The organism is Methylobacterium sp. J-118 (genome assembly GCF_057836565.1).
This window is the reverse complement of record NZ_JBYQFA010000001.1, coordinates 3,337,323-3,562,489: the sequence shown is the minus strand read 5'-3', so window position 1 is coordinate 3,562,489 and position 225,167 is coordinate 3,337,323. Positions and strand designations below refer to the sequence as shown.

Annotated in this window: 211 protein-coding genes, 4 tRNA genes and 1 pseudogene (2 of these 216 cut by a window edge); 98 read left to right on the top strand and 118 right to left on the bottom strand. The window is 69.4% G+C overall.

The window, feature by feature from the left end:
• The 8 genes and pseudogenes from AC3IF3_RS17155 to AC3IF3_RS17120 form a co-directional block, all read left to right on the top strand.
• Positions 1–1,082, top strand: partial view of an MFS transporter gene (locus AC3IF3_RS17155; RefSeq protein ID WP_489229646.1) — the 3' portion only. The gene continues 247 nt to the left of window position 1, outside the view; 1,082 of the gene's 1,329 nt are visible here — the last part of the coding sequence; the start codon falls outside the window, past its left edge; it ends in the stop codon at positions 1,080–1,082.
• Between the two features lie 11 nt (positions 1,083–1,093).
• Positions 1,094–2,194, top strand: coding sequence for a four-carbon acid sugar kinase family protein (locus AC3IF3_RS17150; protein WP_489229645.1), 1,101 nt, complete (start codon positions 1,094–1,096; stop codon positions 2,192–2,194).
• Entirely contained in the window at positions 2,191–3,219 is a 1,029-nt protein-coding gene (pdxA, locus tag AC3IF3_RS17145) for a 4-hydroxythreonine-4-phosphate dehydrogenase PdxA (RefSeq protein WP_489229644.1), read from the top strand. The genes AC3IF3_RS17150 and pdxA overlap by 4 nt, the downstream gene beginning before the upstream one ends.
• An 8-nt stretch (positions 3,220–3,227) precedes the next feature.
• Positions 3,228–4,355, top strand: coding sequence for an iron-containing alcohol dehydrogenase (locus AC3IF3_RS17140; protein WP_489229643.1), 1,128 nt, complete (start codon positions 3,228–3,230; stop codon positions 4,353–4,355).
• Between the two features lie 11 nt (positions 4,356–4,366).
• Positions 4,367–5,263, top strand: coding sequence for a dihydrodipicolinate synthase family protein (locus AC3IF3_RS17135; protein ID WP_489229642.1), 897 nt, complete (start codon positions 4,367–4,369; stop codon positions 5,261–5,263).
• A gap of 206 nt (positions 5,264–5,469) precedes the next feature.
• Positions 5,470–5,763, top strand: a complete 294-nt coding sequence (gene tnpB, locus AC3IF3_RS17130; RefSeq protein WP_489229641.1) for an IS66 family insertion sequence element accessory protein TnpB — start codon at positions 5,470–5,472, stop codon at positions 5,761–5,763.
• A gap of 106 nt (positions 5,764–5,869) precedes the next feature.
• Positions 5,870–6,229, top strand: a complete 360-nt coding sequence (locus AC3IF3_RS17125; protein WP_489229640.1) for a transposase domain-containing protein — start codon at positions 5,870–5,872, stop codon at positions 6,227–6,229.
• A pseudogene (locus tag AC3IF3_RS17120) lies at positions 6,217–6,417 on the top strand (IS66 family transposase); the annotation flags it as partial. The gene AC3IF3_RS17125 and the pseudogene AC3IF3_RS17120, both read left to right, overlap by 13 nt.
• 167 nt (positions 6,418–6,584) lie before the next feature.
• Here the strand turns inward: AC3IF3_RS17120 and AC3IF3_RS17115 are convergent.
• On the bottom strand, positions 6,585–8,807 hold the full coding sequence (locus AC3IF3_RS17115) for a xanthine dehydrogenase family protein molybdopterin-binding subunit (protein WP_489229639.1): 2,223 nt from the start codon (positions 8,805–8,807) through the stop codon (positions 6,585–6,587).
• 14 nt (positions 8,808–8,821) lie between these two features.
• Positions 8,822–9,292, bottom strand: coding sequence for a (2Fe-2S)-binding protein (locus AC3IF3_RS17110; RefSeq protein WP_243970214.1), 471 nt, complete (start codon positions 9,290–9,292; stop codon positions 8,822–8,824).
• 133 nt (positions 9,293–9,425) lie between these two features.
• Between AC3IF3_RS17110 and AC3IF3_RS17105 the strand changes: the two genes are divergently transcribed.
• The 3 genes from AC3IF3_RS17105 (at position 9,426) to AC3IF3_RS17095 (ending at position 12,396) form a co-directional block, all read left to right on the top strand.
• A complete protein-coding gene (locus AC3IF3_RS17105; protein ID WP_489229638.1) occupies positions 9,426–10,019 on the top strand; it encodes a hypothetical protein in 594 nt (197 codons plus the stop codon).
• Between the two features lie 332 nt (positions 10,020–10,351).
• Positions 10,352–11,017: a winged helix-turn-helix domain-containing protein gene (locus AC3IF3_RS17100; protein WP_489229637.1), complete on the top strand. Its 666-nt coding sequence runs from the start codon at positions 10,352–10,354 to the stop codon at positions 11,015–11,017.
• Positions 11,014–12,396, top strand: a complete 1,383-nt coding sequence (locus AC3IF3_RS17095; protein WP_489229636.1) for an ATP-binding protein — start codon at positions 11,014–11,016, stop codon at positions 12,394–12,396. Before AC3IF3_RS17100 ends, AC3IF3_RS17095 begins: the two co-directional genes overlap by 4 nt.
• Here AC3IF3_RS17095 and AC3IF3_RS17090 read toward each other — a convergent pair.
• Positions 12,380–12,730: a cytochrome c gene (locus AC3IF3_RS17090; RefSeq protein WP_489229635.1), complete on the bottom strand. Its 351-nt coding sequence runs from the start codon at positions 12,728–12,730 to the stop codon at positions 12,380–12,382. The two genes, AC3IF3_RS17095 and AC3IF3_RS17090, sit on opposite strands and share 17 nt — an antisense overlap.
• 15 nt (positions 12,731–12,745) lie before the next feature.
• On the bottom strand, positions 12,746–13,978 hold the full coding sequence (locus AC3IF3_RS17085) for a molybdopterin-dependent oxidoreductase (protein ID WP_489229634.1): 1,233 nt from the start codon (positions 13,976–13,978) through the stop codon (positions 12,746–12,748).
• 295 nt (positions 13,979–14,273) lie between these two features.
• On the opposite strand from AC3IF3_RS17085, the gene AC3IF3_RS17080 reads away from it, so the two are divergent.
• The gene (locus AC3IF3_RS17080) at positions 14,274–14,777 is read left to right on the top strand and encodes a hypothetical protein (protein WP_489229633.1); all 504 of its coding nucleotides are present in this window, start codon (positions 14,274–14,276) and stop codon (positions 14,775–14,777) included.
• Between the two features lie 84 nt (positions 14,778–14,861).
• On the opposite strand, the gene AC3IF3_RS17075 is transcribed toward AC3IF3_RS17080, so the two are convergent.
• Positions 14,862–15,758 (bottom strand): LysR family transcriptional regulator, encoded by an 897-nt coding sequence (locus tag AC3IF3_RS17075; RefSeq protein ID WP_489229632.1) that lies wholly within the window; start codon positions 15,756–15,758, stop codon positions 14,862–14,864.
• A gap of 118 nt (positions 15,759–15,876) precedes the next feature.
• Between AC3IF3_RS17075 and AC3IF3_RS17070 the strand changes: the two genes are divergently transcribed.
• The 5 genes from AC3IF3_RS17070 to atzF are packed head-to-tail and all read left to right on the top strand — an operon-like array spanning position 15,877 to position 21,227.
• Positions 15,877–16,827, top strand: coding sequence for an ABC transporter substrate-binding protein (locus tag AC3IF3_RS17070; protein ID WP_489229631.1), 951 nt, complete (start codon positions 15,877–15,879; stop codon positions 16,825–16,827).
• Positions 16,824–17,687 (top strand): ABC transporter permease, encoded by an 864-nt coding sequence (locus tag AC3IF3_RS17065; RefSeq protein ID WP_489229630.1) that lies wholly within the window; start codon positions 16,824–16,826, stop codon positions 17,685–17,687. Before AC3IF3_RS17070 ends, AC3IF3_RS17065 begins: the two co-directional genes overlap by 4 nt.
• Before the next feature lie 5 nt (positions 17,688–17,692).
• Positions 17,693–18,475: an ABC transporter ATP-binding protein gene (locus AC3IF3_RS17060; RefSeq protein ID WP_489229629.1), complete on the top strand. Its 783-nt coding sequence runs from the start codon at positions 17,693–17,695 to the stop codon at positions 18,473–18,475.
• The gene (locus AC3IF3_RS17055) at positions 18,475–19,389 is read left to right on the top strand and encodes a polysaccharide deacetylase family protein (protein ID WP_489229628.1); all 915 of its coding nucleotides are present in this window, start codon (positions 18,475–18,477) and stop codon (positions 19,387–19,389) included. The genes AC3IF3_RS17060 and AC3IF3_RS17055 overlap by 1 nt, the downstream gene beginning before the upstream one ends.
• Positions 19,390–19,421: 32 nt before the next feature.
• Positions 19,422–21,227, top strand: coding sequence for an allophanate hydrolase (gene atzF, locus AC3IF3_RS17050; RefSeq protein WP_489229627.1), 1,806 nt, complete (start codon positions 19,422–19,424; stop codon positions 21,225–21,227).
• A gap of 227 nt (positions 21,228–21,454) precedes the next feature.
• On the opposite strand, the gene AC3IF3_RS17045 is transcribed toward atzF, so the two are convergent.
• Entirely contained in the window at positions 21,455–22,420 is a 966-nt protein-coding gene (locus AC3IF3_RS17045; protein WP_489229626.1) for a GlxA family transcriptional regulator, read from the bottom strand.
• A 117-nt stretch (positions 22,421–22,537) separates the two neighbouring features.
• Here AC3IF3_RS17045 and AC3IF3_RS17040 point away from each other — a divergent pair, with 117 nt between their 5' ends.
• Positions 22,538–23,215 carry an HD domain-containing protein gene (locus AC3IF3_RS17040; RefSeq protein ID WP_489229625.1) on the top strand — a complete coding sequence of 226 codons (678 nt, stop codon included), beginning with the start codon at positions 22,538–22,540 and terminating at the stop codon, positions 23,213–23,215.
• 438 nt (positions 23,216–23,653) lie between these two features.
• Here the strand turns inward: AC3IF3_RS17040 and AC3IF3_RS17035 are convergent, their stop codons facing one another.
• The 9 genes from AC3IF3_RS17035 to AC3IF3_RS16995 form a co-directional block, all read right to left on the bottom strand.
• Positions 23,654–24,625 (bottom strand): transporter family protein, encoded by a 972-nt coding sequence (locus AC3IF3_RS17035; protein WP_489231321.1) that lies wholly within the window; start codon positions 24,623–24,625, stop codon positions 23,654–23,656.
• 603 nt (positions 24,626–25,228) lie between these two features.
• Entirely contained in the window at positions 25,229–26,497 is a 1,269-nt protein-coding gene (locus AC3IF3_RS17030; RefSeq protein WP_489229624.1) for an MSMEG_0569 family flavin-dependent oxidoreductase, read from the bottom strand.
• A 39-nt stretch (positions 26,498–26,536) separates the two neighbouring features.
• Positions 26,537–26,818, bottom strand: coding sequence for an MSMEG_0570 family nitrogen starvation response protein (locus AC3IF3_RS17025; protein ID WP_489229623.1), 282 nt, complete (start codon positions 26,816–26,818; stop codon positions 26,537–26,539).
• Positions 26,811–27,986, bottom strand: coding sequence for an MSMEG_0565 family glycosyltransferase (locus tag AC3IF3_RS17020; RefSeq protein WP_489229622.1), 1,176 nt, complete (start codon positions 27,984–27,986; stop codon positions 26,811–26,813). The genes AC3IF3_RS17025 and AC3IF3_RS17020 overlap by 8 nt, the downstream gene beginning before the upstream one ends.
• Entirely contained in the window at positions 27,983–28,978 is a 996-nt protein-coding gene (locus tag AC3IF3_RS17015) for a sll0787 family AIR synthase-like protein (RefSeq protein WP_489229621.1), read from the bottom strand. Before AC3IF3_RS17015 ends, AC3IF3_RS17020 begins: the two co-directional genes overlap by 4 nt.
• Positions 28,978–29,523, bottom strand: a complete 546-nt coding sequence (locus tag AC3IF3_RS17010) for an MSMEG_0567/Sll0786 family nitrogen starvation N-acetyltransferase (protein ID WP_489229620.1) — start codon at positions 29,521–29,523, stop codon at positions 28,978–28,980. The genes AC3IF3_RS17015 and AC3IF3_RS17010 overlap by 1 nt, the downstream gene beginning before the upstream one ends.
• Entirely contained in the window at positions 29,520–30,623 is a 1,104-nt protein-coding gene (locus AC3IF3_RS17005) for an MSMEG_0568 family radical SAM protein (protein WP_489231320.1), read from the bottom strand. Before AC3IF3_RS17005 ends, AC3IF3_RS17010 begins: the two co-directional genes overlap by 4 nt.
• Positions 30,577–31,653, bottom strand: coding sequence for a Nit6803 family nitrilase (locus AC3IF3_RS17000; RefSeq protein ID WP_489229619.1), 1,077 nt, complete (start codon positions 31,651–31,653; stop codon positions 30,577–30,579). The genes AC3IF3_RS17005 and AC3IF3_RS17000 overlap by 47 nt, the downstream gene beginning before the upstream one ends.
• Before the next feature lie 82 nt (positions 31,654–31,735).
• Entirely contained in the window at positions 31,736–32,218 is a 483-nt protein-coding gene (locus tag AC3IF3_RS16995; RefSeq protein ID WP_058191264.1) for an MSMEG_0572/Sll0783 family nitrogen starvation response protein, read from the bottom strand.
• 355 nt (positions 32,219–32,573) lie between these two features.
• Between AC3IF3_RS16995 and AC3IF3_RS16990 the strand changes: the two genes are divergently transcribed.
• Positions 32,574–34,013 (top strand): aminotransferase-like domain-containing protein, encoded by a 1,440-nt coding sequence (locus AC3IF3_RS16990; RefSeq protein WP_489229618.1) that lies wholly within the window; start codon positions 32,574–32,576, stop codon positions 34,011–34,013.
• A gap of 38 nt (positions 34,014–34,051) precedes the next feature.
• On the opposite strand, the gene AC3IF3_RS16985 is transcribed toward AC3IF3_RS16990, so the two are convergent.
• Positions 34,052–34,189, bottom strand: coding sequence for a hypothetical protein (locus AC3IF3_RS16985; protein ID WP_489229617.1), 138 nt, complete (start codon positions 34,187–34,189; stop codon positions 34,052–34,054).
• 288 nt (positions 34,190–34,477) lie between these two features.
• On the opposite strand from AC3IF3_RS16985, the gene AC3IF3_RS16980 reads away from it, so the two are divergent.
• Positions 34,478–34,552: transfer RNA gene (locus AC3IF3_RS16980), tRNA-Gly, on the top strand.
• Positions 34,553–34,689: 137 nt separating this feature from the next.
• Here the strand turns inward: AC3IF3_RS16980 and AC3IF3_RS16975 are convergent.
• From AC3IF3_RS16975 to AC3IF3_RS16950, 6 genes are read right to left on the bottom strand one after another with little or no spacing between them, the layout of a single operon-like run.
• A complete protein-coding gene (locus tag AC3IF3_RS16975; protein ID WP_243968560.1) occupies positions 34,690–35,652 on the bottom strand; it encodes an acetamidase/formamidase family protein in 963 nt (320 codons plus the stop codon).
• A 20-nt stretch (positions 35,653–35,672) separates the two neighbouring features.
• Complete coding sequence (gene urtE, locus AC3IF3_RS16970) at positions 35,673–36,386, bottom strand: urea ABC transporter ATP-binding subunit UrtE (RefSeq protein ID WP_489229616.1); 714 nt, start codon at positions 36,384–36,386, stop codon at positions 35,673–35,675.
• Complete coding sequence (locus AC3IF3_RS16965) at positions 36,383–37,093, bottom strand: ATP-binding cassette domain-containing protein (protein ID WP_489217341.1); 711 nt, start codon at positions 37,091–37,093, stop codon at positions 36,383–36,385. The genes urtE (AC3IF3_RS16970) and AC3IF3_RS16965 overlap by 4 nt, the downstream gene beginning before the upstream one ends.
• A complete protein-coding gene (gene urtC, locus AC3IF3_RS16960) occupies positions 37,090–38,184 on the bottom strand; it encodes an urea ABC transporter permease subunit UrtC (RefSeq protein ID WP_489229615.1) in 1,095 nt (364 codons plus the stop codon). Before urtC (AC3IF3_RS16960) ends, AC3IF3_RS16965 begins: the two co-directional genes overlap by 4 nt.
• The gene (gene urtB / locus AC3IF3_RS16955; RefSeq protein ID WP_489229614.1) at positions 38,181–39,809 is read right to left on the bottom strand and encodes an urea ABC transporter permease subunit UrtB; all 1,629 of its coding nucleotides are present in this window, start codon (positions 39,807–39,809) and stop codon (positions 38,181–38,183) included. The genes urtC (AC3IF3_RS16960) and urtB (AC3IF3_RS16955) overlap by 4 nt, the downstream gene beginning before the upstream one ends.
• Positions 39,802–41,028 (bottom strand): transporter substrate-binding protein, encoded by a 1,227-nt coding sequence (locus tag AC3IF3_RS16950; protein WP_489229613.1) that lies wholly within the window; start codon positions 41,026–41,028, stop codon positions 39,802–39,804. Before AC3IF3_RS16950 ends, urtB (AC3IF3_RS16955) begins: the two co-directional genes overlap by 8 nt.
• A gap of 453 nt (positions 41,029–41,481) precedes the next feature.
• Between AC3IF3_RS16950 and AC3IF3_RS16945 the strand changes: the two genes are divergently transcribed.
• Positions 41,482–42,765 carry a Zn-dependent hydrolase gene (locus AC3IF3_RS16945; protein WP_489229612.1) on the top strand — a complete coding sequence of 428 codons (1,284 nt, stop codon included), beginning with the start codon at positions 41,482–41,484 and terminating at the stop codon, positions 42,763–42,765.
• A gap of 65 nt (positions 42,766–42,830) precedes the next feature.
• Here the strand turns inward: AC3IF3_RS16945 and AC3IF3_RS16940 are convergent, their stop codons facing one another.
• From AC3IF3_RS16940 to AC3IF3_RS16900, 9 genes are all read right to left on the bottom strand, one after another.
• A complete protein-coding gene (locus AC3IF3_RS16940; protein ID WP_489229611.1) occupies positions 42,831–44,102 on the bottom strand; it encodes a cytochrome P450 in 1,272 nt (423 codons plus the stop codon).
• Between the two features lie 46 nt (positions 44,103–44,148).
• Positions 44,149–45,288 (bottom strand): helix-turn-helix transcriptional regulator, encoded by a 1,140-nt coding sequence (locus AC3IF3_RS16935; protein WP_489229610.1) that lies wholly within the window; start codon positions 45,286–45,288, stop codon positions 44,149–44,151.
• Positions 45,289–45,667: 379 nt separating this feature from the next.
• The gene (locus AC3IF3_RS16930; RefSeq protein WP_489229609.1) at positions 45,668–45,838 is read right to left on the bottom strand and encodes a hypothetical protein; all 171 of its coding nucleotides are present in this window, start codon (positions 45,836–45,838) and stop codon (positions 45,668–45,670) included.
• Positions 45,839–45,914: 76 nt separating this feature from the next.
• Positions 45,915–46,448: a hypothetical protein gene (locus tag AC3IF3_RS16925; RefSeq protein WP_243968579.1), complete on the bottom strand. Its 534-nt coding sequence runs from the start codon at positions 46,446–46,448 to the stop codon at positions 45,915–45,917.
• Between the two features lie 138 nt (positions 46,449–46,586).
• Positions 46,587–47,054 (bottom strand): hypothetical protein, encoded by a 468-nt coding sequence (locus AC3IF3_RS16920; RefSeq protein WP_489229608.1) that lies wholly within the window; start codon positions 47,052–47,054, stop codon positions 46,587–46,589.
• Between the two features lie 58 nt (positions 47,055–47,112).
• Positions 47,113–47,697, bottom strand: a complete 585-nt coding sequence (locus tag AC3IF3_RS16915) for a cell division protein DivIVA (protein WP_489229607.1) — start codon at positions 47,695–47,697, stop codon at positions 47,113–47,115.
• A gap of 642 nt (positions 47,698–48,339) precedes the next feature.
• Positions 48,340–51,492, bottom strand: a complete 3,153-nt coding sequence (locus AC3IF3_RS16910; protein WP_489229606.1) for an efflux RND transporter permease subunit — start codon at positions 51,490–51,492, stop codon at positions 48,340–48,342.
• Complete coding sequence (locus AC3IF3_RS16905; protein WP_489229605.1) at positions 51,485–52,591, bottom strand: efflux RND transporter periplasmic adaptor subunit; 1,107 nt, start codon at positions 52,589–52,591, stop codon at positions 51,485–51,487. Before AC3IF3_RS16905 ends, AC3IF3_RS16910 begins: the two co-directional genes overlap by 8 nt.
• A 443-nt stretch (positions 52,592–53,034) precedes the next feature.
• Positions 53,035–53,427: an exopolysaccharide production protein YjbE gene (locus tag AC3IF3_RS16900; protein ID WP_489217334.1), complete on the bottom strand. Its 393-nt coding sequence runs from the start codon at positions 53,425–53,427 to the stop codon at positions 53,035–53,037.
• Positions 53,428–53,730: 303 nt separating this feature from the next.
• Between AC3IF3_RS16900 and AC3IF3_RS16895 the strand changes: the two genes are divergently transcribed.
• The 4 genes from AC3IF3_RS16895 (at position 53,731) to AC3IF3_RS16880 (ending at position 57,127) form a co-directional block, all read left to right on the top strand.
• Positions 53,731–54,492: a 5-oxoprolinase subunit PxpA gene (locus AC3IF3_RS16895; RefSeq protein ID WP_489229604.1), complete on the top strand. Its 762-nt coding sequence runs from the start codon at positions 53,731–53,733 to the stop codon at positions 54,490–54,492.
• The gene (locus tag AC3IF3_RS16890) at positions 54,489–55,223 is read left to right on the top strand and encodes a 5-oxoprolinase subunit B family protein (protein WP_489229603.1); all 735 of its coding nucleotides are present in this window, start codon (positions 54,489–54,491) and stop codon (positions 55,221–55,223) included. Before AC3IF3_RS16895 ends, AC3IF3_RS16890 begins: the two co-directional genes overlap by 4 nt.
• Positions 55,223–56,239 carry a 5-oxoprolinase subunit C family protein gene (locus AC3IF3_RS16885; protein ID WP_489229602.1) on the top strand — a complete coding sequence of 339 codons (1,017 nt, stop codon included), beginning with the start codon at positions 55,223–55,225 and terminating at the stop codon, positions 56,237–56,239. The genes AC3IF3_RS16890 and AC3IF3_RS16885 overlap by 1 nt, the downstream gene beginning before the upstream one ends.
• 99 nt (positions 56,240–56,338) lie before the next feature.
• Positions 56,339–57,127 (top strand): aldolase, encoded by a 789-nt coding sequence (locus AC3IF3_RS16880; RefSeq protein ID WP_243968596.1) that lies wholly within the window; start codon positions 56,339–56,341, stop codon positions 57,125–57,127.
• Between the two features lie 7 nt (positions 57,128–57,134).
• On the opposite strand, the gene AC3IF3_RS16875 is transcribed toward AC3IF3_RS16880, so the two are convergent.
• Positions 57,135–58,349: a lytic murein transglycosylase gene (locus tag AC3IF3_RS16875; protein WP_489231319.1), complete on the bottom strand. Its 1,215-nt coding sequence runs from the start codon at positions 58,347–58,349 to the stop codon at positions 57,135–57,137.
• Positions 58,350–58,606: 257 nt separating this feature from the next.
• On the opposite strand from AC3IF3_RS16875, the gene AC3IF3_RS16870 reads away from it, so the two are divergent.
• The 3 genes from AC3IF3_RS16870 (at position 58,607) to AC3IF3_RS16860 (ending at position 60,825) form a co-directional block, all read left to right on the top strand.
• Positions 58,607–59,101, top strand: coding sequence for an SRPBCC family protein (locus tag AC3IF3_RS16870; RefSeq protein WP_489229601.1), 495 nt, complete (start codon positions 58,607–58,609; stop codon positions 59,099–59,101).
• Positions 59,102–59,196: 95 nt separating this feature from the next.
• The gene (gene pyk, locus AC3IF3_RS16865; RefSeq protein ID WP_243968600.1) at positions 59,197–60,609 is read left to right on the top strand and encodes a pyruvate kinase; all 1,413 of its coding nucleotides are present in this window, start codon (positions 59,197–59,199) and stop codon (positions 60,607–60,609) included.
• An 87-nt stretch (positions 60,610–60,696) separates the two neighbouring features.
• Positions 60,697–60,825, top strand: coding sequence for a TFIIS helical bundle-like domain containing protein (locus AC3IF3_RS16860; protein ID WP_243968602.1), 129 nt, complete (start codon positions 60,697–60,699; stop codon positions 60,823–60,825).
• A 114-nt stretch (positions 60,826–60,939) separates the two neighbouring features.
• Here AC3IF3_RS16860 and AC3IF3_RS16855 read toward each other — a convergent pair whose 3' ends face one another.
• Complete coding sequence (locus AC3IF3_RS16855; protein WP_243968604.1) at positions 60,940–62,127, bottom strand: patatin-like phospholipase family protein; 1,188 nt, start codon at positions 62,125–62,127, stop codon at positions 60,940–60,942.
• Between the two features lie 449 nt (positions 62,128–62,576).
• On the opposite strand from AC3IF3_RS16855, the gene AC3IF3_RS16850 reads away from it, so the two are divergent.
• Positions 62,577–63,116, top strand: a complete 540-nt coding sequence (locus AC3IF3_RS16850; RefSeq protein WP_243968638.1) for a GcrA family cell cycle regulator — start codon at positions 62,577–62,579, stop codon at positions 63,114–63,116.
• Positions 63,117–63,128: 12 nt separating this feature from the next.
• Here the strand turns inward: AC3IF3_RS16850 and AC3IF3_RS16845 are convergent, their stop codons facing one another.
• Positions 63,129–64,028 (bottom strand): TAXI family TRAP transporter solute-binding subunit, encoded by a 900-nt coding sequence (locus AC3IF3_RS16845; RefSeq protein ID WP_489229600.1) that lies wholly within the window; start codon positions 64,026–64,028, stop codon positions 63,129–63,131.
• Between the two features lie 323 nt (positions 64,029–64,351).
• On the opposite strand from AC3IF3_RS16845, the gene cysK reads away from it, so the two are divergent.
• The 5 genes from cysK to AC3IF3_RS16820 all read left to right on the top strand — a co-directional run bounded on the left by cysK (position 64,352) and on the right by AC3IF3_RS16820 (position 67,120).
• A complete protein-coding gene (gene cysK, locus AC3IF3_RS16840; RefSeq protein WP_489229599.1) occupies positions 64,352–65,326 on the top strand; it encodes a cysteine synthase A in 975 nt (324 codons plus the stop codon).
• 386 nt (positions 65,327–65,712) lie between these two features.
• Complete coding sequence (locus AC3IF3_RS16835) at positions 65,713–66,210, top strand: hypothetical protein (protein WP_489217325.1); 498 nt, start codon at positions 65,713–65,715, stop codon at positions 66,208–66,210.
• Positions 66,211–66,337: 127 nt separating this feature from the next.
• Positions 66,338–66,664, top strand: a complete 327-nt coding sequence (locus tag AC3IF3_RS16830; protein WP_243968612.1) for a hypothetical protein — start codon at positions 66,338–66,340, stop codon at positions 66,662–66,664.
• Positions 66,664–66,969, top strand: a complete 306-nt coding sequence (locus AC3IF3_RS16825) for a hypothetical protein (RefSeq protein WP_489229598.1) — start codon at positions 66,664–66,666, stop codon at positions 66,967–66,969. Before AC3IF3_RS16830 ends, AC3IF3_RS16825 begins: the two co-directional genes overlap by 1 nt.
• Positions 66,962–67,120, top strand: a complete 159-nt coding sequence (locus AC3IF3_RS16820) for a hypothetical protein (RefSeq protein ID WP_489229597.1) — start codon at positions 66,962–66,964, stop codon at positions 67,118–67,120. Before AC3IF3_RS16825 ends, AC3IF3_RS16820 begins: the two co-directional genes overlap by 8 nt.
• 88 nt (positions 67,121–67,208) lie before the next feature.
• On the opposite strand, the gene fabI is transcribed toward AC3IF3_RS16820, so the two are convergent.
• Entirely contained in the window at positions 67,209–68,033 is an 825-nt protein-coding gene (gene fabI / locus AC3IF3_RS16815; protein ID WP_489229596.1) for an enoyl-ACP reductase FabI, read from the bottom strand.
• A gap of 94 nt (positions 68,034–68,127) precedes the next feature.
• Positions 68,128–69,054, bottom strand: a complete 927-nt coding sequence (locus AC3IF3_RS16810; protein WP_489229595.1) for a DnaJ C-terminal domain-containing protein — start codon at positions 69,052–69,054, stop codon at positions 68,128–68,130.
• A gap of 218 nt (positions 69,055–69,272) precedes the next feature.
• Here AC3IF3_RS16810 and AC3IF3_RS16805 point away from each other — a divergent pair, with 218 nt between their 5' ends.
• The 4 genes from AC3IF3_RS16805 to AC3IF3_RS16790 are packed head-to-tail and all read left to right on the top strand — an operon-like array spanning position 69,273 to position 72,542.
• Complete coding sequence (locus AC3IF3_RS16805) at positions 69,273–69,656, top strand: VOC family protein (RefSeq protein ID WP_489229594.1); 384 nt, start codon at positions 69,273–69,275, stop codon at positions 69,654–69,656.
• Positions 69,656–70,720 (top strand): iron ABC transporter substrate-binding protein, encoded by a 1,065-nt coding sequence (locus AC3IF3_RS16800; protein WP_489229593.1) that lies wholly within the window; start codon positions 69,656–69,658, stop codon positions 70,718–70,720. Before AC3IF3_RS16805 ends, AC3IF3_RS16800 begins: the two co-directional genes overlap by 1 nt.
• On the top strand, positions 70,717–71,769 hold the full coding sequence (locus AC3IF3_RS16795) for a FecCD family ABC transporter permease (protein WP_489229592.1): 1,053 nt from the start codon (positions 70,717–70,719) through the stop codon (positions 71,767–71,769). The genes AC3IF3_RS16800 and AC3IF3_RS16795 overlap by 4 nt, the downstream gene beginning before the upstream one ends.
• Positions 71,766–72,542, top strand: coding sequence for an ABC transporter ATP-binding protein (locus AC3IF3_RS16790; protein ID WP_489229591.1), 777 nt, complete (start codon positions 71,766–71,768; stop codon positions 72,540–72,542). The genes AC3IF3_RS16795 and AC3IF3_RS16790 overlap by 4 nt, the downstream gene beginning before the upstream one ends.
• 89 nt (positions 72,543–72,631) lie before the next feature.
• Here AC3IF3_RS16790 and AC3IF3_RS16785 read toward each other — a convergent pair whose 3' ends face one another.
• Positions 72,632–73,462, bottom strand: coding sequence for a glycoside hydrolase family 25 protein (locus AC3IF3_RS16785; RefSeq protein WP_243968629.1), 831 nt, complete (start codon positions 73,460–73,462; stop codon positions 72,632–72,634).
• 256 nt (positions 73,463–73,718) lie between these two features.
• Between AC3IF3_RS16785 and AC3IF3_RS16780 the strand changes: the two genes are divergently transcribed.
• Positions 73,719–74,156 (top strand): DUF488 domain-containing protein, encoded by a 438-nt coding sequence (locus AC3IF3_RS16780; protein WP_489217316.1) that lies wholly within the window; start codon positions 73,719–73,721, stop codon positions 74,154–74,156.
• 138 nt (positions 74,157–74,294) lie between these two features.
• Here the strand turns inward: AC3IF3_RS16780 and AC3IF3_RS16775 are convergent, their stop codons facing one another.
• The 4 genes from AC3IF3_RS16775 to AC3IF3_RS16760 all read right to left on the bottom strand — a co-directional run bounded on the left by AC3IF3_RS16775 (position 74,295) and on the right by AC3IF3_RS16760 (position 79,322).
• Positions 74,295–74,684 carry a DUF6894 family protein gene (locus AC3IF3_RS16775; protein ID WP_489217315.1) on the bottom strand — a complete coding sequence of 130 codons (390 nt, stop codon included), beginning with the start codon at positions 74,682–74,684 and terminating at the stop codon, positions 74,295–74,297.
• A gap of 33 nt (positions 74,685–74,717) precedes the next feature.
• Positions 74,718–74,930 carry a hypothetical protein gene (locus tag AC3IF3_RS16770; protein ID WP_489229590.1) on the bottom strand — a complete coding sequence of 71 codons (213 nt, stop codon included), beginning with the start codon at positions 74,928–74,930 and terminating at the stop codon, positions 74,718–74,720.
• 113 nt (positions 74,931–75,043) lie between these two features.
• Complete coding sequence (locus tag AC3IF3_RS16765; RefSeq protein WP_489217314.1) at positions 75,044–75,961, bottom strand: response regulator; 918 nt, start codon at positions 75,959–75,961, stop codon at positions 75,044–75,046.
• Positions 75,954–79,322 carry an ATP-binding protein gene (locus tag AC3IF3_RS16760; protein WP_489229589.1) on the bottom strand — a complete coding sequence of 1,123 codons (3,369 nt, stop codon included), beginning with the start codon at positions 79,320–79,322 and terminating at the stop codon, positions 75,954–75,956. The genes AC3IF3_RS16765 and AC3IF3_RS16760 overlap by 8 nt, the downstream gene beginning before the upstream one ends.
• 233 nt (positions 79,323–79,555) lie before the next feature.
• Here AC3IF3_RS16760 and urtA point away from each other — a divergent pair, with 233 nt between their 5' ends.
• The 10 genes from urtA (at position 79,556) to AC3IF3_RS16710 (ending at position 89,354) form a co-directional block, all read left to right on the top strand.
• A complete protein-coding gene (urtA, locus tag AC3IF3_RS16755) occupies positions 79,556–80,824 on the top strand; it encodes an urea ABC transporter substrate-binding protein (RefSeq protein WP_243969332.1) in 1,269 nt (422 codons plus the stop codon).
• Between the two features lie 228 nt (positions 80,825–81,052).
• Positions 81,053–81,979: an urea ABC transporter permease subunit UrtB gene (gene urtB, locus AC3IF3_RS16750; RefSeq protein ID WP_243966582.1), complete on the top strand. Its 927-nt coding sequence runs from the start codon at positions 81,053–81,055 to the stop codon at positions 81,977–81,979.
• A 10-nt stretch (positions 81,980–81,989) separates the two neighbouring features.
• A complete protein-coding gene (gene urtC, locus AC3IF3_RS16745) occupies positions 81,990–83,162 on the top strand; it encodes an urea ABC transporter permease subunit UrtC (RefSeq protein WP_489229588.1) in 1,173 nt (390 codons plus the stop codon).
• A 7-nt stretch (positions 83,163–83,169) separates the two neighbouring features.
• Entirely contained in the window at positions 83,170–83,955 is a 786-nt protein-coding gene (gene urtD / locus AC3IF3_RS16740) for an urea ABC transporter ATP-binding protein UrtD (protein ID WP_243966584.1), read from the top strand.
• Positions 83,956–83,957: 2 nt separating this feature from the next.
• Complete coding sequence (gene urtE / locus AC3IF3_RS16735; protein WP_489229587.1) at positions 83,958–84,719, top strand: urea ABC transporter ATP-binding subunit UrtE; 762 nt, start codon at positions 83,958–83,960, stop codon at positions 84,717–84,719.
• A 10-nt stretch (positions 84,720–84,729) separates the two neighbouring features.
• Positions 84,730–85,749 carry an alpha/beta fold hydrolase gene (locus AC3IF3_RS16730; RefSeq protein WP_489229586.1) on the top strand — a complete coding sequence of 340 codons (1,020 nt, stop codon included), beginning with the start codon at positions 84,730–84,732 and terminating at the stop codon, positions 85,747–85,749.
• A 62-nt stretch (positions 85,750–85,811) separates the two neighbouring features.
• A complete protein-coding gene (gene fmdA / locus AC3IF3_RS16725) occupies positions 85,812–87,041 on the top strand; it encodes a formamidase (protein WP_243966587.1) in 1,230 nt (409 codons plus the stop codon).
• A gap of 99 nt (positions 87,042–87,140) precedes the next feature.
• On the top strand, positions 87,141–87,458 hold the full coding sequence (locus AC3IF3_RS16720; RefSeq protein WP_489229585.1) for an FmdB family zinc ribbon protein: 318 nt from the start codon (positions 87,141–87,143) through the stop codon (positions 87,456–87,458).
• Positions 87,459–87,671: 213 nt separating this feature from the next.
• On the top strand, positions 87,672–88,727 hold the full coding sequence (locus AC3IF3_RS16715; protein ID WP_489217308.1) for an aliphatic amidase: 1,056 nt from the start codon (positions 87,672–87,674) through the stop codon (positions 88,725–88,727).
• Positions 88,728–88,784: 57 nt separating this feature from the next.
• Positions 88,785–89,354, top strand: a complete 570-nt coding sequence (locus AC3IF3_RS16710) for a ClpP family protease (protein WP_489229584.1) — start codon at positions 88,785–88,787, stop codon at positions 89,352–89,354.
• A gap of 51 nt (positions 89,355–89,405) precedes the next feature.
• Here the strand turns inward: AC3IF3_RS16710 and AC3IF3_RS16705 are convergent, their stop codons facing one another.
• From AC3IF3_RS16705 to AC3IF3_RS16695, 3 genes are all read right to left on the bottom strand, one after another.
• On the bottom strand, positions 89,406–90,254 hold the full coding sequence (locus AC3IF3_RS16705; RefSeq protein ID WP_489229583.1) for an oxidoreductase: 849 nt from the start codon (positions 90,252–90,254) through the stop codon (positions 89,406–89,408).
• Positions 90,255–90,472: 218 nt separating this feature from the next.
• The gene (locus AC3IF3_RS16700; protein ID WP_489229582.1) at positions 90,473–91,414 is read right to left on the bottom strand and encodes a 2-hydroxyacid dehydrogenase; all 942 of its coding nucleotides are present in this window, start codon (positions 91,412–91,414) and stop codon (positions 90,473–90,475) included.
• Positions 91,415–91,521: 107 nt separating this feature from the next.
• A complete protein-coding gene (locus AC3IF3_RS16695; RefSeq protein WP_489217304.1) occupies positions 91,522–91,812 on the bottom strand; it encodes a hypothetical protein in 291 nt (96 codons plus the stop codon).
• A gap of 158 nt (positions 91,813–91,970) precedes the next feature.
• Between AC3IF3_RS16695 and AC3IF3_RS16690 the strand changes: the two genes are divergently transcribed.
• Positions 91,971–93,443, top strand: coding sequence for an MFS transporter (locus tag AC3IF3_RS16690; protein ID WP_489229581.1), 1,473 nt, complete (start codon positions 91,971–91,973; stop codon positions 93,441–93,443).
• Between the two features lie 81 nt (positions 93,444–93,524).
• On the opposite strand, the gene AC3IF3_RS16685 is transcribed toward AC3IF3_RS16690, so the two are convergent.
• The 5 genes from AC3IF3_RS16685 to otsB form a co-directional block, all read right to left on the bottom strand.
• Positions 93,525–93,911, bottom strand: a complete 387-nt coding sequence (locus AC3IF3_RS16685; RefSeq protein WP_489229580.1) for a type II toxin-antitoxin system VapC family toxin — start codon at positions 93,909–93,911, stop codon at positions 93,525–93,527.
• Positions 93,908–94,150, bottom strand: coding sequence for a type II toxin-antitoxin system Phd/YefM family antitoxin (locus AC3IF3_RS16680; RefSeq protein WP_489229579.1), 243 nt, complete (start codon positions 94,148–94,150; stop codon positions 93,908–93,910). The genes AC3IF3_RS16685 and AC3IF3_RS16680 overlap by 4 nt, the downstream gene beginning before the upstream one ends.
• 66 nt (positions 94,151–94,216) lie before the next feature.
• Entirely contained in the window at positions 94,217–95,224 is a 1,008-nt protein-coding gene (locus AC3IF3_RS16675) for a glucokinase (RefSeq protein ID WP_489229578.1), read from the bottom strand.
• 66 nt (positions 95,225–95,290) lie between these two features.
• Positions 95,291–95,740, bottom strand: coding sequence for a DUF4260 domain-containing protein (locus AC3IF3_RS16670; protein ID WP_489229577.1), 450 nt, complete (start codon positions 95,738–95,740; stop codon positions 95,291–95,293).
• Between the two features lie 81 nt (positions 95,741–95,821).
• Positions 95,822–96,565, bottom strand: coding sequence for a trehalose-phosphatase (gene otsB, locus AC3IF3_RS16665; protein WP_489229576.1), 744 nt, complete (start codon positions 96,563–96,565; stop codon positions 95,822–95,824).
• A 114-nt stretch (positions 96,566–96,679) separates the two neighbouring features.
• Between otsB and AC3IF3_RS16660 the strand changes: the two genes are divergently transcribed.
• A complete protein-coding gene (locus AC3IF3_RS16660; RefSeq protein ID WP_489229575.1) occupies positions 96,680–97,189 on the top strand; it encodes a DUF427 domain-containing protein in 510 nt (169 codons plus the stop codon).
• A gap of 97 nt (positions 97,190–97,286) precedes the next feature.
• Positions 97,287–98,510, top strand: a complete 1,224-nt coding sequence (locus AC3IF3_RS16655; protein WP_489217296.1) for a serine hydrolase domain-containing protein — start codon at positions 97,287–97,289, stop codon at positions 98,508–98,510.
• Between the two features lie 18 nt (positions 98,511–98,528).
• Here the strand turns inward: AC3IF3_RS16655 and AC3IF3_RS16650 are convergent, their stop codons facing one another.
• The 5 genes from AC3IF3_RS16650 to AC3IF3_RS16630 form a co-directional block, all read right to left on the bottom strand.
• A complete protein-coding gene (locus AC3IF3_RS16650; RefSeq protein WP_489217295.1) occupies positions 98,529–99,173 on the bottom strand; it encodes a DUF2147 domain-containing protein in 645 nt (214 codons plus the stop codon).
• 220 nt (positions 99,174–99,393) lie between these two features.
• Positions 99,394–99,924 carry a GNAT family N-acetyltransferase gene (locus AC3IF3_RS16645; protein ID WP_489229574.1) on the bottom strand — a complete coding sequence of 177 codons (531 nt, stop codon included), beginning with the start codon at positions 99,922–99,924 and terminating at the stop codon, positions 99,394–99,396.
• A gap of 130 nt (positions 99,925–100,054) precedes the next feature.
• Positions 100,055–100,255, bottom strand: coding sequence for a hypothetical protein (locus AC3IF3_RS16640; protein WP_243966603.1), 201 nt, complete (start codon positions 100,253–100,255; stop codon positions 100,055–100,057).
• Between the two features lie 99 nt (positions 100,256–100,354).
• The gene (locus AC3IF3_RS16635; RefSeq protein ID WP_489217293.1) at positions 100,355–101,458 is read right to left on the bottom strand and encodes a helix-turn-helix transcriptional regulator; all 1,104 of its coding nucleotides are present in this window, start codon (positions 101,456–101,458) and stop codon (positions 100,355–100,357) included.
• A 361-nt stretch (positions 101,459–101,819) separates the two neighbouring features.
• Entirely contained in the window at positions 101,820–103,133 is a 1,314-nt protein-coding gene (locus AC3IF3_RS16630; protein WP_489229573.1) for an MFS transporter, read from the bottom strand.
• A 181-nt stretch (positions 103,134–103,314) separates the two neighbouring features.
• Here AC3IF3_RS16630 and AC3IF3_RS16625 point away from each other — a divergent pair, with 181 nt between their 5' ends.
• Positions 103,315–104,466 (top strand): dimethylmenaquinone methyltransferase, encoded by a 1,152-nt coding sequence (locus tag AC3IF3_RS16625; protein WP_489229572.1) that lies wholly within the window; start codon positions 103,315–103,317, stop codon positions 104,464–104,466.
• Positions 104,467–104,509: 43 nt separating this feature from the next.
• Here the strand turns inward: AC3IF3_RS16625 and AC3IF3_RS16620 are convergent, their stop codons facing one another.
• The 10 genes from AC3IF3_RS16620 to AC3IF3_RS16575 form a co-directional block, all read right to left on the bottom strand.
• Complete coding sequence (locus AC3IF3_RS16620; RefSeq protein ID WP_489229571.1) at positions 104,510–104,707, bottom strand: DUF2283 domain-containing protein; 198 nt, start codon at positions 104,705–104,707, stop codon at positions 104,510–104,512.
• A gap of 266 nt (positions 104,708–104,973) precedes the next feature.
• Entirely contained in the window at positions 104,974–105,822 is an 849-nt protein-coding gene (lptB, locus tag AC3IF3_RS16615) for an LPS export ABC transporter ATP-binding protein (RefSeq protein WP_489229570.1), read from the bottom strand.
• Between the two features lie 8 nt (positions 105,823–105,830).
• A complete protein-coding gene (locus AC3IF3_RS16610; RefSeq protein WP_243966609.1) occupies positions 105,831–106,514 on the bottom strand; it encodes an LptA/OstA family protein in 684 nt (227 codons plus the stop codon).
• Positions 106,511–107,230, bottom strand: coding sequence for an LPS export ABC transporter periplasmic protein LptC (gene lptC / locus AC3IF3_RS16605; protein WP_243966610.1), 720 nt, complete (start codon positions 107,228–107,230; stop codon positions 106,511–106,513). The genes AC3IF3_RS16610 and lptC overlap by 4 nt, the downstream gene beginning before the upstream one ends.
• A 215-nt stretch (positions 107,231–107,445) precedes the next feature.
• A complete protein-coding gene (gene htpG, locus AC3IF3_RS16600; protein ID WP_489229569.1) occupies positions 107,446–109,278 on the bottom strand; it encodes a molecular chaperone HtpG in 1,833 nt (610 codons plus the stop codon).
• A 99-nt stretch (positions 109,279–109,377) separates the two neighbouring features.
• Complete coding sequence (locus AC3IF3_RS16595; protein ID WP_489217286.1) at positions 109,378–111,366, bottom strand: potassium transporter Kup; 1,989 nt, start codon at positions 111,364–111,366, stop codon at positions 109,378–109,380.
• Positions 111,367–111,529: 163 nt separating this feature from the next.
• Positions 111,530–112,402: a carboxylating nicotinate-nucleotide diphosphorylase gene (nadC, locus tag AC3IF3_RS16590; protein WP_489229568.1), complete on the bottom strand. Its 873-nt coding sequence runs from the start codon at positions 112,400–112,402 to the stop codon at positions 111,530–111,532.
• A complete protein-coding gene (locus tag AC3IF3_RS16585; RefSeq protein WP_489229567.1) occupies positions 112,399–113,922 on the bottom strand; it encodes an L-aspartate oxidase in 1,524 nt (507 codons plus the stop codon). The genes nadC and AC3IF3_RS16585 overlap by 4 nt, the downstream gene beginning before the upstream one ends.
• Positions 113,919–114,935, bottom strand: coding sequence for a quinolinate synthase NadA (gene nadA, locus AC3IF3_RS16580; RefSeq protein ID WP_489229566.1), 1,017 nt, complete (start codon positions 114,933–114,935; stop codon positions 113,919–113,921). The genes AC3IF3_RS16585 and nadA overlap by 4 nt, the downstream gene beginning before the upstream one ends.
• A gap of 137 nt (positions 114,936–115,072) precedes the next feature.
• Entirely contained in the window at positions 115,073–115,903 is an 831-nt protein-coding gene (locus AC3IF3_RS16575; RefSeq protein ID WP_489229565.1) for an aldo/keto reductase, read from the bottom strand.
• A 221-nt stretch (positions 115,904–116,124) separates the two neighbouring features.
• Between AC3IF3_RS16575 and paoA the strand changes: the two genes are divergently transcribed.
• The 4 genes from paoA to AC3IF3_RS16555 all read left to right on the top strand — a co-directional run bounded on the left by paoA (position 116,125) and on the right by AC3IF3_RS16555 (position 121,635).
• Entirely contained in the window at positions 116,125–116,775 is a 651-nt protein-coding gene (paoA, locus tag AC3IF3_RS16570) for an aldehyde dehydrogenase iron-sulfur subunit PaoA (RefSeq protein WP_243966998.1), read from the top strand.
• A 10-nt stretch (positions 116,776–116,785) separates the two neighbouring features.
• A complete protein-coding gene (locus AC3IF3_RS16565; protein ID WP_489229564.1) occupies positions 116,786–117,760 on the top strand; it encodes an FAD binding domain-containing protein in 975 nt (324 codons plus the stop codon).
• Positions 117,761–117,784: 24 nt separating this feature from the next.
• The gene (locus AC3IF3_RS16560) at positions 117,785–120,007 is read left to right on the top strand and encodes a molybdopterin cofactor-binding domain-containing protein (protein WP_489229563.1); all 2,223 of its coding nucleotides are present in this window, start codon (positions 117,785–117,787) and stop codon (positions 120,005–120,007) included.
• 86 nt (positions 120,008–120,093) lie between these two features.
• Entirely contained in the window at positions 120,094–121,635 is a 1,542-nt protein-coding gene (locus AC3IF3_RS16555; protein WP_489229562.1) for an acetate--CoA ligase, read from the top strand.
• A gap of 226 nt (positions 121,636–121,861) precedes the next feature.
• Here AC3IF3_RS16555 and mgtE read toward each other — a convergent pair whose 3' ends face one another.
• Positions 121,862–123,274, bottom strand: a complete 1,413-nt coding sequence (gene mgtE / locus AC3IF3_RS16550; RefSeq protein ID WP_489217279.1) for a magnesium transporter — start codon at positions 123,272–123,274, stop codon at positions 121,862–121,864.
• Between the two features lie 401 nt (positions 123,275–123,675).
• On the opposite strand from mgtE, the gene pqqA (AC3IF3_RS16545) reads away from it, so the two are divergent.
• Together pqqA (AC3IF3_RS16545) and pqqA (AC3IF3_RS16540) are read left to right on the top strand one after the other, a co-directional pair.
• Entirely contained in the window at positions 123,676–123,765 is a 90-nt protein-coding gene (gene pqqA, locus AC3IF3_RS16545) for a pyrroloquinoline quinone precursor peptide PqqA (protein ID WP_243966993.1), read from the top strand.
• Between the two features lie 81 nt (positions 123,766–123,846).
• Complete coding sequence (gene pqqA / locus AC3IF3_RS16540; RefSeq protein WP_243966993.1) at positions 123,847–123,936, top strand: pyrroloquinoline quinone precursor peptide PqqA; 90 nt, start codon at positions 123,847–123,849, stop codon at positions 123,934–123,936.
• Positions 123,937–124,093: 157 nt separating this feature from the next.
• On the opposite strand, the gene AC3IF3_RS16535 is transcribed toward pqqA (AC3IF3_RS16540), so the two are convergent.
• Both AC3IF3_RS16535 and AC3IF3_RS16530 read right to left on the bottom strand, forming a co-directional pair.
• Positions 124,094–125,341 (bottom strand): NupC/NupG family nucleoside CNT transporter, encoded by a 1,248-nt coding sequence (locus AC3IF3_RS16535; protein ID WP_489229561.1) that lies wholly within the window; start codon positions 125,339–125,341, stop codon positions 124,094–124,096.
• A gap of 57 nt (positions 125,342–125,398) precedes the next feature.
• Entirely contained in the window at positions 125,399–126,022 is a 624-nt protein-coding gene (locus tag AC3IF3_RS16530) for a TetR/AcrR family transcriptional regulator (protein ID WP_489229560.1), read from the bottom strand.
• A 126-nt stretch (positions 126,023–126,148) separates the two neighbouring features.
• Between AC3IF3_RS16530 and AC3IF3_RS16525 the strand changes: the two genes are divergently transcribed.
• Genes AC3IF3_RS16525 through AC3IF3_RS16515 form a run of 3 tightly spaced genes read left to right on the top strand, consistent with a single transcriptional unit; the run spans position 126,149 to position 129,382 of the window.
• Entirely contained in the window at positions 126,149–127,000 is an 852-nt protein-coding gene (locus AC3IF3_RS16525; RefSeq protein WP_489229559.1) for an SDR family NAD(P)-dependent oxidoreductase, read from the top strand.
• Position 127,001: 1 nt separating this feature from the next.
• Complete coding sequence (locus AC3IF3_RS16520; RefSeq protein ID WP_489229558.1) at positions 127,002–127,904, top strand: alpha/beta hydrolase; 903 nt, start codon at positions 127,002–127,004, stop codon at positions 127,902–127,904.
• Positions 127,901–129,382, top strand: coding sequence for a flavin-containing monooxygenase (locus tag AC3IF3_RS16515; RefSeq protein ID WP_489229557.1), 1,482 nt, complete (start codon positions 127,901–127,903; stop codon positions 129,380–129,382). The genes AC3IF3_RS16520 and AC3IF3_RS16515 overlap by 4 nt, the downstream gene beginning before the upstream one ends.
• Positions 129,383–129,398: 16 nt before the next feature.
• Here AC3IF3_RS16515 and AC3IF3_RS16510 read toward each other — a convergent pair whose 3' ends face one another.
• Positions 129,399–130,052 carry a protein-L-isoaspartate O-methyltransferase family protein gene (locus AC3IF3_RS16510; RefSeq protein WP_243966987.1) on the bottom strand — a complete coding sequence of 218 codons (654 nt, stop codon included), beginning with the start codon at positions 130,050–130,052 and terminating at the stop codon, positions 129,399–129,401.
• Positions 130,053–130,353: 301 nt separating this feature from the next.
• Here AC3IF3_RS16510 and AC3IF3_RS16505 point away from each other — a divergent pair, with 301 nt between their 5' ends.
• The 6 genes from AC3IF3_RS16505 to AC3IF3_RS16480 all read left to right on the top strand — a co-directional run bounded on the left by AC3IF3_RS16505 (position 130,354) and on the right by AC3IF3_RS16480 (position 136,665).
• A complete protein-coding gene (locus AC3IF3_RS16505) occupies positions 130,354–132,330 on the top strand; it encodes an alpha/beta hydrolase domain-containing protein (RefSeq protein ID WP_243966986.1) in 1,977 nt (658 codons plus the stop codon).
• A 135-nt stretch (positions 132,331–132,465) separates the two neighbouring features.
• A complete protein-coding gene (locus tag AC3IF3_RS16500; RefSeq protein ID WP_489229556.1) occupies positions 132,466–133,740 on the top strand; it encodes a PQQ-dependent sugar dehydrogenase in 1,275 nt (424 codons plus the stop codon).
• Between the two features lie 8 nt (positions 133,741–133,748).
• Positions 133,749–134,333 (top strand): c-type cytochrome, encoded by a 585-nt coding sequence (locus tag AC3IF3_RS16495; RefSeq protein ID WP_243966984.1) that lies wholly within the window; start codon positions 133,749–133,751, stop codon positions 134,331–134,333.
• Between the two features lie 125 nt (positions 134,334–134,458).
• On the top strand, positions 134,459–135,166 hold the full coding sequence (locus AC3IF3_RS16490) for a glutathione binding-like protein (protein ID WP_243966983.1): 708 nt from the start codon (positions 134,459–134,461) through the stop codon (positions 135,164–135,166).
• A gap of 9 nt (positions 135,167–135,175) precedes the next feature.
• Entirely contained in the window at positions 135,176–135,751 is a 576-nt protein-coding gene (locus AC3IF3_RS16485; RefSeq protein ID WP_243966981.1) for an NUDIX domain-containing protein, read from the top strand.
• Complete coding sequence (locus AC3IF3_RS16480; RefSeq protein WP_489229555.1) at positions 135,748–136,665, top strand: inositol monophosphatase family protein; 918 nt, start codon at positions 135,748–135,750, stop codon at positions 136,663–136,665. The genes AC3IF3_RS16485 and AC3IF3_RS16480 overlap by 4 nt, the downstream gene beginning before the upstream one ends.
• A 206-nt stretch (positions 136,666–136,871) precedes the next feature.
• Here AC3IF3_RS16480 and clpB read toward each other — a convergent pair whose 3' ends face one another.
• Positions 136,872–139,508 carry an ATP-dependent chaperone ClpB gene (gene clpB, locus AC3IF3_RS16475; RefSeq protein ID WP_243966979.1) on the bottom strand — a complete coding sequence of 879 codons (2,637 nt, stop codon included), beginning with the start codon at positions 139,506–139,508 and terminating at the stop codon, positions 136,872–136,874.
• Positions 139,509–139,707: 199 nt separating this feature from the next.
• On the opposite strand from clpB, the gene AC3IF3_RS16470 reads away from it, so the two are divergent.
• Positions 139,708–140,478 (top strand): MOSC domain-containing protein, encoded by a 771-nt coding sequence (locus tag AC3IF3_RS16470; RefSeq protein WP_489229554.1) that lies wholly within the window; start codon positions 139,708–139,710, stop codon positions 140,476–140,478.
• Positions 140,479–140,645: 167 nt separating this feature from the next.
• Positions 140,646–141,656: an NAD-dependent epimerase gene (locus AC3IF3_RS16465; protein ID WP_489229553.1), complete on the top strand. Its 1,011-nt coding sequence runs from the start codon at positions 140,646–140,648 to the stop codon at positions 141,654–141,656.
• A gap of 69 nt (positions 141,657–141,725) precedes the next feature.
• Here the strand turns inward: AC3IF3_RS16465 and AC3IF3_RS16460 are convergent, their stop codons facing one another.
• On the bottom strand, positions 141,726–142,481 hold the full coding sequence (locus tag AC3IF3_RS16460) for a collagen-like protein (RefSeq protein WP_489229552.1): 756 nt from the start codon (positions 142,479–142,481) through the stop codon (positions 141,726–141,728).
• 321 nt (positions 142,482–142,802) lie between these two features.
• A complete protein-coding gene (locus AC3IF3_RS16455; protein ID WP_489229551.1) occupies positions 142,803–144,716 on the bottom strand; it encodes a putative bifunctional diguanylate cyclase/phosphodiesterase in 1,914 nt (637 codons plus the stop codon).
• Between the two features lie 296 nt (positions 144,717–145,012).
• Here AC3IF3_RS16455 and AC3IF3_RS16450 point away from each other — a divergent pair, with 296 nt between their 5' ends.
• Together AC3IF3_RS16450 and AC3IF3_RS16445 are read left to right on the top strand one after the other, a co-directional pair.
• Positions 145,013–146,080 carry a spore photoproduct lyase family protein gene (locus AC3IF3_RS16450; protein WP_489229550.1) on the top strand — a complete coding sequence of 356 codons (1,068 nt, stop codon included), beginning with the start codon at positions 145,013–145,015 and terminating at the stop codon, positions 146,078–146,080.
• Positions 146,081–146,166: 86 nt separating this feature from the next.
• On the top strand, positions 146,167–146,625 hold the full coding sequence (locus tag AC3IF3_RS16445) for a nucleoside deaminase (protein ID WP_489229549.1): 459 nt from the start codon (positions 146,167–146,169) through the stop codon (positions 146,623–146,625).
• A 4-nt stretch (positions 146,626–146,629) separates the two neighbouring features.
• Here the strand turns inward: AC3IF3_RS16445 and AC3IF3_RS16440 are convergent, their stop codons facing one another.
• Both AC3IF3_RS16440 and AC3IF3_RS16435 read right to left on the bottom strand, forming a co-directional pair.
• Positions 146,630–146,953, bottom strand: coding sequence for an ETC complex I subunit (locus AC3IF3_RS16440; protein WP_243966971.1), 324 nt, complete (start codon positions 146,951–146,953; stop codon positions 146,630–146,632).
• 13 nt (positions 146,954–146,966) lie between these two features.
• Positions 146,967–147,043 (bottom strand) — tRNA-Pro (locus tag AC3IF3_RS16435).
• Between the two features lie 267 nt (positions 147,044–147,310).
• Between AC3IF3_RS16435 and AC3IF3_RS16430 the strand changes: the two genes are divergently transcribed.
• On the top strand, positions 147,311–147,535 hold the full coding sequence (locus tag AC3IF3_RS16430; RefSeq protein WP_489229548.1) for a hypothetical protein: 225 nt from the start codon (positions 147,311–147,313) through the stop codon (positions 147,533–147,535).
• Positions 147,536–147,700: 165 nt separating this feature from the next.
• On the opposite strand, the gene AC3IF3_RS16425 is transcribed toward AC3IF3_RS16430, so the two are convergent.
• On the bottom strand, positions 147,701–147,835 hold the full coding sequence (locus tag AC3IF3_RS16425; RefSeq protein ID WP_279598222.1) for a hypothetical protein: 135 nt from the start codon (positions 147,833–147,835) through the stop codon (positions 147,701–147,703).
• Between the two features lie 434 nt (positions 147,836–148,269).
• Here AC3IF3_RS16425 and AC3IF3_RS16420 point away from each other — a divergent pair, with 434 nt between their 5' ends.
• The 3 genes from AC3IF3_RS16420 (at position 148,270) to AC3IF3_RS16410 (ending at position 152,854) form a co-directional block, all read left to right on the top strand.
• Entirely contained in the window at positions 148,270–149,631 is a 1,362-nt protein-coding gene (locus tag AC3IF3_RS16420) for a polysaccharide biosynthesis/export family protein (RefSeq protein WP_489229547.1), read from the top strand.
• 474 nt (positions 149,632–150,105) lie between these two features.
• Positions 150,106–151,221, top strand: coding sequence for a glycosyltransferase (locus tag AC3IF3_RS16415; protein ID WP_489229546.1), 1,116 nt, complete (start codon positions 150,106–150,108; stop codon positions 151,219–151,221).
• A 463-nt stretch (positions 151,222–151,684) separates the two neighbouring features.
• Positions 151,685–152,854 carry a glycosyltransferase family 4 protein gene (locus AC3IF3_RS16410; protein WP_489229545.1) on the top strand — a complete coding sequence of 390 codons (1,170 nt, stop codon included), beginning with the start codon at positions 151,685–151,687 and terminating at the stop codon, positions 152,852–152,854.
• Between the two features lie 72 nt (positions 152,855–152,926).
• Here AC3IF3_RS16410 and AC3IF3_RS16405 read toward each other — a convergent pair.
• From AC3IF3_RS16405 to AC3IF3_RS16380, 6 genes are all read right to left on the bottom strand, one after another.
• Positions 152,927–153,002 (bottom strand) — tRNA-Val (locus AC3IF3_RS16405).
• Between the two features lie 545 nt (positions 153,003–153,547).
• Positions 153,548–155,974 (bottom strand): endopeptidase La, encoded by a 2,427-nt coding sequence (gene lon, locus AC3IF3_RS16400; RefSeq protein ID WP_243966965.1) that lies wholly within the window; start codon positions 155,972–155,974, stop codon positions 153,548–153,550.
• Positions 155,975–156,224: 250 nt separating this feature from the next.
• The gene (gene clpX / locus AC3IF3_RS16395) at positions 156,225–157,496 is read right to left on the bottom strand and encodes an ATP-dependent Clp protease ATP-binding subunit ClpX (protein ID WP_010684321.1); all 1,272 of its coding nucleotides are present in this window, start codon (positions 157,494–157,496) and stop codon (positions 156,225–156,227) included.
• Between the two features lie 185 nt (positions 157,497–157,681).
• Positions 157,682–158,308 carry an ATP-dependent Clp protease proteolytic subunit gene (locus AC3IF3_RS16390; RefSeq protein WP_243966964.1) on the bottom strand — a complete coding sequence of 209 codons (627 nt, stop codon included), beginning with the start codon at positions 158,306–158,308 and terminating at the stop codon, positions 157,682–157,684.
• 125 nt (positions 158,309–158,433) lie between these two features.
• Complete coding sequence (tig, locus tag AC3IF3_RS16385) at positions 158,434–159,831, bottom strand: trigger factor (protein WP_489229544.1); 1,398 nt, start codon at positions 159,829–159,831, stop codon at positions 158,434–158,436.
• Between the two features lie 138 nt (positions 159,832–159,969).
• Positions 159,970–160,054, bottom strand: a tRNA-Leu gene (locus tag AC3IF3_RS16380).
• 159 nt (positions 160,055–160,213) lie between these two features.
• Here AC3IF3_RS16380 and AC3IF3_RS16375 point away from each other — a divergent pair.
• On the top strand, positions 160,214–161,725 hold the full coding sequence (locus tag AC3IF3_RS16375; protein ID WP_489229543.1) for a multicopper oxidase family protein: 1,512 nt from the start codon (positions 160,214–160,216) through the stop codon (positions 161,723–161,725).
• Here the strand turns inward: AC3IF3_RS16375 and AC3IF3_RS16370 are convergent.
• Complete coding sequence (locus tag AC3IF3_RS16370; protein WP_489229542.1) at positions 161,718–163,223, bottom strand: NAD(P)H-hydrate dehydratase; 1,506 nt, start codon at positions 163,221–163,223, stop codon at positions 161,718–161,720. The two genes, AC3IF3_RS16375 and AC3IF3_RS16370, sit on opposite strands and share 8 nt — an antisense overlap.
• A gap of 194 nt (positions 163,224–163,417) precedes the next feature.
• Here AC3IF3_RS16370 and AC3IF3_RS16365 point away from each other — a divergent pair, with 194 nt between their 5' ends.
• Complete coding sequence (locus tag AC3IF3_RS16365; RefSeq protein WP_003600526.1) at positions 163,418–163,756, top strand: P-II family nitrogen regulator; 339 nt, start codon at positions 163,418–163,420, stop codon at positions 163,754–163,756.
• Between the two features lie 272 nt (positions 163,757–164,028).
• On the opposite strand, the gene AC3IF3_RS16360 is transcribed toward AC3IF3_RS16365, so the two are convergent.
• Positions 164,029–164,457: a cupin domain-containing protein gene (locus AC3IF3_RS16360; RefSeq protein WP_489231318.1), complete on the bottom strand. Its 429-nt coding sequence runs from the start codon at positions 164,455–164,457 to the stop codon at positions 164,029–164,031.
• Between the two features lie 87 nt (positions 164,458–164,544).
• Between AC3IF3_RS16360 and AC3IF3_RS16355 the strand changes: the two genes are divergently transcribed.
• Positions 164,545–165,168 carry a ribonuclease D gene (locus AC3IF3_RS16355; RefSeq protein ID WP_489229541.1) on the top strand — a complete coding sequence of 208 codons (624 nt, stop codon included), beginning with the start codon at positions 164,545–164,547 and terminating at the stop codon, positions 165,166–165,168.
• A 20-nt stretch (positions 165,169–165,188) separates the two neighbouring features.
• Here the strand turns inward: AC3IF3_RS16355 and AC3IF3_RS16350 are convergent, their stop codons facing one another.
• The 6 genes from AC3IF3_RS16350 to glnA all read right to left on the bottom strand — a co-directional run bounded on the left by AC3IF3_RS16350 (position 165,189) and on the right by glnA (position 169,131).
• Complete coding sequence (locus AC3IF3_RS16350) at positions 165,189–165,827, bottom strand: VOC family protein (RefSeq protein ID WP_489229540.1); 639 nt, start codon at positions 165,825–165,827, stop codon at positions 165,189–165,191.
• A 158-nt stretch (positions 165,828–165,985) separates the two neighbouring features.
• Entirely contained in the window at positions 165,986–166,204 is a 219-nt protein-coding gene (locus tag AC3IF3_RS16345; protein ID WP_489229539.1) for a hypothetical protein, read from the bottom strand.
• A gap of 94 nt (positions 166,205–166,298) precedes the next feature.
• The gene (locus AC3IF3_RS16340; protein ID WP_489229538.1) at positions 166,299–166,616 is read right to left on the bottom strand and encodes a hypothetical protein; all 318 of its coding nucleotides are present in this window, start codon (positions 166,614–166,616) and stop codon (positions 166,299–166,301) included.
• Between the two features lie 11 nt (positions 166,617–166,627).
• A complete protein-coding gene (locus AC3IF3_RS16335; RefSeq protein ID WP_489229537.1) occupies positions 166,628–166,903 on the bottom strand; it encodes a hypothetical protein in 276 nt (91 codons plus the stop codon).
• Position 166,904: 1 nt separating this feature from the next.
• Positions 166,905–167,561 carry an RNase A-like domain-containing protein gene (locus tag AC3IF3_RS16330; protein WP_489229536.1) on the bottom strand — a complete coding sequence of 219 codons (657 nt, stop codon included), beginning with the start codon at positions 167,559–167,561 and terminating at the stop codon, positions 166,905–166,907.
• Between the two features lie 160 nt (positions 167,562–167,721).
• Complete coding sequence (gene glnA, locus AC3IF3_RS16325; RefSeq protein WP_243966953.1) at positions 167,722–169,131, bottom strand: type I glutamate--ammonia ligase; 1,410 nt, start codon at positions 169,129–169,131, stop codon at positions 167,722–167,724.
• A 334-nt stretch (positions 169,132–169,465) separates the two neighbouring features.
• Between glnA and AC3IF3_RS16320 the strand changes: the two genes are divergently transcribed.
• The gene (locus AC3IF3_RS16320) at positions 169,466–170,500 is read left to right on the top strand and encodes a glutamine synthetase beta-grasp domain-containing protein (protein WP_243966952.1); all 1,035 of its coding nucleotides are present in this window, start codon (positions 169,466–169,468) and stop codon (positions 170,498–170,500) included.
• A gap of 61 nt (positions 170,501–170,561) precedes the next feature.
• On the opposite strand, the gene AC3IF3_RS16315 is transcribed toward AC3IF3_RS16320, so the two are convergent.
• Positions 170,562–170,741, bottom strand: coding sequence for a DUF2735 domain-containing protein (locus AC3IF3_RS16315; protein WP_243966951.1), 180 nt, complete (start codon positions 170,739–170,741; stop codon positions 170,562–170,564).
• 493 nt (positions 170,742–171,234) lie between these two features.
• The gene (gene yddG, locus AC3IF3_RS16310) at positions 171,235–172,182 is read right to left on the bottom strand and encodes an aromatic amino acid exporter YddG (RefSeq protein ID WP_489229535.1); all 948 of its coding nucleotides are present in this window, start codon (positions 172,180–172,182) and stop codon (positions 171,235–171,237) included.
• A 100-nt stretch (positions 172,183–172,282) separates the two neighbouring features.
• On the opposite strand from yddG, the gene AC3IF3_RS16305 reads away from it, so the two are divergent.
• Positions 172,283–173,509 (top strand): glycerophosphodiester phosphodiesterase family protein, encoded by a 1,227-nt coding sequence (locus tag AC3IF3_RS16305; RefSeq protein WP_489229534.1) that lies wholly within the window; start codon positions 172,283–172,285, stop codon positions 173,507–173,509.
• Between the two features lie 183 nt (positions 173,510–173,692).
• Here AC3IF3_RS16305 and AC3IF3_RS16300 read toward each other — a convergent pair whose 3' ends face one another.
• The 4 genes from AC3IF3_RS16300 to AC3IF3_RS16285 all read right to left on the bottom strand — a co-directional run bounded on the left by AC3IF3_RS16300 (position 173,693) and on the right by AC3IF3_RS16285 (position 177,384).
• Positions 173,693–173,932, bottom strand: coding sequence for a hypothetical protein (locus tag AC3IF3_RS16300; RefSeq protein ID WP_489217246.1), 240 nt, complete (start codon positions 173,930–173,932; stop codon positions 173,693–173,695).
• A 21-nt stretch (positions 173,933–173,953) separates the two neighbouring features.
• Entirely contained in the window at positions 173,954–174,379 is a 426-nt protein-coding gene (locus AC3IF3_RS16295) for a hypothetical protein (RefSeq protein ID WP_489229533.1), read from the bottom strand.
• A gap of 977 nt (positions 174,380–175,356) precedes the next feature.
• On the bottom strand, positions 175,357–176,085 hold the full coding sequence (phbB, locus tag AC3IF3_RS16290) for an acetoacetyl-CoA reductase (RefSeq protein ID WP_243966947.1): 729 nt from the start codon (positions 176,083–176,085) through the stop codon (positions 175,357–175,359).
• A gap of 114 nt (positions 176,086–176,199) precedes the next feature.
• A complete protein-coding gene (locus AC3IF3_RS16285) occupies positions 176,200–177,384 on the bottom strand; it encodes an acetyl-CoA C-acetyltransferase (RefSeq protein ID WP_489229532.1) in 1,185 nt (394 codons plus the stop codon).
• Between the two features lie 325 nt (positions 177,385–177,709).
• On the opposite strand from AC3IF3_RS16285, the gene phaR reads away from it, so the two are divergent.
• Positions 177,710–178,297, top strand: coding sequence for a polyhydroxyalkanoate synthesis repressor PhaR (phaR, locus tag AC3IF3_RS16280; RefSeq protein WP_489217243.1), 588 nt, complete (start codon positions 177,710–177,712; stop codon positions 178,295–178,297).
• 279 nt (positions 178,298–178,576) lie between these two features.
• Positions 178,577–178,708: a hypothetical protein gene (locus tag AC3IF3_RS16275; RefSeq protein ID WP_279598221.1), complete on the top strand. Its 132-nt coding sequence runs from the start codon at positions 178,577–178,579 to the stop codon at positions 178,706–178,708.
• A 17-nt stretch (positions 178,709–178,725) separates the two neighbouring features.
• Here the strand turns inward: AC3IF3_RS16275 and rpmF are convergent, their stop codons facing one another.
• A complete protein-coding gene (gene rpmF / locus AC3IF3_RS16270; protein WP_003601373.1) occupies positions 178,726–178,914 on the bottom strand; it encodes a 50S ribosomal protein L32 in 189 nt (62 codons plus the stop codon).
• 262 nt (positions 178,915–179,176) lie between these two features.
• On the opposite strand from rpmF, the gene AC3IF3_RS16265 reads away from it, so the two are divergent.
• Positions 179,177–179,542, top strand: coding sequence for a ComEA family DNA-binding protein (locus AC3IF3_RS16265; protein WP_243966942.1), 366 nt, complete (start codon positions 179,177–179,179; stop codon positions 179,540–179,542).
• A 95-nt stretch (positions 179,543–179,637) separates the two neighbouring features.
• Here AC3IF3_RS16265 and AC3IF3_RS16260 read toward each other — a convergent pair whose 3' ends face one another.
• Both AC3IF3_RS16260 and AC3IF3_RS16255 read right to left on the bottom strand, forming a co-directional pair.
• Entirely contained in the window at positions 179,638–180,258 is a 621-nt protein-coding gene (locus AC3IF3_RS16260) for a hypothetical protein (protein WP_489229531.1), read from the bottom strand.
• Entirely contained in the window at positions 180,255–180,584 is a 330-nt protein-coding gene (locus AC3IF3_RS16255) for a hypothetical protein (protein ID WP_489229530.1), read from the bottom strand. The genes AC3IF3_RS16260 and AC3IF3_RS16255 overlap by 4 nt, the downstream gene beginning before the upstream one ends.
• 116 nt (positions 180,585–180,700) lie before the next feature.
• Here AC3IF3_RS16255 and AC3IF3_RS16250 point away from each other — a divergent pair, with 116 nt between their 5' ends.
• The gene (locus tag AC3IF3_RS16250) at positions 180,701–183,580 is read left to right on the top strand and encodes a phosphoenolpyruvate carboxylase (RefSeq protein WP_489229529.1); all 2,880 of its coding nucleotides are present in this window, start codon (positions 180,701–180,703) and stop codon (positions 183,578–183,580) included.
• Between the two features lie 300 nt (positions 183,581–183,880).
• On the opposite strand, the gene AC3IF3_RS16245 is transcribed toward AC3IF3_RS16250, so the two are convergent.
• The 3 genes from AC3IF3_RS16245 to AC3IF3_RS16235 form a co-directional block, all read right to left on the bottom strand.
• Positions 183,881–186,043, bottom strand: coding sequence for a molybdopterin-containing oxidoreductase family protein (locus AC3IF3_RS16245; RefSeq protein WP_489229528.1), 2,163 nt, complete (start codon positions 186,041–186,043; stop codon positions 183,881–183,883).
• A gap of 221 nt (positions 186,044–186,264) precedes the next feature.
• Positions 186,265–186,714 carry an NfeD family protein gene (locus tag AC3IF3_RS16240; RefSeq protein WP_489229527.1) on the bottom strand — a complete coding sequence of 150 codons (450 nt, stop codon included), beginning with the start codon at positions 186,712–186,714 and terminating at the stop codon, positions 186,265–186,267.
• A gap of 5 nt (positions 186,715–186,719) precedes the next feature.
• Positions 186,720–187,697, bottom strand: coding sequence for an SPFH domain-containing protein (locus AC3IF3_RS16235; RefSeq protein WP_489229526.1), 978 nt, complete (start codon positions 187,695–187,697; stop codon positions 186,720–186,722).
• Between the two features lie 338 nt (positions 187,698–188,035).
• Here AC3IF3_RS16235 and AC3IF3_RS16230 point away from each other — a divergent pair, with 338 nt between their 5' ends.
• From AC3IF3_RS16230 to AC3IF3_RS16220, 3 genes are read left to right on the top strand one after another with little or no spacing between them, the layout of a single operon-like run.
• A complete protein-coding gene (locus tag AC3IF3_RS16230) occupies positions 188,036–189,130 on the top strand; it encodes a glycosyltransferase family 4 protein (protein ID WP_489229525.1) in 1,095 nt (364 codons plus the stop codon).
• 1 nt (position 189,131) lies between these two features.
• Positions 189,132–190,220 carry a glycosyltransferase family 2 protein gene (locus AC3IF3_RS16225; protein WP_489229524.1) on the top strand — a complete coding sequence of 363 codons (1,089 nt, stop codon included), beginning with the start codon at positions 189,132–189,134 and terminating at the stop codon, positions 190,218–190,220.
• A complete protein-coding gene (locus AC3IF3_RS16220) occupies positions 190,217–191,260 on the top strand; it encodes a glycosyltransferase (RefSeq protein ID WP_489229523.1) in 1,044 nt (347 codons plus the stop codon). The genes AC3IF3_RS16225 and AC3IF3_RS16220 overlap by 4 nt, the downstream gene beginning before the upstream one ends.
• Positions 191,261–191,446: 186 nt before the next feature.
• Here the strand turns inward: AC3IF3_RS16220 and AC3IF3_RS16215 are convergent, their stop codons facing one another.
• The gene (locus AC3IF3_RS16215) at positions 191,447–192,100 is read right to left on the bottom strand and encodes a GntR family transcriptional regulator (protein ID WP_489229522.1); all 654 of its coding nucleotides are present in this window, start codon (positions 192,098–192,100) and stop codon (positions 191,447–191,449) included.
• A gap of 115 nt (positions 192,101–192,215) precedes the next feature.
• On the opposite strand from AC3IF3_RS16215, the gene tcuA reads away from it, so the two are divergent.
• The 3 genes from tcuA (at position 192,216) to AC3IF3_RS16200 (ending at position 197,694) form a co-directional block, all read left to right on the top strand.
• Complete coding sequence (gene tcuA, locus AC3IF3_RS16210) at positions 192,216–193,712, top strand: FAD-dependent tricarballylate dehydrogenase TcuA (RefSeq protein ID WP_489229521.1); 1,497 nt, start codon at positions 192,216–192,218, stop codon at positions 193,710–193,712.
• A 219-nt stretch (positions 193,713–193,931) separates the two neighbouring features.
• Positions 193,932–197,099 carry a double-strand break repair protein AddB gene (gene addB, locus AC3IF3_RS16205; RefSeq protein WP_489229520.1) on the top strand — a complete coding sequence of 1,056 codons (3,168 nt, stop codon included), beginning with the start codon at positions 193,932–193,934 and terminating at the stop codon, positions 197,097–197,099.
• Positions 197,100–197,220: 121 nt separating this feature from the next.
• Positions 197,221–197,694 carry a bleomycin resistance protein gene (locus AC3IF3_RS16200; protein ID WP_489229519.1) on the top strand — a complete coding sequence of 158 codons (474 nt, stop codon included), beginning with the start codon at positions 197,221–197,223 and terminating at the stop codon, positions 197,692–197,694.
• A gap of 284 nt (positions 197,695–197,978) precedes the next feature.
• On the opposite strand, the gene AC3IF3_RS16195 is transcribed toward AC3IF3_RS16200, so the two are convergent.
• The 4 genes from AC3IF3_RS16195 to AC3IF3_RS16180 all read right to left on the bottom strand — a co-directional run bounded on the left by AC3IF3_RS16195 (position 197,979) and on the right by AC3IF3_RS16180 (position 202,519).
• Positions 197,979–199,208, bottom strand: coding sequence for an acyl-CoA dehydrogenase (locus tag AC3IF3_RS16195; protein WP_489229518.1), 1,230 nt, complete (start codon positions 199,206–199,208; stop codon positions 197,979–197,981).
• 108 nt (positions 199,209–199,316) lie between these two features.
• Positions 199,317–200,246, bottom strand: coding sequence for an AEC family transporter (locus tag AC3IF3_RS16190; RefSeq protein ID WP_489229517.1), 930 nt, complete (start codon positions 200,244–200,246; stop codon positions 199,317–199,319).
• Positions 200,247–200,372: 126 nt separating this feature from the next.
• Entirely contained in the window at positions 200,373–200,837 is a 465-nt protein-coding gene (locus AC3IF3_RS16185) for a hypothetical protein (RefSeq protein WP_489229516.1), read from the bottom strand.
• Between the two features lie 476 nt (positions 200,838–201,313).
• A complete protein-coding gene (locus AC3IF3_RS16180; protein WP_489229515.1) occupies positions 201,314–202,519 on the bottom strand; it encodes a trans-sulfuration enzyme family protein in 1,206 nt (401 codons plus the stop codon).
• A gap of 81 nt (positions 202,520–202,600) precedes the next feature.
• On the opposite strand from AC3IF3_RS16180, the gene AC3IF3_RS16175 reads away from it, so the two are divergent.
• Positions 202,601–203,119 (top strand): TspO/MBR family protein, encoded by a 519-nt coding sequence (locus AC3IF3_RS16175; protein ID WP_489229514.1) that lies wholly within the window; start codon positions 202,601–202,603, stop codon positions 203,117–203,119.
• A 151-nt stretch (positions 203,120–203,270) separates the two neighbouring features.
• Here AC3IF3_RS16175 and AC3IF3_RS16170 read toward each other — a convergent pair whose 3' ends face one another.
• The 5 genes from AC3IF3_RS16170 to AC3IF3_RS16150 form a co-directional block, all read right to left on the bottom strand.
• Positions 203,271–203,537 (bottom strand): DUF1640 domain-containing protein, encoded by a 267-nt coding sequence (locus AC3IF3_RS16170; protein ID WP_489229513.1) that lies wholly within the window; start codon positions 203,535–203,537, stop codon positions 203,271–203,273.
• 65 nt (positions 203,538–203,602) lie between these two features.
• Positions 203,603–204,115 (bottom strand): phosphate-starvation-inducible PsiE family protein, encoded by a 513-nt coding sequence (locus tag AC3IF3_RS16165; protein WP_409564782.1) that lies wholly within the window; start codon positions 204,113–204,115, stop codon positions 203,603–203,605.
• Between the two features lie 93 nt (positions 204,116–204,208).
• Positions 204,209–204,766 carry a DUF4337 domain-containing protein gene (locus AC3IF3_RS16160; RefSeq protein ID WP_489229512.1) on the bottom strand — a complete coding sequence of 186 codons (558 nt, stop codon included), beginning with the start codon at positions 204,764–204,766 and terminating at the stop codon, positions 204,209–204,211.
• 77 nt (positions 204,767–204,843) lie between these two features.
• Positions 204,844–207,984: an efflux RND transporter permease subunit gene (locus AC3IF3_RS16155; RefSeq protein WP_243966911.1), complete on the bottom strand. Its 3,141-nt coding sequence runs from the start codon at positions 207,982–207,984 to the stop codon at positions 204,844–204,846.
• Positions 207,985–207,992: 8 nt separating this feature from the next.
• Positions 207,993–209,210: an efflux RND transporter periplasmic adaptor subunit gene (locus AC3IF3_RS16150; protein ID WP_489229511.1), complete on the bottom strand. Its 1,218-nt coding sequence runs from the start codon at positions 209,208–209,210 to the stop codon at positions 207,993–207,995.
• Positions 209,211–209,475: 265 nt separating this feature from the next.
• Between AC3IF3_RS16150 and AC3IF3_RS16145 the strand changes: the two genes are divergently transcribed.
• Positions 209,476–209,658 carry a hypothetical protein gene (locus tag AC3IF3_RS16145; RefSeq protein ID WP_243966909.1) on the top strand — a complete coding sequence of 61 codons (183 nt, stop codon included), beginning with the start codon at positions 209,476–209,478 and terminating at the stop codon, positions 209,656–209,658.
• Positions 209,659–209,825: 167 nt separating this feature from the next.
• Here AC3IF3_RS16145 and AC3IF3_RS16140 read toward each other — a convergent pair whose 3' ends face one another.
• From AC3IF3_RS16140 to AC3IF3_RS16105, 8 genes are all read right to left on the bottom strand, one after another.
• Entirely contained in the window at positions 209,826–211,133 is a 1,308-nt protein-coding gene (locus AC3IF3_RS16140; RefSeq protein WP_489229510.1) for an MFS transporter, read from the bottom strand.
• 24 nt (positions 211,134–211,157) lie between these two features.
• The gene (locus tag AC3IF3_RS16135) at positions 211,158–212,540 is read right to left on the bottom strand and encodes a 2-hydroxycarboxylate transporter family protein (protein ID WP_489229509.1); all 1,383 of its coding nucleotides are present in this window, start codon (positions 212,538–212,540) and stop codon (positions 211,158–211,160) included.
• Between the two features lie 439 nt (positions 212,541–212,979).
• Positions 212,980–214,629 carry a porin gene (locus AC3IF3_RS16130; RefSeq protein ID WP_489229508.1) on the bottom strand — a complete coding sequence of 550 codons (1,650 nt, stop codon included), beginning with the start codon at positions 214,627–214,629 and terminating at the stop codon, positions 212,980–212,982.
• Positions 214,630–215,508: 879 nt separating this feature from the next.
• Positions 215,509–217,146, bottom strand: coding sequence for a porin (locus AC3IF3_RS16125; RefSeq protein ID WP_489229507.1), 1,638 nt, complete (start codon positions 217,144–217,146; stop codon positions 215,509–215,511).
• Between the two features lie 407 nt (positions 217,147–217,553).
• The gene (locus AC3IF3_RS16120) at positions 217,554–218,243 is read right to left on the bottom strand and encodes a metal ABC transporter permease (RefSeq protein WP_489229506.1); all 690 of its coding nucleotides are present in this window, start codon (positions 218,241–218,243) and stop codon (positions 217,554–217,556) included.
• Positions 218,244–218,355: 112 nt separating this feature from the next.
• Entirely contained in the window at positions 218,356–218,721 is a 366-nt protein-coding gene (locus tag AC3IF3_RS16115; RefSeq protein WP_489231317.1) for a winged helix-turn-helix domain-containing protein, read from the bottom strand.
• Complete coding sequence (locus AC3IF3_RS16110) at positions 218,718–219,314, bottom strand: HupE/UreJ family protein (protein ID WP_489217216.1); 597 nt, start codon at positions 219,312–219,314, stop codon at positions 218,718–218,720. Before AC3IF3_RS16110 ends, AC3IF3_RS16115 begins: the two co-directional genes overlap by 4 nt.
• A gap of 70 nt (positions 219,315–219,384) precedes the next feature.
• Positions 219,385–219,921: a pilus assembly protein PilZ gene (locus tag AC3IF3_RS16105; RefSeq protein WP_489229505.1), complete on the bottom strand. Its 537-nt coding sequence runs from the start codon at positions 219,919–219,921 to the stop codon at positions 219,385–219,387.
• A 379-nt stretch (positions 219,922–220,300) separates the two neighbouring features.
• Between AC3IF3_RS16105 and AC3IF3_RS16100 the strand changes: the two genes are divergently transcribed.
• From AC3IF3_RS16100 to AC3IF3_RS16080, 5 genes are all read left to right on the top strand, one after another.
• Positions 220,301–221,788, top strand: a complete 1,488-nt coding sequence (locus AC3IF3_RS16100; protein WP_489217214.1) for an ABC transporter substrate-binding protein — start codon at positions 220,301–220,303, stop codon at positions 221,786–221,788.
• Positions 221,788–222,732 carry an ABC transporter permease gene (locus AC3IF3_RS16095; RefSeq protein ID WP_489217213.1) on the top strand — a complete coding sequence of 315 codons (945 nt, stop codon included), beginning with the start codon at positions 221,788–221,790 and terminating at the stop codon, positions 222,730–222,732. Before AC3IF3_RS16100 ends, AC3IF3_RS16095 begins: the two co-directional genes overlap by 1 nt.
• A 241-nt stretch (positions 222,733–222,973) precedes the next feature.
• The gene (locus AC3IF3_RS16090) at positions 222,974–223,888 is read left to right on the top strand and encodes an ABC transporter permease (RefSeq protein WP_489229504.1); all 915 of its coding nucleotides are present in this window, start codon (positions 222,974–222,976) and stop codon (positions 223,886–223,888) included.
• Positions 223,885–224,901, top strand: coding sequence for an ABC transporter ATP-binding protein (locus AC3IF3_RS16085; protein WP_243973641.1), 1,017 nt, complete (start codon positions 223,885–223,887; stop codon positions 224,899–224,901). The genes AC3IF3_RS16090 and AC3IF3_RS16085 overlap by 4 nt, the downstream gene beginning before the upstream one ends.
• Positions 224,898–225,167 carry the start of an ABC transporter ATP-binding protein gene (locus AC3IF3_RS16080; protein WP_489229503.1) on the top strand. Its footprint extends 654 nt past the window's final position, so the window shows 270 of its 924 coding nt (coding positions 1–270); it begins with the start codon at positions 224,898–224,900; the stop codon falls past the right edge of the window. Before AC3IF3_RS16085 ends, AC3IF3_RS16080 begins: the two co-directional genes overlap by 4 nt.

Genomic DNA, 225,167 nt, shown 5'->3' with positions numbered 1-225,167 from the left:
ATACGGTGGCGACGCTGATCATGTCGGTCGCGACCTTGGCGACGGCGTTTGCGGGCGGCGTCGCCTCGCTCATCGCGTGCCGCATGGTGCTCGGGATCGGCGAGGCGTTCTGCTACCCGGTCAACGCCAAGGTGACCTCCCTGTGGTTCCGGCGCTCCGAGCGCGGGCTCGCCACCGGCATCTGGGCCTCGGGCTCGCGCGTCGGATCGGCGATGACCCTGCCGCTGGTGGCCTTCATCATCGCCAATTTCGGCTGGCGCGAAGCCTTCCTCGTCACCAGCGCCATCGGCCTCGTATGGATGGTGCTGTGGTACGTGCTCTACCGCGATCCAAGAAACCATTCCGCCGTCTCGGCCGAGCAGCTCGCCGTGCTGGAAGCCGATTACGCGGTGAAGGCCGGCGCCAAGAAGATCCGTTACGCCGAGCTGTTCCGCTACCGGACGATCTGGGGAATGATGATCGGGTTCTTCTGCCTGAACTTCGTCATCTACTTCTACACCACCTGGTTCCCGTCCTACCTCACGCAGTCCCGCGGCTTTTCCCTGACGAAGCTTGGCACGCTCGGGCTGGTGCCCGGCCTCGTGGCGATCCCGGCCGGCTGGCTCGGCGGCTACCTGTCCGACCGTCTGTTCAAGGCGGGCTGGAGCCTCACCGCCGCCCGCAAGACCTGCCTCGTCGGCGGCCTGCTCGCCTCCTCCGTGGTGGCCCTGGCTCCCCTCGTGCCGGGTGACGCGGCGGCCCTGACCCTGCTGGCGATCTCGTATTCCGGTCTCGCCTTCGCCGGCGCCAACATCTGGACGCTGCCGGGTGACGTCGCCCCGACCCCGGCCCATGTCGCCTCGATCTCCGGCATCCAGAACTTCGCCTCGAACCTCGCGGGCATCGCCATCACCACCTTCACAGGTGTGATGGTCTCGATCACCCAGGGCTCGTTCGTGGTGCCGCTGGCGGTGGCCGGGACGCTCAGCATCGTCGGCGCCTGCTCCTACCTGTTCATCGTCGGCGAGATCGCGCCTCTGAAGAGCCGGGAGGATGAGGCCGAGGGCTCCATCTTCGCCGCCGCCAGCCCCTCGAAGGCTTGAGGCAGGCTCCGATGCCGACCCTGCGGTTGATCGCCGACGACCTGACCGGGACCCTCGACACGGCGGCCGGCCTCACCGGCCTCTGTGGCACCATCCCGGTCGCGTGGCCGGAGATCCTACCGGATCGGGCATCGGGCTCGCTCGCCATCGATTCCGGGACGCGCGAGCGCGGAAAAGAAGAGGCGGTGTTGATCACGCGCGGGCTTCTGCCCCGCCTCGACGGGGCGGATATCGCCTTCAAGAAACTCGACAGCCTGATGCGTGGTCCCTGGGCGACGGAGTTGGCGGCCACGGTGCAGGCAGGCGGCTGGCGACGCTGCATCGTGGCGCCCGCCTTCCCCTACCAAGGCCGGGCGACGGTGGAAGGCCGACAGCAGATGCGGCGCGGCGAGGAGTGGGTCCCCGTCTCGACCGATATCGTGCAGATTCTGCGCGAGGCTGGTCTCCCCGCCCGCCGGGCCGCGGTCGCGGACGGGCCGGTGGCGGGCGTCGCCGTCTACGATGCGCGCACCGATGAAGACCTCGCAGCCATCGCGGCTCTGCCGGCGGACGGCTCCGTCCTGTGGTGCGGCAGCGGCGGGCTCGCCGCTGCCCTCGCCGGGAGGACGAAGCCAACCTGCGATGGCCGGCTGGAAGGCCCGGTCCTCGGGCTGTTCGGGTCCGACCGCGCGGAGACCGAGGCCCAACTCGCGGCCTGCGGGCCCCTCCGGCTCGTGCTCACCCACGGCGCGCCCCGTCGAGACCTCATCATCGACCGTCTGTCCCGCGACGGGGCGGTGATGGTGAGCCTCGACCTTTCCCCCGGCACGGCCCGCCGGGCAGCGGCAGGGCAGATCGCGGAGGCCTTCGCGAGATTGATCGACGAGCTCCCCCGGCCGGGGAGCCTCCTCGTCGCCGGGGGCGAGACGCTCAAGGCGCTCTGCCTCGCCCTGTCCGTCGAATGCCTCGACGTGACCGGGCAGATCGCACCCGGCCTCCCGCGCGCGACGCTCCGCGGCGGGCGATGGGACGGCCTGCCGGTCGTGTCGAAATCAGGCGCCTTCGGTGCGTCCGGAATCTGGCGCGACATCCTTTCCCAAAACGGCTTTCCGCACGACAGGAGCGGCACATGACCCCCCACCTCGCCATCACCATGGGCGATCCCGCGGGCATCGGCCCCGAGATCATCGTCAAGGCCGCGGCGCGTCTCAAGGACCGGATCGATTCCGGAGACTTGAAGCTCATGATCGTCGGCAGCGTCCCGGCCCTGCGCCGGGCGGAACAGTCGTTGGGCCTCCTGACGGAGCAAATCGCCGAAGTCTCCGAAACGGGTTCCTGGCCCGCCCTTTGTTGCCTCCAGGCCGACGAGGAGGGCGCACCCGTCGAGCCGGGCCAGCTCTCCGCCGATGGCGGTCGCTTCGCCTACAAGGCGATCGAGGCGGGTGTGCGTATGGCGCTGGCCGACAAGATCGGCGGCATCGTCACGGCGCCGCTCAACAAGGAGGCGCTGAACAAGGCTGGCTACCACTATGCCGGCCATACCGAGATGCTGGCGGAGCTGACCGGCGTGCGCGGCTCGGTGATGATGCTGGCCCACGGCAACATGCGTGTTTCGCACGTCACCACCCACGTCGCCCTGCAGGACGTGCCCAAGCGCCTGACGCCGGAGCGCCTGCGCCTCGTCATCGACCTCACTGACAAAGCCCTGAAGGGCCTGGGTATCACGAACCCGAAGATCGCCATCGCCGCGCTGAACCCCCATGCCGGCGAGGGCGGGCTGTTTGGGCGCGAGGATATCGACGTCAGCACGCCCATCATCGAAATGGCCAATGCCGACGGGCTGAACATCCACGGCCCGGTGCCGGGCGATACGGTGTTCGTGAAGCTGCGCGCCGGCCAATACGACGCGGTGGTCGCGATGTACCACGACCAGGGGCACATCCCGGTGAAGCTCCTGGGGTTCGAGATCGACCCGGCCACGGGCAAGTGGATGGACCTGTCGGGGGTGAACATCACCCTCGGGCTGCCGATCATCCGCACCTCGGTCGATCACGGCACCGCCTTCGACATCGCCGGCCAGGGGATCGCCAACGAGCGCAGCCTGATCGAGGCGATCGAGTATGCCGAGAAGCTCGCCGCCACCCGCCACGCGGCGTGAGGACCAGGATGAACATCGCCTCACCGATCGACCTCGTCCGGCCACAGGAGATCGTCTTCGGCGCGGGCACCCTGTCCCGCATCGCGCGCTTCCTCGCCGAGCGCGGCTGCCGCCGCCCGCTCGTGGTCGCCGATGCCTTCAACGCCGGCCGGGTGGACCTCCTCGGCCTGTCCGGCGAGGTCACCGTGTTCGGATCGGTGAAGCCCGAGCCAGATATCCCGAACCTCGACGCGGTCCTCGCCCTGGCGGAAGAAGTCCGGCCCGATTGCGTGATCGGCTTCGGCGGCGGTAGCGCCATGGATCTCGCCAAGCTCGTCGCGGTCCTGCCGGGCAGCGGCCAGACCCTGCGCGATGTGGTCGGCCCCGAGAAGGTGCTCGGCCGCCGGATCGGCCTCGTCCAAGTCCCGACCACCGCCGGCACCGGTAGCGAGGCGGGCACGCGCTCCCTGGTCACCGACCCGGAGGCGCAGGCCAAGCTCGCTGTGCAGAGCCGCTACATGCTCGCCGACCTCGCGGTGATCGACCCCGATCTCACGATGACCGTCCCGGCCGCCGTGACCGCCGCGACTGGCGTCGATGCCTTGGCCCATTGCGTCGAGGCCTTCACCAGCCGCAAGGCGCACCCGACCATCGATCTCTACGCCCTCGAAGGCGCGCGCCTTGTCGGCCGATACCTCCCGCAGGCGGTAGCCGACGGCTCCGACCGCGAGGCCCGAGCCGGGCTGGCGCTGGCCTCCCTGTACGGCGGGTTCTGCCTCGGGCCCGTGAACACCACCGCCGGCCACGCCGTGGCCTATCCGCTCGGCACCCGGCACCACGTCGCCCACGGACTCGCCTGCGCGGCGATCTTCCCGCACACGCTGGCGTTCAACGCGCCCGCCGTGCCGGAGAAGACCGCGCTCGTGCTGCAGGCGCTCGGTGCCCCGGCCAGCGCCGACGAGGCCGCCGTCCGCGAATACGCTACCCGCTTCTGCGCCGATCTCGGCGTGGAACTGCGCCTGTCGCGCATCGGCGTGCCGGAGGACGATCTGGATGCGATGGCAGGTGAGGCCCACGCCATCCGCAGGCTCCTCGATAACAACCCGCGGGACATGAGCCGCGCCGACATCCTTTCACTTTACCGCGCCGCTTACTGAAGGCTCCTGCGATGACTGCTCCCGCCCTTCATCCCCGCGGCGTGTTCTGCGCCGCCGCCACTCCGCTGACGGCCGATTACGCCCCAGATCACACACGCTTCGTGGCTCATGCCAAGCGGCTGATCGCGCAGGGCTGCGACGGCGTCGCCCTGCTCGGTACGACCGGGGAGGCGAACTCGTTCTCGCTGGCCCAGCGCCAGGCTCTGCTGGAGGCGACCGTCGAGGCCGGCGTCGCCCCGGACAAGCTGATGCCCGGCACAGGCGTCGCGGCGATCTCGGAGACGATCGAATTGACGAACCACGCCCTCTCGCTCGGCGTGAACACGGTCGTGATGCTACCGCCCTTCTACTACAAGGGCGTCACCGATGACGGGTTGTTCGCCGCCTACTCGGAGGTGATCGAACGGATCGGCGATGCGCGGCTTCGCGTCGTCCTCTACCACATCCCCCAAGTCTCGGGCGTGCCGATCTCCCACGACCTGATCGAGCGGCTGCGGGCGCGCTACCCGGAGACCGTTACCGGCATCAAGGATTCCTCCGGCGACATCGCCAACCACGTGGCGATGATCGAGCGGTTCCCTGGCTTCGCCGTGCTGACCGGCGCCGACCCGCTGTTGTTGCCGCTGCTGCCGAAGGGCGCCGCGGGCTGCATCACCGCAACGTCGAACCTCTGCGCGGCGGACCTCGCCTTCGTCTACCGGCACTATGCCGACCCCTCGCAGGCGGACGAGGTCGCCGCAGCGCAGGCCCGCGTGGTGACCGAGCGCGAGCGCACCGTCGGCCCCCGCCAGATGGCCGCGATCAAGGCACTCATCGCGCAGGCGACGGGCGAGGATGGCTGGCTGCGCCTGTGCCCGCCGCTCATGGCCCTCACCGCCGACCAGCACCGCGCGCTGCTCAGCGGCTGAGCGAGCGTAAGCGCTCGGTGACGGCTGCCTTGCGGGGATAAGGCGTGGATCTGGATAAAGGTGATGGCGCTGTATCGACCCTGTGTCTGGACCTATGGCGACCGGTTCTCACATCGTCGTCGCGGGAACGCGACGGACTTGGTCGCCCGAGCAGAAGCGCGCAATCCTCGCCGAGGCGGAGGGTCCGACGACGACGGCCTCAAAGCATGCGCAAGGGCTTCGACGGCTTGGCCAGCCCCGTGCGGGATCACCGCGCGCGTAATCCCTTCCCGGGACCGGCTTCCGTGTTCCGCGGGCGGCAGAGGCACCCGATCCAGGTGCTATCGCGGGACAGCCAGGGCCTTAGCCTGTTCGCCAAGCGCCCGGAGAGGGGTCGCCTCGTCTGGCCGGCGACGGCGGGGGCGGCCGCTGCGCTGACGCCAGCGCAGCTCGCGATGCTGCTGGAAGGCATCGGCTGGCGTGTCCCGGTGCGTGCGGACGGGCCCTGCCTCGCAGGCTGACGCTCGGGTGCCGGAACGGGCATGCGCGCCGGTCGGCACGGCGTGAGCTCTAGATCCTGGCTCACTCTCCGGTGACGTCGATACGCTCAAGCGCACGATCGTCGGCATGGCGCGGGAAGCTGTCCACGCCAACTCGCCGATCGAGGAGCTGCGCAGCGAACCCGCGCGTCACAAGCGTGTGCAGTTTGGCGTCTCGTCCGAGAAGCTGAAGGCACGCGTCGAGCACCCCGAACTCGCCACCGAGCCGTCGGAGGTCGACGCGGCCTCCCGCGCTAGGCCAGCCCGCGGTCCCCTGCCCGATCACCTGCCGCGCGAGAACGTGATTTATCCCGGCACCTGCGCCTGCCCGTCCTGCTGTGGGGTACTGCGTCGGATCAGTGAGGATGTGACGGAGACCCTCGATTACGTGCCCAGCCGCTTCAAGAGGGTCCGGCATGTGCGCGCGGCGTTCGCGTGCCCGCTCTGAGAAGGCATGGTGCAGGTGCCCCCGACCCGCATCATGTCAATGCCCGTGGGCGCGCCGGAGCCGGGCTGCTCGCCCATAGCGCGGTGGCGAAGTGCGATGATCGTCTGCCGCTCTACCGCCAGGCCGAGATCTACGTTCGTGACGGGGTGGACTTGGCCTCGTCGACCCGGTCGGGCTGGGTAGGGGCGACTGCCGCCGCCGGTCGACCTGCTTCGCCTGGACCTCCTGGCCGCCTCGGACGGGCTTCCTCGACCGGACGGCCACCAAGCCCAACGACGCTGGCCACGTCACTGGCGTGCGCTGTGCAATCTGACGGGCACGGCGATCCGTTTCAACGGCCGCGCCCGTCGGCCGGTCAGGCGCCCTGCAAGGCTGCCCGCACCTTGGCCGGCGTGAATGGCACGGACCGCACACGCACGCCGGTCGCATCGAAGACCGCGTTCGACACCGCAGCCGGCACGATGGCGGCGGACGGCTCACCGGCCCCCCATGGCTTCTCGGTCGGCCGGTCGATCAGGTCGATCACCACCTCGGGCACGTCCGGAAAGGTCAGGATCGGGTAGCTCGACCAGTCGAGGCTCGTCACGGCGCCGCGATCGAAGGTGACCTCCTCCATCAGCACCCGGCTGACTGTCTGGATGACGTTACCGTCGAGCTGGTTGCGCACGCCGTCCGGGTTGATGATCTGCCCGCAATCCTGGACCACGAAGAAGCGCGGCACCCGCACCTGCCCTGTGTTGCGATTGACCTCGACCTCGGCCACGCCGGCCACATAGGTGCGGTTGAGCTCGTACTTCACGTAGGAGATGCCACGGCCGCGCAGCACGTCGCCCGCGACGTCCTTCACCGGCGAGGGGCGGGCCTGCCACTTGGCGAGTTCCGCGACCCGCTTCAGCACCTCGATGCCGCGCGGGTCCTTGAGCGCACGCAGGCGGTAGTCCAGCGGATCGGCGCCGGCCGCCGCCGCGCATTCGTCGAGGAAGGCCTCGTTGGCGTAGGTGTTCTGCATACGCCCGGGGGTGCGGATCCAGGACGGCCGCAGCGGCGTCGAAGCCAGACGGTGGCAGACCGTGCGCACGTTCGGGAAGGCGTAGGGCAGCGCCGAGTTGCCGATGATGTTGCCCGGCGCCATCGTGGTCTCGTGCGGCAGGTCGGCCAGCGAGGCCGCCACCAACGGCACGTTGCCCGCGGCCCCTTCCGGAATGTGGAACTGCGAGGACCAGGCGGTGACGTTGCCCTGCTGGTCGAGCCCGGCCTTCAGGTCGATCAGGGTCGGCGGTCCCTTCGGATCCCAGCCGTGCTCGTCCGCGCGCGACCACTGGACCCGCACGGGGCGGCCGACCGCGCGGGCGAGGAGGACTGCGTCGCCGGCCGCATCCTCGTGGCCGTTGCGGCCGTAGCAGCCTGAGCCCTCCACATAGATGCAGCGCACCGCCTCCGGCGCGAGGCCGATCATCGCCGCGAGCTGCTTGCGCAGGGCGTGCGTCATCTGCGAGGCGGTCCAGCAGGTCAGCAGCCCGTCCTTGAGCTCCGCGATGGCGCAGGAGGGACCGATCGAGCCGTGGGTATGGATGGCGAAGTCGTAGCTCGCTTCGAGCCTCCGGGCCGCCTGGCCGAGCGCCGCCTCGGCATCGCCCGTGCTGCTCGTCACGTCGTCCTTGGTCACCTTCGTGGCGCGGACATGCTGCCAGAGCTTGTCCTGCTCGGGCAGCCCCTCCCACTTGGACCACGTCGCCTTCAGCTGTCCGGCCGCCTTGATGGCCGCCCATTCCTTCTGGGCGACGACGGCCAGGAAGTTGCCCTGGCGCACCACCTTGATCAGGCCCGGGATGTTGGCGACCGAAGCCTCGTCCACGCTCTGCAGGTCCGCGCCGATGGCCGGGGGGCGGACCACGCGGGCGTGCACCATGCCGGGCACGCGGTAATCCTGCATGTAGGTGAAGCGGCCGGTCATCTTCTCGGGGATGTCGATCCGCGCCACCGGCTTGCCGACCAGGGCGAACTGCGCCGGGTCCTTCGTCTTGACCGCCGGATCGACCTTGAGGTCGAGGCGCCCGTCCTTCACGAGGTCGGCGTAGGAGAGGCCCTGGCCACCGGCTTTCGGGCGGACGGTGCCGTTCTCGCTCACCAGCGCGTCGGCCGGCACGCCGAGCCGCTCGCTCGCGATCTGCACGAGACGCGCGCGGGCCGTCGCCGCCGCCTGCCGGATCTCGACGCCGCCCTTCTGGATCGAGAGGCTTCCATAGGTCGGCCCCTGATCCGGGGTCAGCGCCGTGTCGCCCTGGACGATGGTCACGCGGTCGAGCGGGAGATCGAGTTCCTCGGCTGCGATCTGCGCCATCGCGGTCTCGACGCCGGTGCCGAGATCGACCTTGCCGGAGAAGATCGTAACGCGGCCATCGGCACCGAGGGCCAGGAAGCTGTCGACCTGGTCCGGGGCGACGGGCTTCGAAAAGCCGGTGGTGACGACCGGCGCAAAGGTCTGCGCCTCGGCCCGGGGGCTGGGCAGCGAGAAGCCGACGACCAGCGCGCCGCCCTGGAGGAGCAGGCCGCGGCGGGAGAGGAGGGGTGCGTTCATGACGGTGACCTTCCTCAGAGCGTGCCGGCGGCGCGCTGGACGGCGCGCACGATCCGCAAATGGGTGCCGCACCGGCAGAGGTTCTGCGCCAAAGCCTGCCGGATCGCGGCCTCGTCGGGTTTCGGGGTCTCGTTGAGGAGGGCCGCCGACTGCATGATCATGCCGTTGATGCAGTAGCCGCACTGCGCGGCCTGTTCGGCGATGAAGGCGGCCTGGATCGGATGCGGCTGCTCGGGGCTTCCGAGGCCTTCCAGCGTCACGACCTTGGCGCCGGCCTTCAGGCTCGAGACCGGGGTGATGCAGGAGCGTACCGCCTGACCGTCGATGTGCACCGTGCAGGCGCCACATTGGCCTAGGCCGCAGCCGAAGCGTGGACCATGCAGGCCGAGATCATCGCGCAACACATAGAGGAGCGGCGTATCGGGGTCGTCCACGCTCACCTGCGCCGCGCGCCCGTTCACGTCCAGCGACATCTGCTGCGCCATCGGGTGTCTCCGTGGAACCATTCTTGAGTGCTCGGCCTATACCCGGCGTAGATCCGGAGCAACGCGACGGCGTGACAGCGGCCCCCAATCGCTGCACCGGGCCGAGCTGCCACCAGCACCGTCAGGGATGCGCATGTCCTCGCAGATCCGCCTTTGCACCCTCGCATTCGTGCTCGCGTTGTCTGCCGGTCACGCAGGGGCCGCCGAGGGCGTTGCGCAGGACTGGCCCGCGCCTTCGCAGAAAGCCGCGGAGGCCGTGACCGAAAAGTACGGCGCACCGCAGGAGCAAACCGCGACCATGATGATCTGGCACCGCAACGGGCCATGGATCCGAACCGTGGTGCACAAGGTCGGGGCCAAGCACGACTTCCCGGTCAAGCACAGCGACGTGCTGGAGCAGAGCCTGCCCTACAAGGTTTCGCTCAATCTCTTCAGCGCCATTGCGACGTTCAACGGCAGTGTGATCCCGGACCGAACGCGGGGTACGCTCACGGCCTACGGCGCCAGTGAAGCCGAGAACGTCCTAAGCTTGAACTTAGCCCGCGCGGTGGTTCGCGGCGAGCTCACGGCGGAGCAGGCGCGCGACAAGCAGGTCGCGGCGGCACAGCAGCTGGCGAACGGTCAGGTGCCAGGCCTGGCGTCCAAACTGACGCTCGATCAGCAACAAGAGGGTGACGTGTCCGACCCGGACACCGCGATGATTATGCCGCCGGGGCAAAAGCCGTAGCTCATGACGCTCAGCCAGCCGAACCGATGCGCCTGCGTTGAGCTCAACCTAAGCGCACGGAAAGGTTGCGACTCATCCCGGCCTTGGAAGCCGGTCAGGTAGACTCCGTGGATGCGGACATCCGTCTCGTTGCTCGTCCGGCTAGAGGGCGATCCGGGATGTAGCCGATCTGAAGCCGCTCTTTTATCGCGAGGGAGCCGCCAAGGCGTGCCGTTCAGCGCGCCGCCGGGGACGCGCCCGCAGCCTGAACCCACAAAGTTGCCCCAAGCCACACCCAGCGTGGTACTTCGATGCGATCGCAGCGCATGCCACAACCCTAAAGCGAAGGTTCTGTGCGCATCCTCGTTCTCGAAGACGACCCCGTGCTTTCGGATGGCCTGGTCTCAGGATTGTCTTTGCACGGAATGATCGCGGATTGCGTCGCCACATGCGGGGACGCGGTATCGATCTTTGATGCGACGCAGTACAGCGCGGCGATCTTGGATTTGATGCTGCCCGACGGCTCCGGGCTGGACGTGCTGAGCCACATTCGCGCGCGGGACGACGCTACACCGGTCATGGTCCTCACCGCGATCGACGCCGTTGCCGACCGGATCGCCGGGCTGGACCGCGGCGCGGACGATTACATGGGCAAGCCGTTCGACCTCGGCGAACTCGCAGCCCGGCTTCGTGTGATGATCCGGCGGGCGGCCGGACGCGCCTCTGCTACCTTTGCGTGGCGCGACCTCACGATCGAGCTGAGCAGCCGGTTGGTCGCGCGGGCGGGCGTCGCGCTCAACCTTTCGCGCCGCGAGTTCGCGCTGCTGGAGGCGCTGATCGAGCGGCCCGGCCGTGTGTTGTCCCGAAGCCAGCTGGAAGCGCGCCTCTACGGCTGGAACGAGGAGATCGGCAGCAACGCGCTCGAAGTCCATGTCCACAACCTGCGCGCCAAGATCGGTCGGGACGCGGTCGAGACCGTGCGCGGCCTCGGCTACCGGATCCGGGAGGACCGCGCGTGAACTCCCTGCGCATGCGCCTGTTCGCCACCCTGGTCACGGCAACCGGGCTGGTCTGGCTCGCCGCCATCGCCTGGACCTATGTCGACAGCCGCGCCCAGTTCGAGAGCATCCTCGACCGCCGCCTCATGGAGGCGGCCCGCATGGTCGACAGCTTGTTCACGCCGGCCCGGGCGGGGGCCGCGCGGCAGGCGGGCGGAGAGGGCGACGCGCTGGCGCGGGTGGTGAGCTACGACCGTCACCTCAGCTGCCAGATCTGGTCTCTGGACGGGCGCCTGATCGGCGCCTCGGACGGGTCGCCGGATCCGGTCTTGTCGGACCAGCACGAAGGGTTCTCGAACCGCGTGGTCGAGGGTCAAGCTTGGCGTGTCTACGCCCTGTCCGACCCGGCCAAGGGCTTCCGCATCCTCGTGGGCGACAATCTCGGGCAGCGGCGGCAACTGGAGCACGGCCTCGTCGAGAGCCTGCTGCTCACCGCCGGTTGCGTCCTGCCGATCCTGGCGCCGCTGATCTGGCTCAGCGTCGGCCGGGGCCTGCGGCCGCTGAACCGCGCGGCCCGCGACCTCGCCGCCCGGGATGCCGACAACCTGGAGCGGGTCGAGACCAGCCGGATGCCGTCGGAGATCCGACCGCTGGTCGATGCGCTGAACCGGCTGTTCGGTAAGGTCGCGGCTGCGCGCGAACACGAACGCACCTTCCTGGCCTATGCGGCGCACGAGTTGCGGACGCCGCTGGCCGGCCTGAAGACGCAGGTGCAGGTGGCCATGCAGGCGCCCGGGGCCGCCATGCGGGATGCCGCCCTCGCCCAGACCCTGCGCGCGGTCGATCAGTCGGCACGCCTCGTCGAGCAACTCCTGACGGTCTCGCGCCTCGACAGCGGCGGGCGCCCGGCCGCCATGGCCTGGATCCCCGTGGAGGAGCGCCTGCGCGACCTGATCGCCGGGATGGGCGGCGTGCCGACGCCGGAGCGCGTCGCCCTCGCGCCCGCCCTCACCGGGCTCGAGATCCACATGGACGAGGACCTGTTCGACCTGGCCATGCGCAACCTGATGGAGAACGCCCTGTTGATGACACCGCCGGAGGGGGCGATCACCTGGGACGCGACGCTCGGTGCGGATGGAGGCGCCACCCTGTCGATCACCGACGAGGGGCCCGGCATCGCCGAGGCGGAGCGGGCCCTAGTGATCCGGCGCTTCGTGCGCGGCAGCCGGCGGGCGAAGCTCGGCAGCGGCCTCGGCCTCTCGATCGTCACCATGGCGCTGGAGCAATCCGGCGCCCGCCTGCACCTCGACGGACGGGACGGCGGCCCCGGCCTCAAGGTGAGCGCGATCTTCGGCCCCGGGCTCGCCAGGCGTGCGCCGCCCGCTACGGCTCGCCTTTGACCCGGGCGAGGTAGTCGACGATCACCCGCGCATCCTCCGGTGTGATCGGCGCCTTGTAGGCGGTGATCATCTTGTCGACGACCGCGTGCCACTCCTCCCGGGAGAGGGCCGGCTGGTTCAGAGTGTGGTCGGCGGAGTGGCAAGCCGTGCAGTTCGACGCGATGACGTCGGAGCCCGGCCCGGCGGGGAAACCGACATCGTCGCCGAAGGGCAAGTCGATCTCGGGCGTCGGGCGAAGCTCCAGCGGCGCGGCGGCGCGGGCCGGCGCCGAACCGGTAAGAAGGCCGGCCAGCAGGGCGGTACGGAAGGATCGGGACAGGAGGGATCGGGACATGGTCGCGCTCACCCCTCAGGCCGCCACGAGGTCGAGGGTCTCGACCTGGTTGGACATGTAGCCCCCCGGGTTCCAGACGCGCCGCATCGGCTGCATCACCCGGTCGGTGTTGGTGCAGCGGGCCATCACGGCGTGCGCCCCGCGCGCCGGGAGGCTGATCGTGGCCTGCCATTGCCGGAAGCCGTAGGTGCCCTCATCCTTGCCAAGGGTCGTGGGCTGCCAGGTCCGGCCGCCATCGAGCGACAGGTCCACCGCGGCGACCCCGCGGTCGCCCCCGAAGGCGATGCCGCGCACCGGTTGCGGGGCCCCGACCGGGACGCTGTCGCCCGGCTTGAGATTGGTCACGAACGAGCGGGGCAGGTTCCGCGTGATCGGGACCATGCCGAAGCCCTTCTGTCCGGGCTCGACTGTGTAATTGGCCGTGTCCGGCACCCGGTAGCTCCGCGTGGTCCAGACGCTGGGATCGGGGTGGTCTGTCACCGCGATGTCGTCGAGCATCTTGATCCAGTAGACGGCCGACCAGCCGGGGACGATGAGCTTGAGCGGGAAGCCGTTCAACATCGGCAGTTGTTGGCCGTTCATCGCGAAGGCCAGCATGACCTCGCCGTCGCGGGCGTGATCGATGTCCAGGGCCTTCACGAATTTCGGTGCGTCAGGCAGCAGCGGCTCATCGAGGCCGCCGAACTGCACATGGGTGGCCCCGCCCTTCACGCCGGCGCGATCAAGGACATCCTTCAGGCGCACACCGGTATAGAGAGCGTTGCTCATGGAGCCGTTCGCCCATTGGGCACCGGCGACCCGGGGCTGCGCGTAGAGACGCGAATTGCCGGCGCACTGGCTGACCGCCGCGATCTCGAAGCGCGGCAGATCGTGGATCAACTCACGCAGCGACAGCGCCTGCGGCCGCTCGACGAGGCCGTGGACTTTCAGGGCGAAGCTGTCGGTGTCGACGCGGGTCGGGAAGGTGGCCCAGTGCCAGCTGACGAAGTGCCGATCGTTCGGGGTGAACACGCCGGTGTCGAAGACGTCGAACGGCGTCTCCAGCCAAGGCGGCCGGGTGCGCTGGACGATCATGCGCCCCTTTTCGGGATAGGTCGTGGTCATGGGCCGGGTGCTCGGGCCGCCCGGGACATGGAAATCGAAGGTGTCGGCGCGAGCTCTGCCGGCGAGCAGGCCGATCCCGCCGAGGGCGGCGGCCGACAGGAGGCCGCGGCGGCTCGGAGACGATAACGAGGTGTGTTGAGGCATCGGATCGAAGGTTCCGCTGAGCCGGAGCCCAAAGGGCCGGCACAGGGTCTCCGCGCCCCTCAGCTTAAGGGCACCTTAAAGGCGCAGGGGCTCGCCGCGGAACGCGTATAGGTCGAGGGAAGGCGGTGACGTGGGACGCACCGAGCGTGTCGTTGTGTCCGTCGAAGAATCGCATCGTCTTCTCCGTCGCCTCTTCCCGCTCGGTGATGGGGTCCTGAAACGAAGGGCGTCCCTGTGCGGGACGTGTCGGCCGTCGGTCATGCGGCTCCGCGGACAAGCAGGGCGGGGCAGCCGGTTGGCCGGCATCACCAATGCCCCCACAGCCAGCAGCCCGACCATCACCGACATGCCGGTGGCCATGCTGCTCGTCGCGGTCTTCACGCTGCCGAGGATGATCGGGCTGAAGAGGCCGCCGGGCACGCCCACGACATCTATGAAGGCGATGCCACCCGGCGCGGCGCTGCGGTCGAGATCGTCGGCCGGGATCGCCCACGGCACTGTGTACGACGCCCACATCATCGCGGCGGCGAGCGTGATGCCGGGCAGGGCCAGTGACGCCCCCGGCGATGCGGTCGTGGTCCACGAAGCCGTGGCCATGATCCTGGCTCGTTCTGGGGTCAAACGGCGAGCGTTGACCCTGTCGAACCTGATGTGTTCACAGGCGGTGACCCCTCCCCGACCCGGGGTCCGCTTCGAGCGCGCAGGTGGCGGCAGCGGAAGGACCGATTTGGGCGCGAGGCTGCTGTTCGGCTTGCCGTCCGCTCGATGTGACCACGCTCATGGACGGATCTCTCTGTAGACCCCCATCGTCGTGGCCTCTGGTCCTTCGAAGCCGAGAGGCCCGAGATCGACCACCGTTGGCACCCTCGGGCGGTACGACTCGTCAGGCGGCGTCCCGGTTCAGCCGAGCAACAAGCTGATCGGCAAACTTCGCCGCAGCCACGGAGAGTGACCGCCCGCGCAGCTGCGCGAGGACCAGTGTCATCGGCGTCAGATCACGAACGTCGATTGGACGGCTGTGCAGGCGCGGATCCTGGGGTATTCCACTGGGGATCTGCAAGCTGATCACGTCCTCCCGCGCAGTGAGATTGCGCAGGAATTCCAGCGAACCCGATTCGACGACCGGGCGAAGCTCGACCCCGCGCCGCGCGAGCGCATGCTCGATGTGGTGGCGGATGGCGAGCGAATGGTCGGGTAACGCCAGGGCATGGGCCAGGCACTCGCGCAGCCGTACGGGTCCGGTCTCCCGCGCCAGCGCATGTCCCTTGCGCATCAGCGCGCACAGGATCTGGTGACCGGAGAAGAGGAGATGCAGCTCCGCCGAGGGCGGCGGCTGCAGGATCAGGGCGAGATCCGCTTCGAATGCCGCCAGGGCGGTCACCGCCTGCGCGTGGTCGCGGACCTGGACGGTGAAGCCGACCTGGGGAAACTTGGCGCGATAGGCCTCGACCTCCTCCGGCACCACCTGCGTGACGAAGGCTTGACTGCAAGCCAGACCCACATGTCCCCGCCGCACGCCCGACAGGTCGGCGATCTGCGATCGCACCCGGTCGAGATCCGCCGCTTGATCACGGATGTGACGGGCGAAGAGCTCGCCGGCCGCGTTGAGGCGCATCCCCTGCGGGAGGCGTTCGAAGATCGGCGTGCCGAGTTCGTATTCGAGTTCTTGGATCTGCCGGGTCAGGGCCGACGGCGTCAGGTTCAGCCGCTCCGCCGCGCGCCGGATCGACCCGGCGCGGGCGACTTCCGCGACGTATGTGAGGGTGCGCAGACGCTTCACACCGGTATCCTCCGGTGCCGTTGCCCAGAATGCAACGGCACGCTCAGGGAATAGCACTTCCTTGCAACAGGGCGCGCGCCTAGCATCGGTGCGATCAGGACCCTGCAGGAGCCGTTCGATGATCCGCCGACGCACCCTCCTGGCCGGTCTCGGGGCCGGCCTCGCCCTCGGACCCCTGTGCGGCGCCCGCGCCCAGGCTGCGCCCGTCACGATCCGGATGGGGTCGCTCAAGCTGATCCATTCGATCGCGCCGAGCTTCTACGACCGCTTCACCCCGGCTGGCGTAACGGTTGAGGTGGTTCCCTTCGAGAGCCCGACCGAGTGCAAGAACGCCGTCGTCACCAAGTCGGTGGATTTCGGCACCTTCGGCATCGCAGCCGCCACCCTCGGGGCCGCCGCGGGCGAGCCGATCGTGGTGATCGCCTCGACCTGCAACCGCGGGATGGCGGTGATCGCCAGGAAGGATTCCGACATCCACGCGATCAAGGACCTGCGCGGCAAGCGGGTCGCGATCTGGCCCGGCAGCACCCAGGAGGTGTTCGTCCTCGAGCGAATGCGGATGGAGGGCCTGTCCGTGAAGGACATCACGCCCGTGCGGATCTCCTTCTCGGAGATGCACATCGCGCTCGCGCGCGGCGATGTCGATGCCTATGTCGGCGCCGAGCCCGGACCCGGCGTCAGTCTCGCCTCCGGCATCGGCCAGCTCGTCGAGTATCCCTACGGCACCGAGATGGGTGCCCTGAACATGGTGTTCGGCGCCCACCGCGACACGCTGACCGAGCGACCCGATCTCGTCCGGACCATGCTGGAGATCCACCGCAAGGCCACGGATTTCGCGGCCGGCGACCGCGACGCGATGATCGCCATGGCGGTGGCAAAGCTAGGCCAGAAGCGCGAGGCTCTGCAACTCTCGGCGCCGAACGTCGAGCTGACCTGGCGCCTTGGGCCGGACGAGGTCCGGCAGGCCGGTGCCTACGCGCAGCACATGCTCGCGCTCAAGCAGATCAAGCGCCTGCCCGAGCCCGGCTTCTTCGACACACGGTTCGTCGATGCCATGGGGCGGGCGTGAGTACCGGGATCGAGGTCGGCGGGCTGCCGGTATCGGCGACCGTGCCGCCGGCGCCCCGGGCCGACCGGACCGGCGTCGCGCTCGCGCGCCTGAGCCGGCTGGCGCTGGCCTGCATCGTGCCGGCCGTGCTTCTCACGGTCTGGCAGCTCACCACCGCCGGCCGGCCCTACAGCCTGATCCCGCCTCCCGCCGATGTCTGGGCGGAGATGCGGGATCTCGCGGTCGGCGGCATCAACGACGATGCCTTCAGCGGCACCCTCTGGACCCATCTCGCGGCCTCGCTGGGGCGCGTTTACGGCGGCTTCGCCCTCGCGGCCGCAGCAGCCCTGCCGCTCGGCTTGCTGATCGGCCGCATCCCGCTGATCCGGGCGCTTCTTGATCCGGTCCTGCAGGTCCTGCGGCCGGTCCCGGTCACGGCGTGGCTGCCGCTGGCGATGATCCTGTTCGGGCTCGGGCCGCGCTCGGCTTTCTTCCTGGTGTTCCTCGGGGCGTTCTACCCGATCCTGGTCAACACCGTATTCGGAGTCCGCGCGGTGGAGCCACGCCTGTTCGAGGCGGCGGCGATGCTGGGCTGCACCGGGCCGGCCCAGTTCCTCCGGGTGGTGCTGCCGGCGTCCCTGCCGTCGATCTTCACGGGCCTCCGGCTCGGCCTCGGCTTCGCCTGGGTGGTGATCGTGGTCGGCGAGATGACCGGCGTCCAGACCGGTCTCGGGGCGATCATCATGGAGGCGCGCCAGCTCTCGCGCACCGAGATCGTGATTTGCGGCATGGCGGTGATCGGCGTGGCGGGCTTCGTGTCCGATTGGCTGGTCATGCTGCTGGGCCGGCGGCTGCTCGCATGGAGCCCGACCCATGGATGACGCCGATGGCTGATCCGACGATTCCGATCCTCGACATGCGCGCGGTCTCGAAGACCTACGCGGTCGGCGGCCGCAGGATCGAGGCCCTGCGCGAGGCCGATCTCACCGTCTCCCGCGGGGAGTTCGTCTGCCTGCTCGGCGCCTCGGGCTGCGGGAAGTCGACGCTGCTGCGCATGGCCGCCGGCTTCGAGACGCCGAGTTCGGGCGAAGCCGTGATGTGGGGGCAGCCCATCGCCGGTCCCGGGCCGAGCCGCGGCATGGTTTTCCAGGATTACGGCCTGTTCCCCTGGCTCACCGTGCGCGACAACATCGGTTTTGGCCCAAAGGCCCGCGGCCGGCCCGCCGCAGAGGTGCGCGACATCGCCGAACGCTACAGCACGCTCGTCGGCCTTCAGGCCTTCGCGGACGCCTACCCGCACCAGCTCTCGGGCGGGATGAAGCAGCGCGTCGCCATCGCCCGGGTGCTCGCCAACGAGGCCGAGGTGGTGCTGATGGACGAGCCGTTCGGTGCACTGGACGCCATGACCCGGGAGCGGCTGCAGGACGAGTTGCTCGACCTCTGGTCGCGCACGGGGCTGACGGTCCTGTTCGTCACCCACGCCATCGAGGAAGCGATCTTCCTGGCCGACCGCATCGTGATGATGTCGCCCAGCCCCGGCCGGATCGAGGCGGTGTACGATGTCGGCCTGCCGCGGCGGCGCGACGTGTCGAGCCCGGCCTTCAACGATCTGCGCCGCGTGCTGGCCGCGCAGCTCCACAGTCATCACGCCCCGAAGGCTGCCGCCTGATGGCTACGGGCCCCGACGATCCCCGCCGGCCCGAGAACCGCCTCGCCTACCGCGCCACCATCGACCGGCCGCGCCTGACGTTGCCCGGCGGGAAGCACGTCGCCGTCTGGCCCGTGGTCAATGTCGAGCACTGGCTGATCGACAATCCCATGCCGCGCCAGATCCTGGTGCCCCCCACCGCAGCGAGCCTGCTGCCCGATCTGCCGAATTGGGCGTGGCACGAGTACGGCATGCGGGTCGGCTTCTGGCGCTTCCTCGACGCGTTCACCAGCCGCGGTATCCGCCCGACCCTGTCGATCAACGGCTCGGTCTGCACCGCGTATCCGCGGATCGCTCAGGCGGCCCACGAGGCCGGCTGGGAGTTCATGGCCCACGGCTTCCACCAGGTCCCGACGCACCGGGTCGAGGACCAGCCGGGGATGATCGCCCGCACGCTTGCGGCCATCGCGGACGTGACCGGGCGTCCGCCGCGGGGCTGGCTCGGGCCGGGCCTCACCGAGACCCTTGACACGCCCGATCACCTCCACGCCGCGGGCCTCGACTATGTCGGCGACTTCGTGGTCGACGACCGCCCGTGCCGGGTGGCGACGCGCACCGGTCCCCTCGTGGCGCTGCCCTACTCGGTCGAACTGAATGACATCCCGCTGCTCGCCATCCAGCACCACCGCGCCGACGAGTTCGTGGACCGGGCCCTCATCGACCTCGACCGCCTCGCCACGGAGGCGGCGGGCCCCGGCCCCCTCGGTGGCGCCAAGGTGATGGGCTTTGCGATCCACCCCTACATCACCGGCGTCCCGCACCGCATCGGCCTGCTCGAACGTCTGCTCGATGCTCTCGCGGTGCGCAGCGATGTGGTCTTCATGCAGGGTGGCGAGATCCTCGATTGGTACCGCGCCACCGGCGACGAGTCCTGAACCTTCGCGCCGGTCTGAGACGAGGAGCTGTCGTGCCCCCATTCCCGACGATTCCGCTCCTGCATGCCGCCTATGCCGCGGGCCTCGATCGGCGCGACGTCGTGGCCGAATGCTACCGGCGGCTCGCCGCGGTCGATGATCCCGGCATCTTCCTCGCGCTGGTGCCGGAAACCGAGGTGCAGGCGCAGGCGGCGGCGCTCCCGCCGTTCGATCCCGTATCGATGCCGCTCTGGGGTGTCCCCTTCGCGGTCAAGGACAACATCGACGTGGCCGGTCTGCGGACCACCGCCGCCTGTCCGGACTTCGCCTACGCCCCCGCCGAGACCGCCTACGCGGTGGCGCGTCTCCTCGCAGCCGGGGCGATCCTCATCGGCAAGACCAACCTCGACCAGTTCGCCACCGGGCTCGTCGGCCTGCGCACGCCCTATCCAGCTCCGCGCAATGCCATCGATCCGGCCTATGTGCCCGGAGGCTCCAGCAGCGGCTCGGCCGTCGCGGTGGCCCACGGGATCGTGTCCTTCGCCCTCGGGACCGACACGGCGGGCTCTGGGCGGGTGCCGGCGGCGCTCAACAACATCGTGGGTCTGAAGCCGTCCCTCGGGTCGGTCTCGAGTCGCGGCATGCTGCCCGCCTGCCGGACCCTCGATACGCTGTCGGTCTTCGCCGGTACCGTCGCCGATGCCGACGCAGCCTTCCGCGTGATGCTGGGTCCCGACAGCGCCGATCCCTGGTCGCGGGCGCTACCCGTGGCCGCCGCGCCGTCCGGACTTCCCCCCGGCCTGCGCCTGGGTGTGCCGGATGCAGCGGGTCTTCGGTTCGGTGGCGACGGACTTTCGCAAGCGGCCTTCGCGGCGACGGTCGCCGATCTCGAAGTGCTCGCCGGCAAGGGGGCCCCCATCGATTTCGCGCCGATGTTCGCCGTCGCGGCGCTGCTCTACGATGGGCCGTGGGTCGCCGAGCGTTACGCGGCGATCCGCCCGGTGATGGAGACGCGCCCCGGGATCCTGCATCCGACAACGCGGGCGGTGATCGGCGCTGCACATCGCTACAGCGCCACAGACGCTTTCGCCGGGCTCTACAGCCTGGCGGAGCTGCGCCGGTCAGCGGACGCGGTCTGGGACCGCGTCGACGTGCTGGCGGTCCCGACCTACCCGCGCCCGCAAACCTGCGCGGCGTTGATTGACGATCCCATCGGGCCGAACAGCGAACTCGGGACCTATACGAATTTCGTCAATTTGCTCGACTGGTGCGCTCTGGCGGTCCCGGGGCGGCTCCGCGCCGACGGCTTTCCGGCCGGGATCACGCTTCTCGCACCCCGCGGGTCTGACGGGCTGCTCGTGGCGCTGGGCGCCCGCCTGCACGCCGCGTCCGCCGGCCGGATCGGCGCGGGCACGATGCCCGTGCCCGAGGTCGAACTCGGCTCGGTCCAGGCCGGTCCGGGGGAAATCGAGCTGGCGGTCGTTGGCGCCCATTTGTCGGGTCTACCTCTGAACCGGGAACTGGCCGAGCGCGGCGCTCGGTACCTGCGCACGGTCACGACCGAACCGGACTATCGCTTCTACGTCCTACCGGGCGGGCCGCCGCAGCGCCCGGGCCTGCTTCGGGTGGGCGCCGGCGAAGGGGGTGCGATCGAGACGGAGGTCTGGGCGCTGCCACCCGTCGCCTTCGCGACCTTCGTGGCCGGCATCCCGGCACCGCTCGGTATCGGCACTGTGCGGCTCGCAGACGGGACGGCGCCGAAGGGGTTCCTGGTCGAGGCGGCCGGCGTCGCGGGTGCGGCCGACATCACGCAATTCGGCGGCTGGCGCCGCTACATGGCCGGTCGTGCAGCGGCCTAGCAGACCGGCCGCTCCATATGTCTCCCCCGAACCGGAGGATCGGCTCCGCCCGTAGCTCTGCCGGGCCCCTGATCCCGATCGACGGGAATACCCCGTGTGGCTGTGCCTCACGCGGGCAAATCCCGGTGCCTGTGCCGCCGTTCATAGCCGAAAGCGGCTGGTCTTCTGTCGGGTAACCACAGCCAGGAAGCGGATGCGCCGCAGCCCGCGCGACGATCAGTCCACCGTCAGGCGGGTGCGTGTCTGCGCCGGTATTCGGCCGGCGTCGTGCCGACTCGGCGCACGAACGCCCGCCGGAGCGTGTCGGCGTCGCGGAACCCGCAGGCACCCGCAACTTGCTTCAGGGGGACATCCTCAGTCTCAAGGAGCCGGCGGACGGCCTCGATCCGGACATTCTCGACGTAGGCAGCGGGCGTGAGACCGGTCTCGGCCCGGAACAGGCGCGCGAAGTGGCGTGGGCTCATCCCCGCCCGCTCGGCGAGGCGGTCGACGCCGTGATCCTCGGCCGGGCGCGTCGCGACCCAACGCTGCACCTCCTGCAGGGCCGAGCGGCCGGTTGGGGCGCTGACGCCTCGACGGCTGAATTGCATCTGACCGCCGCCGCGCTTGAAGAACATGACGAGCTGGGCCGCGACCCGGCGTGCGATCTCCGCACCCAGGTCCTCCTCGACGAGCGCGAGGGCGAGATCGAGCCCGGCCGTGACCCCGGCCGCGGTTCGCAGCGGCCCGTCGAACAGGCAGATCGCGTCCGGCTCGACAGTCGCTTCAGGAAACCGCTCCGCCAGCACCTCCGCCACGGCCCAGTGCGTCGTCACCCGGCGGCCGTCGAGCAGGCCCGCGTGCCCCAGGAGGAACGCCCCGCTGCAGACCGAGCCGTAGCGCCGGCAGCGCCCCGCGGCCCGCCGGAGCCAGTCCAGGAGATCGGCCCGGATCAGGAGTTCCTGTATCCGGGGTGCGCCCGCCACCAGGAGGGTGTCGAGGCGCGTCAGCTCGGCACCGGGTGCAACCAGATCCGCGACCAGGCCGCGACCGGACGACGAGATGATGTGGCCAGGCTCCGTCCCGATGATGGCCAGGTCGTAGACATCCCGGCCGCTCTGCGCGTTCGCCTCGGCGAAGACGTCGAGGGGGCCGGCCACGTCGAGGAGCTGAACACCGGGAAGCGCCAGGACGGCGACGGATCGGGGGGCCATGCAGGCTCCATGGCTGACGATTTGCGTACGATGGCAGAAATCGTCGCAACAAGACGATTGATGCCACACGGGAAGCCCCGTAGCTCATTGGGACGACCGACGCAAAGGAGATCCGCCGTGAGCATCCATTCCGAGGCCGCCATCCCCGACAGCACGATCGCCCGGGCGATCACCGCGTTCGTCCGCGACACCGAGACCGAGTTGCTCTTCAACCATTCGAGCCGAGTCTATCAGTTCGGGGCGCTGGCCGGCGTCCATCGCGGGCTGACGTTCGACCGTGAGCTGCTCTATGCGGGCGCCATGTTCCACGACCTCGGGCTGATGCCGGACCACAGCAGTGCCGAGGAGCGCTTCGAGGTGGACGGCGCCAACGCCGCCCGCGATTTCCTTGAATCGCACGGCGTGCCGGAGACGGACGTCTACACCGTCTGGACGGCAATCGCGCTCCACACCACACCTGGCATCCCGGTCCACATGCACCCGGTGGTCGCGCTGGTGACGGCAGGCGTCGAGATGGATGTCCTCGGCCTGACCCACGGCGAGTATTCGGACGCCGAGCGGGAGGCGGTCGTCTCGGCCTTCCCCCGCACGCCCGACTTCAAGGAGGACATCATCCAAGCCTTCTACGACGGCATCAAGCACAAGCCGGACACGACCTTCGGCAACGTCAAGGCCGATGTCATCGCCGACAAGGAGCCGGGCTTCGTGAAGGGGAACTTCTGCAGCGTGATCCGGGCGTCCCGCTGGCCCGGCGGCACGCATGCACCGGGTTGCGGATGCGGGCACCACGACTGAGCCGCCCACCCGCCCGGCGGAGCGTTGCATTTACCGTCGGGCGCGGCGCGCGATCTGCCTGCCGATAGGCAGACCATGGTCGCCGGGTCACGCTCTAGGGCGAGCGCCGGCGAGCATCCGATGTATCGGCGCCGCGTCGACGACGACCATGGACGGCACGTCCTGCACCGACCGTCCCGGATCGGAGACGCCGACCATGATGACCTGCCGAAGCTTGAACCGTACTCTGTTCGCGACCGCTGCGCTGCTTCCGGGGACCTTTGGCCCAGGATTTTCCGCGGGCGCGCAACTCAGCATGAATGGGCGGGGCCGAGCGGGTTTAGCTGTTGAGACCGGGCCGCTCGGCCCCTATCGAAGCGTGGAACCTGGGAAGGATGTCCACTTCGATACTGCGCGCACTGCGGCCCCGTCCGGACCGCGGTGAAGGATTACAGGGCGTCAGCCCTTGCGGACCAGCGGCGATACCACCGCAGCCGGCGCCGGAGGCATGTAGAGCGGGACGATGAACCGGAGAAAGCCATCGGTCGAGTAGTTGTCGCGCGTCCGTCCGAGGGCGTTCGTGTATTGGGCGCCGGTGACCACGTCGCGGGCCACGTAGGCCTGTACGGTGAAGGCCTTAAAGTCGTAGCCGACGAGGCCACCGACCGCGAAGCGGCCGCGATTGCCGCTCGCCGCACTGAACTGGCTCGTGTCGAAATTGTAGACGCCGTAGGCGATCGGGCCGATCTCGAAGTTCCCGAACTTCTTCGTGGCGGTCAGATCGAGCAGGATGGCATCCGAGAGGCGGATCGGGCCGATCGCGGCGCCGACCGGACCGCCGAAGCGGCCGGGGGTGTCGTAGACGTTGCCGGTCAGGTTGGCGGTGATATTCCAGCCGTCGCCGGTATAGCTGCCGGCGACGCCGAACCGGTAGGTGTTCGACGAGAGTTGCGGCAGAATCGGCGTACCGGACAAGCCGGTCCCAAGTGAACCGCGGCCGGCATCGAGGTCGTTCAGGTGAACGCCACCCAGGAAACTGACGCCGAAATTGTTGCCGAGGTCGAACGCCCAGATGCCGGCGAGCAGGGTACCGACGTTGATCGAGATGTCCTTGTTGCGCTGGCCGGCGCCGTTGCGGGTGAAGGCGAACACGGTGGGCTGCGCGATGAGGGCTTCGATACGGCCGCCGAGCGGAGTCAGCGGGGTCGACCAGAGCAGAAACGGGACGTTGATCGCGGTGTCGGGCGAGAACGGCTGATCGGTGCGACGGTAGATGAAGGTGTCCACCGCGTAGAGGCCCTCGGGCAACGGCGCGCCGGCGGCGAGGCCGACCTGTTCACCCGGAATCGTTGTTGCTTGGGCAAAGGCGGCCGTGGCGCTCAGTGCGACGGCCGCAGCGCCCGCGAGCGTTGCCGTGATCCTGTTCAGCATCCTCAATCCCCTTTTCGCCGGGCGCGGGCCGAGCGTTCCCGTTCGCCGAAAAAACCCCGGCGCAGCTTTCGACAGGTTGTGTTGTTGGACCGCAGGGTCTTGTTTGTATGGAAACGCGATCAATTTGTACGTATTTCCATATCGACTGTGAGTGTGCCATTGTTTAACTTAGAGTCGACTGTAAAAATAGCGGTCGATACGAGGAGACTTATTCGTGTTGCGTCGAGAGCACGCTTGTCGGCAACCGGGCTGGCAAAATGCCGGTACGGAAACGTATGGCTCCGGTCTTCCGGCGATGCGAACGGGAGCGGCCCATCGGAACCCGGGAGTTACGCTGATGAAGGCCTGAGCGATCGACACCCGATGGCGGCGTCTCGTCAGCCTCTTGCAGCGCCGATTCTCCGACCGACCATTCGTCGGGAGATGCGCCATACCCATTCTGCAGCGGGCAGCATTCGATGGGGGATGCATCGAGCCTGATGGGCAGACGCAGCGGCCATCGCCCGCACGCCTCTGGAAGGCGGCGCGGCAGCAGGTTTCAGGGCTTCATTCCCCCCGCATCGGAGAGGAAGCGATGGAGGCGCCGCCCCGGGGGCGCCCGGCCTACACGGCGAACTTCAGGGCGAAGCGCTCAGCGCCGAGGCGTTTCTGGATGGCCTGCGCGACGAACTCGGCATCGCGGCCGACCGCGCCGAAGCGGCCGGAGCCCCAGGTGTTCAGCCAGGGCAGTCCGATGAAGTAGACGCCGTCCTCCTTCGTCACGCCACGCTTGTGTTTGGGGCTCCCCGCACCGTTGAAAACGGACGCGTCGAGCCACCGGAAGTCCGGCGTGAAGCCGATGCACCAGACGATCGCGGTGATGCCCGAGCCCGCCAGGGCGAGGCCGGTGACGGGCTCGTCCGGTTCCCAAACGGGGGTGTAATGCTCCTGTACCGGAGCGTCGACGTTGTTCTCGGCGATGTACTTGTCGATGGCCGCGTTGATGCCGTTGTATGTCCGGTCGGCCGCCTCGAGTGAGCGCTTGAGGTTGTCGCGGAATCGCAGCGTTCCGTCGTCATAATCGTCCAGCACGCCGTAGAGCTTCATGCCCTCCTTGGCGAAGCGGCGCAGGTCGATATCCCGGCCACCGTCGCGACCGGTCACGTAGTGATTGGTGTTGTCGCGAACGCCGTCGCGCAGCGGATGGTTGTCGACGGTCATCTCGTAATAGCCCATATCGGCGAGCCACGTGACGACGTCGCGACCGCGGTAGAACCGGGCGCAGCGCGGTGCATCGCCCACCGCGCAATGAACCTTACGGCCCGCCAGGTGCAGATCCTCGGCGATCTGCGCGCCGGACTGCCCGGAGCCGACCACGAGGACTTCGCCCTCGGGCAGCTGGGCCGGATTCCGGTATTGGTTCGAGTGGATCTGCGTCACCGTCGGCGGCAGCTTCTCGGCCATGCGCGGGATGATCGGGGTGTGATAGCCGCCCGAGGCGACGACGACCTCGTTCGCCGTGTAATCGCCGTCCGACGTGTGGACCGAGAAGATCCCGTCTTCGGCTCGTGCGACGCGTGTGACCGCGACGCCCTCGCGGATCGGCGGGTTCACCTTGGCGACGAAGCCCTTCAGGTACGCGACGATCTCGTCCTTCCTCATGAATCCGTCCGGATCCGGCCCATCATAGGGATGGCCCGGCAGGTCGCATTGCCAGTTCGGCGTGACCAGGCAGAACGTGTCCCAGCGCTGGCTCGACCACGTGTGCGCGGCCGTCTGCTTCTCGAAGACGAGATGATCGATCCCGCGCTGCTTCAGGTGATAGCTGACCGAGAGGCCGGCTTGGCCACCGCCGACGATGGCGACCGGGACGTGACGGGGCGTGGACGTCATGGCTCTAACTCCGCGATGGTTCGAGGGAAGGCGCCGGGTTCAGGGTTCGAAGTTCTCGACCGTGACGAGGCCGCCGGGGTCCTGCCGCTGCGCCGCGGCCTCGATCCGGGCGCGTTGGGCCATCGCCGACGGGCACGCGAAGCCGTATGTCTCACGCACCCGCTCGCTCGCGATCGTGAGGGCCGTGCGGGTCTTCTCGACGAAGTCGCCGAGGGCGTAGCGCTCGCCGACCGTGAGGAAATCCTTCGCGACGAGGGAGGGCGAGTAGCAGGCCTCGCGCCGTCCATCGGGCCAGCGGATGTGGACGTGCATCTCAGGCATGGATCGGCTCCCGTTTCACGCGGGCGCAGGCCGCGTAGGTTTCGAGGTGACGCGCGGCGCAGGCGCGCCAGGAATGCTCGGCGGCCCGGGCCGAACCGGCCGCACGCAGGCCCGCGCGGGTTGTCGGTGCCAGGGCGGCCGTCATCGCATCGGCGATGTCCCGGGGATCGCCGGGATCGACGAAGAGGGCGTCGTCGGCCTGGAGGTACTCGGTGAAGGGCGGCCGGCGAGAGACGATCGTCGGGGTACCGCAGGCCATCGCCTCCAGCACGCAGAGCCCGAAGCCCTCCGTCCAGGAGGGAAAGGCGAGAACATCCGCCCTGCGATAGAAGGCCGGCATTTCCTCCTGCGAGACGGGCCCGGTCTCGATCACCGCCTCGCCGCGCCCGACCTCGAGCCCGTGTGCCCTCAGCGCGGTGCGGCAGCGGGCGCCGTAGAATGCGTGGTCGAGAAGCGATGCGCCGCCGACGACCACGAGCTGCGCGTGGCGGTGGCGTCGACGCAGGAGCGCGAAAGCCTCGATGATCCCGGCCGTGTTCTTACGCGCCTCGAATCCGCCGACGCTCAGGACGACCGGCCCGACGCCGATGCCCCAGCGCTCCCGCACGATCGCGTCGGCTTCGGTCGGCGCCTCTCGGTAGATCGACAGGTCCACCCCGTTCCCGACGACGCCGATCTCCGTACCGAGATCGTCCGCGATCCGGTCGGCCCAGGCGTGGCTGACGGAGAGCAGGTGCGTGGCCTCCCGAATGGAGCGATCCTGCCAGTCCGCGAGCACTGGGTCTGCGAAGCTGTCGACGTGGTGGACCGTCCGCACGAAGCCGGGGATCAGGCGGCGGTGCTTGAGCGTCGCGAGTGCATTGCCGCCGATGCCGCAATGGGCGTGAAAGACATCGAAATCACAGGCAGCAGGGGACGCGAAGTGGCGCAGGTAATCGTCGATGCGAGCCCGCACGCGGTCGACCGTCGTGCCGCCGACTGGCTGTGCAGCCACCGAGACCATCGGGCAGGCGGCTGCGCGAAAGAAGCCGTGCCCGGACGGATCGGGGGCGTGGACCGCCGCCTCGTGTCCGAGCGCGCACAGGGCCTCGGCAAGGGCGAGGCAATGCGCGACGCCGCCCCGCGGATTGGTGGAGTGGGTCAGGACGGCGATGCGCAGGGCCGTCATGGGACGGCACCGAGGCCGTCCTGGCCGCAGCCGATCAGCGGGCTGAGCGCGAAGTCCCAGACCACGGCCTCTCCACCGGCGGCATCGCGCACGCGGGCGACCCGGCTGGCGTCGATCTGACCCACCGTGGCGACCGCGATGTCCCGTTCGGCGAACCGCGCGCGAACGGCGGGCGTACGCTCAGGGTGCACGCTCAGGAGGTAGCCGAAGCTCGGGAAGGCGGTGAGCCAGCGATCGAGCGGCACATCGGCCGGCCGCGGGATCGCGTCGAGATCTATGACGCCGCCGACGTTCGAGCATTCGAGCAGCATCAGGGCGGTGCCGACGACACCCGCCATGCTGATGTCCTTGGCCGCCCGGCAGAGCCCGTCCTCGGCGAGGCCCGGCAACAACGCGAGATCGCCGCGCAGACGCTCGCCGGCCGTGCCGGTCGAGGCATCCCAGTACGGGTATGGGTCGCGGAAGCGCCCGCGCAGGTCGATCGCCGCAACGAGGTCATCGCCGGGCGCCGCGTCGAAACTCGTGAGCAGGCGCCGGCCGGCCCGGCCGAGCACGGCGACCGCGAGGTTGCCGGTATCGGCCCGGGTATTGGTATGACCGCCGACGATCGGGACGCCGTAGAGCGCCGCCGCGTCGGACAGGCCAGCCAGGATCGGCTCCGCCGCCGCGGCATCCCGGCTCCACAGCGCGTCGACCAAGGCGAGCGGGCGCCCGCCCATGGCGGCGATGTCGCTGAGGTTGACCATGATGCCGCAATAGCCAGCGAAGTACGGATCGGCCGCGACGAAGCTGTCCAGGAAGCCCTCGATGGCGAACAGCAGATGGCCGTCGCCATCCGGTATGGCGGCGCAATCGTCACCGACCGGCACCGTGGCGCGCCGGACGTTCAGCCCGAGCCGCGCGACAACGGCATCGATGTCGCGCTTGTGCGCGACGCCGCGCGCGTCGCGGATCTGGCGAGCCAGGGCCTGGAGGTCGAAGCCCGCCGCCATCAGGCGGCCTTACGGAACGTGACGAGCCCGTGCTCGGGATCGTGCATCGGCGGGTAGGCCGCGAGATCTGCCTGCATCAGGTGATGCGGCCGCCCGTGCAGGTCGACCGCGTCGAGGCTCGTCCAGTGCAGGGCTTCGAACAAGGGTACGTTGCGGTCCTGCACATGGGCCAGGAACCGGGTGCAGCCCCGCGCGCGGGCCGAGGAGACCGCGACCTGGATGAGCCCGGCGCCCAGAGCGGCGGTGCCGCGGAACGGACCGGCGACGGCCAGGCGCGAACCCCACCACTCGCCGGGACGCGCCTGACCTTCGTGGATGCGCACGGTGCCGACGACGGCGTCGGCGTCGCCGCCGAGGGTCGAGAGGGCGCAGATCGGGATCGCGTGCGCGTCGACGGCGTCGCGGTCGTCATCGGTGAAGATGCGCTGCTCCGCGCAGAAGACCTGGCGGCGCAGGGCCGCGCAGGCGCGTCGCTCCCACGCACCCGTGGCGAATTTGATGCGGAAGTGGCTGGGCCAGTAGGGCGGCACCGGTTCGAGGATCACGATGCCGTCCCCGCCCGCTCGTAGGTGGAGAGCGCCGAGCAGGCGCCGCAGCGCCCGCAACCCGCCTTGATGTCGGTGGAGCGCAGATCTGCGGTCGCCAGCATGGCGGCGAGCGGCGCCAGGATGGCGTGCATGAAGTCGGGGCCGGGCGCCGGGTGGCTCTCCAGTGGGGTCCCGGAGATCGGCACGAACGGCACGACGAACGGGTAGACGCCCATCCCGATCAGGCGCTCGGCCATCGCCAGGATCGCCTCCGGCGCGTCGCCGAGGCCCGCCAGGATGTAGGTCGAGACCTGACCCCGCCCGAAGACCGGCACGGCCGCCGCGAAGGCGTCGAAGTACCGATCCAGCGGCACGCCGGCCTTTCCGGGCATGATCCGGGCCCGGATCTCGGGCGTGACGGCCTCCAGGTGCATCCCGAGGGCATCGATGCCCGACGCCTTCATCCGCTCGAACCAGCGGTCGTCATCCGGCGGCTCGCACTGGGCCTGGATCGGCAGGTCGACCGCGGCTTTGACCGCGAAGGCGCTCTCGCAGAGCACGGCGGCGCCCCGGTCAGTGGTGTTCGGCGTCCCGGTCGTCATGACCATGTGCCTAACGCCGTCGAGGAGCACGGCCGCGCGGGCGACCTCGGCGAGCTGTTCGGGCGTCTTGTGCGCGACGGTGCGGCCGGCGGCGAGCGATTGGCCGATCGAGCAGAACTGGCAGGTCTTGGTGCGGCTCGCGTAGCGGATGCAGGTCTGGAGCACGGTGGTGGCGAGCACGTCCCGCCCGTGCAGCACGGCGATCTTCGCGTAGGGCACGCCGTCGAAGGTCGAGAGCGCGTAGAAGCGCGGCTTGCCCGGGAAGGTCGCCTGCCCGATCACCACGCCGTCATGCTCGATCACCGAGACCCCGTTGGCGTCCGGGCGGCGGACCAGGAAGGGCGACTCGAAGGCGGCCTCGGTGTGGACCGGCACCATCACGGTGCGCCCCGCGATGGTCATGGCCTTGTGGTCCGATGGCCCGGCCCCGCCGCGGCGGCTCGGGGCCCCGGCACGGCTGTCGGCGAGCCTAACGCCGTAGGATTGCAACGCGTTGATCAGGCGTTCCGTCGGCATCCCGACCAGGGCCGCCACCACCGGCGGGCACGTGGGAAGGCTCGTCGGAAGCGGAGAACTGCTCATGGTCGAGGCTCCGGAAATCGGTCTGGGAACGGGTCGGCTGGTGCACGAACGAGGCCGGGCGGTCGTCGTGGAGCAGGCTGAGGAGTTCGGGCCTCGCGTAGTGGCCGACGGAGTCCATCATCCGCTTGCGCTTGGTCACCAGCGCGAGGTCCATATCGGCGATCAGGATGCCCTCGCCGGCGCCCAGCGGCTCCGCGAGGTGCCGGCCCTCGGGCGAGACGATGGCGGTGCAGTTGCCGCCGCGGCAAGCGCCGCGCAGGCGCTCGTCCGGGCAGACCTGCTCCACCTGCGCGTCGGTGAGCCAGCCCGTGGCGTTGACCACGAAGCAGGCCGCCTCCAGGGCGTGGTGGCGGATCGTCACCTCCATCTGGTCGGCGAAGATCTGGCCCACGAGCGAGCCCGGGAACTGCGCCGCGTGGATCTCCTCATGGCGCACCATCAGGGCGTAGCGGGCGAGCGGATTGTAGTGCTCCCAGCAGGCCAGCGCGCCGACGCGCCCCACCGCCGTGTCGACCACGGTGAGGCCTGCGCCGTCGCCCTGACCCCAGATCATGCGCTCATGGTAGGTCGGCGTGATCTTCCGGCGCTTGAGCTTGAGGCTCCCGTCGGCATCGAAGATCAGCTGCGCATTGTAGAGCGAACCGTGATCGCGCTCGTTGACGCCGAGCACGATCACCGCCCCGTGGCGGCGTGCAGCGGCGGAGACGGCCTGGGTGACGGGCCCCGGCACCGTCACGGCCCGCTCGTAGAGGCGCAGGTGCTCGGCGCCCTGCATCGCCGGCGGCAGCACGAACGAGAAGTAGGGATAGTAGGGCACGAAGGTCTCGGGGAAGACCATGAAGCGCGCCCCCTTGGCGGCGGCCTCGTCGATGGCATTGAGCACCCGTTCCAGGGTCCCCTCCGGCCGGTCGAGATCCGGCGCGATCTGGACGGCGGCGGCCCGCACGATCCGGCTGTCTGTCATGGGAACTCCTCCGGCTGTGACGGCGGCCGCGTCGCGCGCAGCCGCCGGATGCGACGTCCCGGACGGGGTGCAACCGGGCCGGTCAGACGGTCCAGGTGTCGATGATCACCGCATTGTCGCGCTTGTGCAGGAGGATGCAGTCCAGGACATCGAGCGGGTTGATCATGCGGATGCCCTCGATGAAGGCGGCCTCACCGTGACCGTAGAGGGCCTGAGTCGAGAACCGGCAGGCGTAGACCTTGCCACCCTCGGCCATGAACTTCTCGAGCTGGTTGTTGAAGTTGAGGTGCCCCGGGAAGGCCTCGTCGCCGAGCCGCGGGAAGCCGCGCTGGACACCGAGCGTGATGCCGGGTCCGTAGAGAAGGATCGAGGTCTCGAAGCCCTTGCGCTGCAGACGCGTGGCCTGGAGCAGGTTCACGAGGCCGATGGAGCCCTCGAACGCGACGGTGTGGAAGGTCACCAGCGCCTTCTGGCCCGGCTCGGCCTTGACGTCCTCGAAGACCTTCTCCTCGTAATCGACCAGGAAGTCGCCCTTCTTGTGAGGCTCGCGGTTCACAGCAGGCATTGATCTCTCTCCTCGATGGATTGGACCGCGGCAGCCGGAGCCTCCGGCGGTCACACGTCGTCCATGGCAAGCGGTGTGCCACAATGCGGCGATCAATAAGTCTATCAATGAGCCTGTATGGTATGCATACAATAAACCGATCAATCATCACACGAACCATCGTCGTTCGTAAATTATGACGCTCATCGTTCGAGCAAGTCTTGCCTCGCGATCGCTCAGTAGATGCTCAGGCGATGATCGCGGATTGCAGGCATTGTATGGATGAATCAGCCCTCGCAGCTGGAATCGATCGCGGTACGGCTATTGCTAGCCATACAATTCAGAATTGATCGTATTATGACCCGGGCCGCGACGAATGACTTCGCCAGAGCGAGACGAACGACCGAACCCGCAGACTGGCGGGTCCGGGGGCTGGACGCCGGATCTGAAGCGGTGGGGCAAGCCGCACTACCTCGCCATTGCAGAGGCGTTGGCCGAGGACATCCGAACCGGGCGTCTGACAGCGGGGACGCGCCTGCCGACCCAGCGCGCGCTCGCCGAGGCGCTCGACCTGAACTTCACGACGGTGTCGCGCGGATACGTCGAAGCCCATAAGCGCGGGCTGATCGAGGGGCGCGTCGGTCAGGGAACCTTCGTGGTCGATCCCGCTCGCCCGGCGCGTTCGACCGGTGCCACGGCAGCGCGTCGGACCGGTCCCGTCGACTTCACCATGAACCTGCCCCCCGAGCCCGACGCGCCGGCCCTGCAAGCCCGCATGCAGGCCTCGTTCGCGGACCTGTCCGGCGATCTCACCAACCTGCTGCGCTACCAGGGCTTCGGCGGCACGGATGAGGACAAGGAAGCGGCTCTGCGCTGGCTGAAAGGCCGCGGGGTCGTCACGTCCCGGGAGCGTCTGCTGATCTGCCCGGGTGCGCACAGCGCCCTGTTCGGCATACTGGGGCAGGTCGCCCGGGCGGGCGACACGATCTGCGCCGAGCGGATCACCTATCCCGGGATCCGCGCGCTCGCCGCACATCTGCGCCTGCGCCTCGTCGATTTGCCCATGGACCGATACGGGGTCGATCCGGATGCCTTCGCCGCCGCCTGCACCAAAGTCGCGCCGAAGGCCATCTACCTGAATCCGTTGCTGCAGAACCCCACCACGGCGACCCTGCCCAGGACGCGGCGCGAGGCCGTGATCGCGGTTGCGCGGCGATACGCCGTCACCATCATCGAGGACGACGCCTACGCCCGGATCTGCCCTACTCCGCCGCCGAGTTTTGCGGAACTCGCGCCGGAGATCACCTACTACGTGGCGGGACTGGCCAAGTGCCTGGGCGCCGGACTTCGGCTCGCCTTCCTGGTCGCCCCGAGCGCCCGTTCCGCCCTGCCGCTCGGAGGCGCACTCCGAACCGCAACCGTCATGGCCTCGCCGATCTCGACGGCCCTGGCGACGCGTTGGATCATGGATGGCACGGCGGAGGCCATCGTCCAGTTCGTCCGCGAGGAATCGGCCGCGCGCCAGCGCATCGCAACCGCGATGCTTCCCGCCGGGACCTACACGGCCGATCCGCACGCCTTCCACGTCTGGATCACGTTGCCCGAGGGGTGGACGCGCTCGGCCTTCGCCAGCCAAGGTCGGTCGGCCGGGCTCGGCGTCATCGCCAGCGACCCGTTCTGCGTCGCGGGGACGCCACCGGAGGCGGTCCGTCTCTGTCTCGGCGGCCCCTCGACCCGTCAGCAGATCACGCACGGCTTGGAGGTGCTCGCCCACGCCCTCGAAGGCTCCCCGGCCCTCGCCTCGGCCTACATCTGAACCGCCCAGGCCCCATAGCGGTCGAAGCACACGCCCGGTCACTCGATGATGCGCGCGGCGGCCGTACCCGTGACCCGCCGGATGGCGATTGGGAATGACGACGACGATGACCGCGTGATCAAGGTCTTTCCGGTCATCGGCCGCGCAGCCGAAAACCGCCTGATCGCGATCGCCATGCGTAGGTCCCCCGGCGACCTCGGAAGGTCTGCCTCCGGGCTACGCTGCCGTGAGCGACCCGAACTCGGGCGGCAACAGGCCATCTTCGCCTCCCGCGTCCGCAGATTCGCCTCCCGCGTCTGCAGACGTGGCACTCAGGTCACCCAACGGACTTCGCGCTGCCGCAGCGCATCGACGAGATCGTCCGATGCCGCTTCGCTCGCGCGACCAATCTGCGACGCAGCGGCCAGGACCGTCACGAAGGGCGTTGACTCGGACCCCCGAAGCCGTTCAGAACGCATCCCATTGCGGGCGTAGTTCAGTGGTAGAACGTCAGCTTCCCAAGCTGAATGTCGTCGGTTCGATCCCGATCGCCCGCTCCACGCCATTCCCCGTCGAAGACGACCGCGTGCGGTAGGCCCGCCCCTGCTCGGGACGGCCCTACCGGTCGACCGCGCGCCGTCCCGAATATCGAGAAACGCGCCATCCGACATCTGGCAAACGGCGATTCGATCGCGCGTCAGGCCGTCCGGGACGGGGCCTGAGCGAGGGCGGCCTTGGGCATGAGCATGTGCACGCCCTTGTTGCCATCGACCGTCTGGGTGATCCGCAGGTTGCCGGCCAGCGAGCACAGCATATAGGCTTGGTTCCGGGTGAGTCCGGTGCGCGCGCAGACGAGGCGGACCATCTCGCGCACGGCCTGCCGCATCGCCTCGTCGAGGCTCTCGTGCAGGCCGATGGACATCAGGTCGGTGGGGGTCTCGGCGAAGGGCCAGGCGCCCGGGAGATCCTTGCGCACGGTGAGGCGGAACGTGCCGGTGAGCCCGGTCTCGAGCGCCGTGATGCAGACCTCGCCGTCGCCCTGGACCCCGTGGCCGTCCCCCGCGTAGAAGCCGCCGCCGGGATTGAACACCGGCAGGTACAAAGTCGTGCCGACCCGCATCTCCTTGTTGTCCATGTTGCCCCCGAAGGCGCGGGGCACCGGCGTGCCGACCCGGCCCCATGCGGCGGGCGGGGCGGTGCCCAGGATGCCGAAGAACGGGTCGAGGGGCAGTTCCGTGCCCCAGGGCAACCGGCAGAGGCCGCGGGCGGTGTCGATGTCGGCGTGGATCGTCTCGTAGTCGGTGAACTCGTCCGGCAGGGTGCCGAGCAGCGGCAGGATCGCCACGAAGCCCCAGTCGAGGCGGAACTTCAGGTCGAGGATGTCGACCTGCAGCATGTCGCCGGGCTCGGCGCCCGCCACGTGGACCGGACCGGTGACGAAATGCGGGCCGGGGCCGCGCTGCAGGGTGTCGAGGGCGTGGAGCAGGTCGGCCGGCACCCGGGCCGGATCGGGATGGAGCGACTCGCGCCCGCCCGCCGGATGCGAGTGCAGGGTGACGGTGTCGCCGGACGCGACGGTGAGCACCGGCGGCAGGGCGGCGTCGAAGTAGCCGAGCACCATCGTCTCGGGCGTGGCGGGGATCTCGTGATGCGTGGACACGGCGTCTCCTTGTTGTGCCGTCAGACGGCGATGTGACGGGTGAGCGTATCGTGGTTCAGCGCATGGGGGGCGCCGCGCTCGACGACGCTGCCCCGGGACAGCACCACCACGGCGTCGGCGACCCGCAATGCGAAATCGAGATACTGCTCCACGAGCAGCACTGTGATCCGCCCCTTCAGGCCGGCGATCACGGTCTCGATGGCGGCCACGATCGAGGGCTGGATGCCCTCCGTCGGCTCATCCAGCAGGAGCGCCCGGGGTCGCGTGGCGAGCGCCCGGGCGATGGCGAGCTGCTGCTGCTGGCCGCCCGAGAGGTTGCCGCCCGGGCGGTGCCAGAGCCCGCGCAGGGCGGGGAAGAGGGCGACGGCCTCGTCCACGGCATCGGTGCGCTCCAGCCCGTGGGCGCGGGCGGCGACACGCAGGTTCTCGGCGACGGTCAGCTCCGAAAAAATCTCGCGGCCCTGGGGCACGTAGGCGAGGCCCGAACGGGCGCGCCGGTCGGAGGACAGGCGCGTCAGGTCGGTCCCGTCGAGGGCGATCCGGCCGCGGCTCGCCGGGATCAGGCCGGTGAGGCAGCGCAGCAGCGTGGTCTTGCCGGCGCCGTTGCGGCCGAGCACGGCCAGGCAGGCCCCCGGCTCGACGGCGAGGTCGATCCCGCGCAACACCTGCGCACTGCCGTAATGCTGGTCGAGCCCTTCGACGGCGAGGCGTGCCGGTGCGGGCGTATCCCTCATCGCCCGAGGAAGACCTCGATGACCCGGGCATCGCCGCGGGCGCCGCGCATGCTGCCCTCGTAGAGGGTGCGACCCTCGTGCAGCACCGTCACCCGGTCGGCGACGGCCTCCACGAAGGCCATGTCGTGCTCGATCACCAGGATCGCCCGGTCCGGCCGCCGAAGCGCGCGGATCAGGGCAGCGGTGTGGGCCGTCTCGGCGTCGGAGAGACCGGCCACCGGCTCGTCGAGCAGGAGGAGCGCGGGCTCTGCGGCCAGCACCATGCCGATCTCCAGCCACTGCTTCTCGCCGTGGGCGAGGCGTCCGGCCAAAACCGCGGCACGCGGGGCGAGGCCGATCTCCCCCAGGACGGAGTTGATGCGGGCGGGGCGTTCGCGGGACGCCAGCGCGGGCCCGCAGCCAATCTCCAGATTCTCGCGCACGGTGAGGGCCGGGAAGACGCTGGGCTTCTGGAACTTGCGCCGCACGCCGGCCCGGGCGATCGCGGCCTCGGAGCACTGGGTCAGGTCGAGCCCGTCGCCCAGGGTCACCCGGCCGGCGACCGGCTTGGTGATGCCGGAGATCACGTCGAGCAGCGTGGTCTTGCCGGCGCCGTTCGGCCCGATCACGGCCCGCACCTCGCCGGGATCGACCGCCAGCGAGACGGCATCGAGGGCGGTGAAGCGCCCGAAGGCGACCGTCAGGGCATCGACCACCAGGGCGCTCATCGGGCCGCCCGCAGCCAGGTCGGGCGGAGGCCCGCGAGGTCGAGGAGCCCGTTCGGTAGAACCAGCACCACGAGGAGCACCAGTCCCGACAGGATGAAGGGCCACGCCTCCGGCATCGCGGCGCTGAGCCAGAATTTCAGGCCGTTGACGAGCACGGCGCCGATCACCGCCCCGCCGAGCCGCCCCAGCCCGCCGATCGCCACCCAGACGGCGATCTCGATGGAGAGGTCCGGCGCCAGCACCCGCGGGTTGATGATGCCGACCTGCGGCACGTACAGGATGCCGGCCAGGGCGGCGATCATGGCCGAGAGGCACCAGATCCCGAGCTTCAGCCGGGTGGTGCTGTAGCCCAGCGTGCGCAGGCGGGTCTCGTCGTCGCGGCAGGCGAGCATCCGCCGCCCGACGGCACTGCCGACCAAGAGCCGGGCGCCGGCGAGCACGGCGGCCAGTGCCATCAGCGTGGCAACCGCGAGGCCCGTGACCACGCCGGGGGAGCCCATCGGCCAGCCGAACAGCAGCGGGAAGCCGGTCATGCCGTTGTTGCCGCCGAGACCGGTATCGTTGCGGTACATCAGCAGCATCGCGACGTAGACCAGCGCCTGGCTGATGATCGAGAAGTAGACGCCGTTGACCCGCGAGCGGAACGAGGCGAGCCCGAACAGGAAGGCGACGAGGCCGGCGACCGCCAGTGCGACCACGAAGGCGTAGGCGGCGTGGTCGAGGCCCGCCCAGTAGGCCGGGAGGCTCTTCCAGCCCATGAACTGCACGAAGTCCGGCAGCACCCCGGTCACGGCGGCTCCGTGGGCGAGCAGGTGCATGGCGCAGACATAGCCGCCGATGGCGAAGAACAGCCCGTGCCCCAGGCTGAGGATGCCGAGATAGCCCCAGACCAGGTCGAGGGAGACGGCCAGGATCGCGAAGGCGGCGAGCTGGCCCAGGGCGTTGACGAGGTAGGGGGCGGGGGGAGCCACCAGCAGGGCCGCCGCGGCGGCGAGGCAAAGCCCGACCAGCCCGGCGACCAGGGGATCGCGCAGGGCCCGCGTCGCCGGCCCGGTCGGGCGCGCCAGGGCGGTCCGGAGGGTTCCGCTCATCGCCGCCGCCGGACCGCGAACAGCCCCTCGGGCCGGCGCTGCAGGAACAGGATGATGCCGACGAGCACGATCACCTTGGCGGCAACCGCGCCGGAGATCGGCTCGAGCAGCACGTTGGCGCCGCCGACCCCGAGCGCCGCCACCAGGGTCCCGGCGAGGCTGCCGACGCCGCCCAGCACCACGACCATGAAGCTGTCGATGATGAAGCCGGAGCCCATGCCGGGATTGACGCTGTAGATCGGGCAGAGCGCCACCCCGGCGAGCCCCGCCAGCCCCGAGCCGAGGCCGAAGGCGAGGCGGTCGACCCGGCGGGTCGGCAGCCCCAGGCAGGCGGCCATGTCGCGGTTCTGGGTCACAGCGCGGATGTCGAGCCCGAGGGGGGTGCGGCGCAGGATCAGCAGGGTCAGGGCCAGCGTCGCCACCGCGAAGCCGATGGCGAAGAGGCGGTTCCAGGTGACGACGAAGTCGGCGTAGAGCGGTACGCCGCCGCTCACATAGGCCGGCGTCGCGAATTGCAGATTCTGCGTCCCGACGGTGACGCGGATGAGATTCACCAGGAACAGGCTCACCGCCCAGGTGGCGAGCAGGCTCATCAGCGGGCGCCGGTAGAGGTGGCGCAGGATCAGCGCCTCGACCACGATCCCCACCAGGGCGACGGCGCCGAAGGCCACCGGGATCGCCGCGACGAGGTAGAGGTCGAGCAGCCCGGGGGCGAACCGGCGCAGGGCCTCCTGCACACCGTAGGTGGCGTAGGCGCCGAGCATGATGAACTCGCCCTGGGCGAGGTTGATGACGCCCATCAAGCCGAAGATGATCGCGAGCCCGGCCGCCGCCATGAACAGGATGCTGGCGAAGCTCAACCCGTTGTAGACGACCGCGAGGGCATCGCCGATCGCGACCGCGCGGCCGACCCGGGTGAGCCCCGCATCGACGGCCGCCCGGAAGGCCGGATCGGTCGCGTAGGCCGGATCGCCCTTCAGCGCCGCGAGCCGCGCCCGGGCGGTCCCGGACGGGCTCGCCGCCACGGCGCCGATCGCCGCGACGCGCCGGGCCGGATCGGCCGAGGACAGGGCAGCCGCCTGGGCGAGGCCGGCGATAGTGGACTTCAGACCGGGATCCGTCTCCGCGTCCCGCGCCCGGTCGAACACCGCCTCCGGCACGGTCGCGATGCGCCGCTCCAGGACCGCGAGACCGGCGGCGCGCGCCGCCGGATCCGGTCCGGTCAAGAGGCCGATCATGCCGCGGGCGGTCTCGACGGCGCCGCGCTGGCGCAGGCCGAGGACGGGCGCGCGCGCCTCCGCGGCCGGCCGAACCGCGTCGGTGACGGCGTCGCGGCCCTCGGGCGCCCCCGGGCGATCGAGCAGGACCGCGCCCTCGGCGGTGCAGGACAGGCGGCGCTCGGCCAACGCGCCCAGGATCCGCCCCGCGAAGGCGAGGTCATCGCCCGGCAGCGCGCCGCCGGCCTGGACGAGGCCCTCGGCCCCGCGCACCTGCGCTGCCCCGTCGCCGCAGAGCGCGGCCGCGAGCGCCGCCCGGTCGAATGGCGCGGCGCTGGCCGGGAGAGCGAGACAGGCGAGCGCCAGGGACCAGAGCGCCACGAGGGCACGCCGCCCCGGATCAGCCATAGGGGCTGAACGGGACCGGCTTCGGGGCGTCGGGGGATTGCCAGAGCACGTCGAAGCCGCGCTTCTCGTTGACCGACCCGATGAAGACGCCGCGGGAGACGTAGTTGTCCGCCCCCGTCATGGTCAGCGTGTAGCCCGACGGGTCGTCGAAGCTCAGGCCCGCGAAGGCCTTGCGCACCTCCGGGACCGCGAAGGACCCCGCCTTGGCGGCGGCCAGCGCCCAGAGCTGGACGCTGTCGTAGGCCGAAACCATCGGATCGATCACGGTGTCGGCGCTGAACGGGACGTTCTTGGCCTTCACGTAGGATGCCCAGTCGCCGAGGAATTTTCTGTTCCGCTCGCCCTTGGCGGCCTGCAGATAGGCCCAGCAGTTCAGATGGCCGACGAGCTTCCCGGTATCGAGACCCTCCAGATCGGCCTCCACCATGTCGAGGCCGAGGATCGGGACGTCGGTGGCACTGATGCCCTGGTTGGCGAATTCGCGCAGGAAATTGGGGATCGAAGAGCCGACGACGGTAAGCACCACGATCGGCTGGCCGCCGGGCTGGCTGGCGAAGCTGCGCACCTGGTTCACCAGCGTCTGGAAGTTCGAGAAGCCGAAGGGCACGTATTCCTCGCGCCACGCGGTCTCGGGGATGCCCTTGCCCGTCCAGTAGCCCTTCAGCTGCTTGTTGATCGTGCGCGGCCATACATAGTCCGAGCCGATCATGAAGAAGCGCTTCGCGCCGACCCCGTCCGGACCCATCAGGTAGTCGACCGCGGGCAGCACGGAACTCGCCGGCGGTGAGTTCACGTAGACGACGTTCTTCGAATTCTCGTCGCCCTCGAAATGCAGCGGGTAGAACAGCAATCCGTCATTCTGCTCGACGACCGGAAGCACCGACTTCCGCGACACCGAGGTCCAGCACCCGAACAGGGCCGCGACCTTCTCCTGCTGGAGCATCTGCCGTCCGACCTGTGCGTAGAGCGGCCAGTCCGAGGCGGGATCGGAGGTCACGACCTCGATCTGACGGCCGTTGACGCCGCCGCGCCCGTTGATCTCGTCGGCCGCCATCCGGACCACGTGGTTCAGCCGGCCCTCAAGATTGGCCATCGTGCCGGAGGACGAGAACAGGCAGCCAAGCTTGACCGTATCGGCGGCGAAGGCCGGCCGGATCAGCGCAGGCGCCGCCAGGAAAGCCGCCGTGCCCAGGACGCCGCGCCGCGTGAGTTGCGTCATCGATTCCAAAGCTCCCTTGGCTGACCGCTCGATTGTCGGCCGCGGGGTCGGGGACGGGAAGGTCAAAGAGGCTGCAGATCGCCGGATGGCTTGCGCATATTGGCGTCACTTGTACACGCGGCGAGCAGAATTCGCCCGGGAACATCCGCTTCGGAGTCCCGAATACGGGGCCGACGTATAACGGCACTGAAGCGCGGCCGCTTCTGAGGCCCGGAGCGGTCATGCCGCGGATCCCGACATCCGCTTCCCGGGGCGAGCCGATATGTGCGCCCGTCACGACAATGATCGCCGTCCCGCATTCTTGACCGGCTGCTCACGGTTCGAGCCAAGCCTGAAACGCGTCCTCGGCTGATGCGCCGCGGCGCTGACGCTCGGCTTCGGACCGGCTACGGCGTGGGCGGCACGGAAATGGCAGCGCAGCGGCGAGCGATCCGGGCTGGGAGCGGCGCAGGGATGGAAACGGCATCGGCGATCGGCGCGGCAGTCCGCGCGCAGCGGGGCCGGGTTGAGGCTTTGTTCGCGGCGCTGGCCCGCTGCGGCCGGACCGAGCCCGGGTTCACGCGGGCCTCCTATAGTCCGGAGGAGACCGCGGCCCATGCGGTCGTGGTGCGCTGCGCCGAGGAACTCGGCCTCGCGGTCCGGTGGGATGCCGCCGCCAACACCACCATGACCCTGCCGGGCCGGGACCGCCGCTTGCCGCCGATCCTGATCGGCTCCCATCTCGACACCGTGCCCCAGGGCGGCAATTACGACGGGGCCGCCGGCGTGGTGGCCGGCCTCGCCGCCGTCGCGGCCATCCGCCGGCTCGGTCTGACGCCGGAGCGCGACATCACCGTCATGGCGATCCGCGCCGAGGAGAGCGTCTGGTTCCAGGTGTCCTACGTCGGCAGCCGGGCGGCGCTCGGCAGCCTCCCGGACGGGGCCCTCGATGCAGTCCGGATCGACGACGGCCAAGCCCTCGCCGCGCATATCGCCCGGGCGGGCGGCGACCCGGAGGCGCTGCGGGCCGGCCCGCCCGCCCTCGACGCCGCCGCGATCCACGCCTTCCTGGAGGTGCATATCGAGCAAGCTCCGAGCCTCGAGGAAGCCGGGATCCCGGTCGGGCTCTGCACCGGGATCCCGGGCAACGTGCGCTATCCCGATGTCCGCATCCGCGGGCGTTACGACCATGTCGGCACCCCGCGCCGCTTCCGCCGGGACGCCGCCATGGCCGGCGCGGAGATCGCCCTCGCCCTCGACCGGGTCTGGGCGGAGCGGGAGGCGGCCGGCTGCCCGATGGCGGTCACCTTCGGCCGGTTCCACACCGACGCCGCGGCGCACGGTATGACCACGGTCCCCGGCGAATTCCGCTTCAGCCTGGACATGCGGGCCTACACGGCCGGGGTGCTGGCGGAACTGGAGGCCGCCTTCCTGGACGCTGTGGCGGCGGCGGAGCGCCGCGGCGTCACGGTGGCGCTCGGGTCCCGAGCGGAGGCCTCCGTGGGCGCGGTCGCGCCCCGGATCCGCGACGAGCTCGCGGCGGCGGCGGACGCGCTCGGCATCGCGACCCGGCCCCTGGGCAGCCCCGCCTCCCACGACGCCGCCGCCTTCGCCAAGGCCGGCGTGCCGATGGCCATGCTGTTCGTGCGCAACGCCAACGGCAGCCACAACCCCGACGAGGCCATGGCGATCGACGATCTGCTCGACGCCACCGCGATCCTCACCGTCTGGCTGGCGGCGGAAACCTGCGGCGGCTGAGGACCAGTCTCCTCGGGCACCGCAACGCGCGAGACTGACCACCTGCGCAGTCCGGCGGCGGCATGTCAGTGACCGTCTGGCACCGCTGCGGGATCGCGCGCGTAGGCGATCCGGAAGGCGGTCGGGAACGGCGTGCCGTCATCCTCGACGGCGCTCTCGGCGCGGAGATCGTCCCGGAGGAGGATCCGGCGCACCATCTCCGGGATCATGACGCCGGCCATGTAGCGGCCCAGGCATTCGTGGTGACCGAGGCCGAAATGCAGGTACGCGTGGTCGGGCCGGGTCGGGTCGAAGCGCTCGGGATCGGGCACCCAGTCGGCGTCGAACATCGCCGACAGGCTGAGGGGCAGCACCACCCTGCCCTTCTGGACCTGGCGCGCCCCCGGACCGCCGCGTCCGAGCACGTGGTCGGTCTCGGCCTGCCGGAACATGAAGGCGACGATCGGCGCGAAACGGAGCGCTTCCCATACGAAACCGTCGAAGGCCGCGATGTCGTCCGCGGCGGCCCGCGCCGCCGCGTGGACGTCCGGGCGCCGCAGGATCTCGGCCAGGGCATTCACCACGGCCTCCGCGGTGGTCTCGATGGTGCCGATGAGGAGACCGCCGACGTTGATGACCACCCGGTCGATCCCGAAGCCGGCCGCGACCGGCATCTGCAGCCGGAGCAGCCGCGTGAGCACGTCGTCGGGCGGGTTCGCGCCCGCCTCGATGGCCGCGAGCCGGGCCGGAATGAGCGACTCGAAAGCGGCCTGCATCTCCGCGCGGGCGTGCTCGGCGGCGGCCTGGATCTTCGCGGCATCCGCACGCCCGTCGAAGGGCAGGTTGTTGAACTGGTCGAGCTGGTTCGCATACGACCAGCGCAAGAGGTCGGCGTCGGGCGCCGGGAAGCCGAGGAACGCCTGGACGATCCGCATCGGCACCAGGCGCGCAATCGACGCGACGACGTCGAGCGATCCGCCGCCCGCGTCGAGAACCCCATCGGTGATCGCGCCCGCGCGCGTTCGGATGGCCGGAAGATCGCCCCAGGGCAGCACGGCGCGCATCACCGCCTTGTCGCGGTAGTTCACCTCGGTCCCGTCGAGCGCCAGCATGAACGAGCCCATCTTGGGCTTGTAGAGTGCGACGGAGAAGACGCCCGGCAGGGAGAGGATCTCGGCCACGTCGGCGCGCTTGGCCACGAGGACGACCGCGCCGCAATCCAGGATCGGCGCACGCTCCCGCAACTGCGCGAAGAAGGGTCCGGGGGCGCGCCGGATCCAGTCGCGGGCCACCGGCCAGCGATTCGCCACCGGCAGGGCTTCCAGCTCCGCGAGGCAGGGCGCGGCGGGATCGGGCATGCGCGACTCCATTCCACGAGGCGGCCGCGTTCGGCGGGGCGGGCCGTCAGTTGAGGGAGATATCCAGGCCTTCGCGCAGGCGCGCGACGAGTTCGCCCTGCCGGTGCGTCTGGGTCTTGGCGAACAGGGCGCGCAGCTGCGTCCGCACGGTGGAGATCGCGATCCCCCGCTCCCGGGCATGGGTGCTGAGCGAGCGCCCCGAGGCGACCGCGTGGGCGAGGACCGCCTCCGCGCCGGTCAATCCGAACAGGCATTGCAGGCGGCCGGGGGCCCCCTCCTGCAGCTTGGGTGCGCCGTTGCGGATCACCACGGCGAGTTCGGCCCTGACCCGCGAGCCCGTGCCCGTCGGACGCTTGGACAGGGGATGGAGCGAGACCCGCATCGGGGTGCCGGTCTCGGCACAGGTGATGGCGATGTGGTCGGCCTGGGTGATCTTGACCCCGCCCTTGGCGGCGGCGAGCGCCTCGGTAGCGGCTTTGGCGATCCGGCGCGAGCACGGCCCGTCCTTGATGGCGAGGCTGCCCCGGTCGAGGGACAGGCCCGTGCGGGACTTCGCCAATGCCTCGGCGGCGCGGTTGGCATGGGCGACGCGCAGACGGGAATCCGTGAGGATCACGGCCGCGTCGAGGAGGTCGAGGGCGGAGGCGAGATCGGAGGACCGCTCCGAGGCCTGCCGCATCAGGGCGTAGAATTCGAAGGCCCGGCGCAGATGCGGCACGAGCGTCGACAGGCGCCGCATCTCGGCGGACTGGAACGGGCCCGCCTCCTCGTCGCGCATGGCCGCGAGGGTCGCCATCACGTCGGCTTCCCGGGCGAAATACGTCACCAGGCTGTGCTGGATGCCGAACGGCCGGACGACCTCCTTGAACAGGGCCGTCTCGCGGAACTGGGCGGGATCGACCCCCTCCTCGGCGCGAATCACCTTGCCCTGGTTCGACAGGATGTAGGGAAGCCGGGGGTCCTCGGTGGCGTGCCGGTAGAGGAACGTGCGGTACTGCGTCCGGTCGAACCCCGACACCGCCCACATGGGCTTGCGCGACCCGTCCAGGCTGAACACGGCGAGCTGCCCGACCCGGCCGCCGACGAAGCCGACGAGGTCTTCCAGAAGCGCGGACCACTCTTCCGGCTGGCCGACACGGTCGTAGATCGACCCGACCAGGTGCGAATAGGTCTCGAGTTCTTCCATCGCCACACTCCGCTGTCAGGGACAGGTTGAACGCGGACGTAACCTACGGCTCGCGGTGGTGACCGGCCTCCTCGACAAGCATGGCGGGCGGTGCCGTCCGGGCGGCAGGCTGCGCCACGTGTCCGAGGACGGCGGCGAACGCGGCCGGTGCGCTCTTCGATCGCGTCACGACGGCAGCTCGGGCATGGTCGGGGCCCTGGCTTAGGGTTGCTCGTACATTCGTTTTAGCAACGAGAACGAGAAGCGCGTCCCCCAAATGGATGAGGCATGCGCCGAGGGCCGTGCGATGGCTGTGGGATGGATGGCCGGGAACATCGCATGCCGGCAGGCCCGACCGCGTATCGCTCAGGCGGGGAGCGGCAGGCGTTGCGGTGCGAGCTTAAAGGCGCGTCAGCCGCAGCCGCCATGCGGGGTCCTGGGCGGCGCCCCTGACGGCCGCGCTGGGAGCGGTCGGGAAGACCTGCTCGATCACGTCCCGGTCGACAGGACCCTCCGACACGGTCACGCAGCCGCCGAGCGACAGCGCCAGCAGAGCCGCCAGCGCTGGCACCCGGATCGATCGTTCCGCCGTCCCGGCGCGGACGCGGCGCGGCGCGCACATGGCCCCGCCCCCCAGTTGATGGTCCCTACGCCGCGACCCGTCGCTCCGCGGGCGCCAGATCCCGGCTCGCCTGCTCGATCCGCACCAGCCAGCCCTCGGCGGCCTCGGCGCGTCGTTCGGCAGCCTGGACCCGCGCCTCCATCGCCTGCATCTGCGCGGCGGCCTCGGCCTGGAGCTTCCCGATCTGCGCCTCGGCGCGGGCCCGGATTTCCCCGGCCTTCGCGTCCGCCTGAGCCTGAACCTCGCGCAGCAGCACCTCAAAGGCGCGGACTTCCTGCTGCGAGCGCTTCAATTCCTGGAGCAGGGCGTCCTGCTCGGCGGCCTGCTCCCGCAGGCGCGTTTCCTGCTGCTGGGCGGCGCTCTTGGCCGCGGTGAGGGTGTCGAGCACACCGGTCCAGTCCGAGGGCATCCGGCGGGGCGCCGGAGCCGCGCCGTTCACCACGGCGATCACCGGCGCCGGCTGGGGGGATGCGGCCGGCGGCTTGTCCTGGCCGTCCTGCCGGTGCGCGACGATCTGCGCATCGAGGTTGGCCCAGAACGCCTCGTCCATCGCTGGCATCGCGGTTCCCTTCTGCCCGTTCATGTCTCAAGACGGCGGCGTTGGCGACGCTGCGTCACGCGTCTCTCCGGAAACGCCCGCCACAGCATCATCCGCAGGTCGAAGAACCCCCGATGGCCGGGCGTTCGACGATTGCTCTCAAATGGCCGACACGGCGGTCCTGCGCGAATCGGCAGGGGCCATGACGAATTCGGCCTCGATCGTTTCGGAGATCCGCCGCAGCCACTCCTCGGCCAGCGCGGCGCGCTCCTCGGCGATACGGGCCCGCTCCTCCGCGGCCCGGATCTGGATCGCGGCCTGCGCCTCGGCCTCGTCGGTGCGTTGCTCGGCGGCGCGAACCTTCGCATCGGCGTCCCGGAGGTCGGCGCGGACCTGCTCGACGAGGTCCTGGACGCGTCCCTCGTAATCCTGGGCGCGATCCTCGACCGCGCGGATATATTCGGCCGCACCGCGCACCCGATCGAGCAGGCCCGACCATTTCGCGGCCGTCGGGAGCGTGGTCAGGACGACGACCTTGCCCTGGGACATCGCGCCGTCCGTGGTCGGCTCGGTGGCGGCGAGCACCGCGCCGGACTGATCGGAGGCGATCCGTCGTGACTGTTCCATGATCGATCCTGGGGCCGGGCTGGAGGACGGGAGCAACGGGGGTGGAGCGCCCGTTCGCTCAGGCCTCGGCCTCGATCTGGCTCATATGGCCGCCGAGCAGCAGCGTCTTGGCGGCCGCGTCGATCCGGGACAGCCACTTCTCGGCGGTATAGGCCCGGAGGTCGGCGACCCGCACCTGCTCTTCGGCTGCCCGGACCCAGGCTTCCGCCTCGGCCTGGAGCGTGCGCACCCGGGCCTCGGCTTCCGCACGGATCTCCTCGACCTGCGCATCCGCATCGGCCTGGACCCGCTGCAGGCGGATATCGGCCCGCGTCTGTATCTCGTGGGCCCGCATCTCGGAGAGCTGCAGGCGCTGCTGCGTCTCCTTGAGCTCGCGCTGCACGGTTTCGAGCAGCACCCCGTGCGAGGCGCTCTGCTCGCGCAGGCGCTTCTTCTGCTCGTCGGCGAGGCCGACCATGCCGTTGATGATGTCGAGGGTCGTCATCCAGTCGGAGACGGCGTCGGGCTGAACGTCGGACGACGTCGGTCCGGAGGCCTGTTCCGAGACCGGTGCCGGAACCGGCTCGGCGTCGTTGACGGCCGGCTGCGGGACGACCGTGGCCGGGGCCTCCTCGGAATCCAGGCTCAGCCGCAGCGCGGGCATGTCGGCCGGACCGGAGGTCGGTTTGAGCCTTAAGATCTCCGCCGACGGTTTCTCGGAGATTCGGTCCAAACTCTCCGCGACCTGCGTCAGAATGTGGGACCAAGAGGCTGTGGGAGCCGCGATCATGCTCATTTCTGCCTTTCCCATGGCGAACATGGCATGATAGAGACACAGTCATGGTTAATGACTCGTTAATTGTGTATTCGCCCGCAAGCTTTTCATAAGCTCCTCCTAACCACGATTAATCTTCGTCCCGCTCGACCGTCGGGGCGGGCCTGGACCGATCCGCCGTCATGATGCGTCGAATATCCCGCGATGTCCGGGCTGGCCGATGCCCGTGGGGTCAATACATCCTGCAGTATCGGCGCGACCGAGAAAGCCACAGCGGTCAAAGGCAGGCGATATTGGTTTTGAAACTCGATCAATATTTTCGTTACATAGGTTTTTCGAAATATTAGAGATGTATCACAATAAATTTCTCGCCTGTACTTGATGTAATTATTCGATAAGAATCCAATCAATCGGTCGCATTGGTCCGGAGCCCCCAAAAACCGTCCTTGCGTACCGCACATCCGCCTCGCCAGATGGATCTGGATTCGAGAGTGCGCCCGCGCCGCACCGATGCGGCGACATCGGTCGCGTTCAGGACCGGAGGACCGCCAGCGCATCGTCGGCGGGCCGGAAGCGGGCGAAGCGCAGGGCCAGCACCGGCAGGACCAGGAGGTTCAGACCCGTCGAGGTCACGAGGCTGCCCAGGATCACGAGTGCCATCGGTCCTTCGATCTCCCGACCGGGCTCCCCCGCGCCGAGGGCGAGGGGCAGCAGCCCGAGACCGGTGACAAGGGACGTCATCAGGATCGGAACCATCCGGTCGGCCGCACCCTCCGCCGCGGTGGCGGCATCCCAGGGCCGGCCGTCGCGGTTCACCATCTGCTCGTAATGGGCAACCATCATCACGCTGTTGCGCAGCGAGATCCCCGAGAGGGTGACGAAGCCAACGATCGAGCCCAGCGACAAAACGCCGCCCGCGAGCGCGGCCGCCGCCACGCCGCCTACGAAGGCGAAGGGCAGGTTGACGAGGACGAGCATCAGATTCGCCGTGGAACCGGTGACGACAGCGAGCAGCACGACGATCCCGAAGCCCGCCAGCCCGGCATGGATCATCAGGTCGCGCCGGGCCGTGTCCTGCGCCTCCGCGGCCCCCGAGAAGGCGACGTAGACCCCCTCGGGCAGCCGGACCTCGCGGGCGATCTTGCGCTTGGCCGCCGCCACGAAACCCGCCACGTCGCGGCCTTCGACGTTGGCGGTGACCGCCTGCATCCGCTGCGCCCCGAGATGCTGCACCTGATAGCGGCCGGCACTCTCGTAGACATCGGCGACCTGCGAGAGGCGGACGAAGCGGCCGCCGGGCACCCGCAGGGGCAGGTCGCCGACCGCACTGAGCCGGCTCCGTACCTGCGCGTCGAGGATCACCAGCACGTTGACCGTCGCGTTGCCGCGGTAGGTCTGACCGACGACATCGCCCTGGTAGGCGGTGCGCACCGCCTCCAGCACCTCCACCGGATCGAGCCCCCAATGGCGCAGATCGACCGGCCGCAGGGCCACGGTCACCTGCGGCAGGCCGGCCGGGGAGGCCTGCTGGACGTCCCGGGCGCCCTTCACCTCCGCGAGCTCGCGCGCCACCGAGCGGGCGGCGGCCTCGATCCGGTCGAGATCGCTGCCGACCACGTTGACGACCACCGGCGCGGTGAAGCCCGACACCGTCTCCTCGATGCGTTCGGTCAGGAAGGTCTTCAGCGAGAAGGCCGCGCCGGGAAAACCCGCGACCAGCGTGCGGATCGCCGTCTCAATATTCCGCTGCGCGGCCCCGTCGAGGCCAGGCTCCAGGTCGATATGGATCTCGCTGTAATGGGGTCCCGCCGTGTCCTCTCCGGCCTCCGCGCGCCCGATCTGTGCGGCCACCGCCCGTACCCCCGGGATGCCTTTCAGGCCGCCGGTGACGAGGCCGCTGAGCCGCTGCGATTCCTGCAGGGAGGTGCCGGGCACGGCCACCATGTGCAGGATCATGTGGCCTTCCTTCAGGTCGGGCAGAAACACCGCCCCGAGGGTCGGCAGGATGGCGGCGCCGCCGAGCGTCACCAGCACGCTCACGAGCATCGTGATCCGCGGCACCCGGCCGATCCGCGCCAGCAGCGCCAGATATCCCGCGCGGCTCCAGCGCACGACCGGGGGTTCGCGGGTCGCGGCGTCCCGGGCATTGCGGCCGCCGAGGAGGAGCAGCGCCAGCGCCGGCGTCACGGTCAGCGCGACGAGCAGCGAGGACACGACCGCCGCGACGTAGGCGAGGGCCAGGGGGCCGAACAGGCGTCCCGCCACCCCGGTGAGCGCCAGGACCGGCAGGAACATCAGCAGCACCGCCAGGGTGGCGTAGGCGACCGAGCTGCGCACTTCGAGCATCGCGCCGAGCACCACCCGGGCGGCCCCTTGCCCGCCGGGGCGCGCCGCCCGCAGGCGGCGGGAGACGTTCTCGACGCCGATCACCGCGTCGTCGACGACCTCGCCGATGGCAAGGGCGAGGCCGCCCAGCGTCATCGTGTTGAGGCTCTCCCCCCAGGCCTGGAGGGCGAGCGCGGCGGCGATCAGCGACAGCGGGATCGCCGCCGCGCTGATCAGCGCCGCCCGCCAATCCGCCAGGAAGACCAGGAGCACGATCACCACCAGGACCCCGCCGAACGCCAGGGCCTGGATCACGTTGCCGGTGGCGACATCCACGAAGTTCGCCGGCCGGAACAGGTCGGCGCGCAGGGACACCTCCTCTCGGTCGAGGACCGGGCGCAGCTCGTCCAGGGCGGCCTCGAGGCGGGCCGTCACCGCCCGGGTATCGACCCCGACCTGGGCGCCGACCATCAGCAGAACGCCGGGCTTGCCGTCCACCAGGGCGGCGCTGATCGCCGGCTCCGGGGCGGCCGTGACCGTGGCCACGTCGGAGAGCACCACGCTCGCCCCGCCGTCATTGTGGAGCACCGTCCGCCCCAGCGCCTCCGGGGTGAGCGACTGCCCCTCGGTCCGCAGCAGCACGCGCTGGTTCGGGGTGTCGACGAAGCCGGCCCCGCGCACGCCGGTCGCCTTGCGGGCCGCGGCCAGCACGTCGTTGAGGCCGATCTGGTAGCGGATCAGGTCGTCCGGGCGGATCTGCACCTGCAGCGCCCGCACGGCACCCCCGTAGAGCGACACCTGGGCGATGCCCGGCACCGCCTGGAGGCGTCGGCGCACGGTCCATTCGGCGACGTGGCGCAGATCCATGGCATCCCGGGTGCCGGAGGTCAGCCCGACGAGGAGCACCGTGAGGGTCGAGGAGGTGAGCGGGGTCATCGCGGGCGCCGCGACACCGTCGGGCAGGCGCCCCGACAAAGCCGCCAGCCGCTCGTTGACCCGCTGGCGCACCCGGTCGACGTCGCTGCCCGGCCTGAACACGGCGGTGATCACCGACAGGCCCTGGATCGAGGTCGAGCGCAGCGTCTCCAGGCCGGGGAGGCCGCCGACCGCGACCTCGACCGGCTGCGTCACCAGCACCTCGACCTGCTCGGAATCGAGGCCCGGCGCCTCGGCCTGGATCGTCACGGTCGGCGGCGCGAATTCGGGAAAGACATCGTAGCGGGCGCCCGCCAGCGCGGTGAGTCCGAAGATCACGAGGGCGCAGGCCAGGGCCAGCACCACCCGCGGCTGACGGACGGCGAAACCGACGAGGGCAGCCTGGGGACCGAAGCGGCCAGCCGAGCCGGACGGCTCAGTCATCGTCGTCGCCCACCACGCGGATGCGGCTCTTCATCTCTTCGGAGAGGAGGGCCTGGCCGCCCCGCAGCACGATCTCCGCGCCGTCCGGCAGATCCTCGACCACGTAGGCGTCCGCCGACATGGGCGCGTCCGGCCGGATCGGGTGCCGGACGTAGGCGCCGTCGCCGGTGCCGCGATAGACCCAGCTGCTCCCCTCCCCGTGGACCACGGCATCCTCTGGAACGAGCACGCCGCGGGCCGCGCGCTCGCCCGGCAGGAACGCCATCGTGCTGGTGCCGGGCAGGAGGCCGCTGTCGCCGGACACGAGGTAGAAGAAGCTCTGACCCTGGAGGCGGGGATCGGTCCGGGTGGCGGGCGAGACCAGGCGCAGGGCGACCCGCTCGCTCTGCGGCGGCACTTCGGCGAAGGCGGCCTGCGGCGGGCTCGCGAAGGTCTCCCCGGGCGGCAGCGTCACCTGCATCAGGAAATCCGTGCGCTCGATCAGCCGGGTGACGAGGGGCGCGCGGTCGATGATCGCCTTGCCGAGCGCGGAACCCCATTCCTGCCGCGCGGTCGCCGCGAGGGTCCGCACCTGCGATTCGGCCGCCGCCTGGGCGGCCCGGTCGGTCAGGAGCGTGCCCTCCGCGGTCTCGATCTGGGCGACCGCCACCACCCCGGCGCCGAGGTTGCGGGCGCGGCGGGCGGCGCTGGCCGAGACCTCGGCCCGCGCCTGGGCGGTCTGGAGCGCGGCGACGGCGCCCGCGTAGCTGTTGGTGAGCTCGGTGATGCGGGCGAGATCGAGGACGGTGCCGTAGGCGGTCAGCTCCTGGCGATGCTGCACGGCCGGGCGCGTTTCGGTGACGAGCCCGATCCGCGCGCGCTCTGGATCGGACAGCCGGATGAAGGTCCGCCCGTCTTCCACGGCGGTACGCGGCGCCGGCAACCGGGCCTCGGCCGCCGGCGGCTTGCGCGTGGCGGGCAGGAGGACCGCGAGCCGCTCGCTGGCCGCATGCAGGCCGAGGGCGGCCCGGCCGGGCAATCCTCGACCCGGCTCCGAAACGGCGACGCCGATCGCCCCGAGCAGCAGCAGCCCGACGATGAGGCGCGTTCCCCGACCCACCCCAAGTCCCCGCGTGATTGCCGAAACATCCCGATTTGGATGCCGAATGTACCCGATACACCCGGATGAGCCCGGCTCAAACTCCGTGACGGTCGATCGGCGGGGATGCGTCTCGGCGACGGGTAAGCCGGGATCAACCGGAACGCGCAAGGCCATCGGGGGCGCGCTGCGCCGGCCCGGGGACTCAATGACCGTATCAGGGTGTCATCGAAGACCGTTCAGGCGCCACGCCGAATGCAATCCCTTCGATCAGATGCGCGTGGAGAGGCCCAGAGCACGCAATCGGACCGGTCGCCCGACGCCGGCATGCAGCGAGTCGATGTCATCGGGGTCGCAGAACGCACGTTGCCCTCCGGAGGGCGGACACGGGCCGCACGGACGAAAAAGCCCGCCTCGACGGGCGAGGCGGGCTTCAGCATGACGTGCAACAGGGTTGCGCTAAATCAGCAGCCGTCGCCCTGAACCGGCGCGGTCTGACGGTCGGCCATGGTGTTGTTCATCGCACCGACGGTCCCGGGAGAGGACGGCTGCTTGCCGCCCGCGAGGTTCGCGGCACCCGGATCGGCGCTGGACTTGGGGGCATTCGCCGTCGCCTGCGCGTCCGCTGTCTGAGCAGCACCCGCGTTGTTCATGGCCCCGACCGTGCCGGGCGAGGCAGGCTGCTGGCCGCCGGCGAGGTTCTTGCTCGACTTGTCGACATCGGAGCTCTTGGGGTTGGATGCCTGCTGATCCGGGGTCTTGGGCATGGTCGTCCCGGTGCTGCACGGGGCCGCGAGGGCGGGGCCGGCGACCAGGGTCAGGAGCGCGACGGCGCTGGCCAGACGTGAGACCTTCATAAACATTCCTCCAGATATTTTACTCCGGGCTAAATGCTAAATCCTCCCGGGAGTTCCGAGGTAGATGTCGCGAACTTCACCGTGTCGCAGTACACGATCTGAATTCGCGGAGCCTCGAGGCGCCGGCCTTGCGCAGCGGCCGTGCGTCCCCGCAGGCCCCGTCGTCGGATTCTCCGGCGGACGGTGCGGCATCGACCTTGCACTCCGGTCCGGGCTGTTCAAAGCTCACGCGGGCGCGTTCCGCCCTGGCCGCGGATCGAATCGGGCCCGGCGGCGCGACGGAGTTGCAGGGGAGCGAATCCGTTGACGAGCGTGGACCTGAACTCAGATCTCGGCGAGGGCTACGGCGCCTATGCCTGCGGCGACGACGCGGCGATCCTGGACATCGTGACCTCGGCCAACGTCGCCTGCGGCTTGCACGCGGGCGATCCCGAGATCATGGCCCGGACCTTCGCCCTGGCGCAGGCGCGGGGTGTCGCGGTGGGCGCCCATCCGGGTTTCCCCGATCTGTGGGGCTTCGGTCGCCGCCGGATGCCGTTCAGCCCGGACGAGATCGAGCGGCTGGTGGCCTATCAGGTCGGGGCCGCGGCGGCGCTGGCCGCCTATTCCGGCCATCGCATCACCTACGTGAAGGCGCACGGGGCGCTCGGCAACCTCGCCGCCGAGGAACGGCCGGTGGCCGACGCCATCGCCCGGGCGGTGCGGGCGGTGGACCGGGACCTCGCCATGCTCGCGATCGCGCTCAGCGCGCAGGTTGCCGCGGCCGAGGATTTCGGGCTCGCGGTGCATCAGGAGATCTTCGCCGATCGTGGCTATACGGAATCCGGCCTTCTGATCCCCCGAGGACAGCCCGGCGCCCTGATCACCGATTCCGGCGCGGCCGCCGAGCGGGTCCTGCGGATGGTCGAGGCCGGGGCGATCCTCACGGCCGGCGGCGCGGCGTTGCCGACGCCGATCCGCTCGATCTGCGTCCACGGCGACTCGGCCCACGCGGTCGCCACCGCCCGGGCGGTCAGGGACCGGCTGGAGGCGGCCGGGGTGACGCTGGCGCCGTTCGGTCCGTGAGCGACGCCGTCAGCGAGCCCCGTCTCCTCGACGCGGGCGAGGCGGCGCTGGTGGTCGAGTTCGGCACGACCGTCGACCCCGCGATCAGCGACCGGGTCCTGGCGCTCGACGACGCCCTGGGTGCCGACCCGCCCGCGGGCCTGCGGGAACGCGTCCCGACCTACCGCTCCCTGATGCTCCACTACGATCCGCTGGTGCTCGACCGCGCGGCGCTCGCGGACCGGGTCCGGGCCCTCGGGGCAGGCACCGCCACCCGGGCGGCCGCCACGACCCTGTGGACGCTGCCCTGCTGCTACGACGCCCCCCATGGCGAGGACATCGCCCAGGTCGCAGAGCGCACCGGCCTCGCCCCCGATGCCTTGGTGTCGACCCATGCCGGGGCGACCTACCGGGTCTACATGTACGGCTTCGCCCCGGGCTTCGCGTATCTCGGCGGCCTGCCGCAGGCTCTGGCGGTGCCCCGGCGGGCGAGCCCGCGGCCGCCCCACCCGGCAAACGCCGTGGTGATCGGCGGCGGGCTCGCCGCGGTCGCCACCGTGCCGATGCCGACCGGCTGGTACGTGATCGGCGCCACCCCGGCCCGGCTCTACGCGCCGGAGCGCGACCCGAGCTTCTTCGTCGGCGCGGGCGACCTGATCCGCTTCGAACCCGTCGATGCCGCGACCTTCGACGGGCTGCGCGCCCGCGAGGCGGCGGGCGAGGCGGTGGTGCGCCGCTGGGAGTCGCGCTGATGGCGGCGCTCGTCGTCGAGGCCGCCGGCCCCGGGATCACGCTGCAGGATGGCGGCCGGCACGGCTACCTGCGCTACGGCATCACCGCGGCGGGGCCGATGGACCCGCTGATGCACGCCACCGCCAACCGCGCGGCCGGCAACCCCCTCGATGCCACCGCCGTGGAGGTCTCCACCGGCGGGGTCACGGTCACGGCGGCGGGGGGCGCGGTCGGCATCGCCCTGATCGCGCCGGGCTTCCGGGTCGCCCTGGACGGGGCGGCTTTGCCCGGCGCCGTCGCGCTGACCCTTGAGCCGGGTCGGACCCTGGCGGTGCGGGCTGGCGATGCCGGGTCCTGGGGCTACCTCGCGGTGAGCGGCCGGCTCGACGTGGCGCCGGTCCTCGGATCCACCGCGACCCACACCCGCTCGGCCCTCGGCGGCCTCGACGGGCGCGGCCTCGCCGCCGGCGACCGCCTGCCCGTGGCCGAGGGCCGACCAGGTGCGGCGACGCCCCACAGGCTCGTCGTGCCCTGGCTGGAGCGGGATGCGCGCCGGATCCGCGTGGTGCTGGGTCCGCAGGACGACTACTTCGCCCCCGACCAGATCGCGGCCTTCCTGGCCGGGCCCTGGACCGTCTCGCCCCGGGGCGACCGGATGGCCTGCTTCCTGGACGGGACGCCGCTGAAGCACGCCAAGGGCCACGATATCGTCTCCGACGGCGTGGCGATGGGCGCGATCCAGGTCCCCGGCAACGGCCTGCCGATCGTGCTGATGGCCGACCGCCAATCCACCGGCGGATACCCGAAGATCGCCACCGTGATCGGCCCCGATCTCGGCCGTCTCGCCCAGGCGCGCGGCGGGGCGCGCCTCGCGTTCCGGGACGTCACGGTGGCGGAGGCGGTGGCGGCGCGCAAGGCCGAGCGCGACCATCTCCGGGAGCCGGCGGCGCGGGAACCGGTGGTCCGCACGGATTTCGCCTCCGACTTCCTGCTGCGCCTCAACCTCGTCGGCGGGGTCACGGACGGTCGCGCCTGAGCCGGCGACACGCTATGGCCGGGCCGCGCCTCTGGCGGTCCCGGAGAACCGGGTCTCCGGCGGCAGTTTTTCGAACGCGAGCAGGAAAGTCTCCCCCGCATGGCGCACGCCGTCTCCGCCCCGGGCACGCCGCCCGCGCGCAGCAACGAACCGCTCAACGGCGACAGCGTCCGCCGCGCCCGGATCGACCTCGCCGCCTGCCTGCGCTGGGCCGCCCGGCACGGGCTGGAAGAGGGCATCTGCAACCATTTCTCGGCGGTGCTGCCCGAGCGGCCCGACCTGTTCCTGGTCAATCCCTACGGTCTGGCCTTCGCGGAGGTGACCGCGTCGAGTCTCCTGCTCTGCGACTTCCACGGCAACGTCGTTGAGGGCGACGGCCAGCCGGAGGCCACGGCCTTCCACATCCATGCCGAGCTGCACCGGCTGAAGCCCCGCGCCCGGGCCGCCTTCCACACCCACATGCCCTACGCCACCGCCCTCGCCATGCTGGAGGGCCAGCCCCTGGCCTGGGCCGGCCAGACCGCCCTGCGATTCTACGGCCGCATCGCGGTGGACGAGGATTACAACGGGCTGGCCCTGGATTCGGATGAGGGCCGGCGGATCGCCGCGAGCGCGGGCGATGCCGACGTGGTGTTTCTCAAGAATCACGGCGTTATGGTCCTGGGCGAGACCATCGCGGAGGCCTGGGACGATCTGTATTACCTGGAGCGGGCCGCGCAGGCGCAGGTGCTCGCCCTGAGCACGGGGCGCACCCTCAAAATCGTGCCCGAAGCGATCGTGAAACACGTCGCGGCCCAGGAGGCGGCCGGCCGTGCGGAGAGCGCGCGGATGCATCTGGAGAGCGTCAAGCGCGTGCTCGCCCGGGACGAGCCGGCCTTTTTGGCGTGACCGGCGCTCACGGCGTCGCCCGGATCCTGTCGAGCAGCGCCGCGTCGGCATAGCCGTCCGCGGGCAGCCCGACCGCGCCCTGGAAGGCGCGCAGGGCCGCCCGGGTCTTCGGGCCGATCTTCCCGTCGACACCGCCGGTGGGCAAGCCCCGCGCGGTGAGCCGATACTGGATATCGCGCCGCTCGTCGGCGGTGAGCGGCCGGTCGCCCCGCGGCCAGTCGCGGACAAGGCCCGGGTCGCCGCGCAGGCGGTCCGACAGGAGCGCCACCGTCAGCGCGTAGGCGAGCGCCGTGTTGTAGCGCAGGATCACCGCGAAGTTCGGCCGGAGCAGGAAGGCCGGGCCGCGGATCCCGGCGGGCAGGATCAAGGTCGCCTCCGCGGTCTCGTCCGGGACCGGACGCCCGGGGACGGGTGACACGCCCAACGCCCGCCACGCGGCGAGGCGGCGGGGCGTCGTCTCGTCGGCGAGCGCGGCGTCGAAGTTCTCCGGCAGGACCGCCTCGGCGCCCCAGCCCTCGCCGGGCTTCCAGCCCTGGGCGCGCAGGTAGTTGGCCGTGGAGGCCAGGGCGTCCGGCACCGAGGTCCAGATATCGCGTGTCCCGTCGCCGTCGAAATCGACCGCGTAGCGCTGGTACACGCTCGGCATGAACTGGGTGTGGCCCATCGCGCCCGCCCAGGAACCAGTGAGCCCGCCGGGCATCCGCTCCAGCGGGGCCTGGTTCCACGCCAGGATCTGGAGGGCCGCCGCCAGCTCGTCGCGCCAGTAGGGAGCGCGGGCGGGGTCGCCGCAGCCAAGGGTCGCCAGGGAGCGCACCACCGGCTTCACGATGGCGGGGTTGTCGAGGACGGCGCCGTAATTCGACTCCACGCCCCAGAACGCCACGAGGATGTGACGGTCGATCCCGTACCGGGCCTCGATGGCCGACAGGGTCTCGGCATTCTCGGCGAGCTTGCGCTGGCCGGCTGCGATACGGGAAGGAGTGATGCTGGCCTCGATATAGTCCCAGATCGGCCGCACGAACTCGCCCTGGCTCCCGCTGGCGGCGAGCACGTCCGGATCAGCGGTCAGGCCGGCGAGCTGGGCGTCCGCGACGCTCTGCGGCACGGCCCGCGCCGTGGCCCAGGCGATCAGGTCGGCGCGGCAGGTCTCGAAGGCCTGCGGCGCGGGCGGGGCGGCGTCAGGTGCGGCGGCCGCCAGGGTCGGTGCCAGCGCGCAGGCCATGGCGAGAATGCCGATCCGCGCGGGCTGCTTCGGCGCATCGTGAGCGGGCATGGGCATCTCCGGCGATCCAGATCCCTCGACGTACCAGCATAACCCGCAGGGAGGGGCGGCTTCCAGGAAGCGGCCGGTCTCGATCGGACGCCGATCGGGGCCATCTCACCAAGTCATGTGACCCGTCCGCCGTGCCCGCGCGGTGCCCGACGAACAAACGCGGATATCCGACGTTCACCCGACATGGCCCGAGGGAGACCGACCCGGTGAAGCGTGCGGCCCTCGCGATCCTCGGTACGGCGTTGCTCGCCGCGGAACCGGCCTGCGCCCTGGAGGTGACCCGCAGCCGCGACATCCCCGCGCCGGCCGGCGCGGTCTGGGCGCTGGTCGGCGACTTCTGCGCCATCCAGCTCTGGCACCCGCAGGTGGAGCGCTGCATCCTGTCGAGCGACGACGAGGATGACGGCATCAGCGCGCAGATCCGCGGCCTGGTGGTGAAGGGCGGCCTCGGCACCGTCGTGGAGGTCGAGACCGCGCGGGACGAGGTCGGCATGAGCTACAGCTATGGCTTCGTCCAGGGTCCCCTGCCGGTGCGCGCCTACAACGCGACGCTGACGGTCCGGCCGAACGGCACCGGATCGACGGTGCTCTGGAGCGCGACCTTCGACGCCGAAGGCATGAGCGATGCCGAGGCCGTCGCCGACATCGCGGGCGTGTTCGAGTCCGGGCTTGCCGGGATCGCCCGGGAAGCGTCCAGATAGACCCGGTCGAATCGCGTGGGTGCGAAACGCTCTTCGGGCGGAAACCAGCCGCCCGGCACGATCCCCAGGGGCAGTCTCAGGAGGCCGAGACCCGCATGCGTCGTCACCGCCACGCCAAGATCGTCGCCACCGTGGGCCCCGCGACATCGGCGCCCGACCGGCTCCATGCCCTGTTCCTCGCCGGCGTCGATACGTTCCGGCTGAACTTCAGTCACGGCGTCCAGGCGGACCATGCCCGGGTCCACGCCGCGATCCGTGCCCTGGAGCAGGAGGTCGGCCGGCCGATCGGCATTCTGCAGGATCTCCAGGGACCCAAGATCCGGATCGGCACGCTGCGGGACGGCCGGCTGGATCTCGAGGCGGGCGAGACCGTCCGGTTCGTCCTCGACGGCACCGACGGCGACAAGCAGGCGATTCCCCTGCACCACCCGGAGATTTTCGACGCCGTGGTGCCCGGCCAGGAGTTGCTGATCGACGACGGGCGGGTGCGGGTGCGCGTCACCGGGCCGGAGCGGACCGCCATCACCGCCGAGGTGGTCACCGGCGGGACGATCTCGAATCGCAAGGGCGTCAACCTGCCGGGGACGCTGCTGGACCTGTCGCCGCTCACCGCGAAGGATCGGGCGGACCTCGCCTTCGGGCTCGAACTCGGCGTCGATTGGGTGGCCCTGTCCTTCGTGCAGAAGCCCTCGGACGTGATCGAGGCGCGGGGGATCATCGGCGACCGCGCCGGGATCATGTCGAAGATCGAGAAGCCCCAGGCGCTGGAGCGGATCGACGATATCATCCGCCTCTCCGACGCCGTCATGGTGGCCCGCGGCGACCTCGGCGTGGAGATCCCGCACGAGGACGTGCCCGGGCGGCAGAAGGAGCTGATCCGCGCCTGCCGGCTCGCGGTGAAGCCCGTGGTCGTGGCGACCCAGATGCTCGACTCCATGGTCAACGCCCCCGCGCCGACCCGGGCCGAGGCCTCCGACGTCGCCACCGCGATCTACGACGGAGCCGACGCCGTGATGCTCTCGGCGGAATCGGCCACCGGCCGCTACCCGGTCGAGGCGGTGGCGATGATGGACCGGATCATCCGGAGCGTGGAGGGGCACAAGCTCTACCACTCGATCGTGGCGGCCTCGGAGCCCGGCGAGGAGGAGACACCGCCCCACGCCGTGGCGACCGCGACGGCCGACCTCGCCGAGGCCGTGCACGCCGCCGCCATCGTGGCCTACACGGCCAGCGGGACCACGGCCGCCCGGGTGGCGCGCAAGCGCCCGGCCGCCGCGATCCTGGCGCTGACGCCGAACCTCGCGACGTCGCGGCGGCTGAGCCTCCTCTGGGGCGCGCACAGCGTCCTGACCGAGGATGTCGACTCCTATGAGGAGATGACCGCGAAGGCCCGGCAGCACGCGCAGGACGAGGGCTTCGCCAAGCCGAACGACATCATCGTGGTCACCGCCGGCATCCCGTTCCACACGGCCGGCAACACCAACAACATTCGCCTGCTGCAAGTCTGAGGCGGAGGCCCGGGTGGAACGCGCCCCGCCACTCGCCCGTTGAATCGAAAGCTGCGCCGTTATGGCGCGCCAACGGAGGGCCGACCCATGAACCTCATCGGACGCATCGTTTCAAAGATCCTCGGCAACGAGAACCGCCCCGTCGATCGCGACGACCGGAACGCCAGCACCGCGACGCCGATCGGCCGCCTGGTCACGAAGATCCTGGGCCGATAGGGCGCTCGGCGCCGAGCGCGTCACAGCAGAACCTTCAAGCCGTTCCCGATCGCAACGCGGGCGCGTACGGCTCGAACGCGCTGGCCGCGCGCCGTCAGGCGCGCGGCCTCACAGTTAGTTCGCGATCGCGGCGGCCGTCTCCTTGACGGTCGGCGCCGCCGGCACCGTGTGTTGCCAGAACGTGCCGGTCCGACCCTTCGCCATGCCCTCCTCATAGAGGGCGCGCATGTAGGCGGTGTCGAAACCCTTCGAGGGGGGAACCTTCGGGCCGTCCTCGTCGATGTAGGTTAGGTTGAAGCCGATGCCGTTGTTCCGCGCGAGCGCGTAGGTTGCCGTCAGCGTGGCCCGCGAGCGGGCTCGGCTCGCCGTGGTGAAGGAGCGCCCGACGATCGAGAGGGTGTTGTCCTTTGTGACCTCGAAATCGGGTTCCAGGCGGCCGTTGATCACCACGAAGATCTCGGCCTTGCCGCCGGTCCGGATCCGGCCGTCGCGCAGCAGCAGCGTCTGCGGCAACGTGAAGACCGGCGTCACCACCGAACCGTCGACATGCATCTCCTGGAAGCGCGTATCGCCGGCCGAGACGTCGATCAGCTGCGGCGGGAACACCGCCGGGATGCTGGCCGAGGCGGCCAGGACGTCGCGGAACAGCTCCCGGGCGTTCGGCACCCCGCTCGCCGCGATGGCACCCATGTTCCAGATCACCGCGCGCTGGGAATCCAGGTTCGTGGTCACCACCAGCAGGCGCCGGCCCTTGGCGTGCTCCTCGGCCACCGCGCGGATCAGGTCCGGCGTGACGTAGCGGTCGATCAGGTTGCGCAGGCGCCCGTCGCCGAACAGGCCCGAGCCGAACAGCACGTTCGCGAGGTTGGGCGACGCCACCAGATCGCCGGCGACGCCGCTGGTGTAGAATTCGGTCAGGTAGGCGTCGTAGGCCGGACCCAGGAAGGCGAAGGGCGCGATCAGAGCACCGGTCGAGACACCCGACACCAGGGTGAATTCCGGTCGCTGGCCCGAGGCCGTCCAGCCGTTGAGCACACCGGCGCCGTAGGCCCCGTCGCCGCCGCCGCCCGAGAGTGCGAGGTAGGTGAATCCCTTGGCCCGACTGTGCGGGTTGGCGGCGAGTTCCGCGATCGTCTCCACGGAGGCGTCGGCGAATACGCGGGCGCCCGGAATGCCGGGAATGCCCGCGAGCGACGCCTGCTCGGCGGTGTACGGCGTGCGCGGAAGACTGCCGCAGGCCGTGACCTGGCCCGCCAGCCCGAGCGCCACCAGCGCGTGCAGGCTTGTCCGACGGAAACCCATCCTCGTCACCCCGATCCGTGAAACCCGGCCACTGTGCCATACGGAACGAGCTTGGCCGCAGCGGAGGTTCCGTCTTAGCCGGCCAATGGGCGCGATAACATGGCGCTGTTGCGCGGGGGTCACGATCATACGGGATCGCGGGTTCGCGCCGCCGGCGCGGGCGCATCACCCACGCGGTGGCGGGATCGGGCCGCCGCGACGGACGCCGTCTAACCTTTGCCGGTGGACAGGAGGCGCCCCGGACCGCCCGGCGCCCTTGCAACGCTCGCGAGCCGCGCGCTAGGGTTCCCCGCGGCTTTACGAGACAGGGTGTCGCACTGCGGTGCGGAGCCTGTGGCGCGGGTGCGCGGTCCGCACGGCGGCGTGGCCGGCCGAATGGCGGGTCCATTGACCCGGGATGCGCATCGCAGACCATGGCGCAGCGCAGGCCGCAGGGGGCGGAGGGGATGATGGAAGCGGGCGTCGTAGGCTGGACGGATGATCGCGTGGCGCTCCTGCGCCGGCTGTGGGAGGAAGGGCAGAGCGCGAGCAAGATCGCGGCGCAGCTTGGTGGCGTGACCCGCAACGCGGTGATCGGCAAGGTCCATCGCCTCGGTCTGGCCGGACGCCCGAGGGGCGGCGAGGAACTGCCTGCCGCCGCCGTCGTGGTGCCGTCGGCGAAGACCGTGGAGATCGAGACCGCCATCGCGGTGGTCGAGACGCAGGCCCCCGAGCCGGTGGCGATCCTGTCGCACCGCCCGGCGCCCGAATTCCCGGCCCCCGCGCCGGCGACAGCTCCGGTCCCTCTGGCCACCTCCCAGCGGGTGACGATCATGGACCTGCGCGAATCCATGTGCCGCTGGCCGCTCGGCGACCCGACCACACCGGAATTCCGGTTCTGCGGCGGCCGCGCGATCACCGGCCTCCCCTACTGCACCCACCACGCCGAGATCGCCTACCAGCCCGCGGCCGAGCGGAAGCGGGATCGCCGGGTCGCCTCGTTCCGCTGATCGGGGACAGGGTCAGGGGCGGCTCGCGTCTGTCGCGCGCAGGTAGCGTGCAGTGGCGGCGTTGATGCGCTCCGGCGGCACCAGCCCTATGAGATTCCTCGGGTGGGTCGGCGCTGCGGCGTCGCGGGCGAGCGCGCGGACGATCCGGTCCGCCGGATGGCCGTCGAAGCCTGGGCGCGCAAGGACGAAGCTCCAGGAGCCCACCGTCTCGATCGGGTCTGCCTGCCCTGGAAAGCTGCCGGCCGGTACGGTCAGCCGCTTCATCGCGGCGCCGGGCTGCGCGAGGCGCGCGATCCCGGTCTCGGTCGGACCGAAGAACCGGGCCCCGCCCGGCGCGCGGGCGAGCGCCGCGAAGCCCGGCCAGTCGAGACCGCCGCCCCAGAGCGCGTCGGCACGGCCTTCGCGCACCAGGGTCGGCCCATCACCCGCCCGGTCGAGCAGGATCGGGCGAATGTCGCGCTCCGGATCGAGCCCCGAAGCGGCGAGCACGGTGCGCCCCATCACGGTGAGGCCGGATTGGTGCGTGCCCAACGCCACCGCGCGTCCACGCAGATCCGCCACCGACCGGATCGGGCTGCCCGCCGGTACGACGAACAGGCCGGGTGTCGGGTACATCGGGGCCAGCACGGTGACCCCCCCGGGGTCAGCGAAGGCCGGGTAGGCGTACTCTCCTTGCACCAAGCCGAGATCGACGGAGCCGGACCGCAGCAGGCCGAGATTCTCGGCCGAGCCGGCGCTGGCGCGGGTCTCGATCGTGAGGTCCAGATCGGCCTGCCGGATCGCCGCCGCGAAGGCCGGGAAGCCGCCGCCCGGCGTCGCCGTGGCCAGGACGACGTGGACGGCGTCGGCGGCTTGGGCCGGCCGCGCCGCGAGGAGACCAAGCGCTGCGAGGATTGCCGTCCGGCGCGTCAACGGCCCTGCTCCGGCGGCGTGCGTACGGCGAGTCGGCATCGGCGGTCCCGTCATGCGTGGGCGCCCGGCCGGCGCAGAGGAGGAGAATAAGTTTCCATCGATCCCGCGGCCAATAGCAAAGCCGTTCCACCAACGGCCGCAAACATCGTCGGGAGCGGAAAGAACTTTCAGCAACGGCACTTAGCCCGATTGCTCCGGTGGCGGCAACGCGATATCGCAGCCTCCCGTCCGCGTCCGAGCCCAGCCTCCCCAACCCAGGAAGCCTTGGTCTGGTCGGTCCGGACACACATCTGTCCGATCCCACGACGAGCAGGAGTTCCGCGATGGCCGATTCCCTCCACGCACCGGCGAAGGTCGGCCACGGCCGTGTCTACGGCTCGATCACCGAAACGATCGGCAACACGCCCCTGGTCCGCCTGAACCGCCTTCCGAAGGAGCACGGCGTCGACGCCGAGATCCTGCTGAAGCTCGAGTTCTTCAACCCGATCGCCAGCGTCAAGGATCGTATCGGCGTCAACATGATCGACGCGCTGGAGGCCTCCGGCAAGCTGCAGCCCGGCGGCACGCTGGTCGAGCCGACCTCCGGCAACACCGGCATCGCCTTGGCCTTCACGGCCGCGGCGCGGGGCTACCGGCTGATCCTGGTCATGCCCGAGACCATGTCGCTGGAGCGGCGCAAGATGCTCGCCTTCCTGGGCGCGGAGCTGGCGCTGACCCCCGGCGCGCAGGGCATGAAGGGCGCGATCGCCAAGGCCGAGGAGCTGCTGAAGGAGATTCCCGGCTCGGTGATGCCGCAGCAATTCTCCAACCCCGCCAACCCCGAGATCCACCGGAAGACCACCGCTGAGGAAATCTGGAGCGACACCGGCGGCCAGCTCGACGCGTTCGTGGCCGGCGTGGGCACGGGGGGCACCATCACCGGTGTCGGCGAGGTGCTGAAGCCCCGCCTCCCCCACCTGAAGGTCTTTGCCGTGGAGCCGGAGGAATCCCCGGTGATCTCCGGCGGCCAGCCCGGCCCGCACAAGATCCAGGGGATCGGCGCCGGCTTCATCCCCGACAACCTCCACACCGCCATCCTCGACGGCGTGCTGAAGGTCTCCAATCAGACTGCCTTCGAGACCGCCCGGGCCCTGGCCCGGCTGGAGGGCATCCCGGGGGGCATCTCGACCGGCGGCAACGTCGCGGCCGCGCTGGAGCTGGCCAAACGGCCCGAGTTCCAGGGCAAGCGCATCGTGACCATCGCCTGCTCCTTCGCCGAGCGCTACATCTCGTCGGCGCTGTTCGACGGGATCGGCTGAGCGGGCTGAGCCGCAGAAGCGGCCGCTGCGTGCCCCGCGCCGCGTCGAACGGCGCGGGGCCGCCCTCGGCGGGACGCGGTCCATAGGGTTCGGGCATGGCCGGCCGGGGCCGAGCCGGTCGCCACGGCGGGTGGCACAGGCCGAAGGGTGTTCGCCGACATCGTCATTCTGAGAGGCTATGTCGCTCCGAACACTCCAGTTCAAAGGCTTGAGTGGGCGTTGTCTGCAAGTCGTCTGGATTTATTCAGCACTCTTGATTGCTGCATGCGCGTATCGATCGCGCAAACGATCATAAATTCTCAGTGCCGCGGCCCGCGCGGGACCCGTCTGGATCTTCGTTGATCGTTCCGCTACCGCCGATCGGGCGACCGGTCGGAGATTCGCGCATGCGCTGCCTTTTCGCGATCCTGTGCAGCCTGTGGTCCCAAATGGCGCTGGCGCAGGGTTTCGCGATCCATGACCTGACATCCCTCGCGGAGCCGGCCCGGACGATCCTCGGCGACGGTGCCACCGCGCAGGCCCAGCCGGGTCAGCTCATTCTCACCTGTCAGGCCTGTCAGGGCGCCCCCACGGTCGCGTTGCAGCTCGGGCGCCTGACCGACGGCACCGAGGATCGGATCCGGTCCGGCAAGACCACCCTCGCTGCGCTGGAGACCCTCTGCCTCAAGCAGAACCCGGATTGCCGGCTCACCAGCCTGCCCGCCGGCCCGGCAATCGGCTGGATCAGCCTGTACGCCTTCACCGGCGGCGCGGGCTCGACCGCCGTCATCCTGCGCGACGGCGATCTTCTGACGATCGAAGCCAAGGCGATGAGCCGCGGGGCGGCGGAGGATGCGGTGCAGCGGCTGGCCCAGGCACTCCTGCCACGCATCGTGGGACGCTGACGCCGCGTCTTCCTCCGGGAACCGGCAGCCTCCTCTTGGGGCAATGCTCCCAGGGTGACCGATCGTCCCCGGCGCAACCCTCCCGTCCCGCCTCCGTTGTCCTGCGCAGACACGGAGGAGGCGAGCCATGAGCCAGCAGACAGATCGACCGTCGCTGAAGACCTTCAGCGCCCAAGCCGACCGGAATGGTCAGGATCTCGGCCAGGACTCGCCCCTCGACGTCGGGCTGGCGGCCCGGACCCAGGCCGATCTGAAGCGCGATCCGGCCGGGGACGCAGAGGCAGCGCGGATCGCTTCGGGCACGCCCGGCTCCGATGCCACGGATGCGACCGAGGCGGAGACGCCGCGCGAGAACCTCGACGCCCTCAACGGCAAGACCGGGACCGGCGCGGATCTGAGCGAGGCGATCGACCGGGCGACCGCGGCGGTCGGCCAGGACGACGGAAAACGCTGATGGTCCAGCCGACGCGTGAATCCGGGACGGCGACCCGCAAGCCCGACGACGCGGTCGGCTCCCCCGGGGGACCCGCTGCCGGCGGCGGTCATCAGACCGCCGAGCAGGCAGCCATCACCGATATGGGCGCCGCGCCCCGAACGGAACCGAAGGACGGCTGGGGCAGCACGGGTGACGCGGGACGGGCACCGCCGGCGATCGGCGGTTCGTCCGGCGGACAGTCCGACCGGAAGGCCGCGGCGGCGACCGACGACAGCATTGCGGGCGGCCTGTCCCGCGCGGAGCGGGAGACCCGGGATGACTGACCGCAAGAAGACCGACGCGAAGCCGGACAAGCCGAAGAACGTCGCGCCGGATGCCGTCAAGGACCCGAACGAGAAGACTGATGGCAAACCGGGGCTCGGGCCGCAGGGCGGCAAGACCCAGCAGGACGAGACGGATCCCGGCGGCAGCTGACCAGCCCGAATTTTTTGGGACCTCGTACGTGGCGTACGCCCTGGGTCGTCCGTAATCCGTTTTGCTACGGGCCTGCCGCGGAGACGGGTCAGTCCTTGTCGAGCGTCAGGTCCGGCGCGTCCGGATTCTTCATGCCGACGACGTGGTAGCCGGCATCCACGTGAAGGATTTCGCCGGTCATGCCGGCGGCCATGTCGGAGACGAGATACGCCGCCGTCTCGCCGACCTCGCCGATGGTCACGGTCCGGCGCAGGGGCGCGTTGTACTCGTTCCACTTGAGGATGTAGCGGAAGTCGCCGATCCCCGAGGCGGCCAGCGTCTTGATCGGGCCGGCCGAGATCGCGTTGACCCGGATGTTCTTCGGGCCGAGATCGGCCGCGAGGTAGCGCACAGAGGCCTCGAGCGCCGCTTTGGCGACCCCCATGACGTTGTAGTGCGGCATCCATTTTTCGGCGCCGTAATAGGTCAGCGTCACGAGCGAGCCGCCGGGGCGCATGATCTTCTCGGCGCGCTGGGCCACCGCCGTGAACGAGTAGCACGAGACCAGGAGCGACTTGGTGAAGTTCTCCTCCGAGGTCTCGATGTAGCGGCCGGTCAGCTCATCCTTGTCGGAGAAGGCCACGCAGTGGACGACGAAGTCGATCCCGTCGGGGAAGACCCGGGCCGCCTCCGCGAACACCGCGTCGATCGTGGCCGCTTCGGTCACGTCGCAATGGCCGATGACGTGGGCGTCGACTTCCCTCGCCAGCGGCTCGACCCGCTTGCGCAGGGCATCGCCCTGATAGGTGAAGGCGAGCTCCGCCCCGTGGGCGCGGGCGCTGCGGGCGATGCCCCAGGCGATCGAGCGGTTGTTGGCGACACCCAGGACGATGCCCCGCTTGCCCGCCAGAAGCCCCTGCCCGTGTTCCGCCATGATCGATCCCGAAGCCTCGCGACACCTCGCGGCGCCGGGGCGTCTCCTTAGCGGAGGCGGCCCGGCGACGGAAGTCCGGGGCGCCCCCGCGCGTTCAGGCCGCCTTGGCGCCGCGGCGGGCTCGGGCGAAGTCCATGAGCGCCGCGTCCTCGCCCGCCGGCAGGACGATGGCGGTTGTGGCGAACAGGTCGCCGGGGCTCCCGTCCTTCTTCGGCAGACCTTTGCCGCGCAGGCGGAAGGTGCGGCCCGAACTCGTCATCGCGGGGATCTTCATCTCCACCGGTCCGGTCAGCGTCGGCACGCGGATCGTGCCGCCGAGCACGGCATCCTCGAGGGGGACATCGACCGTGGTCCGCAGATCCGAACCGTCGACGGTGAAGTTCGGGTGCGGCCGGATCCGGATGGTCAGCAGCGCGTCGCCGGGCTCACCGCGCGGGCCGGCACTCTGGCCGAGTCCGCGGAGGCGGATGGCTTGGCCGTCGACCACCCCGCGCGGGATGACCACGTCCACCTCCCGCCCGGTCGGCAGGTACAGGCGCAGCTTCTCCTCGCTGACGACCTGCTCCAGGGTCACGGACAGCTCGGCGGCGATGTCCTCGCCCTTGGCGGCTTGGCGCTGGGCGCCGGGGCCGGCCCCGCCCGCGCGGAACGCCTCGCCGAAGATGTGCGAGAAGATGTCCTCGCCCATCCCGCCGGCCATGCCGGCGCCCATGCCGCCCTGCCGGCTGCGGGCCATGTTCTCGAAGTCGAATCCACCGGCCCGTCCGCCGCCGAATCCCTCGAAGCCGGTCGCGCGGGGCTTGCCGTCGGCGTCGATCTCGCCGCGGTCGAACTGCTTGCGCTTCTCGGCGTCGCCCAGGATCTCGTAGGCGGAATTGGCCTCGGCGAACCGGTCCTTGGCCTTCACGTCGTTCGCGTTGCGATCGGGGTGGAAGTCCTTGGCGAGCTTGCGATAGGCCTTCTTGATGTCGGCCTCGCTCGCCCCCTTGGCCACGCCCAGCACGTCGTAGGGATTGCGCATGGAACTCTTGGCTGTGCGGTGTGGGGTTTCCACCCGGATGTGGGAAGGCTGTTGCATACCTGCAACGGTCCTGGGGGCGAAAGTCTGCGGGTTCGCGGCCGGCGTCAAGCGGTCCCCCTCGTCCCGGAGTATCGGGGGACATAACTTCGCTTCGGCACAGGCTCGCGCAGCGTGACTGCAGCTGCGCCGACGCCGAATCGCGAGGAACCGGAGGTCCGATGCAATACGCCTGCGACCACGTCCATCTGCGCAGCCGCGATGCCGTGCAGGCCGCGCGGTTCTATGTCGAGACCTTCGGGGCCCGGGAGGTGAAGCGCGTCGGCACCGACCCCGTGCAGCGGGTGGTCCTGGATCTCGGCGGGCTAACCGTTTTCATCGAGCAGGCGCCCGCCGAGACGGCGCCGGCCGCATCGACCCCGTGCCTCGGCATCGAGCATATCGGGCTGCGGGTCGCCGATATCGAAGCGGCCATGGCCGATCTCACGGCCCGCGGCGTCCCGGTCCGGACCGGCATCACCGAACGCGGGCCGGGGCTGCGGATCGCCTTCGTGGAGGGGCCGGACGGGGCGCTGATCGAGATCCTGGAGCGCGGATCCGTCTGATGGGGGCCCTGTTCGGACCCGGCGGATCCCGCGCCGGCGCGCTTGCGCTGCTTCTGGCCCAGTTCCTGGTCCTGGCCGGCGCAGCCGCGGCCCGCCCCTTCACCGACGCGGCCGGCCGGACCGTCGAGCTGCCCGAACGGATCGAGCGGGTCCTGGCCGCCGGCCCCCCGGCCTCGGTGCTGCTCTACACCCTGGCGCCGGACCGGATGGTCGGCTGGGTCAGCGTGCCCCGGCCCGAGGCGCTGCCCTATCTCGAACCCCGCACCCGAGCGCTCCCGGCCTATGGCCGCCTGACCGGGCGCGGCGGCACCGCCAACGTCGAGAGCGTGCTCGCCGCCAAGCCCGACCTGATCGTCGATTCGGGCGGCCTCGGACCGACCTATGCGTCGCTGGCCGACCGGGTCCAGGCTCAGACCGGCATCCCCTACATCCTGCTCGACGGCAGCTTCGCCAAGATCCCCGAATCCTACCGGCAGCTCGGGGCGGCCCTGGGCCGGCAGGCCGAGGCGGACGCCCTCGCGGCCTACGCAGAGGACCTGACCGGCGCGGTGGCGAAGGCGGTCGGATCCATCCCGGAGGATCGGCGGCCGCGCGTCTACTACGCTCGGGGGCCGCGCGGACTGGAGACCGGGTTCTCCGGCTCGATCAACACCGAACTCGTGGAGGCGGCCGGCGGCCGGAACGTCGCGCAGGGCGGCGACGGGCGCCTCGGCGCGGTCTCCCTGGAGCAGGTCCTGGCCTGGGATCCGGACGTGATCGTCACCCTCGATCCGGGTTTCGCGACCGGTGTGCGGACGGATCCGCTCTGGCGAGACCTGCGGGCGGTGCGGGAAGGCCGGATCTACCTGGCGCCGCAACAGCCGTTTCCGTGGTTCGACGCGCCGCCGGGCGTCAACCGGCTGATCGGCCTGCGCTGGCTGGCGGGGCTGCTCCACCCGGACCTGTTCCCGCAGCCGATGGCGGAGGTCGTGCGCGACTTCTACCGCCGCTTCTATCACGTCGACCTCGACGCCGCGCAGGCGGCCGCACTGCTCGATCCGACGCAAGCGGGTGCAACGCCGTGAGCCGATCCCCCTCCGCCGCGGCTCCGGTAAGGGCGCACCGGAGCGTCCGGGTCCCGGCGGCGCTCCTGGCCGGGGCCGCCCTCCTGGCGCTGTCCGTGCTCGCGCTGGCGGTCGGCAAGTATCCGGTCACCCTGACGGATCTGGCCAACGTGCTCGGCCACCGGCTGCTCGGCCTGCCGGCCCGGGCGCCGGCGGCGGTGGAGACAGTGGTGATGCAGGTGCGCCTGCCCCGGGTCGTGGCCGCCCTGGTGGTCGGCGGGGCCCTCTCGGCGGCGGGGGCAACCTATCAGGGGCTGTTCCGCAATCCACTCGTCTCGCCCGACATCCTCGGCGTCTCGGCCGGAGCCGGGCTCGGGGCGGTGCTGGGGATCTATCTCGGCCTTCCGGTCGCGCCGATCCAGGCGCTCGCCTTCCTGGGCGGACTCGCGGCCGTCGCGGCGGTGTACGGCGTCGGGCTCGCGGTCCGGCGCAACGATCCGGTCCTGACGCTGGTGCTGGCGGGCGTGGCGGTGGGCGCGGTGCTCGGCGCGGGCATCTCGCTCCTGAAGGTGCTCGCCGATCCCTATAACCAGCTGCCGGCGATCACCTTCTGGCTCCTCGGCAGCCTCACGTCGGTGACTCTGGGCGATGTCGGCGCGGTGCTGCCGATGATGCTGGTCGGCCTCGCGCCCCTGGTGCTGCTGCGCTGGCGGATGAACCTGATGAGCCTCGGGGACGAGGAGGCCCGGGCCCTCGGCGTGGAGACGCGGGTCCTGCGCCCCATCCTGATCGCCGGGGCGACCCTGATCACCGCGGCGGCGGTCTCGATGACCGGGGTGATCGGCTGGATCGGGCTGATCGTGCCCCACATCGCCCGCCTGCTCGTCGGGCCGGACTACCGCCGGCTGCTGCCGGCCTCCCTAGCGCTCGGGGCCGGCTACCTCCTCGCCGTCGACCTGATCGCCCGCACCGTCGGGACGATCGAGGTGCCCCTCGGGATCCTCACGGCCCTGGTCGGTGCCCCCTTCTTCCTGTGGCTGCTGGCGGCCGGACGCGGCCGGATCGGATGACGCTGCTGCAGGTCGAGGAACTCGCCTTCGGCTACGGCGACCGGACCGTCGGAGCGGGGGTCTCGTTCGGCATCGCGGCGGGCGAGGTGATGTGCCTGCTCGGGCCCAATGGCGGCGGCAAGACGACCCTGCTCAAGACCGTGCTGGGCCTGCTTCCGGCCCGGGCGGGGCGGATCCGGCTCGACGGTTCGGACCTGTCCCGGCTGTCGCGGACCGAGACCGCCCGGGCGGTCGCCGCCGTGCCGCAGGCGCACGCGGCCTACTTCCCGTTCACGGTCCGCGAGATGGTGGTGATGGGGCGGGCGAGCCGGCTCGGGCCGTTCGCCACGCCCGGCCCATCCGACGAGGCGGCCGCCGAGCGGGCGCTCGCCACCCTCGGGATCGGGCACCTAGCCGGGACGGTCTATACCGAGATCAGCGGCGGCGAACGGCAGCTCGCCCTGATCGCCCGGGCGCTCAGCGGGGCCCCGCGGCTCCTGATCATGGACGAACCCACCGCGAGCCTCGATTTCGGCAACCAGGCCCGGGTCCTCGGCCAGGTCCGCCGCCTGGCCCGGGCCGGCATCGCCGTGCTGTTCTCGACCCACGATCCCGGCCACGCCCTGCTCTGCGCCGACCGCGTCATCGCCCTGCACGACGGTGGGGTCGCGGCCTGCGGACCCTCCGCCGAGACGGTCACCCCGGCGCTGCTGCGCCAGATCTACGGGATCGACGTGGTGATGGCGACGGTGCCCGGCATCGCGGCGCCGGTCTGCGCGCCGGTCATCGACTGACCGCTATCCCGCGCCGCCGCGGGGTGCCGCATTCATATCCCGGGATACCGCCGCCGGAACGAACCCAGGCTCGTTCGCCGGAGGTACACCTATTTGTCCGTGCAAAGTCCCTGCTCGGACAACCGCTTGTGCTCCCGGGGATCGCAATCGGTCGAGAGGAACGAGGCCCAGTCCGACGGCGTGCCGTAGAAGGCGTTCCGGTCGACGTCGCCCTGCACCCCCGGCACGCGGCCCGTGGAGGTGAATTGCCAGAGCATCCACTTGCGATTGACGAAGCGCTCCTCCGGCTCCGCCGCGGTGGAGCGCAGCCAATGCGGGTAATCCGGCAGCTCGCCCTCCAGCACGTCCTTGTGGAAGGTGATGTCGGTGTAGATGATCGGCCGCTTGCCGGTGTAGCGCTCCATCTCCTCGAGCATCTCGGTGACCATCGCCAGGGCCTGCGCCCGGGGCAGCTTCTTGGGGCAGGTCTGCGAGTGGCCGTTCCACTCGACGTCGAGCACGGGCGGGAGGGCGGCCGGGTCGTTCGGCACGTTCTTCCGGAACCACTCCATCTGCTCCTTCGCGGAGCGGCACCAGAACACGAAGTGGTAGGCCCCCCGCGGGACGCCGGCCCGGGCCGCCCCGTCCCAATTGGTGCGGAAGCGCTCGTCGACGTGGTCGCCGCCTTCGGTCGCCTTGATGAAGGCGAACTGCGTTCCGGAGGCCCGGACCGAGGCCCAATCGACGTTGCCCTGCCACTTCGAGATGTCGATGCCCTGGATCGGGTGGAGCTTCGCCTTAGCCACGCCCGGATGGGGCTTCGCGTCGCCCTTGGTCGGGTAGAAATCGCGATTCGACGCACAGGCCGCGAGGCCGGCGAGAATCACCGCCGCCGCGAACCGTCCGGCGAGCCGGCGAGCCGCCCTCAGCCGATGGCTCATGCCCGGAATCCGGCAGGGGGAGGACGTGTGCGAAAACTGGTCGATCCGCGACATCAGTGTTTAGCCCGCCACCGAAGATGCGCCTCAGACAGGCGTATTCGATGGCCCCGGCGCGGTTAACGGACCTTTGCGATCATTGCGGCGGAATTCCGAGATGCGTTGCAACGCCGCGACATACGCAGGACATCCCAGGGTGTTGCACAGGGTGACACCCGGCTAAGTGCCGGGCCTGACACACGAGTTCGGTCACGCCGCCGTGAACAAGCAAATCTTTACCATAGGGTACGAAGGGCTCGAGTCGGAGCACGTCCCCGGAATCCTGAGCGCCGCCGGTGTCGCCGTCCTGGCGGATGTCCGGGCGGTGGCGAATTCGCGCAAGCGCGGCTTCTCGAAGGGCGCCCTCGGGTCAGCCCTGCGGGATTCCGGGCTCGGCTACACGCATCTGCGCAGCCTCGGAACCCCGAAATCCGGTCGCCTGGCGGCCCGGGCGGGGGACGCGGCGCTGATGCGCCGGATCTACTGCGAGGAAGTGCTCGACACGGCCGCCGGACAGGCGAGTCTCGACGACCTCGCCGCCCTGGCCGAGGCCGCTCCGCTCTGCCTGCTCTGCTTCGAGCGCGATCCGGCCTTTTGCCACCGGCGCGTCCTGACGGAGCGCCTGGGCGAGCGGGGCTTCACGGTCAGGGATCTTTGAGGGGCGTTCCGGGTCACGGGGGTTACGCAAACCGGGGCCGGGTCGCCTCTCCGTGAGATCTTTCAGGAGACAAGGCGCCCCCAGCGTGCCGCGCACCTCCCTCCCCCCTCTGTGGGGGAGACGCGCGGCGCCGGCTCGTCACGCGGAAAAGCGCGAATCCGTCGGGGATCCGTGCACAGGCTGCATGCGTGCACCGATCGCGCCGGCGAGCTTCCGAAGCGGGCGCAGGGTGGCGGCGAGTCGCGAGGGCGGGGCGATGCGCCGCGTCCGCCGGTCCAGGTCGGCCACCGGCTCGACGGGCATGTAGAGCGCGTCGAGGAACGGGATTTCCAGCTGCGTCGCGCCGGTCTCGTCGGTGATCACCATGGTCGCGTCGAGCAACCGCGGGTCGCCGCCGTGCTGGCGCATCAGGCCCTGCACGATCATGCGCGCGGTCGCCCGGGCGGCGTCGGCGTTGGCAACCCATTGTGCCGCCGAAGCGGGCAGCGACGCGCCGCCGAAGCGGACGAGGAAATGGGCGTGGATCATAGGGAGGCTCCTCGGGAGGGCCGAATACGTGCCTCAGGCCGCCTGCGCGCCGTCAGCCGGCTCGGCATCCTCGGTCACCGGCCGCGGGTCGAAGGCGTCGGCCAGGAGTTCGAGGCGCCGCGCCATATCGCGCACCTCGTTCAGGGCGATCGACTTCTGGCCCTCTTTGACCGCGCGGGTGATGTCGCTGACCTGCGTGGTGGCGATCCGCTTCAGTTCCTCGGCGAGTTGCTGGCAGGTCATCATCGCGTCCGGGCTCGGCTTGTCGATCTGAGCCTGGACCGTGGCGCGCGGGCGCTTACCAAGGCGTTGCGCCGGGCCGCGACGCCTGTGGACAAGATGGGGCGTGCGGCGCCGACTCAATCCTGAAGATGGCGCGCCGCGATGATCGAGGCCGCGGTGCGGTTCTCCACGCCGAGCTTGGCGTAGATGCCTTCGAGATGCTTGGTGACGGTCCGATGGCTCAATCCGAGGATCTCGCCGATGTCGCGGCTCGACTTGCCGCGCGAGAGCCAGAGGAGGACCTCCGCCTCCCGGCCCGTGACGGGCAGGCGCGCCCGCAGCCGCTCGACCCCCGCCGCCTGCGCCTCGCGCGACAGGCGCAACAGAATCTCGTCCGGCGTTCGACCAATGAAGCTGAGGGCGTAGGCGACCCCGTCCCGGTCGGTCAGCGACAGGGTGCCGGTCGCACCGGCGAGGCAGCCCCGCAGCCATTCCCGGGCCCGCGGCGGCAGGGCGAAGACGTCGGACGGCTCGGCGCCGAGCCCGGCCAGCAGTCGACCGGCCTGCGGCGTCGACCACAGCACGGTCCCGTCCTCCGCGACGGCGAACAGGGTCCGCCCCGCCGTGTCGAGGGCCGCTCTCGCGCTCTGCGCAGCGCGGGCGCTGGCCAGATGGACGCGGATCCGGGCCAGGATCTCGTCGGGGGCGATGGGCTTGGTGACGTAGTCGATCCCGCCGGCGGAGAGACCCTTCACAATGTGCTCGGTCTCGCTCAGGCCCGTCATGAAGATCACCGGCACGCCGGCGAGCTGCGGCTTGGCCTTGAGCCGGCGGCAGGTCTCGAACCCGTCCATGCCGGGCATCACGGCGTCGAGGAGGATCACGTCGGGGGTGATCTCGTCCACCAGCGCCAGGGCGAGGTCGCCGCCCACCGCCACCAGGACGGTGGCGCCGGAGCGCTCGATCGCCTCGGTGAGAAAGCTCAAGGTGTCGGGGGAATCGTCGACCACCAGGACCACGTCCCGGTGCGGCCGTGGGGTCGGGGCGTCAGCCATTGCGGGCGAGCCCCTGCAGCACCGAGAGGTAGCGGCGCAGATCGTAGCCCTCCACCAGCCCGCGCATCTGCGCCACGAAGGCCGGGGGTACCGACGTATCCGCTTCCATGCGGTCGAGCTTGGCCTCGATGGCCCGGATATGGCCGATCCGCCCGAGGCGCAGCAATTCGCCGACGTGTTCCGGGCCGGGATGACCGATTTCCGCGAGCGCCGGGACGCGGGCGGGCGGGAGCGGCGCCGGATCGGTCCATTCGAGGTGCAGGAGCTTGCCGATCCGCTCCAGCACGTCGCGCAGATCGAAGGGTTTTGCGAAGATCGCATCGTGGGGGGCATCGTCGCCCCGCACCGGGCTGATCTCGTGGACGTTGGCCGACATCATGGCGATGGGGCCGGTATGCCCCTCCGCCCGGAGGGCCGCCGCGGCGGCCCAGCCGCTCATCCCCGGCATGGCGATGTCGAGCAGGATCAGGTCGATCCCGCCCTCGGCCACGGCCGCCAGGCAGTCCGGTCCCGAGCCCGCCTCAATCACGAGGATCCCGTGCGGTTCCAGGATCGCCCGCATCAGGGCGCGGTGGGCGGTATCGTCGTCGGCCACCAGGACGGTGCGCCGGGCACCCACATAGGCCCGTTCCGGCGTCTGCGCGGGGGCCGGCAGGACGATGGGCGCGGGCTCGGCCACCGAAGACAGCATCAGCCGCAGTCGGGCCTGCGTGCCGCCCCCGGGCGCCGACGCCACGGTGATCTCACCGCCGAGGAGCTGCGCCAGCAGGTTGGCGATGGTCAGCCCCAGCCCCGTGCCGGGCGTGCTGCGGGCCGCCGGCGTGGAGCCCCGTTCGAAGGGCTCGAAGATCCGCGCGCGATCCGCCTCCGGGATGCCGGGCCCGGTGTCGCGGATCGTGAACGCCGCGATCTGGCTCCGGTAGCTGAGGTCCAGCGAGACCGTGCCGGCCTCCGTGAACTTGATGGCGTTCGACAGCAGGTTGAGTAGCACCTGCCGCAGCCGCTTCTCGTCGGTGGCGACCACCGCCGGCAGGATCTCGGGCCGCGAGAAGCGGAACTCAAGGCCCGCCTCCCGCGCCTGGAGCCGGACCATGTCGACCAGCTGGTCGAGGAAATCGGACAGCCGGACCTCGTCGCGGTGGATCTGGAGGCGGCCGGCCTCCATGCGCGAGATGTCGAGCAGGCCGTCGATCAGCCCGGACAGGTGCTGGCCGCTGCGCCGGATCACCCGGATGGCGTTGAGGCGGTGCGCCGGGATTGCCGGATCGGATTCGAGGAGCTGCGCGTAGCCGAGCACGGTCGAGAGCGGCGTGCGCAACTCGTGGCTGATCCCGATCACGTAGCGGCTCTTGGCCTGGTTGGCCGCCTCCGCCCGCTCCTTGGCCTCCTGCAGCTTGGCATCGGTGACCTTATGGGCGGCGATCTCCGCCTGGTAGAGCGCGGTCTGGCGCATCGTCTCGGCCTGGGCGACGCGGCGGCTCTCGTGGGCGAGGACGAACAGCCATGCCACGACGCCGAGGATCACCGTGAGGGTGAAGAACACGCTGGTGAGCGCACCGCGCAGGAACGCGCTGTGCTCCGGATGCGCGATGGTCGCCCCGGCATGCACGATCCCGAGAATCAGGCCGATCACCGCGCACAGCGTCAGCATCACCGCCAGGTAGCGGCCGAGCGGCGCGCCGATCCAGGCGGCGGTGCGGCCCGGGAGGATCCGCGCGACCGCCGCCTGCGCCTGCGCTTCCAGCCGGCCGTGCGGCTTGCACAGGTCGCCGCAGCGGGCGTCCAGCGAGCAGCAGAGCGAGCAGATCGGCGCGTCGTAGGCCGGACAATGGGCCATGTCCTCCGCCTCGAAGGGCAGTTCGCAGACCCGGCAGACCACCTCCGCGGTTGGCCAGTCGGTCTTCGGAGCGCGGGCGAGATACCAGCGCCCCGCCGTCGCCCAGGCGATCGCGGGGGCGGCGCAGAACGCGATCACCAGGGTCAGGAGCGGCGCGAAGGGCTGAAGGCCGGGACCGAGCAGCCCGGTATAGGCGAGGCCGCCGCCGGCGAGCGCCAGCACCATGGCGCCGGTCCCGACCGGGTTCACCGCGTAGAGATGGGCGCGCTTGAACTCGATGCCGGGCGGCGAGAGCCCGAGGGGCTTGTTGACCGCGAGGTCGGCGGCGAGCGCACCGACCCAGGCCGAGACCACCGAGGCGTAGAGGGGCAGCGTGCTCGCGATCGTCTTGTCGATGCCAAGTTCCATCAGCAGCAGCGCGATGGCGACGTTGAAGACCAGCCACACGACCCGGCCGGGGTGGCTGTGCGTCAGCCGGGAGAAGAAGTTCGACCACGCGATCGAGCCGGCATAGGCGTTGGTCAGGTTGATCTTGAGTTGCGAGACCACCACGAACAGGCCCGTGATCAGCAGGGTCGCCCGGCTGCCCTCCCCGGTCAGGTAGCCGAAAGCCACCGCGTACATGCGCGTCGGTTCGGCCGCGTGTTCGGGCGGCACGCCGTGGCCAAGCACCAGGATCGCGAGCGCGGCGCCGAGCAGGATCTTGAGCATCCCGGGCAGGATCCAGCCGGCGCCCCCGGCCAGCACCGGGAGCCACCACCGGTGATCGCGCGAGCCGTTGGGTTCCGGCACGAAGCGCAGGAAGTCGACCTGCTCGCCGACCTGGGCGAGCAGCGCCAGCAGGACGCCCGTCGCGAGCCCGAACCGGGCGAGGTCGAGACCGGCGCCGCCGTCGAGGCCCGGGAAGTGGACGAGGGCGCGCAACGGCTCCGCCCCCTGCCCCGCCACGAAGGCCAGGGGCAGCAGGCTCAGGGCGATCCAGAGCGGCTGCGTCCAGATCTGGAAGCGGCTGATCAGGCGGATGCCGTAGACCACGAGCGGGATCACCGTCCCCGCGCAGAGGAGATAGCCGATCCCCAGCGGCAGCCCGAAGCAGAGCTGCAGCGCCAGCGCCATGATCGCCGCCTCGATGGCGAAGAACAGGAACGTGAAGCTCGCGTAGATCAGGGACGTGACGGTGGAGCCGAGATAGCCGAACCCCGCCCCGCGGGTCAGGAGATCCATGTCGACCCCGTGGCGGGCGGCATAGACGGTGATCGGCGTCGCCGTTGCGAAGATGATCAGGCCGACGACGAGGACCGCCGCCAGGGTGTTGGGGAAGCCCGCCGTGAGGGCGAGCGTCCCGCCGATCGCCTCCAGCGCCAGGAACGAGACCGATCCCAGCGCCGTCTGCGCCACCTCGAAGCCGGACCAGCGCCGCGCCTTCTTGGCGGTGAACCGGAGGGCGTAATCCTCCAGCGTCTCGTCGGCGACGAAGCGGTTGTAGTCCCGGCGGATCGGGATGATGCGTTGCGGCCCGTTCATCGCACCGCGATCACGCACGCGCGCGAGAAAACGAGCGTCCGGGGAAACCCCGCGCTCCCCCTCGTACCCTTGAAACGCACCCGTCGGAATCCTGCGTCGCGATCATGCGCTTCATGCAAGAAAAGGGCCATACGCAAAACAGCGTATAGGCCGCAGCGCAACCGAGGTCCTAGCCTGCACCCGTCGATCCGCGGCCGCCTCTCAAGGCCCCGGACGCGAACAGGGTCAGGCAGATGGCAGACGACACCGACACCGGCGCGGATCAAGGCTTGCGTTCCCCGTTGCGGCGCAGGCTGCTCATGGGCCTGGCCGGCGCACCGGCGCTGGCGCTCATGCCCCGGGGCGCCTGGGCGGCGGCCCCGACCTCCGCGGTCAACACCACCGGCCTCGCGGTGACCGACACCGAGGTGACGGTCGGCATCCTGCACTCCATCACCGGCACGATGGCGATCTCCGAGACGGGCGCGCAGGAAGCGGAAAAACTCGCGATCCAGCAGATCAACGACGCCGGCGGCGTCCTCGGCCGCAAGATCAAGATCATCCAGGAGGACGGCGCCTCCGATTGGCCGACCTTCGCCGAGAAGGCAAAGAAGCTCCTGGTCAACGACCATTGCGCCGCCGTGATGGGCTGCTGGACCTCGGCCTCGCGCAAGGCGGTGCTGCCGGTGTTCGAGCAGTATAACGGGCTCCTGTACTACCCGACCTTCTACGAGGGCCTGGAGCAGTCGAAGAACGTCTTCTACACCGGCCAGGAGGCGACGCAGCAGATCCTCGCCGGCCTCGACTGGGTCCACAAGGAGAAGGGCGGCGACAGCTTCTACTTCATCGGCTCGGATTACATCTGGCCGCGCACGTCGAACAAGATCGCCCGCAAGCACGTGGAGAACGTGCTCAAGGGCAAGGTCGTCGGCGAGGAATACTTCCCCCTCGGCCACACCCAGTTCAACTCGGTGATCAACAAGATCAAGTTGACGAAGCCGAAGGTGATCTTCGCGGACGTGGTCGGCGGTTCGAACGTGGCGTTCTACAAGCAGCTCAAGGCGGCCGGCATCGACCTGTCCAAACAGGTGCTGATGACGATCTCGGTGACCGAGGACGAGATCGACGGCATCGGCGGCGAGAACATCGCCGGCGCCTATGCGTGCATGAAGTACTTCCAGTCGATCGAGAACGACAACAACAAGGCCTTCGTCGCCGCCTTCAAGAAGATGTGGGGCGAGAAAACGGTGATCGGTGACGTGACCCAGGCGGCCTATCTCGGGCCGTTCCTGTGGAAGATGGCCTGCGAGAAGGCCGGCTCCTTCGACGTCGACAAGGTCGTGGCGGCCTCGCCGGGGCTCGAGTTCAAGGGCGCGCCCGAGGGCTACGTCAGGATCGACGAGAACCATCACCTCTGGTCAAAGACCCGGGTCGGCAAGGCCAAGCCGGATGGCCAGTTCGAGATCGTCTACACCAGCCCCGAGCTGATCAAGCCGGATCCGTTCCCGAAGGGCTATCAGTAGCCTCGCCGATTCTCCCCTCCCCCCTCTGCGGGGGAGGGTGGCCCCTGCGTCAGCAGGGGTCGGGAGAGGGGCAGCGCGACGGAGCAGGATTTCACCTCCGTCGCGACCTCTCCGGAAGCGGCGCTCCCCTCTCCCGACCCGCTTCGCGGGCCCCCCTCCCCCGCAGAGGGGGGAGGGAGAGCGTCGCGGAAGCCCATTATCGAGCCAGATCGCGGGAGACACGAAACCATGCTCGGCGACTATTCCCTCGGCGACCTCGGCGCGATCTTCGCCATGCAGGGCTTCGCCGGCCTGATCCTGTTCTCCGTCTACCTGCTGATGGCGCTCGGGCTCGCGATCATCTTCGGCCAGATGGGCGTGATCAACATGGCCCACGGGGAGTTCATGATCCTCGGGGCCTACGTCACCTATCTCTGCTCGACCTTCTTCCAATCCTACCTGCCGGCGCTGTTCCCGATCTACTTCTTCGTTGCGATGGGGCTGGCCTTCCTCGCCTCCGGGGCGTTGGGAATGCTGGTCGAGTGGAGCCTGATCCGGTTCCTGTACAAGCGCCCGCTCGACACGCTGCTCGCCACCTGGGGCCTGTCGCTGATCCTGCAGCAGGCCTACCGGTCGATCTTCGGCGCCCGCGAGGTCGGCGTCGAGCTGCCGTCCTGGCTGATCGGCTCGGTGCAGGTCACCGACACGATCGAGATCCCGATCAACGGCCTGTTCGTCATGGCGGTGACCATCCTGATCACCGTGAGCGTCGCGCTCCTGATCTACCGCTCGCGCTTCGGCCAGCAGGTCCGGGCCGTGATGTCGAACCGCGCCATGGCGGGGGCGGTCGGCATCGATACCGAGAAGGTCGACCGCTACACCTTCGGCCTCGGCTGCGGCATCGCGGGGATCGCCGGCTCGGCCTTCACGATGATCGGCTCCACCGGGCCGACCTCGGGCCAGCTCTACATCGTCGACACCTTCCTGATCGTCGTGTTCGGTGGCGCCGCGAGCCTGCTCGGCACCATCGCGTCGGCCTTCTCGATCTCCCAGACGCAATCGACTCTGGAATTCTTCCTCTCCGGCTCGATGGCCAAGGTGATCACCCTGCTCGCGGTGGTCGGCATCCTGATGCTGCGGCCGCAGGGCCTCTTCACCCTCAAGGTCCGGCGCTGAGGATTTCCCGATGACCAATCCGGTCCAGACCCTGACCAAATCGGTCACCGTCAACGACAACCCGTTCATGAAGCCGGTGGAGTGGCTGAGCCTCCTCCTCCTGGCCGGGGTGATCCTCGTGGTCCTGCCCCTGGCGCTCGACGGGTTCCGCCTCAACCTGGTCGGCAAGTACCTGACCTACGCCTTCGTGGCCCTCGGGCTGGTGATCTGCTGGGGCTACGCCGGCATCCTGTCGCTGGGCCAGGGTGTCTTTTTCGGATTGGGCGGCTACTGCATGGCGATGTACTTGAAGCTGGAGGCTTCGAGCGTCGCTAATACAAAAATCCAGTCGACGCCCGGCATCCCGGACTTCATGGATTGGAACCAGATCACGGCGATCCCCTGGTTCTGGCAGCCGTTCAAGAGCCTGCCGCTGACCCTGATCCTGGTGGTGGCGGTCCCGGTCCTGTTCGCGATGCTGATCTCCTACGCGATGTTCAAGCGCCGGGTCGGCGGCACCTACTTCGCCATCATCACGCAGGCGATCGCCGCGATCCTGACGATCCTGATCGTCGGACAGCAGGGCTATACCGGCGGCATCAACGGCATCACCGACCTGCGCACCCTCCACGGCTGGGACATCCGCACCGACCACGCGAAGGTGATCCTGTACTTCGTCAACGGCGGCCTGCTGCTCGCCTGCATCCTGGCGGCGCAATATGTGAAGAAGTCGAAGCTCGGCCGCATCCTGGTCGCGATGCGCGACAAGGAGGATCGGGTCCGGTTCTCGGGCTACTCGGTGGCGGGCTTCAAGGTCTTCGCCTTCTGCCTGGCGGCGGCCTTCGCGGCGATCGGCGGGGCGATGTTCACCCTCCAGGTCGGGTTCATGTCGCCCTCCTTCGTGGGCATCGTCCCCTCGATCGAGATGGTGATCTACGCCGCCGTCGGCGGGCGTCTGTCGCTGTTCGGCGCGGTCTGGGGCACGCTGCTCGTCAACTGGGCCAAGACCAGCTTCTCCGAGAGTTTTCCGGATCTCTGGCTGTTCGGCCTCGGCGCCCTGTTCATCGCCGTGGTCCTCGCCTTCCCGAACGGTCTCGCCGGCATCTGGCGCGAGCACATCGAGCCCCGCCTGACCCGCCGGGTGAAGGGGCTGCGAGCCCCGCCGCCCGCCGTCGCCCCGCCCCACGGCGCTCCGGCCGAGTGAGGACATCATGAACGCCGCGATCCTCTCCTCCCCCGTGGTCGGCGCCGAGGCCGCCCCGCCCGATCACCTCCTCGCCGTCGAGGCGCTGACCGTCTCGTTCGACGGATTCAAGGCGGTCAACGACGTGTCGTTCTACGTCGAACCCGACGAGATCCGGGTGATCATCGGCCCGAACGGCGCCGGCAAGACCACGGTGCTCGACCTGATCTGCGGGCGCACGAAGGCCAGCGCCGGCTCGATCAAGTACAAGGGCCAGGAGCTGACCAAGCTCTCCGAGAGCGCGATCGTGCAGGCCGGGGTCGGCCGCAAGTTCCAGACGCCGTCGATCTACGACGACCTCACGGTGTTCGAGAACCTGGAGATCTCGTTCCCCCGCGGCCGCTCGGTGTTCGGCGCCCTGACATTCAAGCGGGATGCGGAAGTCCGCGACCGCATCCACGCCATCGCCGAGACGATCTTCCTGAAGGACCAGCTGAAGGAGCGGGCCGAGTTCCTGAGCCACGGCCAGAAGCAGTGGCTGGAGATCGGCATGCTGCTGATCCAGGACCCGGAGCTGCTGATGCTCGACGAGCCGGTGGCCGGGATGAGCGTCGGCGAACGGATCAAGACCGCCGAACTCCTCAACCAGATCATCAAGGGCCGCTCGGTGCTGGTGATCGAGCACGACATGAAGTTCGTCGAGGACATCGCCCACCGTGTGACGGTCCTGCATCAGGGCAAGGTGCTTTCCGAAGGGTCGATGGAGCGGGTCAAGAACGACCCGAAGGTCATCGAAGTGTATTTGGGACATTGACGATGGCGTCGCTCCAGACCACCGCGCCCCTCGTCCAGGCGCCTCCGATCGCCACTATCCCGGCCGCGACGCCGGCGCTCGCCGTCGAGGATCTGCACGCCGCCTACGGCCAGAGCGAGGTCCTGCACGGGCTGACCTTCTCGGTAGCGCCCGGCGAGATCGTCGCCGTGATGGGCCGCAACGGCATGGGCAAGACCACGCTGATGAAGACCCTGATGGGCCTCGTGCCGGTCAAGGCCGGCTCGATCCAGGTCGAGGGCACGGATGTCGCCGCCCTCAAGAGCCATGCCCGGGTCGCCAGGGGCCTCGCCTACGTGCCGCAGGGCCGGATGATTTTTTCCACCATGACGGTCCAGGAGAACATCGAAACCGGCCTGACGGTGACCGGCACCCGCAAGGTCCCGCAGGACCTCTACGACATGTTCCCGGTCCTGCTGGAGATGAAGGGACGGCGCGGCGGCAACCTCTCCGGCGGCCAGCAGCAGCAGCTCGCCATCGCCCGGGCACTCGCGAGCCGCCCGAAGGTGCTGCTGCTGGACGAACCCACGGAAGGCATCCAGCCCTCGATCATCCGCGAGATGGGCCGGACCCTCAAGAAGATCCGGGACCAGCGCGGCCTCTCCATCGTCGTCTCCGAACAGGTCCTGAGCTTCGCCCTCGACGTCGCCGACCGGGTGATCGTCATGGAGAACGGCGCCATCGTCCACGAGGCCCCGCGCGCGGGCATCGACGAGGCGGCCGTCGCCCGGTTCCTGTCGGTCTAGGGGCGCCCGCATGGCCGATTACGAGATCTTCGAACTCGGCGACTTCGTGCTCCAGTGCGGCAAGACGCTGCGCGCGGCCAAGCTCGCCTACAAGACCTTCGGGACGCTGAGCCCGGCCAAGGACAACGCTATCGTCTACCCGACCTGGTATTCGGGTCAGCACACCGAGAACGAGTGGTTGATCGGCCCCGGCAAGGCCCTCGACCCGGACAAGTACTTCATCATCATCCCGAACATGTTCGGCAACGGGCTCTCGTCCTCGCCGAGCAACACCCCCGCGCCCTGGAACGGGCCGCGCTTCCCCAACGTCACCGCCTACGACAACGTCCGCGCCCAGCACCGCCTCGTCGCCAAGCATTTCGGCATCGAGAAACTGGTCCTCGTCACCGGCTGGTCGATGGGCGCGCTCCAGACCTACCACTGGGCGGCGATGTACCCGGACATGGTGCCGAAAATCCTGCCGTTTCAGGGTTCGGCCAAGTGCTCCCGGCACAATTACGTCTTCCTTGAGGGCGCCAAGGCCGCGCTGCAGGCCGACGCCGCCTGGGCCGAGGGCTGGTACACGAGCCCCCCGACCCGGGGCCTGCGCGCCTTCGGCCGGGTCTATGCCGGGTGGGGCCTGTCGCAGACCTTCTACCGGCTCGAGGCCGACATCACCCACATGGGCTACGCCTCGCTGGAGGACTTCCTGATCGGCTTCTGGGAAGGGCTGTTCTACGCGCGCGACGCCAACAACCTGCTCGCTATGCTGTGGACGTGGCAGCACGGCGACATCAGCGCCAACGACACCTTCCAGGGCGACTTCAAGGCCGCCCTCGGCGCGATCCGCGCGAAGGCGATCCTGATGCCCGCCTCGACCGACCTGTATTTCCCGCCCGAGGACAACGCCATCGAGGCGGCCGCCATGCTGAACGCGGAGCTGCGCGTGATCGACACGTGGTGGGGTCATTTCGCGGGCGGCCCCGGCACCAGCCCGAACGACATCAAGGTCCTCGACGATGCGCTGAAAGAGCTGCTCGCGAGCGGGTGAGATTCGCGCAACGGCGCGCGGATGGGGTCCGCCCCAAGGTTCTAGGGAGCTGGAGACAGAACATGCCCGAGACGCTGATCAAGGTCGATCTGACGCAATCGGCCTACGACAACGACATGGTGCACAACCGCTGGCACCCGGACATCCCGATGGTCGCCACCGTGAAGCCGGGCGCGGACTTCATCGTCGAGACCTACGACTGGACCGGCGGCTTCATCAAGAACAACGATTCCGCCGACGACGTGCGCGACATCGACCTGTCGATCGTCCACTTCCTGTCCGGCCCGATCGGCGTCGAGGGCGCGGAGCCCGGCGACCTGCTGGTGGTCGACCTCCTCGATATCGGCGCCAAGCCCGAGAGCCAGTGGGGCTTCAACGGCTTCTTCTCGAAGAAGAACGGCGGCGGCTTCCTCGACGAGCACTTCCCGCAGGCCCAGAAGTCGATCTGGGACTTCGAGGGCATGTTCACCAAGTCCCGCCACGTGCCGGGCGTGCGCTTCCCCGGCCTGATCCATCCCGGCCTGATCGGCTGCCTGCCCGATCCGAAGATGCTGGAGACCTGGAACACCCGCGAGAAGGGGCTCTACGACACCAACCCCGAGCGTGTCCCGGCGCTGGCCACCCTCCCCTTCGGCCCGACCGCCCATATGGGCCGCCTCCAGGGCGACGCAAAGGAGGCCGCCGCCGCCACCGGCGCCCGCACGGTCCCGCCCCGCGAGCACGGCGGCAATTGCGACATCAAAGACCTGTCGCGCGGCTCGAAGATCTACTTCCCGGTCTACGTCCCCGGCGCCGGCCTCTCCATGGGTGACCTGCACTTCAGCCAGGGCGACGGCGAGATCACCTTCTGCGGCGCCATCGAGATGGCCGGCTGGGTCCACCTGAAGGTCGATCTGATCAAGGGCGGGATGGCCAAGTATGGGATCAAGAACCCGATCTTCAAGCCGTCGCCAATCACGCCGAAATTCGACGACCACCTGATCTTCGAGGGCATCTCGGTCGACGAGCACGGCGGCCAGCATTACCTCGACGTGCACATCGCCTACCGGCAGGCCTGCCTCAACGCGATCGAGTACCTGAAGAAGTTCGGCTACTCGGGGGCGCAGGCCTACTCGATCCTCGGCACGGCACCGGTCCAGGGCCACATCTCGGGTGTGGTCGACATCCCGAACGCCTGCGCGACCCTGTGGATTCCGACCAAGATCTTCGAGTTCGACATCAACCCCGGCGCCGACGGACCGACCAAGTTTTTGGATGGCTCGATCCAGATGCCGCTCTCGCCGGATCTTTGACCGACCGCCGGTCACGGACGCGACCTGCCCCCTCTCCCGTGCGGGAGAGGGGACCCGCGCTTAACCTGATCACGCGCCGTTCAATTCTGAAAGCACGCCATGCCCGTCTACGAATACGCCTGCGCGGCCTGCGGGCCGTTCACCGCCATGCGGCCGATGGCGGAATTCAAGGATCCGCACGCCTGCCCGGATTGCGGGGAGGCCAGCCAACGGGCCTTCCTCACTGCCCCGCGCATTTCCGGGATGGATGCCGGGCTCAAGGCCGCCCACGCCACCAACGAACGCAGCCGCCACGCGCCGCGACGCTCAGGCAGCCACGGCGCGGGCTGCGGCTGCTGCACGCCGAAGAAGACGGCCGCGGCGCCGGCCGCCGCCAAGAGCTTTCCGTCAGCGCGGCCCTGGATGATCAGTCACTGAACCACCAACCACCCTCCCCCCTCCGCGGGGGAGGGTGCCCCGCGGATGCGGGGCGGGAGAGGGGCAGCGCGACAGCTCAGGATGTCACGCCGGTCGCGCCCTGTCCGGACGCGGCGCTCCCCTCTCCCGACCCCCTTCGGGGGCCACCCTCCCCCGCAGCGGGGGGAGGGAAACGGCACCCGTCGAGCCCGAACACCAGGAGGATATCACGCCATGATGCACGGAGACATCTCGTCCAGTCAGGACAGCGTCGGCGTCGCCGTCGTGAACTACAAGATGCCGCGCCTCCACACCCGCGCCGAGGTGCTGGAGAACGCCAAGGCGATCGGCAAGATGATCGTCGGCATGAAGAGCGGCCTGCCCGGGCTCGATCTCGTGATCTTCCCCGAATATTCGACCCACGGCATCATGTACGATGCCGCCGAGATGTATGAGACCGCCTCGACGGTCCCAGGCGCGGAGACCGAGGTCTTCGCCGCCGCCTGCCGGGAGGCCAAGGTCTGGGGCGTGTTCTCGCTCACCGGCGAGCGCCACGAGGAGCACCCCAACAAGGCGCCCTACAACACCCTGATCCTGATGAACGACCAGGGCGAGATCGTCCAGAAGTACCGCAAGATCATGCCCTGGACCCCGATCGAGGGCTGGTATCCGGGCGACCGCACCTACGTGTCGGACGGGCCGAAGGGGCTGAAGATCAGCCTGATCATCTGCGACGACGGCAACTACCCGGAAATCTGGCGCGACTGCGCCATGCGCGGGGCCGAGCTGATCATCCGCTGCCAGGGCTACATGTATCCGGCCAAGGAGCAGCAGGTCGTCATCTCGAAGGCCATGGCCTTCGCCAACAACGTCTACGTGGCGGTCTCGAACGCCGCCGGGTTCGACGGCGTCTACACCTATTTCGGCCACTCGGCGATCATCGGCTTCGACGGGCGGACGCTCGGCGAGTGCGGCGAGGAGGAGATGGGCATCCAGTACGCGGCCCTGTCGAAGTTCCTGATCCGGGATTTCCGCGCCCACGGGCAATCGGAGAACCACCTCTTCAAGCTGCTGCACCGGGGCTATACCGGCATGATCAACTCGAAGGAGAATCGGCACGGGATGTCGGAATGCCCCTACGAGTTCTACCGGCGCTGGATCGAGGATCCCGACGGGACCCGTGACGCGGTCCGGGCCATCACCCGCCAGGGCGTCGGTACCGAGGAATGCCCGATCGAGGGCATCCCCTTCGTCGGCAAGGGCGAGGGTGCGCCGGACCCGGTCCGTTAACATCCACCCGGCCCGATCCCGTCCGCGGGACCGGGCCGCTGCAACCCTGGGATCGCCATGGACACGACACCCCTCGCCCCGACCGCGTTCCGCAGCCCCGCGGTGCTGCTGTCGGGCCCGGTCGACTACGACATGTACAAGGACTTCCGCCGTCAGTTCGGCGCGGCGGGCGATCGTGAGATCGTCGTGATCGAGCTATCGACCCTGGGCGGCGACCCGGAGGTCGCCCGGATGATGGGTGAGGACATCCGCTACCATTCCGAGATGAACCCCGATCGCCGGTTCGTCTTCCTCGGCAAGGCCGCGATCTACTCGGCCGGCACCACCTTCATGAGCTTCTTCGCGCGTCCGAACCGCTACCTGACCCGGGGCACGCGGCTGATGATCCACGAGCGCAAGATGAACAAGGAGCTTCACGTCCAGGGGCCTTTGACCACCTGCGTCGCCGCCGTGAAGGCGACCCTGCACGAGATCGAATGCTCGATCGTGATCCAGAACGAAGGGTTCTCGAACCTCATCCAGGGCTCGGACGTGACCCTGGATGAGGTACTTCAGAAGGCGCCGGCCAATTGGTACCTCGAGGCCGAAGAGGCGCGGTCTCGGGGTTTGATCGAGGCCGTGATCTGAACGTCCCCCATCGCGAGCGAAGCGACCGCGGGCGGCGCACGGCCGCCAGGATCACCCCTGCGGGTAATCCGCGCCCAGGCTGGTCTCACGCCACGCCTCGATCTCGGCGAGGCTCTGCCGCAGCCGGTTCGTGACCGCCTCGAACCCCCACGCGCCGAGCACGAGGTGGCGGGGCGGGTTGTCAATCTCGGTCACCCGGATCATCGCCTCGCCGGCCCGTACCGGATCGCCGGCCTGCGTGCCGCTCTTCTCGGACGTGGCCTTGAGGCGCGCGCCCGCGGTCTCGGCGTAATCGCCGATGGTGCTCGGTGTCTGGACCAGGGAGCGGCCGGCCCAATCGGTCCGGAACGGCCCCGGCTCGATGCAGGTGACGTGAATCCCCAGCGGCCCCGTCTCGGCCGCGAGGGCGTCGGAGAACCCCTCCACGGCGTGCTTGGTGGCGGCATAGTAGCCGGAGCCCGGAAAGCCCACGAAACCGGCAACCGAGGTGACGTTGAGGATACGGCCGGAACGCTGCGCCCGCATCACCGGCAGCACCGCCCGGGTCAAGGCGAACAGCCCGAAGACGTTGGCGTCGAACTGCGCGCGGATCTTATCGTCCTCACCCTCCTCGATGGAGGATTGGTAGCCGTAGCCGGCATTGTTCACGAGCACGTCGATCCGGCCGAAGGTTTCCGTGGCGGCGCGCAGGGCTTCGGCGATCTGGCCCGGCGCCGTGACGTCGAGGGACAGGGCCAGCACGCGCGCCTCGGCACCCTGGGCGAGGTCGGCGACCTTGGCCCGGTCGCGGGCGGTGACGACGGCGCGCCAGCCCCGGGCGATCACGAGTTTGGCGAGGTCCCGGCCGAAGCCGGTGGAGCAGCCGGTGATGAACCAGACCGGATTGGTGTTCTGCGTCATGGTGGGTCCCGTGATCAGCATTGCGTGGTCAGGGTGTCGCGGCCGGCTCGGGCGGGCGATCCGCGCCGTCTGCGCAACGCCCGAGCCGCCCGGAAGGCGTGCCCCCACCCTGTAACGCGGCCGATCCGCACCGTATCCGCGGCCGGGTTCGCGGCGATCACGTTCGCCCGCGGGTCGCGGCTGCGCGCCAGGTCGACGGAACCCGCGATCGCGCAGTCCTAATAGCCCCGCGCGGCATCGACTCCCTGCGGCGGCGCCCCGGTCTTCCGATAACTCCGCAGGTTGGCGGCCACCGTGGCGGCGGCCGAGGCCATATCGGTCGGACCGGAGACGTGCGGGAGGACCGTCACGCCCGGATGGGACCAGAGGGCGGAGTCCGCCGGCAGCGGCTCGACATCGAACACGTCGAGCACCGCATGCGCCAGACGGCCGCCGTCGAGGGCCGCGATCAGGTCGCCGGTCACGACGATCGGCCCGCGGGCGAAATTGATCAGCGCGGCCCCGGGCTTCAGCGCGGCCAGGCGCGCGGCGTTGACGAGGCCGCGCGTCTCGGTGGTCAGCGGCACGAGGCAGACGAGGATATCGCACCGGCCCAGCATCGCCGGGAGGCCGTCGGCGCCGTGGTAGGTCTCGACACGAGCGACCGCCTTCGGGGAACGGCTCCAGCCGATGACGGGGAACCCGGCATCGAGCAGCCGCGCCGCCGCCTCGGAACCGAGCGCGCCCAGACCGAGCAGGCCGACCGTGACGTCGACCGGTTTACGGTAGGCGTGCGGGCGCCAGACCCGCTCGCGCTGTTGGCGGGCGTAGGCCGGCATGTCGCGCTGGAGATAGTAGGTCCAGGCCAGCACCGCCTCGGCCATGGTGCGAGCCATCTCCCGGTCGACGAGGCGGACGATCGGCAGCGGCCGGTCGAAGGCGCCGACGAGCTTCTCGACGCCGGCCCAGAGGCTCTGCACCCAGACGAGGCCCGGAAGCGCCGCGACCTCGGCCGGATCGGGGTTGGCCACGATGGCGACCCGCGCCGCCGCACGCTCCCCGGCGTCCATCGCCCGGAACGGGACAAGCCGCTCCTCCGGCATCGCGGCCGCCAGGATCTGCCGGTATTCCGACTCCTGCTCCGGGCCCTTGCACCCGATGAGGGCGACTGCCTCCGCCATCCGCGAACTCCGTACCGGCCCCGACCACGCCATTCGCGAGGCACCAAGCAGGGGCTGTGCCCGAGCCGACCGGAAACGCCAAACCGCCGGATCGTCGGGTGGCGGCGTCAGCGGACCTCGTTCAGCGCCGGGTAGACGAGGCGGACCGCCCGGCGATCTGGCGGGATCGGGGTCTCGACGCGCCTGCCGATGCTGCCGGTCGTGCCGGGCCCGACCGGTTGGGCGGGCCGCAGACGCCAGCGCTCGGCGGCCGGCATCTGGACGCGGGGCTTGGGCCGTTCGAGGTGACCGTCCGCACCCTGCGTCGGGACGGTGGCGAGCCCCGCCAGCGTCATCGCGGTGGCGACGGCGAGGCGGATCGGAGACTGGCGACGGGATCGGGCTTGGCGGAGGAACATGATGGGGCACCGCGTGGACCCCTCGGTTCTGCGCCCCGCGGATGAAGACGGGATCGAACCGAATCGTTTCCCAAGTCGTTGCCAACACCTGCCTGCGGTCGCGGTAAATGCGCGCTGTCCAGGCAGGGTAAACGACAGGACAGGGGGAATACGCGCGCATGGCGAGCAAGGTGGAAGGGCGTGCCGGAACGCCGGAGCGAGCCGAGATCGGCGGCGTGATCGATACCGACATCTCGGCACGACTGGACAGGCTGCCCTGGGGCCGCTTCCACGTGCTGGTCATCGTGGCGCTCGGCATCACCTGGGTGCTCGACGGCCTCGAGGTGACGCTGGCCGGCTCCCTGGTCGGCGCCCTGCGCAAGCCGCCAATGTCGTTCTCGGAGTTCGATGTCGGGCTCGCCGCCTCCTGCTACCTCGTCGGCGCGGTGACCGGGGCGCTCGGCTTCGGCTGGCTCACCGACCGGATCGGCCGCAAGAAGCTGTTCTTCATCACGCTTGCCCTCTACCTGATCGCGACCGCGGCCACGGGCCTGTCCTGGAGCGTCACGAGCTTCTGCATCTTCCGCTTCTTCACCGGTGCGGGCATCGGCGGCGAATACACGGCGATCAACTCGACCATTCAGGAGCTGGTCCCGGCCCGGGTCCGCGGCTGGACCAACTTGGTCATCAACGGCTCGTTCTGGATCGGCGCCGCGCTCGGCTCGTTCATGTCGATCGTGCTGCTCAAGCCCGAGGTGATCGATCCGGCCTGGGGCTGGCGCGTCGCCTTCTTCACCGGCGGCGCCATCGGCCTCGTCATCTTGCTGCTGCGCACCTGGATCCCCGAGAGCCCGCGCTGGCTCGCCACGCACGGCTACGCCGCGGAGGCCGACCGGGTCGTCACCGGCATCGAGAAGCGATTCACCGACGAGGGCGTCACCCTGCCGCCGGTGGACGAGAGCAAGCGGATGAAGGTCCGCACCCGCGACCACACCCCCCTGTCGGAGGTGTTCCGTGCCCTGTTCGTCACGAACCGGCTCGCCACGATGGTCGGCCTCGCCCTGATGGTCGCGCAGGCGTTCTTCTACAACGCCCTGTTCTTCACCTACGCGCTGGTTCTGGAGCGATTCTACGCCGTGCCGGGCAACAGCGTCGGCTGGTATCTGCTGCCCTTCGCGCTGGGATCCTTCCTGGGCCCGCTGCTGCTCGGTCGGCTGTTCGACACGATCGGCCGGCGCCAGATGATCGCCTTCACCTATGGCATCTCGGCGGTGCTGCTGGTGGCCGTCGGCGTGCTGTTCCGGCTCGACGTGGTCGGGCCGGTGGGGCAGACCGCGGCCTGGATGGTGGTGTTCTTCTTCGCCTCGGCAGCGGCGAGTTCGGCCTACCTGACCGTCTCCGAGACCTTCCCCCTGGAGATCCGGGCGCTCGCCATCGCGGCCTTCTACGCGGTCGGCACCGGCATCGGTGGCGTGTCCGGCCCGCTCCTGTTCGGCAGCCTGGTCGAGACCGGCTCGCGGGACTGGGTGCTGTTCGGCTACGGGATCGGCGCGGTGCTGATGCTGGTCGCCGCCGTGGTCGGCGGGATCTGGGGCACGGCCGCGGAGGGCAAGTCGCTGGAGGACGTGTCGAAGCCGCTGGCGGCGGCGTGAGCGGAGAACCGGCCTTCGGCCAACTCTCGTTGAGTGGAATACATCGGGATTTGGCCGAGAGGGCGGGTGAAGGACATTCAGTCAAATCAAACGGATCGGACCGTCATATCGCGCAATGAGCCGGTCGGCTGTCACGAATTCCAGTCCCTCCAACCGAGCCTGTGTGAGCAAAAGCCGATCGAACGGGTCTCGGTGGATGGGCGGAAGGCTGGCAACTGCCGTCGCGTGAGCTCCCGTTACCGGAAGCTCGATATAGCCATTGGCGAGCAGGCCTTTCCGCAGGCCCTTCGCATCGACTTGGAAATCTTTGCGGCCCAACCCGCTCTTGATGGCGATTTCCCAGAGACTCGCCGCACTGAACAAGAGCGTATTCGCACGATCGTCGATGAGACGTCGTGCGGCAGCGGTCAGACGGTCGGACCCTGCCGCGGCCCAAAGAAGGATATGCGTATCGAGAAGGTGGCTCACCGGCCTTCGAACGCCGCCGCGATCTCTTCGCCACCCATGCGATCGAAATCGTCCGGAATGCAGAGGCATCCGGCCAAGAATCCGATTCGGGACGTATCGGCAGATGCCGGCGCATCGAACGGGACGACACGAACCAACGGTTTGCCATCCTTCGCGATGATGAACGGCTCGCCCGATGCCGCCTGTTCGACTAGGCGCGAAAGGTTCGTCTCAGCGTCCTTCAGATTGACCGTCCGCATCGATCCGGTCCCAGTCCCAGACAGATCCTGCTGCGCCGCGCAGCGACATCCCACGATCGTAAACCCTCAACCATCCTTTCGCCACACCTGCCCGTGGTAGACGAATTTCGCGCCCTCATTGGCCAGCGCCGCGAGGCCGCGGAAGGCGGGATCGTGGACGGTGATGACGCTGGTCGGGATCTGGCGCATCATCCCGGCGAAGGGCGCCTTCCGTTCGAAGGCCTCGCGGAACCCGCTCTCCTGCAGCACCTTCACGATCCGGGGGGCGATGCCGCCGCCGATATAGACGCCGCTGGTTGCCAGGAAGGTGAGCGCGAGGTCGCCGCAGATACGGCCGAGCAGGCGGCCGAACAGCTCGAGCGTCTCGGCCGCATGGGGGTCGGAGGCGTTGAGACCCGCCTCGGTCACCGCCGCGGGATCGAGCTTCTCGTGCGGCTGACCGGTCCGGACATGCGCCACCGCCGCGTGCAGCCGCGACAGGCCCGGCCCCGACAGGATCGATTCCACGGTGATCCGGTCCTCGACCCGCTCCAGGGCGTGCCAGACCTTCTCCTCGAACGCGTCGGAGGGGCCGAAATCGGTGTGGCCGGCCTCGGTGGACACGATGGCGAGATGGGCGGAATACGGCACCAGGGCGGCGGCGCCGAAGCCGGTGCCGGGCCCGAGCACGACGCGGGCGCCGCCCGAGGCGGGCGGACAGGGGCCCACCGGCGTGAGGTCGTGCGGCTCGATCTCCGCGGCCCCGGCCGCCACCGGCACGTAATCGTTGACCACCACAGCGGCGGAGAGGCCGAAATCCTCGGCGATGCGCTGGCCGGCGATCTTCCAGTGCGCGTTGGTCAGCTGAATCTCCGGCCCATCGATCCGGCCGGCAATCGCCAGAATGGCCGAACGCGGCGGCGGCGCCCGATCGCCGCCCTTGGCCAGGGATGCCTGGATGGCGCGCGACGGATGGGGGTGGTCGGCGGTCGCCTCATGCGAGAGGAGGCGGGGGAGCGCCCCGCGTGACTCGATGAGACCGAAGCGTGCATTCGTGCCGCCGATGTCGCCCACAAGGACCGGAAACTCGAACATCGCAAGGTGCCTCTGCTGGAGCGCCCGCCGCGGACTGGACATTGGTCCGGCGGCGGGCACGTTGGATCAAGGGCTCTGAAAGCCGTTCCCGGCATGACGCGTGCCTGACGGCGGCTTCGGCGGTTCATCCGCCGCACGCCCCCGGCCGATGGCACCGAGATGCGTATTGCCGAAACCGCTCGCGTATTTGAGGCCGTAGCCGAGCATTCGATCAAGCCCAATATGGGCGAGCCAGATCAGGGTCAGCCCTGCGAAAAGCGGCTGGCCAAGGGAGACCGCCAGGCACAGGCCGATCAGCGGGGGCGTCTCCGTATGGAGGACGTTATAGAGAACGGCACCGCGGGCGGGGCCGAGGGCGTATCCCAGCAGGCTCAGATCCGGAGCAAACAGCAGGGCGGCGAACAGCCACCAGGGCTGCCCAAGCCAGGCATAGGCCGCTGTGGCACAGGCGAGCAGGGCGGCGCCCTCAATCCGCAGGATCGTCCGCGGCCCACCGCTCACGGCTCCGTCCGACATCCCGAACCCCCATCGAAGGGCGCCCCGAGCAGGCCGGACGGCATCCCGGTTCGCATCGGTCCCACGCGCCGGCTCATCCCCTCAGGCCGGCGGCAGGGCCGTCAAGTCGACGGCGCCCCGCTCGGCCCAGTCCTGAAGCAGCGCGCGGACCGCGGCCGGGTCGGGCAGGCGCCGGCCCGCGACCGTGTCGCCATCGCCGACCCGGACGGCGATGCCGCCATCCGCATTGACTGATGCGAAGGCGATCTCGTCCGTGCGGTCGTCCCCGAAGAAGACGGGTGTTCGCCCGGCATAGGGGGCCTCCGCCATGAAGGTGCGGATCGCGTGGGCCTTGGTGGCCTGCGCCGGGACGATCTCGCCGACCGCCTTGCCGAGTTGCAGCCGGTAGGCGCCGCCGAGCCCCTCCGCCGCCGCCTTGACCAGCGCCTCTGCCCGCTCCGCATCCTCTGGGCTCGCGAGCCGCCAGTGGACCGCCACGGAGGCGCCCTTGTCCTCGATCAGGACGTCGGCCAGCGTCGCGCTCTCCGCCTGAAGCCGCGCGACCTGCCGGCGCAGATCCGGATGGTCCTCCGCCCGCCCGCCGGTGACGGCGCCCCCGAGACGGCGCTCGACCCCGTGCAGCCCGGCGGCGTCGAGGCGCGACGGCGCCAGGAACCCGTCGATCACCGAGACCGGGCGGCCGGTCACGATCGCCAGCGCTCCGCCGAGGCGCCCGCGCAGCCGCTCCAGGGTCGCCACGAGACCGGGCTCGACCACCACCGCATCGGGACGCGGGGCGATCTCGGCGAGGGTGCCGTCGAAGTCGAGGAAGAGGGCGATGTCCATCGCTTGCGGTCCCGGGCCCGAATCTCGGACACGCGCTAGCACGGGGCGGCCGCCCGACAAACGGTGCCCGCACCGCCCTATATGGTCGAATCGGCGCTCGACACGGAGATCCGCATGACATGGCCTTCGGCACGACCCGCACCGGATCCGATCGGGCCGGGCGAGGAGAGCGTCTGGGCCTACCCGCGCCCGCCGCGGCTGGAGGCGGTGGCGCAGCGGCTGCGCGTGATGCTCGGCGGCGCCGTGATCGCCGAGACGGAGGCGGGATTCCGGATCCTGGAGACCTCCCATCCGCCGACCTATTATCTGCCGCCGGGTGATATCGTGGCCGGCGCGCTCGCGAATGCGCGGCACGGCGGAATCTGCGAGTGGAAGGGGCGGGCCATGCTGTTCGACGTCCGCGGCGGCGATCACACCGCTCCCGGGGCCGCCTGGACCTATCCCGATCCGACACCGGATTTCCGCGCGCTCGCGGGTTACGTCGCGTTCTATGCTGGGCCGATGGACGCCTGCTTCGTCGGGCCCGATCGGGTCACGCCGCAGCCCGGCACATTCTACGGCGGCTGGATCACGCCGGGCATCGTCGGCCCGTTCAAGGGTGGTCCGGGCTCGATGGGCTGGTGAGGACGTTGCCCGCCGCGGTCCGCGCTTCGTTCCAGACGGTGGAGGCCACCTCCGCGACGAGGCGCTACATCCGAAAGCGGGAATGTGAGGAGACGCCATGAATGCGCTGACCGAAACCGATCCGAAGGCGGCCGGCTTCGATCCCGCGGCCCTAGGCCGGATCGAGCCCTGGATGGACGCGCTCGTCGCCGACGGGCGACTCGCCGGCCTGTCGGTGACGGTGGCGCGGCGGGGCCGGATCGCCTTCGCGCGGGCCTGCGGCCAGGCCGATCTCGCCCGGGGAACTCCGTTCACCCTCGACACGGTGGCGCGGATCTACTCGATGACCAAGCCGCTCACCTCGGTGGCGGTGATGCAGCTCTACGAGCAGGGTCTGTTTCAGCTCGACGATCCGGTCGCCCGGGTGCTGCCCGAGTTTGCGGAGATGCGCGTCGCCGTAGGCGGAAACCGGGCCAAGCTCGAGACCGAACCGGCGCGCCGGCCGATCACCGTGCGCGACCTGCTCACCCACACCGCCGGCCTGACCTACGGGTTCATGGAGGCGACGCTGGTGGACGCCCAGTACCGCGAGCACAAGATCGACTTCCTGGCCCGGGAGGGCACGCTCGCCGAGATGACCGCCCGGGTGGCGCGGCTGCCGCTGCTCGCCCAGCCGGGCACCGCCTGGAACTACAGCGTCGCCACCGACGTGCTCGGCCAGTACGTGGCCGCTCTGAGCGGCCGGCCCTTCGCAGACTATCTGCGCGACCACGTGATCGGCCCCCTCGGCATGGTGGACACCGATTTCCACGTCGCGCCCGAGCGGATGCCACGCTTCTGCGCGGCCTATGTCTACGACCGCGCGCGCCGGCTCAACCTGTTCGACGATTCCGTCGAGACGGCCTTCGCCCAGCCGCCCAGCATCGCCTCGGGCGGCGGCGGCCTCGTCTCGACCGCGGCCGACTATCACCGCTTCTGCCGGATGATCCTCGACCGCGGCAGCCTCGACGGCACCCGGCTGCTCGGCCGGAAGACCGTCGATCTGATGCTAGACAATCACCTGCCGGGCGATCTCGCCGCGATGGGCACGCCGCGCTTCGCCGAGACCTCCTATACCGGGATCGGCTTCGGTCTCGGCTTCTCGGTAATGCTCGACCCGGCCCGAGCCCAGATCCTCGGCACGCGGGGCGAGGTTGCCTGGGGCGGCATGGCCTCGACGGCGTTCTGGATCGACCCCGCCGAGGATCTGTCGGTCGTGTTGATGACGCAGCTCGTGCCCTCCTCGGCCTTGCCGATCCGGCGCGAGCTGCGCGTCCTGACCTACGCGGCCCTGGAGGCGTGAGCCTCGCTCACGCTCCGGTCACTCCTGGGCCGGAGCCGCGGTGCCGGGCGCTGCAGTGGCGGGCTTCGGGGCAGGCTTGGCGGCCGCCTTCGCGGTCGGCCTCGCGCCGGCTGTAGCGCCGGTCGCCGCGGTGGCGAATTCCGGATCGGTATGCGGACCGTTCGGACCGTTGGTGGGGCCGCCGAGCTGACCGGGTACGAGGTCGGTCACCTTCGTCCAGGTCTGCGACTTGCACAGGAACGCGATCAGGCAGCCGCGGACGGTCAGTTCGCCCGGGGCATCCGTCCAGATGGTCACGTCGTACGACTTGCCGTCCTCGGAATTGTAGATTTTGCCCTCGTAATGGGCATCGGCGTTCGGCTTCAGGCCCATGATGAGCTGATGGCCGAGGGACGGACGCGCCTGCTTCTTCGGATCGGGGTTCTTGAAGTCGATCCGCGGCTCGCCCTTGTCGTTCAGCGGAACCTTCAACCAGACCACGTAACCGCACAGGCGATCCGCCGCGGTCCCGCATTTCTCGAGACGCACGCGGGCGCGACCGTCCTCGGTGAGATAGGTTCCGCTCGGATCGGTCGGCGTGGCCGCCTGCGCCGAACCCGCCAGCGCCGAGAGCGCCAGGATCGCGAGCGGCGCCATCCGGCGACCGATCGATGAAAACCGCATTCCCGAACTCCTATACTTCGCGGGCCGTGATGGGGATCGGACCGCTCGCGTGAGGACAGGTCGATCCCCTCGCGTCATCGCGCTTGCACCGGGCCGAACGCCGGGTGGCCAGCGCCGCCTCCCCGCCCTCTCCCGCGCGAAGTTGTCCGCATCATGACAATACCGCCGGAGGCTGAGGGCGCGCGGCGCTGTCCCGGTCCGCGCGGCGCGCTGCCGCGGATCAGGTACGCGTCGGCGGCAGGCTCGTTGCAGGTCCGAGCGGGCGCTGCAAGAGGGTGACGTCGAGCCAGCGACCGTGCTTGTACCCGACCGCCGCCAGGGTGCCGATCGGCGCGAAGCCGAGACGCGCGTGCAAGGCAATCGAGGCCGGCGAGCCACTGTCGGCGATGACCGCAACCATCGTCCGGCAATCGATTCGCTCGCTCGCGGATATCAGGGCGCCGAGCAGGGTACGCCCGACCCCGCGGCCCCGGGCGGTCCGCGCGACATAGATCGAATCCTCGACGGTCGAGCCATAGGCCGCCCGCTGATGATAGGGCCCGGCATAGGCGTAGCCCGCGACCGAGCCGTCCCGGACGGCAACGAGATAGGGAAAGCCGCCGTCGCGCAGGAGTGCGAACCGCCGGGCCATCTCGTCGAGCGTCGGCGGCTCCGTCTCGAAGCTGGCGGTGCCGGTCGTGACCGCGTCGCCGTAGATCGCCGTGATGACGGGAAGGTCGGCCTCCGTTGCGGGGCGTATCGCGTCCGTCATGCGGACTCCCATCCAGAACCGTACCGCCGCTGCCGCGCGGCACGCGCGACGGTGTGCCTCCGGATACGACGAAGCCGGATCCCGTCGGGACCCGGCTTCGGGAAAATGCAGGAACCGGGCCGGAGCCGGATCAGCCCTGCTTGGCCTTCTTGTTCGCGTTGTGATGGCCGACGGCGCAGCCCGCGGCGGCGCCCATCTTGCCATGGCCGGCCATATGTCCGGCGACACCGCCGACCACCGCGCCCTTGAGGCAGCCCTTCGCCTCGGCCGGCGCGCCGGCCAGCAGGGCACCGACGGTCAGGGCCGTGATCAGTGCGATCCGATTGGTCATGGAAGTTCCTCCTCGTGTCCCCATCGCAACGGCTTCATGGCCCAGCCCGTTCCGTTGGCGACCGCGTCGCGCCCTGCGGGCCTCCGCGGCGTATCGCGCTCAGCGCGCGAGCCCTGCCACCATTCGGACGAGATCCGACTGACGCGCCGCCCCGGTCTTGGCGAAGATCGCCTTCAGCTGCGAGCGTGCGGTCGCGGCGGCGATCGAGAAACCGGCGGCCGCCTCGGCAAGGGAGGCACCGCCCGACATGGCCTGGGCGAGGCGCGCCTCCGCGGGCGTCAGCCGATAGGCCGCTTGAAGGATCGCCGAGGCCGGCACCGGCGTGGCACCGGGCACGCTGGCCAGCATCAAGGTGCGGCCGCCCCCGAACAGGCCCCGGCTCGGCCCGACCAGCGGAACGACGTGGATCACGATGGGCGCCGCGTCCCGGCGTGCCACCACCACGGCCGAGAGCGGCGCCCGGCCATACGGGCGTGCCAGGGCTTCGAGCTGCCGCGACGCCTCCGGGTCCTCCGTGGCGAGGCGTCCACCCGCGAGCTTCAGATCGGGGCCCAGCAGCGCCGTGAAGGCCGCGTTCCAGCACAGTGCCCGCCCCTCGAAGTCGAGAACCAGGGCCGCGCGCTCGATGACGTCGAAGGCCTGGGTCAGGCCGGCGAGCCGTGCCTTCTCCACCATCGTCGTCAACAGGGCCGCACGCTGGAGCAGCGGCGACAGGGTCGCGAGCCGCTCCTGCTCTTTCGGCTCGAACGGTCCCTGCGCCACGGTCCGCTGCAGGGACAGGCACCAGAGCTTGCCCTTCACCTCGAATCCGACCCCCGCGAACCAGCGCAGGCCGCCGGAGGCGAGCAGATCCTGGTAGTAGGGTAGCCGCGCGATCTCCTCGGGCGAGGTGAAATCCTGGTCGACGGTGATGCCGCGCGCGCGCATCGTCGCCAGGCCGCGCAGGCGGTGATCCTCACGATGCCAGCCCTCGTCGAAGTAGCGGCGGGAGGCGTCCGCCAGGGACTGCGTGTGGAGCGCGTCGAGCCCCGTGCGATCCGTGCGCAGCAGGAGCGCCCCGGCACTGCCGGAGGCGCGCGACGCCCGCTCCATCAAGTCCGGCCAGCGCGCCGCGTCGATCACCGCCTCTTCGAGGTCTTCCCGAAACCCTGACTCCAAGTCGTCCCGCAGGCGGGCGAGGTGATCGTGATTCAGGCCGGCCATCGGACCTGTCTCCGGTCAGACTTCATCCAAGATTGGGACGCGTCCGCACGGACCAAACATAATTCGGAGCGCTAATCCAGCGCAATTTATTGATCTTTAGCGCGCATGTACAATTTCGAGTGCCGATCCTCCGTAGCCGGTGTCGCGCCCGTCCGGGTTTCCCGTGGCACCGTGTCGGGCCATGTCGTCAGACCGGTGATCGACGGTTCTTCTCAGCAGGCCCGAGGGTCGCCACGGGTCGAGAACGCCGTCGTCGACGCGGGCTCTCGCCCTCGGACATACGCTGACGCGCGCGACGAGGCCCATCCCCCGGCCGATCCGTGGACGGGCGCTCAACGGCCTTGAAAAGCGCGCCTGTCCGTCACTCCGCGGGATGCAGGCCGGCGACGAAGCTGTCCTGCGGCACCTCGTCGGGGATCGGCTCCTGGATCAGCGTCCAGTAGCCCAGCGCTGCCACCAGCGCGATCACCGCCCCGGTAATGAAGGCCATCGAGAAATGGCCGGTCCCGCCGACGATGAACCCTGTGACGGTCGGGGCCAGGGCCCCGCCGATATAGCCGCCGAAATTCTGCATGGCCCCGAGGGAGGCGGTGCAGCTCGCCGGCGCCGCCACGGAGGCCATCGCCCAGGCCGCCGACGAACTCATGTAGACCAGGAACAGCGAAGCCGAGATGCACGCGATCGCGAGCGTGTCGCTCGGGGTCAGCGCGGCCACCACGGTGAAGGCCGCCGTCGCCACCAGCGAGGCGGCCATGGGGATCTTGCGGCTGCGGATCGGATCGACGCCGCGCCGGACCAGCATGTCCACGACCCGGCCGCCGAGGATGCCGCCCATCACCCCGAAGGCGAAGGGGATTGAACCGACGAGGCCGGTCTTCTGCAGGGTGAAGTGCCGCTCGATCTCCAGATAGCTCGGCAGCCACGCGGTGTAGAGCCAGGTCATGTAGATGCAGCCGAAATAGCCGACGATCATCCCCCAGCTGGTCCGGAAGCCGAACAGCCGCCGCCACGCGCTCCAGGTGACCGGGCGGCTGGCGTTCGGCCCGTCGCCCTCCTCGAGGAAGGCCCGCTCTCCGGGGGTGAGATCGGTCTCGCGCGGGTTGCGGAACACGAGGTAGACGAGTGCGGCGAGCGCCAGCCCGACCCCGCCCATGATGACGAACATCGACCGCCAGCCGAAGCTCACCATCAGGAAGGTCAGCAGCGGCAGGGCCAGGAAGGTGCCGAGCGAGGAGGCGCAGTTCCAGATCCCCGTGGCGGTGCCGCGCTGGCGGATGTTGAACCAGTCGCGGGAGACGCGGGCACAGGTGGGAAAATGCGGCGCTTCTCCGACGCCGAGCACGATGCGGGCGCTCACGAATTGCCAGAACGAGGTCACGGCGCCGCCGAGCATCTGACCGAGCGACCAGCAGGTTAGGCCGAAGGTGAGCGTCAGCCGCGGGCCCAACCGATCCGCCAGCGCCCCGGCCGGCAGCTGGGTGAAGGCGTAGGCCCATAGGAAGGCCGAGAGCAGCAGCCCCATATCGGGGATCGACAGGCCGAGATCCTGCCGGATCAGCGGGTTGGCCACCGCCAGGGTGGCGCGGTCGACGTAGTTGACGACGCCGGCCGTCACCAGCAGCGCGAGCGAGATCGTCTGGATGCGGCGCACCCGCGGCGTTGCGGCCATGGCCATGGTGTCCTCCCTGGATGACGGGCCCCTTCGGGGCTCCGGGTCCGTCCGGTCGATTGCGACTCATCACGTCCGAACGACATTCTGCACCGAACGCCGTCGGACGGAAGGCCCGCCGCCCCTCGCCTCGCGCCGCCCGGCGTCGTAGACCGCTGGGACCCGCCATCGATCGAGACCGCCCCGCGTGCGCCTGACCCAGATCACCCACCACGACCTCGACGGCTACGGCGCCTCCACGGTGGCGGCCGCCTGCGCCGCGGTGGAGCGCGTCGTCCACGTGCCGCGCTACAGCGATGTCGGCCCGGTCTTCGAGGACGAGATCAAGCGCCTCGGCCGCGCCGCCGACAGCGAGATCCTGCTGATGACCGACCTCGGCCTGGAGGAGCAGACCATCGCGGGGCTGAAGAAGTTTGCCGCGATGAACCGCCGCCGCGAGGATGGCCGGAGGCACCGCCTCGTCGTCCTCGACCACCACGCCTCGTCGCTGGACCAGCTGCGCCGTCTCGCGCTGGAGCCGGTTCCCGATCCGGCCCGGCCCGGCCTCAACCGGATCGACCTGGGCGATCCCGAGATCACGGTGCTGATCGAGGAGGATCTCTGCGCCACCCGGATGACCTTCGACCACCGGGGCCTGTTCGCCACCGGCGAGCCCGATACCGACCTGTCCAGCCTGCTCGCGGCGGTCGACGCCGTCGACCTCTGGCGCAAGGAGAGCCCCGCCTTCCGGGGGGGCCTGGCGCTCGACGAGGTATTCTGGGACGCGGTTTCGAGCTTCGTACCGGTCGGGCATCCCTGGCACGACAGATTCGTGTCCGACATCCTGCTCGCGGCCGCCGCGGCCCTGCGGGATGGGGCGAGCCCAGCCGAGCTCGAGCGGCGCGCCACGGCGATCCGGATTGACATCGTTGATGCCCTGCTGCGCACGGCGCCGGATGACGATCTCGCGCTCACGACGCGCATGCGCCTCGCCCGGGCGCTCGCGCGCTCCGATACCCTGTTCCGGCCGCTGAAGGACGGCACGCTCCTGTCCTTCGCCCTCGATTCGGGCACGTTCCAGCGGGTTTCCGACCTGATCATGGATGCCGGCCGGGCCAAGCGCGTGGTCAACGTCCAGCGGATGGGGAACCTGTCGTTCCGCTCCAACGACGGCACGGCGCTCGACGGCGCCCGCCTGTTCCGCGGCGGCGGCCACCGGGACGCCGCTGGCGGCCGGCTCCAGAGCGGCTCGGCCTTCTCGATGGTCGACGCGATCGCCCAGGTCGAGCCGGTGCTGAACCCGGACAAGCCGGCGGGCGCGGACAGCCCGTTCGCGGCGTTGAAGAACTGGAAAGGGTGAGGCTCGTCCGAGCACGCCCTCGGGGTTGGCGCCGCGTTACGACCTATGCCGCGTGAGGCCGGTCCAGCGCGGCGCCGGGTGCCACCTGTTTGCTGGCGTCGAGGATCTCGACGCCCACGATGCGGCCCTCCGCGTCCAGATCCACGATGAACTTGGGGCGGATTTCTTCGCTCTCGACGATGCGCGTCTCGGCGAGGCTGATATAGAGCGCGTCCACGATGGGATCGTACTCGGATTTCATCGCGTCCTCCTCCATGCGCGCTTACGACCTCGATTGAGCAGGGCCGTGACGACCAAGACCTCCGCGCCGTCTTCAAGCGGCTCGTATACCACGCGAAGAACACGACCGTCGCATTACGGCGGCCGCCCCGCCGATCCTGGCGACGATCCTGGCGACGTTCGGCCGGGAGGCTGTCCTGCTCCTCATGGCCGGATGCGTCCTGACAGCGACTCTGACGTTCCTGGCCCTGACGCGGCGCCGGCCCCGCGCGGAGACGCAGGCGCCCCTCAGAGCCTGAAATCCTCGCCGAGATACAGCCGCCGCGCGTCCGGGTTCGCCACGATCTCCTCCGGCGTGCCCTCGGTGAGGATTCGGCCGGAATGGGCGATGTAGGCCCGGTCGATCAGACCCAGGGTCTCGCGCACGTTGTGGTCGGTGATTAGCACGCCGATGCCGCGCTGCTTGAGGTGCTTCACTAGATCCTGGATGTCGCCCACCGCGATCGGGTCGATGCCCGCGAAGGGCTCGTCGAGCAGCATGAAGGTCGGCGAGGAGGCCAGCGCCCGGGCGATCTCGCAGCGCCGCCGCTCGCCGCCCGAGAGCGCGATCGAGGGTGCCTTGCGCAGGCGGGCGATGTCAAATTCCTCCAGCAGGGAATCGAGCTTGCGTGCCCGCTCCTTGCGGTTGGGCTCGGCCACCTCCAGCACGGCGCGGATGTTGTCCTCCACGCTCAGGCCCCGGAAGATCGAGGCTTCCTGCGGCAGGTAGCCGATGCCGAGCCGCGCCCGCTGGTACATGGGCAGATGCGTGATCGGCAGGCCGTCGAGGGTGATGTGGCCGCGGTCGGCCGCCACCAGACCGGTGATCATGTAGAAGATCGTGGTCTTGCCGGCGCCGTTCGGCCCGAGCAGCCCCACCGCCTCGCCGGTCCGGACGGTGAGCCCAGCCTCGTGGACCACGGTGCGGGCGCCGTAGCTCTTGCGCAGGCCGCGCACGCTGAGGATGCCGGGCCCGCCCGCGTCGGCCGCCTTCGACTCGGCCGCTTCAACGTCCGCCGGCCGCGCGCGTCGGCCGAACAGGCGGCCGAGCCAGCTCGCCCGGCCCGCCGGTTCCTGCGGTCCGGCCTGGAACGCCACCGCGCCGCTCAATCGACCTGCGCCTTCGGCTTGGGCGGCGGCGCGCAACCTTTCGGCTTGCCGTCCTTGTCGGCCTTCTCGCCCGGCACGAACAAGGCCGAGACCCGGCCGCCCGCCACCGGGTCCATGTTCGCCCGGCCGGTGTTCATGTCGTAGACCAGCCGCTGGCCGCGGGTGACGTTCTGGCACTGGCTCAGCACGACGTTGCCGGTCAGCACGATGCGCTTGGCATCCTGATCGAAGACCGCGTGGTCGCCGGTGGCGACCTGATCCTTCTGCACCACCGTCACCGGTCCGGCGCAATCGACCTTCTGGATGCCGTTCTCGGCCGGGTTCCGGGCCGGCGGGGCCTCGGCGGCGGCAGTGGCCTGCGCCTCGCCCTTCGCCTCGCCCTTGCCGTCAGCCTTGGCATCCTTGCCGGGCGTGTCCTTGCCGCGCTTGTAGTAGACCGTCATGGTCGAGCACCGGATCGTGCTCTCGCCCTGCACAGCCACGACGTTGCCGGCGAAGACCGCCCGGTTCTCCCGGTCGAACACGTCCAGCCGGTCGGCGTCGATCTTGATCGGCTCCTTGCCGCCGCCGCCAATATTGCCGAAGGGGGAATCCTTCTTGGCCGCCTTCTCGGCGAGGGCCGGGGCGGCGAGCAGCAGGCAGGCCACCACGGCGGCGCCAAGGGTGCGGGCGGTGTTCATCGGGCACCGTCCGCGGGCTGCGCGTCCGAGGTCAGGATGCGCAGAGCCGGCTTCTCGGCCTGATCCTCGTTGACGATGACCACGTGGACGTTGCCCACGAAGGAAATGCGCTTGCCGCTCTCCACCACGTCGAGGCTGTCGGCGTTCACGGTGGCCCGGGGGCTCGACACGGTGACGGGTTCCTGGGAACTGATGGCGCCGGTCTTGAACGCCACCGCGGCGGAGCGCAGCCGCGCCTCCTCGCCCTTGTCGGTCCAGATCCGGATGTCGGTCTTCAGGTCGAGGGACTCCCGGGCGCTGTCGAACAGACCGGAGGCGGCCGAGAGCCGGGCGACACCGCCCTGGTCATCGGTGGCAATATGGCCGCGCATCTGCTGCAGCTCGATGAGGCTCGGCTTGCGCACGTCCTGAAGGGCGGCGTCCGCCGTCACCTCGTAACCGCGCGTCCCCTGACGGAAACCCGCGAGCCGCGGATTCTCCATCCGGACCTTCGTGCCCGCCAGCGTCACCGGGCCGATCGAGACACCCGGCAGATGCGCCGCGAAGGGATTGAACAGGTAGGCCAGCAGAAGGGCCACCGCACCGCCGGCCGCCACGGGGATCAGCCGGCGCATGGCGCGCACCCGGCCACTGTGGCGGTACGCCCGGGCATGCGCCCGGGTCCGCGCCGCCGCGACCGCCTGTCCGTTGCCGGCTTGAGCCTCGACCGGGTTCATGCAGCGTCCGTGAGGCGCGCCTGACGCGCGCGCGAGAGGGATCGGCTCAGACGCCTGCGGCCCCCACCGCGCCCGCGCCATCGGACGGGCAATGCTCCCGGCCGGTGGCGAAGTTATGGCTTGACCATTTCTGAATGATCAACCGAACTTGTAATCCAGCGACCGGGATGTGTGTGGCGACACACGTCCCGCACGGACGGATGCGGCCCCCAGGCCTAGGCGCTGCGGGTCTCCGCCAGGGCCGCCGCCACCGTCCGGACAAAGGCCGCCGGGTCGCGCGGGCTGTCGCCGTCCTGGATGCGGGCGAGATCGAGCAGGGTTCCGGCGGCCTGCGGCACCTCCGATTCGGGCGAAGCGGCGAGCGCGCGAATCAGTTGATGACGCGGGTTGATCTCCAGAACCGGCTGTCCGGCCCCGGCCCGCCCGGCGCGGCGCATCAGCCGCTGCATCTGGAGGTCGGGGCCGCCGGTGCCGGCCGACAGGACCACCGCCGAATCGACCAGCCGGTCCGTGGTGCGTACGTCCGAGACCTCGGCACCGAGCGCCGCCTTGACGGCGGCCACGAAGGCGTCGAGCCCATCCGGTGTCTCCGGCTGCTCGCCCTCCGGGGCGAATTTCGACAGGTCGAGGCCGCCTTTGGTGATCGAGCGGAGCGGCTTCTCCGCGAAGGTGCCGAGCTGATCCGGCCAGAAGGCATCGACGTGATCGGAGAGGAGCAGCACCTCCAGACCACGCGCCTTGAAGCCCTCGAGCTGGGGCGAGGAACGCAGCGCCTCGGCATCGTCGGCGACGAGGTAGTAGATCGCCTCCTGGCCGTCCTTCATCCGGGACACGTAGTCGGGAAGCGAGGTCCAGCCCTCAACCGCAGAGGAATGGAAGCGCAGGAGCGGTGCGATCTCGGCCCGGCGCTCGAAATCCTCGTAGATGCCCTCCTTGAGCACGGCGCCGAAATTCTCCCAGAACGGCTGATAGCCCTCGGCGTCCTTCGCCCGGCTCGCGAGTTCGGACACGACGCGGCCGGTCACGGCCCGGCGGATCCGGGCCAGCGCCGGCGTCGATTGCAGCATCTCGCGGGAGACGTTGAGGGGCAGGTCCTCGGTGCCGACGACGCCCTGGACGAAGCGCAGCCAAGGCGGCAGAAGCTCAGCCTCGTCCGTGATGAACATCCGCCGGACATGCAGGCGGACCATGCTCTGCCGGTCGTTGTCGAGGGCCTGGAACGGCTTTGCGCCGGGCACGAACAGCAGCGCCGAGAATTCGAGCTGCCCCTCGGCGCGCCAGTGCAGCGTGGCCCAGGGCTTGTCGAAGTTCATGCCGAGGGCGCGGTAGAATTCGTCGTACTGCTCCTCGGTGACCTCGGACTTCGCCTTGCGCCAGAGGGCGGTCGCCTGGTTGGCCGATTCGTCCTTACCATCGCGCACGACCGCGATCGGCACGGTGATGAAGTCGGCCCATTTCCGCACGAGGTGGTCGAGACGGTAGGGCTCCAGGTACTCGTCGGCATCCGCCTTAAGATGAAGCACGATGTCGGTGCCGGGCTCAGACCGTGTGGCGGGTTCCAGCGTGTAGCTGCCCTGGCCCTCGGACGCCCAGGTCCAAGCTTCGTCGCTGCCGGCCCGGCGCGACGTGACGGTGACCCGGTCGGCCACCATGAAGGCCGAGTAGAAGCCGACGCCGAACTGGCCGATCAGGCTCGGCCGGTCCTCCGCCTTGGCAGTCTCCAGCGTCTGCGAGAAGGCCCGCGTGCCGGACTTGGCGATGGTGCCGAGATTGGCGGCGAGATCTTCCTTGCTCATGCCGATGCCGGCATCCGAGACGGTGAGGGTGCGCGCCTCCTTGTCGGGGGCGATGCGGACTTTCGCGTCCGGCGGCAGGGCGCTCGCCGCCGAGGTCAGCGCCTCGAACCGGCGCCGGTCCATGGCGTCGGCGGCGTTGGCGACGAGTTCGCGCAGAAAAATCTCGCGGTCGGAATAGAGCGCATGCACGACGAGGTCGAGGAGCCGGCCTACCTCCGCCCCGAACTCGTGTCGCTCGATCGTCTCGCTCACGGGTGATGCCTCCGCATAGGGAAATTCGCGGGGGCCATATGCTTGCGATCGCCGCGGTTTTCAATGCGGCGACGGCCGGTCCGTCGGGGCGCACCGCGCTCAGATCTCGATCTCGGTCCCCACCTCGACGATCTGACGGGTCGGCAGGCCGAAATGGGCACCGGTGCGCTCAGCGTTGCGCTTCATGAAGGCGAACAGGCCCTCCCGCCAGGGGGCCATGCCGGGACGGGTCGGCGACGGGATGACCACCTCGTGGCCCACGAAATAGGTCATGTCCTCCAGGTATTCCGGCGGCAGCAGGCCGCTCGCCACGGCGCATTGCAGCCCCTCGGGGATCGAGGCCGTCTGCATGAAGCCGTAGCGCAGGACGACGCGCTCCATGCCGGGGGTGTATTTCGAGATCGCCTTGCGGATGCCCTGGGCCACGAGGGTCACCTGCGCCCGCTCGCTCGCCGGGATCACCGGCGCCTCCTCGTAGAAGACGGTGATCAGCAGGATCCGCTCGTGGAGGCAGCGGCTGCGCTCCACCAGACGGCCGAGCGCCATGGGGATCCCCTCCGTGGCGGCGGTCAGGAAGGCCGCGGTGCCGGGCAGGGTCACGGGCGGATGCGAGGCGAGGCGGCCCAGGAAGGTCGCCTCGGGCATGCGCATGGTCTCGCGCACGGATTCGAGGATGTGGTTGCCCTTCATCCAGGTCAGCATCAGGAAGGCGACCGCTCCCGCGAGCAGCAGCGGAAACCAGCCGCCCTCCAGGATCTTCACGCTGTTGGCAGCGAAGAACACGGCGTCGATGGCGAGGAAGAAGCCGTTCACCGCGAACACCAGAATCGGATTGTAGCCCCACCGCAGGGCGATCAGGGCGGCGAGCAGCGTCGTGATACCCATCAGCGCCGAGACCGCGATCCCGTAGGCGCCGGCCAGGGCGTCGGACGAGCCGAACACCACGACGGCGGTGAGCGTCGCGGCGGCGAGCAGCCAGTTCACGCCCGGCACGTAGATCTGGCCACGCTCCTCCTGGTCGGTATGGACCACCCGCATCATCGGCATGAAGCCGAGCTGGATCGATTGCTGGGTCAGCGAGTACACCCCCGAGATCACCGCCTGCGAGGCGATCACCGTCGCCATCCCGGAGAGGGCGACCAGCGGATAATGCGCCCAGTCCGGGGCAAGCAGGTAGAACGGGTTCTCGATGGCGCCCGGATCGGCGATGATCAGCGCGCCCTGCCCGCAATAGTGGATCAGGAGCGCGGGCAGAACGAGGCCGAACCACGCGATCCGGATCGCAGGGGCGCCGAAATGGCCGAGGTCGGCATACATCGCCTCGCCGCCGGTCACCGCCAGGAAGGCCGCACCCAGCATCAGGAAGCTGACGTGCCAGCCGGCATGGAGCAGGAAGTCCACGGCCCGCCAGGGATTGGCCGCCGCCAGGATCTCCGGCGTGCGCAGGATGCTGGGAACAGCCAGAAGGACCAGGACCACGAACCAGACCATCATGACCGGCCCGAACACCCGGCCGATGGCGGCCACGCCCTTGTGCTGCACCAGGAACAGCCCGATCAGGATCACCAGGGTGATCGGCACCACGTAGGGACCGAGCGCGGGCGCATCGACCTTCAGGCCCTCGACCGCCGACAGCACCGAGATCGCCGGGGTGATCGCCCCGTCGCCGTAGAGCAGCGCCGCGCCCACGAGCCCGACCACCAGCAGCAGCGCTTTCCACGTCCCCGGCCGCGCCTGCCGGGCGCCGAGCAGCGCCAGCATGGCCACGATACCGCCCTCGCCGCGGTTGTCGGCCCGCAGGATCAGCACCGCGTATTTCAGCGATACGATCAGGATCAGCGACCACAGGATCAGCGACACCGCCCCCGTGGCCGCCGCCGGCACCGAGGCCCCCCCGGCGGTGGCCGCCTTCACCGCCTCCTTGAACGCGTAGAGCGGGCTCGTCCCGATATCGCCGTAGACCACGCCCAGGGCACCGAGAATCAGCGCCCTCCCGGGACCGTGCCGGACCGCACCCGGCTTGCGCGCCACCGGCGCCGCGGGAAGGCTGACCGCCGGGGCAGCCGCGGTTCGGAGGGCTTGGCTCACGGGCAGATCCGGTCAGTGGCGTTTCTGTTGAGCGAAACTGTAACAAGCTCTCCGCGCGGCGATAGACTCGGAGGATCTCCGAAGCGACCGCGGGGAAGACCTGTAACCGGAACGTGATGACGCTGGCGCGACCCGCACGTCGACGGCGGCCGGAGGCCGGCGCTCAGGCGGCGTCGAGCCCGAGGTCGATGATCGCGGCGGAGTGGGTGATCCAGCCGCAGGAGATCAGGTCGACGCCGGACGCCGCGACCGCCCCCACGGTCTCCCGCGTGATCCGGCCCGACGCCTCGGAGAGGGCGCGGCCGCCGATCATCGCCACCGCGCGGGTCAGCTGGTCCGGACCCATATTGTCGAGGAGCACCGCATCGACCCCGACCGAGAGGGCTTCCTCCAGCTGCGCCAGGCTGTCGACCTCGCACTCGATCTTCACGAGGTGACCGGCCCGCGCCCGGGCCCGCTCGATCGCCGGCACGATGCCGCCGGCCACGGCCACATGGTTGTCCTTGATGAGCACCGCGTCGTCGAGGCCGAAGCGGTGATTGGAGCCGCCGCCGGCCCGGACCGCATGCTTCTCGAGCGCGCGCAGGCCCGGGGTGGTCTTGCGGGTGCAGACGATCGACGCCTTGCCGTGCGGGCGCGCCGCCTCGACCAGCCCGTGGGTGGCCGTGGCGACCCCCGACATCCGGCAGAGCAGGTTGAGCGCCACGCGCTCCGCGGTCAGGATCGCCCGGGCCGGCCCTTCGAGGCGCAGGACGACGTCGCCCGGGGCGACGCGGGCGCCGTCACCGCGCTCCACCGTGACGGTCACCGCCGGATCGACCAGCGCGAAGGCGATGGCGGCGGCATCGGTGCCGGAGATCACCCCGTCCTGGCGGGAGGCGATCGCGCCGCGCATCCGCGTACCCGGCGGCACGATGGCGTCGGTGGTGATGTCGCCGGCCCGGCCGAGATCCTCGAGCAGGGCGGCGCGGACAACCGGCTCCACGAGGAGCCGCGGCAGGGGCAGGATCTCGTCCGTTAAGACCGATGGCGTCATGGCGTCAGCGCCTCCCGGGCGGCCGTGGTCTCGTGGAACGCGGCGTCGAGCGCGGCGAGCGTCGTCTCGGTATGCGCCGCCGGGGCGGCGTGGGGACAATCGCTGCGCCAGTGGGCGCCGCGGCTCTCCCGCCGCTCCAGCGCGCCGTGGGCGATCAGCAGCGCCACCAGGGCGGCGTCACAGGTTCGCGCGTGGGGCGCCAGGGTCGCGACGGCACCTTCGAGACCGGCGGCGTCGCGCACGACGCCGACCCGCGTCTCCATCAGCGTGCGGATCGCCGGAAGGTCCGCGCCCGAATGGGCCGCGACGGTCTCGGGTACGATCGCGTTCGGCGGCGGAGCGTCCAACCCATCGGCGATGAAGCGCGCGTAAGCCAGCCCCTCCAGCAGGGAGTTGCTGGCGAGGCGATTGGCGCCGTGGAGGCCCGTGGAGGAGACCTCACCGCAGGCATAGAGGCCCGGCACCGAGGTGGCGCCGTACGCATCCACCTTCGCGCCGCCCATGTGATAATGCGCCGCCGGGCGGACCGGGATCGGCTGCACGGCCGGGTCGATGCCGGCGGCGGCGCAGAGGCCCGCCACCGTGGGGAAGCGTTTCGGCATCGCGGCGCCGAGGGCTCCGCGGGCGTCGAGATAGACGAGGCGGCCCCGCTGCAGCGCCTGGAAGATGCCCCGGGCAACCACGTCGCGGGGGGCGAGGTCGCCGCCCGCGATTCCGGCCATCACGGGGGCGCCGGTCTCGTCGATGAGCCGCGCGCCCTCGCCGCGCAGGGCCTCGGTGGCCAGCGGCATCGGATCGGTGCCGGCCGCGATGGCGGTGGGGTGGAACTGCACGAACTCCATGTCGCGCATCACGGCGCCCGCCCGGGCGGCGAGGGCCAGCCCGCCGCCGACGGCGCCGGTCGGGTTCGTGGTCGCCGCGTAGAGGGCGCCGACGCCGCCGGTGGCGAGCACCACGGCCCGGGCCGGGATGCGGAACCGGGCCCCGTCGCGCTCGGCGACGATGCCGGCCACCGCGCCGCGGGTATCCCGCAGCAGGTCACAGGCGTGGGCCTCGACCACCTCGACCGACGGCGCGGTCAGCACGGCCCGCACCAGCGCTTCGAGGACCCGGGCCCCGGTGGCGTCGCCGCCGGAGCGGACGATGCGGCGGCGGCCATGCGCGGCCTCGAGGCCGAGCGCCAGGGCGCCGTCCTCGGATCGGTCGAACGGGACCCCGATCCGCACCAGCCAATCGATCAGCCCGGGGCCCGCCTGGGCAACCCTCAACGCCACGTCGGGCTCGGTCAGCCCGGCGCCGGCCGCTTCCGTGTCGGCGGCATGGAGCTCCGGCGCATCGTCCGATCCGACCGCGGCGGCGATGCCGCCCTGCGCCCAGCCGGTGGCGGTGCCGAGACCCAGCGGCGAGGCGGTGACCAGCGTCACCGCGCGGGGCGCGAGGCGCAGGGCGACACTCAGGCCGGCGACGCCGCCGCCGACCACGACGATGCGGTCGGCCGTGTTGGGGGAGATGGCGTTCATCGCGTGCGCACCAGCAGCATGCGCTCCACCGCCGCCCGGGCGCGGTCGGCGAGGGCCGGATCGACCGTGACCTCGTGAGTCATGGTTTCGAGGGAGCGCCGGATGTTGCGCAGGCTCATCCGCTTCATGTGCGGGCACATGTTGCAGGGCTTGATGAACTCGATATCCGGGTTCTGCGCGGCGATGTTGTCGGCCATCGAGCATTCGGTGACGAGCACGACCTGCTTCGGCCGTTTCTGGAGCACGAAGTCCATCATCATCGCGGTCGAGCCGGAGAAGTCGGATTCGGCGACCACGTCCGGCGGGCATTCGGGATGCGCGATCACCGTGACGCCGGGATAGCTGTCGCGGACGTCGCGGATATCGGCCGGGGTGAAGCGCTCGTGCACCTCGCAATGGCCGGCCCAGGTCAGGATCTCGACCTCCGGGATCTCGGCCTGGACGTTCTGCGCCAGGAACTCGTCCGGGATCATCAGCACCCGGGGGGCGTTAAGCGACCGCACCACCGCGACGGCGTTGCCCGACGTGCAGCACAGGTCGGACTCGGCCTTTACGGCCGCCGAGGTGTTGACATAGGTCACGATCGGCACGCCCGGGTACTTGGCCCGCAGGCCACGCACGTCCGCTGCGGTGATCGAATCGGCCAGCGAGCAGCCCGCGCCCATGTCGGGGATGAGCACCGTCTTGCTCGGGTTCAAGAGCTTGGCGGTCTCCGCCATGAAGTGCACGCCCGCCAGGACGATCACGTCGGCGTCGACCGTCACCGCCTCGCGGGCCAGCGCCAGGCTGTCGCCGACGATGTCGGCCACCGTGTGGAAGATCTCCGGCGCCTGGTAATTATGCGCCAGGATCACGGCGTTTCGCTCGCGCTTCAGCCGCAGGATCGCCTCGATGTCGGGCGCGAGCGCCGGCCACTCGATCGCCGGGACGTGCCGGCTGACGCGGGCGTAGAGATCGGGAAGCGGCAGGCCCGGGCCGGGCGTGCGGGAGACGGGTAACACGGTCGACGCCATGGCGTCCTCCATTATGCTCAGTTTGAGCATTGTGCCGTCTAACTTATGAGGGCCGGAGGCGCATGTCTAGATATGCACGCTGTGAGCATAAATCTTTTGCGGCACGGTGTCATGCTGCGCCGCCGAAGGGTTCAGGCTCAGCAGAAGGTCGCCGGATCGGGCCCGATCCGGCCGTCCGGCCGGTCGAGGGCGGCGATCCGATCCATCTCCGCATCGGACAGCGCGAAGTCGAACAGGGCGATGTTCTCGACGATGCGTTCGGGCCGGGCGGTCTTCGGGATCGCCACGCAGCCGATCTGCACCTGCCAGCGCAGCACGACCTGGGCGGGGCTCCTCCCGTGGTCCTGCGCGATCGCTAGGATGGCCGGATCGTTCAGCTCCTTGCCCTGGCCGAGGGGGCTCCAGGATTCGGTCACGATCCCGTGACGGGCATCGTCCGCGCGCGGCGCCCGGCGCTGGAAATGCGGGTGCAGCTCGATCTGGTTCACAGCCGGCGCGACGCCGGTCTCGGCGAGCAGCGTGGCGACATGCTCCGGCGTGAAGTTCGACACGCCGATCGACTTCGCCCGACCCTCGTCACGGAGCTGGATCAGCGTCTTCCAGGTCTCCACGAACAGGCGCCGCTGCGGGCACGGCCAGTGGATCAGGTAAAGGTCGACATAGGGGAGGCCGAGGCGCTCCAGGCTCTCGTCGAAGGCGCGTCGGGCCTCGTCCCGCCCCTGGCGGTCGTTCCAGAGCTTGGTGGTGAGGAAAATCTCGTCCCGCGACACCCGTGCGTCGCGGATGCCCCGGCCGACCCCCGCCTCGTTCCCGTAGGCGGCGGCGGTGTCGATCAGGCGGTAGCCCGCCTGCAACGCCTGGCCGACGAGGTCCGGCGCCTGCGCGTCGGAGAGCTGCCAGCAGCCGTAGCCGATCTGGGGGATGCGGTGCCCGTCGTTCAGGGCCAGGGTCGGGACGGATATGGCCATGCGGTAAGCCTCTGGCTGAATGTTCCAGCCCTCACGTGGACCGGCGGCGTCACCGAGCAAGGCCGATCGACGAGAAGCTATGGATCCGATGGCTCCCCGTCCGAAGGCTGAGCCGCGGTAAACGGGCGCAGTCTGGACCGGATCTAATCCGCAGAGCCGGACGTTGGCGGACCAGATTCCAGGTTGCGCCGCGCAGCGTCGCGCACGGACGGGATAGCAGCATGACAGACGCGACTCCGAAGAGACCGTTCGCCCTGACCCGGCGGTCTGTGGTGGAAGGCTGCGCCGTGGCCGGGGCGCTGGGCGCCCTCGGGGTCCGGCCCGCGCCCGCCGTCGCCGCCCCCGGCGATCCGGCTCCGCAGACCCTGCCGGTGCGGCTCACCATCAACGGCCAGGCGCACGACCTCGTCCTCGACACGCGCACGACCCTGCTCGACGCCCTGCGGGAACACCTCGCGCTGACCGGCACGAAGAAGGGCTGCGACCACGGCCAGTGCGGCGCCTGCACGGTGCTGGTCGACGGGCGGCGGATCAACAGCTGCCTGACGCTCGCCGCGATGCACGACGGCGATCAGATCACCACCATCGAGGGGCTCGCCTCCGGCGATCAACTGCACCCGATGCAGGCGGCTTTCCTGGAGCATGACGGCTTCCAGTGCGGCTACTGCACGCCGGGCCAGATCTGCTCGTCGGTGGGCATGCTGAGCGAGGTCAAGGCCGGGTGGCCGAGCCACGTCACCGAGGACGTGGCGTCGAGCCCAAGCCTCAGCGACGACGAGATCCGCGAGCGGATGAGTGGCAACATCTGCCGCTGCGCCGCCTACCCGAACATCGTCGCGGCGATCCGCGACACCGCCGCCAGCAACCTCTGAGGGGGCGGACATGAAGGCTTTCACCTACGAGCGTCCCGCGACCGTGCAGGACGCCGCCAAGCTCGCGGCCGAACGGCCGAACGCCCGGTTCATCGCCGGCGGCACCAATCTCCTCGATCTGATGAAGCTGCAGGTCGAGACCCCGGCGACGCTGATCGACGTCAACCGGCTTCCCCTGGACAAGGTCGAGGCGACGCGGGAGGGCGGGCTGCGCATCGGCGCGCTGGTGCGCAACTCCGACCTCGCCGCCGACCCGCGGGTCCGGAAGGACTACGCTGTTCTGGCGAAGGCGCTCCTGGCCGGCGCCTCGGGCCAGCTCCGCAACAAGGCGACCACCGCCGGCAACCTGCTCCAGCGGACGCGCTGCTACTACTTCTACGATACGGCCATGCCCTGCAATAAGCGGGAGCCCGGCTCGGGCTGCTCGGCCATCGGTGGGTTCAACCGCATCATGGCGGTACTGGGCACGAGCGAGGCCTGCATCGCCACCAACCCGTCCGACATGAACGTCGCCATGCGCGCCCTCGACGCCACCGTGGAGACGATGGACCCGAATGGGCAGGCGCGGATGATCCCGATCGCCGACTTCCACAGGGTGCCCGGCGACACGCCGCAGATCGAGACCGACCTGCGCACCGGCGAGATCATTACCGCCGTCACCCTGCCGAAGCCGGTGGCGGGCCTGCATATCTACCGGAAGGTCCGTGATCGGGCCTCCTACGCCTTCGCCACGGTCTCCGTGGCCGCGGTGATCGCCGGCGCCGAGGGCGGGAAGCCCCACGCGGCGCGGCTCGCCTTCGGCGGTCTGGCGCACAAGCCCTGGCGGGTGGCCGAAGCCGAGACGGCGCTGGTGCAGACCGGCTCCGCCGACGCCGCCGCCGATGCGGTGCTGAAGGGCGCCCGTGGCTACGGCAGCAACGACTTCAAGATCCCGCTGACGCGGCGGACCCTGCGCGCCGTCGTGGCGCAGGCGACCCGCGCGTAGCCCTCCCGCTCAAGGACCGTCCCCATGGAGATGAACCAGCCGATCGGCCAAACGCCGCTCGATGACCGTCCCGACGGGCTCGTCGGCAAGCCTCTGAGCCGCGTCGAGGGCAAGCTCAAGGTCACGGGCCACGCGCCCTACGCCTACGAGACCCGGGCGCTGCAGAACCCAGCCTACGGTTTCATCGTGGCCGCCACCATCGCGTCCGGCACGATCCGGTCGATCGATGCCGATGCCGCTCGCCGGGCGCCCGGCACGATCCTGGTGATGACCCACGAGAACGTACCCGCGCAGGGGGAGAAGAAGGAGCAGGTCTGGCCACAGCTCCAGGGGACGCAGGTCGCCTTCTACGGGCAGCCGGTCGCCTTCGTGGTGGCCGAGACCTTCGAACAGGCCCGCGCCGCCGCGATGCTGGTGAAGGTGCAGTACGACGCCCAGACGCCCAAGGGCCATCTCAAGGACGCGATGGCGTCGGCCTACGAGCCGAAGCCGATCAACTCGCCGCCGGATTCGAAGCTCGGCGACTTCGACGCGGCCTTCGCGGCGGCGCCGGTGAAGCTCGACGTGAAGTACGTCACGCCGAACCAGATCCACGCCCAGATGGAGCCGCACGCGACGATCGCCGCCTGGGACGGCGACGGTGTCGTCCTCCACACCGCCAACCAGATGCCGAACCGCGGCCAGAAGGCGCTGGGCTCCGTGCTCAAGCTGCCCCCCGAGAAGGTTCGGATCGTCAGCCCCTATATCGGCGGCGGCTTTGGGGCGAAGTTGCAGGTTCAGCCCGAGGCGACCCTGGCGATCCTGGCCTCGAAGCTGATCGAACGGCCCGTCAAGGTCGCCCTGACCCGGCAGCAGGAATTCCACGTCGCGACCCATCGCAGCGACACGATCCAGCGGATCCGCCTCGGTGCCGACACCGAGGGCCGTCTCTCGGCCATCGGTCACGAATCCTGGTCCGACACCGCCGAGGGCGACGGATTCTTCGAGACCGCCGCCAACGTCACCCGCTCCCTCTACGCGGCGCAGAACCGCGTCACCCGCCACCGGCTGGTGAACCTGAACATGCCCATCGCCTCGTCGATGCGCGCACCGGGCGAGGCCGTGGGTCAGCTCGCCTTCGAGTGCGCCATGGACGAGCTGGCCGAACGGTTGAAGATCGATCCGATCGAGTTGCGGGTCCGCAACGAGCCGGCCGAGGATCCCGAGAAGAAGGTGCCGTTCTCCACCCGCCAGCTCGTGCCATGCATGCGCGAGGGCGCGCGGTTGTTCGGGTGGGACAAGCGCCAAGCGACGGGCAGCCGGCGTGACGGCAACTGGCTCGTCGGAATGGGCATGTCGGCGGCCGCCCGCCTCAACCCGCTGATGCCGTCCTCCGCCAAGGTGAAGCTCGGGCCGGACGGCGTGCTGGTCGTCCAGATGGCCATGACCGATCCCGGTACGGGCACCTACACGATCCTCACCCAGATCGCCGGCGAGATGCTGGGCCTCCCGCCAGAGCGCGTGCGGGTCGAGATCGGCGACACGGACTTCCCCTACGCGTCCGGCTCGGGCGGGTCCTTCGGTGCCGCCTCGGCGGGATCAGCCCTCTATGTCGCCTGCGACAACCTCCGGCAGGCCGTGCTCAAGGCCGGCGATCTCAACCCGGATGGCGCGACGTTCCGCGATGGCGCGGTCACGTCGGGCAACCGCACCGAGGCGCTCACCGATCTGGCCAAGTCGGGTCTGGAGGCCTCGGGGGAGATCAAGCCCGGCGAGATGAAGCAGAAATTCTCGCAGTACTCCTATGGCGCGCATTTCGCGGAGGTCGGGGTCGATATCGACACCGGCGAGATCCGGCTGCGGCGGATGCTCGGCGTCTTTACGGGCGGCCGCATCCTCAACGCCAAGACCGCGCGCAGCCAGGCGATCGGCGGCATGACCTTCGGTGTCGGCGCGGCGCTGATGGAGGATGCGGTGGTCGATCCGCGCTACAGCTACTTCGTCAACCACGACATGGCCGAGTATCACGTGCCGGTCCATGCCGACATCCCGGCGATCGATGCGGTGTTCCTGCCGGAACTCGACGACAAGACCAACCCTTTGAAGAGCAAGGGGCTGGGTGAACTCGGCATCTGCGGGGCCGGCGCGTCGCTGGCCAACGCGATCTACAACGCCACCGGCATCCGCGTCCGCGAATACCCGCTGACCCTCGACAAGATGCTCAAGGGCTTCGAGGAGCAGGAGGGTCAGGCACAGCGGCGGACCTGACCGGAGTCGGAACCGCGCACCCACGGTTGACGGCAGGGCGCGCAGGCGGGACACCGGGCCAAAAGCCCGAACACGGGGGACGCCCGGTGCCCGACAGTCGATCCGACCACCGCCACCCACCGGAGCGGTTCAACGCCGCCCGGTACTGCCTCGCCGAGAACGCCCGCCTGCGTCCCGACAAGACCGCGCTGATCATGGTCGGCGATGGCACGGTCGACCGGCTCAGCTTCGGCGCGGCCGATCGGGCCGTGCGCGGCATCGCGGCGGGGCTGCGCACCTTGGGGCTGGAACCCGGCGACCGGGTGATGATCCGGATGGGCAACGAGGCCGACTACGTCCTCGTTTATTTCGGCGCCCTGGCGGCGGGACTGGTGGCGCTACCCTCTTCGCCCCAGCTCACCGAGCCCGAGGCGGCGTTCCTGATGGAGAATTCCGGGGCCGCTGCGGTGGTGATCGGCAGCGGCTGCACGGTCTCCGCGGAGGCGCTTGGCAACCGCCGCCTGCTCGATGCCGCGGCGATCGCGCGGATGAAGGCCGGCCCGCTGCGCCCCGACTACGCCGACACCGCCGCCGACGATCCGGCAATGCTGATCTACACCTCCGGGACCACGAGCCGGCCGAAGGGCGTGCTCCACGCCCACCGGGCCGCCTATGGCCGGCGGCCGATGCTCGACCATTGGCTTGGGCTGACGGAATCCGACGTGATGCTGCATGCCGGCACCATGAACTGGACCTACACGCTCGGGGTGGGCCTGAGCGACCCCTGGTCGGTGGGTGCCACCGCGGTGCTTTACAATGGCTCGCGCGACCCTGCGGTCTGGCCGCGCCTGATCGCGGAGTACGGCGCCACCCTGTTCGCCGCGGTTCCGACCCTCTACCGCCAGATCCTGAAATACGGCGACCTCGGCGCCCACGATCTGTCGCGCCTGCGCCACGGCTGCACGGCGGGCGAGCCGCTTCCGATTGCGCTGCTCGAGGCCTGGATTCAGGCCACGGGCAAGCCCCTCTACGAAGCCCTCGGGATGAGCGAGATTTCGACCTACATCTCCAGCGGCCCGACCATCCCGATGCGCCCCGGCTCGCCCGGCAAGCCGCAACCCGGCCGGCGGGTGGCGATCCTGCCGGTCGAGGGCGTGCCCGTCCCCCTCCCGGCCGGCGAGATCGGCCTGCTCGCCGTCCATCGCTCCGAGCCGGCGCTGATGCTCGGCTATTGGAACCGCCCCGGGGAGGAAGCCGAGGTGTTGCGCGGGGACTGGTTCGTCGGCGGCGACCTCGCCCGGCTCGACGCCGACGGCTACCTCTGGTTCGAGGGCCGCAACAACGACCTGATGAAGGCGATGGGCTACCGGGTCTCGCCCAACGAGGTCGAGGCGGTGCTCGCCGCCCACCCGTCCGTGGCGGAGGTCGGCGTGGCCGAGCTGCCGGTGCGTGCGGATGTCTCGGTGATCTGCGGCTTCGTGGTGCTCCAGCCCGATTCCGAACCGGACGCCGGGGCGCTGCTCGCGTATTGCGCCGAGCGGCTTGCGGCCTACAAACGCCCGCGGGAGATTCGCTTCCTCGACGCCCTGCCGCGCACGGCGAACGGCAAGGTGCAGCGGAAGCGGCTGGCGGCGACCGTGGCGGAGTGACGGGGGGCGCCCAGGTCCTCCGATCCGGCACGTCAGTTCGAGCGCGCGCCTTCTCCGGTGCGGACCTGAGATGTCATAGGTCGGCTCGGGAGGGCGCGATCGGCCTCCTCATCCCTGTGGGCTCCGAAATCCGCATATCGCTCCGGAATAAGGGCAAAGACCGGCGCCGCGCGCCCTCCCCGCCTCTGCGGGCGGGAATGGCCCACACGCGTCTATTCCAAAACCCCTACAGCAGCGTCCCGCGCAGGATCAGCAGCGCGACGGAGAAATAGATCACGAGACCGGTGACATCGACCAGCGTCGCCACGAACGGCGCCGAGGCGGTGGCGGGGTCGAAGCCGATCCGCTGGAGCAGGAAGGGCAGCATCGAGCCCGACAGGGACCCGAAGGTCACGATCCCAACCAGTGCCGACCCCACGGTCACGGCGACCAGCGGCCAGTGCTCGCCGTAATCGTAGAGGCCGAGCTTCTGCCACGCCACGATCCGGATCACCGCGATCACCCCGAGGATCGACCCGAGAACGATGCCGGTGGGCAACTCCCGCAGCGCCACGCGCCACCAGTCCCGCAGGCGGATCTGGTGCAGGGCCAGCGCCCGGATCAGCAGCGAGGTCGCCTGCGAGCCCGAATTGCCCCCCGAGCTCATGATCAGCGGGATGAACAGCGTCAGGACGATCGCCTTCTCCAGCTCCCCCTCGAAGCCCTGCATGGCCGAGGCGGTGAGCATCTCCGAGAGGAACAGCGCGCACAGCCAGCCGGCGCGCTTCCGGATCATCGTGAAGAAGCCGATATCCATGTAGGGCTCGGGCAGCGCCTCCATGCCGCCGAAGCGCTGCACGTCCTGCGTCTGCTTCTCGATCATCGCATCGATCATGTCGTCGACGGTGACGATGCCGATGACGTGGCCGACCGCGTCGACCACCGGCAGCGCCAGGAGATCGTACTTGGAGATCAGCCGGGCCGCCTCCTCGCGGCTGGCGGTGGGCGAGACGGCGAGCGGCCGCCGTCCCGGGGCAACGCTGAGCACGTTGTCGTTCGGATCCCCCGAGATCAGCCGTCGCAGGGGCACCGCCTTGGTGAGCGCCCGGGTCCGCGGGTCGAGCACGAAGATCGCGTAGATGGTCTCGCGGGTCTTCTCGACGTGGCGGATGTGCTCCAGCGTCTGGCCTACGGTCCAGGTGCCGGGGATGGTGACGAACTCGGTGGTCATCAGCGAGCCGACCGTCTCCTCGCCATAGGCCGAGAGCCGGTCCACGGCCCCACGGGTCTCGGCGTCGAGGCGGGCGCGCAGGTCGGAGCGGCCCGGCTCTTCGATCTCGCGGAAGACGTCCGTGACCCGGTCGGCCGACATCCCCGACAGGTAGGCCGCCACCCGGTCCCGGGGCAGCATCTCGATGATGTCGGCGGCGCAGTCGAGCTCCGGCTGGTCGAGCACCTCGACCGCCCGCTCCAGCGGCAGGCCCAGCAGGATGGCGGCCGCGACCTCGGGCGCCTCCTCGTTGAGCTTCTCCACGATGTCCGGGGCGCGCTCGTCCGAGAGCCGCGCGGCCAGAACGGACGGGTCGATGCGCGTGTCGAAGGGGGCGATCTCGTTCATGGCCTCGCCTCGTGGGTTACGAGGCGACGCGGCGCCGGTCATCCTGGGTCAAGGCCGTGACCGGTCGCCGCGTCGGCGCTCCGCGGCCAGGCCTCTCAGCGGCTCAGGCGGGACGACGGCGCGTGGCCGGGCACGGCAGGCACGATCGGTCGGGCACGTCGCTTCGCTGGTCGCTGCTTGACGGGGAGCACGCCGCCGCCGAAGACAGCGTCGCGCCGGTGCCTCGTGCGCCCGCGAAAAAAGTCAGTCAAGTCGAAACCGTGCCGGAAACGGCGTTGCCGGGGCCCTGAACCCACAGGAGAGGCCCGAGTGTCGCGCGGCGGCACCAGGGGTCCCCCGGGGGTCCCGACGGGGTCCCTATGAGAAATATAAGTGTTGTGCTCGCTTGTATTGCGTCCAAGATATCGGCTATATACCGCTCACCAACAGCGAGGAGAAACGCCATGGCTTGGTCTGCCCCGATCGTGTCCGAAGTTTGCGTCGGCATGGAAGTCACCAGCTACGAGTCGGCCGAGATCGACACCTTTAACTAAGACGTGCGGGGGCCGGAGCGCCCAGCGCCCTGCCCTTCGTGGTCTCCGAGACAATCACCCACAGTTCATCAGGAGGAAATCATGGCTTGGTCTGCCCCGATCGTGTCCGAAGTTTGCGTCGGCATGGAAGTCACCAGCTACGAGTCGGCTGAGATCGACACCTTCAACTAAGACGTTGACGATCTGTTTTGGGCGCCGCTTCATCTGAAGCGGCGCTTTTCGTTTGTGCGGCGTCCCGAGCGCCGCCGAAGCTGTGGAGCATTCGGACTCTCCGTATCGCTGCTTCGGCGGGGCGGTCACAGCGACGGCGTGGACACGATAAGCGTGCTCACCCCACGAACAGGCCGGCGATCGCCGCGCTGGTGAGATTCGACAGCGTCCCCGCCAGGATCGCCCTTGGCCCGTAGCGGGCGACCTCGGAGCGCCGCTCCGGGACGAGGCTCGAGAAGCTCGCGAGCTGGATCGCGATCGACGCGAAATTCGCGAACCCGCACAGGGCGAAGCAGACGATCGCCTGCGTACGCGGGTCGAGGGTTCCGCCGGTCAGGATCGGCGACAGGTTGGCGTAGGCGAAGAACTCGTTGAAGGCGAGCTTCTGGCCGATGGCCCCGCCGACCAGGGTCGCGTGCTCCCACGGCGCGCCGAGCAGCCAGGCCAGCGGGGCGAGCGCCCAACCGAGCACGCCCTCGATCGAGGCGGCGGGATAACCCACCAGCCCGCCGATCGTGCCGAACAGGCCGTCCGCCAGGGCGATCAGCCCGACGAAGGCGATCAGCATGGCCCCGACCGAGACCGCGACCGCCAAGCCCTTCTGCGTGCCATCGGCAGCCGCTTCGATGACATTGGCCGCCCGGGTCTCGCCGAACTCCACCCGGGTGGTGGTGATCCGGGTCGGCTCCGTGGAGGGCACCAGGATCTTGGCGTAGAGCAGGCCGCCGGGGATCGCCATCACGGAGGCGGCGAGCAGGTAGGTCATCGGGACGCCAAGCGCCGCGTAACCGGCCAGGATCGAACCCGCGGTGGACGAGGCGCCGCTCGCCATCACGGCGAACAGCTCGGCGCCGGTCAAGCGTGCGAGGAACGGGCGCAGGGCCACCGCGATCTCGCTCTGGCCGATGGCGATGGTGATGACCGCGGCGAAGGATTCGATCGGCGCGGTGCCGAGGATCCGCCGCAGCACCGCCCCGAGGCCCCGGGCGAGCATCTGCATCAGGCCGAGGTGGTAGAGCACCGCGATCAGCGCCGACACGTACAGGATCTGTGGCAGCACCCGCAGGGCCAGGATGAAGCCCGAGCCGCCGAACAGTTCGAACATCTTCGGCTCGACGAGGCCCCCGAACAGGAACGCGGTGCCGCGGTCACCGTAGGCGAGCACGGTGGCGACGACGGCGGCCGCCGCCGTCAGCGCCGCCTGCCCGGCCGGCAGGAACAGGACCAGGGCCCCGAGCCCCACTTGAAGCGCGAGCGCAGTCAGGACGACCCGGGGGCGGATCGCCCGTCGATTCGTGGAGAACAGAACCGCGACGGCGAGCAGCAGCAGCAGGCTGAGGCCGGCATGGGTGAGACGGTCGAGCATCACGGCTTTCGGGTTCGCGCTTGACCGGGGCCCATGGAAGGTTCGGGCCAGTCCGCATCACTCCGGGCGCCGCGCGACCAGATACGGCGCGAACAGGTCACGCACCTGCGCGAACCCCCAGTCGAGATCCGCCTCGGTCAGCGCGGTACCACCCTGGAGGCGGTGGCTCATCCAATGGCTGGAGACGATCCAGGCGTTGTCGATGAGCCGCCCGAGGCCCTCCGGGTCGATCCGAAGCCGCCCCGCCCGCACGGCCGCCTCGAAGACGCCCCGGGCCAGGGCCTGCGTCCGCGCGCGAAGGGCGTGGACGCGCGGGCGCAGGGCGGGGGCGATCTCCACCATGGCGATCCCGTCGCGGTAGATGCAGCGGTAGCGCCAGATCAGGTCGAACCAGGCCCGCTGGTAGGCAAGCAGCGCCTCCGGCGCCCCGGCATCGGCCGGCATCCCCCCGGCTACCGCCACGGCCTCCACCTCGAAGGCCGCGAACAGCGCCTCGACCAGGCCGGATTTCCGCGGAAAATGATACTGCAGGTTCCCCTCCCGGATCCCCGCGGCGGCGGCGATCTCGGCCGTGGTCACCCGGCCGAGCCCCCGGGCATTGAACAGGTCCAGGCTGACCGCCAGGATCCGGTCGCGTGTGCTCGGGAGCCGCCCATCGGCAGCCCGTTCGCTCTCCTGCAATCCCCGGCTCCGGCCCCGCGCCATCGTCTCCGACCCTGATCTAGGGTGTTCACCCTAGACAGTCGTGGAGGCGAGGGCTATCCCTGAAGGGAAGCGCGGACGAAGCGGCGCGGCGGGAGGCGACGTTTGGCTCAGACATTTCGACTCGCCGGTGCCGTCGCCCTCGTCACCGGTGCCGCGAGCGGCATCGGGGCCGCCCTGGCGACCGGGCTCGCCGCCAAGGGATGCAGCCTCCTGCTGGTGGACCGCGATCCGGTCGGGCTCGAGGACATCGCCGGCCGGATCCACGACCGCGGGACCGCGGTGGAGACCCGGGTCGTCGATCTCGCGGACGCGGAGGCGATCCGCGCGCTGCCGGACTGGGCCGTGGCGCGGTTCGGACATCTCGACCTCCTGATCAACAATGCCGGCGTCGCCCTCGGGGGCCGGTTCGACGAGACGCATCTCGAGGATTTCGAGTGGCTCATGGACATCAACCTGCGCGCGGTCGTGCGGATGTGCCACGCTTTCCTGCCGATGCTGCGCGCCCGGCCGGCGGCGCAGGTCGTCAACCTGTCGAGCCTGTTCGGCCTGATCGCGCCGCCGGGTCAGGTCGCCTACTGCACCAGCAAGTTCGCCGTCCGCGGCTTCTCCGAGGCCCTGCGGCATGAATATGCCGGCAGCGGGCTCGGGGTGACCGTGGTTCACCCGGGGGGCGTTGCCACCGCCATCTCGCGCAACGCCCGCGGCCGGCGCCCGCCCACCGACCCCGAGGCGGCCAAGCGCGCGGCGGTGGAGGACGAGGAGGCCCGCGCGGCCTTCGGCAAACTCCTGACCCTCGACCCCGCGACGGCGGCGGCCGCGATCATCCGCGGGATCGAGACCCGGGCGCCGCGGATCGTGATCGGCAAGGATGCCCGGAACGCGGCTCTGATCCAGCGGCTGATGCCGGTGGGCTACTGGAAGACGATCGTGCGACTGTCCGGGGGGACGCTCTGAGATGGCGAGCCTGCGCGCCTATATCGGCGCCTACATGATCCGCAGCCGGGTCCGCGGTCCCCTCGCCCGGGCCCGGGACGCCGCCGACTTCCGCCGCATCTTCGAGGCCCAGGCCTTCCCGGATCCCAAGGGCGTGACCTACGAGACGGGCAGCGTCGGCGGCGTGCGCGGCGAGTGGGTCCGGCCGAAGACCGGTCCCGGGCGCCGGATGCTCTACATCCACGGCGGCGGCTTCATCGCCTGCTCGCCGCGCACGCACCGGCCCGTGACGGGCGCCCTGGCGAGCCGCGGCTTCACGATCTTCGTCCCGGATTACCGCCTCGCGCCGGAGCACCCGTTCCCGGCCGCGGTCGAGGACGTCATGGCCGTCTGGGCGGCGTTCAGCGCCGAAGGAGCGGCCTGCGTGGCGGGTGAATCGGCCGGCGGCAATCTCGCCCTGGTGCTGATGGGCGAGGCCCGCGCCCGGAACCTGCCGATGCCCTGGGCCGCCGCCCTGTTCTCCCCGGCCACCGACTTCGTCTCGGAGGACGGTTCGCGGGTGACGAATGCGTGGCGCGACGCCATGTTCGACCCGAAGGCGCTCGCCACGATCCGGCAGATGTATCTCGGCCGCGCCGATCCGGCCGACCCGCGGATCTCGCCGCTCCTCGGCGATCCCACCGGCTTCCCGCCGCTCCTGTTCCACGTGGGCGACCGCGAGGTGCTGCGCGACGATTCCGTCCGCATGGCGGAGCGAGCCCGGGCGGCCGGCGTCGCGGCGGAGCTGAAGGTCTTCCCCGTCGTGTCCCACGCCTGGCAGTTCGCGGCCAACATGCTGCCGGAGGCCCGCGCCTCCCTCGACGAGGCCGCCGCCTTCCTGAAGGCGCACGCCCCCCAGGCCACCCCCGGGAGCCCCGCGCGATGATTGAAGCTTCAGACGCCGCCGCGCGCTCCGAACCCCTGGCGGTGCTCATCGTCGGGGCCGGCTTCTCCGGGCTCGCGATGGCGATCCGGTGCCGGCAGGCGGGGATCGAGCCATTCCGGGTGATCGAGAAGGGCGACGGAATCGGCGGCACGTGGCACGACAACACCTATCCGGGGGCGGCCTGCGATGTGCCCTCGCATCTCTACTCCCTGTCCTTCGCCCCGAAGGCGGATTGGAGCCGGATGTATGCGCCGCAGGCGGAGATCCTGGCCTATCTCCGGGAGACGGCGGAGCGCCACGGGCTGATGCCGCTGATCCAGCTCGGCACCGCCTTTCAGGGCGCGACCTGGGACGAGGCGTGCGCCCTCTGGCACGTGGAGACCGATCGCGGCCCGATCACCGCGCGGGCGATCGTCTCCGGGATGGGCGGCCTGCACCATCCGGCCTATCCGGACATCCCCGGCCGCGACGCCTTCGTCGGGCCGGCCTTCCACACGGCAGTTTGGGACCATGCCGTAAGCCTCGCCGGCAAGCGCGTCGGCGTGATCGGCACGGGGGCGAGCGCGATCCAGGTCGTGCCGGAACTCGCCGAGGTCGCCGCCCAGCTGACCCTCTTCCAGCGCACGCCGCCCTGGATCATGCCCAAGAACGACCACGCCATCGCGGAGCGCATCAAGGCCCGGTACCGGCGCCTGCCCCTCGCCCGGCGGCTCGAACGGGCCCGGCTATTCTGGCTGCACGAGGTGCGCGCGCTCCTGGGCTTCACCAAGGTCTCGAAGCTCACCGGTCAGGCCGAGGCCCTGGCGCGGCGGCACCTCGCCAAGGCGGTCCCGGATCCGGAGTTGCGGCGCCGCCTCACGCCGAACTACCGGCTCGGCTGCAAGCGCGTGCTGATCTCCGACACGTACTACCCGGCGCTCCAGCGCCCGAACGTCACCCTGGAGACCGGAAGCATCGCGCGGATCACGCCGGGCGGGGTGACCACGCAGGACGGCCGGACTCACGACCTCGACGCGATCGTCTACGCCACCGGCTTCGACGTCACCGCGACCTTCACGCGGATGAACCTCGTCGGCCGCGACGGCCTGCGCCTGGCGGACGCCTGGGCCGGGGGCATGGGGGCCTACCAGGGAATCACGGTCGCCGGGTTCCCCAACTACTTCATGCTGCTCGGGCCCAATACGGGCCTCGGCCACAACTCGGTCGTGGCGATGATCGAGGTTCAGGTCCAGCACGTGCTCGACTGCCTCGGGGCCCTGCGCCGCGGGACCCGGGCCGTCGAGGTCCGCCCGGAGGCGCAGGCCCGCTTCCTCGATCGGATCCGCGCGCGGCTCGCCGACAGCATCTGGCAGGCCGGCGGCTGCCGCAGCTGGTATCTCGACGCGCAGGGGCGCAATGCGACCCTCTGGCCGGATTCCGTGATGGCCTACCGCCGGAGCGCCCGGCGCGCCCGCATGGCGGACTACCGGCTGGGCTGAACCCGCCTCGGGCGCGCTAGAACGCGAACCCGGCTTCCGCCGCGAAGGCGTCGAGGCCGGGCAGCGACGCATCGAACAGCGGGCGCCCCCCGAAGGCGTCGCCGGCGCGGACGAACACCGTCACCTTCGCGTTCCGGTGCGGTCCCATCACGCAGACCAGCCGGCCGTCGTCCTTAAGCTGTTCCAGCAGCGCCTGCGGCCGGACCTCGACGCGGCCGTTGATCAGGATCGCGTCGAAGGGCGCCTGCTTCGGCGCGCCCGATTCGATCGGACCCTCGATCACCTCGGCGGCACTGCCCAGCTGGGCGCGCGCCGCCGCGGCGAGGTCCGGAACCGATTCGAGCGCCGTGACCTTCGCGCCGAGCTGCGCCATGATGGCCGCCGCGTAGCCGTAGCCGCTGGCGACGTCGAGGGCGGCGACGCCCGGGCGGATGCGCAGGGCCTGGATCATCCGGGCGAGCACCATCGGCGCCGGCATGCAGCGGGCCTCGGCGCCCGCCCCGCCGATCTGCAGAGTCTGGTCGATATAGGCGAAGGGCTCGCGCCCCTTGGGCACGAAGGTCTCGCGCGCCACGGTGTCGAACGCGTCGAGCACCGAATTGTCGTTCACGTCGAAGGTCCGCAACTGGCAGTCGACCATCATCCGCCGCGCCTGCGCGTAATCGATCATCGATGCGTGTCCCCGAACCGGATCGGAACGCTGCGTCGGCCGGGCTCCGGCGGACGGCCGGCACCCCGGCCAAGCCTAAGCTTCCCGGACGGGGGGCGTTTTCGGAGATCGTTCGCCAAAACGCAAGGTGAGCGCGCGGAACGAATCCGGGGCCGCACCCGGGTCGTCCCGGTTCTCTCCTCGACGCAGACGTGAAATACCGGTCTCAGGGATGCTGTCGACATGCAGCGCTCAGACGCAACCAAGACATCTGCCGCGGCCGGACGGCCGACGCGCAGGGGACAATTCGGGAGGTCCTGCGATGCGCGTCCGCTCCGTGCGCCTGTGTGCCTGCGCCGTCGCGCTGGGTCTTCTGCCCCCGGCCGTGGCGCCGGCCTCCGCCCGGATCGTCGGCATCGACATCACCGCGGTCGAACCCTTCGCGGACGGCGCGGGCTTCGGCCAGGCCGGCCCCTACGAGCGGGTGATCGGATTCGCCCGCGGCGAGATCGACCCGGCGGACCCGGCCAATGCCGGCATCGCAGATATCGCGTTGGCGCCCCGCAACGCCCGTGGCCTCGTGGCGTACCGAACGGACCTGTTCATCCTGCGCCCGAAGGATCCGGCACGCGGCAGCGGCACGCTTCTCTACGAGGTGCTGAACCGCGGCCGGAAGTTCCTGTTCAACTGGGTGCTCGACGCGCCTGCGCAGGCCGGACAGGCGGTCAACGACCCGCGCACGGCGCGGGACGCGGGCACCGCCCTGGTGCTCAACCGCGGCGACACGATCGTCTGGTCCGGCTGGGAGGCGGACGCCCTGCGCCAGAACGGCGGCATGGCGATCGACGTGCCGGTGGCCCTTCGGGACGGCAAGCCGATCACCGGGACCGTGCGGGACGAGCTCGTCAGCGGGACGCGCGGGCCCACGGAGGCGCCGTTCTACCTCACGTTCGAGGCCGCCGGGACCGATCAGCCCGGGGCCACGCTGACCGTCCGCCGCCGCGAGGCCGACGCGCCCCTGCCGGTGCCGCGGGCGGCCTGGGCGTTCGCGGGGCCGCGCCAGCTCAGGCTGCTGCCCGCAGGCACGAAGCCGCAGCCCGGCTCGCTCTACCAGTTCACCTACGAGGCCGTCGGCCCCAAGGTGCTGGGTCTCGGTTTCGCCGCCACCCGGGACGTGGTCGCCTTCCTGCGCGGGGGCTCCGCAGACAATCCGGCCGGCGGGGGCGTGCAACGTGCCGTGGCCCTGGGCATCTCGCAGAGCGGCCGGTTCCTGCGCGACTTCGTCCATGACGGCTTCAACCGGGACGAGGCCGGCGCCCGTGTGTTCGACGGGGTGTTGGCCCACATCTCCGGGATCGGCGGCGTGTTCCTGAACGCCCGCTTCGCCCAGCCTTCGCGCACCAACACCCAACACGAGGACCATCTCTACCCGGAGAACGCCTTCCCGTTCTCGGCCGCCACCCTGCACGACCCGGTCACCGGCCGGAACGGCGCGCTCCTGCGCGACGACGGGTTCGACCCGCTGTGGATGGAGGTCAACACCGGGACCGAGTACTGGCAAAAGGGCGCCTCGCTGCTGACCACCGATCCCCTCGGCCGGGTCGACCTCGACCTGCCGGACACGGCCCGTGCCTACCTGATCGCGGGGGGCTTCCATTACGGCCGCTCCGACCTCGTCTCCGACAGGGGCCCCTGCGCCAACCCGCGGAACACGCTCAATCCCGGTCCGGCCCTGCGCGCCCTGCTGGTCGATCTGGAGGACTGGGTCCGCGACGGCCGGGCGCCGCCGCCGAGCCGGGTCCCGCGCCTGTCGGACGGGACCCTGGTCGAGCCGGCCGCCACCGGTTTCCCCTATGTCCCGGGTCTCGCCATCGCGACGGCCGTCAACGGCATCGCCCGCTTCGCGACCTATGTCGATCCGCACCCAGAGTCGGGACCGCAATACCGGCCGCTGGTGCCGAAGGTCGATGCGGACGGGCAGGACGTCGCCGGCATCCGCCTGCCCGACGTGGCCGTGCCCCACGGCACCCATACCGGCTGGAACCTCTATGCCGAGCCGTTCCCGGCGGGCGAGTTGTGCGACCGCGAGGGCAGCCTGCTGCCCTTCGCGGCGACGCGGGCCGAGCGCGAGGCCACGGGCGATCCGCGGCCCGCCCTGGCCGAGCGCTATCCGAACCCCTCCACCTACGCGGAGGCGATCGCGCAGGCCGTCGATGGTCTGGTGGCCGACCGCCTGCTGCTGCGGGAGGATGGCGACCGGTTCGTGCAGCGCGCCCGCACGGCTGCGCCGCAGCCGTAATCCGCCAACCGGTTACGGCCGCAGGACGCTGTCGCATCGGATTTCGTCCGGCGAGTCGCGTCTTGCGCCGGAATGCTGAATAATGAGTGCAGCGAAAACCGACCGGCCGAGATGCCGGCTGCCCCGGGAGACACCATGACGCCGACCTCCAAGCCGTTCCTGGGCCGGGGCCTCGCCGCCGCCCTCACCTGCCTGGGTCTGGGCGCCGTGGGCCCGCACGCCGCCCATGCCCAGGAGACGCCCGCCACCGCCGCCCCGCCGGCGAGCCTGAAGGTCGAGCGCGGAGACGCGCTCTATGGTCGCCCGGAAAACGGCGCGGCCGCGAAGCTCGCGCCGGTCGCGGGTCCGCCGCTCGCGACCCCGGTGGCCAAGCTGCCGCTGGACAAGCTCAAGGTGCCGGACGGTTTCAAGATCGAGGTCTATGCCAGCGGCATCGCCAACGCCCGGGAGATGACCCAGGCGCCGGACGGGACCCTGTTCGTCGGCACCCGCACGGTCGGCAAGGTCTACGCAGTGCTGCCGCAGGCGGGCGCGGACGGGAAGCGCGAGATCAAGACCATCGCGTCGGGGCTGCACCGGCCGAACGGCGTCGCCTTCCACGACGGCGCCCTCTACGTCGCCGAACTGTCCAAGATCTGGCGCTACGACGATATCGAGAAGCACCTCGACAGCCCGGAGAAGCCGGCCCTCGTCTACGACGACCTGCCCAAGGACGAGGCCCATGGCTGGAAGTTCATCGCCATCGGCCCGGACAACAAGCTCTACGTGCCGGTCGGCTCGCCGGGCAACATCCTGATGCCACCGGACACCCACGCCCAGATCCGGCGCATCGACCTCGATGGGAAGAACGCCGAGGTCATCGCCCGCGGCGTGCGCAACACCGTCGGCTTCGACTGGAACCCGAAGACCAAGCAGCTCTGGTTCACCGATAACGGCCGCGACTGGGTCTCGGAGGACATCCCGAACGACGAGCTGAACGTGCTCACCGAGCCGGGCAAGCAGCATTTCGGCTTCCCGTTCTGCCACCAGGGCACCTTCACCGATCCGGAATACGGCTGGGGCCATTCCTGCGCGGAGTTCACCCCGCCGGTGGGCCTGCTCGGACCGCATACGGCCTCGCTCGGGATGCGGTTCTACACCGGCACGATGTTCCCGGAGGCCTATCACGACGCGATCTTCATCGCCCAGCACGGGTCGTGGAACCGCACCACCAAGCTCGGCGGCGCCGTCGTGGTGGCCAAGCCGGGTGCGGACGGCAAGGTCGCCGCGGTCGAGCCGTTCCTGACCGGCTTCCTTCAGGACAACAAGTATGTCGGCCGCCCGGTCGACGTGCTCGTCGCGAAGGACGGCTCGCTGCTCGTCTCGGACGATTACAACGGCGCGATCTACCGCGTCAGCTACGGCCACTGATGCGGCCGATGCGGAGACGGCGCGCGGCGCTGGGGCTGGTCTCGGCCCTCGGCACGCTGCTGGCGGGTGCGGCCGGAGCCGCCCCGGAGGCGGCGACACACGAGCTTCTCGCGCCGTGCGTCGCCTGCCACGGGGCGGGCACGTCCGAGACCGAGGGGATACCGTCGCTGGGCGGCCAGCTGCCGGATTACGTCGTCACGCAGCTCTTCCAGTTCCGGGAGAAGCAGCGCGAGGCACCGCCGATGAACGACGTCGCCGCCGAGTTCTCCGACGACGACCTGCGCGCCTATGCCGACGCGGTGGCGACCCTGCCGCCCCCGACCCGGACCGGCGCGCCCGCCGATCCGGCCCTGACCGAACGGGCTCAGGCGCTCGTTGCCAAGCACCAATGCACCTCCTGCCACGGCGCCGACCTCGCCGGGCGGGAGTCGATCCCACGGATCCGGGCGCAGCGGGAGGAGTACCTCGCCAAGGCGCTGACCGGCTACAAGAGCAATGCCCGGCCCGGCTACGATCCCGCGATGAACGAGGTCGCGCAGGAGCTGAGCGAGGCCGACATCAAGGATCTGGCGGCCTACGTGTCGCGGCTCTGACGATTGCGCGCGGCGCGGCCGCGCTGGCGGCGGCGGACAGCGGCCCCGCCGCCGCCCCGATGCTTGACCGGAGCACCGCGCAGGCCCACTTCCGGTTCGCCGGGGGCAAAGTGGGACACGAGCCGATGATCGATCTGTACTACTGGCCGACGCCGAACGGCCACAAGATCACGATTTTCCTCGAAGAGGCGGATCTCGCCTACCAAATCCAGCCAATCAATATTGGCAAGGGTGAGCAATTCAACCCGGATTTTCTGAAGATCGCCCCCAACAATCGCATGCCGGCGATCGTCGACGACGAGCCTACGGGGGGCGGCGCTCCGGTCCCGCTGTTCGAATCGGGCGCGATCCTGCTCTACCTCGCCGAGAAGACCGGGCGTTTCATCCCGGGCGACCTGCGCGGCCGGGCCGAGGTGCTGCAGTGGCTGTTCTGGCAGATGGGCGGCCTCGGCCCGATGCTCGGGCAGAACCACCACTTCTCGCAATACGCCCCCGAGAAGATCGACTACGCGATCAAGCGCTACGTCAACGAGACCAACCGGCTCTACGGCGTCCTCGACCGGCGCCTGGCCGACCGCGCCTACGTGGCCGGGGCGGATTACTCCATCGCCGACATGGCCTGCTATCCCTGGATCGTGCCGTGGGAGAAGCAGGGGCAGAATCTCGACGATCATCCGAACCTGAAGCGCTGGTTCGCGGCCATCGCCGAGCGGCCCGCCACGAAGGCGGCCTATGCCCGCGCCCCCGAGGTCAATCCGGATTTCGGAAAGACCATGAGCGAGGACGCCAAGAAGGTGATGTTCGGCCAGACGGCCGCCACCACCAAGCGCTGATCCGCCCCGATGAGCGAGACGCCGGCCGCGCTGCCCCTGAAGGTGCTCCACCGGGGGTGGAACACCTTCGGGATCGCCACGCTGACCTTGCCCGACGGCAGCACCGTGCCGCGGGCGCTGGAGGATCACGGCCAGGCGGCCTGCGTCCTGCCCTACGATCCCGAGCGGCGCGTGGCGCTGCTGGTCCGGCAGGCCCGGGTCGGGCCGGCCTTCTGGGGTGAGCCCCCCGACCTCGACGAGGCGCCGGCGGGGGGCCTCGACGGGGGCGAACCGGAGGCGACGGCGATCCGGGAGGCGATGGAGGAGGCCGGCGTGCGCCTCCAGCAGTTGGAGCGCGTGGCGCATGCCTACAGCATGCCGAGCGTGTCCTCGGAGCGCCTCTGGCTCTATCTCGCCCCCTACGGACAGGCCGACAGGGTCGCGTCCGGCGGCGGGCTTCACGCGGAGGGCGAGCAGGTTCTGCCCGTCGAAGTGCCCCTGGCGGCCCTGGCCGAGGCCGCGCGTTCGGGCCGGCTGCCCGACCTCAAGACGCTGGTGCTCGTCCAGGCGCTGATGCTTCGCAGCCCCGGATTGTTCACCGCATGAGCGGCCCACCCGACGCCTCCGCGCAGGATGTCCTCGCCCGGATGCTGGCCTTCGCCGAGGAAGCGGCCCCGCTCGCGCTGCGCATGCGCGCGGCCGGGCTCCAGATGACCAACAAGGGCCCGGATCTCAGCCAGGCCCTCACCGAGGCGGACCTCGCTGTGAGCCGGCTGCTGCACGCGCGGTTCGGCCCCGACCTGATCGAGGTGGAGACCGCCGACGATCTGGGCCACGGGGCCGCGGCGGCGATGCTCGCCCGGGACGCCTGGACCTTCGTGGGCGATCCGATCGACGGGACGCGGCCCTTCGCGGGCGGCCTCTCGGGCTGGGGGGTGATGGTGGCGGCGTGCCGCGCCGGCTGGCCCAGGGCCTGCGTGCTGAGCCTGCCCGTCTGGAACGAGGACCGCGCCGGCCCGGCTTGCATTGAACCCGCGGAGGCGGCGCGCGGCCTCCTGCTGGCGGCCTGCGACGGGCGCGCCCTCTGGGCTCCGACCCGGGGCGGGCGCCCGACCGAGGCGCTGCGCGTGCTGGAGCGGCCCGCGCGCCGGACCGGCCATGTCGGCTGGCTCGCTGTGGCTGCAAAGCGCTTCACCCTGGATTACGGGCGGGGCTGGTTCCCCTGGAGCGAGGGCGGGTCGATCTCGGACGCCGCGCTCCTGGCCACCGGGCGGCTCGACGCGACCGTCGTAAACAGCATGCTGTGGGACCTGGCGCCGATCCTGCCGCTGTTCGAGGCGCTGGGCTTCGGCCTGTTCCACTGGCCGGATCTCGCCGCCCCGCCCGCGGCCTTGATCGATCTGTTCGACGCCGATTTGTCCGGCCACGACGATCTCTGGCTGGTCTGCCGGGACCGGGCGCAGGCCGCCGATCTCGCGGGGGCGATCCGCCGGGCCGAGACGCGATCGTCACACCCCTGACGTCGCGAGCACGCCCAGACACCGGAGTGGTGATCCGGCTCCTCTCGGTCCATCCCCGCCGAGATCGGGCATCGCGTCACCTTCAGGCCAGCGAACGCGCAGCGCATCGGGACCATCGGTACGGTCTGCTGTTCCAGTTCCAGCCGTGATCGGAACGGGGGGAGCGGCCTACCACCGGGCGAGCCGCCCCCCGTTGTCCAGACCGATCAGTTCAGCGTGGCATGAACCGGCCGGCGCTCGGCGCCGACCGTGACGTCGCCGATCATCAGGCCCATCGGGCCGACGGTCACCGGTACGGTCTCGCCATCGTGGACCTTGCCCGAGAGGACGAGTTCGGCCAGCGGATCCTGGACGGTCTTCTGGATCACCCGCTTCAGCGGCCGCGCCCCGTAGGCCGGGTCGTAGCCCTTGTCGGCGAGCCAGGTCTTGGCCTCCTCGTCGACCGTGAGGGTGATCTTGCGATCGTCCAGCAGCTTCTGCAGGCGCCCGAGCTGGATCTCCACGATCGCCCCCATCTCCGACCGCGCGAGGCGGTGGAACAGGATGATCTCGTCGACCCGGTTCAGGAATTCCGGCCGGAAGTGCCCCCGGACCACGCCCATCACCTCGTCGCGGACCGCGTCGGTGTCCTCGCCCGCGGGCTGGTTCACCAGATACTCGGCCCCGAGATTCGAGGTCATGATCAGCAGCGTGTTGCGGAAATCCACCGTCCGCCCCTGCCCGTCCGTGAGCCGCCCGTCGTCGAGAACCTGCAGCAGGACGTTGAACACGTCCGGATGCGCCTTCTCGACCTCGTCGAACAGCACCACCTGATAGGGCCGGCGCCGGACGGCTTCGGTGAGAGCGCCGCCCTCCTCGTAGCCGACATAGCCCGGAGGCGCGCCGATGAGACGGGCGACCGCGTGCTTCTCCATGTACTCGGACATGTCGATGCGCACGAGCGCCGTGTCGTCGTCGAACAGGAAGCCGGCGAGCGCCTTGGTCAGCTCAGTCTTGCCGACGCCCGTGGGGCCGAGGAACATGAACGAGCCGATCGGCCGGTTCGGATCCTGCAACCCGGCGCGGGCACGGCGGACCGCGGTGGAGACCGCCTCCACCGCCTCGCGCTGGCCGACGACGCGCTTGGCGAGCGCATCCTCCATGGCCAGCAGCTTGTCGCGCTCGCCCTCCAGCATCTTGTCCACCGGCACGCCGGTCCAGCGGGAGACGACCCCGGCGATGTGGGCGGGGGTGACCGCCTCCTCCATCATCGCGTCGCGGCCGTTCTCCGACTTGGCATCGGACCGGGCCTCGATCTCGGCGAGCTGCTTCTCCAGCCCCGGGATCACCCCGTAGGCCAGCTCGCCCGCGCGCTGGTACTGGCCCTGACGCTGCGCCGCAGCCAGCTCGTTGCGCGCCTCGTCGAGCTTCTTCTTGAGGCCGGCCGCCGTGCCGAGCTTGTCCTTCTCGGCCTTCCAGCGGGCGGTGATCGCCGCCGAGCGCTCCTCCAGGTCGCCGAGTTCCTTCTCCAGCCGGACCAGACGGTCCCGGGAGGCGGAATCGGTCTCCTTCTTGAGCGCCTCGGCCTCGATCTTCAGCCGGACGATCTCCCGGTCGACGTTGTCGAGTTCCTCCGGCTTCGAATCGACCTGCATGCGCAGCCGCGAGCCGGCCTCGTCCATCAGGTCGATGGCCTTGTCGGGCAGGAACCGGTCGGTAATGTAACGGTTCGACAGCGTCGCCGCCGCCACCAGGGCCGAATCCTGGATGCGCACGCCGTGGTGCTGCTCGTACTTCTCCTTCAGGCCGCGCAGGATCGAGACCGTGTCCTCCACGGTCGGCTCCGACACGAAGACCGGCTGGAAGCGCCGGGCCAGGGCCGCGTCCTTCTCGACGTGCTTGCGGTACTCGTCGAGCGTGGTCGCGCCGACGCAGTGCAATTCGCCGCGGGCGAGCGCGGGCTTCAGCAGGTTCGAGGCGTCCATGGCCCCGTCCGCCTTCCCGGCGCCGACCAGGGTGTGCATCTCGTCGATGAACAGGATGATGCCGCCCTCGGCCGCGGTGACCTCGGAGAGCACGCCCTTCAGCCGCTCCTCGAACTCGCCGCGATACTTCGCGCCGGCGATCAGCGCACCCATGTCGAGGGCGAGCAGGCTCTTGTCGCGCAGGCTCTCCGGCACGTCGCCGTTGACGATGCGCAGGGCCAGCCCCTCGACGATGGCGGTCTTGCCGACGCCGGGCTCGCCGATCAGGACCGGGTTGTTCTTGGTACGCCGGGACAGAACCTGGATGGTCCGCCGGATCTCCTCGTCGCGGCCGATCACCGGGTCGAGCTTGCCCTCCCGGGCGGCCTCGGTGAGGTCGCGGGCGTATTTCTTGAGCGCGTCGTAGGCGTTCTCGGCCGAGGCATTGTCGGCGGTTCGCCCCTTGCGCAGCGCGTTGATCGCCGCGTTCAGGGAGGCGGGGGTGACGCCCGCCGCCTGGAGCGCGCGGCCGGCCTCGGACTCCTTCTCCACCGCCAGGGCGAGGAGCAGGCGCTCGACCGTCACGTAGGAATCGCCCGCCTTCTCGGCGGCCTTCTCGGCGGTGTCGAACAGGCGCATCAGCTCCCGCGTCGCCTGCGGAGCGGACGCGTTGCCGGAGACCTTCGGCTGCTTGGCGAGCCACTGCTCGGTCTGGGCCAGGGCCACGCGCGACTGGCCGCCGGCACGGTCGATCAGGCCGGCGCACAGGCCCTCCGGATCGTCGAGCAGCACCTTGAGCAGGTGGCCCGGCTGCAGCTGGGGATGGCCCTCGCGCATCGCGAGGTTCTGAGCCGCCTGCACGAAGCCGCGGGCGCGCTCGGTGTATTTCTCGAAATTCATGCACACTCCTCCCGTACCGGCATCCACCGCCCGATGAGAGGCGCGGCGCCACCGAAACGTCGCCCTCCGGCACGCTGCCGCACGAGGACCCCGGCGCCATCGATGGCCGCCGGTAGCACGGATGTGGTGTTGCAATTGGGCACCACAAGGGGCGATGGGGGGCTTGCGTGACCGGACAATTCGGGGCCACGCTCCACGCATGACCGCTTTGATTCACGTCAGCGCCCTCTACCGCTATCCGGTGAAGGGATTGAGCCCCGAACCACTCGAACGGGCGGAGCTGGAGACCAGCGGATTCTTCCCCGGTGACCGGCTCTACGCCATCGAGAATGGCCCATCGGGCTTCGACGCGGTGGCTCCTCGGCACCAGCCGAAGACCAAATACCTGATGCTGATGCGCGACGAGGCGCTCGCCCGTCTGCGCACCCGCTACGATGACGCCACGGCGACGCTCACCGTCGAGGGCTGCGGCGATCCGCAAGCCTTCCGCCTCGACACCGAGGCGGGGCGAAGCGGGCTGGCGGAGCTGATGCGGCAGTTCGTTCCCGAGAGCCTGCGGGGCGAGCCGAAAGTGCTCGCTGCCCCGCCGCAATACCGCTTCACGGATTCACCCACCGGCTACGTGTCGCTGATCAATCAGGCGAGCGTGGCGGCGGTGGAGGATTACCTCGGCACGCCGGTCGATCCGCTGCGCTTCCGCGGCAATCTGCTGGTGGAGGGCCTCGCACCCTTCGCCGAGCTGGAGATGGTCGGGCAGGTGATCGAGGCGCCGAGCGGCCTGCGGCTCAAGATCACCAAGCGCACGGTGCGCTGCGCGGCGACCAACGTCGATCCGGCCAGCGGCATGCGCGATTGCGACATCCCCTGGACCCTGGACGCCCGCCTGGGCCACCGCGACCTCGGTGTCTACGCCGAGGTGATCGCCGGCGGAGCCATCGCGACGGGGGACGCGTTGCGGCTTGTGGGCTGAACGCGCAGCGCCGCCCGGGCAGCCGATGCCGGACGGGGCGGAGTCGGATCAGCGGTCGAAGCGGCGCCGGCCCCGAACCGCATTCCTGGAAGGTGCGGACCGCGGCCGCTATATGAGGTTGCGCCAGCCGAACTCTGTGCCGGCCTGACGCAGCCCCGGAGCACGACATGAAGAGCGTCCTGGTGACCGGGGTGGCCGGGTTCATCGGCTATCATGTCGCCCGGCGCTGCCTGGACGCGGGGTACAGCGTCCTCGGGATCGACAACATCAACGACTATTATGCGGTCTCCCTGAAGGAGAGCCGCCTGCGCGAACTCGCCCCCTACGAGCGGTTCACGTTCCGCAAGGTCGATCTCGCCGACCGTGCGGCCACGGAGGCGATCTTCCAGGGCACGGCGTTCGATACGGTCATCCATCTCGCCGCCCAGGCGGGCGTGCGCCACTCGCTCGACAACCCGCACGTCTACGTCAGGAGCAACATCGAGGGCTTCCTCCACGTGCTGGAAGGATGCCGCCACAACCGTGTGGGGCACCTTCTCTACGCCTCGTCGAGCTCGGTCTACGGTGCAGTGACGCAGATGCCGTTCTCAGTCCGCCAGAACGTCGATCATCCGGTCAGCCTCTATGCGGCGACCAAGAAGGCGAACGAACTCTTCGCCCACAGCTACAGCCATCTCTACAGCATCCCGTGCAGCGGCCTGCGCTTCTTCACGGTCTACGGCCCGTGGGGCCGGCCGGACATGGCGCTGTTCCTGTTCACGCGGGCGATCCTGGCGGGCGAGCCGATCCGGGTCTTCGCCCACGGGCAGATGCAGCGCGACTTCACCTACATCGACGACGTCGTCGAAGGCATCGTCCGCCTCGCCGAGACGCCGGCCGAGGGCAACCCGGCCTGGGACTCGAATGCGCCCGACCCCGGGACCAGCGGCGCCCCCTATCGGATCTACAACATCGGCAGCCATCGGCCCGTGCCGCTCCTGCGCCTGATCGAAGTCCTGGAGACCTGTCTGGGCCGCACTGCGCGCAAGGAATTCCTGCCGCTCCAGCCCGGCGACGTGCCTGCGACCTACGCGGATGTCGATGCCCTCACCGAGGCGACCGGATACGCGCCCAGCACCCCCATCGAGGTCGGCGTGGAGCGTTTCGTCCGCTGGTACCGGGACTACTACCGAGTCTGAACGCGATCCCGGCGTCCCGTCGCACGCGGTCCCGCCGCCGGGCGCGGGTTCAACGCGGCCGGCGATGGCTCAGTAGCGGTCCTCGGACGTCACGCCGCCACCGGGCTCCACCTCGGGCGTCTGATCCGGAAGCGTCTCGTCCCGCTCGGGCCGCGGCTTGGTCGCCGTGCGTCTGGGCGCCGGCGTTGCCCTCTGTGGAGCCGCGAGTGCTGCCTTTCCGGCTGCACCGGGAGGCCCGGGAGGACCCGCGGGTCCCTGCGCGCCCCGCGGACCGGGCGCGCCCGCCGGGCCCGACGGCCCGGTCTCTCCGGCGGGCCCGGCCTCGCCGACGGGACCAGCCGGCCCAGGATTGCCCTGCGGCCCGGGGGATCCGGCAGCGCCCGCCACGCCCGCTGGACCTGGGGGACCGGGCAGTCCCATCTCACCGCGCTCACCGACGGGACCGACCTCCCCCCGCGGGCCGGTCTCTCCCCGGGGACCCTGCGGCCCGGCAGGCCCGACGAGGCCGGGGGCCTGCGGACCCTGCTGCCCGCAGCCCGCGACCACGACGCTGCGCGACTGCTTCGGCGTCTGCACGGTCGCGATGCAGGTGGCCGGATGATAGACGACGTGGAACTCGAAATAGCCGCGGCTGTCCGTCCGCTGGGGGAACTGGCCGTCGAGCGTGATCTCGCTGTCCGGATCATCGGCATACCCGACGATCCAGAGGTCGCCGCCCGTGATCTTGGCCGCCTCGATGCGCATCTCGGCCCGAGCGGGGACCGTCCAGGCGGTCCCAACGGCGACGATCCAGCAGAGGGCGTGGCGCTTCCGCGCTGCGCGCATGGCAATGTCCATGATCATTTGAGCGGCCACCATGCCGCACGGCTTAGGTTAAGCAATAACCCAATGGAAAGACCGAGCGCGGAAAATGCGAGTTTTCCAAGGGTCATTGCCGCAATTCGATATTCACGATGCGAATTCGCCCGGACGCCCGGTGATCATGCGGCCGGCGGTCGGGACGGCGGACCGTGCCGCGCCTACCGGCAGCTGCCCCGGCAGGCCGAGCCAGGCCCATCGCCCCAGGTGCGGCCATGCGGACCGACAAATGCACGCGCCGCGCCGGGTTCGAGCCGGAGCGGTCACAACCGTGTCACCAGGCTTCGATCAGGCCGCCTCGGTGCAGGTCACGAGCAGCGTGGCCTCCAGGACCGGCACCGGCATCGGACGGCCGAGGTGGTAGCCCTGGAGGAACGGGCACCCCATCGTCTGGAGGATGCGCAGATCCTCGTCGGATTCCACACCCTCGGCCACGACCTCGAGCCCGAGCAGGCGGCCGAGGCCGAGGACCGCGAGGACCAGGCCGTGCTTGTCGTCGCAGGTGCCGAGGCCGGTGACGAAGCTCCGGTCGATCTTGATCCGGTCCGCCCGAAGCTGGCGCAGGGACGAGAGCGACGAGTATCCGATGCCGAAATCGTCGAGGGCGACCCGGATACCCGCGCGTGACAGCGCCTGCAGCTTGCCCTGGACGGCGCCGATATCGAGGGCGGTCTCTTCGGTGATCTCGATCTCCAGCATGGCGGGCGGCAGATCGAGGCTCTGCAGACGCTCGATCACGATCTCGTCCACCGGCACCTGCGCCATCTCCCGGGGCGAGACGTTCATCGCGACGCGGACGCCACTGAATCCCCGGTTGCGCAGGACCAGCATCATCGCGCAAACCCGCTCGAGGATGTAGCGAAGGAGCGACTCGGTGAGGCCGGCGGTGGCCGCCGTGGCGACCAGATCCGGGGGGGAAATCCAGCCGAGGCGCGCATGCTGCCAGCGCACCAACGCCTCCAACCCCACCAGCGTCGTCGCGTCCATGGCGTAGATCGGCTGAAACCAAACCTCGGGGGTGGCTTCCGCGAGGGCCGTCGAGAGGTCGCGCTCCAAATCGCGGCGCATCTGCAGGCGATCGCGCAGGCTCGCGTCGAACATCCGGAAGTGGTTCCGGCCCGCCGCCTTCGCGGCGTACAGCGCCTCGTCGGCGCAACTCAGCATGTCCGTCAGGCTCGGCTCCGGGCCCGAATAAACGCCGATGCTGACCCCGAGACGGCCCGCGTCGAAACCGTCGAACGGCTGCCCCACCGCCGCGATGAGACGCGCCGCGAGCTGCTCCTGCGGTACGCCGGTGGCGGCGGGATCGTACAGCACCGCGAACTCGTCGCCGCCGAGCCGTGCCGCGAGACCGAGCTCCGGCAGCGCGGCGCTCATCCGCCGGGCGACCTCGACCAGCACCCGGTCCCCGGCCTTGTGGCCGTAGACATCGTTGATGAACTTGAAGCCGTCGAGGTCGAGCAGCAGCAGGCCGAGCGTGCTGCCCCGGAGGCGGTCCTCCGCCTGCTGGATGAAGCCCGCCCGGTTCAGGAGGCCGGTGAGGTCGTCGTGGGTGGCGCGCCGGCGCATCTCATCGGCCAGGGCGCTCACGCTCGCGTGAGCCTCGGCGCGCGACCGCGCCAGCGCGGTGGCCTCGTTCTTGAGCCGGCTGGCCTCACGGAAACCGGCCTCGCTCCGGAACGCGGTGTGCGTCAGGGCCAGGAGGTAGAGCAGCACGCAGGCTGCGAGGCAGTTTCGGTCGAAGTCGCCGGCCGCGCAGAGACAGATAAAGACCGAGAGCAGCGGCAGCAGGATGAAGGACAACGGGATCCGCGCGTAGGCGGTCCCATGCGTCACCGCTCCCGCGGTGATGCCGCAGGTGATGGCGAGATAGAACAAGGTCTGCGCGGAGGTGTAGCCCTCGCAGAGCAGCGGTTGGCTGGACCAGACCAGGCCGGACAGGCACGCAGCGGCGGTGCAGGCACGCAGATGCCGATCGACCGACCGCGCTGCCGCGGCGGCCATGCCCGGCGGCGTCTCGGCCGTCAGGGTCAGGCCGAGGCAGGGGGCGCGGCACAGGCCGATCCGGAGGAGGTTGGCGCAGGTCGAGACCGCGAACCAGAGGGCCCCGGCCTCGCCGTGCCCGCTCCGATACGCCACCAGCATGCTCGCCAGCCCGAGCAACATGTTGACGGGGATCGCAGCGAGGACACTGCTGCGCATGGCTTCGAGCTGGTCCCGTCGGACGAGGGCGCGCGAACGCGGACCCGCGGGATCCAAGATCTCGCCGAGGCCGGGCGAATCCGGATTGAATCTCTCCTGGTCCCGAACGATCATCGCGCGTCCATTCAGAAGCGCGCCATCATCCCTATCGAATCGTAAGATATCGTTGCGGGATCACCGGTACAGACGATCCGTCCGAACGGAGCCAATCTTCGCTGGCTGAAGACGTCGGTTCGTGCGCCGTGCCGCCGGACACCGCATCGCATCCCGGGCGGCGTCCGGGCCTCGGATCCGTCATGGCCCTCACGCGCGACCTCCTCGACGTCCAGACCATCTACCATGAGGCTGCGGTGCGGGATTTCCCCCTGGGGCAGGACATCCTCGCACGCTTCCCCGAGGCCGAGCTCATCCCGGTGCCGTCGCACTGGAACATCCCGGAGCTGCATGGCAACGCCGGATCCGTGGAGGATTGGGTGCGGATCAAGCGCTCGACCCTGGTGCTCGGGGTGAAGAAGAGCCTCACGATGCGTCCGAACGGCCGCAGCGCCCACTTCATCGCGCCCTCGACGTCCAACGGCTGCGCCATGGCCTGCGCCTATTGCTACGTGCCGCGCCGTAAGGGTTTTGCGAACCCGATCTCGCTGTTCGTGAATATCGAGCAGGCCTGCGCGGCGATCGGCCGGCACGCCGGACGCCAGGGCCCCCTCCGGGAACCCGACACGATCGACCCGGCCTACTGGGTCTACGATATCGGGGAGAACGCCGATCTCTCGGTGGATGCCGCCGTGAGCGGCGGCGTCCGTAGCCTGATCACGCTGTTTCGCGGACTTCCGAACGCCAAGGCTTCCTTCGCCACCAAGGCGGTCAACCGCGCCCTCCTGGACTACGATCCGCAGGGCAAGACACGGATCCGCTTCTCGCTCATGCCCGCGCGCATCGCCAAGATCGTCGATGTGCGCACCGCCCCGATCCCGGAGCGGATCGCCGCCATCGATGACTTCGTAGCGGCCGGCTACGAGGTCCACGTCAATTTCTCGCCCGTGATCCTGTACGAAGGCTGGGAGGCCGACTGGCGCGCGCTCTTTGCCGAGATCGACGGCTCGCTGTCGGACGCCGCGAAGGCGCAGCTGAAATGCGAGATCATCCTGCTGACCCACAACGCGGATCTGCACGCCGTGAATCTGGGCTGGCATCCGCGGGCCGAGGATCTGCTGTGGCGGCCGGACATCCAGGAGGCCAAGGTCTCGGAGGGCGGCGGCACCAATCTGCGCTACCGGACCGGCTGGAAGGGCCAGTGGCTCGCCCGATTTAAGGGCCTGCTCGCCGAGACCATGCCCTACTGCACGGTCCGTTACGCCTTCTGAACTCCCGGCCATCCGCAGCGTTGGAGCGCCAGAATCGGGCCGGCTCCGATGTCCCGGGCGCGGTATCAGCGGAGAGGATCGTGGGGATGTCCACGCACGAGGCCTATATCGGCGAGGCCGTCGCCCTCGCGGCGGACAACGTGGGCGCCGGAGGCGCGCCCTACGGGGCCGTGATCGTGCGCGACGGTGCCGTCCTCGTGCGCGCGGCCAACACCGTCCACGCGACGAACGACCCGAGCGCCCATGCCGAGATGGTGGCGTTGCGCGAGGCGAGCCGGATCCTGGGTCGGCGCGATCTCTCCGACTGCATCATGTACGCGAGCGGACGCCCCTGCCCGATGTGCCATGCCGCGATGCGCCTGGCGGGCTTCAAGCAGGGCTATTTCGCCTTCTCGGCCGAGGAAGCCGAAAAGCATGGCGCTGGCAGTGCTACGATCTACGCGGAGCTGTGCCAGCCCCTCGACGCGCAACCGATGCGGCTCCGTCAGATCCGGCCGGCGGGGACTTCGCCCTACGCGGCGTGGCGGGCGCGGCGAGAATCCTGACGCGTCAGTGCGTCCAGGGGGCGGTGCGGTTGAACTTGAAGTTATCCGAGTAGGACAATCCCTTACGCAAAGCGGGCTTCGCCGGCTGCTCGACCCGGTAGGCGATGCCCTCGCGCTGGGCGTAGGCCACCGCCTCCTCCTCCGTGTCGAATTCCAGCCGGACCTGCTGCATCATGTCGGAGGATCCGTTCCAGCCCATGAGCGGATCGATCTCGCGCGGGCTGGTCCGGTCGAACTCCAGCACCCACTGCTTGGTGCGGGCGAGGCCCGACTGCGTGGCATCCCGGGACGGACGGAAGATGCGGGCGCTCGGCATCTGACGCGACATGCTCCTGATCGAATGGTCGGGGCGATAGGATTCGAACCTACGACCCCCTGGTCCCAAACCAGGTGCGCTACCAGACTGCGCCACACCCCGACACCCCGTTAGGGGTTCCGATCCCTAGCGTTTCGGTCGCTCCGCCGCAAGGCGACTGTCGACCGCGGAATGGCTCGGGTTTCCCATCGAAGGCATCGAGCGGAAGCGCGCGGCTCGACGGCGTTTGCGAGGCCGATTCACACAACCCACAGGAAACGCGGGGGCTGAACGCGCACCGATCCATCAGTTGGTCGTGACAGCGGCCGTGGTAAATGATTTGCTAATGCCTCCTGCAGCGCCGTTGCGCGTGATGGAGAGATCCCAGTGTTGGACGATAACGATCCGCGTCGGTACGATGACCCGATTTGGTACGATCAGGCCGAGGCCGACGAACCGCCGGGCCCGATTCTGAACGCCGTGGCATACCTCTTCCTGCTGCTACTGGCCGCCTGTGCAATCGCGGTGCAGCTGTATTGGCTGCCCAATACGCTCTGGTGCCGGATTGCCGGCTGGATCGAGCGCCGCCGCGTCACATCCACGCGACGGCTGTGATCGGCCTGCCCATATGTGGTGGCAGCAGGTCCACCCCTGGCTGGCGCGTCGATTGCTGCCGATAATGCGGCTCGGCATAGGGCGGCCGTTCAACCAACGGCGGTCACGTCTCTTTAAGCCTCAGCCGATGCACACGTAGGCGTTGGCAGGCGTTTTCCTGTATCCTCACGGCGCGTCGAGACGCATCGCGCATTCCGGCGGTTCGGGCTCTTCGAGGATGCCGGCGCGTCGAGCGGATGGAATTGGCGGCACGATCAGCCCGGGAGGCACCGGATCGATGACCGGCAGCGCAATACCCACGTCCCGTCGGATAACCGATACGCAATGCGCCCGTGCCGCGTTCAGCGAGGCCGGCCCGCTGCGACGTCCCGGGCCAACAGACCGGGCCCGTAGGGCCTCGGTAATCACCAACGGGACAAACCTATTCGCCACTATGGACTTAATCCGGACGTCCGCTGCAGGATCTTTCGGGGTTGCGTGGGCCCGGCATCCACGACCGATCGCGGAACGCGCGATGGTACCGACCTTTATTGTCGAAGCACCCGTGTTGGCGGTCGGACGGCTTTGGAATGGCAAACGAAGCGTTGCTGTCCCGGTCAACGTGCTGGGCAGGTTTGCGGCATCAAGATGCGATCCGAACGAGCGCCGCCGACCCGGTTCGGGCGGGATTCCGCCTGGATCGACGGATAGGAATGGCGTAATTCCCGGATCGGCTGTGCTCGAGGATTGTTACGATGAATAAACATACTGGCTGCATGGAAGGCAGTATAAAACGTAACGTGCACGCGCGCCGGAATTTTTTTGCTGCAGCCTCGTCTCTACTCATCGCCTTGATGGTGATGCTGCCTCAGAGCAGCCACGCATTGGACGGCGATTACAGGCTCGGTGCGGGCGACAAGACCCGCGTCCGGGCGAGCGAGTGGCGGGCCTCTCAGGCCCAGGTCTACGAGTGGGATGCAATATCCGGCGAATACACGATCAATTCCTCGGGCTATATGTCGTTGCCGCTCATCGGCGACGTGAAGGCCGCAGGCAAATCGACCAGCGAAGTCGCGGACATCATAGCCGATGGCCTCGTGAAGAAGATCGGCACCGTCAAGCGGCCGGAGATCGCCATCGAGATCACTCAGTATCGACCGTTCTACATCCTCGGTCCGGTCACACGCCCCGGCGATTACCCCTTCCGCCCTAATCTGACGGTCCTTCAGGCGGTCGGCGTCGCGGGCGGGTTTCGCCGGACATCCGATGAACGCCCCGAGCGGGAGTCGATCAGCAGCGAAGGGGATCTGAACGTCCTTCAGCTGACCCTGTCTTCATATCTGACGCGTCTCGCGCGCCTGAATGCGGAATTGTCGGACGCCAAGGACGTGACGTTCCCGCCGGAGGTCAACGCCCAAGCCAGCAATCCGATCGTGCGGGATTTCATCAAGCAGCAGGTGAACATCTTTCAGTCGCGCAAGGAGTCCATGCGCTCGCAGCTCAAGTCTTACGAGGCGCTCAAGGTCCTTCTCAACCAAGAGGTGACCTCGCTCAATGAACGTTCGCAATCACAGCAGCGGCAGATCGACCTGGCGAAGCGCGAGCGGGATGCCGTCGACACGCTCATGAATAAAGGACTGACCGTCAACGCCCGGCAGTCAACACTGGAACAACAATTGGCACAGTTCGAGTCCTCAAAGCTCGACATCTCCACGTCGATCCTCCGCGCTCAGCAGGAGCTGAGCAAGGCCGACCGGGATAGCCTGGAGCTGCGCAACAAATTCAAGAACGAGGTCTCCGACGAGATTCACGACGTGTCCTTGAAGATGCAGGAGACGAAGGAGAAGATCACCACCGCCCAGGCGCTCCTTTCCGATACGGATGGATACATCTCGAAGTCGAGCGACCGGAACGCCCGGACGTCCTACACCATTGTTCGCAAAGTCGATGGCAAGGTCCAGGAATTGGCCGCCGATGAGGGAACGGCCGTGTTTCCCGAGGACGTGGTCCGAGTCCGGATCAATCGGAAAGTTGATGCCGAGGGCGGGCGAACCGAGCTCGGATCCGAGCAGGCCGCCGGCCAGTTGCCCGGATCCCAACTCAAGAGCATCCGGTAGCGGACGAACGATCCGCAACGCTGCGAGAGCGGCCGTTTGACTGGAGCGCTCGTGGCCGCAATGGGCACCGGTTCGGTACGAACGCAGGCGAAAACGCGAGGACCGAGAGCCGGCAGATCAAAGCGCGCAGGGAGCGCCCCGCGGGATTCGACCATCCGGGGACATTCCTTGAGGACGTGAGAAACCTGGACGTGTGTGTGCGTCCTGATGATGCCGACCGCACGCTGTACCGGTTCCGCCACGCTTCAACCGCGGCGTGCTGAGCATTCGGCCGCAGATACGACGCGCCCCACCAAACGTTCATTTTCCCGCGGTGACTCGCGGGACAAGGCTTCGAATGGGGACGCCCTGGATCCTGGTCGGCGTGCCGGGAGTTCTTGTTCGGGCGGCTCGCGTTGCCAAGCGTCAGTGAGTACGGACATCGTGAGACGATCTCTGTATTTGAAAAGTGTATTTTTCTTTGAGGCAGATTGAATGAAAGTTGCGATCGTTCATTATTGGTTGGTCGGTATGCGCGGCGGCGAGAAAGTCGTCGAGGCACTCTGCAGGATGTATCCGAACGCCGATATCTTCACGCACGCCTATGACCCGGCATCCATGTCGCCCACCATCAAGGCGCACCGGATCACCACATCCTTCATCGGACGACTTCCCTTCGCGGCATCGAAATACAAGTCCTATCTGCCGCTCATGCCGATGGCCCTGGAGCAACTGGATTTGCGCGGCTACGACCTGGTGATCAGCAGCGAATCCGGGCCCGCGAAAGGGATCATCCCACCCTCGACAGCCACACATATTTGCTATTGCCACTCGCCGATGCGCTACGTCTGGAACATGTTTCACGATTACAGAGAGCGCACGAGTTTCATAAACCGGATCGTGATGCCGCCCGCCGCACACTACATCCGAAATTGGGACGCCATTTCGGCCAACCGCGTCCACGAATTCGTGGCCAATTCCGCCACAGTCGCGCGCCGCATCGAAACGTATTACCGCCGCCGATCCGTGGTCGTTTATCCCCCCGTCGATACGGAGGCCTTCGAGATCGTCCCGGACCATGAGCTCGGCGATTATTATCTGATGGTCGGTGAACTCGTCCGGTACAAGCGACCAGAGCTGGCTGTCGAGGCATTCAATCGCCTGAAGAAGCCTCTGGTCGTGATCGGAGGCGGGGAAATGTTGCGCGAACTTCAAAGCCTCGCCGGCCCCACGGTGAAAATCCTCGGGCCGCAGCCCTTCTCGGTGCTCAAGCATCATTATGCCCGCTGCCAAGCCTTGATCTTTCCAGGCGAGGAGGATTTCGGCATCGTCCCCGTCGAAGCCATGGCAAGTGGCCGCCCGGTCATCGCTTTTGCGAAAGGCGGAGCGACGGAAACCGTTCAGGATGGCATAACCGGCACGTTCTTCCGTGATCAGAGCGTCGACGCGATCATCGACGCGCTGGAGCGGAGCAGGCAGATCGCCTTCGATCCGACGCGAATTGCCAGTCGCGCCTCCGAATTCAGCGTCGATCGCTTTTCGAGTGAAATGGCTCGCTTCATCGACAAAACCATGAACCGTTCAGGTTTTGAAGGCCTGGACAATATATAAGCATGATTTCAATACCGATAGATGCGTCAACGGCCTCAATCAAGGGAGTTTGATGTACGTTGTTCGCGGCTTTCGGATCTTTGCTCAGTGCCATCAAAATACTCATGGCGATCATTTTATCTAAATTGCGAATTTTAAGTCGCGGCGCAGACAGTCAATCGATGATGTAACATTTGCCGAGAGCGTTCAGGCATTTATTTTATATTGGGAATGTCAAATATGTGAGGGCGATGCAGGCTAAGTAGGGTTGAAAATCTGGCCACAAACAAACGCACGTCGATCGTCCGCAGTTCTGAGCACAATATAGTTGGCCTCACACGCGCCTTTGCCTCGAGCATCCGCGATGACCTCGTCTCGACAATGTTAAGCTTGCGCCTGGCGCAAGCCTTCGTCCAAACGGTCGCGTTTCCGCGAGCCAAAACAACCCGACCGTGATCGTCAGAGCATCGCCCCGGATCGCATCATGAAGAAAATCCTGTTCGTGACGCATGCCGCCAGCTACGGCGGCGCCGAGCTGTTTCTCCGCGATGTCGTGCTTCATGCGCGCAGCAGCGGACAGGAATGGCCGGTCATTTTCCTCGCTGATGGCCCGCTCAAGACGGATCTCATCGATGCCGGTGCGACGGTCAAGACTGTCAGCGCCGGCGCTCAGATCCTGAAGCTGAAGCGGGGGTCGAATGTCCGTGAAGCGCTATCGGCGCTGTACAGCATTTATGCGGTCGTTAAAGTTTTGGCTAAAGAATTTCGGAACTACGACGTCATCTGCGCCAACAGCCAGAAATCCTTGTTCATCGCCGGACTTGCGGCACGACTTGCACGCAAGCCGTTCGTGTGGATCCTGCACGATCTCGTATCCGACCGGAGTTTCTCCGGCGCGATGCGACGAGCTCTGGTTTTCTTCGCCAATCATATGACGTCGGCTGTCGTCGCAAATTCTTATGCCGCGAAAGACGCACTTGTTCAATGCGGAGGCAAAGCAGACAAGATCTCGGTCGTCTATAATGGCTTCGATTTTGATACCAATTTCGGTGACAACGCCACGGGGCGGGATCGCGTTACCCTCCTCGGAGAGGCAGGTTTATCGGATCTGCCGACTGTCGGTTTGTTCGGCCGGATTGCGCAGTGGAAGGGCCAACATGTCCTGATCGAAGCGGTCGAGCGGGTTCCCGGTCTGCAAGCGATCATCGTGGGTGATGCGACCTATCAGGATGGCTCCTATTTCGATCGGATCCGAGCCATGGTCGAGGACAGGAATCTGTCCCACCGCGTCAAATTCCTCGGGTTTCGGAAGGATGTTCAGCGCCTGATGGCGACCGTCGATATCGTGGCGCACACGTCGACCGAGCCGGAGCCCTTCGGTCGGGTGATCGTCGAAGGCATGGCGCAACGCCGCCCCGTGATCGCGACGCGGGGCGGCGGTGTCGGCGAAATCATCGATCACCCGACAAACGGCATTCTCTGCGAACCGGGAGACAGCGTGGCGCTGGCCGAGGCCATGCGCGCGATCATCACGGATGACGCGATGGCGTCTCGCCTGGTCGAGGCGGGCTATCAAAAAGTGACGGCTCGATTCTCGATCGAGCGCTCCGTCCGGGACCTGAAGGACGTCTTCGACGGGTTATCACGCGCCTGATTGGCGAACGCACCGGCCAGTCAGGCACCGCGTTCTCTTAGCCGCCCGGCGGCGCGGGTTGTGTCAGCCGGGTGGTGGGCGGTGAGGGACTCGAACCCCCGACCCTCTCCGTGTAAAGGAGACGCTCTACCAACTGAGCTAACCGCCCGGCGGCCGACCGTTACGGCATGGCGCATGCCCGGCGCAAGGCCCGGCGACCAGCGCCGTGAAGGCCGGTGAATAGCCGGTGCTCTCGGTGGGTTTGCAGCCGGCCCCCTTTGGAGACGGATTGGGTTCCAGCCGCGCGGACTGCGCGCGTTCCGGCCTCCACTGAGCAGATCAGCGCGTTGCCGATCTCCTGGGCAATCCGCGCCGCAAGTCCCGCCGGACCAGCACCGCCAAGGATGACCGTTTCGGCGCCATGACCGACGCAGGCGCCGCACGCGTCGACTTAACCTGCGAGCGCAGCGTCCGAGTCGCGGGCGATGGCACCGCCACTCGGAGCCACAGTTCGGATCGTCGCAAGCGCATCTGCCAGGCCGAGCACCATCACGATAGCCCGGAGCATCGGCCCCAGGCGGCGCCGCCGACGACAAGGTCGGTCACCGGCGCGCTGGTGCTGGGAGTGATCGGCATAATGCGAAACCGGATCTCCGCGCACGAAAAAGCCCCCGGTGCGTGGCTCCGGGGGCTTGTGTCATTCGATCAGGGGGCTCAGTGGGCGACGAAGATCGCACCGTCCTCCTCGGTCCGAGCAGGCTTGGCCACGGGCAGCGGCTCCTCCCACTCGATCGGCACGGGCTGCCGGACCAGCGCCTTCTTCAGCACCTGGTCCATCCGGGATACGGGCACAATCTCCAGCCCGTTCTTCACGCTATCGGGCACCTCGGCGATGTCCTTGGCGTTCTCCTCTGGAATCAGCACCGTCTTGATGCCGCCGCGGAGGGCGGCGAGCAGCTTCTCCTTCAGGCCCCCGATCGGGAGCACCCGACCGCGGAGCGTCACCTCGCCGGTCATCGCTACATCGCGACGGACTGGGATGCCGGTCAGCGTCGAGATGATCGCGGTGGCCATGGCGATGCCGGCCGACGGACCGTCCTTCGGGGTCGCCCCCTCCGGAACGTGGACGTGAATGTCGCGCCGGTCGAACAGCGGCGGCTCGATGCCGAAGTCGATCGCCCGGGAGCGCACGTAGGATGCGGCCGCCGAGATCGACTCCTTCATCACGTCCTTCAGGTTGCCGGTGACCGTCATCTTGCCCTTACCGGGCATCATGACACCCTCGATCGTCAGCAACTCGCCACCGACCTCGGTCCAGGCCAGACCCGTCACCACGCCGACCTGATCGTCCGCATCGATCTCGCCGTAGCGGAACTTCGGCGGGCCGAGGAAGACCGGAAGGGTCTCCACGTTCACCGCGACGACCTTAGTCTTGGTGATCAGGATCTCCTTCACCGCCTTGCGGATCAGGTTGGACAGCTCGCGCTCCAGGTTGCGGACACCGGCCTCCCGCGTATAGCGGCGGACCAGCATCATCAGGCCATCGTCGTCGATCGACCACTCGTGCGTCCCGAGGCCGTGCTTCTTCAGGGCGTTCGGGATGAGGTGCTTGCGCGCGATCTCGACCTTCTCCTCCTCGGTGTACCCGGCGATGCGGATCACCTCCATCCGGTCCATGAGCGGGCCCGGAATGTTGAGGGTGTTGGCCGTGGTCACGAACATCACGTTTGAGAGATCGTAATCCACCTCCAGGTAGTGATCGTTGAAGGTGCTGTTCTGCTCAGGGTCCAGAACCTCGAGGAGCGCTGCGGACGGGTCACCGCGGAAATCCATGCCCATCTTGTCGATCTCGTCGAGCAGGATGAGCGGGTTCGAAGTCTTGGCCTTGCGCATCGACTGAACGATCTTGCCGGGCATCGAACCGATATAGGTCCGGCGGTGGCCGCGGATCTCGGCCTCGTCCCGCACGCCGCCGAGCGACATGCGCACGAACTCACGACCCGTCGCCTTGGCGATGGACTTGCCCAGCGAGGTCTTGCCGACGCCCGGGGGGCCGACGAGGCACAGGATCGGGCCGGTGAGCTTGTTCGCCCGCTGCTGCACGGCGAGGTACTCGACGATCCGCTCCTTGACCTTCTCCAAGCCGAAATGGTCGTCGTCGAGGAGCGCCTGGGCGCCGAGCAGATCCTTCTTCATCTTCGAGCGCTTGCCCCACGGGATGCCGAGCATCCAGTCGAGATAATTGCGCACCACGGTCGCCTCGGCGGACATCGGCGACATCTGCCGAAGCTTCTTCAGCTCGGCCGTCGCCTTGTCGCGCGCTTCCTTGGTGAACTTGGTCTTCTCGATCTTCTCTTCGAGCTCCGCGAGTTCGTCGCGGCCATCCTCGGAGTCGCCCAGCTCCTTCTGGATCGCCTTCATCTGCTCATTGAGATAGTACTCGCGCTGGGTCTTCTCCATCTGCCGCTTGACGCGGGTCCGGATGCGCTTTTCCACCTGGAGCACGGAGATCTCGCTCTCCATCAGGGACAGCACACGCTCAAGGCGCTGCGCCACCGTGGGGGTCTCCAGGATGCCCTGCTTGTCGGAGATCTTGACGAGCAGATGCGAGCCGATTGTGTCGGCGAGCTTGGACGGCTCGTCGATCTGGGTCACGGCGGAGACGACTTCGGGCGAGATCTTCTTGTTGAGCTTGACGTAATTCTCAAATTCCGAGAGCACCGAACGCGCCAGTGCCTCGGCCTCGACGCGGTCACCCAGCTCGTCGTGCAGAGCCTCGGCGGTCGCCTCGTAATACTCGTCCGAGCGGGTGAAGCCCGTGACTTTCGCGCGGCCCATGCCCTCCACCAGCACCTTCACGGTGCCGTCGGGCAGCTTCAGAAGCTGAAGCACCGAGGCGAGAGTCCCGATCTTGTAGATCGCATCGGTTGCTGGATCGTCATCGCCCGCATTGATCTGGGTGGCGAGCAGGATATGCCGGTCGGTGCGGACCGCCTCCTCAAGGGCGCGGATCGACTTCTCGCGGCCCACGAACAGGGGCACGATCATGTGCGGGAAGACGACGATGTCGCGCAGGGGGAGGACGGCGTAGGAGCCGGTCGAGCCCGGGACTACCGGCTGGCGCGATTTCGACTGTGACATGCTGACTTCCTCTCAGGGACGCCCGGGTTCGACGCCTCCATGCACGGAGCGCGCCTACAGCCAGGGGCCGACCGGGCCGCGAGGGTCGGGATTTCGCTAATTTTGCGGCTGGCGACGCGGACCGGACCTCGAAAGGAGCGTGCGGCCTCCGCGCTGAGCCTGAGGTGGCTGCGGGGCGCAGCGTTTTCAAGATGTTCCCCGCAGCGCGCCCGGCCCCGGGCCGAGCGCTCGATGCAGCCCTACCAGGCGCTTAGGCGCTGACGCTGGCGGGTGCGTCCTTGTTGCGGTCGCCGTGGATGTAGAGCGGCCGCGACTTGCCCTCGACCACCTCCGGACCGATCACCACCTGCTCAACGGACTCGAGGCCCGGCAGGTCGTACATCGTGTCGAGGAGGATCGTCTCCAGGATGGAGCGCAGGCCGCGGGCACCGGTCTTCCGCTCGATCGCCTTGCGGGCCACGAGCGACAGGGCCTCGTCCTGGAAGGTTAGGTCGACGTTCTCCATCTCGAACAGACGCTGATACTGCTTTACCAGCGCGTTCTTCGGCTCTTGCAGGATCTTCTTCAGGGCAGCCTCGTCAAGGTCCTCCAGCGTCGCCAGGACCGGCAGACGGCCGACGAACTCAGGGATCAGGCCGAACTTCAGCAGATCCTCCGGCTCAACCGAGCGGAAGATCTCGCCGGTGCGGCGATCGTCGGGGGCCTGCACGGTCGCGCCGAAGCCGATCGAGGTGCCCTTGCCGCGCTGGGAGATGATCCGCTCCAGCCCCGCGAAGGCGCCGCCGCAGATGAACAGGATGTTGGTCGTGTCGACCTGCAGGAATTCCTGCTGCGGGTGCTTCCGGCCGCCCTGGGGCGGGACGGAGGCGACCGTGCCCTCCATGATCTTCAGGAGCGCCTGCTGCACGCCCTCGCCCGACACGTCGCGCGTGATCGACGGGTTGTCGGACTTGCGGGAGATCTTGTCGATCTCGTCGATGTAGACGATGCCGCGCTGCGCCCGCTCGACATTGTAGTCCGACGCCTGGAGCAACTTGAGGATGATGTTCTCGACGTCCTCACCGACATAGCCGGCCTCGGTGAGGGTCGTGGCGTCCGCCATAGTGAACGGCACGTCGAGGATCCGGGCGAGGGTCTGCGCGAGCAGCGTCTTGCCCGAGCCAGTCGGCCCGATCAGCATGATGTTGGACTTGGCCAGCTCGACGTCGTTGTGCTTCGTCGCGTGAGCGAGCCGCTTGTAGTGGTTGTGCACCGCGACCGAGAGGACCTTCTTGGCGAAGTCCTGGCCGATGACGTAATCGTCGAGAACGCGGCGGATCTCCTTCGGGGTCGGCACCCCGTCGCGGCTCTTCACCAGCGAGGATTTCGACTCCTCGCGGATGATGTCCATGCACAGCTCAACGCATTCGTCGCAGATGAACACCGTCGGACCGGCGATCAGCTTGCGGACCTCGTGCTGGCTCTTGCCGCAGAACGAGCAATACAGCGTGCTCTTCGAGTCGTTGCCGCCAGTCTTGCTCATATCGGTCTCCGAATTCCTCGCGTCCGCAGCCGGCTGAGGGCGGACGCGCATCGCCTGAATGTAGGGGGCCCGTTTAAAGAAACAGTGTGCTGCGCGTCTTTGACCGAAGGGCCCAAACTCGGATGCAAACACGCTGCCGCGGCGGGATCAAGGCCGCGCCGCGGCGATCAGGCGACGCATCCCGCTCAGGCTGCGGCCGGCTCGGGACGCTTCTCGATCACCTCGTCGATGAGGCCGAACTCACGGGCCGCATCGGCGGTCATGAAGTTGTCGCGCTCAAGGGCCGTGTGGATCGAATCGTAGTCGCGGCCCGTGTGCTTCACATAGATCTCGTTCAGGCGCCGCTTCAGCGCCTCGATCTCGCGGGCGTGGATCAGGATGTCGGTCGCCTGACCCTGGAAGCCGCCCGAGGGCTGGTGGACCATGATCCGGGCGTTGGGCAGGGCGAAGCGGTGGCCGGGCTCGCCGGCGGTGAGCAGTAGGGAGCCCATCGAGGCAGCCTGGCCGACGCACAGGGTCGTCACTGGGCAGCGGATGAACTGCATCGTGTCGTAGATCGAGAGGCCCGAGGTGACCACGCCGCCGGGGGAGTTAATGTAGAAGGAAATTTCCTTCTTCGGGTTCTCCGCCTCGAGGAACAGCAGCTGCGCCACGATCAGCGACGCGCCGTAATCCTCCACGGGGCCGGTGAGGAAGATGATGCGCTCGCGGAGCAGGCGCGAGTAAATGTCGAAGGCGCGCTCGCCGCGGCTCGACTGCTCGACGACCATCGGCACGAGCGCGTTGTTGTAGACGTCGATCGGATCTCTCATCTCGTCCTGCCCAGAGTGAGGCCCGGGGCGGCCGCGAATCAGCGCAGCCCCGGGCATGTCAGCGAACACCGGCGATGCTTAACCATCGCCTAATCTTTGCCCGCCGTCCTCGGACAGGGCGGGACTCAGTCGGCCGAAGGCTCGGCCTTGTCAGCCGGCTTCGCGCCGGTCGTGTCGTCGTCATCTTCGTCTGCGAAAAGCGCCTCTTTCGAGACGGGCTCCTCGACGAGTTTGACCTGCCCGAGGACGTGGTCAACCACCTTCTCCTCGAACAGGGGCGCGCGGAGTTCCGCGAGCGCCTGCGCGTTCTTCCGGTAGAAGTCCCAGACCTGCTGCTCCTGACCCGGGAACTGCCGGACCCGGGCGATGAGGGCCTGGTTCACCTCCTCGTCCGAGATCTTGATATCGGCGCTCTCGCCGACCTGCGCAAGCACGAGACCGAGACGGACGCGCCGTTCGGCGATCTTCCGGTACTCGGCCTCGGCCTTCTCCTGGGTGGTGTCCTCGTCCGCGAAGGTCTTGCCCCGGGTCTTCAGATCCTCCTCGACCTGCGCCCACACGGCGGCGAATTCCTGGGCGACCAGGGACGGGGGCAGCTCGAAGGCGTATTTCGTGTCGAGGGCATCGAGGAGGTCCTTTTTGAGGCGCCGACGCGTGGCGGCCTCGAAGTCCCGGCCGATCGCCGTGGACACGGCCTCGCGCAGCTTCTCCAGGGATTCCATGCCCATGGACTTGGCGAACTCGTCGTCGACCTTTGCCTCGCCCGGGGCTTGGATCTTGGTGACCGACACGTCGAACTCGGCGTCCTTGCCGGCAAGCTGCTCGGCCCCGTAGGCCTCCGGGAAGGTCACCTTCACGAGGCGCTTGTCGCCGACCTTCGCGCCGACCAGCTGCTCCTCGAAGCCCGGGATAAACGATCCGGAGCCGAGTTCGAGGTCGATACCCTCGCCCTTACCGCCCTGGAATTCCTCGCCGTCGATCCGGCCGACGAAGTCGATGGTCACCCGGTCGCCGGTCTGGGCCTCGGCACCCTCGTCGCGCTCGGCGAACGGACGGCCCTGCCCGGCCATACGCTCGAGGGCCTCATCCACCTCCGTCTCGGAGGGTTTGGCGACGCGCTTGGTCAGGCTGACATCCGAGAGATCGGCGAGCTCGAAGCTCGGCATCACCTCGAGGGCCACCTTGAACGCCAGGTCTCCCTTGGCGTCCAGGGCCTTCTCGACCTCGGCCTGATCGGAGGGGAACTCGACCTGCGGCTCCAGGGCGAGCTTGAGGCCGTTATCGGTGACGATCTGGCGGTTGGCCTCGTTGACGGCGTTCTGCACCACCTCGGCCATCACGGAGCGGCCATAGACCTTGCGCAGGTGCGCGACCGGGACCTTGCCCGGGCGGAAGCCCTTCAGCTGCACCTTGTCCTTCATGCCGGACAGTTCGGTGGTGAGGCGCTCCTCGAGTTCCTGCGCGGCCAGCAGGACCTGAAACTCGCGCTTCAGCCCCTGGGCATTGATCTCGGTCACCTGCATCGTCGTCGTCGCTCTTCAAAAATCTGTGGTCGCCGGCCAGGCCAGCGTCGTGCGGCGTGTTCGCGCGGTCCGGGATACCTAAGATGTCGGGTACGGAGACGGGGCGGTCCGCGGAGGACCGCACCTCAGGAGACGTCCTGGTGCGGGCGGAGGGGCTCGAACCCCCACGTCTTGCGACACTGGAACCTAAATCCAGCGCGTCTACCAGTTCCGCCACGCCCGCGCGCGCCGACATCCGGCGCATCGCCGGCCGCCAGAAGCGGGCCCTATAGCATGGGCTGGCGGGCCCGCAGCAAAAAAAACTCGGCGCCGCGGCTTCGGTGGCGCTTCCCCCGGCGCGCCGCTATGGAGCGGGCCCGCCGCGAGCCGCAGCCGAGATCCCATGCCGCCATCCCGCCCCGTGCCGCCGATCGACCCGCGCCCCGGCCGGCCGTCGCGCCGGACCCTGCTGGCGGGCGCAGCCGCCCTGGGACTCGCACCGGAGGCCGGGCGCGCCCAGGCGCCGGCGACCGCACCCGGGACGGCGCCTCCGGCGCCCGCGCCGTCGCAGCCACAGCCGGCGGCCCTGCCGGCGGCCTCCGGCAAGACGCGATTCCGGCCGGAGCCCGCGCCCGAGACCCCGGTCTGGTGTTTCGACGGCAAGGCCCTGCCGCCCGTCATCCGGGTGAAGCTCGGGCAGCCGGTACGGCTGAGGGTGGAGAACCGGACCGACAAGGGCCTGTCACTGCACTGGCACGGGGTGCGCAACGTCAACGCCATGGACGGGGTTGGCGGGGTGACCCAGGCGCCGATCCCGCCGGGGGGCGAGTTCCTCTACGCGTTCACGCCACCGGATGCCGGCTCCTACCTGATCCGGCCCCTGGTCGTCGGCGGAGCGAGCGAGCCGTCGGGACGGGGCCTCGTGGGCATGCTGGTGGTCGAGGAGGCGAACCCGCCCGCCGTCGATGCCGATGTCTGCGTGGTGCTGCAGGACTGGCGGATCGAAGATGACGGGACCCTGATGCCGTTTGGGCAGGCCAAGCTTGCCGCCGCGCAGGGCCGGCTCGGCAACCTCGTCACGGTCAACGGCACGCCGGCCCCGGCGACCTTCGAGGGCCGCCCGGGCGCGCGCCTGCGCCTGCGTCTCGGCAACGCCTGTAACGCCCGGGCGACGCGGCTCAGGTTCGAGGGCGTGAAGGTCTATGTGGCGGCGGTGGACGGGCAGCCCACCGACACGTTCGAGCCCCTGCGGGCGACCCTGCCGTTCCCCCCGGGGACCCGCTACGACCTGCTGGTCGATCTTCCGGATGCGGAGGGCGCCGCCTGCGCGGTCGAGGCGCTGATCGGCAAGGGGCTGACCCTCGCGACCGTCACCACCAAGGGCGCCAGGATTCCCGACAAGCGGCCGCCGATCGGCCCGATCGGCGAGAACAAGCGCCTGCCGGCGGAGATCAAGCTCCAGAACGCCCTGCGGCGCGACGTGGTGATCACCGGAGGCGCCTTCGTGCCCAAGGAGACGAAGGGCGCCAAGGATACGCAGACGGCTTCCCGCGAGGGCCCGGCGCCGGATCCGGTCTACACGGGCGATCCGAGCAAGATCTGGTCGGTGAACGGCGCCAGCGGCGTCGTGGGCCTGCCGCCGATCTTCTCGGTGAAGCGCGGACAGGTGGTGGTTCTGGCCCTGCGCAACGACACCGCCTTCCCGCAGGCGCTGCACCTGCACGGGCACAGCTTCCGCCTGCTTCACCCCCTCGACGACGGCTGGGAGCCCTATTGGCTCGATACGTTCCAGCTCCTGGAGGGTCGGACCGCGCGGATCGGCTTCCTGGCCGACAATCCCGGGCGCTGGCTGATCAGCGCCACGGTGCTGGAGCGGTTCGACACCGGCCTCTGGACGATGTTCGAGGTCACCTGAGGGCCGCCTCGGCGAGGTCGGCGAGAACAGCCGGCATCAATTCGGGGATGTCCTCGGCGATGAGCCCGGGGCCGTGACGCAGGCCGGCATCCCCGTGGAGCCAGACGCCGGCGGCGGCGGCCTCGAACGGCGGCATGCCCTGCGCCATCAGGCCGGCGATCAGGCCGCTCAGCACGTCGCCCGATCCGGCCGTGCCCAGATAGGGGCTGGCGTGATCATTGATCGCCGCACGTCCGTCAGCGTCGGCGATCACGGTGTCGGCGCCCTTCAGGACCACGACAGCGCCCATCAGTGCGGCAGCCGCCCGTGTCCGGGCGAGCTTGTCGGCCCCCGCGGCGGTCGCCCCGGTCCCGTCGAACAGCCGCGCGAACTCGCCGGCATGCGGCGTCAGTACCGCTCTGGCCTCGCCGTCCGCCAGATGCGCGGCGAGGAGCCGCGCCTGCCCGGAGAAACTCGTCAGCGCATCGGCGTCGAGGACGAGACCGCGTCCAGCGGCCGCCGCCACCGCGACGCGCTCCCGCGTCAGGTCGCCGGTACCGAGACCGGGGCCGGCCAGGACCACGTTCAGGCGCTCGTCGGTGAGCAGGTCATCGAGATCGTCGGCGGTCTCGCAGGGGCACAGCATGATCGCCGTCAGATGGGCGGCGTTCTCGGCCAGCGCGCCGGCCGGTGAGGCGATCGTCACGAGGCCGGCTCCGACCCGCAGGGCCCCCCGGGCGGCCAGCCGGGCGGCGCCGGTCTTCGTGGCGGGTCCCGACAGCACCAGGGTATGGCCGCGGGTGTATTTGTGGCTCGCTCCGCCCGGCCGGGGAAAGGCGGCTGCCCAGAGGCTCGGTCCGTTGCGGTAGAGGGACGGTCCGCCGGCGGCCAGGCCCGCCTCCAGGGCGGCCGGACCCGTCCCGATCTGCACCACGCTCAATTGGCCGCAATGCGCCCGCCCCGGCTCGAGCAGGTGCCCGGGCTTGAGCGCCACGAAGGTCACGGTCTCGACCGCCCGGATCGCCGCGCCGCGGACCGCGCCGGTATCGCCGTCGATGCCGCTCGGCACGTCCACCGCCAGGACCGGGCAATCATGGTCGTTCACCGCCTCGACCAGGGCGCGGGCCTCACCGTCGAGATCGCGCGACAGGCCGGATCCGAACAGGGCGTCGATCACGAGATCGCAGGGCGGCAGCGGCGCGGACGCGGCTCGGCTGACCGGGCCCGTCCAGGTCTCGGCCGCCAGGGCGGCATCGCCCGTCAACGCCTGACGATCCCCGAGTAGGCGCAGCTCCACCGGGTAGCCGCCTGCCGCGAGCAGGCGGGCGGCCACGAACCCATCGCCGCCGTTGCTGCCGGGCCCGCACAGGACCAGGGCGCGACCGCCCGTGGGAAGCCGGGCTCGGGCTCGGGCCGCCACGGCGGCGCCCGCCGCCTCCATCAGCGTGAAGCCCGGGATCCCGCCGGCGATCGCCGCGGCATCGACCGTCCTCATGGCCGCGACCGTCAGCAACCGCATGTCTGCCTCCCTCACTGCCCGTGCGCCGACCAGACGTGCTGAACCTTGCGCCAGAAATCCGCGAAACGCCCGAAGGATGTGCGGTAATCGCACAGAGATTAGGCATTCCGGCCCGGCACACCGAGAAATCGGCGTGGCGGACGCGTCACGGGGATGTTAGAAATATGCCGCATCGTAGCGCGGGCCCGAGCGGCATGAAGAAGATCGAAGCGATCATCAAGCCTTTCAAGCTCGACGAGGTGAAGGAGGCGCTCCAGGAGGTCGGCCTCCAGGGCATCACCGTCATCGAGGCGAAGGGCTTCGGCCGACAGAAGGGCCACACAGAGCTCTATCGGGGCGCCGAGTACGTGGTCGACTTCCTGCCGAAGGTGAAGCTGGAGATCGTGCTGTCCGATGCGCTCGTCGAGGGCGCGGTGGAGGCGATCCGCAAGTCGGCTCAGACCGGCCGCATCGGTGACGGCAAGATCTTCGTCTCGACCATCGAAGAGGCGATCCGCATCCGCACCGGCGAGACCGGGACCGACGCGATCTGAGCTGTTTCGGCACTGTCGACATTCGCCGGAACCATCGGCCGATCGTGGCGCGGATGACGTCGGCGGTGTCGTTGTGGGTCGTCGTCGCACAGCGGGCGGCGGCGCGCTGGAACGGCCTGAGCTTGGCAAGTCAGCACACGACGAGATGGCGGCGCGCCGACAGGGCCTTGGCGAGCGCGTGTTTGCGCCCGCGGGAGGGGTTGGCTCGGATCACCGCCACGGCGTCGGCCGCCTCGAATCACAGCGTTCGCAGACCCGAACGTCCACACCGCCTAACCCCGCGGCGTCGGCCGCCAATCGGGGGGCGCCATCTCGAAGCCCGAAAACGTGAAGCCCGGCGACACCGTGCAGCCGACGAGCGTCCAGGCGCCGAGACTCGTGGCAGTCTGCCAATGGCCGGCCGGCACCACGCATTGCGGGCGCTGCCCGGCTGCTAGGTCCGGCCCGAGATGCTGCGCTGTCGCGTCGTGCCCGTTCGGGCTGACGGTGATCACCAGCGGCGCGCCGGCATGCCAGTGCCAGATCTCGGTGGCGTCGACCCGGTGCCAGGCCGAGGCCTCGCCGACGTCGAGCAGGAAATAGATCGCGGTGCCGACCGAGCGGCCGTCGACGGTCTGCGGGTCGCGAAAGGTCTCCCGGTAATGGCCGCCCTCGGGGTGGGGCTTCAGATCGAGGGTCGCGATCACCTCGGCTGCCGTCATCATCCGTTTCTCCGCACACCGCGCCGGCGTCTTGCCGCCACTTGGCGCCGATGGTACCGGCGCACCACCCTCAAGGTTCCGAAAAAGATGCCGAGCCCGACCGTACGCCTCCACCGCGGAGACCTGCCCGCCGATTACGATGCGGGCCGGGCTGTCGCCATCGATACCGAGACGCTCGGCCTTAACCCCCATCGCGACCGGCTCTGCGTGGTCCAGATCTCCACCGGAGACGGCACCGCCGACGTGGTGCAGATCCCGCAGGACGGCCCCGAGCCGGTGGTGCTCAAACGCGTCCTGGGCGATCCGAAAGTCCAAAAAATCTTCCACTTCGCCCGGTTCGACGTGGCGGTGCTGTTCAAGGCGTTCGGGGTGATGCCGCAGCCGGTCTACTGCACCAAGATCGCATCGAAGCTCGCCCGCACCTACACGGATCGCCACGGGCTGAAGGACGTGGTCCGCGAACTCGTGGGCGTCGACCTATCCAAGCAGCAGCAATCCTCTGATTGGGGCGCCGAGACCCTGTCGCAGGCGCAGCTCGACTACGCGGCGTCCGACGTGCTCCACCTCCACGCCGCCCGGGACCGGCTCGACGCGATGCTGGTTCGGGAGGGCCGCGCCGATCTGGCGGCGGCCTGCTTCGCCTTCCTGCCGACCCGCGCCCGGCTCGACCTCGACGGCTGGCCGGAGACGGACATCTTTGCGCATAGCTGAGGTGACGGGTCGCCGGTTCGTCAGGTCAGCGTCCGGGGGCCGGACGGAGTCGTGATCCGGGCGGTCCAGCGCGGGCCGTCGCCCCGCACGACCTCCGGTGGCTCGGCCAACCCGAGCGCGGTGTGAAGCTGGCACGCGGCGTCCGGATCCGGATGCGTCAGGACGAGCGCATCGAGCCGGGCCCCGAGATCCGGCATCGTCCGGGCGGGACTGCCGCTCGGTCCCCAATCCATCATGCAGGGCGCGGCGCCGTCCGCCGGCCAGGCCCCATCCGGGCGCAGGCCGAAGCGCCACGACAGGGAGCCGCGGGTCATGGTGGCGGCCTCACCGAGCAGGTCGCCCTGGGCGGCGAGAACACCGTCGAGATCGTCCGTGCAAGCGACGAAGCCGCGCAGCCGCCGGCCCGAATCCCAGTCCGCCCGCACCTTTGCCGGGTCGCTCAAGCCGAACCAACGGGCGCGGGGTGGGGCGGGCGCCTCGGGATCGACCGCGATCACCTCCAGGAACACCGCATCGCCGAGACGCAGCAGGTGGTTGCGGGTGCCCATCTCGGGATGGCGCCCGCCTTCCGGCATGTCGAAGCCGAGGCAGGCCCAGACATGGGCCACGCCCTCCGCGAGATCGGGGGCCACGACGACGAGGTGGTCGAGGGTGAGCATCCGTGCATCTGCCGCTTTGAACGATCGAGACGTCCGCGTGTCACAAGCTCTTCCGCAGGTCGAGATGAACCGGATAAGGAAGTGTCGAAGGTCCTTTGGATCACGGAAGTGCAAGTCGATGCAGGCGGTGGCCCAGAGTTTCATCCCTTCCTTCGGTGTCAGGTCGCTCTCCAGCACCGCGCCTTCGAAATCGTGCAAGCAGCTCGATCCTCGCCCTTGAAGCAACCATGAATCGCGGCGGTGGCTTCCTCGAACGACGCGTCCTGATCGTCGATGCTCTGATTGAACCGCTCACTGAAGCGGATGAATTCCGGTGTGGCGGGCATCCGTCCCGATTCCCGCCGCGCCCGGTTCCGCAGCTTGTTCTGTCGGATCACGACTGCTTTCGCGTCACAATCTGTCTCGCACTCTCTTAAGGAAGGCTCTGAGTTCGGCGCCATCGTAGAACACGATGTCTGCCTCCGATGACCACTACAGCTTTCGCAGTTCCTCGTCCGAGACATCGTCCTGCGTGAGGGTGTCAAGATAGGCCTTCAGGCGGCCTCGTTCGGTCTCGTCCTTGAAAGGGGAAAGAATCCATTGAATTATCGCGTCTTCAGTCGAAAAATCCTCCATAAGATCTAGATGGAATTGACGTGTGAAGGTGTCAAATTCTGACGGTTTTACCGACGGACGTGAAGCCGATTGGATAATGATTTCAGGGCGGAAGGCTTGTTTCAAAATATCGCTTTTAGCAGTATTGATCGACGTAAGTACAATAACTGAAAAGAATAACATGATCATTTTCATACCTATTATAATCATAATCGATCACGAATCTTATTCAGCAACAATCTTAGCGAAGGTGCGGAATGGAACGACCAATGTGCTCTCGAGTCGTTCCAGATATCTAACAATTCCTTGCCGTCGAAATCGTCGCTTGCGATAAGTGATAGATAGGCACGCAAAGATAAGCGGCGCTCTTCCGAAAATTGCTCTATGGCAAACTGCAAAAGCTCCGCTTCCGTGCTAAAAATGCGATCAACATCTTGAAAAAAGCGTTCGGTTAATTCGTCGAACTCGGGATGTGTAGACATTTCAATCTCCTTCATTGTAAGGGAACGCTGATTGTACGTGATAACCTCGCGACGACCGTCGATCGCGGACTATGTATATGGCTACGCCATAGGTATTTCTCATGTACCCCACACCATCTTTGGTAATGTATGCCTCGCGGCCGGTCCTGTATCCGAAACGCGTTGTAAAGTAGGCGCGATCTTTCTCCCCAGACGCCACCTCATCAACGCGCTGCGCGTTGATTTCTAACGTTCGATTAACGAGGTCGTTAGCTGTCTCTCGGGAGTCAAAAGAGCCGTCGCGTTGCAGTCCACCATGGGCCAACAGGTTTCCCCATTGGCTCTTCCGCACGCGTTCCATCATCTCTTCGTCAGTCTTTCCGACGTGTGAATCAATTGTATGCCCCCCGAATTTTTCCTTTTCTTCTTCTAAAACTACATTATATTGGTATTTATCTTTGCCGCTGACATTATATATGTGCGCTGTGTCGTCGTTCTCAGACCGAACTGAACCGTCGTCACTCGTCCATTGTCCCCCGTCCGGATGCCCATCGGGGACCCGCGGTTGGCCGGGATTGTAGGCGCGAAGGATGAGGCCAAGTCGAAGCAGCTTTACCTCAACACTGAGAGCTGCCAGCTGCCACCGGAACCGGGTGACGACGATCTCTTTCGTGACCATGAATCACCCCGCCTGCGAGCGGGTCATTCATAGGCTAATAATCTTATGTGTCAAGATTGTTCTTGTTTTGTTCAATGATTGGCTTTGGAGTTGGCGACGGGCGCTTCCACCTCACCTCTCACCTTCGAGGGCCGGACTTCACGCCCGGCCCCCTTTCACATCACAGCGAGTAGTACTGCACGAACTCGATCGGGTGCGGAGTCATCTCGTAGCGCAGCACCTCGGTCATCTTCAGCTCGATGAACGAGTCGATCTGGTCGTCCGAGAACACGCCGCCCTCCTTGAGGAAGGCCCGGTCCTTGTCGAGGCTGGTGAGCGCCTCGCGCAAGCTGCCGCAGACGGTCGGGATCTTCTTCAGCTCCCGGGGCGGCAGCTCGTAGAGATCCTTGTCCATGGCCGGGCCCGGATCAATCTTGTTGCGGATGCCGTCGAGGCCGGCCATCAGCAGCGCCGAGAACGCCAGGTAGGGGTTGGCCATCGGGTCGGGGAAGCGGACCTCGACGCGCTTGGCCTTCGGGCTCTTGGTCCACGGGATCCGGCAGGAGGCCGAGCGGTTGCGGGCCGAGTAGGCGAGCAGCACCGGCGCCTCGTAGCCCGGGACCAGCCGCTTGTAGGAGTTGGTCGACGGGTTGGTGAAGGCGTTGAGCGCCTTGGCGTGCCGGATGATGCCGCCGATGTACCAGAGGCATTCCTGGGAGAGACCGGCATACTTGTCGCCGGCGAAGACCGGCTGCCCGTCCTTCCAGATCGACTGGTGGACGTGCATCCCCGAGCCGTTGTCGCCGTAGACGGGCTTCGGCATGAACGTCGCCGACTTGCCGTAGCTCTGCGCGACGTTGTGGATGCAGTACTTGTAGATCTGCATGTGGTCGGCGAGCAGGGTCAGCGTGTCGAACTTCATGCCGAGCTCGTGCTGGGCCGAGGCCACCTCGTGGTGGTGCTTCTCGACCTTCACGCCCATGGATTGCATGGCCGCGAGCATCTCGCCGCGCATGTCCTGCGCCGAATCCTGCGGCGGCACCGGGAAGTAGCCGCCCTTGGTCTGGACCCGGTGGCCGAGGTTGCCGCCCTCGTAGTCCGTGAAGCCGTTCGACGGCAGCTCGGTCGAGTCGAGCTCGAAGCCGGTGCGGTAGGGGTCGGCGGCGAACTTCACATCGTCGAACACGAAGAACTCGGCCTCGGGGCCGACATAGATCGTGTCGCCGATCCCGGTCTGCTGCAGGTAGGCCTCGGCGCGCTTGGCGGTACCGCGGGGGTCGCGGCCGTAGGGCTCGCCGGTGGCCGGTTCCAGCACGTCGCAGACGATCGACAGCGTCGCCGCCGAGAAGAACGGGTCGAGGGTGGCGGTGGCCGGGTCCGGCATCAGCAGCATGTCGGACTCGTTGATCGCCTTCCAGCCGGCGATCGAGGAGCCGTCGAACATCGTACCTTCGTCGAAGATCTCCTCGTCGATGAGCGACACGTCGAAGGTGACGTGCTGCCACTTGCCGCGCGGGTCGGTGAACCGGAAATCGACGTAGCGCACGTCGTTGTCCCGGATCGTCTTCAGCACCTCGGCCGCTGTGGTCATCGTGGGCATCCTCCAGGAATCGCGTGGAACGCTCGCGGTGCGCCCGCTCTCGGTCAGGCCGCGCCGGCAAGCGGCGCTTGATATCCGGCGCGGGCACCGGTTGCCACCCGCAGCGGGCCGGAATCGCGCCGAGCGTGGGACGATCGACCGCCCGTGGCGCGGCTCTCGATCCCGTGATCGCCAAAACCGGTCGTTCGGGCGATTTTGGCCACCGCACCGGGGCGCTCTGGCATGCTCCATGCAAAAGCGGCAGCGGCCGTCGATGAGGCGGCAAGCCGTTCGCGTCTCCCAGGATTGCCCAGGTCGCGCATCGATAACGGACGAGAGAACCGGAATGACCAAATATAAGCTCGAGTACATATGGCTCGACGGGTACACGCCGACCCCGAATCTTCGCGGCAAGACGCAGATCAAGGACTTCGACAGCTTCCCGACCCTTGAGCAGCTCCCGATGTGGGGCTTCGACGGTTCGTCGACGAAGCAGGCCGAGGGCGGCAGCTCCGACTGCATGCTCAAGCCCGTGCGCCACTTCCCCGACCCGGCCCGCAAGAACGGCGTGCTGGTGATGTGCGAAGTGATGATGCCGGACGGCACGACCCCGCACGAGTCGAACAAGCGCGCGACGATCCTGGACGATCCGGGCGCCTGGTTCGGCTTCGAGCAGGAGTACTTCCTGTACAAGGACGGCCGCCCGCTCGGCTTCCCGACCGCCGGCTACCCGGCGCCGCAGGGCCCGTACTACACCGGCGTCGGCTACTCGAACGTCGGCGACGTCGCCCGCAAGATCGTCGAGGAGCACCTCGACCTCTGCCTCGATGCCGGGATCAACCACGAGGGCATCAACGCCGAGGTGGCCAAGGGCCAGTGGGAATTCCAGATCTTCGGCAAGGGCTCCAAGAAGGCCGCCGACGAGATGTGGATGGCCCGCTACCTGCTCCAGCGCCTCTGCGAGTCCTACGGCATCGACGTCGAGTACCATTGCAAGCCGCTCGGAGACACCGACTGGAACGGCTCGGGCATGCACTGCAACTTCTCGACCGCGTTCATGCGTGAGCACGGCGGGAAGGCCTATTTCGAGAAGCTCATGGAGGCGTTCAAGAACGCCCGCGAGGATCACATCGCCGTCTACGGCCCGGACAACCACATGCGGCTGACCGGCAAGCACGAGACCGCCTCGATCCACGAATTCTCGTACGGCATCGCCGACCGCGGCGCTTCGATCCGGGTACCCCACTCCTTCGCCAATAACGGCTACAAGGGGTATCTGGAGGATCGCCGTCCGAACTCGCAGGGCGACCCCTACCAGATCGCCTCGCAGGTGCTGAAGACGATCTCTTCGGTCCCGACCGAGGCCGCCGTAGCCGCGTGACGCTTCCGCTGCACAACGAAACGTGATCCGGAGCCGGGCCCTCGCGCCCGGCTTCGCCTGTTCAGGGCCGGCGCGGGCGCTCGTCGTCGCGGATGGCCGCCTCATGGTACCACGCGCCGCCGCCGATGCTCGGCACGGGCGCGGGCTTGACCGTGTCGATCGCCCGCGGCGTCAGTCTGGGGCGGCGGAAGGCTGACAAATCATAGAGCTTGGCGGTCTCGCGCCCGTCGGTACCGGCCATCACATGGTCCTCCTGCATCGGATCAAAGCGACCGGTCCGGCCGCCTGTTCCCGATAACGTGGTGCTTCCGACGCAGCACTCCATGGGTTCAGGCGCCGATGCCAGACATTCGTGCAGCGCGAATTCTTAGGCAGATCGGGACAAGCGGCGGTTTTTCCCCCGATCATGCTTGGCGTGATCGGGGGAAAAACCGGTGATCCACGGGCGCAGGAACAGGCGGATCTGGGATCAAGTCTGCTCTATAGAGCGATTGCCATCGAATGATCTCGGTTTCGGCTTCCGTTCGCGCCACGCGGTGATCGACCGCGCAGCGCGACGCTTTAGGGCGCCGCCCCGATCCGTGATCGCGCCGCCCTGGGTTGCGTCGCCGAACGTGTGTTCAGCGACGGGCGTCCGGAGACGCTGGTGCAGGCTGGTCCGGGCGCCGGCCGATGACCTGCCGCCCGGGCTGAACCGGTGCATCGGGGACCTGTACTCGGGCCGGCACCGGCCCTCAATCCCGCCGAACCGGTCCTTCAACGCCAGCCTGCGAGATGGGTTTTGCCGCGCGGGAGGCCCGCATCGCCGTCAAGGCACCGGCCACGATGAGCAGGCAGGCGAGCGCCAGGGCCGGCCCCGGGCTGGCATAGCCGGTCAGCACCAGGATGAGCGTGGACAGGACCGGCGCGGCGTAGGCCGTCACGCCCAGCAGCCGCACGTCGCCGTGCTTGCAGCCGATATCCCACAGATAGAAGGCGGCTCCCACGGGCCCGAGGCCGAGCAGCAGCACCGCACCCCACTGCACCACATCGGCCGGCCACACCGTCGTCTCGACGGCCAGATGGCAGACGAGGCTGAGGGCCGCGGTGGCGAGGCAGAAGCCCGCGACGGCGTCGGTCGGCACCTGTCCGACCCGGGCCGACAGGATTGAATAGCCGGCCCAGACGAAGGCCGCCGCCAAGGACGCCGCGTAGCCCGGCAGAGCCCCCGCCGCGAAGCCGAGATCGCCCCGTCCGGCAAACAGCGCGGCGACGCCGGCGAGACCCAGGACCGCTCCGACGAGGTGGCCCGGACGCAGCCCCCCCGATCCCGGCAGGCGGGCGGAGAACAGCACGATCAGCAGCGGCCAGAGATAGTTGATCAGCCCGGCCTCGGCCGGCGGCGCGAGGCGCAGGGCGCTAAAATACAGCGCGTGGTAGCCGAACAGGCCGCCGATCCCGAGGAGCCAGACCCGCCACGGCTGGATCAGGGCGCGGGCGCGCGCCGGATCGGCAATCCAGGTGGCGCAGCCGCACAGGCCGCCGAGCAGGAAGGTCATGGCCGCGAGCTGGAACGGCGGCACCGTGCCCGACGCCGCGGTCAGGAGGGCGAGCAGGGACCAGAGCAGGATCGCCCCGAATCCCGCGAGCGTGGCGGCCGAACGCGGCGTCCGGGCCGGGGAGATCGCTGCCGATTCTGTCATCGGGCGCTGCTATCATGCGGGATCGTGAGTCGGCGAGATCGGGGTCACGTCGCTGTCACCATCGCGCTCTACCGGCGATCGGACACAGGAGAGCGACGCGATGCGTGCGATGCGAGCCGCGCTGGCGCTGATACTGGCAAGCGGCCCGGTTCTGGCCGGGGATGCCGCCCAGCTGGGACCGCGGCCCTTCTACTTGGTCGACCAGCTCAAACCCGGCCCCCTCAAGGAGCGCCTCGCCGCCTGCGGGGTCGACAGGACCTACACGCCCAGGACCTTCTCGATCTCACACCGGGGGGCGCCCCTGATGTTCCCGGAGCATACCCGCGAGGGGTTGATCGCCGCCGACCGGATGGGCGCCGGGATCCTCGAATGCGACGTGGCCTTCACCAGGGACCGCCAGCTCGTCTGCCGGCACAGCCAGTGCGACCTGCACACGACCACCGACATCCTGGCCCGACCGCAGCTCGCGGCGAAGTGCACGCAGGGCTTCGAGCCGGCCGACCCGGCGTCTGGGCGCAAGGCCTCGGCCAAATGCTGCACCAGCGATCTGACACTCAACGAGTTCAAGTCGCTGACCGGCAAGATGGATGCGGCCGACCCGGATGCCACGACGGTCGCGGCCTACATGAATGCGACGCCCCGCTGGCGCACCGACCTCTACGCCGGGACAGGCACGCTGCTGTCCCATAAGGACTACATCGCGCTGGTGAAGGGGATGGCCCGGAAGTTCACCCCCGAGCTGAAGGCACCGCAGGTGGCGATGCCGTTCGACGGCACCTACACGCAGGATCAGTACGCCCAGCAGCTCATCGACGAGTACAAGCAGGCGGGTATCCCGGCCTCGGACGTCTTCCCGCAGAGCTTCCAGCTGCGGGACATCCTGTACTGGCTCGACAAGGAGCCGGATTTCGCCCGCCAGGCGATCTTCCTCGACAACCGGGACGAGACCGCGAAGGGTTTCGATCCGGAGAACCCCGCCACGTGGCAACCCGGCATGGCCGAGCTGGCGCAGAAGGGCGTGAAGATCCTGGCCCCGCCCCTGTGGATGCTGGTCCGGCCCGGGCAGGACGGCGCCATCGAGCCCTCGACCTACGCCCGGGCAGCGAAGCGCGCCGGGCTCGGCCTGATCGCATGGTCGCTCGAGCGTTCCGGACCGCTGAAGGACGGCGGCGGCTATTATTATCAATCGATCAAACCGGTGGTGACCGGGGACGGCGACATCCTGCGGCTGCTGGACGTGCTGCACGGGCAGGTCGGCGTCATGGGGGTGTTCTCCGACTGGCCCGCGACGACGACCTTCTACGCCAACTGCGTCGGAGCACCGTAGGCCGCCTCAGTCGGCCCATAGGGCCACGAGGGAGAAGAGGCCGGCCATCACGAAGTTGACGATGAGGATGCCGGCGATGATCAGGGCGAGCGTCATGGTTGCCTCCGGAATGGGGCGATCTGGCGGGCTGGGGATGGGGAACGGCCCGGCGGTTCATCCGCGCGGGCCGCATCGATCACCGCTTCAGTGCGGGCTGATCACGTGCATGAGATCGGCGAGGTACTCGACGTTCAGCGGCCTCCAGCCGAGCCGGCGCCGGAGCAGGCCGTAGACCGTGCAAAGCAGGGTGGCCGAGCCGACGACGGCCAGCGTGAACCAGCCGATGTCGCCGGTGCCGAAGCCGACCGCGATGCCGATCAGGGCCGTCGTCACGAAGATGATCCGGCTCGGGTGGGCCGGGCCGCGCGTTGTCACGTCAGACATGGGAACCTCCCTCGATCCGGGTCAGCGGGCGCGGCAGTTGGGGCCGAACCAAGTCATGGTCCGGCGATCCATGCCGCCGTCGGAGGACGCGCCGCAGACGGGGAAGCGCGTGTCGCCGCTCCGCTGCAGGCTCATCGCCTTGTTGAGATCGCTCTGCACCTCGCGGCGCCGGTTCTGCTCGGCGAGCTGGGCCGACCAGTACCGGTTGCTGGCGGCCTCGGCGGCCGCACGATCCTGGTGGAGCCCCATCATGCACTCCCCGAAGGCATCGGTGCCGGGCTCGAACCCGAAGGCGTAGCACTGGTTCTGATCCATCGCGTGGCGCTCCCGGGGCGTGACGCAGGCCGCGAGGCCGAGGGTGCAGGCTGCGGCGAGGACGACTTTCGCGGCGCTCGCAAGCCGCCGAACCTGCCGGCCGTCAGCTTTACCGCCGAACTGCGCAGACAAGGCACCACTTTCGCGAACACGCTGAACGCCGCGTTGACCGTGAATTCGCTGGATCATGGTGTTCGCCCTCCCGTTCTACTGTCGGCGCGAACATCCGCGGCGCGACGGAACGAGACCTATACGGGCTTGTCCGATTTGTTCGTGCCCCAGAGCACGTGAACAATTTCTTCCCGCATCACCCGTCGTGCACACCATACCGGTGGGGCCACAAACCCCGGATCGGTGCGCGGCAGGTGCGAATCGATAAGCATAAAGATGCGGAAAATAATTATCGCATAATGTCCGATACTTTATTGATTGAGCAAGAGCGGCGCATCAGGCGTCCTAGCACGCGGATCAAGATCAATCAGCTTGGGCGACCGGCGTGGCGTTCGCGACCCGCTGGAGCGTTTCTCTCGCAGAGATGGGTTGCGGTGAAGCAGCCCGCTAGCACCGCTGCCACGCACGCTCAGCAGGTTTCGCAAAAGTGGCCGCCGGTTTTGCGATGAAAACCTGCGATCAGCCAAGGACCTAAGCGGATCAAGCGTTGGCCAGCCCACGGTACACGACAGTGACGCCATCGTCGCCGAACGCGGCACGGGTCCCCTCTCCCGTGCGGGAGAGGGACAGGGTTGAGGGATGAGAACTCTCCGGAAGGGGCACGCCCTGTCGGCGCTTCACGGTGCGCTCGATCCTGAGCGATCTCGACCCTCACCCCAGCCCTCGCCCGTGCGGGAGAGGGGGCAGGTCGCGACTGCCAACCCGGTCCGCGGACGACTGTGGTGTACCGTGTGGCCCGCCAACGCAAATCTGATCAGGCCTGCTGCACCCGCGGGTGCAGTTGGTGAGAGCGTATGCGACGAGTCGCCTACCCCAAGCTTGAACTGGGATTTGCGGTCGATCCTGATGCCGCCGGTCCTGACAGGCGCGGATCGGCGTCGGCAATCGGCCTCCTTTCGATCGGGTGCGCCGGCCCGAACCGGCGCACCCGCCGGCGGTCACACGAAGTGCTGGCCACCGTTGATCGTCAGCGTCGAGCCGTTCACGAACCCGGCCTCTTCGCTCGCCAGATATTCGACCGCGTGGGCGATCTCGTCGGCCTCGCCGAGGCGGCCCGTGGGGATGGTCGAGATGATCTTGTTCCGGATGTCCTCCGGCACCGCCATCACCATCTCGGTGGCGATGTAGCCCGGGGCGATCACGTTGACCGTGATGCCCTTGGACGCGCTCTCCTGGGCCAGCGCCTTGGCGAAGCCGACCACACCGGCCTTGGCGGCCGAGTAGTTCGTCTGGCCGGCCTGGCCCTTCTGACCGTTGATCGACGAGATGATGATGATCCGGCCGAAGTTGCGGCTGCGCATGCCCTCGATCAGCGGCCGGGTGCAGGTGAACATCGAGTCGAGGTTGGTCTTGATGACCGCCTGCCACTTCTCGAAGGTCATCTTGTGGAAGGCACCGTCCCGGGTGATTCCGGCATTGTTGACCAGCACCTCGACCGGTCCGAGTTCGGCCTCGATCGCCTTGATGCCGGCCTCGCAGCTCGCGAGGTCACCCACGTCGAACTTGAAGACCGGGATGCCGGTCTCGGCCTTGAAGGCGCTGGCCGCCTCGTCGTTGCCGCCGTAATTGGCGGCGACCCGGTAGCCCTTGTCCTTGAGCCGCTTCGAGATCGCCGCGCCGATGCCGCGAGTGCCGCCCGTGACGAGGGCGACGCGTCCTTGAGCCATTGTTTCCTCCTGTTTGCATCTCGTGATGCCGCGTGCGGATGGCGTCCGCACGCGAATTTTTATGATCTCGGCCTTGAGTCTAAGTTGTCGCGTACACCTGACGTGACTGAACGATCACGTCCGCTCAATGCACATCGCGACGCCCATGCCGCCGCCGATGCACAGCGTGGCGAGGCCCTTCTTGGCGTCGCGCCGCTTCATCTCGTGCAGCAGGGTGACGAGGACGCGGGCCCCGGAGGCGCCGATCGGGTGGCCGATGGCGATGGCGCCGCCATTGACGTTCACCTTCGCGTCGTCCCAGCCCATGTCCTTGTTCACCGCCAGCGCCTGGGCCGCGAAGGCCTCGTTGGCTTCGATCAGGTCGAGGTCGGAGGGCGTCCAGCCGGCCTTCTCCAGGGCCTTGCGGGAGGCCGGGATCGGGCCGGTGCCCATCACCTTCGGGTCGACGCCGGCGGTCGCCCAGGACTTGATCCTGGCGAGCGGGGTCAGGCCGCGGCGCTCGGCCTCGGAGGCCGACATCAGCACCAGGGCAGCGGCGCCGTCGTTGAGACCCGACGCGTTGGCGGCCGTGACCGTGCCCTCCTTGGAGAAGGCCGGCTTCAGCTTGGCCATCGCCTCCACTGTGGCGCCATCGCGGATGTACTCGTCGGTGTCGACGACGGTGTCGCCCTTCTTGCCCGGGATCGTGACGGGCACGATCTCGTCCTTGAACCGGCCTTCCTTGCGGGCGGCCTCGGCCTTGTTCTGCGAGCGGGTGGCGAACTGGTCCTGCTGCTCGCGGGTGAGCTGGAAGGCCTGGGCGACGTTCTCGGCGGTCTGGCCCATGTGGTAGCCGTTGAAGGCGTCCCAGAGCCCATCCTTGATCATGGTGTCGACGAGCTTGACGTCGCCCATCTTCTGGCCGGCGCGCAGGTACTGGGCGTGGGGCGAGAGCGACATCGATTCCTGGCCGCCGGCCACGATGATCGTGGCGTCGCCGTTGGCGATCTGCTGCATGCCGATCGCGACCGTGCGCAGGCCGGAGCCGCAGACCTGGTTGAGGCCCCAGGCGGTGGCCTTCTCGGGGATGCCGGCCTTCATGGCGGCTTGCCGGGCCGGGTTCTGACCGGCACCGGCGGTGAGCACCTGGCCGAAGATCACCTCGTCGACGTCGTCGGGCGAGACCTTGGCGCGCTCGAGGGCCGCCTTGATCGCGGTCGCGCCGAGGTCGTGGGCCGACACAGCGCCGAAGGCGCCCCCGAACGAGCCGACCGGCGTGCGCGCGGCCCCGACGATGACGATCTCTTCGTTGGCTGCCATGTGAACGTTCTCCTCTCACGACCGGCGCGCCTTCCACGTTCCGGGCGCGCTCTGTGCCGGTCCTGGGATGAAGGGCGTGGCCTCGGCGAAGTCAAGGATGCACAACGAGCCTTCAAAAGATGCCGATGACGCGCCGACGTGACTGAAATGCCGTCTGCTCACCCGGACGCCTGCATTATTCTGCGTTGAAGAGATGCAGTTTGCTGTTTTCTGCGCCCGGGGAAGGCTTTAAGGATCGTGTTGCGGGCGCGAAGACGATCCCCGCAGAGCCGCATCACGCACGCCCGCACGTCCCTAGGTCCCGAGTCCAGAAAGGCCGTTCCCGATGGCGGATACCGTCAAGGCCACGCAAACCGTCATCAAGAAGTACGCCAACCGGCGCCTCTACCACACCGGCACCTCGACCTACGTGACGCTGGAGGACCTCGCCACGATGGTCCAGAACGGCGAGGATTTCATCGTCTACGACGCCCGCACGGGGGACGACATCACCCGTTCCGTGCTCACGCAGATCATCTTCGAGCAGGAGAACAAAGCCGGCGCGGAAAACCTGCTGCCGGTGGCGTTCCTGCGCCAGCTAATCCGCTTCTACGGCGACAGTATGCGCACGATGGTGCCGAGCTTCCTGGAATTCTCCATGGCCAATTTCGCCAAGGACCAGGATGGGCTGCGCGAGAAATTCGCCCACAGCTTCGGTCCGGCCGCGTTCCAGAATGCGATCGAGCAATCGGTGCGCACAAACATGAACTTCTTCGGCGATGCCATGAAGATGTTCACCGGCTTCGCGCCGCCCGCAGGGACGCAGCCGACCCCGGCAGCCGCGCCGGCCGCTTATGCCGGCGGTGAACTCGACGACCTGAAGCGTCAGATGCTGGAGATGCAGCAGCGCCTGGAAGCGCTGGCGAAGAAGTAGTCACGCGCTCCCTGCGACCGAATAGAAGGTTGACGCTTCCTTAATACTGGTATCACCCTTGCGACAACGGCACGGAAACGTGCGGAGTATGTTGCGATGGTGCGAGTCGGAACAGGCGGTCGTCCCGGCCCGGCACAGGCCGGTCCCGTTCGGGCCACACCCGGCGCGACGGCGCAGGCCCCTGCGGAATCCGCGGGGCCTTCCGGCCGTGCGCTGGTGGTGATCGAAGGGGGGCGTCCCGGGGAACGCGGACAGCCCGCGCGGGCGCTGAGCACGGCCGTGGGTCGGGCCCGCGCCGGCTTCGTCGCCCAGTTGCTGACCGCCGATGACCCGACGTTGCTGCCGTCGCGTCAGGAACGGACACAGATGGCCGCCGCGCGCTACGCGGAGGCGGCGCGGCGCCTCGCCTGAGGCGCCGCCACGGGGCCTTACGCCTCGGCGGACTTCACCTTGAGCACCTGACGGCCGCGATACATGCCGGTCTTCAGATCGATGTGGTGCGGACGGCGCAGCTCGCCCGAATCCTTGTCCTCCACATAGGTCGGCGCCTTGAGGGCGTCGGCCGAGCGGCGCATGCCGCGGCGGGAGGGGGAGGTCTTTCGCTTCGGAACGGCCATGGCAGGATCCTTCGTGACGCCGCGGACAAAGCGGCGCCCGGGCGGCTCCCCGATCGAGGATCGCCACGCGCACCGCGGGATACGGATGAGGGCGCGCTTATAACGCCCGCCTTCGCCCATGGCTAGGGCATCGCTCCGGAATTCGGAACTGCGACGCTGCCTGGGGGAACCAGACACAACCGTTAAGCGTGGGTTCAAGCGGAACGGCCCAGACCTGCGAGGCCGGTGCCGCGCAGCGGACCGCGCCTTTCGGGAGAACGCCATGGCCTCCTCCACCAAGACCCTCGCCCTGCTCGCGCTGCTCTCCAGTCTCGTGGCAGGCCCCGTGCTGGCGCAGGCGCCCGCCCCCCAGACCCCGGCCACCACGGCGCCGACGGCCCCGGCAAAGCCCACGGCCCCGAGCGCCCCGGTCGCCGGGCCGCCGAACGCCGCCAAGACGGCGCTCATCGACCTCAACACCGCCAGCACCCAGGAACTCGACGCCCTGCCCGGCATCGGGGCGGCCCGCGCGGCCGCAATCGTCAAGGGCCGCCCCTATCGCGGCAAGGACGATCTCGTCTCCAAGAAGATCATCCCGAAGTCCGTCTACGACGGCATCAAGGACAGGGTCATCGCCAAGCAGAAGTGAGCCGGGCGCCGCGCATCGGATCCGACATCCGGCGCGACACTCCCCCCTGATCCGCTCCATAACGGGCGCCGTCACCGGGCCTTCGGGACGGTGCCCTATTCGGCGATCGCCCCCTGGGGCATGGAGAAGCCCGGCGGGGTCTTCTCGGCCGCGGCCTTCGGTGCCGCCGGCCGCGCCGGGGCCTTCTTCCGAGCCTGCACCTTCGGCGGTGCCTTCACGGCCGGGGGCGCCTCGCAGGTGCGGAAGGCGAGCTGCGCCAGGGGCGTCCCCTCCTCGCTGACGATGGCGATCGATTCGGGCAGCGTCGGCAGGGACGGCTGCCACTTAATCGGGCCGCCCAGCATCGCCTCGATGGCCGACGGAACGCTCCCGCGCCGCAGCGTGGAGAAATCCGGGCCGTAGGCGGTGGCGACCTTGCCGGCGATCACCACCTGCAGCACCTCGTTCACCTCTGTCGTCAAGGGCCTAAGCGGGTTGGTCGTCTGGACCTGGCCGGCCCGGGTGATCACCATGCTGAAGCCCTTGCCGTTCTCGAAACGCGCCGCACGGGCCCCGCAGGGCTGATCGGGGGCGACCGCCGGGGTCGCGTCGGGGTTCGAGGCCGGCGCCGGGTCGGCTGCGGCGGCCGGCGCCGGCCCGGGCGCGGCCTGGCCCGCCGCCGCGTGCAGCGTTATGGCGAGGAGCAGGGCGGCGGCCCCGCGGGCCCGCGACCTCATCGTCCGGCCTCCGGTGCGTCGCGCCGCGCCTCGCCCCGGTCCGTCCGGTGCAGAGCCCTGATCGGTTCCAATTCGGTCGCTTCCAGATCGAGCACGTGCGGATCGCGCGTCCTTTGATCGAGGACCTGTTGATCGAGGATCTGCGCGGTCCGGTCGATCGGGCTCCGGCGCGGGCCGACCGCGCCGATGAACAGGTCTTCGTCCTCCGCATCCAGCTCGGAGCCCATGCGCAGGGGTTCGCGCCGGCCCCGGGCCGCCATCGCGGCGACCGCGACGATGGCGACGACGAAGATCAGTATCGCCAGGATGATGAACAGGCGCTCCATGAGGCCCGAAGCTCTAGCCCGGCCACCGGGCCGCCGCCAGCCCATCCCGCGCGGAACGCTCCTTGCGTCGAGCGGCGGGCCGGGTAGATGCGGGCAGACCGGAGCCGGGACCGACCATGCAGCACGAGCCGAGCCGCGAGCCCGAGGAATTGGAGGACCACCTCCTCGGCCTGATCGAGGCCGCCCGCGACCAGGCGCGGGAGGATCCGTTCCGCAACCCGGTCCTGGCCGTGACCCTGGCGATCACCCGCCGATTCGACCGGGACGAGATCTCCGCGGACGATCTCGACCGCCTGTTCGCGCGGCTGCGCATGGAATCCCTCGCGGCGCGGGCGACGCGGCTGCGCGCCTATGTCGGTCTCGGCGATGCCGCCGGCGACGCCCAGGCGGCGATCCCCGCCCGTCTCGTGGCGGCGGCGCCCGACGGAGCCGACAGCTTCGACGCCTTTTCGGCCTTCATCCATCGCATCGCCTTCGCGGTGGTGTTCACGGCCCACCCGACCTTCGGGATGCCGCGGGCCGTAGCGACCCTGCTCGCCGAGGCCGCGAGCCTGCCGGACGCGGCCGGCCGCGCCGGGCTGATCGCGCGCGCCGCCGCGCTCTCCACCCGGCCGGACGCGCCGATCACCCTGGACGTGGAGTTCGAACAGGCCTGCGCGGCGGCCAATAACGGCCGGCTGGCGCTGGACGCCTTCAACGGCGCCGTGCTCGACGCCGCCCGCGCCCGCTGGCCCGAGCGCTGGACCGAGCTGACGCCCCGCCCCTTCGCCATCGCCAGCTGGGTCGGCTGCGACACGGACGGACGCACCGATATCGGCTGGTGGGACACCCTGCGCTACCGCCTCATCTCGAAGCGCATGCAGTTCGACCGGGTGATGCGCGAGTTACCCGAGGCCGGCGCCTGCCGCGAGGTCCGGGCCCTGGCCGAGGGGGCGCTGGCGGCGGTGAACCGCCAGCTCGCCGTGGCGCCGCGGCTGGGCGACAAGCCGTCCCTCGAAGCGGTGCATCGCTTCGCCCTGGCGCTCATCATCGAGCGCGAGCGCGCCCAGACCGATGCGGGTCCCCTGGTGGCCGGCCTCACCGCCGCCCTGGAGGGGGTCGAGGACGCCGCCGACAAGCGGCGCATCGCCGTCCTGCGCGCGGGCGTCGCCACGCACGGGCTGTCGAACGCCCTGCCGCATTTCCGGCTGAACGCCAGCCAGATCCACAACGCCGTGCGCCGGGTGATCGACCTGGAGGGCGAGCCCACCGACGCGGCCCGGCGCCGCTCGCATCTGGCGACGATCCACGCCCTCCTGAACGACGTCCGCCCGGTGGCGGTGGATTTCGGCGCGCTCGCCGCCGAGCGGGCCTCGGCCGCCCGGCTGATGATGACGATCGCCCAGATCCTCAAGCACGTGGATGGCACCCACCCGGTGCGCTTCCTGATCGCCGAGACCGAGACCGGCTACACCCTGCTCGCCGCCCTCTGGCTGGCGCGCCATTACGGGATCAGTGACAAGCTGGAGATCACCCCGCTCTTCGAGACGGCGAGCGCCCTGGAGCAGGGCATCCGGGTGCTGGACGATGCCCTGCGCAACCCGCATTGGCGCCAGTACCTCAAGCGCATCGGCCGTCTGACCGTGCAGTTCGGCTATTCGGATTCGGGCCGCTACGTCGGCCAGCTCGCGGCGACCTTCTGGATCGAGCGGCTGCGTTTGCGCATCACCGAGATGCTGGTCCAGAACGGCCTGGCCGATATCGAGCTCGCGATCTTCGACACGCATGGCGAATCGATCGGCCGCGGCGCCCACCCGACCTCGCTGCGCGACCGCCTCGCCTATCTGGCCCCCGAGGATGCGCGAAATCGCAACCGCAAGGCCGGCATCAAGGTCCGGCTCGAATCGAGCTTCCAGGGCACCGACGGCTACCTGCTCTACGGCACCGAGGCCCTGGCCGAGGCGAGCATCGCCCGGATCGCCGAGCACGTCTACGCCCTCGACGTGGCGGAGGAGGACAGCTTCCCCGACTATGCCCTCAACGACCCCGCGGACGGTGCCGACGCGGCGGACGACCCGATCTACTCGGAGCCGGACTTCGCCCTCGAATTCTTCACCGCGGCCCGCCAGGACATGGAGGCCCTGGTCGACGATGCCGGCTATGCCGCGTTGCTCGGCACCTTCGGCCCCAGCCTGATCGACCGCACCGGCTCGCGCCCGGTGGCGCGCCAGTCCGACAATGGCGGCCCGGCCCGCATCACCCATCCGACGCAGATGCGGGCGATCCCCAACAACGCGATCCTGCACCAGCTCGGTTTCCTGGCGAACTCCCTCTACGGGATCGGACGGGCCGCCCAGCGCGGTCCCGACCTGTTCCGCGACATGCGCCGCGACTCGGTGCGCTTCTCCCGGGCCTTCCGCCTGGTGCAGCACGCGGCCGCCGCGGGCGATCTCGATGTGCTGCGCGCCTATATCGACACCCTCGACCCCGCCGTGTGGCTGGAACGGGCGCGACGCACCCAGAAGGACTTCCGCCGGGAGGAACTGGTGGTGATCGCCGGTGCCCTGGAGCGCCTCGACCTCGCCCCGGCGCTGCGCAGCCTGTTCGGTCGCCTGACCTGCGACTGGCTCGCCCTCACCGCGGCGGCCCCCGACCTGCCGACCATGTCGGCCCGGCTGACGCTGCTGCACGCCCTGCGGCTGGCCCTGATCCACCGGATCTGGTTCCTGGCGGTGCACATCCCGGGCTTCCGCCCGCAGGCGGGGGTCTCCCGGGAGCAGCTCCTGGAGCGCTTCCTGCGCCTCGACATCGACGGCTGCCTGACGCTGCTCGACGCGATCTTCCCGGTCACCCCGGATCCGACCCTGGGCCTGAACTTCGGCGAGGCGGCCGGCCCGCGGGATGTCGGCACCTACGAGGCCGAGCACGCCAACCTGTTCCAGCCGATCCGCCGGATGTTCGATCAGGTGCGCGAGATCTCGGGGATGATCCAGCACGAGGTGGGGGCGTTCGGGTAGAAAGTTCGTTCGGGCCAGAGGCTAGCACCCGGGTCCGATCGAAGCCTGTGGGACCGCAGGTGGCTCATCACTGCAGCGCGGGCGGTCGTAGCCCTGGTTGAGACCTCTCGCCATGAGTCCCGTCTAGGCGGCTGCTTTGTGTGGTTTTCGGTCGGTCCGCGTTCGAGCGTGATGGTAGGCGAAGCGGACACCCGGGGCTCGCCCACTTCGGTCTCAGCACAGGCTGACCAGAGGGCTGCTTTCCAACAAACAAACGCCCCGTAGGGCGCCTGTCTGTCGCTCGGCCGATCGGTGGCGCCCTCAGTTCGCCCGGGCGACCTCGACGAGGTTGTCCGAGAAGGACGGCGCGTGGCCCATGTCGGTGAAGGCGCCCGACGAGATGCTGTTGACCGTGCCCTCGTTGAGCTGACGCCAGTAGCCAAGCGTCGCCACCACGATGCCAGCCTTCACATCGTCGGTGATGCGGGCCACGCCCTTGAAGGCGCCGCGGTCGTTGGCGACCTGCACCCGGTCGCCGTCCCGGATGCCGCGCGCGTCGGCATCGTGCTGGCTGATCAACACGAACTGCTCGCCCTGGCCCTTCTGCTTGTCCTCCATGTTGGCGTAACAGGAGTTCAGGAAGTAGTGGCTCTTGGGCGAGACGATGTTGAGCGGGAAGCGCCTAGCCAACTCGGGGTCGTTCGTGTGGGATTCCCGCGGACCGAGGTAGTCGGGCAGCGGGTCGAGCGCCTCGCCCGGCTGGAAGCCCTCGTACATCTGCCGGAACGGCGGCGCTACGAAGTTGGTGGCGCCCTCGACCTTGAGCATGCACTTGCCGGTCGGCGTCGGGAAGTTGCCGTCCCTGTGCGGCGCCCGGTCGTCGGGCGTGCCGACCTTCAGCCGGGCGAAACCGTGCTCGCGCATGTAGGCGAGGTCGATGCCCTCGCAGGCCGGGGCGGACCAGTCGACGTAGTGCTCCAGGCACTCGCTATCACTCCACTTGAAGTTCTCCTCCTCGAAGCCGAGCCGGGCCGCGAGCCGGCGGAAGATCTCGTTGTTCGGGATCGCCTCGCCGGGCGCGTCCGCGCACTTGGTGTTGTAGGTGAGATAGAGGTGGCCCCACGACAGGATCATGTCCTCCATCTCCGCCCCCATCGTCGCCGGCAGCAGGATGTCGGCGTAGGAGGCCGTGTCCGAGATGAAGTGCTCGGCCGAGACCATGAACAGGTCCTCCCGCATCAGCCCCTCGACGATCTTGTCGGTCTCGGGCGCCTGCGTGACCGGGTTCGAGTTCCAGCACATCATCGACATGATTGGCGGGTCGAGCTGCATCTCGCCCGTGAGCGCGCGGCCGATCTGCAGGTTCGAGACGACGCGGGTCCCCTCCGGGATCAGATCGGGTCGGCACATCACGTCGAACTTGTAGGGGTGTTCCCAGACACCGAACTGCGTGACGCCGCCGCCGACATGGCGCCACGCGCCGGTCAGGGCCGGGATGCAGGTCACCGCCCGGATGGTCTGGCCGCCGCCGTAGTGCCGCTCCAGCGCCACGCCCATGCGAATACCCACCGGCTGCGCGGTGGCCATCTCGTAGGCGAGCTTGCGGATGTCCTCGGCCGGGACGCCGGTGATCTCGGCCGCCCAGTCCGGCGTGCGGGGGCCGGACCGCTCCTTCAGCTCCTCGAAGCCGACCGTGTGGTTGTCGACGTAGTCCTGATCGACGAGGCCCTGGGCGATGATGGAGTTGATCAGCGCCATGGCCAGCGCCCCGTCCGTGCCGGGCTTCGGCGCGATGTGCCAGTCAGCCGCCTTAGCGGTGCGCGAGGCATAGGTGTCGATCACCACGACCTTGGCACCCTTCTTCTGGGCGTCCTTGACGATGGCCCAATGGTGCAGGTTCGTGCTGACCGAGTTGCAGGCCCAGATCACGATGTATTTGGAATGGATGTAGCTGTCCGGGTCGAGGCCGGCCGTCGGGCCGACTGTCAGCAGCCATGCGGTGCACGAGCCCTCGCCGCAGAAGGTCCGCTCGGTGACGGTCGCGCCCATGCGGTTGAAGAAGGCGTCGCCGCCGTTCAGCCCGTGCACGAGGCCCTGGTTGCCGAGGTAGCTGTAGGGCGCGATGGCTTCGGGCCCGTACTGGTCGATGATCGCCTTCCAGCGCGTGACGATGGTGTCGAGCGCCTCGTCCCAGGTGATGCGCTCGAACTGCTTCGACCCCTTCGGCCCGACGCGCTTCATCGGGTAGAGTAGCCGATCGGGATGGTAGTGGCGCTTCTCGTAGTCCTTCAGCTTCACGCAGAGGCCGCCCCGGGTCATCGGGTGGTCCGGGTTGCCGCGCACACCGAGCAGTTCCCCGTCCTTGACCTCGAACAGCATCGAGCACGTGTCCGGGCAATCATGGGGGCAGCCGCCGAAGAAGGTCTCGGTCAGGCTCTCGGCCTCGGCGACGATCAGGGAGTCCGGCTTGACGATCTCGTTCATGTGCCCTCCACGGCCGAGCGTCTCCCCTTATTGTTCCTGGGGGGCCGGCCCGGTGCCTGGACAGGATGCACTTAAGTGCGAACAAGTCCAAATGTCGTTTGAGTGAGCGCTCCTCGAACCGGCATCTGCTTTTGGGAAGCTGGGACTCGCCTCAGCGAGGCAAGGATGGGTCGGGAGCAGTCTCCGACGAACCCGTCGCGCCACGCCCGACGCCCCGCCCCTCAAAATCCCTCCACCCGCAGCACTGTCCCGGACAGCCCGACCACCCGCACCCGCGCTCCGGCCGGCAGATCCGGTCCCTCGACGCGCCAGAGCGTGTCGTCGAAGCGGAGGCGGCCGGTGCCCTGCACGATCGGCTCGGCGAGCACGCCCGCGCGACCGATCAGGCCGCGGTCGGCACGGTTGAGGATGGCGTCGCGAGGGCTGGCCCGGCTGGACAGGCGGGTGGCGATCCCGACCAGGACGACGGCGAGGCCTGCGAACAGCAGGGTCTGGCCCTGCCAGGGCATCGGGATCAGCGCCGCGGCGAGCCCGGTCGCCAAGGCCGCCAGGCCGAACCAGATCAAGAACACGCCCGGCACCGCGATCTCGGCCCCCGACAGGACGAGGCCGGCGATCACCCAGCTCCAGGCTGGGCCGAGGGCCGCGAGGATCCCGAGGGTATCGGTCATGACTGTCAGCGCCGCGGCGCGCCGACGTCGGGCGGCGCGCCCGCACGGCGGGCCTGGGACGCCTCCCCGAAGACCGCCCGGGTGAGTTCGCCGATGCCGCCGAGCGTGCCCGCCAGCGCCGCGGCCTCGATCGGCACCACCACGACCCGCTGGTTCGGCGCGGTCGCCAGCGCCCGCACCGCGTCGACATACTTCTCCGCCACCAGAAAATTCGCCGCCGCGATGTCGCCCTCGGCGATCGCCCGGCTGACCATCCCGGTCGCCGCCGCCTCGGCCTCGGCGGAGCGCTCGCGGGCCTCCGCGTCGCGAAAGGCGGCCTCGCGGCGGCCTTCCGCCTCCAGGATCGCCGATTGCTTGCGCCCCTCCGCCCGCAGGATGTCGGCGGCGCGCTGGCCCTCCGCCTCCAGGATCGAGGCACGCTTCTCGCGCTCGGCCTTCATCTGGCGGGCCATGGCGCCGGCGAGGTCGGGGGGCAGCAGGATGTCCTTGATCTCGATCCGGTTGATCTTCACGCCCCAGGGCGCGGCGGCCGCATCCATCACCCGGAGCAGGCGCTCGTTGATCTCGTCGCGGTGCGCGAGGAGCTGGTCGAGATCCATCGCGCCGACCACCGTGCGGATGTTGGTCATGGTCAGGGTCGTGGCGCCGAGGGCGAGGTTCGAGACCTCGTAAGAAGCGCGGGCCGCATCGAGCACTTGGTAGAACACAACCGCGTCGATGGTCACGCCGGCATTGTCGCGGGTGAAGGCCTGCTGGCTCGGCACGTCGATCACCTGCTCCATCACGTTGACCCGCCGCCCGACGCGCTCGATGAACGGGACGATCAGCGCGAGGCCGGCGCCGAGACTCCGGGCGTAGCGGCCGAATCGCTCCACCGTGTAGACGTAGCCCTGGGGCACGATCTTCACCCCGGCCGCCAGGGTGACGACCGCCAGAGAAGCGGCACCGACCGCGAACACGCTCAGGCCCAACGAAAGATCCATCGCCCTGTCCCCTCTCCGCCCCGCAGCCTAGCGAGCGGTCCCCTCCCCCGCGACCAGGCGGGCCGAACCGCGAGGCGGCACCGCGATCCCGACCCGCACCGCCGGGTGGCGGCCGATGGCCCGGGTGAACAAGGGACCCATCGTTCCGATCATCAATGGTTCAGGCCGCAGGGCCTAGGAAGTGTGGCAGCGTCGCGCTCGTCGTTGCTTCGGCTTCCCCGGTGCAACGCTTGCTGAAGACATTCTCGGCATGATACCTGCTACCTCGCCGCGGAAAGAAATCCTTCCGCACCGCTGCGAGCGGTAGATATCCCTACCCAACCAGATCCGGTGCGCGCGTGAAGATTGCTGTCCTCGCACATCTCAAGTACCCGATCGGCCAGCCCTATGCGGGCGGTCTGGAGATGCACACGCACCTGCTCACCGTCGCCCTCAAGCGCCACGGGCACGACGTGACGCTGTTCGCCAGCCGCGGATCGGACCCGGCGCTGGATCCGGTGATGCTCTGCGATCCCACCGGGGACGCGCTGATGGATCCCGAGCGCGAGGCGGCGATCGACGGCGCGGAGCACGACGCCTACCGGCGGATGATGGAGATGGTCGCGGCCGGCGGCTTCGACCTCGTGCACAACAACGCCCTGCATGCCCTGCCCCTGCGCGAGAGCGCCCGCATCGGCCTGCCGTGGGTCACGGTGCTGCACACGCCACCCTTCGAGGCTCTGGTCGGCGGCGTGATGAAGGCCGATCCGGACATGGCCTTCCTGGCGGTCTCGCCGTCCCTGGCGCAGGAATGGGCCTCCCTGGTGCCCGACGCCCAGGTGGTCGATAACGGCGTCGATCTCTCGACCTTCGCGTTCTCCGAGGCTCCCGATGCGGCGCCCTTCGCGTTCTGGTCGGGTCGGATCGTGCCCGAGAAAGGTCTGCACCTCGCCATCGACGCCGCGCGGGCGGCCGGCCTGCCGCTGACCTTCGCGGGGCCGAAGCTCAATCCGGTTTACTGGGCGGCCGAGATCGCGCCCCGGCTTGGGCCGGACCTGACCCATCTCGGACATCTGCCGCACCGGGAACTCGCCCACCATCTGGGGCGCGCCCGGGTGGCGATCGTGTCGCCGTGCTGGGAGGAGCCCTTCGGCCTCGTGGTGGCGGAGGCCCTGGCCTGCGGCACGCCGGTGGCCGCCTTCCGCCGCGGTGCCATGCCCGACATCCTCGACGCGCAATGCGGCCGGCTGGCCGATCCGGACGATGCGCAGGACCTCTCGGTGGCGATCCGGGCGGCCGCCGGGTTGTCGCGGCGCGCCTGCCGCGATCGGGCCGAGGCGCTCTACGACGCCGCCGCGATGACCGCACGCTACCTGGAGGCCTACGAGTCCGTCATGGCGCGCTGCGCCGAGCGGGCGCGGCCGGCGCTGCGGGTCGCGGGCGGACGAGGCTGACATGCGCGCCGACGCGGTCCGGCCCGGTCCCTCACGCTGCGTCGTCTGCATCCCGGCGCGGAACGAGGCGGAGCGCCTGCCGATCCTGCTCGCATCCCTGGCCGGACAGGTCGGGGTCGCGACACGGCTGCGGGTCGTCGTCGTAGCCAACAACTGCACGGACGGGACGGCAGCGACGGTTCGCGCCCGGCAGGCGGCGGGCGCGTGGCCCGCGCTGGAGATCCGGCTGATCGAGGCGGATCTCGTCGGCGCACAAGCCCATGTCGGTACGGCCAGGCGCATGGCGCTCGATGCCGGCGCCGATTGGCTGGCGGATGACGCCGTTCCGGATGGAATCCTGCTCACCACCGACGCGGATGCCCGCCTGCCGGCCGACTGGATCGTGGCGAACCTGCGGGCGCTCGAACAGGCGGACGTGGTCGGCGGCCGGCTCGTCATCGACCAGGACGGCGATGCGGATCCGAAGCTCGCCGAGCTCCACGCCCGGATCGAGCGCTACTGGTCCGGCGTCCGGCGCCTGGAGGACCTGCTCGACCCGCCGCCCTACGACCCGGCCCCGCGCCACGGCGACCATACCGGTGCCAGCCTCGCGGTCCCGGTCTCGCTCTATCGGGCGGTCGGCGGCCTGCCGCCGCTGCCCTGTGGCGAGGACAACGCCCTGGTCGGCCTGCTGCGCGCCCACGGCGCCCGGCTGCGCCACTGCCCGGACGTGCGGGTGATGGTCTCGGCCCGGCGCCACGGTCGGGTCTCGGGCGGGATGGCCACCGAGATGGCCCGCCGCGCCCGCGTCCTCGACGGGGAAGCCTATCTCCTCCCCGAGGCCGCCCACTGGCAGGCGCTGATCCTGCGCCGGGCGGCCCTGCGCCAGGCATACCGGCTCACGGGCTCGGCCTGGGTGGCGGCATGCCGGCAGCTCGGGCTCGGCGACGATGACCTCGACGCCCTGCAAAATTACCCCAACGACATCGCGTTCGTCGAGCGGGCCGACCGGATCCTCGAATCCCGGGCGGCGCCCGCGCGGGAATGCCCCCTCGACCGGGCGCTCGCCGACCTCGACGCCCTCGCCCTGTCCCTGCGGGCCGCGGCGTGACCCGCCGGATCGGCTGGTACGTCCACCATCAGGGCGCCGGCCATCTCCAGCGGGCCTGGGCGGTGGCCGCCGCCCTGCCCCGCCCCTGCACGATCCTCGGCACCCTCGCGGGCCTCGACACCGCGGGGCTCGATCGCCTCGACCTGCCCGACGACCGCCCGCTGGGCGACGCCGCCTTCGACGGCCGCGACGGCGAATCCGAGCGGCCGGAGGCGCTGCACTACGCGCCCCTGAACCATCCCGGCATCCGCGCTCGGATGGCGCGCATCGCCGAATGGGCGGCGCGGACCGAGCCGGCCCTTCTCGTCGTGGATGTCTCGGTGGAGGTCGCGCTGCTGGCGCGCCTCCTGTCCGTGCCGACGCTGGTGGTGCGGCTCGCCGGCACCCGGACCGATCGGCCGCATCTCGAAGCCTTCCGCGGCGCGACGCGGCTGCTCGCGCCGTTCCCCGAGGCGCTGGAGGCCGCGGGCGTGCCGGACTGGATCCGAGCCAAGACGGTCTACGCGGGTTTTCTCGGCGCGCCGGCGCAGGCTGCGACCGAGACCAGCCGCGATATCGTGGTGGTGTTCGGCCGGGGCGGCGCGGGGGGCGACCTCGCGGCACTCGCCGCGGCGGCCCGGGCCGTCCCGGATCGCGCCTGGCATGTCCTCGGCCCGGTCTTGGGTTCAGGCCCGACGCCGGACAACCTGCATGTGCATGGCTGGGTCCCCGACGTTGCCGCACGGGTGGCGAAGGCGGCCTTGATGGTCGGCGGCGGCGGCGACGGGGTCGTGGCCCTCGCGGCGTCGCAGGCCAAGCGCTTCCTCTGCCTGCCGGAGGCGCGGGCCTACGGCGAGCAGACCGAGAAAGCGGCGGCCCTGGCCGGGCTCGGCGCCGCGATCGTGCATGCGGGCTGGCCCCCCGCTTCCGCATGGCCGGATCTCGTCCGGGCGGGGCTCGCCCTCGATCCGTCGGTGCTCGGCGGCCTGCACCGGCCGGACGCGGTCGATGCCACCGCCGCCACGATCGAGCGTCTCGCCCAGTCGTTCGAGCGGGCATGACATCGGCGTCTGCCGGATAAGACAGGCTCCGGAATACCGGCGCCTGTCCTTCCAAGCGTCCGGGCGAGGAGCGCCTGACGGACCGGCATCCTGCGCCGGTTGCTTCGCGAGAGCGTCCTGCAGAAGGCCCGCTGCGCCGTCGCGAGAGGACAACTGAAACGGGCGATCGGGCGTTTGCGGGGTGGCTCAGGTCTCCTGCCAGATCCGGATCCGGGCTTTGAACGCGGCGCGGATATGCGCCCGGGCTGCGGCTTCGGCGCCGTCCCCGTCATGGGCCCGGATCGCCGCCACGATGGCGGCGTGCTCGGCGAGGGACTCCGCGGCGCGGTCGGGGGCCGCCAGGGTGGTGGCGCCCGGGAGCAGCACCAGCGACAGGCGCATCGTCTCCAGCGTGCTCTGCAGGAAGCGGTTGCGCGCCGCGCCGTGGATCTGCCGGTGGAACAGGCGGTTGGTCCGCGCGAGCGCTGGCGCGTCGCCGATCAGCGACCGATCCCGGGCGACCATCTCCTCCAGGATCTCGGTCTCGACCGCGCTGGCGTGGATCGCGGCGAGGCGGGCCGCCGTCCCCTCGAGCACCTCGCGCAGGTCGTAGAGCTCGCTGACCTGCCCGTAATCGAGCTGCGCCACGCTGGCGCCCCGGTGCGGCTCGTGCGCGACGAGGCCCTGTGCCTCCAGCCGCCCCAAGGCCTCCCGCACCGGCGTGCGGCTGATCTGGAACCGCTCGGCGAGCTCGGCTTCCCTCAGGCGGCTGCCGGGCACGAGTTCACCCTCCTCGATCGCCCGCAGCAGGCGCTCGTAGGCGCCGGCGCCGCTGGAGCGTTCCGCTTCGCTGGCTTTCATCCGGGTCTCCTCGCTTGGCCCTTAGCGTCAAACCGCACGCTGCGGAACGCTTGCCGCAGATTGCATGCAGGCGTATACAATTCAGCGACGAAACGTGAGGGGTGGGGAGACGGCGATGCAGCGTCCGGGTGATGGGCCGTGGGATGTCGTGGTGGTCGGGTCCGGCAACGCCGCCATGAGCGCAGGCCTGGCCGCCCTGGAGCGCGGCGCCTCGGTGCTGATGATCGAGAAGGCCGAGCGGGATCTGGCCGGCGGCAACACCGCCTACACGGCCGGCGCCATGCGGTTCGTCTACGAGGGCAACGACGACCTGATCCCGCTGTTGGCCGATCCGCAGGATCCGCGCCTGCCCCGGACCGATTTCGGCGCCTATACGGCCCAGAAGTTCGAGGACGACCTGCTCGGCTTCAACGACGGCCGGCCGCTCTCCCGCGAGCAGCGCATCCTGATCGACGAGAGCGGCGCAGCCCTGCGCTGGCTCGCAACCCAGGGGGTGAAGTTCGAGCCGATCTATTCCCGCCAGTCCTTCGAGAAGGACGGGCGCTTCGTCTTCTGGGGCGGCCTGACGCTCGCCACCCACGACGAGGGGTTCGGCCTCGCCCAGGCGGAACTCGAGGCCTTCACCGAGGCCGGCGGGGAGATCCGCTACGGCTGCCCGGCCACCGGGCTGGTCGTCGCGGACGGGCGCGTGGTCGGCGTGGAGACGCCGCAGGGGACGTTCCGGGCGAAGGCCGTGGTCCTGGCCTGTGGCGGCTTCGAGTCGAACGCCGCGTTGCGGACGCGCTTCATCGGCGCAGGCTGGGACAAGGCCCGGGTCCGCGGCACGCCGCATAACCAGGGCGACGGGCTGGAGATGGCGCTGGCGCTCGGCGCGAAGGCACACGGCTTCTACGGCGGCTGCCACGCGACCCCGATGGACCTGCACACCCCCGATTACGGCAATCTCGACCTGCCCCACGGCGAGCGCAAGCACTACCGGAAGATCTGCTATTTCCTGGGCCTGATGCTGAACGCGAACGGCGAGCGGTTCGTCGACGAGGGCAAGAATTTTCGCAATTACACCTATGCCCAGTTCGGCCGCTCGATCATGGAACAGCCCGGTCACGTCGCCTGGCAGATCTTCGACGCCAAGGTCGATCACCTGCTCTACAGCGAGTATCGGTTCCACGACGCGCATTTCGTCGAGGCCGACACCCTGGACGGGCTCCTCGACCTGCTCGACGGCATCGATCGGGACGCGGCCAAGCGCACCATTGCGGAATTCAACGCCGCCGTTGACGAGACCGTGCCGTTCGACCCGACCGTGAAGGACGGGCGCGGCACCAAGGGGCTCGCCCTGCCCAAGTCGAACTGGGCGCAGGCGATCGCCACCGGGCCGTTCAAGGCCTACCCGGTCACCGGCGGGATCACGTTCACCTACGGCGGCGTCGAGGTCGGCGACGACGGCGCGGTCAAGCGGGAGGACGGCAGTGCCATCCCCGGGCTCTACGCCTGCGGCGAGATGGTCGGGGGCGTGTTCTTCAACGGCTATCCGGGCGGTTCGGGCCTGACCTCCGGCGTGGTGTTCGGCCGGCGCGCGGGCTACGGCGCCGCCGCGGCGCGGGGGGCATAGGCCCCCCCTCTCGAGCCGCGGCTCAGGACGACACCGCTGGTGAGGGTCGGGACATCCGGGCCCCGCCCCGATTGCTCGATCCTTACGCGCCGAGCCGTCGTTGCGGGCGGTGGCTGGCGTGCCTGAGCCCATCCGCAGGTCTTGCGAAGCCTCGCGCCCGCAAGCCTTGGATCCTCACCAACCCCTGTCCCGGCCGCGCGCACCGGCGTAGAAGCGTCCATGCCCGCCCGACAGGCCGTCTTCACCATCACCCGCGGCGTCCCGTTCCTGCCGACGCTTGCCGAGGCGCTGATCTCCGGCCGGCTCGTCGGACCGGTGGCGGACGACCCGCTGGCGCTCGCCGCCGTCACCATCTACCTGCCGACCCGCCGCGCCGCCCGGGCGCTCGCGGCGATCCTGGCCGAGAGGCTCGGCCGGGACGCCCCCGGACGGGCCACCCTGCTGCCCCGGATGATCCCCCTCGGTGAGGCCGACGAGGCGGAACTCGACCTCGCCGCCGAGCCGCTGCTGGAGGCGAATGCCGACCCGCTGGGCGCGCCCATGCCCCCCCTGGAACGCCGGCTGATCCTCGCCCGCCTCGTCCAGGCCTGGGCCAGGACCGTAGACCGCACCCTGCTGCCTCTGGACGCCGAGGTGCCGTTCCTGGTCCCGTCCTCCCCCGCCGACGCGGTCGGTCTCGCGGGCGATCTCGAACGGCTGATGGACGCGCTGACCGTCGAGGGCCTGCCCTGGTCGGAGATCGGCGCCGCCGTGGAGGCGGAGTATTCCCGCTATTTCGGCCTGACCCTCGACTTCGTGAAGATCGCCGCCGAGAACTGGCCAAAACTCCTCGCCGAACGCGGGCTGGCCGACCCCGTCGCCCGCGCCCGCGGCCTCGTGCAGGCCGAGGAACGGCGCCTGTCGCGCGGCGCCATCTCGGATCCCGTGATCGTCGCCGGTTCCCTCGGCTCCGTCCCCGCCACCGCCCGGCTCATCGCCGCCGTGGCGCGCCTGGCCCGGGGCGCTGTGGTGCTGCCGGGGCTGGACCTCGACCTCGACGCGGCGGGTTGGGACGGCATCGACACCGGCGAGGGGTTTTCCCGGGTGATCGCGCATGGCCACCCGCAGGCGGTGCTGCACCGGCTCCTCGGGCCGGAGAACCTGAATCTCGGCCGCGCGGAGATCGCCGCCCTGGGCGAGCCCGATGCCGGACAGGTGGCCCGGGCTGCGCTGCTCTCGCAGGCACTCCGCCCGGCCGACACCACCGACGCCTGGGCCGCCCTCGACCCGGCCGAGCGCGACGGATTCGCCCGACGCGGTCTCGACGGGCTGGCGCTGGCGGAGGCCGCCGACGAGCGGGAGGAGGCCCTGGTGGCCGCTCTGGCGCTGCGCGAGGCGCTGAAGACCCCCGGCGCCACCACGGCCCTGGTCACGCCCGACCGGGGGCTCGCCGGCCGGGTCGCGGTGGAGCTGCTGCGCTGGGGCATCGTCGCCGAGGACTCGGCTGGGGTGGCCCTAGCCGGAAGCCCCGCGGGCCGGCTCGCCCGGCTCGCCGCGGAGCTGGCCGCCGACCTCGCCCGCGATCAGGCCGATGCGATCCCGGCCCGGCTGATCGCCCTGCTCTCGCACCCGATGGTCCATCTCGGGCTGCCGCGCGCCGACGTGGTCCGGGGCGCCGCGGCGCTGGAGATCGGGCTGCTGCGCGGTCCCGTCCCGGCCCCGGGTTTTCTCGGCTTGCGCAACGCCCTCGCGGCCGAGCGCGCGGGCCCGCCCGAGCACCGGCCCCGGGCCAAGCGGCGCTTGGCGGACATCGATTGGGATTTGGCCGCGGACCTGCTCGCCCGGCTGGATCTGGTCTTCCGGGATTTCCCGGGGGCGGACGGGACCGGGGATTGCGACCTCGTCGCCACGGCCACGCGCCACCGGGAGGCCTGCGACCAGCTGATCGCCGGGCCGGAGGACGCCCCCGCGGAGGAGACGGACGGCTCCCTGTCCTGCCTCGACGCGCTGTTCGACGACCTGGAGATGGCCGAGCCCGGCCTGATGCCGGGGCGGTTCGACGATTACGCGACCTTCTTCACGGCGCTTACCCGGGAGCGCGTGGTCGCCTGTACCGGCGCTCCGCCGCATCCGCGGCTGCGGATCCTCGGCCTTCTGGAGTCGCGGCTGCTCTCGGTGGACCGGATGGTGCTCGGCGGTCTCGACGAGGGCGTCTGGCCGGTGCGGACGTTGACCGATTCCTTCCTTAACCGGCCGATGCGCGAGCGGGTCGGCCTCAACCCGCCCGAGCGGCGCATCGGCCAGATGGCGCACGATTTCGTGCAGGCCCTGGGCTGCCGGGACGTGCTGATCACCCGGGCGCTCAAGCGCGATGGTGCGCCGACCGTGCCGTCGCGGCTGATCCAGCGCCTGCGTGCGCTTTCGGGGGATGCCCGCTGGGATGCGGTCGTGGAGGCGGGGCGCCGTTTCACCGGCCTCGCCGCCCGGCTCGACGCCGCCCCGCCGGAGCCGCGGCTGAAACGCCCCGCGCCGAAGCCGGACCCGGCACTGTTCCCACGCTCCCTCAGCGTCACCGAGATCGAGACGCTGGTGCGCGATCCCTACAGCATCTTCGCCCGCCACGTGCTCGGGCTCGATCCCCTCGATCCGCTGGCGGCGGCCCCGGGCGTCGCCACCCGCGGCTCCCTGGTCCACGACGTATTCGCGGCCTTCGCCGAGCGCCATCCGCGGGCGCTGCCCCCGGATGCGGCGGAGCGGCTGCTCAACTTCGCGGTGAACGCCTTCGCCGACATCGAGGCGGAGTATCCGAACCTCTACGCCGAATGGTGGCCACGCTACGAGCGCATGGCCGCCGCCTATCTCGACTGGGAGGCGCAGCGCCGTCCCGGCCTGACCCGGGTCCATCCGGAGGTCTCCGGGCGCTGGGTGATCCCGATGGGGCCTGAGAGCTTCACCCTGCGCGCCCGGGCCGACCGGATCGAGCTGCGCCCGGACGGGTCCGCCTGCATCGTCGACTACAAGACCGGCGCGCCGCCCTCGGCGAAGACGATCTTCTCCGGGTTCTCGCCCCAGCTCACCCTGGAGGCGGCCATGCTGATGCACGGCGCCTTCAAGGATCTGCCGACGGTGCGGACGACGCCGGACCTGCTCTACGTCCACGCCTCGGGCGGCCGGAAGCCGTTCGTGCCGATCCCGGTGAAGGCGCCCCGGGGCGAGGAGCGTGACGTCGCGGCGATCGTCGCCGAGCACGCCGCAAGGCTCCGGGGTCTGGTCGCCCGGTTCATGACCGGCGAGGCGGCCTACACGGCCCGGCCCTACCCGCAATTCGCCAGCCGATACGGGTCGTATGACCACCTCGCCCGGGTGCTGGAATGGTCGCTCGGGGGTGAGGAGAGCGGGGAAGGCTGACGGGTTCGTCGTGCCTGCGCGACTGCCTGTGACTCGCGCTAAGGTCGCTCCTGGGAGCGGTTGGCGAAGGCTCGGCAGCCGCGTTCCGTATCGGGAGGGCCGAATGGCCGCCATAGAACCTATGGCTGACCCCGCCGCCAGGGCACGTTCGCCGGGCTCGGGCGGCGCACCGCAGGGTGGGTTCGCCGCGCTTGTTCCGGAACTGGGGGTTACGGATCTAAATGCCAGCCTTCGCTTCTGGTGCGGATTGCTCGGCTTCGGGATCGCCTACGACCGTCCGGCCGCGCGCTTCGCTTACCTGACGCGTGGTTCGGCGCAGATCATGCTGTACCAGCGCAACGGGTCGTGGGAGACGGGCGCCCTGCACCGCCCGTTCGGTCGGGGGATCAACCTCCAGACCAAGGTCGAGCCGCTGGATCCGGTCCTGGCCGCGCTCGACGCGGCGGGCTGGCCGATCTTCGAGGGGCCCGGCGAGGCGTGGTACCGTGTCGGGGATGCCGAGCATGGCCAGCGGGAATGCCTGGTGCAGGATCCCGACGGGTACCTCGCCCGCCTCGTGGAGAGCCTGGGGGTCCGGGCACCCGCGGGTGGCTGAGTTCGGAGAGCCTCGGGCGGACCTGCGTCTTTACATCCTCCGCGGACCTCACGGCGTCATGCTTCGCGCTTGAGATCAACGTTCGGTCGACGCCTTGGCAGTCCAGAACGACCACCCGCCCTCCCTCCCCCGCAAAGGGGGGAGAGACGCGTCTGGTGCCGTCCGTTGCCCGCATCCGGCAGCGTTGTCGAACATCGCAGCCTGCATGCGGAGGGAGGACGCGGGGACCTCGAAGTTCGATGGGTGAATGCGTCGCCTCTGCGTGAAAGGCGGCCTGATACGTCCTAGAAAAACGCCTGCAGCCCCGTCTGCGCCCGGCCCAGAATCAGGGCGTGGACGTCGTGCGTGCCCTCGTAGGTGTTGACCGTCTCGAGGTTCTGGGCGTGGCGCATCACGTGGTACTCGCCCATGATGCCGTTGCCGCCGTGCATGTCCCGGGCGGTGCGGGCGATGTCGAGCGCCTTGCCGCAATTGTTGCGCTTGATCAGCGAGATCATCTCGGGCGCCATCCGGCCCTCGTCCATCAGCCGCCCGACCCGGAGCGACGCCTGGAGGCCGAGCGCGATCTCGGTCTGCATGTCGGCGAGCTTTTTCTGCACCAATTGCGTCTGGGCGAGGGGCCGGCCGAACTGCTTGCGCTCCAGGGTGTAGCTGCGCGCCCGATGCCAGCAATCCTCCGCCGCGCCCATGGCGCCCCAGGAGATGCCGTAGCGCGCCCGGTTGAGGCAGCCGAACGGTCCCTTGAGCCCGGAGACGTTCGGCAGCAGCGCGTCCTCGCCGACCTCGACCCCCTCCATGACGATCTCGCCCGTGGTGGAGGCGCGCAGGGACAGCTTGCCCTTGAGCGTCGGCGCCGAGAGACCCGTCATGCCCTTCTCGAGGACGAAGCCGCGGATCGCGCCCTCGTGCGCGTCGGACTTCGCCCAGACCACGAACACGTCGGCGAAGGGGGCGTTCGAGATCCACATCTTGGCGCCCGAGATCCGGTAGCCGCCGTCGATCTTCTCCGCCCGGGTCTTCATACCGGCCGGGTCCGAGCCGGCATCGGGCTCGGTCAGGCCGAAGCAGCCGATCCATTCCCCCGAGGCGAGCCTCGGCAGGAATTTCTTCCGCTGCTCCTCCGAGCCGTAGGCGTGGATTGGGTACATCACGAGCGAGGATTGCACGCTCATCATCGAGCGGTAGCCGGAATCCACCGCCTCCACCGCCCGGGCCACGAGGCCGTAGGCCACGGAGGAGGCGCCCGCGCAGCCGTATTCCTCGGGGAGGGTCACGCCGAGAAGGCCGAGCGCGCCCATCTTCCGGAACAGCTCGGGGTCGGTCTTCTCGGTGGCGTAGGCCTCAACGATCCCCGGCAGCAGCTGCTCCTGCGCGAAGCTCTGGGCGACGTCGCGGATCGCCCGCTCGTCCTCGGTGAGCTGATCCTCCAGCAGGAACGGATCCTCCCAGACGAAGCGCGCGGAGGCCGGGGCCGACGGGGAAGCGCTGCCCGGGGGGCGCATCGGAGCGTTCATGGGGTTCCTCGCAAGGTGTGCGTCCGGCCTCGCGGGCCCGCGCTTGGGCCTACCCTAGACCCGTCCGGCGTGCCGTCCAACGCACCGGGTGACGCCCGAGCCCCGCCGTCACGCCCGGCCAAGCACCGTGAGCCACGCCAGCGTGGTGAGCGGCGCAAGCAGGGTCGAGACCAGCACGGAGGCCGCGACCATCCCGGTCTCGGTCCGGTAGCGCGCCGCCAGCAGGTAGGCGTTGATCCCCACCGGCATCGCGGCGAACAGCGTGGCGACCCCCGCATAGGCGGCGGGCATCGAGAACACGTGGAAGGCGAGGACCCACACGGCGAGCGGGTGCAGGAGGTTCTTCAGGGTGGCGATCACCAGCGCGCCCTTGAGGTCGAACAACACCCGGTAGCGCTTCAGCCCGGCGCCGAGCGCCACCAGCGCGCAGGTCGAGGCGGTGCCGGCGAAGGCATCGATGAGGGACTGGACGATCCCGGCCGGCGCGACGCCGACGCCCTTCATGGCCATTCCGATCAGGAGCGCCACGAAGATCGGGTTCTTGAGCAGCACCAGGGCGAGGCCGCGGATCCGCGCCAGCACGGGCAGGCCGGAATCGGATTCGATCAGGAAGGTGGCGCTGCCCATCATCAGCGGCAGGTGCACGGCCAGCAGCATGAACAGCGGAAAGGCGCCCTCCTCGCCATAGGCCTGGAGGATCATCGGCACGCCGACGAACACGGTGTTCGACTGGCTCGCCGCGAAGCCGTGCAGGATCGCCCCCCGCCGCTCGATCCCCGCGCGCCGCCGGGCGATCAGCGTGCCGAAGTACCAGGACAGGCCGGCGCCGCCGAAATACGAGACCCAGTAGGACCAGGCCACGGTGCCGCTCATGCCGGGCTTCGTCAGCGTGGCGATGATCAGCGCCGGCACGGCGACCGCGAAGACATATTCTGACAGGCCGTCGCTGACCTTCTCGGATAGGAGCCCCGCGAGCGCGGCCGCCCAGCCGATCAGGACGATCCCGAAGATCGGGGCGATAATGGCGAGGGCGTTCACGGATCCGGGCGGTGTGCGGGAGGGCGGAATGTCCGCCCATAGCATGCCGCCGCGGCCGCTTGCGCCGGCGTCCGAAGAATAGGTCGCCGGCTCCCGCCGCGGGGAAAACCGCTCTCCGCCCTAGGCTTACTTGTTCTCCAGCACCTGCATCGGGTCCGTGCGCTGGCTCGCCGGCGGCTCCTTGGTGAGGTTGGCACCGTTCTCCCGCTGGACCTTCACGTCGCGCGGCGAACCCGGCCCGCCCACGGCAGTGCCCCCGTCGCTGCTCTGCGTCGGAACGGTGCCGGAGGCGAGTTCCAGGCACGTCACCATCTCGACGTAGGACGGGTAGCCGCCGGCCTTGAACTGGTCCTCGCACTGCCGTTTGGCCGCCGGGCTGTAGCTGCCCCAATGATGCTCGGCCTCCTTCCTGGCCTCCCGCTCGGAGCGCAGGCAGCCGTCATAATTGGCCTTGTCGCTGATCGACGTGTTGGTGACCTGCGCGGACCGGCAGGTCTGCTCGACATCGAGGTTCGGCACCGTGTCGGCGCGGGCGGGGCCGGCCAGGGCGCCGAGCAGGATCGCGGCGGCGACTGTGGGAAGACGTTTCATGGTGTTCAGAGCTCGCGCTTGGGTGGTGCCCGCAACAGGCTTCGCCGTCAAAACGCGCCAGCGTCGGTTTCGGCACCGTTTCCGAACCGTGACGAATCGCGAGTTGCCGACGGAGGCGGGGCTGGCCCTGGAGCGGCGGATGGGGCCATTGAGTTAAAACCCGTGGGATCCTCGTGGCGGCCGCCACCGAGGCGATGGCGAACTCCGTGCAGGCGATCGTGAAGCCGGCGACCCGCCGGCGCGGATCGGCGACCCGCGCGGTCGAGAGGGCGACGCGCACCGACGCTCAGGGTACACCGCCCGGCCTCCGCGGGCGACCGGGACGCCGTTCCGGCATTCCGAGAGCCTGATGTCGGAGGTCGGCCCGTTCCGAACCCGCGTCCAGGCAGTCTGACTGCGCGGGTAAAGTCTTGCTCGAGCCGGAGACAGGGATCCCGGCCGCTCCGCTCCCGCGGCCGGGATTGGTTCGGTGGCGCTCAGGCTTCCGCGTGCGCGTCGCGCAGCGCCCGGTCGAGGTCGCCGTACAGGTCGTCCGTATCCTCGATGCCGGTGGACAGGCGCAGCAGGTCTGGCGGGCAGGCGCTGCCCGGGCCCTCCACCGAGGCGCGGTGCTCGATCAGGCTCTCGACGCCGCCGAGCGAGGTCGCCCGCTTCCACAGCCGCACCCGCGCGGCGGTGGCGATGGCCCCGGCCTCGCCGCCCGCGACCCGGATCGACAGCATGTAGCCGAATCCGTCCCGCATCTGCCGGCGGGCGACCGCGTACCCGGGATCGTCCGGCAGGCCCGGATACAGGACCCGGCTCACCAGCGGGTGCCCGCTGAGGCGTTGGGCGAGCCGCAGGGCAGCCTCCGCCTGCGCCGCCGCCCGCAGGTGCAGCGTCCGGAGCGAGCGCATGAGCAGATAGGCCTCGAACGGTCCGAGGATGCCGCCGCTGCCGGCGCGGATGCCGCGGATCCGCTCCCAGAACGCGTCCGCGGTAGCGCCGGCCAGCACGCCCGCGACCACATCGGAATGGCCGTTGAGGATCTTGGTGGCCGAATGCATGACGATGTCGGCCCCGAGGTCGAGGGGGCGGGTATGCACCGGCGAGGCGGCGGTGGAGTCGACCGCGAGCCGGGCCCCGGCGGCGTGGGCGATCTCCGCGGCGGCGGCGATGTCGGTGACCGTCCAAAGCGGGTTGCCGGGTGTCTCGATCCAGACGAGCTTGGTCCGGCCGGGCTGGATCGCGGCGCGCAGGGCGCCTAAGTCGTCGGTCTCCACGAACGACAGCGTCAACCCGCGCCGGGGCGCCTCCTCGCGCAGCCAGCGCTTCAGCGCCCAATACATGACGGTTCCGGCGACGACGTGGTCGCCGGGTTCCAGCGCGCCGAACGCGGCGGTGGCGGCCGCCATGCCGGACCCGAACAGCAGGGCGCCGGCCCGGGCATTCTCCAGCATCGCCAGGACCGCTTCGGTCTCGCGCACCGTGGCGTTGTCGGGTCGGGCGTAACTGTAGCCCGAGCTGTAGCCGTTGTCGGGGTCGCGGACGAAGGTGGTGGAGAGGTGGAGCGGCCTCACCACCGCCCGGGTCTGAGGCTCGATCCAGCCCATCGCCTGCGCGGCGAGGCTCCGGGGCGCCAAATCAGACATTCCGTCGCGCCGGGTATCCGATAAACCCTGCGGCGCGTTAGGCTGTGACATCTGGCGATTCCCGGCGGATGGAGACGGGCGCGTGCCACGGCGCAGGGGGCTCGGCAACCCGTGCCACCGGAGACGGACGACATGACCGCCGCCACACACGTCGCCGAAGGCTCCGCCCTTCCGCGCTGGCTCCGGCTCGCCGCCGCGATCCTGCCGGTGGCGGCCACCGCAATGGTCGGGTCGATGGCGACCCAGGCGGAGATCCCGGGCTGGTATGCAAGCCTGAACAAGCCGGTCTTCAACCCGCCCGACTGGGTCTTTCCGGTCGCCTGGACGCTCCTCTACACGATGATCAGCGTCGCGCTGTGGCGGCTGCTGGGCGCGCAGCCGCGCACCGGACCGGGCCGCGAGGGCTGGTGGCTCGCGCTCGCCGCCTTCCTCGTCCAGATCGTGTTGAACGCCGCCTGGACACCGGTCTTCTTCACCGCCCACGCCATCGGGGCCGGCCTGATCGTGGTGGCGATGCTGTTGGTGATGGTGCTGTGGACCATCCGGCTGACGTGGCGTTTCGACCGGCTCGCAGCCTGGCTGCTGGTGCCCTACGCGGCCTGGGTCGCCTTCGCGACGCTGCTCAACGCCGCCATCCTGCGGTTGAACTGAGCGCGCGCCGGGGGCGGACTAAGATCCATCGGACCACGATCTCCCGTCGTTGCCGACATCCTTCGCGCCCCGCTGGCACGGCCACGTCAGGATCAGGGGGGATATCCGCCTCGAACCCCGCTCATCCGAGTTGCTACGCCCGGGCCGGCCTTCAGCGTGGACCCACGGACAACGCAGCGACGGCGCCGACGATCACCATCGCCTGGAAACCCATCGCGGCGACGACGAGCCATTTCAGGATCGCGTATTGCAGATCGGCAATCGCGATCCTGAGATCCGCCTGCGACGCCATTCCCGCCAAAATTGCCTCGCGCGCGTCACGCAGCGCGCCGGTCACGGCGTCGGCCTGCACGTCCGAGAACCCGGCCGCCTGCAGCGTGCGCGCGATCGCCAAAGTGTCGAGTGCGGCGAGACTCATGGGCGCGAAGCTCGCACGCGCCGCCCTGCCTGGCAGGTCCTCAGACCCGCGAAGCCGCAGTCAGGTCAATGTTCGTCACCCGCGGATTCCTCGCCCGCGGGTTTCCCGTCTCCGCGGGCGCGGTGGAGCAGGAAGATCGCGAAGACCATCGTGACGATCAATCCGGCCAGCACGCCGAGTTCGATCATCGAGGCCTGGAACAGCGCCTGCTTCTCCGGCGACCAATCCTTGGCGTGGGTGATCTCCGAGGATTGGAGCGTGATCACCAGGACCCGCCGGATCGAGGCGATGAGCCCGACAATCAGGAACGGCTCGCAGGTCAGCGTCCCCGACCGCATCGAGACCCGCACGGTGTGCAGGATCTCGATCAGCATCAGCAGGAACAGCAGCCGGTCGATCACCTCGAGGATCTGCTCGGCGCCCCCGAGGGCCCGCAGGGCCTGCCAAGTCAGTCCGGCAGCGTCGATCAGCGCCACGAGAGCGGTGACGGCGAGCAGGAGCCCGAGCGCCGCGTAGATCGCGTGCTCCGTGTGAAGGAAGATCGCGCTGGCGATCCGCGTCAGCTGGCCCTGCTTCATCGACCGATCCGGCATTGGGTCCCCCGAAATCATCACCCGAACAGAGTTATGCCGCACCGTCCGGCCGCCGATGAGAGCGGCGCGCGCGCCCGGTCAGTGGAAGAACGGCAGCGCGTGCGGGGCGAGATAGCCGAAGCCCAGCAGAGCCGCCCCGGCAAGCCCCAGGAAACCGCCGGCGAAGACCAGGACGGCGATGCCGGTGATCACCTCGGCCGAGGCCAGCACGATGCCGATCTGGAAGGCCGCCGAGGCCAGTTCGTAATGATGGTAGCGCAGCAGCGACAGGTCGCGCCGCTCCTCGGAGGCCCGGGCCTTCGCGGTCAGCTCCTTGCGGCCCTCGCCGGTGGCGGGCTCGGATTCCCACCGCGCCAGGGTCTTGGCCCATTCGGCGCGCTTGGCCGCGATGGCGTCCTGGTTCGGCGCCGGGGGCACCAGGGCCAGGGCCTCGTCGGCGGTCTTGAGCACCGTCGCGCGGATCGTGCGGGCCTGGAAATAGGCCCATTGATTGGCGGCCTCGACGTTGGAGCCGATGGATTCCGTCTGGGCGGCCTTGCCGAGGGTCTCGCTGAAGGCGAGGAACAACGCCAGGATCGAGATCAGGAGCGCGACGCGCTTGTTCGAGCCTTCGATCGCCCCGTGACCACCCGACATTGTTTCGCGAGTCCCCGTTGATTCGTCGGCGGGAGTCACAGCCCATCGCGGCCGCGTGCGCAATGCGCGGCGGCGGCCTATTCCGCCGCGATCCGAGGCGGCAGCGCCCGGCCGTCATTGGCCGGGTGGCGCGCCTCGCCGTAGCCCGGCGCGTCCTCCGGCTCGTCCCGCATGCCCACGAAGCGGCCGAACATCCGCTTGAGCAGGTGCGAGAGGTCGTCCATCAGCACGAAGATCGCCGGCACGAAGACCAGCGACAGCACCGTCGACACGATCAGGCCGCCGATCACCGCCACCGCCATGGGGGAGCGGAACTCGCCGCCGATGCCCAGCGCCATCGCGGAGGGCACCATGCCGGCCGCCATGGCGATGGTGGTCATCACGATCGGCCGCGCGCGCTTGCGGCCGGCATCGACGATGGCGGTGTTGCGGTCGACGCCCGCGCGAATCTGCTCGACGGCGAAGTCGACCAGCATGATCGCGTTCTTGGTCACGACGCCCATCAGCATCAGGATGCCGATCACCACCGGCATCGAGATCGGCATGTGGCAGATCAACAGCGCCAGGATCGCGCCGCCGATGGAGAGCGGCAGCGAGAACAGGATGGTCATCGGCTGGAGGAAGTTGCCGAACAGCAGGATCAGCACGCCGAACACCATCATCAGGCCGGCGCCCATGGCGAGCGCGAAACCCTCGAACACCTCACCCATCACCTCGGCGTCGCCGGTCTGGCTGATCGTGACCCCGGGCGGCAGATTTTTGGCGGTGGGCAGGTTCATGACCTGGGTGATCAGCTCCGCCAGCGCGTCCGTGCCCTGCATGTCGCCCTCCAGGGCGACGCGCACCGCGCGGTCGTAGCGGTCGATGCCCGTGGGGCCCTGGCCGAGGCTGATATCGGCCACAGTGGCGAGCGGGACGGCGGCCCCGCCCTTGACCGGCACCTTCAGGGTTTCGAGTTCGGAGAGCCGGCCGCGCAGGCTCTCGGGCAACTGAACCCGAATCGGCACCTGCCGATCGGTGGCGTTGAACTTGGCGAGGTTCATGCCGATGTCGCCGATCGTGCCGACCCGCACGGTCTCCGCGATGGTGTCGGTGCTGACGCCGAGATCGGCCGCCACCCCGGGCTTCGGCCGGATCCGGACCTCGGTCCGGTCCAGGGGCGCCGTCGACATGACGTTGACGAGGAAGGGAACCCGCTGGGCCTCGCGCTGGAGCTTGGCGGCGACCTCCGCCACCACCGCCTTGTCGGGTCCCGCGATGATCAGCGCGAGGTCCCGCTGCCCATTCTCGCGCAGGGCCCAGAAGCGCAGATCCGGCTCCTCGCGCAGGATCGCCGCGACCTCGGCATCGACCTGCTTCTGCGTCCGGTGGCGGGTGTTCTTCGGGGTGAGGTTGATGGTGAGGCTCGCCAGCCGCACCTCCTTCTTGGCCGGAAGCTGGCGGCCCCCGTCCACGAACACGCTCTTCACTTCAGGAAGTGCGCGGATCTTCGCCTCGATCCGGTCGGTGACTTGGACCGTGTCCGCGAGCCGGGCGCCCGGCGGCAATTCGAGGACGAACAGCGTCCGCGCCTGATCCTCCGCCGGCAGGAAGCCCGCGGGCAACAGGCCCGTGGAGGCGATCGAGGCGGCGAAGCACGCGATGCCCAGGACCAGCGTGATGAATTTGTGCCGGACCGACCAGGCCACGAGGCGGGTGTAGCCGCGCATCACGACACCGTCCCGGGTGTGGTCCGGCCCGTGGTCGCGCAGGAAATAGGCGGCGAGCAGCGGCGTGATCAGGCGCGCGACGAGCAGCGACATGAACACCGCCGCCGCGATGGTCAGGCCGAACTGCTTGAAATACTGGCCGGCGATGCCGCCCATGAACGACACGGGCGAGAAGATCGCCATGATCGTCGCCGTGATGGCGATGACCGCGAGCCCGATCTCGTCCGCCGCCTCCAGAGCGGCCCGGTATGGTGTTTTCCCCATCCGCATGTGCCGGACGATGTTCTCGATCTCCACGATCGCGTCGTCCACCAGGATGCCCGTGACCAGGGTGATCGCCAGCAGGCTCACGGCATTGAGCGAGAAGCCGAGCGCGCTCATCACCCAGAAGGTCGGCAGCACCGAGAGCGGCAGCGCCACCGCGGCGATCAGCGTCGCCCGCCAGTCCCGCAGGAACAGCAGCACCACGACGACCGCGAGGGCGGCGCCCTCGATCAGCCCCATCATGGCCGAGTGGTAATTGCCGATCGTATTGTCGACGCTGGTGTCGATCAGGTCGAAGCGCACATCGGGATTGGCCGCGTGAAGCGCTGCGATTTTCTTGGCCACCCCGACCGAGACGTCGGCGTCGCTGGCGCCGCTCGCCCGGGAGATCGCGAAGGCCACCACCGGCTCGCCGTTGAAGCGCGCGAAGGTGCGCGGCTCCTCGGCGGTGTCCGAGAGTGTCGCCAGCTCGTCGAGGCGGACCTTGCGGTTGCCCGGGACGACGATGGAGGTCTTGGCCAGCGTGTCGAGGCTCGCCGAGGCGGCAAGCGCCCGGATCGACTGTTCCTGGCCGCCGATCTCCGCCCGGCCGCCGGCCATGTCGGCGGAGGTCAAGCGCAGCTGCCGGTTCACGTCGGCGGCGGTGATGCCGAGCGCCAGCAGCCGGTCGGGCTTCAGAGTGACGCGGATCTCGCGGGCGACGCCGCCCAGCCGCTCGACGCCGCCCACGCCCTTCACGCTCTGGAGGCTGCGGGCGACCACGTCGTCCACGAACCACGACAGGTCCTCGGGCGTCATGGCCGGCGCCGAGGCGCCGTAGACCATGATCGGCAGCCCGGCGATCTCGACCCGGGACACGATCGGCTCGTCGATGGTGCGCGGCAGGTTCTGGCGGATCTTGGCGATCGCGTCCTTGACGTCGTTGGTCGCCCGGTCCTGGTTCACCTCCAGGCGGAACTCGATCGTCGTCGTCGAGATGCCCTCGGTGATGGTCGACAGGATGTGTTTGACGCCCTTCACCCCGGCGACCGAATCCTCGACCCATTTGGTGACCTGGGTCTGCAGCTCGGCCGGCGCGGCACCCGATTGGGTGATCGTCACCGAGACGATCGGGATGTCGATGTTCGGGAACCGGGTGATCGGCAGCGTGCGGAAGCTGACGAGACCGAGGATCATCAGGACCAGGAACAGCACCACCGAAGGGAGCGGCTTCCGGATCGCCCAGGCGGAGATGTTGAGGCGCATGGCTGATCCTACCGCGGGGCCGCGTCGGCCATGGGGGCGGCCATGGGGGCGGCCATCGGTGTGCTGATAGGAGCAGCCACGGCCCGCACCCGGTCGCCGTCGCGCAGGAAGCTGCCGGCGCGGGCCACGATGCTCTCGCCGGCGGCGACCCCGGAACGGATCTCCGTGAAGCCCTCGGCGGAGAGGCCCGTCGCGACGGTCCGGGCCTCAACGCGGCCGTCCTTCACCACGAGCACGCTGGCTTGGCCGTCGGCAGCGTAGAGCAAGCTGGAGACCGGCACCGCGACGCCCGTGCGGCGCGCCACCTCCACATTGCCGCGGGCGAAGGCGCCGATCCGCAGGGCCGGATCCTCGGCGAGCCGGATACGGATCTTGCCGAGGCGCGTCGCACGTTCGACCTCCGGATAGACCCGGCGCACCGCGCCCGTGAGGTGCCGGCCGTCATCGAGATCGAGGCTCGCCGGGTTGCCCACCTGGATGCGCGCCAGCGAGGTCTCCGGCACCTCGCCCTCCAGCTCGATCTCGCCCCGGGCGATCAGGCGGAACAGCGGCTCGCCCACAGCGGTGGCGGTGGCGCCGACCCGGGCGGTGCGGCGGTTGACGATGCCGGCCTCCGGGGCACGGATGTCGGTGCGCGCCCGCCGCAGGGCGATCTCGGATCCCGCCGCCCGGGCGGTGGCGAGGTCGGCCTGGGCGGATTGCAGGCCGCCCCGGGCGGCGGCGAGCCGGCCCTCGGCCCCCTGGGCCGCCGAGACGCGCTGCTCCAGCACGGCCGCGGTGGAGTTGCCGGTCTTGGCCAGCGCCTGCGCGCGTTCGAGCGCCTGCTTGGCCTCGACATTGGCGGCCTCCGCCTGGACGATCTGACTCTGGGCCTGGACGATGGCCGCCTGAGCCCGGGCGATCGCCGCCGTATTCGACGCCTCCTGGGTGACGATCATTTCCTGGGAGAGGCGTGCGAGCACCTGTCCCTTGGCGACGCGATCCCCCTCCTCGACGAGGAGATCGGTGATGCGCAGGCCCTCGACCTCGGGGGAGACGAGGATCTCGTCCCGGGGGACCAGCGTGCCGGTGACGACCGCCCGCTCGACGATCTCGCGGCTCTCCGCCGGGACGACGGTGACTGCGGGCGCGATGGCGGCGGCGTCAGGGACGGCGGCGCTCTCGACCGCCCGGGCCGGCGCCGTCGCCAGGATCGCGAGCGCGCACAGGAGAGAGAGGCGAGACACGCGCCAACACACAGAGTTCACGACGGGGCCTCGCAGTCGGCGCTCGAGTCTTCACGCAGCTTCCTCGCTGGGTAGCTCGGCGTTTTCATGGCGTATTGTCGTCACCGAGACCGAATGTAGCGCCGCCCGAGGAGGCCGTCGCCGGACCACACGCCGCATGTCGTCATGTGCAGGCACGTGCCGCTTTTCGATCGTTTTCCTGCAACCCGCCGGGGACCGCGACGTTGTTCCCGCACTGGACTTGTTGCGACCGGGAAAAGGTTCGATGAGCATCTTTCAGATCAAGCAGACGACGAGCGGCGCCGTGCTCTGGACCGGTGCGGCCGACGACGAGCAGACTGCGCTCGACGCCATGGCGCGCGAGGCGGGCTATCGGGACTTCAAGGCCATTCCGGACACGATCCGCGCCAATGGTATCGAGGCGGCCAGGCTCGACCTGATCTCCTGACGGTCTGCCGGACTTTCCGGGGGCCGAACAAAGGTCCCATGAAACCTCTGCCGCTCGGCGGCATCGATGAAACGTCGCGGTAATGCGCTGTGACCCCGGGGGTGCTTCGCCGAGGCCGTCCACGCCCTGGAGAGGGCGCAGGCCTCGCGGGGCCCCCCCCTTTTTCGTCAGGCCGGTACGGGGCTTCGCGCGGCCGTGGGCCTGCCCCCAAACAGGCTGAGCGTCGCGACGATGCCGCAGGCGGCCGCTGCCATCAGCCAGTAGCTCGGTGCCGCGCGGTCGCCGGTCTTCTCGATCAGATAGGTCGAGACCATCGGGGTGGCCGTGCCGAACAGGGCGGTGGCAAGGCTGTAGGCCAGAGAGAAGCCGCTCGCCCGAACGTGGGCCGGCACGACCTCCGACAGCGAGACCACCATCGCGCCGTTGTAGACCCCGAAGAAGAACGAGAACCACAATTCGACCGCGAGCATCTTGGCGAAAGTCGGATCGGCGACGAGCCAGTGCAGGGCCGGGTAGGTCGTCAGCAGCGACAGAATCGAGATCGTCAGCAGCACCGGCTTGCGCCCGATCGAGTCCGAGATCGCCCCGCCCACCGGCAGCCAGACGAAGTTGGTGATGGCCACGCACAGCGTCACCAGCAGGCTGTCGGTCTCGGTGAGCTTGAGGACGGTCTTGCCGAACGTCGGGGTGTAGACGGTGATCATGTAGAAGGTCACCGTGGTCATCGTCGTCAGCATCATGCCGAGCAGCACGATCCGCCAGTTGGCGGCGACGGTCGTGAGGATCTCGCGCGTCCCGGGGTGGTGGGTCCGCTTGGCGAAGGCCGCCGTCTCTTGGAGCGAGCGCCGGATAAAGAAGATGAACGGCACGATCAGGCAGCCGATCAGGAACGGGATCCGCCAGCCGAAATCGCCGACCTGCTGCTTGGTCAGGAAGGCGTTGAGCCCGTAGCCGATCAGGGCGGCGAACAGGATCGCCACCTGCTGGCTCGCCGACTGGAACGACGTGTAGAAGCCGCGCCGCTGCGGCGTGGCGATCTCGAACAGGTAGATCGAGACGCCGCCAATCTCGACGCCCGCCGAGAACCCCTGCAGCAGGCGCCCGGCGAGCACGATCAGCGGAGCCGCGAGGCCGATCGTGGCGTAGCTCGGGCAAAAGGCGATGAGCACGGTGCCGCTCGCCATGATCGCCAGGGTGACGATCAGGCCCTTCCGGCGCCCGATCCGGTCGATATAGGCGCCGAGCACGATCGCTCCGAGGGGGCGCATCAGAGCGCCAAGCCAGAACGTGCCGAAGGTCAGCAGCAGCTCGGTTGTCTCGTTGCCCGAGGGGAAGAACGCCTTCGCGATGGCGGTGGCGTAGAACCCGAACAGGAAAAAGTCGAACATCTCCAGGAAATTGCCGCTCGTGGCGCGGAGGATCGCTCCGATCCTGGATTTGAGGGTCGCCTCGACGGCACCCGGATCACCGGACATGATTCCACGCTCCCTGGGGGCCGCTCAGGCCCCGATCCATTGCATGGCGATGATCGTGCCGGTCACGGTCAGCGCGCCGCCGATGCGGGTGGCGATCTGCGCGAAAGGCATCAGCGCCATGCGGTTGGCCGCCGTGAGGATCGCCACGTCGCCGGTGCCGCCCTGACCGCTGTGGCAGGCGTTCACGATGGCGGTCTCGATCGGGTACATGCCGAGCCAGCGTCCGACGAAGAAGCCCGTCACCATCAGCGTCGCCACCGTCGACACGATGGTGATCAGGTTCACCAGGGTGAAGGCGGCTATCAGCTCGTTCCAGGGGGTGAGCGCGACGCCGATGGCGAAGAGCAGCGGGTAGGTCATCGAGACCTGGACGAACTTGTAGACCACGAAGCCGCCGGCCTGGAGATGGGGCGACACGGCGCTGGCGAGCTTGGCGAAGACCGCCAGGAACAGCATCGCCACGGGCGCCGGGAGCCCGACCAGGTGGTGGGCCATCACGCCGAGCAGGTAGAGGGTGATGGCGGTGAGCCCCGCGGCGGCGATCGTGGCGGGATCGATCTGTCCGCGCGCCGCCTCTGACTTGGCCTGCGCGTCGCTCGACTTCATCGTGTCCGAATCGGGCTGGAGGCGCCCCTCGCCGGTGAGGTGGGGATAGCGCTTGCCAACGGAATTGAGGGTGCCGGCGAATATGATGGCCGTGAGCGAACCCAGCATCACCGGCGGCAGGACCTGAGCGAAGATCACGCCCTGCTGCTGGCCGAGGATCGCCGCGTAGCCGATGGAGAGCGGGATCGCCCCCTCGCCGACACCGCCGGCCATGATCGGCACCACGATGAAGAAAAAGGTCTTGTAGGGACCGAGACCGAGCAGCGTTCCGACCAGCGTGCCCACGAGGGCCGCGGCCACGGACCCTGCGGCGAGCGGCGCGAAGATCTTGAGGAAGCCCTTGATCAGGACCTCGCGGTCCATCCCCAGGATCGAGCCGACGATGATCGTGGCGATGTAGATGTAGAGAAAGTTGGTGAACTTGGTGAAATCGGTGATCGCTTTCACCATCTGCGCCGGCACCAGCGCGTAGTAGACGAGGGCCGAGGGGATGAAGGTCGCGAAGATCGCCCCGGCGCCGATGCTCCGCAGGATCGGGATGCGCTTGCCGATCTCCGCGCAGGTGAAGCCACCCATCACCAGCACGGCGATCATGGTCGGCCCGTCTGGCTTGATCTCGCCCTCCTGGACCAGGATCGCGAGCAGGATTGCCAGCACGAGGTAGATCGGCAGCGGGATGATGCCGATCTTGAGATCGACGAGGCGCCACCAGCGCTCCGGCCAGGACCCGGCGGCCCGGCCCTCTCCGAGCCGGTCGTCCACCGGCGCGGGAACCGGGCTCGTGGTGGCGGTGCTGGTCATGGCATCCCCCCTGGATCACGCACCACGCACGGGCCGCTTCGGGCTTCGCCGCGCCTCGCGGACACGGTCCGTCAAGGTCCGCACGATCGGCGGAGATACAGTGACGTTTGGCGTATCAGCGCCGGCCAGGGGCGGCAACGCGATGCGGGGAACAAAGGGCGCAACCTGTACCGCGGACGGGGTTGAGGCGCCCGTCGGCGGGGGCAACGGGCGTCGCGGGTTCAAGTCCGGTGGCGCATCTTTTGATGGTGCGTCATCCATTTCCGATAGCCGGCGATAAGCTGGCGGACATGGTCTTTCGTCGTCGTCGGCGGGACGGACGCTGGCACAGTCGATCGGGCGCTGCGCCCAAAAAAGAGGCCCGGCACGGAGCCGGGCCTCGAAAGTTGTCTCGCACGGGGCCGGCGCCGGGACCGAAATTCCGGCGCCGACACTCGCATCAGAAGTCGCGCTGGACGCGGAGGCGCACCGAGGACACCGAGTCCTGCGTGGCGGTACGGACCGCGAAGGTACCGGCGTTGATGCCGGCGATGTTGCTGTAGGCGGTCGGGCTCTTGTCGAGGTCGATTGCCCGGCCGCTCTTCAGGTCGATCTGGGTGTAGTAGCCCTCGACGCCGATATCGAGGTCCTTGACCGGCGACCAGATCAGGCTCGCGCCGGCCACGAACTGGTAGGTGTCGCGCAGCGCCTGGCTCAATTGGTAGAACCGGGTGCCCGGGACGCCGACGGCGTTGGAGCCAAAGCTGTTGGCGCCGTTCGGGTTCGTCAGACCGAAGATCGCGCCCTGAGCGAGGCGCGCACCGGCGGAGAAGCTCTGCTCGCCATAGGAGCCTAACACGGCCGAGCGCCATTCCGGCGACCAGTAGTGCAGGTACGAGGCGACCGCGGTGAAGCTGGTCGAGGTCTGCAGCTGGCCCGTGAACGGGTTGATCGTCGCGTCGGAAAAGTACTGGGCGAACTTCTGACCCTGGATAGTCGTGGTGCTCTGGGTGTAGGACCCCGTGAACGCGGAGTAGCCGGTGTAGAGCTGCGCGCCCTCGCCGTAGGCGCCCTGCAGGTACAGGGCGTCGCCCGGCGCGATGAACGGGGCGTTGATCTTCAGGCCGCCCTGCACCGCCCAGCCCAGCACGCTGTTGGTATGCGGGAGGCCGGTGACGATGCCGCCGCTGCCGACGGCGGTCGCAGTCGACAGGTTGCCGATGTTCAGCTCGTGGGTGGCGGCGGAGAGCTGAGCCGAGCCCCAGGCCTGGTCGAGGCGCACGACGCCGACGAAGTCGGGCAGCCGCGAGCGCTCGATGCTGTCGACGTAGCTGTAGCGGGTCGGGACGCCGCCGGTATAGCCGACGAAGACCGGCGTCGGCTGGTTGGTCACGCCGAAGTTCGACACGCCCCCCGAATTCACGGTGGCGGAGATGTTCTGGGGCGAGAAGATCGGGGTGCGGCGGAAGACCGGGTCTTCGATCGAGAGCGTCGCCGACAGGCCGTTGCCCACCGTCGCCGTGTAAGCGAGCAGGTTGGTGGAGGAATTGTCCGAACCGGCGGTGGCGCCGGCGAACTCGAAGTCGTGGGCGTAGAAGTCGAAGAACGACGACGCGCGACCGGCGGTGAGGCCCGCGAACTGGATGAACGCCTTGTCGACGTTCGAGTACTGCGAGTCGCGGCCGAAGCTGTCGGTGCCGATGCCGGCATAGGCTTGGCCGATGCGCTGCTGGGTGCCGGACTGGCCGACGCCGGAATAGCCGGTCCGGGCGCCGGCATCCAAGCGTACGAAGGCGCGCAGGGTGCCGTAGGCGGTCTGGGTGCGGGCATCGAGGTTGATGCGCATCCGGCCCTGGTAGCCCGACGTGTCGCCGTTGCCGGCGGCGCGCGAGTTGCTGGTCATGTAGCCGCCCTCGAACCGGGCACGGCCCGAGATGCGCAGGCAGGTGTCGGTGCCCGGGATGTAGAAGAAGCCGGCACCGTAGGCGTTGCAGACGCGGACGTACTCGACTGGCACCGCCTTCTTGACCGGCAGGTCGGCAGCGTGCGCGGCCCCCACCGCCGCGAACGCGGCGGCGGACCCGAGCAGCGAGCTCTTCAAGAGCTTCATAGACATCTCCAAAGCTTCGAGACCCGATATCGCCATCCGCGCAGTTTTGATCTGCACTACAGGCACGTTATTTTATTATTCTGCCTATTACAGGCAGCTTTGTTCGGGCACCCGATTTCGAGACGCGCCGATGCATCGGCACATTGTGCAAACCAAAGCTTCACCGCAACATGGATTCACATATCGACTGGGTCTTGTCTCAATATGTCGCAACATCGCAACAAGATTGAGAGCAAATATATCTGCACCTAAGTATCATTTGAAAATCCGACGTACTTATAAAACAGACATTACATAGTTTTGCTATATGTATTAATGGAAATATTATACTATCAAAGAGCAATATTTTGCGAGCTCTCCCGCGGCCCGCCATACGCTCGGCGGACGGCGTTGCCCGCCGTTTTCAAACCGGCAAGACACGACACGCACCCTCTGGACGGGAGAAACGGCCGGCCGGATGTGTCCGGCGCCGATCCGATCGTGATGATGATTCTCGACGCGGCCGACTCACCGCTGTCCGGGGCGTGGCGCCGGCTCCGACGGCGCAGCCGGTCCGACAGGGGCGTCGGCCATCAACCCAACGACGCGTCACGGCGAGCACCGCGGACACGGCCGGCACGGGGCGGCATCAGGATCGAAGTGATGGGCGCAGGCCAGCCGTCGGCGGGCGTCGAGCCGTCCGGCCCAGCCGATAGAGGCGGCCGCATCGCCCGCGAGATCGGGCAGCGCGGGAGCGCCCTGGCATCGGCGGCGCGGGGCGGCGGGCCGGATTCGGGTTCGGAACCGAGCCGAACGACAAAAAAGGCCCGGCCGAAGCCGAGCCTTGAGATCCGTGAAGCACGAGGAAGGCTGCCGGGGCCGAAGCCCCGGCGGGCCGGATCAGAAGTCGCGTTGGACGCGGAAGCGGACCTGGGACACCGAGTCCTGCGTGGCGGTCCGGACCGCGAAGGTGCCGTTGTTGATGCCGGCGATGTTGGCGTAGGCGGTCGGGCTCTTGTCGAGATCGATCGCCCGGCCGTTCTTCAGGCCGATCTGGGTGTAGAAGCCCTCGACACCGATATCGAGGTCCTTCACCGGCGACCAGATGATGCTCGCGCCGGCCACGAACTGGTAGGTGTCGCGCAGCGCCTGGCTCAGCTGGTAGAACCGGGTGCCGGGGGCGCCGACGGCGTTGGAGCCGAACGGGTTGCTGCCGGCCAGACCGCTCACGAGGTTGTAGATCGCACCCTGGGCGAGACGGGCGCTGTTGGAGAAGCTCTGCTCGCCGTAGGAGCCGAAGAAGGCCGAGCGCCATTCCGGCGACCAGTAGTGCAGGTACGAGGCGACCGCCGTGAAGCTGGTCGAGGTCTGCAGCTGGCCCGTATAGGGATTGATCGTCGCGTCGGAGAAGTACTGGGCGAACTTCTGACCCTGGATCGTCGTGGTGCTCTGGGTGTACGAGCCGGTATACGAGGAATAACCGGTATAGAGCTGCGCGCCCTCGCCGTAGGCACCCTGCAGGTACAGGGCGTCGCCCGGCGCGATGAACGGGGCGTTGATCTTCAGGCCGCCCTGAACCGCAAATCCCTGGACCGTGCTGGTGTGGGCGGGGACGAGGACCGGGCCCGTGCCGGTGCTGGCGGCGGTCGACAGGTTGCCGACGTTCAGCTCGTGGGTGGCGGCGGAGAGCTGGGCCGAGCCCCAGGCCTGGTCGAGGCGCACAACGCCGACGAAATCGGGCAGGCGCGAGCGCTCGATGCTGTCGACGTTCCCGTAGCGGCCAGGACCGACGAAGATCGGGGTCGGCTGGTTGGTCACGCCGAAGTTCTGCACGCTGCCCGTGTTCAGGGTGGCGGAGACGTTGAACGGCGAGAAGATCGGGGTGCGGCGGAAGACCGGGTCTTCGATCGAGATCGTCGCCGACAGGCCGTTGCCCACCGTCGCCGTGTAGGCGAGCAGGTTGGTGGAGAAGTTGTCCGAACCGGCGGTGGCACCGGCGAACTCGAAGTCGTGGGCGTAGAAGTCGAAGAACGACGACGCGCGACCGGCGGTCAGCCCGGCGAACTGGATGAACGCCTTGTCGACGTTCATGAACTGCTGGTCGCGGCCGAAGCTGTCGGTGCCGATACCCGGGTAGGCCTGGCCGATGCGCTGCTGCGTGCCGGAGGTGCCGACGCCGGAATAGCCGGTGCGGGCGCCGGCATCCAAGCGCACGAAGGCGCGCAGGGTGCCGTAGGCGGTCTGGGTGCGGGCATCGAGGTTGATGCGCATCCGGCCCTGGTAGCCCGACGTGTCACCGGCAGCGCCGGCCTGGCGGGTGTAGCTGGTCTGGTAGCCGCCCTCGAACCGGGCGCGGCCCGAGATACGCAGGCAGGTGTCGGTGCCCGGGATGTAGAAGAAGCCGGCACCGTAGGCGGTGCAGACGCGGACGTACTCGATCGGCACCGCCTTCTTGACCGGGAGGTCGGCGGCGTGCGCGGCACCCACCGCCGCGAAGGCGGCGGCGGACCCGAGCAGCGAGCCCTTCAAGAGCTTCATAGATATCTCCAAAGCTTCGAGACCCAATGATGCGGACGTGCCCGGTTGACCGGATCTAGCCGCACGTTTTGTAGAGTTGGGCCTGCGTCTTATCGGCAGGCTCCTGCGGGCTCTCGCTTGGCGATGCCCCCGTGCACCTTCACCATGTGCGAACGGGTTTCGGCCGGCAACGTGGATTCGTGTCTGCTCCGGCAGTTCCGAAGCGATGTTGCCGCCTGGCAACAATCTCGGGCGGCTTTGGCCATTATCCGGCCGGTATGGGCCAATTCGGCCGGGGTTTCCGGCGCGTTTTCGGACTCGAATAGCCGGGGGCCGGTATTCGCGAGTCGGCCGATTCGTAAGCGGTGCCCGCCGAAGCGGACGACGTCTGCGGGCACCGGTCTCGAACGTTCGGTTACATTGCCGGCTTACATCGGCGGCGTCAGACCGTCTTTGCCGACGGCGACCCGGCGGGCCGTCATGTGACCATCGTCCTCACGCGCGACCACGACGAATGCTTTGGCGCCCGGGGTGAGCGCCGACGCGTCGGCCGGCGCGAAGCTGACGACCGGGGCCTGGGGCGGAACCAGGATCTGGATGGACTGGCCCTTGCCGTAATCCACGGTCAGCGTCCGCTCCGCAGCGCCGCCACTGGCCGTCACGGTGCCGTTGGTCATCGCGCTCTTGACCCGCGGGGCGTCGGGCGCGGTCGCGCGGGCCTCGGTCGACACGGTGCCGTTGGTCATGGCGGTCTTCACCTTGGTGCCGCCGGCCGTGTGATCGGGGATCATGTCCCAGTCGTAATGACCCTCGCCGGTGCCGCGCATCGCCTCGGGGAACAGCACGACCTCCAAAGCCACCGGGGGCTCGCCCTTGGTGGCCGTGCCGATGAAGACGCCGTCCTTGATCTGGTCCAGATTGGCCGGGACGACCCAGGACACCCTGGCGTCGGGGGCCAGCATCATGGACTCGGACTTGCCGTCGAGGGTCTTCAGCGTGAAGCCGCCGTCCTTGACCGCCTCGATTGTCCCGCGCAGGCGCTCCACCTTCGGCGCGGCCTGGGCCCCGGCGACGGTGGCCATCAGGCCGGCCAGAACAAGAATCGGAAGTTTCGACATATTGGTTCCTCGCGCCACCGGAATCGGTGCGGCGCACGGGACCTGGGGCTGGGATCGCCCGCGTCAGCCCCGGCGAACCTGTGACATCGCGACGTCGTCCGCAGACGGGCGATCAGTCGGTGCGCCCGAGCCGGGCCAGGAACGGCGCGGCGGCCAGCGCAGCGGCCGCCTCGAGGGCGCGGTACTGGGCCACCACCTCCGTACCGAAGACCGAGAGCCGGGCGCCGCCGCCGGCCCGGCCGCCAATCTGGGCCTCGACGACCGGGCGGCCGAAGCCGTTATTCATCGCCTCAACCAGCAGCCACGCCCGCCGGTACGACATGCCCAGGGCCCGGCCGGCCCCCGAGATGGAGCCATGTTCGGCGATCATCTCCAGCAGCCGCACCTTGCCGGGCCCGAGCCGGTGACCCGGCTCGAGATCGATGCGGATGCTCAGCCGGGGCGCATGCCCCGCGGGCGTTGGATCCGTCGGGCTCAGACCGGCAGCGCCAGCAGCGCGACACCCGCCGCGGCGAGACCGACCCCGAGAACCGGCGCGGCGCGCGTTGCGCCGAACCGGGTGCCGGCGAGCCCGAGGCCGAGCCCGGCCGCGTGCAGCAGCGCGGTGGCGGCCAGGAAGCCGAGGCCGAACGAGAGGCCCGAAGCGGTTTCCGGCATCTCGGCCCCGTGCGCGTAGCCGTGGAACACCGCGAAGACCCCGACCAGGGCCGCGAGCAGCGCCACCGGCGCCCGCAGCCCGACGAGGGTGGCGAGGCCGAACACCACGAGGGACAGCGCGATCCCGGTCTCGGCATAGGGCAGCACCAAGCCGGCCATGCCGAGCCCCGCACCGACGCTCATCAGCGCCAGGAACGACAGGGGCAGCGCCCACAGCGCCCGTCCGCCACGCAGGGCCGCCAACAGCCCGACCGCGACCATCGCCAGGACGTGGTCGGCGCCCATCAGCGGGTGCAGGAACCCCGCCGCCGCACCGGTCGCCGCACCGTGGCCGGGATGGGCGAGCGCGGCCTGCGGCAGCAGCACGAGGGCGGCCGGGAGGGCGACGAGGGGAGCGGAGAGCAGGCGCTTCATGGGAGATCCTTCGCTATCCCGGGCAGATGTAGCGCCGTTCCGATCCCTCTGCGAGGGGCCAGAGCGACGCTCACAGGGTCATCGCCTCGTGGACGGCGTCCGGTTCGAAGGGTTCGAGGAAGGCGGCGCCGACGCCGTGCGTGAAATGCCGTTTGACGCAGGCGAGCTTCCGCCCGACCCGGATCGTGGTGCCGAGGGCCAGGAATCGATCCACCAGCAAGGCCACGCCGGAGGCCGAGACGTTGAGTACGTGTCCCGGAAAGGCGTTGCCGCCCTCCAGCGCGACCTCGACGATCTTCTGCCGCGGCACGATGCGGTCATGAACGCGGAGCGGCTCCGGACGGAGATCCTGGGCACGGGCCAGGGTCTCGAACTGGCCGGCCAAGTCCGCGAGCGCAGTCCGCCCGCCCCGGATCGAGCCGACGAATTCCTGGCCCGCCGTCCACTCTATGCGGACGTCGAGCAGGCCGACGTGGCGGATGCTGCAGGTCAGATCTTCGCCCGGTGCCAGATATTGTGCAGACCGGAATCGGATGCCCTCCACCGAGACGTCCGTGGTGATCGCGTAGAAATCCCGACGGCGCCGGTTCCAGCACAAGGCGGGCAAAATGACGAAATGCCGCCGACCCTGCATAACCCTCGACGCCGCGCCCAAGACATGACGCCGTTGTGCGATGGATCAGCCTACCGGGAAATTCAGGCGCTCGATAAAATTGTGTTTATCCCCGCCGCCCGCCGGTGAAACCTCCGGGAAAATTTCTGCGGCGAACCCCGCGAAATTTCTTCCGGGCACCGAGCGCCCGACCGTCCACGCGATCGGTTCGGAACCGCACGCGACCCTGAATACAAAATGCACCTTGACCGTGTGGCATGGATGCTGCCTTGGGATTGTGCATACCAGGGCAGGGTCGGACATGGCCCGCCGCCCTCACGGATCGGTCTCGGCCGGTCCCGCCCCGCCACACGCCTGTACCCGGACCGGTCCCATGGTGCGTCTCGCCGCCTGTCTCCTCGCCGGAATGATCCTCACCGGACCCGCGGCCGCGCAGACTCTGCGCTACGGCATGATGGAGGATCCGGACGCCCTCGACCCGACGCTCGCCCGCACCTTCGCGAGCCGGATGGTCTTCGCCGCCCTGTGCGACAAGCTCGTGGATATCGGGCCCGACCTGAAGCCGGTGCCGCAGCTCGCGACCGCCTGGGAACTCTCGCCCGATGAGAAGGCGCTGACCATGCACCTGCGCCCGGGGGTGCTGTTCCAGGACGGCGAGAGGCTCGACGCCGCGGCGGCCAAGTACTCCATCGAGCGCCACATGACGATGCCGGGCTCGCAGCGCCGCTCCGAGATCGCCCCGATCGCCTCCGTGGACGTGGTCGACGACCTGACGTTCCGCATCAACCTGAAGCAGCCCTTCGCGCCGTTGCTGGCGCAGTTCACCGACCGGGCCGGCATGATGGTCTCGCCGAAGGCCGCCGAGCGGCTCGGGGACAAGTTCGCGTCCGCGCCGGTCTGCGCGGGTCCGTACCGGTTCGTGGAGCGGGTGCCGCAGGACCGGATCGTGGTCGAGCGCTTCCCCGACTACTGGAACAAGGACGCGATCCAGATCCAGCGGATCGAGTTCCGGCCGATCCCCGACGCCACGGTGCGGCTGACCAACCTCCGCGCCGGGCAGCTCGACCTGTTGGAGCGGCTCGCCCCCACCGACGTTCCGCAGGTGAAGCGGGACGCCAAGCTGAAGCTCGACTCCACCACCGAACTCGGCTTCCAGGAGGTCCTGTTCAACCTCGGCAAGGCCGGCTCGCCGGTGGCCGACCCGAAGGTGCGTGCGGCCTTCGAAGCGGCGCTCGACCGCAACGCCATCAATCAGGTCGTCTATAACGGCGAGTTCCTGGCCGGGAACCAGTGGGTCAACCCGAAGAACCCGAACTACCTCGCCGCGTACCCGATCCCGAAGCGGGACGTCGCCAAAGCCAAGGCCCTGCTCGCCGAAGCCGGCAAGCCGAACCCGCAGATCACGCTCACCGTCTACGCCAACAGCGAGTCGCCCCAGGTGGGCCAAGTGATCCAGGCGATGACCAAGGAGGCGGGCTTCGACGTGAAGCTGCAGGCGGTGGACTTCACCACGGCCCTCGATGCCGCCGACAAGGGCAATTACGAGGCGCAGCTCTATTCCTGGAGCGGGCGCTCGGATCCGGACGGCAACACGTTCAGCTTCCTCGCCTGTAAGGCCGCGCTGAACTATCCCAAATACTGCAGCCCGGAGGCCGACGCGGCCCTTCAGGCCGAGCGCGGCACCGTCGATCCGGTGAAGCGCCAGGCCGCCTGGAAGGCGCTCGCCGATCAGGTCCTGAAGGACCGGCCGGGGATCTATATCCTGCACCGGAAGCTGCTCTGGGCCTACAGCCAGAAGCTCACGGGCTTCGTGCCCTATCCAGATGGGCTCGTGCGCTTCCCCGGCCTGAAGCTCAATTGATGCTGCGGTTTCTGGCCCGACGCCTCGCCCTGGCGGTCCCGACCCTGATCCTCGCCTCGATGATCATCTTCGCCCTCCAGCAATTGCTGCCGGGGGACGTCGCCACGGCTCTGACCGGCGAGGAGCGCGACCCGCAGGTGATCGCCTTCATCCGCGAGAAGTACCACCTCGATGCGCCGCTTCCGGTGCGCTACGGCTACTGGGCCGGGGGCGTGCTGCGGGGCGACCTCGGCGAGTCGATCCGCCTGCAGAAGCCGGTCTCCGAACTCATCGTCGAGAAGCTGCCGGTGACGCTCGAACTCGCGTGCCTGGCCATGCTGGTGGCGCTCGCCATCGGCGTGCCCATGGGGGTGCTCTCGGCGGTCAAACAGGGCCAGGCCGCCGACACGATCGCCAACGGGATCGCCCTCTGGGGCCTGTCGGTGCCGAATTTCTGGCTCGGGATCCTGCTGATCCTGCTGTTCTCGGTGGAACTCGGCTGGCTGCCGGCCTCGGGCTACGTCTCGCCCTTCGAGAGCTTGTCCGAGAACCTCGCCGCCATGGTGATGCCGGCCTTCGTGCTGGGCAACGCCATCGCGGCGGTGATGATGCGCCACACCCGGGCGGCGATGCTGGGCGTGCTCGGCTCCGATTACGTCCGCACCGCGCGCGCCAAGGGCGTCTCGCCGTTGCGGGTGACCCTGCGGCACGCGCTGCCCAACGCGGCGATCCCGATCATCACCCTGGGGGCGCTGGAATTCGGGCAGCTTCTGTCGGGGGCGGTGCTCACCGAGCAGGTTTTTTCCGTGCCGGGCTTCGGCAAGCTGATGGTCGACGCGGTGTTCAACCGGGACTTCGCCACCGTCCAGGGCGTCGTGATCTGCACCGCCGCCACCTACATCGCGCTCAACCTCGCCGCCGACCTGCTCTCCGCGGCCGTGAACCCGAAGCTGAGGCGGGCATGAGGGTCATGTTCAAGCGCACCGCCCTCCCTCCCCCCTTTGCGGGGGAGGGTGGCCCCCGAAGGGGGTCGGGAGAGGGGAACCCGGGTTCAGGAAGGGGCGCGACCTTCAGGCCGGGCACAGTCCTGTTCTGTACCGTCGCTCCCCTCTCCCGACCCGGCCTGACGGCCGGGCCGCCCTCCCCCGCAGAGGGGGGAGGGAGGGCGCGTGGGTCTAACGTCGCCGCCAACGTCCCGAGCGCCCGATGAGCACCGGCACCCCCATCGCCGGGACCACCGGCATCGCAGCGCCCACCGGCAACCCGGGCCTCGTCCAGGAACCCGGCACCATCACGGCCTTCTGGCGCCGCCTGCGCGCGCGCAGGAGCGCGATCGCGGGCCTCGTCATCGTCGGGCTGCTGATCCTGATGGCGGTCTTCGCCTCCTGGATCGCCCCCTACGACCCGACCGCCACCGACTGGGGCAACGTCCGCGGCGCGCCCAGCCTCGTGCATCCGTTCGGCGGCGACGAGGTCGGGCGCGATGTCCTCGCGCGAATCATCTACGGCGCCCGCGCCTCCCTCGGGGCGGGCCTCGTCTCGGTGGCGCTCGCGGTGTCCCTCGGACTGCCGCTCGGATTGCTCGCCGGCTATGCGGGCGGATGGATCGACGGGGCGATCTCCCGACTCACCGACGCGCTGCTGGCGATCCCGTTCCTGATCCTGGCGATCGCGCTGGCGGCCTTCCTCGGCCCGAGCCTCGTCAACGCCATGATCGCCATCGGCCTATCGGCGACCTCGACCTTCATCCGGCTGACCCGGGCGCAGGTGCGCGCGGTGGCGGCGGAGGAGTTCGTCGAGGCGGCGCGCGCCATGGGCAATCCGCCCTGGCGGATCGCGTTCGTCCACATCCTGCCCAACATCGTCCCGGCGGTCCTCGTCCAGGCGACGCTGACCATCGCGGCCGCCATCATCGCGGAGGCGAGCCTGTCGTTCCTCGGCCTCGGCCAGCAGCCGCCCGAGCCGTCCTGGGGGGCGATGCTCAACACCGCCAAGAACTTCATGGATCAGGCGCCCTGGATGGCGATCTGGCCCGGCCTCTCGATCTTCCTGGCCGTGCTCGCCTTCAACCTGTTCGGCGACGGGCTGCGCGACGCCCTCGACCCGAGGCAGCGGACATGACGAAGCCCCTCCTCGACGTCCGCGACCTCGCGGTCGCCTTCGACACCGACGGCGGCGCGGTCCACGCGGTCAACGGCGTGTCCTACACCCTGCAGGAGGGCGAGACGCTCGGGATCGTCGGCGAATCGGGCTCCGGCAAGAGCGTGCACGTGCTGGCCATGCTGGGGCTGATCCCGCGCCCGCCGGGCCGGATCACCGGCGGGCAGGTGCTGTTCGAGGGCCGCGACCTCCTCGCCCTGAAGGAGCGGGAACTCCGAAACATCCGCGGCGGCGCGATCGGCTTCGTATTCCAGGACCCGATGAGTTCCCTCAACCCCGGCATGAGCGTGGCGGCGCAGATCGTCGAGCCCCTGCGGATCCATCTCGGCCTCGACGCCCGCGCGGCCCGCGCCCGGGCAAAGGACCTGCTCGACCTCGTCCGCATCCCGAACGCGGCCGCGAGGCTCGACCAGTACCCGCACGAGTTCTCCGGGGGCCAGCGCCAGCGGGTGATGATCGCCATCGGGCTGAGCTGCCGCCCGAAGCTCCTGATCGCCGACGAGGCGACCACGGCGCTCGACGTCACCGTCCAGGCCGAGATCGTCGCCCTGGTGCAGGAGCTGAAGCGCGAGCTCGGCATGGCGATCATCTGGATCACCCACGACCTCGGCGTGGTGGCCGGCATCAGCGACACCGTGCAGGTGATGTATGCCGGCCGCATCCTGGAGCGCGGCCCGGTGGACGACATCTTCGCCGATCCCCGCAACGCCTACACGCTCGGGCTGCTGCGCTCCCTGCCGGACCTCTCCGGCGGCCGGGCCGGGCGGCGGCGCCTGCACCAGATCGAGGGGGCGCCCCCGGATATGCGCCACCCGCCGCCCGGCGATCCCTTCGCGCCGCGCAACGCCTACGCGACGCCCCGCTGCCGGGCCGAGATGCCGCCCCTGGCGCAGGCGCCCGGCGGGGCGCCGGGCCACCTCGTCGCCGCGTGGTACGACCTGCCGAAGATCCTGGCGCAGGAGGCGGCACGGTGAGCGCACCCCTCTATCCCGTCGTGTCGGTCCGGAACCTCACCAAGCACTATCCCCTGCGCTCCTGGTGGGGCGGCAAAGCCTCGGTGTTCCGCGCCGTCGAGGATGTCAGCTTCGACATCCGACCCGGCGAGACCCTGGGCCTCGTCGGCGAATCCGGCTCCGGCAAGTCGACGATCGGCCGGGCCGTGACGATGCTCAACCCGCCGACCTCCGGCACGATCGCGTTCGAGGGGACCGACCTCGCCAAGCTCCCGGCAGCGGCGATG

Bases quoted from the DNA above. Each gene is read 5' to 3' on its own strand.
- AC3IF3_RS17150 (WP_489229645.1), top strand. From the start codon at position 1,094: ATGCCGACCCTGCGGTTGATCGCCGACGACCTGACCGGGACCCTCGAC.
- pdxA (WP_489229644.1), top strand. From the start codon at position 2,191: ATGACCCCCCACCTCGCCATCACCATGGGCGATCCCGCGGGCATCGGC.
- AC3IF3_RS17140 (WP_489229643.1), top strand. From the start codon at position 3,228: ATGAACATCGCCTCACCGATCGACCTCGTCCGGCCACAGGAGATCGTC.
- AC3IF3_RS17135 (WP_489229642.1), top strand. From the start codon at position 4,367: ATGACTGCTCCCGCCCTTCATCCCCGCGGCGTGTTCTGCGCCGCCGCC.
- tnpB (WP_489229641.1), top strand. From the start codon at position 5,470: ATGCGCAAGGGCTTCGACGGCTTGGCCAGCCCCGTGCGGGATCACCGC.
- AC3IF3_RS17125 (WP_489229640.1), top strand. From the start codon at position 5,870: ATGGCGCGGGAAGCTGTCCACGCCAACTCGCCGATCGAGGAGCTGCGC.
- AC3IF3_RS17115 (WP_489229639.1), bottom strand. From the start codon at position 8,807: ATGAACGCACCCCTCCTCTCCCGCCGCGGCCTGCTCCTCCAGGGCGGC.
- AC3IF3_RS17110 (WP_243970214.1), bottom strand. From the start codon at position 9,292: ATGGCGCAGCAGATGTCGCTGGACGTGAACGGGCGCGCGGCGCAGGTG.
- AC3IF3_RS17105 (WP_489229638.1), top strand. From the start codon at position 9,426: ATGTCCTCGCAGATCCGCCTTTGCACCCTCGCATTCGTGCTCGCGTTG.
- AC3IF3_RS17090 (WP_489229635.1), bottom strand. From the start codon at position 12,730: ATGTCCCGATCCCTCCTGTCCCGATCCTTCCGTACCGCCCTGCTGGCC.
- AC3IF3_RS17085 (WP_489229634.1), bottom strand. From the start codon at position 13,978: ATGCCTCAACACACCTCGTTATCGTCTCCGAGCCGCCGCGGCCTCCTG.
- AC3IF3_RS17070 (WP_489229631.1), top strand. From the start codon at position 15,877: ATGATCCGCCGACGCACCCTCCTGGCCGGTCTCGGGGCCGGCCTCGCC.
- AC3IF3_RS17060 (WP_489229629.1), top strand. From the start codon at position 17,693: ATGGCTGATCCGACGATTCCGATCCTCGACATGCGCGCGGTCTCGAAG.
- AC3IF3_RS17055 (WP_489229628.1), top strand. From the start codon at position 18,475: ATGGCTACGGGCCCCGACGATCCCCGCCGGCCCGAGAACCGCCTCGCC.
- AC3IF3_RS17045 (WP_489229626.1), bottom strand. From the start codon at position 22,420: ATGGCCCCCCGATCCGTCGCCGTCCTGGCGCTTCCCGGTGTTCAGCTC.
- AC3IF3_RS17035 (WP_489231321.1), bottom strand. From the start codon at position 24,625: ATGCTGAACAGGATCACGGCAACGCTCGCGGGCGCTGCGGCCGTCGCA.
- AC3IF3_RS17030 (WP_489229624.1), bottom strand. From the start codon at position 26,497: ATGACGTCCACGCCCCGTCACGTCCCGGTCGCCATCGTCGGCGGTGGC.
- AC3IF3_RS17025 (WP_489229623.1), bottom strand. From the start codon at position 26,818: ATGCCTGAGATGCACGTCCACATCCGCTGGCCCGATGGACGGCGCGAG.
- AC3IF3_RS17020 (WP_489229622.1), bottom strand. From the start codon at position 27,986: ATGACGGCCCTGCGCATCGCCGTCCTGACCCACTCCACCAATCCGCGG.
- AC3IF3_RS17015 (WP_489229621.1), bottom strand. From the start codon at position 28,978: ATGGCGGCGGGCTTCGACCTCCAGGCCCTGGCTCGCCAGATCCGCGAC.
- AC3IF3_RS17005 (WP_489231320.1), bottom strand. From the start codon at position 30,623: ATGCCGACGGAACGCCTGATCAACGCGTTGCAATCCTACGGCGTTAGG.
- AC3IF3_RS17000 (WP_489229619.1), bottom strand. From the start codon at position 31,653: ATGACAGACAGCCGGATCGTGCGGGCCGCCGCCGTCCAGATCGCGCCG.
- AC3IF3_RS16995 (WP_058191264.1), bottom strand. From the start codon at position 32,218: ATGCCTGCTGTGAACCGCGAGCCTCACAAGAAGGGCGACTTCCTGGTC.
- AC3IF3_RS16990 (WP_489229618.1), top strand. From the start codon at position 32,574: ATGACTTCGCCAGAGCGAGACGAACGACCGAACCCGCAGACTGGCGGG.
- AC3IF3_RS16985 (WP_489229617.1), bottom strand. From the start codon at position 34,189: ATGGCGATCGCGATCAGGCGGTTTTCGGCTGCGCGGCCGATGACCGGA.
- urtE (WP_489229616.1), bottom strand. From the start codon at position 36,386: ATGAGGGATACGCCCGCACCGGCACGCCTCGCCGTCGAAGGGCTCGAC.
- AC3IF3_RS16965 (WP_489217341.1), bottom strand. From the start codon at position 37,093: ATGAGCGCCCTGGTGGTCGATGCCCTGACGGTCGCCTTCGGGCGCTTC.
- urtC (WP_489229615.1), bottom strand. From the start codon at position 38,184: ATGAGCGGAACCCTCCGGACCGCCCTGGCGCGCCCGACCGGGCCGGCG.
- urtB (WP_489229614.1), bottom strand. From the start codon at position 39,809: ATGGCTGATCCGGGGCGGCGTGCCCTCGTGGCGCTCTGGTCCCTGGCG.
- AC3IF3_RS16950 (WP_489229613.1), bottom strand. From the start codon at position 41,028: ATGACGCAACTCACGCGGCGCGGCGTCCTGGGCACGGCGGCTTTCCTG.
- AC3IF3_RS16945 (WP_489229612.1), top strand. From the start codon at position 41,482: ATGGAAACGGCATCGGCGATCGGCGCGGCAGTCCGCGCGCAGCGGGGC.
- AC3IF3_RS16940 (WP_489229611.1), bottom strand. From the start codon at position 44,102: ATGCCCGATCCCGCCGCGCCCTGCCTCGCGGAGCTGGAAGCCCTGCCG.
- AC3IF3_RS16935 (WP_489229610.1), bottom strand. From the start codon at position 45,288: ATGGAAGAACTCGAGACCTATTCGCACCTGGTCGGGTCGATCTACGAC.
- AC3IF3_RS16925 (WP_243968579.1), bottom strand. From the start codon at position 46,448: ATGCCAGCGATGGACGAGGCGTTCTGGGCCAACCTCGATGCGCAGATC.
- AC3IF3_RS16920 (WP_489229608.1), bottom strand. From the start codon at position 47,054: ATGGAACAGTCACGACGGATCGCCTCCGATCAGTCCGGCGCGGTGCTC.
- AC3IF3_RS16915 (WP_489229607.1), bottom strand. From the start codon at position 47,697: ATGCCCGCGCTGCGGCTGAGCCTGGATTCCGAGGAGGCCCCGGCCACG.
- AC3IF3_RS16910 (WP_489229606.1), bottom strand. From the start codon at position 51,492: ATGACTGAGCCGTCCGGCTCGGCTGGCCGCTTCGGTCCCCAGGCTGCC.
- AC3IF3_RS16900 (WP_489217334.1), bottom strand. From the start codon at position 53,427: ATGAAGGTCTCACGTCTGGCCAGCGCCGTCGCGCTCCTGACCCTGGTC.
- AC3IF3_RS16885 (WP_489229602.1), top strand. From the start codon at position 55,223: ATGGCGGCGCTCGTCGTCGAGGCCGCCGGCCCCGGGATCACGCTGCAG.
- AC3IF3_RS16880 (WP_243968596.1), top strand. From the start codon at position 56,339: ATGGCGCACGCCGTCTCCGCCCCGGGCACGCCGCCCGCGCGCAGCAAC.
- AC3IF3_RS16875 (WP_489231319.1), bottom strand. From the start codon at position 58,349: ATGGCCTGCGCGCTGGCACCGACCCTGGCGGCCGCCGCACCTGACGCC.
- pyk (WP_243968600.1), top strand. From the start codon at position 59,197: ATGCGTCGTCACCGCCACGCCAAGATCGTCGCCACCGTGGGCCCCGCG.
- AC3IF3_RS16860 (WP_243968602.1), top strand. From the start codon at position 60,697: ATGAACCTCATCGGACGCATCGTTTCAAAGATCCTCGGCAACGAGAAC.
- AC3IF3_RS16855 (WP_243968604.1), bottom strand. From the start codon at position 62,127: ATGGGTTTCCGTCGGACAAGCCTGCACGCGCTGGTGGCGCTCGGGCTG.
- AC3IF3_RS16850 (WP_243968638.1), top strand. From the start codon at position 62,577: ATGGAAGCGGGCGTCGTAGGCTGGACGGATGATCGCGTGGCGCTCCTG.
- cysK (WP_489229599.1), top strand. From the start codon at position 64,352: ATGGCCGATTCCCTCCACGCACCGGCGAAGGTCGGCCACGGCCGTGTC.
- AC3IF3_RS16835 (WP_489217325.1), top strand. From the start codon at position 65,713: ATGCGCTGCCTTTTCGCGATCCTGTGCAGCCTGTGGTCCCAAATGGCG.
- AC3IF3_RS16830 (WP_243968612.1), top strand. From the start codon at position 66,338: ATGAGCCAGCAGACAGATCGACCGTCGCTGAAGACCTTCAGCGCCCAA.
- AC3IF3_RS16825 (WP_489229598.1), top strand. From the start codon at position 66,664: ATGGTCCAGCCGACGCGTGAATCCGGGACGGCGACCCGCAAGCCCGAC.
- AC3IF3_RS16820 (WP_489229597.1), top strand. From the start codon at position 66,962: ATGACTGACCGCAAGAAGACCGACGCGAAGCCGGACAAGCCGAAGAAC.
- fabI (WP_489229596.1), bottom strand. From the start codon at position 68,033: ATGGCGGAACACGGGCAGGGGCTTCTGGCGGGCAAGCGGGGCATCGTC.
- AC3IF3_RS16810 (WP_489229595.1), bottom strand. From the start codon at position 69,054: ATGCGCAATCCCTACGACGTGCTGGGCGTGGCCAAGGGGGCGAGCGAG.
- AC3IF3_RS16805 (WP_489229594.1), top strand. From the start codon at position 69,273: ATGCAATACGCCTGCGACCACGTCCATCTGCGCAGCCGCGATGCCGTG.
- AC3IF3_RS16800 (WP_489229593.1), top strand. From the start codon at position 69,656: ATGGGGGCCCTGTTCGGACCCGGCGGATCCCGCGCCGGCGCGCTTGCG.
- AC3IF3_RS16790 (WP_489229591.1), top strand. From the start codon at position 71,766: ATGACGCTGCTGCAGGTCGAGGAACTCGCCTTCGGCTACGGCGACCGG.
- AC3IF3_RS16785 (WP_243968629.1), bottom strand. From the start codon at position 73,462: ATGAGCCATCGGCTGAGGGCGGCTCGCCGGCTCGCCGGACGGTTCGCG.
- AC3IF3_RS16775 (WP_489217315.1), bottom strand. From the start codon at position 74,684: ATGATCCACGCCCATTTCCTCGTCCGCTTCGGCGGCGCGTCGCTGCCC.
- AC3IF3_RS16770 (WP_489229590.1), bottom strand. From the start codon at position 74,930: ATGATGACCTGCCAGCAACTCGCCGAGGAACTGAAGCGGATCGCCACC.
- AC3IF3_RS16765 (WP_489217314.1), bottom strand. From the start codon at position 75,961: ATGGCTGACGCCCCGACCCCACGGCCGCACCGGGACGTGGTCCTGGTG.
- AC3IF3_RS16760 (WP_489229589.1), bottom strand. From the start codon at position 79,322: ATGAACGGGCCGCAACGCATCATCCCGATCCGCCGGGACTACAACCGC.
- urtA (WP_243969332.1), top strand. From the start codon at position 79,556: ATGGCAGACGACACCGACACCGGCGCGGATCAAGGCTTGCGTTCCCCG.
- urtB (WP_243966582.1), top strand. From the start codon at position 81,053: ATGCTCGGCGACTATTCCCTCGGCGACCTCGGCGCGATCTTCGCCATG.
- urtC (WP_489229588.1), top strand. From the start codon at position 81,990: ATGACCAATCCGGTCCAGACCCTGACCAAATCGGTCACCGTCAACGAC.
- urtD (WP_243966584.1), top strand. From the start codon at position 83,170: ATGAACGCCGCGATCCTCTCCTCCCCCGTGGTCGGCGCCGAGGCCGCC.
- urtE (WP_489229587.1), top strand. From the start codon at position 83,958: ATGGCGTCGCTCCAGACCACCGCGCCCCTCGTCCAGGCGCCTCCGATC.
- AC3IF3_RS16730 (WP_489229586.1), top strand. From the start codon at position 84,730: ATGGCCGATTACGAGATCTTCGAACTCGGCGACTTCGTGCTCCAGTGC.
- fmdA (WP_243966587.1), top strand. From the start codon at position 85,812: ATGCCCGAGACGCTGATCAAGGTCGATCTGACGCAATCGGCCTACGAC.
- AC3IF3_RS16720 (WP_489229585.1), top strand. From the start codon at position 87,141: ATGCCCGTCTACGAATACGCCTGCGCGGCCTGCGGGCCGTTCACCGCC.
- AC3IF3_RS16715 (WP_489217308.1), top strand. From the start codon at position 87,672: ATGATGCACGGAGACATCTCGTCCAGTCAGGACAGCGTCGGCGTCGCC.
- AC3IF3_RS16710 (WP_489229584.1), top strand. From the start codon at position 88,785: ATGGACACGACACCCCTCGCCCCGACCGCGTTCCGCAGCCCCGCGGTG.
- AC3IF3_RS16705 (WP_489229583.1), bottom strand. From the start codon at position 90,254: ATGACGCAGAACACCAATCCGGTCTGGTTCATCACCGGCTGCTCCACC.
- AC3IF3_RS16700 (WP_489229582.1), bottom strand. From the start codon at position 91,414: ATGGCGGAGGCAGTCGCCCTCATCGGGTGCAAGGGCCCGGAGCAGGAG.
- AC3IF3_RS16695 (WP_489217304.1), bottom strand. From the start codon at position 91,812: ATGTTCCTCCGCCAAGCCCGATCCCGTCGCCAGTCTCCGATCCGCCTC.
- AC3IF3_RS16690 (WP_489229581.1), top strand. From the start codon at position 91,971: ATGGCGAGCAAGGTGGAAGGGCGTGCCGGAACGCCGGAGCGAGCCGAG.
- AC3IF3_RS16680 (WP_489229579.1), bottom strand. From the start codon at position 94,150: ATGCGGACGGTCAATCTGAAGGACGCTGAGACGAACCTTTCGCGCCTA.
- AC3IF3_RS16675 (WP_489229578.1), bottom strand. From the start codon at position 95,224: ATGTTCGAGTTTCCGGTCCTTGTGGGCGACATCGGCGGCACGAATGCA.
- AC3IF3_RS16670 (WP_489229577.1), bottom strand. From the start codon at position 95,740: ATGTCGGACGGAGCCGTGAGCGGTGGGCCGCGGACGATCCTGCGGATT.
- otsB (WP_489229576.1), bottom strand. From the start codon at position 96,565: ATGGACATCGCCCTCTTCCTCGACTTCGACGGCACCCTCGCCGAGATC.
- AC3IF3_RS16660 (WP_489229575.1), top strand. From the start codon at position 96,680: ATGACATGGCCTTCGGCACGACCCGCACCGGATCCGATCGGGCCGGGC.
- AC3IF3_RS16655 (WP_489217296.1), top strand. From the start codon at position 97,287: ATGAATGCGCTGACCGAAACCGATCCGAAGGCGGCCGGCTTCGATCCC.
- AC3IF3_RS16650 (WP_489217295.1), bottom strand. From the start codon at position 99,173: ATGCGGTTTTCATCGATCGGTCGCCGGATGGCGCCGCTCGCGATCCTG.
- AC3IF3_RS16645 (WP_489229574.1), bottom strand. From the start codon at position 99,924: ATGACGGACGCGATACGCCCCGCAACGGAGGCCGACCTTCCCGTCATC.
- AC3IF3_RS16640 (WP_243966603.1), bottom strand. From the start codon at position 100,255: ATGACCAATCGGATCGCACTGATCACGGCCCTGACCGTCGGTGCCCTG.
- AC3IF3_RS16635 (WP_489217293.1), bottom strand. From the start codon at position 101,458: ATGGCCGGCCTGAATCACGATCACCTCGCCCGCCTGCGGGACGACTTG.
- AC3IF3_RS16630 (WP_489229573.1), bottom strand. From the start codon at position 103,133: ATGGCCATGGCCGCAACGCCGCGGGTGCGCCGCATCCAGACGATCTCG.
- AC3IF3_RS16620 (WP_489229571.1), bottom strand. From the start codon at position 104,707: ATGAAATCCGAGTACGATCCCATCGTGGACGCGCTCTATATCAGCCTC.
- AC3IF3_RS16610 (WP_243966609.1), bottom strand. From the start codon at position 106,514: ATGAACACCGCCCGCACCCTTGGCGCCGCCGTGGTGGCCTGCCTGCTG.
- lptC (WP_243966610.1), bottom strand. From the start codon at position 107,230: ATGAACCCGGTCGAGGCTCAAGCCGGCAACGGACAGGCGGTCGCGGCG.
- nadC (WP_489229568.1), bottom strand. From the start codon at position 112,402: ATGACGCCATCGGTCTTAACGGACGAGATCCTGCCCCTGCCGCGGCTC.
- AC3IF3_RS16585 (WP_489229567.1), bottom strand. From the start codon at position 113,922: ATGAACGCCATCTCCCCCAACACGGCCGACCGCATCGTCGTGGTCGGC.
- nadA (WP_489229566.1), bottom strand. From the start codon at position 114,935: ATGGCGTCGACCGTGTTACCCGTCTCCCGCACGCCCGGCCCGGGCCTG.
- AC3IF3_RS16575 (WP_489229565.1), bottom strand. From the start codon at position 115,903: ATGGCCATATCCGTCCCGACCCTGGCCCTGAACGACGGGCACCGCATC.
- paoA (WP_243966998.1), top strand. From the start codon at position 116,125: ATGACAGACGCGACTCCGAAGAGACCGTTCGCCCTGACCCGGCGGTCT.
- AC3IF3_RS16565 (WP_489229564.1), top strand. From the start codon at position 116,786: ATGAAGGCTTTCACCTACGAGCGTCCCGCGACCGTGCAGGACGCCGCC.
- AC3IF3_RS16560 (WP_489229563.1), top strand. From the start codon at position 117,785: ATGGAGATGAACCAGCCGATCGGCCAAACGCCGCTCGATGACCGTCCC.
- mgtE (WP_489217279.1), bottom strand. From the start codon at position 123,274: ATGACCGGCGCCGCGTCGCCTCGTAACCCACGAGGCGAGGCCATGAAC.
- pqqA (WP_243966993.1), top strand. From the start codon at position 123,676: ATGGCTTGGTCTGCCCCGATCGTGTCCGAAGTTTGCGTCGGCATGGAA.
- pqqA (WP_243966993.1), top strand. From the start codon at position 123,847: ATGGCTTGGTCTGCCCCGATCGTGTCCGAAGTTTGCGTCGGCATGGAA.
- AC3IF3_RS16535 (WP_489229561.1), bottom strand. From the start codon at position 125,341: ATGCTCGACCGTCTCACCCATGCCGGCCTCAGCCTGCTGCTGCTGCTC.
- AC3IF3_RS16520 (WP_489229558.1), top strand. From the start codon at position 127,002: ATGGCGAGCCTGCGCGCCTATATCGGCGCCTACATGATCCGCAGCCGG.
- AC3IF3_RS16515 (WP_489229557.1), top strand. From the start codon at position 127,901: ATGATTGAAGCTTCAGACGCCGCCGCGCGCTCCGAACCCCTGGCGGTG.
- AC3IF3_RS16510 (WP_243966987.1), bottom strand. From the start codon at position 130,052: ATGATCGATTACGCGCAGGCGCGGCGGATGATGGTCGACTGCCAGTTG.
- AC3IF3_RS16505 (WP_243966986.1), top strand. From the start codon at position 130,354: ATGCGCGTCCGCTCCGTGCGCCTGTGTGCCTGCGCCGTCGCGCTGGGT.
- AC3IF3_RS16500 (WP_489229556.1), top strand. From the start codon at position 132,466: ATGACGCCGACCTCCAAGCCGTTCCTGGGCCGGGGCCTCGCCGCCGCC.
- AC3IF3_RS16495 (WP_243966984.1), top strand. From the start codon at position 133,749: ATGCGGAGACGGCGCGCGGCGCTGGGGCTGGTCTCGGCCCTCGGCACG.
- AC3IF3_RS16490 (WP_243966983.1), top strand. From the start codon at position 134,459: ATGATCGATCTGTACTACTGGCCGACGCCGAACGGCCACAAGATCACG.
- AC3IF3_RS16485 (WP_243966981.1), top strand. From the start codon at position 135,176: ATGAGCGAGACGCCGGCCGCGCTGCCCCTGAAGGTGCTCCACCGGGGG.
- AC3IF3_RS16480 (WP_489229555.1), top strand. From the start codon at position 135,748: ATGAGCGGCCCACCCGACGCCTCCGCGCAGGATGTCCTCGCCCGGATG.
- clpB (WP_243966979.1), bottom strand. From the start codon at position 139,508: ATGAATTTCGAGAAATACACCGAGCGCGCCCGCGGCTTCGTGCAGGCG.
- AC3IF3_RS16470 (WP_489229554.1), top strand. From the start codon at position 139,708: ATGACCGCTTTGATTCACGTCAGCGCCCTCTACCGCTATCCGGTGAAG.
- AC3IF3_RS16465 (WP_489229553.1), top strand. From the start codon at position 140,646: ATGAAGAGCGTCCTGGTGACCGGGGTGGCCGGGTTCATCGGCTATCAT.
- AC3IF3_RS16460 (WP_489229552.1), bottom strand. From the start codon at position 142,481: ATGCGCGCAGCGCGGAAGCGCCACGCCCTCTGCTGGATCGTCGCCGTT.
- AC3IF3_RS16455 (WP_489229551.1), bottom strand. From the start codon at position 144,716: ATGCGCAGCAGTGTCCTCGCTGCGATCCCCGTCAACATGTTGCTCGGG.
- AC3IF3_RS16450 (WP_489229550.1), top strand. From the start codon at position 145,013: ATGGCCCTCACGCGCGACCTCCTCGACGTCCAGACCATCTACCATGAG.
- AC3IF3_RS16445 (WP_489229549.1), top strand. From the start codon at position 146,167: ATGTCCACGCACGAGGCCTATATCGGCGAGGCCGTCGCCCTCGCGGCG.
- AC3IF3_RS16440 (WP_243966971.1), bottom strand. From the start codon at position 146,953: ATGTCGCGTCAGATGCCGAGCGCCCGCATCTTCCGTCCGTCCCGGGAT.
- AC3IF3_RS16420 (WP_489229547.1), top strand. From the start codon at position 148,270: ATGAATAAACATACTGGCTGCATGGAAGGCAGTATAAAACGTAACGTG.
- AC3IF3_RS16415 (WP_489229546.1), top strand. From the start codon at position 150,106: ATGAAAGTTGCGATCGTTCATTATTGGTTGGTCGGTATGCGCGGCGGC.
- AC3IF3_RS16410 (WP_489229545.1), top strand. From the start codon at position 151,685: ATGAAGAAAATCCTGTTCGTGACGCATGCCGCCAGCTACGGCGGCGCC.
- lon (WP_243966965.1), bottom strand. From the start codon at position 155,974: ATGTCACAGTCGAAATCGCGCCAGCCGGTAGTCCCGGGCTCGACCGGC.
- clpX (WP_010684321.1), bottom strand. From the start codon at position 157,496: ATGAGCAAGACTGGCGGCAACGACTCGAAGAGCACGCTGTATTGCTCG.
- AC3IF3_RS16390 (WP_243966964.1), bottom strand. From the start codon at position 158,308: ATGAGAGATCCGATCGACGTCTACAACAACGCGCTCGTGCCGATGGTC.
- tig (WP_489229544.1), bottom strand. From the start codon at position 159,831: ATGCAGGTGACCGAGATCAATGCCCAGGGGCTGAAGCGCGAGTTTCAG.
- AC3IF3_RS16375 (WP_489229543.1), top strand. From the start codon at position 160,214: ATGCCGCCATCCCGCCCCGTGCCGCCGATCGACCCGCGCCCCGGCCGG.
- AC3IF3_RS16370 (WP_489229542.1), bottom strand. From the start codon at position 163,223: ATGCGGTTGCTGACGGTCGCGGCCATGAGGACGGTCGATGCCGCGGCG.
- AC3IF3_RS16365 (WP_003600526.1), top strand. From the start codon at position 163,418: ATGAAGAAGATCGAAGCGATCATCAAGCCTTTCAAGCTCGACGAGGTG.
- AC3IF3_RS16360 (WP_489231318.1), bottom strand. From the start codon at position 164,457: ATGACGGCAGCCGAGGTGATCGCGACCCTCGATCTGAAGCCCCACCCC.
- AC3IF3_RS16355 (WP_489229541.1), top strand. From the start codon at position 164,545: ATGCCGAGCCCGACCGTACGCCTCCACCGCGGAGACCTGCCCGCCGAT.
- AC3IF3_RS16350 (WP_489229540.1), bottom strand. From the start codon at position 165,827: ATGCTCACCCTCGACCACCTCGTCGTCGTGGCCCCCGATCTCGCGGAG.
- AC3IF3_RS16340 (WP_489229538.1), bottom strand. From the start codon at position 166,616: ATGAAAATGATCATGTTATTCTTTTCAGTTATTGTACTTACGTCGATC.
- AC3IF3_RS16335 (WP_489229537.1), bottom strand. From the start codon at position 166,903: ATGTCTACACATCCCGAGTTCGACGAATTAACCGAACGCTTTTTTCAA.
- AC3IF3_RS16330 (WP_489229536.1), bottom strand. From the start codon at position 167,561: ATGGTCACGAAAGAGATCGTCGTCACCCGGTTCCGGTGGCAGCTGGCA.
- glnA (WP_243966953.1), bottom strand. From the start codon at position 169,131: ATGACCACAGCGGCCGAGGTGCTGAAGACGATCCGGGACAACGACGTG.
- AC3IF3_RS16320 (WP_243966952.1), top strand. From the start codon at position 169,466: ATGACCAAATATAAGCTCGAGTACATATGGCTCGACGGGTACACGCCG.
- AC3IF3_RS16315 (WP_243966951.1), bottom strand. From the start codon at position 170,741: ATGGCCGGTACCGACGGGCGCGAGACCGCCAAGCTCTATGATTTGTCA.
- yddG (WP_489229535.1), bottom strand. From the start codon at position 172,182: ATGACAGAATCGGCAGCGATCTCCCCGGCCCGGACGCCGCGTTCGGCC.
- AC3IF3_RS16305 (WP_489229534.1), top strand. From the start codon at position 172,283: ATGCGTGCGATGCGAGCCGCGCTGGCGCTGATACTGGCAAGCGGCCCG.
- AC3IF3_RS16300 (WP_489217246.1), bottom strand. From the start codon at position 173,932: ATGTCTGACGTGACAACGCGCGGCCCGGCCCACCCGAGCCGGATCATC.
- phbB (WP_243966947.1), bottom strand. From the start codon at position 176,085: ATGGCTCAAGGACGCGTCGCCCTCGTCACGGGCGGCACTCGCGGCATC.
- AC3IF3_RS16285 (WP_489229532.1), bottom strand. From the start codon at position 177,384: ATGGCAGCCAACGAAGAGATCGTCATCGTCGGGGCCGCGCGCACGCCG.
- phaR (WP_489217243.1), top strand. From the start codon at position 177,710: ATGGCGGATACCGTCAAGGCCACGCAAACCGTCATCAAGAAGTACGCC.
- rpmF (WP_003601373.1), bottom strand. From the start codon at position 178,914: ATGGCCGTTCCGAAGCGAAAGACCTCCCCCTCCCGCCGCGGCATGCGC.
- AC3IF3_RS16265 (WP_243966942.1), top strand. From the start codon at position 179,177: ATGGCCTCCTCCACCAAGACCCTCGCCCTGCTCGCGCTGCTCTCCAGT.
- AC3IF3_RS16260 (WP_489229531.1), bottom strand. From the start codon at position 180,258: ATGAGGTCGCGGGCCCGCGGGGCCGCCGCCCTGCTCCTCGCCATAACG.
- AC3IF3_RS16255 (WP_489229530.1), bottom strand. From the start codon at position 180,584: ATGGAGCGCCTGTTCATCATCCTGGCGATACTGATCTTCGTCGTCGCC.
- AC3IF3_RS16250 (WP_489229529.1), top strand. From the start codon at position 180,701: ATGCAGCACGAGCCGAGCCGCGAGCCCGAGGAATTGGAGGACCACCTC.
- AC3IF3_RS16245 (WP_489229528.1), bottom strand. From the start codon at position 186,043: ATGAACGAGATCGTCAAGCCGGACTCCCTGATCGTCGCCGAGGCCGAG.
- AC3IF3_RS16240 (WP_489229527.1), bottom strand. From the start codon at position 186,714: ATGACCGATACCCTCGGGATCCTCGCGGCCCTCGGCCCAGCCTGGAGC.
- AC3IF3_RS16235 (WP_489229526.1), bottom strand. From the start codon at position 187,697: ATGGATCTTTCGTTGGGCCTGAGCGTGTTCGCGGTCGGTGCCGCTTCT.
- AC3IF3_RS16225 (WP_489229524.1), top strand. From the start codon at position 189,132: ATGCGCGCCGACGCGGTCCGGCCCGGTCCCTCACGCTGCGTCGTCTGC.
- AC3IF3_RS16215 (WP_489229522.1), bottom strand. From the start codon at position 192,100: ATGAAAGCCAGCGAAGCGGAACGCTCCAGCGGCGCCGGCGCCTACGAG.
- tcuA (WP_489229521.1), top strand. From the start codon at position 192,216: ATGCAGCGTCCGGGTGATGGGCCGTGGGATGTCGTGGTGGTCGGGTCC.
- addB (WP_489229520.1), top strand. From the start codon at position 193,932: ATGCCCGCCCGACAGGCCGTCTTCACCATCACCCGCGGCGTCCCGTTC.
- AC3IF3_RS16200 (WP_489229519.1), top strand. From the start codon at position 197,221: ATGGCTGACCCCGCCGCCAGGGCACGTTCGCCGGGCTCGGGCGGCGCA.
- AC3IF3_RS16195 (WP_489229518.1), bottom strand. From the start codon at position 199,208: ATGAACGCTCCGATGCGCCCCCCGGGCAGCGCTTCCCCGTCGGCCCCG.
- AC3IF3_RS16185 (WP_489229516.1), bottom strand. From the start codon at position 200,837: ATGAAACGTCTTCCCACAGTCGCCGCCGCGATCCTGCTCGGCGCCCTG.
- AC3IF3_RS16180 (WP_489229515.1), bottom strand. From the start codon at position 202,519: ATGTCACAGCCTAACGCGCCGCAGGGTTTATCGGATACCCGGCGCGAC.
- AC3IF3_RS16175 (WP_489229514.1), top strand. From the start codon at position 202,601: ATGACCGCCGCCACACACGTCGCCGAAGGCTCCGCCCTTCCGCGCTGG.
- AC3IF3_RS16170 (WP_489229513.1), bottom strand. From the start codon at position 203,537: ATGAGTCTCGCCGCACTCGACACTTTGGCGATCGCGCGCACGCTGCAG.
- AC3IF3_RS16165 (WP_409564782.1), bottom strand. From the start codon at position 204,115: ATGAAGCAGGGCCAGCTGACGCGGATCGCCAGCGCGATCTTCCTTCAC.
- AC3IF3_RS16160 (WP_489229512.1), bottom strand. From the start codon at position 204,766: ATGTCGGGTGGTCACGGGGCGATCGAAGGCTCGAACAAGCGCGTCGCG.
- AC3IF3_RS16155 (WP_243966911.1), bottom strand. From the start codon at position 207,984: ATGCGCCTCAACATCTCCGCCTGGGCGATCCGGAAGCCGCTCCCTTCG.
- AC3IF3_RS16145 (WP_243966909.1), top strand. From the start codon at position 209,476: ATGAGCATCTTTCAGATCAAGCAGACGACGAGCGGCGCCGTGCTCTGG.
- AC3IF3_RS16140 (WP_489229510.1), bottom strand. From the start codon at position 211,133: ATGTCCGGTGATCCGGGTGCCGTCGAGGCGACCCTCAAATCCAGGATC.
- AC3IF3_RS16135 (WP_489229509.1), bottom strand. From the start codon at position 212,540: ATGACCAGCACCGCCACCACGAGCCCGGTTCCCGCGCCGGTGGACGAC.
- AC3IF3_RS16130 (WP_489229508.1), bottom strand. From the start codon at position 214,629: ATGAAGCTCTTGAAGAGCTCGCTGCTCGGGTCCGCCGCCGCGTTCGCG.
- AC3IF3_RS16125 (WP_489229507.1), bottom strand. From the start codon at position 217,146: ATGAAGCTCTTGAAGGGCTCGCTGCTCGGGTCCGCCGCCGCCTTCGCG.
- AC3IF3_RS16120 (WP_489229506.1), bottom strand. From the start codon at position 218,243: ATGTCGAAACTTCCGATTCTTGTTCTGGCCGGCCTGATGGCCACCGTC.
- AC3IF3_RS16110 (WP_489217216.1), bottom strand. From the start codon at position 219,314: ATGAAGCGCCTGCTCTCCGCTCCCCTCGTCGCCCTCCCGGCCGCCCTC.
- AC3IF3_RS16100 (WP_489217214.1), top strand. From the start codon at position 220,301: ATGGTGCGTCTCGCCGCCTGTCTCCTCGCCGGAATGATCCTCACCGGA.
- AC3IF3_RS16095 (WP_489217213.1), top strand. From the start codon at position 221,788: ATGCTGCGGTTTCTGGCCCGACGCCTCGCCCTGGCGGTCCCGACCCTG.
- AC3IF3_RS16090 (WP_489229504.1), top strand. From the start codon at position 222,974: ATGAGCACCGGCACCCCCATCGCCGGGACCACCGGCATCGCAGCGCCC.
- AC3IF3_RS16085 (WP_243973641.1), top strand. From the start codon at position 223,885: ATGACGAAGCCCCTCCTCGACGTCCGCGACCTCGCGGTCGCCTTCGAC.